The 195,643-nt window shown below is 73.5% G+C and carries 171 protein-coding genes, 4 tRNA genes, 8 pseudogenes and 1 riboswitch; of the genes and pseudogenes, 78 read left to right on the plus strand and 105 right to left on the minus strand.

The window, feature by feature from the left end; translation table 11 throughout:
• Positions 1-3: 3 nt before the first annotated feature.
• The 3 genes from nirD to AB0L74_RS00520 are packed head-to-tail and all read right to left on the minus strand — an operon-like array spanning position 4 to position 4,183.
• Positions 4-354 (minus strand): nitrite reductase small subunit NirD, encoded by a 351-nt coding sequence (gene nirD / locus AB0L74_RS00510; protein WP_365643773.1) that lies wholly within the window; start codon positions 352-354, stop codon positions 4-6.
• A complete protein-coding gene (gene nirB / locus AB0L74_RS00515) occupies positions 351-2,969 on the minus strand; it encodes a nitrite reductase large subunit NirB (RefSeq protein ID WP_365643776.1) in 2,619 nt (872 codons plus the stop codon). Before nirB ends, nirD begins: the two co-directional genes overlap by 4 nt.
• Positions 2,969-4,183 (minus strand): FAD-dependent oxidoreductase, encoded by a 1,215-nt coding sequence (locus AB0L74_RS00520; RefSeq protein WP_365643779.1) that lies wholly within the window; start codon positions 4,181-4,183, stop codon positions 2,969-2,971. The genes nirB and AB0L74_RS00520 overlap by 1 nt, the downstream gene beginning before the upstream one ends.
• Positions 4,184-4,460: 277 nt before the next feature.
• Between AB0L74_RS00520 and AB0L74_RS00525 the strand changes: the two genes are divergently transcribed.
• Positions 4,461-5,243, plus strand: a complete 783-nt coding sequence (locus AB0L74_RS00525; protein ID WP_365643782.1) for a TSUP family transporter — start codon at positions 4,461-4,463, stop codon at positions 5,241-5,243.
• Positions 5,244-5,262: 19 nt separating this feature from the next.
• On the opposite strand, the gene AB0L74_RS00530 is transcribed toward AB0L74_RS00525, so the two are convergent.
• Entirely contained in the window at positions 5,263-6,159 is an 897-nt protein-coding gene (locus AB0L74_RS00530) for an NAD(P)-binding domain-containing protein (RefSeq protein ID WP_365643785.1), read from the minus strand.
• Between the two features lie 106 nt (positions 6,160-6,265).
• Between AB0L74_RS00530 and AB0L74_RS00535 the strand changes: the two are divergent.
• Positions 6,266-6,586 (plus strand): annotated as a pseudogene (locus AB0L74_RS00535) (helix-turn-helix domain-containing protein); the annotation flags it as partial.
• A 189-nt stretch (positions 6,587-6,775) separates the two neighbouring features.
• Here AB0L74_RS00535 and AB0L74_RS00540 read toward each other — a convergent pair.
• Together AB0L74_RS00540 and AB0L74_RS00545 are read right to left on the minus strand one after the other, a co-directional pair.
• Complete coding sequence (locus AB0L74_RS00540) at positions 6,776-7,420, minus strand: class F sortase (RefSeq protein WP_365643788.1); 645 nt, start codon at positions 7,418-7,420, stop codon at positions 6,776-6,778.
• 115 nt (positions 7,421-7,535) lie between these two features.
• Complete coding sequence (locus tag AB0L74_RS00545) at positions 7,536-8,060, minus strand: hypothetical protein (RefSeq protein ID WP_365643791.1); 525 nt, start codon at positions 8,058-8,060, stop codon at positions 7,536-7,538.
• Positions 8,061-8,361: 301 nt separating this feature from the next.
• On the opposite strand from AB0L74_RS00545, the gene AB0L74_RS00550 reads away from it, so the two are divergent.
• Entirely contained in the window at positions 8,362-8,949 is a 588-nt protein-coding gene (locus tag AB0L74_RS00550; protein ID WP_365643794.1) for an NAD(P)H-dependent oxidoreductase, read from the plus strand.
• Between the two features lie 93 nt (positions 8,950-9,042).
• Here AB0L74_RS00550 and AB0L74_RS00555 read toward each other — a convergent pair whose 3' ends face one another.
• Complete coding sequence (locus tag AB0L74_RS00555) at positions 9,043-10,689, minus strand: M4 family metallopeptidase (protein WP_365643796.1); 1,647 nt, start codon at positions 10,687-10,689, stop codon at positions 9,043-9,045.
• 163 nt (positions 10,690-10,852) lie between these two features.
• On the opposite strand from AB0L74_RS00555, the pseudogene AB0L74_RS00560 reads away from it, so the two are divergent.
• Positions 10,853-11,247: pseudogene (locus AB0L74_RS00560) on the plus strand (gamma-glutamylcyclotransferase family protein).
• 42 nt (positions 11,248-11,289) lie between these two features.
• Here the strand turns inward: AB0L74_RS00560 and AB0L74_RS00565 are convergent.
• Entirely contained in the window at positions 11,290-13,449 is a 2,160-nt protein-coding gene (locus AB0L74_RS00565) for a molybdopterin oxidoreductase family protein (RefSeq protein WP_365643799.1), read from the minus strand.
• A 386-nt stretch (positions 13,450-13,835) separates the two neighbouring features.
• On the opposite strand from AB0L74_RS00565, the gene AB0L74_RS00570 reads away from it, so the two are divergent.
• Entirely contained in the window at positions 13,836-15,293 is a 1,458-nt protein-coding gene (locus tag AB0L74_RS00570; protein ID WP_365643802.1) for an AMP-binding protein, read from the plus strand.
• An 85-nt stretch (positions 15,294-15,378) separates the two neighbouring features.
• Here the strand turns inward: AB0L74_RS00570 and metF are convergent, their stop codons facing one another.
• The 14 genes and pseudogenes from metF to AB0L74_RS00640 form a co-directional block, all read right to left on the minus strand.
• Entirely contained in the window at positions 15,379-16,302 is a 924-nt protein-coding gene (metF, locus tag AB0L74_RS00575; RefSeq protein ID WP_365643805.1) for a methylenetetrahydrofolate reductase [NAD(P)H], read from the minus strand.
• Positions 16,299-16,526: pseudogene (locus AB0L74_RS00580) on the minus strand (vitamin B12 dependent-methionine synthase activation domain-containing protein); the annotation flags it as partial. The gene metF and the pseudogene AB0L74_RS00580, both read right to left, overlap by 4 nt.
• Before the next feature lie 35 nt (positions 16,527-16,561).
• Positions 16,562-17,545, minus strand: a complete 984-nt coding sequence (locus tag AB0L74_RS00585; protein WP_365643808.1) for a carbohydrate kinase family protein — start codon at positions 17,543-17,545, stop codon at positions 16,562-16,564.
• Between the two features lie 153 nt (positions 17,546-17,698).
• Complete coding sequence (metK, locus tag AB0L74_RS00590; protein WP_365643811.1) at positions 17,699-18,916, minus strand: methionine adenosyltransferase; 1,218 nt, start codon at positions 18,914-18,916, stop codon at positions 17,699-17,701.
• A 75-nt stretch (positions 18,917-18,991) separates the two neighbouring features.
• A pseudogene (locus AB0L74_RS00595) lies at positions 18,992-19,400 on the minus strand (adenosylhomocysteinase); the annotation flags it as partial.
• 92 nt (positions 19,401-19,492) lie between these two features.
• A complete protein-coding gene (locus AB0L74_RS00600) occupies positions 19,493-20,284 on the minus strand; it encodes an S-methyl-5'-thioadenosine phosphorylase (protein WP_365643813.1) in 792 nt (263 codons plus the stop codon).
• Between the two features lie 82 nt (positions 20,285-20,366).
• The gene (locus AB0L74_RS00605) at positions 20,367-21,560 is read right to left on the minus strand and encodes an aminotransferase class I/II-fold pyridoxal phosphate-dependent enzyme (protein ID WP_365643817.1); all 1,194 of its coding nucleotides are present in this window, start codon (positions 21,558-21,560) and stop codon (positions 20,367-20,369) included.
• Positions 21,557-22,261 (minus strand): acireductone synthase, encoded by a 705-nt coding sequence (gene mtnC, locus AB0L74_RS00610; RefSeq protein WP_365643820.1) that lies wholly within the window; start codon positions 22,259-22,261, stop codon positions 21,557-21,559. Before mtnC ends, AB0L74_RS00605 begins: the two co-directional genes overlap by 4 nt.
• Entirely contained in the window at positions 22,258-22,833 is a 576-nt protein-coding gene (locus tag AB0L74_RS00615; RefSeq protein ID WP_365643823.1) for a cupin, read from the minus strand. Before AB0L74_RS00615 ends, mtnC begins: the two co-directional genes overlap by 4 nt.
• A 6-nt stretch (positions 22,834-22,839) precedes the next feature.
• Positions 22,840-23,490 (minus strand): methylthioribulose 1-phosphate dehydratase, encoded by a 651-nt coding sequence (mtnB, locus tag AB0L74_RS00620; protein WP_365643825.1) that lies wholly within the window; start codon positions 23,488-23,490, stop codon positions 22,840-22,842.
• Positions 23,487-25,046, minus strand: coding sequence for an S-methyl-5-thioribose-1-phosphate isomerase (gene mtnA, locus AB0L74_RS00625; RefSeq protein WP_365643828.1), 1,560 nt, complete (start codon positions 25,044-25,046; stop codon positions 23,487-23,489). The genes mtnB and mtnA overlap by 4 nt, the downstream gene beginning before the upstream one ends.
• Positions 25,047-25,112: 66 nt before the next feature.
• Complete coding sequence (locus tag AB0L74_RS00630) at positions 25,113-26,129, minus strand: hypothetical protein (RefSeq protein WP_365643831.1); 1,017 nt, start codon at positions 26,127-26,129, stop codon at positions 25,113-25,115.
• Positions 26,130-26,245: 116 nt separating this feature from the next.
• Positions 26,246-27,211 (minus strand): hypothetical protein, encoded by a 966-nt coding sequence (locus AB0L74_RS00635; RefSeq protein WP_365643832.1) that lies wholly within the window; start codon positions 27,209-27,211, stop codon positions 26,246-26,248.
• Positions 27,212-27,385: 174 nt separating this feature from the next.
• A complete protein-coding gene (locus AB0L74_RS00640) occupies positions 27,386-28,378 on the minus strand; it encodes a DMT family transporter (protein WP_365643835.1) in 993 nt (330 codons plus the stop codon).
• Between the two features lie 75 nt (positions 28,379-28,453).
• Here AB0L74_RS00640 and AB0L74_RS00645 point away from each other — a divergent pair, with 75 nt between their 5' ends.
• The 6 genes and pseudogenes from AB0L74_RS00645 (at position 28,454) to AB0L74_RS00670 (ending at position 36,853) form a co-directional block, all read left to right on the plus strand.
• Complete coding sequence (locus AB0L74_RS00645; protein ID WP_365643838.1) at positions 28,454-29,074, plus strand: TetR/AcrR family transcriptional regulator; 621 nt, start codon at positions 28,454-28,456, stop codon at positions 29,072-29,074.
• Between the two features lie 481 nt (positions 29,075-29,555).
• Entirely contained in the window at positions 29,556-30,404 is an 849-nt protein-coding gene (locus AB0L74_RS00650) for a sirohydrochlorin chelatase (RefSeq protein WP_365643841.1), read from the plus strand.
• Positions 30,405-30,589: 185 nt separating this feature from the next.
• Positions 30,590-31,882: a deoxyguanosinetriphosphate triphosphohydrolase gene (locus AB0L74_RS00655; RefSeq protein WP_365643844.1), complete on the plus strand. Its 1,293-nt coding sequence runs from the start codon at positions 30,590-30,592 to the stop codon at positions 31,880-31,882.
• Between the two features lie 131 nt (positions 31,883-32,013).
• Complete coding sequence (locus AB0L74_RS00660) at positions 32,014-33,279, plus strand: FAD-dependent oxidoreductase (RefSeq protein ID WP_365643847.1); 1,266 nt, start codon at positions 32,014-32,016, stop codon at positions 33,277-33,279.
• Positions 33,280-33,337: 58 nt separating this feature from the next.
• Complete coding sequence (gene dnaG / locus AB0L74_RS00665) at positions 33,338-35,242, plus strand: DNA primase (RefSeq protein ID WP_365643850.1); 1,905 nt, start codon at positions 33,338-33,340, stop codon at positions 35,240-35,242.
• A 211-nt stretch (positions 35,243-35,453) separates the two neighbouring features.
• A pseudogene (locus tag AB0L74_RS00670) lies at positions 35,454-36,853 on the plus strand (sigma-70 family RNA polymerase sigma factor).
• Between the two features lie 313 nt (positions 36,854-37,166).
• On the opposite strand, the gene AB0L74_RS00675 reads toward AB0L74_RS00670, so the two are convergent.
• The 4 genes from AB0L74_RS00675 to AB0L74_RS00690 form a co-directional block, all read right to left on the minus strand.
• Positions 37,167-39,095 carry an ABC transporter ATP-binding protein gene (locus tag AB0L74_RS00675; protein ID WP_365643853.1) on the minus strand — a complete coding sequence of 643 codons (1,929 nt, stop codon included), beginning with the start codon at positions 39,093-39,095 and terminating at the stop codon, positions 37,167-37,169.
• A complete protein-coding gene (locus AB0L74_RS00680) occupies positions 39,095-40,828 on the minus strand; it encodes an ABC transporter ATP-binding protein (RefSeq protein WP_365643856.1) in 1,734 nt (577 codons plus the stop codon). Before AB0L74_RS00680 ends, AB0L74_RS00675 begins: the two co-directional genes overlap by 1 nt.
• A gap of 129 nt (positions 40,829-40,957) precedes the next feature.
• Positions 40,958-42,412, minus strand: coding sequence for an FGGY family carbohydrate kinase (locus AB0L74_RS00685; protein ID WP_365643859.1), 1,455 nt, complete (start codon positions 42,410-42,412; stop codon positions 40,958-40,960).
• 61 nt (positions 42,413-42,473) lie between these two features.
• Positions 42,474-42,776, minus strand: a complete 303-nt coding sequence (locus AB0L74_RS00690) for a YtxH domain-containing protein (RefSeq protein WP_365643862.1) — start codon at positions 42,774-42,776, stop codon at positions 42,474-42,476.
• A 170-nt stretch (positions 42,777-42,946) separates the two neighbouring features.
• On the opposite strand from AB0L74_RS00690, the gene AB0L74_RS00695 reads away from it, so the two are divergent.
• From AB0L74_RS00695 to AB0L74_RS00710, 4 genes are all read left to right on the plus strand, one after another.
• A tRNA-Asn gene (locus AB0L74_RS00695) sits at positions 42,947-43,019 on the plus strand.
• Between the two features lie 5 nt (positions 43,020-43,024).
• Positions 43,025-43,097, plus strand: a tRNA-Asn gene (locus tag AB0L74_RS00700).
• Positions 43,098-43,319: 222 nt separating this feature from the next.
• A tRNA-Ile gene (locus tag AB0L74_RS00705) sits at positions 43,320-43,396 on the plus strand.
• A 1,091-nt stretch (positions 43,397-44,487) separates the two neighbouring features.
• Positions 44,488-45,357, plus strand: coding sequence for an HNH endonuclease (locus AB0L74_RS00710; protein ID WP_365643865.1), 870 nt, complete (start codon positions 44,488-44,490; stop codon positions 45,355-45,357).
• A 284-nt stretch (positions 45,358-45,641) separates the two neighbouring features.
• Here AB0L74_RS00710 and AB0L74_RS00715 read toward each other — a convergent pair whose 3' ends face one another.
• Positions 45,642-46,016 (minus strand): hypothetical protein, encoded by a 375-nt coding sequence (locus AB0L74_RS00715; RefSeq protein ID WP_365644505.1) that lies wholly within the window; start codon positions 46,014-46,016, stop codon positions 45,642-45,644.
• Between the two features lie 6 nt (positions 46,017-46,022).
• On the opposite strand from AB0L74_RS00715, the pseudogene AB0L74_RS00720 reads away from it, so the two are divergent.
• Positions 46,023-46,229 (plus strand): annotated as a pseudogene (locus AB0L74_RS00720) (UDP-N-acetylglucosamine--N-acetylmuramyl-(pentapeptide) pyrophosphoryl-undecaprenol N-acetylglucosamine transferase); the annotation flags it as partial.
• 35 nt (positions 46,230-46,264) lie between these two features.
• Here the strand turns inward: AB0L74_RS00720 and AB0L74_RS00725 are convergent.
• Together AB0L74_RS00725 and AB0L74_RS00730 are read right to left on the minus strand one after the other, a co-directional pair.
• Positions 46,265-46,519, minus strand: a complete 255-nt coding sequence (locus tag AB0L74_RS00725; RefSeq protein ID WP_365643868.1) for a Txe/YoeB family addiction module toxin — start codon at positions 46,517-46,519, stop codon at positions 46,265-46,267.
• On the minus strand, positions 46,516-46,779 hold the full coding sequence (locus AB0L74_RS00730; protein WP_365643871.1) for a type II toxin-antitoxin system prevent-host-death family antitoxin: 264 nt from the start codon (positions 46,777-46,779) through the stop codon (positions 46,516-46,518). Before AB0L74_RS00730 ends, AB0L74_RS00725 begins: the two co-directional genes overlap by 4 nt.
• Before the next feature lie 709 nt (positions 46,780-47,488).
• Here AB0L74_RS00730 and AB0L74_RS00735 point away from each other — a divergent pair.
• Entirely contained in the window at positions 47,489-48,037 is a 549-nt protein-coding gene (locus AB0L74_RS00735) for a hypothetical protein (protein WP_365643874.1), read from the plus strand.
• A 48-nt stretch (positions 48,038-48,085) separates the two neighbouring features.
• Here AB0L74_RS00735 and AB0L74_RS00740 read toward each other — a convergent pair whose 3' ends face one another.
• The 7 genes from AB0L74_RS00740 to AB0L74_RS00770 form a co-directional block, all read right to left on the minus strand.
• On the minus strand, positions 48,086-48,970 hold the full coding sequence (locus AB0L74_RS00740) for a class I SAM-dependent methyltransferase (RefSeq protein ID WP_365643877.1): 885 nt from the start codon (positions 48,968-48,970) through the stop codon (positions 48,086-48,088).
• 173 nt (positions 48,971-49,143) lie between these two features.
• A complete protein-coding gene (locus AB0L74_RS00745) occupies positions 49,144-49,302 on the minus strand; it encodes a hypothetical protein (protein WP_365643880.1) in 159 nt (52 codons plus the stop codon).
• Positions 49,299-50,153, minus strand: a complete 855-nt coding sequence (locus AB0L74_RS00750) for a cytochrome c oxidase assembly protein (RefSeq protein ID WP_365643882.1) — start codon at positions 50,151-50,153, stop codon at positions 49,299-49,301. Before AB0L74_RS00750 ends, AB0L74_RS00745 begins: the two co-directional genes overlap by 4 nt.
• 52 nt (positions 50,154-50,205) lie before the next feature.
• On the minus strand, positions 50,206-50,676 hold the full coding sequence (locus AB0L74_RS00755) for a DUF2243 domain-containing protein (protein WP_365643885.1): 471 nt from the start codon (positions 50,674-50,676) through the stop codon (positions 50,206-50,208).
• Positions 50,673-51,242, minus strand: a complete 570-nt coding sequence (locus tag AB0L74_RS00760) for a hemerythrin domain-containing protein (RefSeq protein ID WP_365643888.1) — start codon at positions 51,240-51,242, stop codon at positions 50,673-50,675. Before AB0L74_RS00760 ends, AB0L74_RS00755 begins: the two co-directional genes overlap by 4 nt.
• Position 51,243: 1 nt before the next feature.
• Positions 51,244-52,446 (minus strand): hypothetical protein, encoded by a 1,203-nt coding sequence (locus tag AB0L74_RS00765; RefSeq protein ID WP_365643891.1) that lies wholly within the window; start codon positions 52,444-52,446, stop codon positions 51,244-51,246.
• A gap of 126 nt (positions 52,447-52,572) precedes the next feature.
• Positions 52,573-53,283 carry an ANTAR domain-containing protein gene (locus AB0L74_RS00770; RefSeq protein WP_365643894.1) on the minus strand — a complete coding sequence of 237 codons (711 nt, stop codon included), beginning with the start codon at positions 53,281-53,283 and terminating at the stop codon, positions 52,573-52,575.
• Positions 53,284-53,551: 268 nt separating this feature from the next.
• Between AB0L74_RS00770 and AB0L74_RS00775 the strand changes: the two genes are divergently transcribed.
• Together AB0L74_RS00775 and AB0L74_RS00780 are read left to right on the plus strand one after the other, a co-directional pair.
• Entirely contained in the window at positions 53,552-53,920 is a 369-nt protein-coding gene (locus AB0L74_RS00775) for an STAS domain-containing protein (protein WP_365643897.1), read from the plus strand.
• Complete coding sequence (locus AB0L74_RS00780) at positions 53,917-54,921, plus strand: anti-sigma factor RsbA family regulatory protein (RefSeq protein ID WP_365643900.1); 1,005 nt, start codon at positions 53,917-53,919, stop codon at positions 54,919-54,921. The genes AB0L74_RS00775 and AB0L74_RS00780 overlap by 4 nt, the downstream gene beginning before the upstream one ends.
• Before the next feature lie 36 nt (positions 54,922-54,957).
• Here the strand turns inward: AB0L74_RS00780 and AB0L74_RS00785 are convergent, their stop codons facing one another.
• Together AB0L74_RS00785 and AB0L74_RS00790 are read right to left on the minus strand one after the other, a co-directional pair.
• The gene (locus tag AB0L74_RS00785) at positions 54,958-56,433 is read right to left on the minus strand and encodes a GAF domain-containing protein (protein ID WP_365643903.1); all 1,476 of its coding nucleotides are present in this window, start codon (positions 56,431-56,433) and stop codon (positions 54,958-54,960) included.
• A 19-nt stretch (positions 56,434-56,452) separates the two neighbouring features.
• Complete coding sequence (locus AB0L74_RS00790) at positions 56,453-57,490, minus strand: rod shape-determining protein (RefSeq protein ID WP_365643906.1); 1,038 nt, start codon at positions 57,488-57,490, stop codon at positions 56,453-56,455.
• Between the two features lie 344 nt (positions 57,491-57,834).
• Between AB0L74_RS00790 and AB0L74_RS00795 the strand changes: the two genes are divergently transcribed.
• Positions 57,835-61,446, plus strand: a complete 3,612-nt coding sequence (locus AB0L74_RS00795) for a S8 family serine peptidase (protein ID WP_365643909.1) — start codon at positions 57,835-57,837, stop codon at positions 61,444-61,446.
• Between the two features lie 252 nt (positions 61,447-61,698).
• On the opposite strand, the gene AB0L74_RS00800 is transcribed toward AB0L74_RS00795, so the two are convergent.
• Positions 61,699-63,066, minus strand: a complete 1,368-nt coding sequence (locus AB0L74_RS00800; protein WP_365643912.1) for a carboxyl transferase domain-containing protein — start codon at positions 63,064-63,066, stop codon at positions 61,699-61,701.
• A complete protein-coding gene (locus AB0L74_RS00805) occupies positions 63,059-64,504 on the minus strand; it encodes an acyl-CoA synthetase (protein ID WP_365643915.1) in 1,446 nt (481 codons plus the stop codon). Before AB0L74_RS00805 ends, AB0L74_RS00800 begins: the two co-directional genes overlap by 8 nt.
• Positions 64,505-64,765: 261 nt before the next feature.
• Here AB0L74_RS00805 and AB0L74_RS00810 point away from each other — a divergent pair, with 261 nt between their 5' ends.
• Entirely contained in the window at positions 64,766-65,470 is a 705-nt protein-coding gene (locus tag AB0L74_RS00810; RefSeq protein WP_365643918.1) for a FadR/GntR family transcriptional regulator, read from the plus strand.
• A 176-nt stretch (positions 65,471-65,646) separates the two neighbouring features.
• On the opposite strand, the gene AB0L74_RS00815 is transcribed toward AB0L74_RS00810, so the two are convergent.
• Positions 65,647-66,276, minus strand: coding sequence for a hypothetical protein (locus AB0L74_RS00815; RefSeq protein WP_365643920.1), 630 nt, complete (start codon positions 66,274-66,276; stop codon positions 65,647-65,649).
• A gap of 144 nt (positions 66,277-66,420) precedes the next feature.
• Between AB0L74_RS00815 and AB0L74_RS00820 the strand changes: the two genes are divergently transcribed.
• Positions 66,421-67,194, plus strand: a complete 774-nt coding sequence (locus AB0L74_RS00820; protein ID WP_365643923.1) for an IclR family transcriptional regulator — start codon at positions 66,421-66,423, stop codon at positions 67,192-67,194.
• The gene (locus tag AB0L74_RS00825; RefSeq protein ID WP_365643926.1) at positions 67,191-68,051 is read left to right on the plus strand and encodes an SMP-30/gluconolactonase/LRE family protein; all 861 of its coding nucleotides are present in this window, start codon (positions 67,191-67,193) and stop codon (positions 68,049-68,051) included. Before AB0L74_RS00820 ends, AB0L74_RS00825 begins: the two co-directional genes overlap by 4 nt.
• A 7-nt stretch (positions 68,052-68,058) precedes the next feature.
• On the opposite strand, the gene AB0L74_RS00830 is transcribed toward AB0L74_RS00825, so the two are convergent.
• From AB0L74_RS00830 to AB0L74_RS00855, 6 genes are all read right to left on the minus strand, one after another.
• Entirely contained in the window at positions 68,059-69,456 is a 1,398-nt protein-coding gene (locus AB0L74_RS00830) for an FAD-dependent monooxygenase (protein ID WP_365643929.1), read from the minus strand.
• Between the two features lie 27 nt (positions 69,457-69,483).
• The gene (locus AB0L74_RS00835) at positions 69,484-70,659 is read right to left on the minus strand and encodes an MAB_1171c family putative transporter (protein WP_365643932.1); all 1,176 of its coding nucleotides are present in this window, start codon (positions 70,657-70,659) and stop codon (positions 69,484-69,486) included.
• 31 nt (positions 70,660-70,690) lie between these two features.
• Complete coding sequence (locus AB0L74_RS00840; RefSeq protein WP_365644463.1) at positions 70,691-71,872, minus strand: MAB_1171c family putative transporter; 1,182 nt, start codon at positions 71,870-71,872, stop codon at positions 70,691-70,693.
• Positions 71,873-71,877: 5 nt separating this feature from the next.
• Complete coding sequence (locus AB0L74_RS00845; RefSeq protein ID WP_365643934.1) at positions 71,878-72,387, minus strand: toxin; 510 nt, start codon at positions 72,385-72,387, stop codon at positions 71,878-71,880.
• A gap of 100 nt (positions 72,388-72,487) precedes the next feature.
• Positions 72,488-73,714, minus strand: coding sequence for a DUF6545 domain-containing protein (locus AB0L74_RS00850; RefSeq protein ID WP_365644466.1), 1,227 nt, complete (start codon positions 73,712-73,714; stop codon positions 72,488-72,490).
• 38 nt (positions 73,715-73,752) lie between these two features.
• Positions 73,753-74,391 (minus strand): toxin-antitoxin system, toxin component family protein, encoded by a 639-nt coding sequence (locus AB0L74_RS00855; RefSeq protein WP_365643937.1) that lies wholly within the window; start codon positions 74,389-74,391, stop codon positions 73,753-73,755.
• A gap of 276 nt (positions 74,392-74,667) precedes the next feature.
• Here AB0L74_RS00855 and AB0L74_RS00860 point away from each other — a divergent pair, with 276 nt between their 5' ends.
• The 7 genes from AB0L74_RS00860 to AB0L74_RS00890 all read left to right on the plus strand — a co-directional run bounded on the left by AB0L74_RS00860 (position 74,668) and on the right by AB0L74_RS00890 (position 81,850).
• Complete coding sequence (locus tag AB0L74_RS00860; RefSeq protein ID WP_365643939.1) at positions 74,668-76,026, plus strand: extracellular solute-binding protein; 1,359 nt, start codon at positions 74,668-74,670, stop codon at positions 76,024-76,026.
• Positions 76,023-76,961, plus strand: coding sequence for a sugar ABC transporter permease (locus AB0L74_RS00865; RefSeq protein WP_365643942.1), 939 nt, complete (start codon positions 76,023-76,025; stop codon positions 76,959-76,961). Before AB0L74_RS00860 ends, AB0L74_RS00865 begins: the two co-directional genes overlap by 4 nt.
• A complete protein-coding gene (locus tag AB0L74_RS00870; protein ID WP_365643945.1) occupies positions 76,958-77,821 on the plus strand; it encodes a carbohydrate ABC transporter permease in 864 nt (287 codons plus the stop codon). The genes AB0L74_RS00865 and AB0L74_RS00870 overlap by 4 nt, the downstream gene beginning before the upstream one ends.
• Positions 77,822-77,843: 22 nt before the next feature.
• Positions 77,844-78,812, plus strand: a complete 969-nt coding sequence (locus AB0L74_RS00875; RefSeq protein ID WP_365643947.1) for an arabinan endo-1,5-alpha-L-arabinosidase — start codon at positions 77,844-77,846, stop codon at positions 78,810-78,812.
• Positions 78,813-78,836: 24 nt separating this feature from the next.
• Positions 78,837-80,345: an alpha-N-arabinofuranosidase gene (locus AB0L74_RS00880; RefSeq protein WP_365643950.1), complete on the plus strand. Its 1,509-nt coding sequence runs from the start codon at positions 78,837-78,839 to the stop codon at positions 80,343-80,345.
• 192 nt (positions 80,346-80,537) lie between these two features.
• Positions 80,538-81,143, plus strand: coding sequence for a LysE family translocator (locus AB0L74_RS00885; protein WP_365643953.1), 606 nt, complete (start codon positions 80,538-80,540; stop codon positions 81,141-81,143).
• A gap of 2 nt (positions 81,144-81,145) precedes the next feature.
• Entirely contained in the window at positions 81,146-81,850 is a 705-nt protein-coding gene (locus AB0L74_RS00890; RefSeq protein ID WP_365644468.1) for a phenylalanine--tRNA ligase beta subunit-related protein, read from the plus strand.
• A 139-nt stretch (positions 81,851-81,989) separates the two neighbouring features.
• On the opposite strand, the gene AB0L74_RS00895 is transcribed toward AB0L74_RS00890, so the two are convergent.
• Both AB0L74_RS00895 and AB0L74_RS00900 read right to left on the minus strand, forming a co-directional pair.
• Positions 81,990-82,295, minus strand: a complete 306-nt coding sequence (locus tag AB0L74_RS00895; RefSeq protein WP_365643957.1) for a hypothetical protein — start codon at positions 82,293-82,295, stop codon at positions 81,990-81,992.
• A 190-nt stretch (positions 82,296-82,485) separates the two neighbouring features.
• A complete protein-coding gene (locus tag AB0L74_RS00900; RefSeq protein ID WP_365643960.1) occupies positions 82,486-82,734 on the minus strand; it encodes a hypothetical protein in 249 nt (82 codons plus the stop codon).
• Positions 82,735-83,309: 575 nt separating this feature from the next.
• Here AB0L74_RS00900 and AB0L74_RS00905 point away from each other — a divergent pair.
• Positions 83,310-83,606, plus strand: a complete 297-nt coding sequence (locus AB0L74_RS00905; protein ID WP_365643963.1) for a hypothetical protein — start codon at positions 83,310-83,312, stop codon at positions 83,604-83,606.
• A 168-nt stretch (positions 83,607-83,774) separates the two neighbouring features.
• Entirely contained in the window at positions 83,775-85,268 is a 1,494-nt protein-coding gene (locus AB0L74_RS00910) for a PLP-dependent aminotransferase family protein (RefSeq protein WP_365643966.1), read from the plus strand.
• 28 nt (positions 85,269-85,296) lie between these two features.
• Here the strand turns inward: AB0L74_RS00910 and AB0L74_RS00915 are convergent, their stop codons facing one another.
• Positions 85,297-88,032 (minus strand): beta-galactosidase, encoded by a 2,736-nt coding sequence (locus AB0L74_RS00915; protein WP_365643969.1) that lies wholly within the window; start codon positions 88,030-88,032, stop codon positions 85,297-85,299.
• A 280-nt stretch (positions 88,033-88,312) separates the two neighbouring features.
• Between AB0L74_RS00915 and AB0L74_RS00920 the strand changes: the two genes are divergently transcribed.
• Together AB0L74_RS00920 and AB0L74_RS00925 are read left to right on the plus strand one after the other, a co-directional pair.
• Entirely contained in the window at positions 88,313-89,281 is a 969-nt protein-coding gene (locus tag AB0L74_RS00920) for an arabinan endo-1,5-alpha-L-arabinosidase (protein WP_365643972.1), read from the plus strand.
• A complete protein-coding gene (locus AB0L74_RS00925; RefSeq protein WP_365643975.1) occupies positions 89,263-90,696 on the plus strand; it encodes a family 43 glycosylhydrolase in 1,434 nt (477 codons plus the stop codon). The genes AB0L74_RS00920 and AB0L74_RS00925 overlap by 19 nt, the downstream gene beginning before the upstream one ends.
• A 74-nt stretch (positions 90,697-90,770) precedes the next feature.
• On the opposite strand, the gene AB0L74_RS00930 is transcribed toward AB0L74_RS00925, so the two are convergent.
• The 8 genes from AB0L74_RS00930 to AB0L74_RS00965 form a co-directional block, all read right to left on the minus strand.
• On the minus strand, positions 90,771-91,919 hold the full coding sequence (locus AB0L74_RS00930; protein ID WP_365643978.1) for an aldose epimerase family protein: 1,149 nt from the start codon (positions 91,917-91,919) through the stop codon (positions 90,771-90,773).
• Between the two features lie 52 nt (positions 91,920-91,971).
• Positions 91,972-93,216: a multiple monosaccharide ABC transporter permease gene (gene mmsB / locus AB0L74_RS00935; protein ID WP_365643981.1), complete on the minus strand. Its 1,245-nt coding sequence runs from the start codon at positions 93,214-93,216 to the stop codon at positions 91,972-91,974.
• Entirely contained in the window at positions 93,213-94,763 is a 1,551-nt protein-coding gene (gene mmsA, locus AB0L74_RS00940) for a multiple monosaccharide ABC transporter ATP-binding protein (RefSeq protein ID WP_365643984.1), read from the minus strand. Before mmsA ends, mmsB begins: the two co-directional genes overlap by 4 nt.
• 32 nt (positions 94,764-94,795) lie before the next feature.
• Positions 94,796-95,908, minus strand: a complete 1,113-nt coding sequence (gene chvE, locus AB0L74_RS00945) for a multiple monosaccharide ABC transporter substrate-binding protein (protein ID WP_365643986.1) — start codon at positions 95,906-95,908, stop codon at positions 94,796-94,798.
• A 162-nt stretch (positions 95,909-96,070) separates the two neighbouring features.
• Positions 96,071-97,039, minus strand: a complete 969-nt coding sequence (locus AB0L74_RS00950) for a hypothetical protein (protein ID WP_365643989.1) — start codon at positions 97,037-97,039, stop codon at positions 96,071-96,073.
• 112 nt (positions 97,040-97,151) lie between these two features.
• Positions 97,152-98,156, minus strand: coding sequence for an alcohol dehydrogenase catalytic domain-containing protein (locus tag AB0L74_RS00955; protein ID WP_365643992.1), 1,005 nt, complete (start codon positions 98,154-98,156; stop codon positions 97,152-97,154).
• Complete coding sequence (locus AB0L74_RS00960; RefSeq protein ID WP_365643994.1) at positions 98,153-99,316, minus strand: mandelate racemase/muconate lactonizing enzyme family protein; 1,164 nt, start codon at positions 99,314-99,316, stop codon at positions 98,153-98,155. The genes AB0L74_RS00955 and AB0L74_RS00960 overlap by 4 nt, the downstream gene beginning before the upstream one ends.
• Before the next feature lie 383 nt (positions 99,317-99,699).
• Positions 99,700-100,122 carry an ATP-binding protein gene (locus AB0L74_RS00965; protein WP_365643997.1) on the minus strand — a complete coding sequence of 141 codons (423 nt, stop codon included), beginning with the start codon at positions 100,120-100,122 and terminating at the stop codon, positions 99,700-99,702.
• Between the two features lie 156 nt (positions 100,123-100,278).
• Here AB0L74_RS00965 and AB0L74_RS00970 point away from each other — a divergent pair, with 156 nt between their 5' ends.
• Both AB0L74_RS00970 and AB0L74_RS00975 read left to right on the plus strand, forming a co-directional pair.
• Positions 100,279-100,821, plus strand: coding sequence for a UTRA domain-containing protein (locus tag AB0L74_RS00970; protein WP_365644000.1), 543 nt, complete (start codon positions 100,279-100,281; stop codon positions 100,819-100,821).
• On the plus strand, positions 100,818-101,576 hold the full coding sequence (locus tag AB0L74_RS00975; protein WP_365644003.1) for a GntR family transcriptional regulator: 759 nt from the start codon (positions 100,818-100,820) through the stop codon (positions 101,574-101,576). The genes AB0L74_RS00970 and AB0L74_RS00975 overlap by 4 nt, the downstream gene beginning before the upstream one ends.
• Positions 101,577-101,582: 6 nt before the next feature.
• On the opposite strand, the gene AB0L74_RS00980 is transcribed toward AB0L74_RS00975, so the two are convergent.
• Entirely contained in the window at positions 101,583-102,035 is a 453-nt protein-coding gene (locus AB0L74_RS00980) for a MarR family transcriptional regulator (protein WP_365644006.1), read from the minus strand.
• 112 nt (positions 102,036-102,147) lie between these two features.
• On the opposite strand from AB0L74_RS00980, the gene AB0L74_RS00985 reads away from it, so the two are divergent.
• Both AB0L74_RS00985 and AB0L74_RS00990 read left to right on the plus strand, forming a co-directional pair.
• Positions 102,148-103,170: an NADP-dependent oxidoreductase gene (locus AB0L74_RS00985; protein ID WP_365644009.1), complete on the plus strand. Its 1,023-nt coding sequence runs from the start codon at positions 102,148-102,150 to the stop codon at positions 103,168-103,170.
• A gap of 114 nt (positions 103,171-103,284) precedes the next feature.
• Entirely contained in the window at positions 103,285-103,704 is a 420-nt protein-coding gene (locus AB0L74_RS00990; protein WP_365644012.1) for an organic hydroperoxide resistance protein, read from the plus strand.
• A 63-nt stretch (positions 103,705-103,767) separates the two neighbouring features.
• Here AB0L74_RS00990 and AB0L74_RS00995 read toward each other — a convergent pair whose 3' ends face one another.
• The gene (locus AB0L74_RS00995; protein WP_365644015.1) at positions 103,768-104,919 is read right to left on the minus strand and encodes a serine hydrolase domain-containing protein; all 1,152 of its coding nucleotides are present in this window, start codon (positions 104,917-104,919) and stop codon (positions 103,768-103,770) included.
• Between the two features lie 119 nt (positions 104,920-105,038).
• Here AB0L74_RS00995 and AB0L74_RS01000 point away from each other — a divergent pair, with 119 nt between their 5' ends.
• Positions 105,039-105,848, plus strand: a complete 810-nt coding sequence (locus AB0L74_RS01000) for an EI24 domain-containing protein (protein WP_365644018.1) — start codon at positions 105,039-105,041, stop codon at positions 105,846-105,848.
• Positions 105,849-105,890: 42 nt separating this feature from the next.
• Here AB0L74_RS01000 and AB0L74_RS01005 read toward each other — a convergent pair whose 3' ends face one another.
• From AB0L74_RS01005 to AB0L74_RS01015, 3 genes are all read right to left on the minus strand, one after another.
• The gene (locus AB0L74_RS01005) at positions 105,891-107,141 is read right to left on the minus strand and encodes a pyroglutamyl peptidase (protein WP_365644020.1); all 1,251 of its coding nucleotides are present in this window, start codon (positions 107,139-107,141) and stop codon (positions 105,891-105,893) included.
• Between the two features lie 316 nt (positions 107,142-107,457).
• Positions 107,458-108,429, minus strand: a complete 972-nt coding sequence (locus AB0L74_RS01010; RefSeq protein ID WP_365644023.1) for an aldose epimerase family protein — start codon at positions 108,427-108,429, stop codon at positions 107,458-107,460.
• Between the two features lie 14 nt (positions 108,430-108,443).
• Positions 108,444-109,322: an SGNH/GDSL hydrolase family protein gene (locus AB0L74_RS01015; RefSeq protein WP_365644026.1), complete on the minus strand. Its 879-nt coding sequence runs from the start codon at positions 109,320-109,322 to the stop codon at positions 108,444-108,446.
• 279 nt (positions 109,323-109,601) lie between these two features.
• Here AB0L74_RS01015 and AB0L74_RS01020 point away from each other — a divergent pair, with 279 nt between their 5' ends.
• Positions 109,602-110,096, plus strand: coding sequence for a DUF3145 domain-containing protein (locus AB0L74_RS01020; RefSeq protein ID WP_365644029.1), 495 nt, complete (start codon positions 109,602-109,604; stop codon positions 110,094-110,096).
• Between the two features lie 82 nt (positions 110,097-110,178).
• On the opposite strand, the gene fabF is transcribed toward AB0L74_RS01020, so the two are convergent.
• From fabF to fasR, 5 genes are all read right to left on the minus strand, one after another.
• Positions 110,179-111,450, minus strand: coding sequence for a beta-ketoacyl-ACP synthase II (fabF, locus tag AB0L74_RS01025; RefSeq protein ID WP_365644032.1), 1,272 nt, complete (start codon positions 111,448-111,450; stop codon positions 110,179-110,181).
• 80 nt (positions 111,451-111,530) lie between these two features.
• Positions 111,531-111,779 (minus strand): acyl carrier protein, encoded by a 249-nt coding sequence (locus AB0L74_RS01030; protein WP_365644035.1) that lies wholly within the window; start codon positions 111,777-111,779, stop codon positions 111,531-111,533.
• 101 nt (positions 111,780-111,880) lie between these two features.
• Positions 111,881-112,912 carry a ketoacyl-ACP synthase III gene (locus AB0L74_RS01035; protein ID WP_365644038.1) on the minus strand — a complete coding sequence of 344 codons (1,032 nt, stop codon included), beginning with the start codon at positions 112,910-112,912 and terminating at the stop codon, positions 111,881-111,883.
• 12 nt (positions 112,913-112,924) lie between these two features.
• A complete protein-coding gene (locus AB0L74_RS01040; protein ID WP_365644041.1) occupies positions 112,925-113,872 on the minus strand; it encodes an ACP S-malonyltransferase in 948 nt (315 codons plus the stop codon).
• Positions 113,873-113,961: 89 nt separating this feature from the next.
• Entirely contained in the window at positions 113,962-115,167 is a 1,206-nt protein-coding gene (gene fasR, locus AB0L74_RS01045) for a fatty acid biosynthesis transcriptional regulator FasR (protein ID WP_164390247.1), read from the minus strand.
• Positions 115,168-115,216: 49 nt separating this feature from the next.
• Here fasR and AB0L74_RS01050 point away from each other — a divergent pair, with 49 nt between their 5' ends.
• Positions 115,217-115,879, plus strand: a complete 663-nt coding sequence (locus AB0L74_RS01050; protein WP_365644045.1) for a pirin family protein — start codon at positions 115,217-115,219, stop codon at positions 115,877-115,879.
• Here the strand turns inward: AB0L74_RS01050 and AB0L74_RS01055 are convergent.
• A complete protein-coding gene (locus AB0L74_RS01055; protein WP_365644048.1) occupies positions 115,876-116,703 on the minus strand; it encodes a serine hydrolase domain-containing protein in 828 nt (275 codons plus the stop codon). The genes AB0L74_RS01050 and AB0L74_RS01055 overlap by 4 nt on opposite strands.
• Before the next feature lie 249 nt (positions 116,704-116,952).
• Between AB0L74_RS01055 and AB0L74_RS01060 the strand changes: the two genes are divergently transcribed.
• Both AB0L74_RS01060 and AB0L74_RS01065 read left to right on the plus strand, forming a co-directional pair.
• Positions 116,953-117,417 carry a MerR family transcriptional regulator gene (locus AB0L74_RS01060; protein WP_365644051.1) on the plus strand — a complete coding sequence of 155 codons (465 nt, stop codon included), beginning with the start codon at positions 116,953-116,955 and terminating at the stop codon, positions 117,415-117,417.
• Entirely contained in the window at positions 117,414-118,430 is a 1,017-nt protein-coding gene (locus AB0L74_RS01065) for an aldo/keto reductase (protein WP_365644054.1), read from the plus strand. Before AB0L74_RS01060 ends, AB0L74_RS01065 begins: the two co-directional genes overlap by 4 nt.
• A gap of 44 nt (positions 118,431-118,474) precedes the next feature.
• Here the strand turns inward: AB0L74_RS01065 and AB0L74_RS01070 are convergent, their stop codons facing one another.
• The 3 genes from AB0L74_RS01070 to AB0L74_RS01080 all read right to left on the minus strand — a co-directional run bounded on the left by AB0L74_RS01070 (position 118,475) and on the right by AB0L74_RS01080 (position 121,385).
• Positions 118,475-119,323 carry a DUF4429 domain-containing protein gene (locus AB0L74_RS01070; protein ID WP_365644057.1) on the minus strand — a complete coding sequence of 283 codons (849 nt, stop codon included), beginning with the start codon at positions 119,321-119,323 and terminating at the stop codon, positions 118,475-118,477.
• Between the two features lie 66 nt (positions 119,324-119,389).
• Positions 119,390-120,628, minus strand: coding sequence for an alpha/beta hydrolase (locus tag AB0L74_RS01075; protein ID WP_365644060.1), 1,239 nt, complete (start codon positions 120,626-120,628; stop codon positions 119,390-119,392).
• Positions 120,629-120,707: 79 nt separating this feature from the next.
• Positions 120,708-121,385: a TetR family transcriptional regulator gene (locus tag AB0L74_RS01080; protein ID WP_365644471.1), complete on the minus strand. Its 678-nt coding sequence runs from the start codon at positions 121,383-121,385 to the stop codon at positions 120,708-120,710.
• Between the two features lie 158 nt (positions 121,386-121,543).
• Between AB0L74_RS01080 and AB0L74_RS01085 the strand changes: the two genes are divergently transcribed.
• Together AB0L74_RS01085 and AB0L74_RS01090 are read left to right on the plus strand one after the other, a co-directional pair.
• Positions 121,544-123,163, plus strand: coding sequence for an MFS transporter (locus tag AB0L74_RS01085; RefSeq protein ID WP_365644063.1), 1,620 nt, complete (start codon positions 121,544-121,546; stop codon positions 123,161-123,163).
• Between the two features lie 318 nt (positions 123,164-123,481).
• Complete coding sequence (locus AB0L74_RS01090; RefSeq protein ID WP_365644474.1) at positions 123,482-123,790, plus strand: small hydrophobic protein; 309 nt, start codon at positions 123,482-123,484, stop codon at positions 123,788-123,790.
• Between the two features lie 639 nt (positions 123,791-124,429).
• Here AB0L74_RS01090 and aceE read toward each other — a convergent pair.
• The gene (gene aceE / locus AB0L74_RS01095; RefSeq protein WP_365644066.1) at positions 124,430-127,177 is read right to left on the minus strand and encodes a pyruvate dehydrogenase (acetyl-transferring), homodimeric type; all 2,748 of its coding nucleotides are present in this window, start codon (positions 127,175-127,177) and stop codon (positions 124,430-124,432) included.
• Between the two features lie 372 nt (positions 127,178-127,549).
• On the opposite strand from aceE, the gene AB0L74_RS01100 reads away from it, so the two are divergent.
• The 6 genes from AB0L74_RS01100 (at position 127,550) to AB0L74_RS01125 (ending at position 132,092) form a co-directional block, all read left to right on the plus strand.
• On the plus strand, positions 127,550-127,987 hold the full coding sequence (locus AB0L74_RS01100; RefSeq protein ID WP_029384739.1) for a DUF3052 domain-containing protein: 438 nt from the start codon (positions 127,550-127,552) through the stop codon (positions 127,985-127,987).
• A 121-nt stretch (positions 127,988-128,108) separates the two neighbouring features.
• Positions 128,109-128,567: a peroxiredoxin gene (locus tag AB0L74_RS01105; protein ID WP_365644070.1), complete on the plus strand. Its 459-nt coding sequence runs from the start codon at positions 128,109-128,111 to the stop codon at positions 128,565-128,567.
• A 113-nt stretch (positions 128,568-128,680) separates the two neighbouring features.
• Entirely contained in the window at positions 128,681-129,256 is a 576-nt protein-coding gene (locus tag AB0L74_RS01110) for a calcium homeostasis/redox stress adaptation protein (protein WP_365644072.1), read from the plus strand.
• Positions 129,257-129,356: 100 nt separating this feature from the next.
• Positions 129,357-129,932, plus strand: a complete 576-nt coding sequence (locus tag AB0L74_RS01115; protein ID WP_365644075.1) for a TerD family protein — start codon at positions 129,357-129,359, stop codon at positions 129,930-129,932.
• 57 nt (positions 129,933-129,989) lie between these two features.
• Positions 129,990-131,132, plus strand: a complete 1,143-nt coding sequence (locus AB0L74_RS01120; RefSeq protein WP_365644077.1) for a DUF475 domain-containing protein — start codon at positions 129,990-129,992, stop codon at positions 131,130-131,132.
• A gap of 222 nt (positions 131,133-131,354) precedes the next feature.
• Positions 131,355-132,092, plus strand: a complete 738-nt coding sequence (locus tag AB0L74_RS01125) for a Tellurium resistance (RefSeq protein WP_365644079.1) — start codon at positions 131,355-131,357, stop codon at positions 132,090-132,092.
• Positions 132,093-132,271: 179 nt separating this feature from the next.
• Here the strand turns inward: AB0L74_RS01125 and AB0L74_RS01130 are convergent, their stop codons facing one another.
• Positions 132,272-133,303: a TerD family protein gene (locus tag AB0L74_RS01130; protein ID WP_365644081.1), complete on the minus strand. Its 1,032-nt coding sequence runs from the start codon at positions 133,301-133,303 to the stop codon at positions 132,272-132,274.
• Positions 133,304-133,509: 206 nt separating this feature from the next.
• Between AB0L74_RS01130 and AB0L74_RS01135 the strand changes: the two genes are divergently transcribed.
• From AB0L74_RS01135 to AB0L74_RS01145, 3 genes are all read left to right on the plus strand, one after another.
• A complete protein-coding gene (locus tag AB0L74_RS01135; protein WP_365644083.1) occupies positions 133,510-134,676 on the plus strand; it encodes an HpcH/HpaI aldolase/citrate lyase family protein in 1,167 nt (388 codons plus the stop codon).
• Positions 134,677-134,743: 67 nt separating this feature from the next.
• Complete coding sequence (locus tag AB0L74_RS01140; RefSeq protein ID WP_365644477.1) at positions 134,744-137,227, plus strand: phosphoribosyltransferase; 2,484 nt, start codon at positions 134,744-134,746, stop codon at positions 137,225-137,227.
• Positions 137,227-138,039 carry an HAD family hydrolase gene (locus AB0L74_RS01145; protein ID WP_365644085.1) on the plus strand — a complete coding sequence of 271 codons (813 nt, stop codon included), beginning with the start codon at positions 137,227-137,229 and terminating at the stop codon, positions 138,037-138,039. The genes AB0L74_RS01140 and AB0L74_RS01145 overlap by 1 nt, the downstream gene beginning before the upstream one ends.
• Here AB0L74_RS01145 and AB0L74_RS01150 read toward each other — a convergent pair.
• Positions 137,957-138,751 (minus strand): DedA family protein, encoded by a 795-nt coding sequence (locus AB0L74_RS01150; RefSeq protein WP_365644087.1) that lies wholly within the window; start codon positions 138,749-138,751, stop codon positions 137,957-137,959. The two genes, AB0L74_RS01145 and AB0L74_RS01150, sit on opposite strands and share 83 nt — an antisense overlap.
• A 132-nt stretch (positions 138,752-138,883) precedes the next feature.
• Between AB0L74_RS01150 and AB0L74_RS01155 the strand changes: the two genes are divergently transcribed.
• The gene (locus tag AB0L74_RS01155; protein ID WP_365644090.1) at positions 138,884-140,029 is read left to right on the plus strand and encodes a histidine kinase; all 1,146 of its coding nucleotides are present in this window, start codon (positions 138,884-138,886) and stop codon (positions 140,027-140,029) included.
• Positions 140,020-140,664 (plus strand): response regulator transcription factor, encoded by a 645-nt coding sequence (locus tag AB0L74_RS01160; protein WP_365644093.1) that lies wholly within the window; start codon positions 140,020-140,022, stop codon positions 140,662-140,664. The genes AB0L74_RS01155 and AB0L74_RS01160 overlap by 10 nt, the downstream gene beginning before the upstream one ends.
• 30 nt (positions 140,665-140,694) lie before the next feature.
• Here AB0L74_RS01160 and AB0L74_RS01165 read toward each other — a convergent pair whose 3' ends face one another.
• From AB0L74_RS01165 to AB0L74_RS01175, 3 genes are all read right to left on the minus strand, one after another.
• Positions 140,695-140,913 carry a zinc ribbon domain-containing protein gene (locus tag AB0L74_RS01165; RefSeq protein WP_365644096.1) on the minus strand — a complete coding sequence of 73 codons (219 nt, stop codon included), beginning with the start codon at positions 140,911-140,913 and terminating at the stop codon, positions 140,695-140,697.
• Positions 140,914-140,990: 77 nt separating this feature from the next.
• Positions 140,991-142,400 carry a hypothetical protein gene (locus tag AB0L74_RS01170; protein ID WP_365644099.1) on the minus strand — a complete coding sequence of 470 codons (1,410 nt, stop codon included), beginning with the start codon at positions 142,398-142,400 and terminating at the stop codon, positions 140,991-140,993.
• Between the two features lie 71 nt (positions 142,401-142,471).
• Complete coding sequence (locus AB0L74_RS01175; RefSeq protein WP_365644102.1) at positions 142,472-143,239, minus strand: DUF4097 family beta strand repeat-containing protein; 768 nt, start codon at positions 143,237-143,239, stop codon at positions 142,472-142,474.
• Between the two features lie 266 nt (positions 143,240-143,505).
• On the opposite strand from AB0L74_RS01175, the gene AB0L74_RS01180 reads away from it, so the two are divergent.
• The 3 genes from AB0L74_RS01180 (at position 143,506) to AB0L74_RS01190 (ending at position 145,014) form a co-directional block, all read left to right on the plus strand.
• A tRNA-Val gene (locus AB0L74_RS01180) sits at positions 143,506-143,577 on the plus strand.
• Positions 143,578-143,654: 77 nt separating this feature from the next.
• The gene (locus AB0L74_RS01185) at positions 143,655-144,239 is read left to right on the plus strand and encodes a DUF6153 family protein (RefSeq protein WP_365644104.1); all 585 of its coding nucleotides are present in this window, start codon (positions 143,655-143,657) and stop codon (positions 144,237-144,239) included.
• Between the two features lie 79 nt (positions 144,240-144,318).
• On the plus strand, positions 144,319-145,014 hold the full coding sequence (locus AB0L74_RS01190; protein ID WP_365644107.1) for a DUF305 domain-containing protein: 696 nt from the start codon (positions 144,319-144,321) through the stop codon (positions 145,012-145,014).
• Positions 145,015-145,040: 26 nt separating this feature from the next.
• Here AB0L74_RS01190 and AB0L74_RS01195 read toward each other — a convergent pair whose 3' ends face one another.
• Both AB0L74_RS01195 and AB0L74_RS01200 read right to left on the minus strand, forming a co-directional pair.
• Positions 145,041-145,412: a hypothetical protein gene (locus AB0L74_RS01195; RefSeq protein ID WP_365644110.1), complete on the minus strand. Its 372-nt coding sequence runs from the start codon at positions 145,410-145,412 to the stop codon at positions 145,041-145,043.
• A gap of 135 nt (positions 145,413-145,547) precedes the next feature.
• Positions 145,548-146,459 (minus strand): 2-dehydropantoate 2-reductase, encoded by a 912-nt coding sequence (locus tag AB0L74_RS01200; RefSeq protein ID WP_365644113.1) that lies wholly within the window; start codon positions 146,457-146,459, stop codon positions 145,548-145,550.
• A gap of 119 nt (positions 146,460-146,578) precedes the next feature.
• Between AB0L74_RS01200 and AB0L74_RS01205 the strand changes: the two genes are divergently transcribed.
• Complete coding sequence (locus tag AB0L74_RS01205) at positions 146,579-146,809, plus strand: DUF2277 domain-containing protein (protein ID WP_365644116.1); 231 nt, start codon at positions 146,579-146,581, stop codon at positions 146,807-146,809.
• Between the two features lie 363 nt (positions 146,810-147,172).
• On the opposite strand, the gene AB0L74_RS01210 is transcribed toward AB0L74_RS01205, so the two are convergent.
• The 4 genes from AB0L74_RS01210 to AB0L74_RS01225 form a co-directional block, all read right to left on the minus strand.
• Positions 147,173-147,790: a VTT domain-containing protein gene (locus tag AB0L74_RS01210; protein WP_365644480.1), complete on the minus strand. Its 618-nt coding sequence runs from the start codon at positions 147,788-147,790 to the stop codon at positions 147,173-147,175.
• Between the two features lie 281 nt (positions 147,791-148,071).
• Positions 148,072-148,527: a DoxX family protein gene (locus AB0L74_RS01215; RefSeq protein WP_365644119.1), complete on the minus strand. Its 456-nt coding sequence runs from the start codon at positions 148,525-148,527 to the stop codon at positions 148,072-148,074.
• A gap of 140 nt (positions 148,528-148,667) precedes the next feature.
• Positions 148,668-150,317, minus strand: a complete 1,650-nt coding sequence (locus AB0L74_RS01220) for an alkaline phosphatase D family protein (RefSeq protein ID WP_365644122.1) — start codon at positions 150,315-150,317, stop codon at positions 148,668-148,670.
• Positions 150,318-150,431: 114 nt separating this feature from the next.
• Positions 150,432-151,076: an HNH endonuclease family protein gene (locus tag AB0L74_RS01225; RefSeq protein ID WP_365644124.1), complete on the minus strand. Its 645-nt coding sequence runs from the start codon at positions 151,074-151,076 to the stop codon at positions 150,432-150,434.
• Between the two features lie 773 nt (positions 151,077-151,849).
• On the opposite strand from AB0L74_RS01225, the gene AB0L74_RS01230 reads away from it, so the two are divergent.
• Together AB0L74_RS01230 and AB0L74_RS01235 are read left to right on the plus strand one after the other, a co-directional pair.
• Positions 151,850-152,431, plus strand: a complete 582-nt coding sequence (locus AB0L74_RS01230) for a TMEM165/GDT1 family protein (RefSeq protein WP_365644125.1) — start codon at positions 151,850-151,852, stop codon at positions 152,429-152,431.
• Between the two features lie 307 nt (positions 152,432-152,738).
• Positions 152,739-153,410 (plus strand): HAD family hydrolase, encoded by a 672-nt coding sequence (locus AB0L74_RS01235; RefSeq protein WP_365644483.1) that lies wholly within the window; start codon positions 152,739-152,741, stop codon positions 153,408-153,410.
• Positions 153,411-153,435: 25 nt separating this feature from the next.
• On the opposite strand, the gene AB0L74_RS01240 is transcribed toward AB0L74_RS01235, so the two are convergent.
• Positions 153,436-154,485, minus strand: a complete 1,050-nt coding sequence (locus tag AB0L74_RS01240; protein ID WP_365644127.1) for a peptidoglycan-binding domain-containing protein — start codon at positions 154,483-154,485, stop codon at positions 153,436-153,438.
• Positions 154,486-154,679: 194 nt separating this feature from the next.
• On the opposite strand from AB0L74_RS01240, the gene AB0L74_RS01245 reads away from it, so the two are divergent.
• Entirely contained in the window at positions 154,680-156,800 is a 2,121-nt protein-coding gene (locus AB0L74_RS01245; protein ID WP_365644129.1) for an MFS transporter, read from the plus strand.
• On the opposite strand, the gene AB0L74_RS01250 is transcribed toward AB0L74_RS01245, so the two are convergent.
• Positions 156,730-157,284 (minus strand): GNAT family N-acetyltransferase, encoded by a 555-nt coding sequence (locus AB0L74_RS01250; RefSeq protein ID WP_365644132.1) that lies wholly within the window; start codon positions 157,282-157,284, stop codon positions 156,730-156,732. The two genes, AB0L74_RS01245 and AB0L74_RS01250, sit on opposite strands and share 71 nt — an antisense overlap.
• A 328-nt stretch (positions 157,285-157,612) precedes the next feature.
• Here AB0L74_RS01250 and AB0L74_RS01255 point away from each other — a divergent pair, with 328 nt between their 5' ends.
• Positions 157,613-158,263, plus strand: coding sequence for a hypothetical protein (locus tag AB0L74_RS01255; RefSeq protein ID WP_365644135.1), 651 nt, complete (start codon positions 157,613-157,615; stop codon positions 158,261-158,263).
• Positions 158,264-158,404: 141 nt separating this feature from the next.
• Positions 158,405-158,683, plus strand: a pseudogene (locus AB0L74_RS01260) (hypothetical protein); the annotation flags it as partial.
• A gap of 13 nt (positions 158,684-158,696) precedes the next feature.
• Here AB0L74_RS01260 and AB0L74_RS01265 read toward each other — a convergent pair.
• From AB0L74_RS01265 to proP, 3 genes are all read right to left on the minus strand, one after another.
• Positions 158,697-159,104 carry a DUF1992 domain-containing protein gene (locus AB0L74_RS01265; protein ID WP_365644138.1) on the minus strand — a complete coding sequence of 136 codons (408 nt, stop codon included), beginning with the start codon at positions 159,102-159,104 and terminating at the stop codon, positions 158,697-158,699.
• A 54-nt stretch (positions 159,105-159,158) separates the two neighbouring features.
• Positions 159,159-159,830 carry an O-methyltransferase gene (locus AB0L74_RS01270; protein ID WP_365644141.1) on the minus strand — a complete coding sequence of 224 codons (672 nt, stop codon included), beginning with the start codon at positions 159,828-159,830 and terminating at the stop codon, positions 159,159-159,161.
• Positions 159,831-160,391: 561 nt separating this feature from the next.
• Positions 160,392-161,762, minus strand: a complete 1,371-nt coding sequence (gene proP, locus AB0L74_RS01275) for a glycine betaine/L-proline transporter ProP (RefSeq protein WP_365644144.1) — start codon at positions 161,760-161,762, stop codon at positions 160,392-160,394.
• A gap of 427 nt (positions 161,763-162,189) precedes the next feature.
• On the opposite strand from proP, the gene AB0L74_RS01280 reads away from it, so the two are divergent.
• Positions 162,190-164,334 carry a bifunctional glycosyltransferase 87/phosphatase PAP2 family protein gene (locus AB0L74_RS01280; protein ID WP_365644147.1) on the plus strand — a complete coding sequence of 715 codons (2,145 nt, stop codon included), beginning with the start codon at positions 162,190-162,192 and terminating at the stop codon, positions 164,332-164,334.
• Here the strand turns inward: AB0L74_RS01280 and AB0L74_RS01285 are convergent.
• The 7 genes from AB0L74_RS01285 to AB0L74_RS01315 form a co-directional block, all read right to left on the minus strand.
• Positions 164,288-165,874, minus strand: a complete 1,587-nt coding sequence (locus tag AB0L74_RS01285) for a hypothetical protein (RefSeq protein WP_365644486.1) — start codon at positions 165,872-165,874, stop codon at positions 164,288-164,290. The two genes, AB0L74_RS01280 and AB0L74_RS01285, sit on opposite strands and share 47 nt — an antisense overlap.
• A 259-nt stretch (positions 165,875-166,133) precedes the next feature.
• On the minus strand, positions 166,134-166,547 hold the full coding sequence (locus AB0L74_RS01290) for a transglycosylase SLT domain-containing protein (protein ID WP_365644150.1): 414 nt from the start codon (positions 166,545-166,547) through the stop codon (positions 166,134-166,136).
• A 290-nt stretch (positions 166,548-166,837) separates the two neighbouring features.
• A complete protein-coding gene (locus AB0L74_RS01295; RefSeq protein ID WP_365644153.1) occupies positions 166,838-167,725 on the minus strand; it encodes an ECF transporter S component in 888 nt (295 codons plus the stop codon).
• Positions 167,722-169,428, minus strand: coding sequence for an ATP-binding cassette domain-containing protein (locus tag AB0L74_RS01300; protein WP_365644156.1), 1,707 nt, complete (start codon positions 169,426-169,428; stop codon positions 167,722-167,724). Before AB0L74_RS01300 ends, AB0L74_RS01295 begins: the two co-directional genes overlap by 4 nt.
• Positions 169,425-170,513 carry an energy-coupling factor transporter transmembrane component T gene (locus tag AB0L74_RS01305; RefSeq protein ID WP_365644159.1) on the minus strand — a complete coding sequence of 363 codons (1,089 nt, stop codon included), beginning with the start codon at positions 170,511-170,513 and terminating at the stop codon, positions 169,425-169,427. Before AB0L74_RS01305 ends, AB0L74_RS01300 begins: the two co-directional genes overlap by 4 nt.
• Positions 170,506-171,159 carry an SCO2322 family protein gene (locus AB0L74_RS01310; protein WP_365644162.1) on the minus strand — a complete coding sequence of 218 codons (654 nt, stop codon included), beginning with the start codon at positions 171,157-171,159 and terminating at the stop codon, positions 170,506-170,508. Before AB0L74_RS01310 ends, AB0L74_RS01305 begins: the two co-directional genes overlap by 8 nt.
• A complete protein-coding gene (locus AB0L74_RS01315) occupies positions 171,156-172,403 on the minus strand; it encodes a prenyltransferase/squalene oxidase repeat-containing protein (RefSeq protein WP_365644165.1) in 1,248 nt (415 codons plus the stop codon). The genes AB0L74_RS01310 and AB0L74_RS01315 overlap by 4 nt, the downstream gene beginning before the upstream one ends.
• Before the next feature lie 129 nt (positions 172,404-172,532).
• Positions 172,533-172,602, minus strand: a riboswitch (cobalamin riboswitch).
• Positions 172,603-173,406: 804 nt separating this feature from the next.
• Between AB0L74_RS01315 and AB0L74_RS01320 the strand changes: the two genes are divergently transcribed.
• Genes AB0L74_RS01320 through AB0L74_RS01330 form a run of 3 tightly spaced genes read left to right on the plus strand, consistent with a single transcriptional unit; the run spans position 173,407 to position 176,686 of the window.
• Positions 173,407-174,891 carry a glycosyltransferase family 4 protein gene (locus tag AB0L74_RS01320; protein WP_365644168.1) on the plus strand — a complete coding sequence of 495 codons (1,485 nt, stop codon included), beginning with the start codon at positions 173,407-173,409 and terminating at the stop codon, positions 174,889-174,891.
• Positions 174,885-175,619 (plus strand): class I SAM-dependent methyltransferase, encoded by a 735-nt coding sequence (locus AB0L74_RS01325; RefSeq protein WP_044381231.1) that lies wholly within the window; start codon positions 174,885-174,887, stop codon positions 175,617-175,619. The genes AB0L74_RS01320 and AB0L74_RS01325 overlap by 7 nt, the downstream gene beginning before the upstream one ends.
• Positions 175,616-176,686 carry a prenyltransferase/squalene oxidase repeat-containing protein gene (locus AB0L74_RS01330; RefSeq protein WP_365644172.1) on the plus strand — a complete coding sequence of 357 codons (1,071 nt, stop codon included), beginning with the start codon at positions 175,616-175,618 and terminating at the stop codon, positions 176,684-176,686. Before AB0L74_RS01325 ends, AB0L74_RS01330 begins: the two co-directional genes overlap by 4 nt.
• A 4-nt stretch (positions 176,687-176,690) precedes the next feature.
• Here AB0L74_RS01330 and AB0L74_RS01335 read toward each other — a convergent pair whose 3' ends face one another.
• On the minus strand, positions 176,691-176,984 hold the full coding sequence (locus AB0L74_RS01335) for a hypothetical protein (RefSeq protein ID WP_365644175.1): 294 nt from the start codon (positions 176,982-176,984) through the stop codon (positions 176,691-176,693).
• Positions 176,985-177,153: 169 nt separating this feature from the next.
• Here AB0L74_RS01335 and AB0L74_RS01340 point away from each other — a divergent pair, with 169 nt between their 5' ends.
• The 3 genes from AB0L74_RS01340 to AB0L74_RS01350 are packed head-to-tail and all read left to right on the plus strand — an operon-like array spanning position 177,154 to position 180,780.
• Positions 177,154-178,440: a hypothetical protein gene (locus tag AB0L74_RS01340; RefSeq protein ID WP_365644177.1), complete on the plus strand. Its 1,287-nt coding sequence runs from the start codon at positions 177,154-177,156 to the stop codon at positions 178,438-178,440.
• Positions 178,437-180,017, plus strand: coding sequence for a substrate-binding domain-containing protein (locus AB0L74_RS01345; RefSeq protein WP_365644180.1), 1,581 nt, complete (start codon positions 178,437-178,439; stop codon positions 180,015-180,017). The genes AB0L74_RS01340 and AB0L74_RS01345 overlap by 4 nt, the downstream gene beginning before the upstream one ends.
• On the plus strand, positions 180,004-180,780 hold the full coding sequence (locus tag AB0L74_RS01350) for a hypothetical protein (protein WP_365644183.1): 777 nt from the start codon (positions 180,004-180,006) through the stop codon (positions 180,778-180,780). The genes AB0L74_RS01345 and AB0L74_RS01350 overlap by 14 nt, the downstream gene beginning before the upstream one ends.
• Before the next feature lie 81 nt (positions 180,781-180,861).
• Here AB0L74_RS01350 and AB0L74_RS01355 read toward each other — a convergent pair whose 3' ends face one another.
• The 4 genes from AB0L74_RS01355 to AB0L74_RS01370 form a co-directional block, all read right to left on the minus strand.
• The gene (locus tag AB0L74_RS01355) at positions 180,862-181,674 is read right to left on the minus strand and encodes a hypothetical protein (RefSeq protein WP_365644186.1); all 813 of its coding nucleotides are present in this window, start codon (positions 181,672-181,674) and stop codon (positions 180,862-180,864) included.
• 160 nt (positions 181,675-181,834) lie between these two features.
• A complete protein-coding gene (locus tag AB0L74_RS01360; protein ID WP_365644189.1) occupies positions 181,835-182,818 on the minus strand; it encodes an N-acetylmuramoyl-L-alanine amidase in 984 nt (327 codons plus the stop codon).
• A gap of 91 nt (positions 182,819-182,909) precedes the next feature.
• Entirely contained in the window at positions 182,910-183,560 is a 651-nt protein-coding gene (locus AB0L74_RS01365; RefSeq protein WP_365644192.1) for a class I SAM-dependent methyltransferase, read from the minus strand.
• A 158-nt stretch (positions 183,561-183,718) separates the two neighbouring features.
• On the minus strand, positions 183,719-185,458 hold the full coding sequence (locus AB0L74_RS01370) for an MFS transporter (RefSeq protein WP_365644194.1): 1,740 nt from the start codon (positions 185,456-185,458) through the stop codon (positions 183,719-183,721).
• A 388-nt stretch (positions 185,459-185,846) separates the two neighbouring features.
• Between AB0L74_RS01370 and AB0L74_RS01375 the strand changes: the two genes are divergently transcribed.
• Together AB0L74_RS01375 and AB0L74_RS01380 are read left to right on the plus strand one after the other, a co-directional pair.
• On the plus strand, positions 185,847-187,301 hold the full coding sequence (locus tag AB0L74_RS01375) for an MFS transporter (RefSeq protein WP_365644197.1): 1,455 nt from the start codon (positions 185,847-185,849) through the stop codon (positions 187,299-187,301).
• A gap of 115 nt (positions 187,302-187,416) precedes the next feature.
• A complete protein-coding gene (locus AB0L74_RS01380) occupies positions 187,417-188,274 on the plus strand; it encodes a MaoC/PaaZ C-terminal domain-containing protein (RefSeq protein ID WP_365644199.1) in 858 nt (285 codons plus the stop codon).
• Between the two features lie 85 nt (positions 188,275-188,359).
• Here AB0L74_RS01380 and AB0L74_RS01385 read toward each other — a convergent pair whose 3' ends face one another.
• Together AB0L74_RS01385 and AB0L74_RS01390 are read right to left on the minus strand one after the other, a co-directional pair.
• A complete protein-coding gene (locus tag AB0L74_RS01385; RefSeq protein ID WP_365644202.1) occupies positions 188,360-188,527 on the minus strand; it encodes a hypothetical protein in 168 nt (55 codons plus the stop codon).
• Between the two features lie 952 nt (positions 188,528-189,479).
• A pseudogene (locus tag AB0L74_RS01390) lies at positions 189,480-190,496 on the minus strand (hypothetical protein); the annotation flags it as partial.
• A 186-nt stretch (positions 190,497-190,682) separates the two neighbouring features.
• Between AB0L74_RS01390 and AB0L74_RS01395 the strand changes: the two are divergent.
• The 3 genes from AB0L74_RS01395 to AB0L74_RS01405 are packed head-to-tail and all read left to right on the plus strand — an operon-like array spanning position 190,683 to position 193,710.
• On the plus strand, positions 190,683-191,579 hold the full coding sequence (locus AB0L74_RS01395) for a Nif3-like dinuclear metal center hexameric protein (protein WP_365644205.1): 897 nt from the start codon (positions 190,683-190,685) through the stop codon (positions 191,577-191,579).
• Positions 191,576-192,319: a C4-type zinc ribbon domain-containing protein gene (locus AB0L74_RS01400; protein ID WP_365644488.1), complete on the plus strand. Its 744-nt coding sequence runs from the start codon at positions 191,576-191,578 to the stop codon at positions 192,317-192,319. The genes AB0L74_RS01395 and AB0L74_RS01400 overlap by 4 nt, the downstream gene beginning before the upstream one ends.
• An 11-nt stretch (positions 192,320-192,330) precedes the next feature.
• Positions 192,331-193,710, plus strand: a complete 1,380-nt coding sequence (locus tag AB0L74_RS01405; protein WP_365644208.1) for a bifunctional RNase H/acid phosphatase — start codon at positions 192,331-192,333, stop codon at positions 193,708-193,710.
• 59 nt (positions 193,711-193,769) lie between these two features.
• On the opposite strand, the gene eda is transcribed toward AB0L74_RS01405, so the two are convergent.
• Together eda and yaaA are read right to left on the minus strand one after the other, a co-directional pair.
• Positions 193,770-194,444: a bifunctional 4-hydroxy-2-oxoglutarate aldolase/2-dehydro-3-deoxy-phosphogluconate aldolase gene (gene eda / locus AB0L74_RS01410; protein WP_365644210.1), complete on the minus strand. Its 675-nt coding sequence runs from the start codon at positions 194,442-194,444 to the stop codon at positions 193,770-193,772.
• 69 nt (positions 194,445-194,513) lie between these two features.
• Positions 194,514-195,296, minus strand: coding sequence for a peroxide stress protein YaaA (yaaA, locus tag AB0L74_RS01415; protein ID WP_365644213.1), 783 nt, complete (start codon positions 195,294-195,296; stop codon positions 194,514-194,516).
• 170 nt (positions 195,297-195,466) lie between these two features.
• Here yaaA and AB0L74_RS01420 point away from each other — a divergent pair.
• On the plus strand, positions 195,467-195,643 hold a 177-nt coding region (locus AB0L74_RS01420), incomplete at its 3' end, for an AraC family ligand binding domain-containing protein (RefSeq protein WP_365644491.1).

Consider the following 195,643-nt stretch of genomic DNA (forward strand, 5'->3'; position numbering starts at 1 on the left):
CCGTCAGGCGGCCCGCACCTCGTACGCCGCCACCCGCACCGTCTCGTCGTCCAGGCACTGCCCGGTGGCCAGGTCGAAGCGCTGCTTGAGCAGCGGGGAGGCGACGAACGGGCGGCCCTGGTGGGTGCCGATCAGGCCGCGGGAGAGGACGGCCGCGCCGGTGAACGGATCGCGGTTGTCGACGGCGTACAGCGTGCCGGTCCGGTCGCGGAACAGGGCCGCCTGGCGGCCGTCGGGCAGCAGGGCCGCCACCCCCCGGCCGGGGAGCAGCGCACCCAGGTCGCAGACCGTGAACCAGTCGTCGGACAGGCGCAGTTGGACCTTCAGGTCGGTGGTCTCGGGTGCCAGGGTCATCGCTGGGCGCTTCCTTCCAGGGCCGCTTCCTCGGACTGCGCGGGCCGTGTGCCGATGGACAGCAGCGGCAGGTCGGGCTTGATCTGGTCGCGTTCGGGGACGAAGGCGACCACCGGGTCGGGGGTGTCCGGCGCGTTGACGAAGGACACGAAACGGGCGAGCTTGTCGGGGTCGTTGACGGTCTCCGCCCACTCGTCGCGGTAGTGCGCCACATGGGCCGCCATCAGGGACTCCAGCTCCGCGCAGATGCCGAGCGAGTCGTGCACGACGACGTCGCGTACGTGGTCCAGTCCGCCGGGGATGCGCTCCAGCCAGGTGGAGGTGCGCTCCAGCTTGTCGGCGGTGCGGATGTAGAACATCAGGAACCGGTCGATCAGGCGCACCAGTTCGGCGTCCGACAGGTCCTGCGCGAGCAGGTCCGCGTGGCGCGGGGTGGCGCCGCCGTTGCCGCCGACGTACAGGTTCCAGCCGTTGGACGTGGCGATCACGCCGAAGTCCTTGGACTGGGCCTCGGCGCACTCGCGGGCGCAGCCGGAGACGGCCGACTTCAGCTTGTGCGGGGACCTGAGGCCCCGGTAACGCAGCTCCAGGTCGATCGCCATGCGGACGGAGTCCTGCACGCCGTAGCGGCACCAGGTCTGGCCCACGCAGGACTTCACCGTGCGCAGCGCCTTGCCGTAGGCGTGGCCGGACTCGAAGCCGGCGTCGACCAGGCGGGCCCAGATCAGCGGGAGCTGCTCCACGCGGGCGCCGAACATGTCGATGCGCTGGCCTCCGGTGATCTTCGTGTAGAGGCCGAAGTCCCGGGCGATCTCGCCGATCACGATGAGCTTCTCCGGGGCGATCTCGCCGCCGGGGATGCGCGGGACGACCGAGTACGAGCCGTTCTTCTGGAGGTTGGCGAGGAAGTGGTCGTTGGTGTCCTGCAACGCCGCCTGCTCACCGTCCAGGACATAGCCGCTCGCGCCGATCACGGGGGCGAGGGAGGCGATGATCGAGGCGACGGCCGGCTTGCAGACCTCGCAGCCGTCGCCGCCGCGGGCGCCCTCGCGGCCGTGGCGGTCCAGCAGCTCCTGGTAGGAGGTGACGCGCAGGGCGAGGACGATCTCGTACAGCTCCTCGCGGGTCTGCGCGAAGCAGCCGCACAGGCCCTTGTCGACCTCGACGCCGCTCGCCTCCAGCTCGGCGGTGACCAGCTGGCCCAGCACCTTGACGCAGGAGCCGCAGCCGGTGCCCGCCTTGGTGCACTTCTTCACCTCGGGCACGGTGGTGCACCGGTGGTCGGTGACCGCGCCGCGGATGGTGCCCTTGGTGACGTTGTGGCAGGAGCAGATGACCGCGTCGTCGGGGAGGGCGGCGGGGCCGAGCTGGGCGGGCCCGCCGGCGCCGGCCGGGAGGACCAGCTGCTCGGGCGAGACGGGCGGGACGGAGCCGGTGAGCGCCCGCAGGGTGCCGTACGCCTCCGCGTCGCCGACCAGGATGCCGCCCAGCAGCGTGCCGTCGCGGCCGACGACCAGCTTCTTGTACAGGCCCGCGCGGGAGTCGGAGTAGACCACGTCGAGGCAGTCCTCGGTGGTGCCGTGCGCGTCGCCGAAGGACGCCACGTCCACGCCGAGCAGCTTCAGCTTGGTGGACAGGTCCGCGCCGGTGAAGGCGGCCTCCTCGGCGGCGATGGTCGCGGCGGCCGTCTCGGCCTGCTCGTAGCCGGGCGCCACCAGGCCGTACACCCGCCCGTCCGCCGCCAGCGCGCACTCGCCGATCGCGAAGACGTGCGGGTCGGTGACGGTGCGGCACTGCTCGTCGACGGTGATGCCGCCGCGCTCGCCGACCGCCAGGCCGCAGTCGCGGGCGAGCTGGTCGCGGGGGCGGACACCGGCGGAGAACACCACCAGGTCGGTGGCCAGTTCGCTGCCGTCGGACAGCTTCATGCCGGTGACGGCACCCGACGCGTCCGTGACGATCTCCTGCGTCCCCACCCCCGTGTGGACGGCCAGGCCCATCTCCTCGATGGTGCGCAGCAGCGCCGCACCGCCGCCCTCGTCGACCTGCACGGGCATCAGGCGCGGCGCGAACTCCACGATGTGGGAGCGCAGCCCGAGCCCCTTGAGGGCGCCGGCCGCCTCCAGGCCGAGCAGCCCGCCGCCGACCACGGCACCGGTCTTCGCCCTGGTCCTCGCGTACTCCTCGATGGCGAGCAGGTCCTCGATGGTGCGGTAGACGAAGCAGCCCTCGGCGTCCTTGTTCGGGACCGGCGGCACGAACGGGTAGGAGCCGGTGGCCAGCACGAGGACGTCGTAGCCGACCACCAGGCCGGACCGGGCGGTCACCTTCCGGGCCGCGCGGTCGACGGCGACCGCCGGGTCGCCGACGTGCAGCTCGATGCCGTGGTCCTTGATGAACTCCATGTCCGTCATCGACAGCTCCTCGGGCGTCCTGCCCGAGAAGTACGAGGTGAGCTGCACGCGGTCGTACGCGGGGCGCGGCTCCTCGCACAGCACGACCACGCGGTGCGTGGCGGTCAGGCCGCGCTCGGCCAGCGCTTCGAGGAAGCGCTGGCCGACCATGCCGTGGCCGACGAGCACGATCGTGGGGGTGCCCCCCAGGTTGGCGGTCATCAGGAGCCTCCGTCGTTGGTGAGCAGGTGGAGCAGCGGGCCGTCGTCCGGGAGCGGCTCTGCTCCCTCCCAGGCGCGGGCGAGCGCGCCCACGGTGCCGAGTTCGCCGACGAGCACCCCGCCGACCAGGCGGTCGTCGCGGACGACGACCTTGCGGTAGGTGCCCCGGGTGGCGTCGGCGAGCTGCACGACGTCGTCACCGGGGCGGGGGTCGGTCTCGCCGAAGGCGGCCAGGTCGAAGGGGCTGTCGGGCCCGGTCAGGGTCAGCCGGGTCAGCGAGCGGGTGCCGGTGTAGCGGGCGGCGGCGTTCCCGGCGAGGGACTCGGCCAGCACGTCCGCCTGTTCGAGGGCGGGGGCGGCGAGGCCGTAGACGTTCCCGTCGTGCTGGGCGCAGTCGCCGATCGCGCGGATGTGCGGGTCGGAGGTGCGCAGCTCGTCGTCGACGAGGACGCCCTTGCGGACGGCGAGCCCGGCCGCCTCGGCGAGCCCGGCGCGCGGGCGGACCCCGCAGGCCAGCACCACCAGATCGGCGTCGAGGGCGTACCCGTCGGCCAGCTCCACCGAGCGGACCGCGCCGCCGACGCAGCGCACGTCCCGCACCCGGCACTCGGTGTGCACCTCCACGCCGAGGTCCCGCAGGTGCCGCAGCACCAGGTGGGAGGCGCCCGGGTCGAGCTGGCGCTCCATGAGCCGCTCGGACTGCTGGGCGAGGACCACCTGGGCGCCGCGCACGGCGAGCGCGCGGGCCGCGGAGACCCCGAGGAGCCCGCCGCCGATGACCACGGCCCGCGCGCCCGGCCGGACGGCCCTGGACAGGCCCAGGCAGTCGTCCAGGGTGCGGAACGCGTGGACGCCCTCGGGCAGCACGCGGTCCGGCGTGAACAGGCCGCGCAGCGGGGGCAGGACCGGATTGGAGCCGGTGGCCAGCACCAGCGTGCCGTACGCGATCTCCGTACCGTCCGCGCAGACGACGCTCCGCCGGGCGCGGTCGATTCCGGTGACCCGGGCCCGGACCAGCCCGGCGGGCGCGGGCAGCGCGATCACCTCGGGGGCGTAGCGTCCGGCCAGCACCTCGGCGAGCAGCACCCGGTTGTACGGGCGGTGCTCCTCGTCGCCGATCAGCAGCGCGGGCGTGCCGAGCTCACCGAGCCGTCGGGCGAGCCGGACGCCCGCGAGGCCGGCGCCGATCACCACCACACGCGTATTCGAGGTCATGCCGTCGAGCGTGCGGGGCGGAGGTTACCCGGCCGCATCACCGTTGTTTCCCGCGCGGAACGCTGCCCTCAGCGGGGGCGGGGGGCGGATGTGAGGGCCCCGGCGCCGCGTGCGGCCGGGGAAGGACGGCATCGCGCGCGGGCCGGGGAAGGAGTGTGCGGCCCCGGCACCCCGCGCGGGCCCCGGCACCTCGTGGTGCCGGGGCCCGGGGCCGCGAACCTCAGAAGACCCTCAGGCCGGTGGACGGCGCGGACGGCCGCTCCCTAGGGTCGCGATCATGCCCGACATATCGCTGACCATGGTGGTCCTTCTGTGTATCGCGGCCCTCGCGGCCGGCTGGATCGACGCCGTGGTGGGCGGTGGCGGGCTCCTGCTGCTGCCGGTGCTGCTCCTCGGCCTGCCCGCGGGCACCCCGGCCCCCTACGCGCTCGGCACCAACAAGGCGGTCGCCATCGTCGGCACCACGGGCGCGGCGGTGACGTACGCGCGCAAGGCCCCGGTGGACGTCCGCACCGCCGTGCGGATCGGCCTGGCCGCGCTCGCCGGCTCGTCGGCGGGGGCGTTCCTCGCGGCCGGCATGAGCACGGACGTCCTCAAGCCGGTGATCATGGTGGTGCTGGTCGGCGTCGCCGCCTTCGTGATCCTGCGCCCCGCCTTCGGCACGGCCCCGGCCGGCGGCCCGGCCACCCGCCGCCAGGTCCTCGCCGCGATCGGCCTGGCGGGTCTCGGCATCGGCTTCTACGACGGTTTCATCGGCCCCGGCACCGGCACGTTCCTCGTCCTGGCGCTCACGGCCCTGCTCCACCTCGACCTGGTGACCGCCTCCGCCACCGCCAAGATCGTCAACTGCTGCACCAACGCCGGGGCGCTCGCCATGTTCGCCTGGCAGGGCGCGGTGCTGTGGCAACTGGCCGCGCTGATGGCCGCGTTCAACCTGGCGGGCGGCATGCTCGGCGCCCGCACGGCACTGAAGAAGGGCAGCCGCTTCGTGCGGATCGTGCTGCTGACGGTCGTGTTCGCGCTGGTGGCGAACCTGGCCTACGAGCAGTGGCTCGCCTGAGCCGGGAGGGCCGGCCGCCTCACCGGGTCCGCAGCAGGTCGATCACTCCGGTGGTGTCCTCCTCCCCGTGCCCGCCGGCGAGCCGGCGCGCCATCAGGTCCCAGAAGGGCGTCAGCAGTTCCGTGCTCACCCCCTGCTCCTCGGCCGTCCGCACCAGGGTGGAGGTGCCCGCCACCTGCATCGCGAGGTTGGAGACCACGCCCTTGGTGTAGTCGCCGCTCTCCAGCGCCGCGGCGCTCTGGTGGGCGGCCGGGGCCATGGCGGCCAGCCAGTCCACGAGCAGCGGGGCGAGGTCCTGCGGGCGGATGTCCTCCGGGCCGATCAGCGCGAACGCGTGCGACAGGCCCGCGAACATGCCGTACATCGCGCTCAGCAGCGCCACGTCGTGCAGCGCGGCGAAGCCCGGGTCCGCGCCCACGTACCGGGTGCCGGCCGGGACGGCGAGCGTCTCCCGGTGCTCCTCGAACAGGCCGGCCGAGCCGCTGTAGAAGACGTACGCGCCGGAGTCCGCGGCACCGATCATCGGCGGTACGGCCATGATGCCGCCGTCCAGGAAGCGGGCGCCGCGCTCCTGGACCCACGCGGCGCGGGCGCGGCCCTGGGCGGGCGTGCCGGTGGTGAGGTTCACCACGTCCCGCCCGGTCAGATCGGCCCCGTCCAGGGCCGCGCCGACCGAGTCGTCGTCCAGCAGGCAGGCGATCACGAGCCGGCTCGCGGCCACCGCCTCGGCCGCGCCGCGGGCGACCGCGGCGCCCTCGGCGGCGAGGGCCTCGGCGCGGGCGGGGGTGCGGTTCCAGACGGTCACCGGGTGCCCGGCGGCCAGCCAGGCGCGGGCGAGCGCGGTGCCCATGGCGCCGGCGCCGAGGAGGGTGATCGGGGTGCGGGGGGCGGGGGTCTTGTCCGTGGTGTCGTTCATGGTGACCAGGCTCGCCGGTGGGAACAACCGGCTCAAGTAGGTACTTTGAAGTGGGTGGTTACCTTCGGGAAAGCGTGCAGGCAGCGGGAAGGGCGGGTGGCGGGTCATGAGGACGTTACGGCGGCCGGGGGCGTACGTCTGCGGGGTCGACGCGGCGTTGGACGTGGTCGGCGGCAAGTGGAAGGTCCTGATCCTGTGGGCGCTGGGGGAGCGGCCGTGCCGCTTCGGCGCCCTGCGCCGGGAGCTGCCCGGGGTGACGGAGAAGGTGCTCGCCGCGCAGTTGCGGGAGCTGGAGGCCGACGGGATCGTGCGCCGTCAGGAGTACGACGAGGTGCCGCCGCGCGTGGAGTACTCGCTCACGCCCCGGGGCGCCGCCCTCAACGACGCCCTGGCACCGCTGGGCGACTGGGGGCGGGAGCATGTGCTCGGGGACGCCTACGACGGGACGGCGGGGACGGCGGGGACGGCGGGGGAGCGGGGGACGACAAGGGCGGGAGCGGCGGGAGCGGCGCAGGGGGCCTCGGCGGCCCCTCCGGCCCCTCCGGCCCCTCCGGGCTTGGCGGCCCCTCCGCCCGGGGAAGCTCCGGCGGCTCCCCCGGTCCCGGCCTGGGGCGCCTCAGCGGCTGTCCGTCAGATACGCGAAGACGACGACGTTCCCCTGGTAGCCGGTGGCCGGTGACCAGCCGCCGCCGCAGGTGATGACCCGCAGCTCGGGCCGTTTCGCCGGCCCGTACACCTTCTCGTCGGGGAAGGCCCGCGCGTCGTACACCTCGACCGCGGCCACCGTGAACACCGCCACGCCGCCGTCGCGCCGGTCCACCTCGATCCTGCTGCCCTTGCGCAGGGCGCCGAGGCGGTAGAACACGGCCGGGCCGTCGGCGTTGTCCACGTGCCCGGCCACGATCGCGGTGCCCGTCTCGCCGGGCGTGGTGCCGGCCTCGTACCAGCCCGCGAGGTTCTTCTTCCCGGCGGGCGGCACCTCCAGGCTGCCGGTGCGGGTCAGCCCCAGCCCCATGAGCGGGGCGTCGACGCGGATCGCCGGGATGCGGACGCGGTCGGGCGGGGAGGGGGGCAGCGCCGGCGCGGCGGGCGGCTCGCCGGCCCGCCCAGTACCGGCCCCGGCGGCCGTGCCGGTGCCGGCCTGCGCCGCCGACGGCTGCGGCGGCGGGTGGGTCTCGGCGCCGCTGGCCAGCAGCCAGGCCCCGGCGCAGAGCGCCATCGCGGTGACGGCCGCTATGGCGGTGTTGCCGACCCTGCGCATGACGCCCCCTCTCCTGGCTCCTTCGGCCCCGGGCCCCCTCCGGGCCGCGAGGGGCGGTCGGACCCGGAGGGGGAGGGGAGTGCGGTACCGGCGGACGGACAGCGGAGGGTGTCCGTCAGATCCCGTCGCCTCTCGCCCGGCGATGCAGGAGCCAGGTACCGCCCGCGGCGGCGACGGCGAGCGCCGCCACGCCGGCCGCGGTCTGCACGGGGTCGGGGCCCAACGCGCCGCCGACCCCCGTCTTCACGCTTCCCCGGGGGTGCACCTGCGCACCGGGGGGCGTCAGCGTCACCACCAGGTCGCCCGTGATGCGGCGGCCGCTCACCGCGCAGGTGGCGGCGATCTCGTACGTGCCCGGCTGCGCGCTCGGCGGCACCCGGAACTCCCCGGCCGACTCGCCGTCGCGGGTGGTCCCCGCCAGGGTGAAGGCGCCGGCGCCCACCGCGCTGGCGTCGCCCGCCGCGGTGCCGTTGCCGCCGCACGCCGTCGTGTCCACCGTCGCCCGGCCGCCCGGCACCACGGAGGACGGGGACACCTTCAGGTCTCCGCCCCCGCCCTCGTCCCCGTACGCGGGCGCGGCGACCAGGCCCGCCGCGGCGGCGAGCGCGGTACCGGTCAGCAGGCGGGCGGTACGTCGCATCGATGCTCCTCGAGCGTCTCGGTGGCGCTGTCTCTTCGAGGTAAGTGGCAGCCGCCCCCGCCCGCTTGTTGACGAGGTGTCAGGAATGGGATGAACGGGTGCCGGACCGGCCCGGCCCGCACCCCGCCCCGGCGCCGTTTCGGCAGGTCACCGGCGTGCCACGGGGGCCTTGGGGGAGGGGCGCGGAAGAGAACCCGAAGGGCCCACGGCGCGCGTGTGAACGGGTGACCGGCCATCCGCGGCGGCGGCTCGGGAGCCGGCGCTTGACCTCGACGAAGGTTGAGGTACCAGGGTGGTGCGCATGGACACAGTGACCGCACCGCTCCAGGTGACCCTGATCATCGGCAGCAACCGCCACGGCCGCTTCGGCCCCGTGATCGCCGACTGGCTCCTCGGCCGGCTCCGTCACCGCGACGACCTGGCCGTCGAGGTCGTGGACGTCGCCGAGGCCGACCTGCCCACCACGTTCGCCCCCGCACCCGAGGCGTCCGCCGCGTCGGCGGAGATCACCGCGAAGCTGGCCCGCGCCGACGCGTTCGTCGTCCTCACCCCCGAGTACAACCACTCGTTCCCGGCGGGCCTGAAGAACCTCATCGACTGGCACTACGCCGAGTGGCGCGCCAAACCCGTCGCGCTCGTCTCCTACGGCGGCCTGGCCGGGGGCCTGCGCGCCGTGGAGCACCTGCGCCAGGTCTTCGCCGAACTCCACGCCGTCACCGTCCGCGACACCGTCTCCTTCCACAACGCGGGCGCGTCCTTCGACGACGAGGGCCGCCTGACGGACCCCTCGGGCCCGGACGCGGCGGCGAAGGTGATGCTGGACCAGCTGGTCTGGTGGGGGACGGCGCTGCGGGAGGCGAAGGAGAGGCGGCCGTACGGCGGGGCGTGACCGTCCGGCCCCGGGGCGGACGGTACCGGCAGGGGACGGCAGCGGGCCGGAGCCCGTGACAGAGCTCCGGCCCCGGCCCGTACGCCCGTGTGCCTAGCCGGCGACGTTCACCGCGCTCCACGCCGCCGCGACCGCGGCCCGCTCGGCGCTGTCCGCCCCGTACAGGTCCCGGGCGGCGTTCAGCGTCGCCGTCCGGGCGCCCGCGTAGTCGGTGGACGACGTCATGTAGACGGTCAGCGCCCGGTACCAGATGCGGCCGAGCTTGTCCCGGCCGATGCCGGTCACCGCCGAGCCGTCGCAGGTGGCGGACGCGTGGCGGACGCCGCCCACGGTCTTCGTGCCGCTGCCCTCGGCGAGCAGGTAGGCGAAGTGGTTGGCGACGCCGGAGGAGTAGTGCACGTCGAGGTCGCCCAGCGAGGCGCTCCAGCAGTCGGCCGACGCGCCGTCCCGGGACGGCTGGTCCATGTAGCGCAGCGCGTTCCGCCCGAAGCCGGACCGGACGACCTTCTCGCCGATCAGCCAGTCACCGGGGTCGGCGGCGTTGGCCGCGTGGAACTCCACCAGCGTCCCGAAGATGTCGCTGGTCGCCTCGTTCAGTCCGCCGGACTCCCCGGAGTACGTCAGCGCCGCCGTCGACTGCGTCACGCCGTGCGCCATCTCGTGCCCGGCCACGTCCAGCGAGACCAGCGGGCCGAACGTGGTCCCGTCCCCGTCGCCGTACGTCATGCAGAAGCAGCCGTCGTCCCAGAAGGCGTTGTTGTACCCGCTGCCGTAGTGCACGCGGTTGTACGAGCCCTTGCCGTCTCCGGCGATCCCGTGGCGCCCGTGGACGTCCTCGAAGTAGTCCCAGGTCATGTCGGTGCCGTACTGGGCGTCCACCGCCGCCGACGCCCGGTCGGCCGCCGTCCCCGTGCCCCAGTGGTTGTCCGCGTCGGTGAAGACCGCCGAGGGCGCGCGGCCGAGGCAGAGGCCGAGCACGCACAGGTCGGTCCGGTTCGCCGCGTCCCCGGTGTACGTGCCCCCGCGCGTGGCGTCCTTCAGCTGGTACGACGGTCCCGCCGCCGTCGTCTCCAGGGGCACCGTGCCGCCGTACAGCGACCGGCCGTCGCCCGTCACCGACGCGATGCGGTCCCAGGCGTCGATCCGCGCCCCCGACCGGGCGTCGGTCAGCACCGTGCGGGCGACCGGGTTGCCGAGGCCGTCCAGCGCGACGGCGTCCGTGCGCCAGGCCAGCCTGGGGGCACCGTGCAGGGCGTCGACCACCAGGCGGGGCCGGGCCGTCAGCTTCCTCAGCACCCGCCCGGGGGCGGCCGACCGCAGGGCCCGCGCGGCCAGGTCGGCGGCCTCGGCCGCCGGCAGCCCGGGGGTGACGGCGGGCAGGGCGATCGGCGCCGCGGCCGCGCGGTCGGCGCCGCGGTAGCCGCCGCCGGGCGCCAGGTGCACCACGAAGTCGCCGCCGAGCACGGGCAGTCCGTGGTAGGCGCGGTCGTAGCGGACGTGCTGGGCGCCGTCCCCGTCCACCACCACGTCCCGCACGGTGGTGCGCTGAGCCGGGGTCAGCCCGAGGCTGTCCGCGTGCTCCGCGAGGGCCGCCGCGGCGTTCTCGACCGCCTCGGCGCGGCTCGGCCGCTGCGTCGCGGCGGCGGTGGGGGCGAGGGCCGCGGTGAGGAGGATCGCGGTTGCGGCGGCCGTGCCGGCCAGGGCCGGACGGGAGCCGAGGACGTGCCGTATCCGGCTCATCGGTCTCCTTGGGGAAAAGCGCACGCGGGCGCTCATGGCGAGGGCGGGGGAGGTGGCGCTGGTGGTGGCTCAGTTCTACGGAGCCCGGACATGTCATGTCCATAGCCATCCCGTGGAGATCATGAGGGGAGGGAAGGGGGAGAGAATCACGTCTGTGGAAGCACTGGAACTCCCGTTCTTCGTCTACGGCACGCTCCGCCCCGGCGGGCCCGACCACGCGCTGTTCCTGCGCGGCCGCACCCGCGCCGGGGGACCCGCGCGGCCGGGCCCGGCCACCCGTACGCCGTGGAGGAACCCGGCGGCGGCCCGGTGCGCGGCGACCTCGTCACCGCCCGCCCGGAGGAGTACGCCGGGCTGCTCGCCGCCCTGGACCGGCTGGAGGGCTGCGTGCCGGGCGGCCCGCGCAGCCTCTACGACCGCGTCGCCCGCCAGGTGACGTGCGAGCACGACGGCAGGGCCGTACGCGCCTGGGTGTACGTGGCGGCCCAAGCCCCCGCCGCCCCCCGGCCGCGGGCCCGGGGCACGCCGATCACCGGCGGGGAGTGGCGGCCCCGATGAACCGCCCTGCCCCCGTCTCCGGGACTCGCTCCACGGCTCGCCCTAGGACTCGACGGCCTCCACGCGCACCGCGCACGCCTTGAACTCCGGCATCCGCGAGGTCGGGTCCAGGGCCGGGTTGGTCAGGGTGTTGGCGCGGCCCTCGCCCGGCCAGTGGAAGGGCATGAACACGGTGTCGGGCCGGATGGCGCCGGTGATCCGCGCGGGTGCCACCGCCCGGCCCCGCCGGGACACCACCGCCACCGGATCGCCCTCGGCCGCGCCGAGCCGGGCCGCGAGCCGCGGGTGCAGCTCCACGAACGGGCCGGGCGCGGCGGCGTTCAGCTCGTCCACGCGCCGGGTCTGGGCACCGGACTGGTACTGCGCCACCACCCGCCCGGTGGTCAGCAGCAGCGGGTACTCCTCGTCCGGCTCCTCGGCGACCGCCCGGTGCGCGACGGCCGCGAACCGGGCCCGCCCGTCCTCGGTGGCGAACCGGTCCAGGAAGAGCCGGGGCGTGCCCGGATGCACGCCGGCCTCCTCGCGCGCGGCCCCGTCCGCCGCCGCGCCGGTCCCGCCTTCCCCGCCGCCGTCCGCCACGGGTGCCGCCGGGCACGGCCAGAACACGCCGTTCTCCTCCGCCAGCCTGCGGTAGGTGATCCCGGAGTAGTCGGCGAGGCCGCCCGCGCTCGCCCGGCGCAGCTCCTCGAAGACCTCCTCCGGATCGGTCGGGAAGCCCTTCTCCAGGTTCCGGTCGGCCCCCAGCCGGGCGGCCAGCCCGTGCAGCACCTCCAGGTCGCTGCGGACGCCCTCGGGCGGCGTGATCGCACGCCGCCGCAGCAGTACCCGGCCCTCCAGGCTGGTCGTGGTGCCGGTCTCCTCCGCCCATTGAGTCACCGGGAGCACGACGTCCGCGAGCGCCGCCGTCTCCGACAGGACGACGTCGCACACCGCGAGGAAGTCCAGCGACCGGATCCGCTCCTCCACGTGCGCCGCGCGCGGCGCCGACACCACCGGGTTGGAGCCCATCAGCAGCAGCGCGCGGATGTCCGTGCCGAGGGCGTCGAGCAGCTCGTAGGCGCTGCGGCCCGGCCCCGGCAGGCTGTCCGGGTCCACGCCCCACACCTCGGCCACGTGCCGCCGGGCCGCCGGGTCGGTGAGCTTGCGGTAGCCGGGCAACTGGTCTGCCTTCTGGCCGTGTTCGCGCCCGCCCTGCCCGTTGCCCTGCCCGGTCAGACAGCCGTACCCCGACAGGGGGCGTCCGGCCCGTCCGGTCGCCAGGCACAGGTTGATCCACGCGCCCACCGTGTCCGTGCCCTTGGACTGCTGCTCCGGGCCCCGCGCGGTGAGCACCATCGCGGCCTGGGGCGCGCAGAACAGCCGTACCGCCTCCCGCAGCTGCGGAACGGACACCCCCGTGATCCGCTCCACGTACTCCGGCCAGTGCGCCATCGCGGCCGCCCGCGCCTCCTCCCAGCCGGAGGTGCGCTCACGTACGTACTCCTCGTCCACCCGCCCCTCGGCGACGACCAGGTGCAGCAGGCCCAGCGCCAGCGCCAGATCGGTCCCCGGCCGGGGTGCCAGGTGCAGGTCGGCCTGCTCGGCGGTCTTGGTGCGGCGCGGGTCGACGACGATCAGCGTCCCGCCGTTCTCGCGCAGCTCGCTGAAGTACCGCAGCGCGGGCGGCATGGTCTCGGCCAGGTTGGACCCGACGAGGATCACACAGCCCGTCCTCGGGATGTCCTCCAGCGGGAACGGCAGCCCCCGGTCGAGCCCGAACGCCCTCATGCTGGCCGCCGCCGCCGACGACATGCAGAAACGGCCGTTGTAGTCGATCTGCGAGGTGCCGAGCACCACCCGGGCGAACTTGCCCAGCGCGTACGCCTTCTCGTTCGTCAGTCCGCCCCCGCCGAACACGCCCACCGCGTCCGGCCCCTGCCCGGCACGCGCCCGCGCGAGGCCCGCCGCGACCCGGTCCAGCGCCTCGTCCCAGGAGGCGGGCACCAGCGTGCCGTCCCCGGAGCGCACCAGGGGAGAGGTCAGCCGTACGCGCGAGGAGAGCACCGCAGGCGCCGTACGGCCCTTGCCGCACAGCGCGCCCCGGTTGACCGGGAAGTCCGCGCGCTCGGTCACCTCCACCGTGCCGTCGGCGGCGGGCGTCAGGTTCATCCCGCACTGCAAGGCGCAGTACGGGCAGTGCGTGGGCGTCGCGGAGTTCTGCATGTCCGCCAGCGTCCGACGGGCGTGTTACGCGCCCGGACGGCTCCCTGTTACACCACCGGGACGGTGACCTCCCCGCGGCCGCGGCCCCGCCGTGAGGTGCCCGTCACCGCGCGCTCCGCGGCGCCCGCCCCGCGCCCGGCTCCCGCCCCGGACCCCGACGGCGGCGTCCTGGACGCCCTCGTCCCAGACGGTGTCCCCTGGGGGAGAGCCGGCCTCGCCGCCGGGAGAGCGCGTCCGGCGGGCCGGCGCCGGGACGGTACTTCTCACGGAATCCTCAAATGTGCGTTGCAATATCTTCTCACCTGTGCGAAAAAATCGCACGAACCTGGCGTAAATCGTCCGCCGCCGGTATCCCGTCATCCCCTCCGGGAGCCGCCGTCGCGCACATGAGCATCATGTCGGCATTCTCCGGGCCGGTGAAGTTGGCTGAATGCCAGCGAAGGGTGTCCTGTTTTCCCTCCGTGCCCTTCCTCGGTGGCGTCGGTGTGGTTAAGGTGCGATTGATTCAGCCGACACGTGACCGAATCGGGAGGGTCCACTTGAATTCACCGGGATCGATATTCGAAGACTTTCGAACTGCCGTTCTGGAAAGCGTGCTTGCCGGTGAAAGCGCGAGAGAATTCTCTTGGCCCGTTCTGGGTGAGTTCAACTGGGCTCTCGACTGGTTCGACGAATACGCGCTGGGAAACGAGCAGTCGGCGCTCGTCTGGTACGGCACGGAAGGGGTCCGGAAGTCGATATCCTACGCGGAACTCAGGGAGCGTTCCGACCGTGCCGCGGCATGGCTTGTCCGGCACGGAGTCGGGCCGGGTAGTCCCGTCCTGGTCTCCTTGCGCAGCGGCGCGGCCCTGTGGGAGATCATGCTGGCCATCGTCAAGCTCAATGCCATCATCGTTCCCGTACCGGCGGACGCGAGCAGCGACAGAATAATGGAGGCGGCAGTTCTCAGCGGCTCGACCGTTATCATCGCCACCCCCGAACTGGCGCAGGAGACATCGCTCTCTCCCCCGTGGGTCGGCATCACGGCGGGCGGACAGGTCCCGGGATGGGTGCCTTACGAGGAGGCGTATTCCCGCTCGATCGCCTTCCGCTCCGGACGTCGCCCCGATGTCACGGCACCGATGATCATCGACTGTTCCACAGGGCCCGAGAAGAGCGAGGGAGGTGCCATCCTCCCGTATTCGGGTTATGCGAGCACCGTCGGGCGAGTGGCGGACCTGCACTTCACGCGCCTGGCACCCGGGACGGGTTACGTCTCCATCGCCGCCGCCGGGTCCATCGACTATCTCCTGTACACGTTTCTCGGTCCCCTGGTGGCGGGGGTCGCGGTCGTCTCGCTCGACCCTGCCGAGATACCCGGACTGGAACCCATACTCGCGGCCGAGTCCATCAGGAGCGTCTACGCCTGCCCCGAGTGCGCCGACGCGGTGTCCGGCGCCGCGGGGGAGGCGGACCTGTTCACCTCGGCGCCGGTGAACCACCCCACCATCCGCGGCTTTCTCGGCCCCGGGGAACCTTCGCTGCCGGACTCCCTGCGGTGGGGGGTACGGCACCGCCAGTCGACGGTCGCCATGACCGGCACCGTACGTCCCGGTCCGCGGGGAAGCAGGGTCGTTCAGGTCCTGCCCGGGCATGAGTGGGAGATCGTGCCGTCCGGCGTGGAGCGGACCCCCCTGTCCGGCGACGTGTGCGTACGCCTCAGCAACTGGCCCGTCCCGCCCCGTCGTACGAGCGGCACCGCAACGGCCGACGGCCAGCGGCTGGCCACGGGCCTCGCCGGACACCTGGTCTCGGACGGCGCGGTCGTCCTGGACGCCGGGCGGCGTATGGGGCGCGCCTCGTGACCTCGCGGAAGGACGTGACATCACGGGAGACCCCGTCATCCCGGGAGAAGGGGCGACGGTGGCGGACCGGCCACGGCCTGGCGGCTCAGCCGGTGCCGCGCCCGGCGGTGACGGCGCACGGTACGACCGGCCGCGGAACCCTCCCGGCATCCGGTGCCGCCTTGGAGGCCCGCACGCCCCTCACCTGCCGGTGCACCTCCAGTGTGGCCGCAGGACGGTTCAGGGTGATGTAGTGCAGCCCGGGCGCGCCCTCGGCGAGGAGGCGTTCGGCCATGGCGGCGGCGTGTTCGACGCCGATGCGGTGGCTCGTGGCGGGGTCGCTCCGGGCGGCCTCCAGGCGGTGCGCGAGGTCTTCGGGAAAGGCGGCGCCGCTCAGCTCGGCGAACCGGCGGATCTGGCGTACGTCGGTGGCGGGCACGATCTCGGGGACGATCGGGATGTCGCATCCGGCCGCGGTCACCCGGTCGCGCAGCCGTAGGTAGTCCTCGACGTGGAAGAACATCTGGGTGATGGCGTAGTCGGCGCCCGCGCGGCATTTGGCGACGAAGTGCCGGATGTCGGTGTCCCAGTCGGGTGAGCGGGGGTGCCGCTCGGGGAAGGCGGCGACGCCGATCGTGAAGTTTCCCAGCGAGCGGACGAGTTCGACCAGTTGGTACGCGTGGGTGAAGCCGTCCGGGTGCGGCACCCACGGCCCCCGGGGGTCGCCGGGGGGATCGCCGCGCAGAACGAGGACGTCTGTGATGCCGGCGTCCGCGTAGGCGCCGATGATGTGCCTGAGCTCGGCTGCCGAGTGGCCCACGGCGGTGAGGTGCGCGACCGGGCGCAGGGTCGTCTGCGCCGCGATCCGCCGGGTGACCTCGATGGTCCGGTCCCGGGACGTGCCGCCCGCGCCGTAGGTGATGGAGACGAAGTCCGGCCGCAGGGTTTCCACCCGGCGGACCGCCTCCCACAGCGTCCGCTCGCCGGCGGAGGTCTTCGGCGGGAAGAACTCGAAGGAGAAGCTCGTCATGCGCGGCCTCCCGCGTTGAAGTAGCTCGCTTCCGGGTGGTGGATCACGATGGCGTCGGTGGACTGTTCGGGGTGGAGCTGGAACTCCTCGGACAGGCGCACGCCGATGCGTTCGGGCTGGAGCAGGTCGGCGATCTTGGCGCGGTCCTCCAGGTCGGGGCAGGCGCCGTAGCCGAGGGAGAAGCGGGCGCCGCGGTACTTCAGGGCGAACATGTCCTCCACCTCCCGGAGGGCACCGGCGCGCGTCGGCCGCCCGCTCGTCACGACGCACCTTTCAGGAGAGGCTCGATGTCCCGGGCCGCGGCGGTTCCGTACGTCCCCTCGACCCGGGTCAGGAGGTCCGCGGGCAGCAGCTTGTACTCCTGCGTGCCGACCGACTCCAGCACCACGGTCGCCAGGGCGCAGCCCAGTTGTGCGGCACGCCGCACCGATGCCTCGCGGGCGAGCCCGGCCAGGAAGCCGGCGCGGAAGGCGTCGCCGACGCCCGTCGGGTCCGTGGCCGCCTCGGTGGGTACGGCGGGCACGCTCAGCTCGGTGCCCCGGGTCAGGAGGCGCACCCCGTCGGCACCGCGGGTGATGATCCACGTGCCGGCCCGCCGCAGGATCTCGGCGCGGCTCCAGCCTGTGCGCTCTTGCAGCAGGGCGGCTTCGTACTCGTTGGTGAACAGCCAGCGCGCGCCGTCGACCAGGTCCCGGGTCTGCCCGGTGTCGAGCCGCGCCAGCTGCTGGGACGGGTCGGCGGCGACGTCGACGCCGAGGCGGTGTGCCGCCGCGGTGTGCCGGAGCATGGCCCCGGGGTCATCGGCTCCGACCAGGACGAGGTCCACGGTGCCGGTGCCGCCGAGGGCGGCGCCCAGGTCGATGTGCCGGGCCTCCGTCATGGCGCCCGCGTAGAAGGTGGCGATCTGGTTCTGGTCCTGGTCGGTGGTGCACACGAAGCGCGCGGTGTGCAGCGTCTCGCTGACACGCACCGAAGAGGTGTCCACTCCCGCGGCGCGCAGCGACCGGTCGTACTCCGCGAAGTCGGCCGCTCCGGCCGACCCGACCAGGACGGGGCGCAGTCCGAGCCGGGCGAGGCCGTAGGCGATGTTGGCGCCGACGCCTCCGCGGCGCACTTCGAGTCGATCCGCGAGGAAGGACAGCGACAGACGGTCGAGTCGATCCGTGAGGAGCTGATCGGCGAAGCGTCCGGGAAAGACCATCAGATGGTCGGTCGCGATCGAACCGGTCACTGCTATGCGCACGGTGATACTCTCCTGTGCTCCGTCGGGGGAGGCGCCGGCGAGGGGCACCTGATCGGGCGGCGGAACCCCGCCGGTGCCCGATGGCACGGCGGGCTGCCGCCCGGGGGCTCGGAGCCGGCCCGCGGGCCGCCCCGGGCAGGACGGGATCCGGTGCTACGGCCGTGCCGCTGTCGCCGCCTCACGCAGCGCCGCGGCCCGGTCCGCGCGTTCCCAGGTGAAGTCGGGCAGCTCGCGGCCGAAGTGGCCGTAGGCGGCGGTCTGGGCGTAGATCGGGCGGAGCAGGTCGAGGTCGCGGATGATGGCGGCCGGACGGAGGTCGAAGACCTCGGTGACGGCCTTCTCGATGGCGGACTGGGGCACCGTGGCGGTGCCGAAGGTCTCCAGGAAGAGACTGACGGGAGCGGCCTTGCCGATGGCGTACGCCACCTGGACCTCGCAGCGGGAGGCCAGCCCGGCCGCCACGACGTTCTTGGCGACCCAGCGCATGGCGTAGGCGGCGGAGCGGTCGACCTTGGACGGGTCCTTGCCGGAGAAGGCGCCGCCGCCGTGGCGGGCCATGCCGCCGTAGGTATCGATGATGATCTTGCGGCCGGTCAGTCCGGCGTCGCCCATCGGACCGCCGATCTCGAAGCGGCCGGTGGGGTTCACCAGCAGCCGGTACCCGTCGGTCTCCAGCTGGATGCCGTCCTCGGCGAGCTGTTTGAGCTCGGCCTCGACCACGTGGTCGCGCACATCGGGCGTCAGCATCGCGTCGAGGCCGATGTCCGCGGCGTGCTGCGTGGAGACGACGACGGTGTCGAGGCGGACCGCCCGGCTGCCCAGGTACTCGACGGTCACCTGGGTCTTGCCGTCCGGGCGGAGGTAGGGGAGGGTGCCGTCCTTGCGGACCCGCGTCAGACGGCGGGCGAGCCGGTGCGCCAGCGCGATGGGCAGGGGCATGTGTTCCGGGGTCTCGTCGGTGGCGTAGCCGAACATCAGGCCCTGGTCGCCGGCGCCCTGCCGGTCCAGCGGGTCGGTGCCGTCCCCGGTGCGGATCTCGTGCGCCGCGTCGACGCCTTGGGCGATGTCCGGGGACTGGGAGCCGATCGAGACGGAGACGCCGCACGAGGCGCCGTCGAATCCCTTCTGCGACGCGTCGTAACCGATGTCGAGGATCTTGTCGCGGACAAGAGCGGCGATGGGCACATAGGCGCGGGTGGTCACCTCTCCCGCCACGTGGACCTGCCCGGTGGTGAGGAGGGTCTCCACCGCCACGCGGGCGGAGGGGTCCTGTTCGAGTATGGCGTCCAGGATGGTGTCGCTGATCTGATCGGCCATCTTGTCCGGGTGTCCCTCGGTGACCGACTCGGAGGTGAAGAGGCGTCGAGACATACGGGCTCCTGTTCTGGCGGGTCCTCAGGGGGAGAAGGACGGGAAGGGCGACGACCGGTCCGCCCGGCCGGCTGGTCAGTAGCGGTAGTGGTCCGGCTTGTACGGGCCCTCGACCGTGACGCCGATGTACCCGGCCTGCTCGGGACGGAGCGTGGTCAGCTTCACGCCGAGCGCGTCGAGGTGGAGGCGGGCGACCTTCTCGTCCAGGTGCTTGGGCAGCACGTAGACACCGGTCGGGTACGCGTCGGGCTTGGTGAACAGCTCGATCTGGGCCAGCGTCTGGTCCGCGAAGGAGTTGGACATCACGAACGAGGGGTGGCCGGTGGCGTTGCCCAGGTTCAGCAGACGGCCCTCGGACAGCACGATGATCTTCTTGCCGTCGGGGAAGGTCCAGGTGTGGACCCTTGATCTCGTCCTTGACGATGCCGGGGACCCTGGCCAGGCCGGCCATGTCGATCTCGTTGTCGAAGTGGCCGATGTTCCCGAAGTCCTGCCGGTTGTCGACAGTCGTCATCGCGGACTGCTCCTCGCGTCGGGTCGGGTCGGGGTGGGGCGGTGGGGGACCGGGAGCGCGCTCTAGAGAGACGCCGGGCGCAGTCGGCGGCAGGGGCACGAAGGCACGCCCGGCAGTGCCCCGAGGGCTTCGGCGAGAACGTCGCGCAGCCGTCGGAGGTTGGCGTGGAAGGTTTCCATGACCGCCTCCTGGGTCACGCCCGTGCCCGCCTCCACGCCCGCGTCGTGATCGGTGACCAGGCACAACGGGACGCAGCACAGCCCCAGTTCGCGGGCGAGTACGCCCTCCGGGTGGGCGGTCATGCCGATGACCGACCAGCCCTGGGCGGCATACCAGCGGGACTCGGCCCGGGTGGAGAAGCGGGGGCCTTCGACCACCACCTGCACGCCGCCGTCGACGGCGTCCCAGCCGCAGCGGCCGGCGGCCTTCAGCACCGCCGTGCGTCCTTCCTCGCAGTAGGGATCGGCGAAGGAGGCGTGCGCGACGTGCGGCCCGTCGAAGAAGGTCTGCGCGCGACCGCTGGTGCGGTCGACCAGCTGGTCGGGGACGACCAGGCTGCCGGGCGGGATGTCCGGGGTGAGGCTGCCGACCGCGCCGGTGGCCAGGATGCGGCTCACCCCGGCCTGCCTGAGCGCCCACAGATTGGCCCGGTAGTTGACGCGGTGCGGCGGGAACTCGTGGTGCCGGCCGTGACGCGGCAGGAAGGCCACGGTGCGGTCGCCGAGGGTGCCGACGGTCAGGGGCGCGCTCGGGGAGCCGTAAGGGGTGTCGACGGTGATGTCACGTCCGTTCTCCAGGAGGGTGTAGAGGCCGGATCCCCCGATGACGGCGACATCTGGTGCGGGCGTGGGCATGGTGTGTTCTCCGGGAGGGGAAAGGCCGGGGCGGGTGCCGGGAAGGGCGCTGCGGACGGCCCCGGCGCAGGGCGGGGCGGGGTCAGCCGCGTGGGCGCGCGGAGCCGGACCGGGCGAGACGCCCGACGGCCTGGGAGATGGTGCGGGGCGACTTGCAGAAGGCGAAGCGCACCAGGGACGCGTAGGGGGACGGGTCCTCCGCGAAGACCCGGGTGGGGATGGCCACGACGCCGCACTCGTGCGCGAGGCGGCGGCAGTACTCGGACGCATCGGCGTGTCCCGCGCGCGCCGCGTCGGCCTGGAGGAAGTAGCCGCCCTCGGCGGGGAGCACGGCGAGCCCCGCGGTCCGCAGGCCGGCGGACAGGGCGTCACGGTTGGCCGCGAGCGCGGACCGCTGCGCGGCCACCCAGGCGTCCTGGTGGGTCAGCCCCCACGCGACCGCGTCCTGGAGCGGGGCGGCGGAGGCGAAGGTGGTGTACTGCTTCACGGCCCGCACCGCGTCGACCAGATGGGCCGGACCGCAGGCCCAGCCCACTTTCCAGCCGGTGAGGTTCAGCGTCTTGCCCGCGGACGACACGCACAGCGTGCGGTCGGCCATGCCGTCCACGGCGGTGAGGGGAAGGTGGTACCGGTCGCCGTACACCAGGTACTCGTAGACCTCGTCCACCACCGCGACCAGGTCGTACTCCTGGCAGACGGCGGCGATGTCCGCCAGCTCGCCGCGGGTGAAGACCTTGCCGGTGGGGTTGTGCGGGGTGTTGAGCAGCAGGAGCCGTGTCGAACGCGTCACGGCGGCGCGCAGGGCGTCGGGGTCGTAGCGAAAACCGTCCCCGCCGGGCAGCAGGGGGACCCGCCGGCAGCCGGCTCCGGCCAGCCGCGCCGCGGCGGTGTACACGTCGTAGGCCGGGTCGAACACGATGATCTCGTCGCCCGGGTCGCACAGTCCGAGCACGGCCGCCGTGACGGCCTCGGTGGCACCGGTGGTCACGACGATGCCGGTGTCCTCGTCGCAGGGCACGCCGTAGCGTCGCAGCCGCTGCTGTGCCAGGGCACGGCGGAGCGCGGGGGTGCCGTTGAGCGGCGGGTACTGGTTGGCGCCGTTGAACAGGGCGCGGCGGGCCGCCTCCAGTACCGCCGGGGGCCCGTCGGCTTCGGGGGACCCCTGTCCGAGGTTGATGGCTCCGGTCCGTACGGCCAGCTCGGTCAGGTCGCTGAAGACCGTGGTGCCGAGGCCCGCGGCGCGGCGGGCGAGCGTGCGGGCCGGCGCGTGCGTCATGCCGGAACCCCTTGGGCGACCGCCAGCAGATCCCGGACCACCGGGTGTCCGTGCCCGGCCGGGTCCTCGCCCGGGACACCCGCGCGTTCCTCGGCGGTGCGCCGGACCAGCACGGTGCGCCACCCCGCCGCCCGGGCGGCGTCCAGCTCGCCGACGCTGTCGGAGGCGAAGGTGATGCCGTGGGCCGGTACCCCGAGGGCGCCGGTGATGACCCGGTAGGAGGCCGGGTCCTTCTTGGGCCCGGCGGTGGTCGTGTCGAAGTAGCCGGACAGCCGGTCGCGCAGGTCCCCGAACGGGGTGTGGCGGAACCACAAGCGCTGTGCCTGCACGGAGCCGGACGAGTAGATGTGGACCGGCGTGCGCTGCCGGTGCCAGGCGGCGAGCGCGGTCACCGTGTCCGGATAGACGTGTCCCGTCAGGTCGCCCCGCGCGTACCCCTCGGCCCAGATCATCCCCTGCAAGCGCTTCAGGGGCGGTGCCTTGCGGTCTTCGTCGGACCAGTGTTGCAGGAGGCGGACGGCCTCCTCCGGCGTGCCGCCGTCGGGCCGGACCTCCGCCAGCACGGCCCGCACCTCGGGATCGTCGCGGTGGGCGCGGACCCACGAGGCCAGCCGGGTGCGGGCGTAGGGAAAGAGAACGCCGCGCACATGCGCCTCGGAACTGGTGGTTCCCTCGATGTCGAGGACGACGGCTTCCCTCATGACGCCGCCAGGAGCTGGTCGAGTGTGGGGAAGCGGGAGGCCACGCTCCGCGGGAGGAACTCGCCGACCCAGCCGTCCTCCTTCTGGAAGAAGCGGACGGCGGTGAAGTCGGGGCGCGTCCCCATGTCGAACCAGTGGACGGTCCCCGCCGGTACGGAGAGGAGGTCGCCCCTCGTGCAGACCGTGGCGTAGACGTGGCGGTCCGCGTGCAGATAGAAGCACCCGGCTCCGTCGGCGAAGAACCGCACCTCGTCCTCGGTGTGGAAGTGTTCTTCCAGGAACTTGCGGCGTGCCGCGTCCGCCTTCTCCGGCCAGTCGGGGTCGTCCGGAGCGGGCTTCATCCTGGCGACGTCCACGATGCGGTAGTTCCCCGCCGCGCTGACCGCGTCGATCTGCCGCCGGTAAGCCGTCAGGACGGCCTCGTCGGGGGCGTCGGAGGGGAGGTCCTTCGTCTCCCAGCGCGCGAAGCGCACCCCGAGCGGCCGCAGGGCGGTTCGGACGCGTTCGGGGTCGTCGGTGCGCAGCCGCACCTGTTCCGGAGCGTCTTCGGGCATGATCTGAAGAAGGGTCATGATCGGTCACTCCTCGGCGAGGACGGCTCCGGGGCGGCGAGTCAGCAGGACGAGCCGGCAGAGCGCTTCGACGCACTCCAGCCGGTTGTTCGCCTGCTCCAGGTCGCCGCCCCACACGGTGACGCCGTGGCGGTCGATGAACAGGGCGGGGACGGTCTCCGTCGGCCGGCTCAGATGCGCGCCGACCTCCTCGGCGATCTCGCGGACGTCGGCGTGGTTCGCGAAGACGGGGACGCTCAGGACGGCGGGGTCGCTCACCCCGAGTCCCTTGGCCAGCTCCAGATCCCGGAACACCACGTGCCGCGCCGGCCCGGTCACGGTCGCGAGGGCGGTGGCGTAGGGAGCGTGGGAGTGGACGACCGCGCGGGCCTCGGGGCAGGCGCGGTAGACGGCGAGATGAATCGCGGTCTCGGCGGACGGCCATTCGCTCTCCCCGGTCAGGGGGGAGCCTCCGCGGGGATCCACGAGTACGGTGTCGGCCGGGCCGATGGTGCCCTTGCCGCGTCCGGTGGCGGTGACGAGTACGGCCTTTGCGGACCGCACGGAGACGTTTCCGGAGGTGCCGGGCATCCAGCCCTGGCCGTAGAGCCGCCGGCAGGTCCTGGCCAGGTCCGTGCGCATCATCTCGGTGTTCTCGGCGACGCTCACAGGTTTCATGACGGGGTTCCTTCGTCGTTCGCGGCGCAGGCCGTGACCCGGCGCAGCGCGTCCACCCGCAACGGCGCCAGGCGCTCGGCCCCCTTGAGCGAGGTGATCTCGGTGAGGACCGCGCACCCCGCGGCGGCGGCTCCGGCCGACTCGACCAGCGAGCGGGCCGCGGCCAGGGTGCCGCCCGTGGCCAGGACGTCGTCGACGATCAGGACGGTGTGGTCCGGGCCGAGGGCGTCGGCGGGGATCTCCAGCGTGTCGGCGGAGTATTCGCTGGCATAGGACGCCGACAGGGTCTTGCCGGGGGTCTTGCCCGGCTTGCGGGCCAGGACCAGCGCCACTCCCGTCTCGGCGGCCACGGCGGCGGCGAGCGGGAAGCCGCGGGCCTCGATCCCCAGCACCGCGTTGAACGCGGCCCCGGCCCGCCGGCTCACCGAGCGTGCCGCGGCTCGGAGCAGGCCGGGCGCGCGGTAGACACCCGCCAGGTCCTGGAAGCCGACGCCGGGCTCCGGGAAGTCCGGCACCAGACGGGTCGCGTCCCTCATCCGGCGCGCCAGCGCGTCGTCGCGGGCGCCGCCGCGGACGCCGTGCTCGGTGACCACCGCGTCGATGAGGTCGTACGGGGTGACGTCGAAGGCCGGGTTGAACACGGCGGTGTCCGGCGGCGCCGACCGCCGCCCGGCGAACGAGACCACCTCCTCGGCAGGCCGCTGCTCGATGCCGATCGCGGAACCGTCCGGCAGGCTCTCGTCCACGGTGGAGGTGGGCGCCACCACGAGGAAGGGAACGCGGTGCCGGGCCGCGGCCAGTGCCAGCGGATACGTTCCGACCTTGTTGGCCGTGTCACCGTTGGCGGCGATCCGGTCGGCGCCGACCAGGACGCAGTCGATCCGCCCCGATGCCAGGGCCGACGCGGCCGCCCCGTCGGGACACAGGCGTACCGGAATACCGTCCTGTTGCAGCTCCCAGACGGTCAGGCGGGCCCCTTGGAGCAGGGGGCGGGTCTCGGTGGCCAGCACCTCCTCCACCAGCCCCCTGGCGTGCAGATCGCGGACGGTGCCCAGGGCCGTGCCCCAGGCGGCGGTGGCGAGCCTGCCGGTGTTGCAGTGCGTCAGGATCCGCAGGGGGCGCCGGCCGATCCGGTCCAGCAGCCAGTCGGCGGCGTGCCGGGCGGCGGAGCGATTGGTCCGTTCGTCCTCCGCCAGCATGGCCAGCGCCGTGGCCAGGACCGCGTCCGGGCCGTCGCCGGCGGCGTCCAGGGCCCGGCGGACGCCGGCCGAGAGGTTGACGGCGGTCGGCCGGGTGCGGATGAGGCGCTCCGCGTCAGCGTGCACGGCCCGGACGTCGAGTACGCCGCGTGCGTGGTGCCGGGCGGCCGACAGGGCGACGCCGAGCGCGCCGGCGATGCCGAGGGCGGGCGCGCCCCTGACGGCGAGGGTGTTGATGGCGTCGACGAGTTCGTCCACGGTGCCGATGACCAGCTGCCGTTCGGCGTGCGGCAGCACCCGTTGGTCGAGCAGCCGGATATGGCCGTTGTGCCAGTCGATCGAGCGCGACACGTCCATGCTCCCAGGGCAGGGGGCCGGTTCCGGTGGTTGCGCGGCACCGGAACCGGCCCGGGCGAATCGGACTCAGAGCTTCTGCGTCAGCTGGAAGACGACGGAGCCGTCGGCGGTCGTGCGCTGGCTGAGCACCTTCAGCCGGCCCGACCCCTCCCGCAGATGCCGGTACTCCTGGAGCGCGAACTTCAGGCAGTAGTTGGTGACGAAGATGCTGTCGGCACCGGACTGCGACTCCCGGATGCGTTCCGCGGTGACGGCGGCCATCGTCGGGGCGCCGTCCGTACCGAGCGACACCGGCACCAGGTACACGCCGTACTCGGAGTCCGCGTGCGGCCTGCTGCGCTCAAGGGCGATCTTGGAGAAGCGCCGCATCAGGTCGTTCTGGTAGAAGTTGAAGATCGGGTGCCAGCCTCCGTCGGAGAGGATCTGCATCTCCGACAGGAACAGGTCACCGGGTTCCAGGATGCGCTCCAGCATCCGGTTGATGTCGGCGGGGTGCTCGTTGCCCTCCTCGAAGCCGAGCATGGTCACCAGGTTGCGCACGCCCGGAAGGCGGTACCGCGTCTCGCCCAGGTTCTCGAAGAGGGTCTGGTGGTAGGAGAACCGCTCGGCCGGGATGAGCGTGCCCAGCTCGCGCCGCATCGTCTCCCGCGAGGCGGGGTTGATGTCCACGCCGTTGTACTGCCGGATGTCCAGCCCGCGGCGCTGGAGATTGCCGATGATGTACTTGGTCTTCACCGGCTCCGGGCCCAGCTCGGTGTACTGCAGGGGAGCGGTGCCCAGTTCGGAGGCGATGTCGTCGAGGACCGCGTCCAGAGCGGAGACGAGGGGCCGCTCGCGCACCGAGGTGTTGCCGATCCGCCGGTCCGACAGGCCCCGTTCGTTCAGGGCCCACATCAGGCGGAAGACCTCTTCCAGAGCGGGGTCCGACTTGGCGGGGTCGGCGCGGTGGTGGTACTTGTCCACGTTCTGCGGGATACTGATGTTTTCCTCGGGCAACCGCAGGTACGTGGCCAGGCCGGAGCGGATCTGGTCCACGAGACCGGTGGCCCGCTGGACGGGCGCGTCGACGAGTTGCTGGGACATGTGGTCTCCTATGAACGCCGGGTGGATGGTTCGTCGCGTGAGAGGTGGCGGGCTGGCCGGCTCGGTATCCGGCCCCGCGGAGATGTCGGCTCTGCGGGGCCGCGCGGCCGGTGGGCTCACTGAAGGTCGGACCAGGTGATGGCGGGACTCGCGGCGCGCAGGCTGAAGTCCATGGCCGGGTTGCGCGTCGGCCACTTCAGGCGCAGCCAGTTCGGCACGGTGGCGGCGATGCCGTCGTCACCGGCGAGGTGCCAGAAGGTGTTGGAGTCCTGCTGGGCGAAGTAGGGGCAGAACAGCGACAGGACGAACGTGACGCGGCGGCCGGCGGTCACCGGGGTGACGGCGTGATACAGGTGGCTGCCGTGGATGAAGAGCGTGGCGCCGAGCTCGTCGCAGGGAGCCTCCATGATCCGCTCGTCGTCCTCGGTGACGCCCTCGAAGGCGTCGGTGCGGCCCTTGAAATACTTGAACCGGCCGCCCTCGTACTCGTCGGCCTCGTTGAGCTGGATGGTGAAGACGTAGTCCATCCCGTCGCGGTGCCACTTCGCGATCTCACGCCCGCCGGACCGGCTGCCCTCGAAGTAGTTGATCTGCACGGTGGGGGTGCGCAGCGGGTGGGGTATGAGCGGCACACCCACCATCCGTGAGCAGGCCAGCAGGAAGTCCCGGTCGCGGATCATGTTGTTGATGAAGGACGACATCAGATCCGCGCTGCGCACCCGGCGGGTGACGATGAACTGGCTGTTGCCCGCGTAGGCCTCGAGGTTGTCGCAGACCTCCTTCAGGCGGGCGACGCCCTCCGGGGTCAGCAGCTGGGTGGGGCCCACGATCGCGGTGTCGTCGATGACCCCGTGGCCCCGGTTGAGCTCACTCGTGTCGTAGCCGAGTTCCTGGAGCTTGACGGTCGGGGCCTGGATGTCGGACCGGACGAGATCGCCGCTCCAGCGGGGCTCCGCGGGGAGGTCGTTGTCGAACCTCGGCTTGCGCGCCCGGATGGCGTGGAAGACCTGGTCGAACCCCGTGGCTGTCCTGGGCAGTTCCAGAGCGCCCTTCTTCGTGTTGCCGGAAAGGTCGATCGCCATGCGTTCATCTCCTTCGGCAGGGGGTGACGGCCGATGACTATACTCACCGGTGTGGTTACACGCTAGGAAGCGGTCGGCTCGGGTGTCAACAGCCCTTCGGTGAAAGGTTTTCCGGGCCTTTCAGGCACGCCGACGCACGTGCACCGGACCGGTGCACGTGCGGGTCGATCGAGGTCAGGCGGAAGGTCCGCACCGGCTGTCGGAGCCGGCCGCCAGCACGGCCCGGGAGGCGTCCGGGTCCTGTGCCGGGTCCGGTGACCCCTCCTCGGGGCCGGGCCCGCCGGTCCCGTGTCGGGAGTGCACGAGGGCGACACCCGCCACGCAGACGGCGATCCCCACCGCGCTGAGCAGGCTGACGGCGTCACCGAACATGAAGAAGCCCCAGATCAGAGTGGCCGGCGCGGTGAGGTAGATCAGCGAGCTCACATAGGTCACCCCGCGTCGCTGGAGGATGTACCAGTACAGGCCGTATCCGGCGAGCGTGGACAGGGCGATCAGCCAGAGGATCGCGAGCCACGCCTGCCCCTCCGTGGGCATCGCCGCCTGCCCCGTGGCGACGCCCACCACGCTGAAGAAGACCGCGCTGGCGCCGCACTGCACGGCCAGCGAGTCCATGAGCGGCGTCTCGAGCCGGGCCTTGCGCTCGACCAGGGTCGCCACGGTGAGCGCCACCATGCCGACGAAGGGCACGAAGTAGGCCCAGGGCGGCGCCCCCGGCCGCAGACCCACGTCTCCCGCGATCACGACCGTCGCGCCCGCGAGGCCGATCCCGAGGCCCAGCCACTGCCGCCGCGAGGTCCGCTCGCCCAGGACCAGGCCCGCCAGGGCGCTGGCGCAGATCGGCTGCAACGCGTCGATCAGCGAGACGATACCGCTCGTGACCCCGAGGTCGACGGCGCCGAACATGCTGTAGAGGTAGATGCTCTGGGAGAACAGGCCGATCACGGCCTGGATCATGACGGCGCGCAGCGTCAGGCGCCGGCGCCTGATCACGAACTGCACGGCCACGAGCACGGCGGCTACGGCGATGAAGCGCCACATCAGGATGGTCACGGCGCTGGAGACGGCCGTGCCGAGCCCCGCCCCGATAAAACCGGAACTCCACATCACGACGAACAAGGCGGCGATGAGACCGTTGCGCGGAGCAGTGGGCAGCCTGGGGGCCATGCACGCCCTCCCGTCGTGTATACATACCGGTATACCTAAAGACGTAACCATACCGTTCGGTGTACCGTCAAGGGCATGAAGGACGATGCGGTTCTGCCGAGCGGGGGCAGAAGGCGGCGCAACGCCCAGAACATGACACCCGCTGCTGTCAAGATCCTCGAAGCCGCCTCCCGCCTCTTCTATGAAGAGGGGATCAGGGCGATCGGTGTCGAGGTCATCGCCGAAGAGGCCGGGGTCACCAAGAAGACGCTCTACGACCGCTTCGGCTCCAAGGACGAGCTGATCGTCGCGTATCTGCGGGCGCGGGACGGGCTCTGGCGGACCACGCTGACCCAGCACGTCAACGACCACGGCGGCCCCGCGGAGGAGAAGCTCCTCGCCACCTTCGACGCACTGCGCGACTGGCTGCGGGAACGCAATCCACGAGGCTGCGCCTTCATCAACGCCTCCGTGGAACTGCCCGAGGACCACCCCGGCCAGGAAGTGGCCTTCCAGCAGAAGGCATGGCTTCTGGCGTACCTGGAGCAACTGGCCGCGGAGGCGGGAGCCTCGGACCCCGCCGAGCTGGCCGGCCGGCTCCTCATCCTTCACGAGGGTGCCTGCATCGCCAACTCCATGCGTTCGGTCGGCGACGCGGCCCACCGCGCCCGGCAGATGGCCGCCGTTCTGATCGAACAGGCCATCAGGCCGTCCTGACGGCGGCCGCGCGCTCCACTCCTGGACCGCCCCGGGACAGCGGCGGCCGCCGGTTCGGGACGGGAAACCCGACGGCGGGTCCGGACTCCCGGCGCGGCGACGCACCAGGCCTCGCCGGCCCGGAGCGGTGGGTCGCGGACAGGTGCGAGGTCACGGACGTGCCGGAGGCGGCCGACGCGGTGGACCGGGGCGCCGTACGGGCCGTCCCGACCGGTACGCACCGGCTCGGCCGCCCGCGGTCCGCGCGCGCCCGGCCGCCGCGGCGAACCCGGCGGAGGCCGGCTCGCTGCCCGGCCGCAGGCGTCCGTCCGTCCGCACCAGCCGTAGCTGGGCGCCGCCGGGCCCGGTCCCGGCACGCAGGAGGCGTGACCGGCCCCCCGGCGGCTCCTCACACAGCCCCTCGCCCGTCCCGTGAACGGCCGGAAAACGCCCGACACGCCCGCGCAACGGGGCGGCAACGTCCCCCCGCCACCATCGGCACATGACGGCGCACCTCATGAACCGCACCGGCCACCGGACCAGCGGAACCGGCGACCGGATCGGCACCCGGACCGGCCTCACCGCCCCCGGCGGCCGGCCCCGCCCCGACCGGCCCGCCCTGGTCCTCGTCGCACACGGCAGCCGCGACCCGCGCGCCCTGAGCACCGTCCGCACCCTCCTGGACCGGGTCCGCGAGCTGCGCCCCGCCCTGCCGGTGCGCCTGGGCCACATCGAGCTGAACGAGCCCCTGCTGCCCGCCACCCTCGCCGCCCTCGGCGACACGGACGCCGTCCTCGTGCCGCTGCTGCTCAGCCGGGGCTACCACGTCAAGCGGGACATCCCCGAGACGGCCGCCGCCGCACCGGCCCGCACCCGCGTGGCCGCCCCGCTCGGTCCGCACCCCCTGCTCGCGGAGGCCCTGTACGACCGCCTCACCGAGGCCGGCTGGCGCACCCCCGAGGACCCCGCGGCCCGGCGCGCGAGCGCCGTGGTGCTCGCCGCCGCCGGTTCCCGCGACCCCGACGCGAGGACCGACGCCGGACGCACCGCCGCGCTGCTCGCCGAACGCCTCGGCGTCCCCGTCGTCCCCGCCTACGCCTCCGCCGCCGCCCCCACCGTCCCGGCCGCCGTCCGGGCCCTGGCCGCCCGGGGCCGCCACCGCGTCGCCGTCGCCTCCTACTTCACCGCCCCCGGCCGCTTCGCCGCCGAATGCGCCGAGGCGGCCCCCTGGATCGCCGCCGCCCCCCTCGCCGCCCACCCGGCCCTGCCCCGCCTGATCCTCCACCGCTACGACGAGGCGTTGACGGCGGCGGCCGCCACCACGGCACCGGCCGCCCTGGCGCCGGCCTGACCACGGCCGGTGCGGGAAAACCCCGCCCGGGGGCCCGTGCCGCGCCGCCGCCGGACCGGGGGCGGCTCCCCATCGCGGGGAGCCGGCCGGGGGACGAGCCCGCACCCGCGCGAGAACACCACCCGGCGCACGGGCAGGCGCACGCCGGCCCCCGGATGTCACCACCGCCCCGTACTGTCGGGACCATGGAAGGCATCGCACCCCCCACCGCCTACGACCCGGCGGCGGTCGCCCGCTGGGCCCCCGAGCCCGACAAGCGCCCCGGCCGTACCGCCTTCCAGCGCGACCGCGCGCGCGTGCTGCACTCCGCGGCCCTGCGCCGCCTGGCCGGCAAGACACAGGTGGTCACCCCCGGCACCATGGGCCCCGCCTGGGACGCCAGCCCCCGCACCCGCCTCACCCACTCCCTCGAATGCGCCCAGGTCGGCCGGGAGCTCGGCGCCGCCCTCGGCTGCGACCCGGACCTCGTGGAGGCGGCCTGCCTCTCCCACGACCTCGGCCACCCGCCCTTCGGCCACAACGGCGAAGAGGCGCTGAACGAGTTCGCGCACGACTGCGGCGGCTTCGAGGGCAACGCCCAGTCCCTGCGCCTGCTCACCCGCATCGAACCCAAGCGGTTCGTCGCCGCCCCCGGCAGCCGCGACCTCGTCAGCGTCGGCCTGAACCTCACCCGCGCCACCCTCGACGCCGCCGCCAAGTACCCCTGGCCCCGCGGCGCCCACCCCACCGACCCGGCCTCGCCCAAGTTCGGCGTCTACGACGACGACCGGCCCGTCTTCGACTGGGTCCGCGAGGGCGCCCCCGCCGGCCGCGCCTGCTTCGAGGCCCAGGTCATGGACTGGGCCGACGACGTGGCCTACTCGGTGCACGACGTCGAGGACGGCCTGCACGCCGGCCACATCGACCCGGGCTGCCTGCTCGCCGACCCCGAGCGCCAGGCGGTCTTCGAGGTCGCCATCGGGCGGTACGTCCCGGCCGGCACCGACCCCGGGGAACTCGCCGAGGCCCTCGACCGGCTCCTGGACCAGGAGTGGTGGCCGCACGGCTACGACGGCTCGGCCGTCGCCCAGGCCCGCCTGAAGGACGCCACCAGCCAGCTCATCGGCCGCTTCTGCCTCGCCGCCGAAGGGGCCACGCGCAAGGCGTACGGCGGCGGCCGGCTCACGCGGTACGGCGCCGAACTCGTCGTACCGCGGCCGACCCGCATGGAGTGCGCGGTCCTCAAAGCGGTCGCCGACCGGTACGTGATGCAGCGCGACGAGCAGACCCGGCTCCGCGCCGACCAGCGGATCGTCGTCGCCGAACTGGCCGAGGCGCTCACCGCCCGCGCCCCCGACGGGCTGGACCCCCAGTTCCGCGCCCTGTTCGCCGGGGCCGGCGACGACCGCGCCCGCAAGCGGGTGATCGTCGACCAGATCGCCTCCCTCACCGACGCCTCCGCCCGCTCGCTTCACGCCCGTCTGACGGGGCACCCATGACACCGACGGGACCCGGGTGACCCGGACCCCGGCGTGACCGAGCGTGGCCTGATCGGGCCACACCCCCTTCCCGCATCACGCTCCGTGCGGGACGCTCGCATGTGGCGGGACCCTGACGAGGAGGCAGACACGTGGTGGACGCGGATCAGACATTCGTCATCGTCGGAGGCGGACTGGCCGGCGCCAAGGCGGCCGAGACGCTCCGCGCGGAGGGCTTCACCGGGCGGGTGATACTGATCTGCGACGAACGCGACCACCCCTACGAGCGGCCCCCGCTGTCCAAGGGCTACCTGCTCGGCAAGGAGGAACGCGACGGCGTCTTCGTCCACGAGCCCGCCTGGTACGCGCGCCACGACATCGAGCTCCACCTCGGGCAGACCGTCGCCGCCATCGACCGGGCCGCCCGCACCGTCCGCTTCGGCGAGGACGGCACGGTCGTCCGCTACGACAAGCTGCTGCTGGCGACCGGCGCCGAACCCCGCCGCCTGGACGTCCCCGGCACCCACCTGGCGGGCGTCCACCATCTGCGCCGGCTCGCCCACGCCGAACGCCTCCGGGGCGTTCTCGCCGCCCTCGGCCGGGACAACGGCCACCTGGTGATCGCGGGCGCCGGCTGGATCGGCCTGGAGGTCGCCGCCGCGGCCCGCGAGTACGGCGCCGAGGTCACCGTCATCGAGCCCGAGCCGACCCCGCTGCACGGCGTGCTCGGCCCCGAGCTCGGCGAGCTCTTCACCGAGCTGCACCGCGAGCACGGCGTCCGCTTCCACTTCGGCGTCCGGCTCACCGAGATCACCGGCCAGGACGGCGCGGTCCTCGCCGCCCGCACCGACGACGGCGAGGAGCACCCCGCGCACAGCGTGCTCGTCGCGATCGGCGCCGCCCCGCGCACCGCCCTCGCCGAGGCGGCCGGCCTGGAGCTGGCCGGCCGCGCCCACGGCGGCGGCATCGCCGTGGACGAACGGCTGCGCACCTCCGACCCCGACATCCACGCCGCCGGCGACGTCGCCTCCTTCCCGCACGCCCTCTTCGGCGCCCGCCTGCGCGTCGAGCACTGGGCCAACGCGCTGAACGGCGGCCCGGCGGCGGCCCGCGCCATGCTCGGCCGGGACGTCGTCTACGACCGCGTGCCCTACTTCTTCTCCGACCAGTACGACCTGGGCATGGAGTACTCGGGCTGGGCGCCCCCGGGCGCCTACGACGAGGTCGTGATCCGGGGCGACGCCGGCCGGCGCGAGTTCATCGCGTTCTGGGTGAGGCAGGGGCGGGTGCTGGCCGGCATGAACGTGAACGTGTGGGACGTCACAGACACCGTCCAGCGGCTGATCCGCTCGCGGGCCCGGGTGGACACGGAGGCACTGGCGGACCCGCACGTCCCCCTCGGCAGCCTGGCCCCGTGACCACCGGGAGCCGTCCCGAGCCGTCAGGAGTGTCGTACCGCCCCCGTAGAATTCACGCGTGGCAGGACGGATCAACGACGAGGACGTGAAGGCGGTACGGGACGCGGTCCCGATCGACGCCGTCGTGTCCGAGTACCTCCAGCTGCGCAACGCGGGCGGCGGCAACCTCAAGGGCCTGTGCCCCTTCCACGACGAGAAGTCGCCGTCCTTCCAGGTCAGCCCCGCCAAGGGGCTGTTCCACTGCTTCGGCTGCCAGGAGGGCGGCGACACCATCACGTTCGTGATGAAGATCGACCACCTCTCCTTCTCTGAGGCGGTCGAGCGCCTCGCCGCCCAGGCCGGCATCACCCTGCGCTACGAGGAGGGCGGCTACAACCCCGCCCACCAGCGCGGCGAGCGCATCCGCCTGGTCGAGGCCCACAAGATCGCCGCCGAGTGGTACGCGGAGCAGCTCGCCACCTCCCCGGAGGCCGAGACCGGCCGGATCTTCCTCGCCGAGCGCGGCTTCGACCAGGCCGCCGCCGTCCACTTCGGCGTCGGCTACAGCCCGCAGGGCTGGGACCACCTCACCCGCTACCTGCGCGGCAAGGGCTTCAGCGACAAGGAGCTGATCCTCTCCGGCCTCTCCCAGGAGGGCCGGCGCGGCCCCATCGACCGGTTCCGTGGCCGCCTGATGTGGCCGATCCGCGACATCGGCGGTGAGGTCGTCGGCTTCGGCGCCCGCAAGCTGTACGAGGCGGACACCGGCCCGAAGTACCTCAACACCCCCGAGACGGCGATCTACAAGAAGTCCCAGGTCCTCTACGGCATCGACCTGGCCAAGAAGGAGATCGCCAAGAGTTCCCGCGCGGTGGTCGTCGAGGGGTACACCGACGTCATGGCCTGCCACCTCGCCGGGGTGCGCACCGCCATCGCCACCTGCGGCACCGCCTTCGGCGGCGACCACATCAAGATCCTGCGCCGCCTGCTGATGGACAACGGCTCGGCCCGGGTCATCTTCACCTTCGACGGCGACGCGGCCGGCCAGAAGGCGGCCCTGCGCGCCTTCGAGGACGACCAGAAGTTCGCCGCCGAGACCTACATCGCCATCGCCCCCGACGGCATGGACCCCTGCGACCTGCGCCTGGCCAAGGGCGACGAGGCCGTCGCCGACCTGGTCCGGCCGCGCACGCCCCTGTTCGAGTTCGCGCTGCGCCAGATCGTCGGCCGCTACGACCTCGACACCCCGGCGGGCCGGGCCGCCGCCCTGGACGAGGCCGCCCCCGTCGTCGCCCGCATCAAGAACAGCGGCGCCCAGCACGAGGTCGCCGTCCAGCTCGCGGGCATGCTCGGCATCCTGGACACGCAGTTCGTCGTCAAGCGGGTGGCGCAGCTCGCCCGCTGGGCCCGCGACCGCGGCGGCAAGGGACCCGCGCCCGCACCCGCCCCCCGGCAGTACGCCGCCGCCCCCGACCGGCCGGCCCCGCGCGGCCCGGCGCTCAACCTGCGCAACCCCGTCTACGCCACCGAGCGCGAGCTGCTGAAGCTCGCCCTCCAGCGCCCGGAACTGGTCTCCCCGGCCTTCGACGCGTACGGCGCCGACGAGTTCACCGCCCCGCCCTACGCGGCCGTACGCCAGGCCATCCTGGACGCCGGCGGCGCGGAACCGGGCGTCCAGGACCCGCAGGGCTATCTGGTCCGCGTCCGCGAGGCCGCCCCCGACGACACGGTCCGCGCGATGGTCACCGAGCTGGCCGTCGAGGCGATCATGCTGCGCAAGGAGGTCGACGAGACCTACGCCGGCGCCCAGCTGGTCACCGTCCGCCGCCGGGCCGTGGAGCGCCGCATCCGCGACATCCAGAGCCAGCTCACCCGCCTGGGCACCCACGGCGACCCGGCCCAGCTGGCCGCCGTGCAGAACGAGCTGTGGATCCTCCAGCAGTACGACCAGGCCCTGCGGGAGCACGGCGCGGCGGCTCTCTGAGGGGGCGGGGCCGGGGACGCGCCCCGGGGCCCACACCGTGCCGGGGTTCTCGCCGTGCCGGGGCGGAGCCGCCCGTGGCGCGGCCCTCTCGCCGTGCCGGGGCCGGGCCGAGCGCGGCGGTCCGGATAACCGCGGCGTCACGGACCGGACGCAAAAAGTCACCGCACGCCCCTCGTGGCGGCGATGTGTCGTACCCCACACTGGGGTTCCGGTGCCTGAGTCCTCGGAGCGCGGCCGGCCCGTCCCCCGCGGGTCCCCCACCCCGCCGTCCCCCTCGGCGCGTGCGGGCCGGAGGGCGGCGAGGCCGCCGACTCCGCCCCCGAAGTACCGCTGCCGTACCCCCCAGCAGCGATCATCCTGGAGGTCGCCCGCGTGCAGACCCAGACCCTCACCCCCCAGACGCACGAGACCGGTACCGACGGCGTGGAAGCGGACGCCGACGGCGACGTCCTCCTCGCGGTCCCGGCGCGGAGCCGTGCGGCGCACCACCCGCCGACGCGGCCGGAGGCGGCGTCCGGGACGATCGACGGGGCCGGGATCCCCGAGCCGGACGAGCCCTTGGCGCCCCTGGCGCCTGTGGTGTCCGTGGAGCCCATGGCGCCCGTCGAGTCCGTGGAACTCGTGGAGCCGGTGGAGGCCGTGGAGCCGGTGGAGGCCGTGGAGGCCGTGGAGGGGCCGCCCGCCCGCCCCGAGCCCGGGGGGCCGTCGTCGGACCTGTTCCGCCAGTACCTGCGGGAGATCGGCCGGATCCCCCTGCTCACCGCGGCCGAGGAGGTCGAGCTGGCCCGCCGCGTGGAGGCCGGCCTGTTCGCCGAGGAGAAGCTGAGCACCACCCCCGACCTCGACAGCCGCCTCGCCGGGGACCTCGACCGGCTCGTCGTCCTGGGGCGGATGGCCAAACGGCAGCTCATCGAGGCCAACCTGCGGCTCGTCGTGTCCGTCGCCAAGCGGTACGTCGGCCGCGGCCTGACCATGCTCGACCTCGTGCAGGAGGGCAATCTGGGCCTGATCAGGGCCGTCGAGAAGTTCGACTACGCCCGTGGCTACAAGTTCTCCACCTACGCCACCTGGTGGATCCGCCAGGCCATGTCCCGCGCGCTGGCCGACCAGGCCCGCACCATCCGCGTCCCCGTCCACGTCGTGGAACTCATCAACCGCGTCGTCCGCGTCCAGCGCCGCATGCTCCAGGAGCGCGGCTGCGAACCGACCCCGGCGGAGGTCGCCGCCCACCTGGACCTGCCGCCCGAACGCGTCCGCGAGGTCCTCCGCCTCGCCCAGGAACCCGTCTCCCTGCACGCCCCCGTCGGCGAGGAGGACGATGTCGCCCTCGGCGATCTGATCGAGGACGGCGACGCCGCCAGCCCCGCCGAGTCCGCCGCGTTCCTGCTGCTGCGCGAGCACCTGGAGGCGGTCCTGTCCACCCTCGGCGAACGCGAACGCAAGGTTGTGCAACTGCGCTACGGCCTCGTCGACGGCCGCCCGCGCACGCTGGAGGAGATAGGCCGTCTCTTCGGCGTGACCCGGGAGCGCATCCGGCAGATCGAGTCCAAGACCCTCGGCAAGCTCCGCGACCACGCCTACGCGGACCAGCTCCGGGGCTACCTGGACTAGTGCCCCGGCAGGCAACGTTCGCCCCGCCGCGACGCCCGGCACGCTCCCCCGGGCTCTTCGAGCAGGGGGGACCCCCACCCGCCGCACCGGGCACAAGCCCAAGTACGTCCAGTACGAGGACTTGCACCCGGCACCCCCCAGCCTTCGGCCGGGGGACCCCCAGAGCACGCACCGGACGCCGCTCCTCGACGGGCGAACGTTGCCTGCCGAGGCACTAGCTAGGCGGGCCGTCCCGGGACGCCGCTGCCTCGGGCGGACGGCACCGGAGCGGGGGGTGCCGCCCCGGTGACGGCACCGCCCCTCCCGCCCCGGGTCAGTCCACCTCGGCGACCGCCTGCGCGAACTGGGCCTGGTACAGCCGCGCGTACGCCCCGCCGCTCGCCAGCAGGTCGAGGTGCGTGCCCTGCTCGACGATCGACCCGTTCTCCATCACCAGGATCGTGTCGGCGTCCCGGATGGTCGACAGCCGGTGCGCGATGACGAACGACGTCCGCCCGGCCGCCAGCTTCGCCATCGCCTTCTGGATCAGCACCTCGGTACGGGTGTCGACGGAGCTGGTCGCCTCGTCCAGCACCAGGATCACCGGGTCGGACAGGAACGCCCGCGCGATGGTGATGAGCTGCTTCTCACCGGCGCTGACCCCGCTGCCCTCGTCGTCGATCACGGTGTCGTAGCCGTCGGGCAGCGTCCGGATGAACCGGTCGGCGTGGGCGGCCCGTGCCGCCTCCTCGATCTCCCCGCGCGTGACCTCCCGCGCGGCGCCGTAGGCGATGTTCTCCGCGATGGTGCCGCCGAACAGCCAGGTGTCCTGGAGCACCATGCCGATCCCGGCGCGCAGCTCGTCGCGGGACATCCTCGCGATGTCGACACCGTCGAGGGTGATCCGCCCGCCGGAGACCTCGTAGAACCGCATCAGCAGGTTGACCAGGGTGGTCTTGCCCGCGCCCGTCGGCCCGACGATGGCGACCGTGTGCCCCGGCTCCACCTTCAGCGACAGGTCCTCGATCAGCGGCTTGTCCGGGTCGTAGCGGAACGACACCCGCTCCAGCTCCACCCGGCCGAGCAGCTCGGCCGGCTTCTCGGCCGGCACCGGGTCCGGCCCCTGCTCCTCCGCGTCCAGCAGCTCGAAGATCCGCTCGGCCGACGCGACACCCGACTGCACCAGATTCGCCATCGACGCCACCTGCGTCAGCGGCATCGAGAACTGCCGCGAGTACTGGATGAACGCCTGGACGTCACCGATGGACAGCGAGCCGGAGGCGACCCGCAACCCGCCGACCACCGCGACCAGGACGTAGTTCAGGTTGGAGACGAACATCATCAGCGGCTGCATGATCCCGCTGTTGAACTGCGCCTTGAACCCCGCCTCGTACAGCGCCTCGTTCTGCTCCGCGAACTGCCGGGCCGACTCCTCCTGCCGCCCGAACACCTTGACCAGCGTGTGCCCGGTGTACATCTCCTCGATGTGCGCGTTCAGCGTGCCGGTGGTACGCCACTGCCGCACGAACTGCGGCTGCGACCGCTTGCCCACGCGGGTGGCGACGACGAACGACAGCGGCACGGTCACCAGCGAGACCAGCGCCAGGATCCAGGAGACGTAGAACATCATCGCGAGCACGCCGATGATGGTCAGCAGCGAGTTGATGAGCTGGCCCAGCGACTGCTGGAGCGTCTGCCCGATGTTGTCGATGTCGTTGGTGGCCCGGGACAGCACCTCGCCCCGCTGCCGCTTGTCGAAGTACGACAGCGGCAGCCGGGACAGCTTGGTCTGCACGTCCTCGCGCAGCCGGTACACGGTCCGGTTCACCGCCCGGTTCACCAGCCGCGTCGCCACCGCCATCAGCAGACCGGCGGCGAGGAAGGTGCCCAGCGCGAGCAGCAGGACGTTGCCCACGGCCGGGAAGTCGATGCCCTCGCCCGGGGTGAAGTCCGTGCCGCGGAGCATGTCCGCGACACCCCCGTCGCCGTGCTCCCGCATGTCCTGGAGGACCTGCTCCTTGGTGGCCCCGGACGGCATGTCCCGCCCGACGATGCCCGCGAAGACCAGGTCGGTGGCCCGGCCGAGGATCTTCGGCCCGACCACGCTGAGGCCGACGCTGACGACCAGGCACAGCAGCAGGGCCCAGAGCGTCACCCGCTCCGGCTTGAACTGGGCGAGGAGCCGTTTGCCCGACCCCTTGAAGTCCATCGTGCGCTGGTCGGGGCCGCCCCCGGCCATCATCCGCGCCGCAGGCCCGGCCATCAGGCAGCCTCCGCTTCCGTCAGCTGGGAGAGCACGATCTCCCGGTAGGTGTCGTTGCCGGCCATCAGATCCTCGTGCCGGCCCGTCCCGACGACCCGGCCCTCGTCGAGGACGATGATCCGGTCGGCGTCCCGGATGGTCGCCACCCGCTGGGCGACGATCACCACGGTCGCCTCGGCGGTCTCGCGGTCCAGCGCCGCGCGCAGGGCCGCGTCGGTGGCGTAGTCGAGCGCCGAGAAGGAGTCGTCGAAGAGGTAGATCTCCGGCCGCTGCACCAGGGTGCGGGCGATGGCGAGCCGCTGCCGCTGACCGCCCGAGACGTTGGTCCCGCCCTGCGCGATCGGTGCGTCCAGCCGGCCCTCCAGCCGCTCCACGAACTCCTTGGCCTGCGCCACCTCCAGCGCGTGCCACAGCTCCTCGTCGGTCGCGTCCGGATTGCCGTACCGCAGATTGGTCGCGACCGTCCCCGCGAACAGGTACGGCTTCTGGGGCACGAGTCCGACCGTGCGGGCCAGCAGTCCGGGCTCGACGGTCCGCACGTCCACGCCGTCGACGAGCACCTCGCCCTCGGTCGCGTCGAACAGCCGGGGCACCAGCCCGAGCAGCGTGGACTTGCCGCTGCCGGTCGAGCCGATGACGGCGGTCGTCTCACCGGGCCGCGCCACGAGCCGGACGTCCCGCAGCACCGGCTCCTCGGCCCCCGGGTAACGGAAGCCCGCACCCCGGATCTCCAGATGGCCGCGCTGCCGCAGCCGCGTGACCGGTGCCGCCGGCGGCACCACGCTCGACGAGGTGTCCAGGACCTCCTGGATGCGCTCGGCGCACACCTCGGCGCGCGGCACCATCATGAACATGAACGTGGCCATCATCACGGACATGACGATCTGCATCAGATAGGCCAGGAACGCCGTCAGATCACCGATGTCCATGCCGCCGCTGTCGATCCGGTGGGCGCCGAACCACACCACCGCGATCGACGACACGTTCACCACCGTCATCACCACGGGGAACATCAGCGCCAGCAGATTGCCCGACCCCAGCGCCACCTCGGTCAGGTCGGCGTTGGCCTTCCCGAAGCGCCGCTGCTCGTACTCGTCGCGGACGAAGGCGCGGATGACCCGGTTGCCGGTGATCTGCTCGCGCAGCACCCGGTTCACCGTGTCCAGGCGCTCCTGCATGGCCCGGAACAGCGGGCGCAGCCGCCGCACGATCAGCGTCACGCAGATGCCCAGCACCGGCACGACCGCGACCAGCACCCCCGACAGCGGCACATCGAGGCCGAGCGCCATCACGATGCCGCCCACGCACATGATCGGCGCCGACACCATCAGCGTGAACGTCATCAGGGCCAGCATCTGGACCTGCTGGACGTCGTTGGTGGTCCGGGTGATCAGCGAGGGCGCGCCGAAGTGACCGACCTCACGGGCGGAGAAGGACTGCACCCGGTCGAAGACGGCGGCCCGCACGTCCCGGCCCAGCGCCGACGCCGTGCGCGCGCCGTAGTAGACCGCGCCGATGTTGCAGACGACCTGCACCAGCGAGATGCCGATCATCAAGGCGCCGTAGGCCAGGATGTAACCGGTGTCACCCCGTACGACCCCGTGGTCGATGATGTCCGCGTTCAGGGTCGGCAGGTACAGCGTGGCGCAGGTCTGGAGGAGTTGCAGCGCCACCAGTAAAGCGATGGGTTTCTTGTAGGGCCTGAGACAGGTCCGCAGAAGTCGTATGAGCACGCTCGGTCTCTCGGAGTCGGCGGGAGGGGCGGTTGGTTGCCCGTGGCCCCCATCGTCGAACACTCCACCCGCGTTACCTCAACCGATTAACCCGACAGGCCGTCTCATCCGGCCCCTGCGGACGGTCCCCTATGCCCGGAACGCCCCCGGATGGGTCTGTTCGCGCACCGACACGTACTGCTGCCGCACCGCCTGACCCGCCGCCAGGTCCTCGCCCGGCTCCAGCACCTGCGCGACCGCGCCCTGCCAGGCCGGCGGGGTCCGCGGGTCGAGTGTGCCCCGCGTCACACCGAGCGCCCAGGCCGCCTGCCGGGCGGCGCCGATCGCGGCGTAGTCCGCGGGCTGCGGCACGACGACCTGCGTGCCGAACAGCGAGGGGGCCGCCGCCTGCACGGCGGGCAGTTCCGCGGCCGGCCCCAGCAGGAAGATCCGCCGCACCTCCACGCCCCGGCCGCGCAGCACGTCGAGGGCGTCGGCGAGCCCGCACAGCATGCCCTCGAAGGCGGCCCGCGCCAGATGCTCCGGCTTCATCGACTCCCGCCTCAGCCCGGCCAGCGTCCCCGCGGTGTGGGGGAGGGCCGGGGTCCGCTCGCCCTCCAGATAGGGCAGCAGCACCAGCCCGTGCGCCCCCGGCGTCGACTTCATCGCCAGCTCGGACAGGCTCTCCAGGTCCGGCACCCCGAGCAGTTCGGCGGTCCCGCGCAGGGCCCGTACGGCGTTCAGGGTGGTGACGACCGGCAGGTGCAGGCCGGTCGCGTCCGCGAGCGCGGTGATCATGCCGGAGTGGTCGACGAGCGGCTCGGAGTGCACGGCCATCACCGAACCCGACGCCCCGAGGGACACCACGGCGTCCCCGAGCCCGATCCCGAGCCCGAGGGCGGCGGCCATCGTCTCCCCGGTCCCGGCGGAGATCAGCAGCCCCTCCGGCGTCGTACCGGCCGCGTCGGAAGGGCCGGTCACCTCCGGCAGCACCGCCTGGTGCCCGAGCGCCAGCTCCACCAGATCGGGCCGGTACCCGCCGGTCGCCGCCGACCAGTACCCGGTCCCGGACGCCCCGCCCCGGTCCGTGGTCCTCCTGGCCGGCCGCCCGAGCAGCTGCCACACCAGCCAGTCATGGGCCTGGAGCAGGACGGCGGTGCGCGCGGCGGCCTCCGGCTCGGTCCGCGCCAGCCAGCGCAGCTTGGTCACCGGATGCGCGGCCTGCGGCACACAGCCCACGGCCTGCGCCCACGCCTCGCGCCCGCCGAGCGCGTCGACCAGATCGGCCGCCGCCACCTGCGCGCGCTTGTCGCCGCCGGTCATCGCCGGCCGCACGGTGTTGCCCTGCGCGTCCAGCGGCACGACGGCGTTCGCCTGCGCCGAGACCCCGATGGCCTGCACACCCTCCAGCAGCCCGCCGGCCGCGGCCTCGCCGAGGGACAGCAGCCACGCCTGCGGATCGATGTCGGAGGGGCGGCCCCCGCCCTCGGGGCTCTCCACCGGATGCGGGGCGTATCCCTGCCGGAGTACGGCCCCCGTGTCCGTGTCACAGACGACGATACGAGTGAAATCGGGCGAACTGTCCAACCCGGCGACTATCCCCATGGCGAAAATTCTGCCGCACCGCGAGGGGTGGCCGTGCCGGATGGGCGGGGCCCGGCCGTCCCTAGGTGTTGCTGGTGCCCCAGTCGTCCGCGCGGCCGTTGCCGCCGCGCTCCCGCAGGGTCCGCACCCGCTGGGCGACGGAGTCGGGCATGCGGTCGCCGACCTTGTCGCTCACCACGTGGTACGCCTTGTCCGCGAACTGGCGGCCCTGCTGGGCGGCCGACTCGGCGGTGTTGCGTACGGCGGGGTTCTGGGAGACCCGCCGGGCGGACTTCTTCAGCTGCTCGTAGCGCTCGCGTCCGGCCCTTGTGCCCAGCACGTAACCCACAGCGAGTCCGACGACGAACGTGAGCCGGTAACGCATGACGGCCACCCTTCCTTGCCCTGGTCCCTGCATCGGTCTTCGGTGCGGCGATCGGCGCCGGGGAGCACCGATTGGCGGAGCACCCCCCAGCTTGCGCTAATGTATGTGTCGCAGCGAGCGCCCGCCCCCTGGCGAATACCCAGGCAGGTGCGTTCGATGCAACGAGGCATTCCTCCGTAGCTCAATTGGCAGAGCAGCCGGCTGTTAACCGGCAGGTTACTGGTTCGAGTCCAGTCGGGGGAGCTCGGTCCTCCGTAGCTCAATTGGCAGAGCAGCCGGCTGTTAACCGGCAGGTTACTGGTTCGAGTCCAGTCGGGGGAGCATGGTGAACGAGGGCCCTTCGGGGTCCTTTTTCATGTCCGGACCCGCGCCCGGACCCGTGTCCGGAGCGTGTCCCGCCGCGTGCCCCGGGAACCGCGCGGCTCCCGGGACAGTCCTCAAGGTCACGGACCCCGGGTGAAGCCGACCATCCGAAGCAGGAGATCGTATGAGCGGCTATGCTGCGGCAGACGGCGCGCACACATGTACGCGACACGCCGCTATGGGGCGGTAGCTCAGCCGGTTAGAGCAGCGGACTCATAATCCGTCGGCCGTGGGTTCGAGTCCCACCCGCCCCACCACCGGCAGGTCAGTGCAGAAACGATGTGACCTGCGGAAACGCAAGAACGGTGGTCGCCACGCCGAGGCGGCGGCCACCGTTCACCCTCCCGGACCAGGATCCAGTGGACACGTAGGGGACGCGGGGGTGGTTCAGCGGACGGACGGCCCCCTACGCCGCCTTCCGGCTCCCGTTCGGCGCCCGGCGGGCGGCCTGGCCGCTGTGGGCGGCAGCTCCGTGGGCAGCGCCCAGCCGTCCAAGGTCGGCAGACCCGGAGCGAGCGATCGTGACCCGGCGAGTGAGAAGGCAGGCCGCCGCTCTTCCGGGGGCCACCTTGATGTCGTTGCCCGCGGGCAGAGACAGCGTGGAGCTTGTAGGCGGCGGTAGGTCTACGAGCTGCGCCCAGTTCCTGGCACACGCCTGCTTACGCTGATGACCCCTGAGAGCGCCGAACCGAGGGTGGCATTGACGCTGTGCATGGTGGTGGCGGAGGTCACCTTCCGCAACCCCTTCTTGCCGGGATGCGCTCGGCGTTCTCCTTCTCGAATGCGTTGTACTCAAACCCATCCGTGCTTGGCCACGGCCACTGCTGCGGCGCAGGGGCGGAGTGCTCGCGCTCGATGGCCGACATGGACGGCCCAGCCTCGAACAGGCCGGTTATCGATGTTCTGGACACGCGAGTGGCGGGAGGGAGGCGTTTCTCGATTGCGTGCCTGCTCGCGGTCTCCGTACCCTTCCGGGCAACGCGTAGACGGAGACGAGTAGCCAGGGAGCACGCGAGCAGAGAGAACCGCCGGGAGCTGGGAAGGCGGTCTCGCGCCCCGCGGTGAAGACCCTCCCGAGCGCGGGGAAGAACGGCCCCACTGGTGGCCTAATGCCCCGCCGGCCGGTCCCCGTCACCGGGCTCGAATGAGGCCGCCATCAGATGGCGGCGAAAGTGCGGTGGCACCGCGAGTTGCCCTTCTCGCCCGCAGATGTCGAGCGCCGGGGAGTTCCCGCACTCAGGGATGGGCGCCTCGTTCTTCGCCGCACCAGCCTGTCGTTCCTGCATGCGCGGTGTCTCTCCTGAAGCTGACCAGCAGTTCGGCTGATCGAGGCGGTTACGCTTCCGGGATGGCGAGCAAGTACAGGGACGAGACGATCAAGCTCCTCTTCGGTTGTGCCACGTCCTGTGCCTATCCCGACTGCGAGCAACCTCTGGTCTTCTGGGACCGGGGGCACCCGACCGTTGCCGCCGAGATCGCTCACATCCGTTCCGAGAAGCAGAAAGGTCCGCGACACGACCCCGCCTATGAGGGCGACATCAATGGCTTCGAGAACCTCCTCCTGCTATGTGCCACGCACCACAAACCGGTCGATCGGCACGAGAGTTTGTACACCGTCACTGAGCTCGAAGAATGGAAGGCCTTACAGGTCGCCCAAGCTGGCCAGCAGGTCGGTCCCGAGCGTCTGACAGAGGTCGTTCGGCAGGTTCAGCGATCGCTTCAGAAGCTCACCGAAGTCCACCTCAGTGTCGACCTGATCGGCGGCTTCGGGGTGGGGCGGCTCGACATCTTGCCCTGTCCACTGTCTGGCATGGCCGAGGTGACCTTCGAGGAAGCAGACGGAAAAACCTACCTCGGTCTCCATGTCAGCAATCGCGGCCTGGTGTCGGTGACGGTGACCGCAGTCGGAGTTGACTTCGACCTGGATCTTGGTGATGCCAACCCCACAGCCCGGTTTCCCCAGATGGCGGATCTCGGAGGCCGTGTGCGGTGGCAGCCGACCAAGCGTCTCAATGGGCACGACCAAGGCTTGTGGTTCGTGCCGACCTCTTGGTTCACGGAAGCCGTCCGGGGAGTAAGGAACGGACTGGGGCGTTTTCCACCACAGGTCAGGCCGTATGCAGCCATCGGCTCTGGGACAGTCTTTCGCGGGGAGTGGTCGCCCCTTGCTGACGTACTCAAAGCACTGATCAGCTCGCCAGGCTCTCGGGACCTCTGAGTCGCAACGACTTGGATGGGGCACCGGTCGCGTTCCCATGCTTGGGCGGTGGCGACCTCATTTTTTGCATCGCAGCAGTCGGCGTACCTCCTTCTTGTCGCCCCTACGGGGTCGTGCGTGCTTGGCCACTTGTTCCGCCCTGCGGACATAGCCGATAGGTGAAGCACTGGGCACGGCAATGCCCAGCAGGAGGAGCAACGGCCGACTCTGTGCGGGATCCTAGGGTCTTGAGTACACGCGAAAGTACGTCGTAACCAGAGTGCGGATAGCGATACGAAGGGTGGCTACGTCAGGGAAGCACCCGGTGGAAGCACGGGCGCGACGTGGTCGGCCGGCAGGTCCTCGTCGAGCGCGGTCACGGCTCGGTCGAACTCCTCGAAGCTACGGCTGATGATGGGCACTCGCCAGTGGCGGGTGAAGAAGATGTTCTGGACGGGGCCTGCGAGAGCGGTCAGTCGCTCCGCTTTCTCCTCGATACGGCGCTCGGACAGCACGACGGCCCGAGAGTGACTGACGAACCGGCCGACGATGTCGCGTCCCCGCGCCGTGGGGTAGCTCAGCCCGAATGTCTCCTTGTTGTCGACCACGTAGCGGGTGGCCTCGTCAAGCCCTCCGTCCTCGTACCGCTCGCCTCCTCGGCCGGCAACGAGCAGGAACACAACGCGCTCCACCTCGAGCGGGCCGGGGCCGCGGTCGCGCTCACGGGGGAGCGGGCGAAGGCCGGTGCGCTCCGGGCCGCGTTGGAGCCGGTGCTGTCCGACCCGCGGCAGCGGGAGGCGATGGCGCGGGCGGCACGTGCGATGGGTAAGCCGGACGCCGCGTCTCGGCTGGTCGAGCTGCTGCTGGGCGTCGCGCTCAGGGGAAAGCGCTGAAACCGGTGAACGCGCAGGGTCGGCCTGGGCAGAGGTCAGTAGTGGTACCGCGCCTGGACGATGATCAATTCATCGTCGGTCGGCTTGTACACGAGCCGGTGCGTATCGTCGATTCTCCGGGACCAGTAGCCCGACAGGTCACCCTTCAGGGGCTCCGGCTTGCCGATGCCCTTGAAGGGATCGCGCATGGTGTCGTCGATCAGCTTGTTGATGCGCTTGACCGTCTTGCGGTCGCTCTCGGCCCAGTAGGTGTAGTCCTCCCAGGCGTGGGACGTGAACGAGAGCTTCACGCACGCTCCGCGTCAGGATCGATCAGCTCGCGGTGCCGGACCTCGCCGGCCTCCGCCTCGGTGATGGAGTCGAGCAGGCGACGGGCGTTCTTCGGGGAGCGCAGGAGGTGCACTGTCTCGGTCCAGGAATTGAAGTCCTCTTCGGACATCAGGACGGCGTTCCCCTTGCGGGAGGTGATGTGCACCGGAGCGTGATCCTCGTTGACCTGCTCGATCAGCGGGAACAGGTTCTGGCGCGCCTCGCTGGCGGTGATGGACATGCTTCTGCCTCCTCTCTCGACTTGTACAAGTTATAGTACGAGTCCAGATGGCGTCCACTGATCCCGGCCATGTCCGCCGGAGTGATGGGGCGGCGGCCGCTCGGTCATCTCGTTTCGGACGTGGCACTGCGGGCCGGCTTTCCCGCCCCCTTCGCCGTTCGCGGGCAGGAGGGCAACTTCTGCAAGCACTGTGTGGCGGTGGGGCTGACCGTGCTGCGGCGGGCCGAGGCGATCCCGCGTCAGCGGGCCGTGGCACGGGCACGGGCCTCGGGCCTCGAAGCGTGGCTTACGGCGCTGACTCGGGACGAGCTCCCGGCGCTGGTGCGGGAGCGGATCGCCGAGGACCGGCAACTGCGCCGGCGCCTGGAGCTGCGGGCCGCCACCGCTCGCTCCGACCTCGCCGCGGTCCGGGACCGGATCGTCGCGCTGATCGATCCGCGGCCCTTCGCCCGGTACGGGTACGTCGAGTACGCCGATGCCCCCGGGTACGCGCGGCAGGTCGCCGAGGCGGCGGGCGCGCTGCGTGATCTGACCGCCGACGGGCGGGCGGCGCAGGCGGTCGCCCATCGTCCCGTCCGGTGCCACGCATCTGCGGATCGCCGAGGAACTCGAATCGGCCGGCCGCGCGGACGAGGCGCTCGCCTGGGCGGAGCGCGGACTGCGGGACCGCGCGGCCGAGACGCACATCGACGGCCGTCTGGTCGACTATGTGTGCGACCGGTACGCGAGGGCCGGGCGGGCGGCCGATGCGGTCGGGGTGCGCCGGGACCGGTTCCGTGCCGAGCGGTCCCTGGCCGCCTACCGGCAGTTGCGCGCCGCCGCCCGGGCGGCGCGGTGCTGGGAGGCCGAGCGGGTGGCCGCGCTGGCCGCTCTGCGGGAGGACGCCCGCCGGGAGCGCGGCGGCAGGTTCGGCGGGCCCGTGCTCGTCGACGCGCTGCTCGGCGACGCCGATGTGGACGCGGCCTGGCGCGAGGCCGCCGGTCTCGCCGACGACCGGCAGTGGGAGCGGCTCGCCGACCTGTCGCGTCAGACGCGTCCGGCCGAAGCGCTCGGCGTGTACCTGCGGCTGGTCGAGAAGTCGAAGGAGCCGACCGGGGAACGGGCCTACGAGCGGCTGGCACGGCTCTTGCTGGGAGCCCGTGACTGCCATCGTGCGCTGGGGACGCAGGAGGCGTTCACCGCGTATCTCGCCGCTCTGCGGACGGAACTGAAGCGCAGGCGCAGGCTGATGGGCGTCCTCGACCGGCACGGGCTGTGACGGCGGGCGGGGCCGGCGCCCGCTCACCGGCGGGGCGGACGGCGGCTGTCAGTTCCCCGGGTCCGCCGTCGCGGTGGCGGGTCTGCGGGCGCCGGCGGCGTACATCAGCGGAATCCTGATCCCGCCCTCGGGCCTGCGCCACCAGCCGGGCGCGACCTGGACCATGCCGTCCCAGCGGGGCCAGTCCAGCCAGTCCGTCTCCCACAGCAGGTCCAGGTCGACGGTCAGGCCCGCCTGGTGCAGCGCGCGCAGGACGTCGACCACCGTGTGCGGCCACTCGTGGCTGACCGTCGCTCCCTCGACCAACAACCCGCTCCGGGACGGCGCGTAGGTGTGCGGGGTGTCGAACGTCAGAGCCTCTCCTCCGGCCAGGTAGTCGTAGCGCAGTTCCAGCGGCTGTTCCAGGTCCCCGGGGCCGGCGCGGCCGAGGGAGTTCAGCAGGGGATGGAACTCCATGAGGTAGACCAGGCCGCCCGGTTTGAGCAGGCGTGCCACGATCCGGGCCCACTCCTCCAGATCCGGCAGGTAGGGGAGGGAGCCGCGGCCGGTGTAGACGAGGTCGAAGGCGCGCCCGTCCAGCGCGGTGACCGCGTCGTACACATCGGCCTCGACGTACTCGACGGTCAGCCCGGCCGCCCGGGCTCCGCGCCGGGCCACGGCCAGGTTGTCGCCCGAGAAGTCCAGCCCCGTGGTCCGGGCACCCTTCTGGGCGAAGGCGAGGGTCTCGACGCCGTTGTGGCACTGGAGGTGCAGTACCGACCGTCCCTCCAGCGGGCCCAGTTGCTCCCACTCGCGCGGGTGGAAGCGGGTGTCGGCCGCGCGCTCGGTCAGGCTGTAGTAGGGGCTGTCGGCGTGCACCCGGGCCCGGGCGTCCCAGTTGCGCCGGTTCTCCGCGATACGGCGTCGGGTGGCCGGATCAAGGCGTCCGCTCATGGACGCCAGTGCACCAGGGTGCCGGGCACGCCCCGCGGGTGACGCGGGTGCCCTCGGCCGAACGGACACCGGCGTTCACCCGATGCACCGTCGGGGCCGGGTGGCGCCCCGGGGCTGCTCGCCGTCGCCAGGCCAGGCCCGGTGGCGGGCCGCCACCGGCGCCCGGGCCGGGCTCATCCGGACCGGTCGGCGTCCCCGGTGCCGGGTTCGGCCGTGTCGTCGCGGTCGCCCTCCGCCTGGGACGGGGTCGGGTGGCCCGGGGACCGGCGGTCGGGCTCGGTGTTCTCGTCGTCGCGGTCGCCCTCGGCCTGGGACGGGGTGTGGTCGCTCATCGTGCTGCCTCCTGCTCGTGGGGCGGGTCGTGAACCGCCGGAGGGGAGCGGTGCTCCGGTCCGGCGGCGCGGGACACGGGTACCCCCGGGACGCCGCCGACACCACGGCGGCGGGCGCGGCGGGCCAGCGCCCGGCCCTGTGCGCCGTACCACTGGGCCGCGACCGCCACCGCGAGCGCGATCTCGGCCACGTCACCGCCGTAGTACATGACCCGGGAGGCCAGGCGCAGATCCGCGGGCGCGTACCCGGTGCCCGGCGGGCCCGCCGCCCACAGGGTCTTGGCCAGGACCGCGTGGGCCGCGGCGGCGGCCAGCAGGGTCCCGGCGCGCAGGGCGAGCCCGGTGCGGTGCCGCAGCGGGTCCACGGCGAGGACCGCGAACGTGAACAGCCATCCGGCGGCGAAGAGGTGGGCGTACAGCCAGGGGCTGTGGTGCGCTCCCGGTGGCAGGGGGGCGCGGTACAGCAGCCACAGGCCGCCGATGTCGAGGGCGGCGGCGACCGGCGGGAAGGCGAGGACGGCTGCGGGCCGGGAGCGGAGCACCGCGAGCAGCGCCCGGCGGCCGGGCACCGGGAGGGCGCGCAGGGCCAGGGTGACCGGGCGGGCCAGGACCGCCGGCAGCGGGGCCAGCATGCCGGCCGCGAGATGGGCGGCCATGTGCGCGGTGAACGGGGGCAGCCAGGTCTGCCACGGCACGGCCGCCCCGGCGGCGAACACCGCGCCGGCCAGCCAGCAGCACGCGTCCCGCCACCACGGCCAGCCGTCCCCGCGGCGGCGGAGCCGGGCGGCGGCGGCCGTGTAGGCGGCGCAGGCGACCAGGGCCGGGAGGAGGAGAGGGCCGGCTGCCGTCATACGGGCCCTTTCTCGCGGGCGGCCGGGGGGAGAGGGCCGGCCCCGGGCGGGGTCAGCCGCGCAGGCCCGCCAGGTGGCCGCGGTGGTGGGAGCGGGCGGCGCGGCGGGCGCGGCGCCACAGGAGCAGGCCCGCGACGAGGAGCAGGACCGCGACCGCGTTCCAGGCCCAGTCGTACGGGGTGAGGTCCACGCCGTAGCGGATCTGGTGCACGCGCAGCAGCTTGTGGTCGACGAGGCCGTCGAAGAGCTGGAAGCCGCCGGCGCCCAGGCACACCCCGGCCCACCAGGCCGGGCGCGGCGGGCCGCCCCGGCGCCGCAGGTCGGCGTAGAGGAACAGGCCCGCCACCGTCGCCAGCCAGCTCCCGGCGTGCAGCAGTCCGTCGGAGACCAGGCCCGCGCCGGGCGTCGACCGGTCGTAGAAGTGGTGCCAGTGGAGCAGCTGGTGGAAGACGGCCTCGTCGACGAACGCGGCGAGGCCGATGCCCAGCAGCGCTCCACCGGCGACCGCGCGGCGGTACGTCACCCGTCCTTGCCCATGGCCTTGCGGACCGCGTCCCGGGTGCGGTCCATGACCGCGGCGATCGGGCCCAGCGCCATGTTCTTGGCCGCGGACTCGGTGCCGGGGTGCGGGTGGGTCGGGGCCATCGCCTCCGCCGCGCGCAGGGCCGTGGCCATGGACGCGAGGCGGGCCTGGTCGGCGCTGCGGCGGATGTGGTTGAACTCGTAGCGTTCCTCGGCGCGGGCGTGGGCCATCACGTCCAGGCGGAAGGCCAGCAGCTCGGGCAGGAACTTCGGGTCGTCGGGGTCCATGCCGTCCAGCCGGGCCAGGACCTCCTTGGCCTCGCGTTCCTCCGCCAGCCGGTCGTCCACGATCCGCCCGCCGTCCGGCACGGACGCGCGGGTGAAGGGGTGGACCACCTCCTCCTCGGCCGTCTCGTGCACGGCGAGGAGCTGGACCAGGCGGCGGAAGGCGGCCCGGCGCTCGTCGCCGCTGGACCGCTCCACCTCGTCGAAGAGGTTGCGGATGTCGCCGTGCTGGCGCATGAGGAGGGCGACGACGTCGGCGTCGCTCGCGGTGATGCCGGCCATGTCAGTCCTTCTCCCGGGAAGCCACGTCGGGGTGCGGGCCCTCGGTCTCCAGGCGGTACTCGCGGCCGAACATCTCCCGGTGCTGGGCCATCACCCGCTCGCTCGGGGGTTCCTCGCCGCCGTGGATCTGTTCCTGCATCCTCTCGAACCGCTCGTGGGCGTCGCGGACATAGCCGGTGCCGAGGGTGGTCAGGTCCATCTGGGTGTCCAGCAGGTTGCGGACGAACTGCTTGTTCTCCTCGAAGGTGAGGACGTTCGGCAGCTCGGGGGCGAGGATCTCCGCCGGTTCGCGGCCGTCGTGGCGGCGCATCAGGTCGCAGGCGATGCGCAGGTGTTCCAGCTCCATGTTCAGATGGAGCTCCCAGACCGCCTTCACCTTCGGGTCGGACTCCTGCTCCATGAAGGAGTGGTACAGGTAGCACTCGTTGTACTCGTGGTTGACGAGCTGCTCCCACCAGGTCTCGCCCGGGTCGACCAGCGACTCGTAGTGCGTGACGTGCTCCTCCTCGATGAGCCCGATCTCCTGGTAGAGCTGGCGGGCGATCGGCTCCATGTACTGGGGGCCGACGTTCATGTAGAAGTTCATGGTCTGCTGCTCCGCCGACATGATGGTCAGCGCGTGCAGCTTGGAGATGGGGTCGGTCTTCGTGCGGTCGTAGGGCTCGCGCACGTTGTCGACCGGGTCGCGGTGGTGGAACTTGGTGGGCCGGCCCGGCATCACCTCGGTCAGGCCGTCGACGATCGACTCCGCCTTGCGGTGCTCGATCATCTCGTACAGGTTGGCGTACCGGTACAGGTGGTCGAAGTCCTCCAGGACGCCGAACTCGTACGCCTGCCTCAGATAGGGGTCGGGCTCGTGGCGCGCGACCCAGCCGGTGAGGTCGACCGCCACCTGCTCGTAGGCGATGGTGGTCTCCAGCACGGAGGCGAGGCCGGGAAGCAGCCAGTTGACGGCCTTCTGCTGCTGGTGCTCGATGTACCGCACCTGCGCGAGCTGCCGTTTGACCTCGGGGTCGGGACAGTGGCGGGCGAACTGGTGGCTGAAGAGGATCGCCTCGACCTCGATGCCGTTCATCGTGATGACCCGGCACTTGGTGTACGGGTCGCCGTGGTCGGGGTCGACCGGTTCCACGTTCAGCTCACGCCAGTTGCGCAGCTGGCGCTCCAGGGGGATGCCTTGGTGTTCGAGGGGGTTGAAGCCCATAGGGAATCTCCTCGGCGGCGGTGTGCCGGTAGGCCCGGCCGGGCCACCCGGCCGGGGCCGCCGCCGAGTACCCGCCGCCCTCCCGCGCAAACCGGCACCCGCGACGGGCCGCCGGGCAGGGGACCGTCAGCGGCGCAGGCGGGCCAGTGCCGTCCGCAGGGCCGCGCGCAGCGCCGCGGGCGGGGGCGGGCCGCCGTTCCCGGCGCTGGAGGTGATCGCCGCGGCGACCGCGCGCAACTTGGTGTTGGAGAGCTGGGACGTCTCGCGCAGCAGGTGCCACGCCTCGTCGGAGGTGCAGCCGTGGGTGGCCATGAGGATGCCGCGGGCCTGGTCGATGACCGGGCGGGAGGCGATCGCGTGCCGGAGCTGCTCCACCTCCGCCTGGAGGTCGTGCAGCCGCTCGGAGCGCTCCAGCGCCACCGCGGAGCGGGCCGGTGCCGGGATGCCCGCGAGTTCGGGGCCGGGCCGCGGGCATGGTGGCCGGTGGGCCGTGGAGCGCAGGGGGTCGGTGGTGTCCAGGCCGGCCAGTTCCAGGATGCGGCGCGGCTGGCCGTTCCAGTTCGTCGCCGTCACCGGCACGGCGCGCCGGTGGCTGTAGTCGTTGAGCACGTCCAGGAACTGAAGTCCGGCCGTGTCCATGAAGGCCACGCCCGCCATGTCCAGGTCGACCCGCCCGATGCCGGCGGGCAGCCGGGCCAGGGTCTCGGCCAGGGTGTCCGCGCAGCCGTGTACGAGCTCGCCCCGCGGCGCGAGCAGGGCCAGGTCCCCGTCCACGCGGGCCTCGATCACCAGGGTGGTCAGCCTTCCCGCCAGACGCGGTGGTGCCGCTGAGGTCATGTCACCGCCTTGTCGGTCCTTCGTCGGTCCTCGGCGGACCTTCACAACGTCCCTTGCCCCCGTCGGGAGTGCGCCTGCCCGCCGTACGGAGGAGTACACCCTCGGCGGGGAATGGCCCGCCCTTCGCGGGGTAGGGCGCCCGCCCGGGGGACCGGCTCGACGGGGGGATGGCCCGCCCCTGGCGGGGGAGCGGCACCCGCCGGGAGAACTGGCGGGATCGGCAGGTGTGAACGGCGCGGAAGCGGGTAGGGGCGCCTGGTCGGGGAGCATGGGAGAGACCAAGGTGGGCACTCAGCACGAGGCGCCGTCCGGGGCCGTCGCGGCGGCACCGGGCCTGACGGTGTCCCCGCTGACCGGACGCGCGGGCGTACGGATGGCGGGCGAGGTGGGCCTGTCGACGCGCGGTATATGGGAACACGCGCTGGAACAGGCGGTGCTTGAGGGTGAGGATGTGTACTACCTGGAGCTGTCCGGCGTGACGTTCGTCGATGTCGCCGGTGTCGGGGCCCTGGTGGCGGCCGCTCGGCGGCTTCCGGCCGGCGCGCGGTTCGTCCTGCACCGGCCGCCGCATGTCGCGCAACGGGTGCTGGAGCTGTTCTGGCCCGGCCAGTCGGCGATCGAGGTGTCGAAGTCATGAGTGCCGTGGCCGAGCCCATCGAGCCCGCCGAGCCTTCCCGGGCTCCCGGGACCGCCTCACTCTCCGGCGCCCCGGAACCCGTCGATCCGTTCGTCCACCCCGCCCTGTTCTACCGCGACGACGAGGAATACCTCCGGGGCACCGTCCCCTTCCTGCGCGAGGGGCTGGCCGCCGGGGAGCCGGTGGCGGTCGCCGTACCCGGCGAGCGGCTCGCGCTGATCCGCGACGCGCTGGGCGACGCCGCCGACGGCGTGCGCATGCTCGACATGCGGGAGGCCGGGCGCAACCCCGGGCGGATCATCCCCGGAGTGCTGCGGGCCTTCGCCGACACCCAGCCGGAGGGCCGGCGGGTACGGATCATCGGGGAGCCGATCTGGGCCGGCCGCACGGAGACCGAGTACCCGGCCTGCGTCCAGCACGAGGCCCTCATCAACGCCGCCTTCCAGGGCCGCGCGGTGACCATCCTGTGCCCGTACGACGCGCACCGCCTCGACGAGCGGGTCCTCGCCGACGCCTACGCCACCCACCCCACCGTCATCCCCGCCGGGCCCGGCCCGGAGCGGGGCAGCGGCGCCTACGCCCCCGACGACATCGTCGCCCGCTACAACGAGCCGCTGCCGCCGCCCGCGCGGGCGCTGTCCTTCGCCTTCGACGCCGACTCGCTCTCCCAGGCCCGCCACGCGGCCACCGGCGAGGGCGCGCGGCTGGGCCTGACCGGCGTCCGGCTGGACGACCTGGCCCTGGTCTCGGCCGAGCTGGTCACCAACAGCGTGGTCCACGGCGGCGGCACGGGCACGCTGCGGGTGTGGGACGAGGACGGGTACGTGATCTGCGAGGTCCGCGACCGGGGACGGCTGACCGACCCGCTGGCCGGTCGCCGGCCCGCCGGCCGCGACCAGCGCGGCGGGCGCGGACTGCTGCTGGTCAACCTGGTCTCGGATCTGGTCCGCGTGCACGCCGGCCCGGACGGCACGACCGTACGGTGCTGGTTCGCGCGGTGAGCGGGCGGCGGCCGCGCCGGGCACGGCGGCCGCCGGTCACACCGCGCACTCCCAGGTGACCGTGGTCCCGCGGCCGTCTTCGCCGTCCGCGCCGTCCGCCTCGCCGTCGTCGTGGACCGTCAGCCGTACCGCGTCCCGCCCGTCCGGGAGGGCGGCGGTGGCGTCGACGGTGACCTCGACCCGCCCGACACCGCGGCGCCGGCACGCGGCGGTCAGGGCGCGGCGCAGGGCGGCGAGCAGCCGGTCCGCGACCGGGCCCGGCACGCGGCTGTCGACGGGGCCGGTGAAGCGCGTGGACGGCGCGAAGCCGAGCAGCGCCGCGGCGGCCGCCGTCTCGCGCAGCACCCGGTCCCGGACGGCGGCCGCCGCGGCGGGGCCTTCCGCCGCGGGGCGCGCCCCGAAGTCCCCGGGCCGGGGATGCCGGTGCAGCGCGTGGATCGCCGTACGGACCTCCCGGACCGTGGCCCGCAGATCGTCCACGGCTTGGCCCACCAGCTCCTCGACGTCACCGGCGCCGGGGCGGCGCAGCGTGGACTCCAGCATGAGGCCGGTGGCGAACAGCCGCTGGACCACCAGATCGTGCAGGTCGCGGGCGATGCGGTCGCGGTCCTCGTAGACCGCGAGGCGTTCGCGGCCCCGCCGGGCGCGGGCCAGGACCAGCGCGACAGCGGCCTGGGAGGCGAACTGCACCGCCAGCGCGCGTTCGACACCGGTGTACGGGCGGTCGCCGCGCCGGCGCGGCAGCGCGAGCGTGCCGATCAGCCGTCCCCCGGCCCACAGCGGCAGCATCATGCTGGGCCCGAACCGGTGCCGCACCGGAGTCGTCATCCGGGGGTCGGTCGCCGCGTCCTCGACGAACACCGGCCGGCCGCCGAGGAGTTGCTCCAGCACCGGGCTGCCCGGCGGGATCGTCGCGCCGGCCAGCCCGCCCGGGTCGTCCGGTGCCGACACCGCCACGATCTCCATGCCGCCCTCCCCGGTCGGCTGAAGGACGACGCCCGCGGCGGCGTCCGCGAGCAGCCGGGCCCGTTCGGCGACCGTCGTCAGCGCGTCCCCGGCGGTGTCCCCGGTGAGCAGCGCGGTGGTGACGGCCGCCGCGCCCGCGATCCACCGCTCCCGCTGCCGGGCCGTCTCGTACAGCCGGGCGTTGCCGATGGCGATGCCGGCCTGGGCCGCCAGGATCCGCAGCACCCGCTCGTCTCCGGCGGTGAACGGGCCGCCGCCGGCCCGGCCCGCCAGGTGCAGCGCGCCGAACTCCTCGCCCTCCACGTGGATCGGCACCCGCAGGCGGTGCGGTGTGTCCGGGGCGCCGGGCGGGCCGGCCGGGGAGCGGATCCGGGCCAGGGCGTCCGGCTCGGGGCCGGTGGTGCTCAGCCAGGCGTGGGCGGCACCGGTCAGCTCGGCGGCGCCGTCCACCAGGCGTTGCAGGGTGCCGCGCGGATCGAGGTCGGTGCCGACCCCGAGGACGGCTTCGAGCAGGAGCGCGAGCCGGGCGCGCGGGGCGTCGGTCATGCCGGGGCGGTACGCGGGTTCAGCCGGCCAGCGGGTCCAGCGCCAGCGGCTCGATCCCGCCCTCCAGCATGGTGCCCAGTCCCTGGACGGCGCAGATGTCGGGCCGTTCGGCGATGTGCACGGGCATTCCGGTCGCCTGGCGCAGCATCTGGTCGAAGCCGGGGAGCAGAGCGCTGCCGCCGACCATCATGATCCCCCGGTCGGCGAGGTCGGCGACCAGATCGGGCGGGCAGTCCCGCAGCACCTTGCCGATGCCGTCGAGCACGGTCGTCAGCGGCGTCTGGATGGCGTCCCGGACGGCGGCGGTGTCGACCTGGACGCTGCGCGCGAGGCCGGTCGCCACGTCCCGGCCGTGGATCTCGGTGGAGGACGGGCCGTTCGGGGTGAGCCCGTTGCCGGACAGGGCCAGTTGCAGCGGCCGTACCGACTGGCTCGGCAGCATCAGCTCGTGCGCGTGGCGCAGGTGTTGCACGATCGCGTGGTCGACGGCCTCGCCGCCGACCGGGATGCGCTCGGCGGTCACGATGGAGCCCAGGGAGAGCACGGCCACCTGTGTGGCGTGCGCCCCGCACACCATGATCATGGTGGCCTCCGGCTGCTCCACGGGCAGCCCGCAGCCCACGGCCGCGGCGATGAGGATGTCCACCAGTTCCACCCGGCGGGCGCCGAGCCCGACGAGGGTCTCCACCGCGGCGCGCCGGGCCAGCGGGTCGGCGTCGTGCGGGGTGCAGGCGGCGGCGCGCAGCCGGGGCTTGCGGCGCAGGGAACGGCGGATCTTGTCACCGAGCAGGTGGCGCAGCATGCGCTGGGCCATCTCGATGTCGACGACCGTGCCGCCGGAGACGGGCCGCACGACCCGGATGAAGTCGGGGGTCCGGCCCGTCATCTTCTCCGCCAGTTCGCCGACCGCGATCAGCGCGCCGGTTCGGGTGTTGACCGCGGCGGCCGACGGCTGGTCGACGACGAGTCCGGCGCCCTTCACGTACACCCGTGTCCGCGCCGCTCCCAGGTCGACGGCGAAGTGGCAGCGGCGCAGCTGCTCCAGACTGGCGGTCATGGCAGATCCTCCCGAGAGCGCGGACCGTGCGGGCCGCCCGGTGGGCGGCCTCCCTGGCATCGTGCGGGGGCGAGCGGACGGGTGCCCTCTGGAGGGGGCCGGGCGGGGGGCCGCTGAATGGGGGGCCGCCACAGGGCCCGGGCGGCCCCGGCGAGGGGGCGAGCGGTGTCGCCGTGTCGATGCCGTAGTGGCGGACGGCGCCTGCCGCCGCCCCCGTGTTCGATCGGCCGGCCCCCGGTGTGGTGGCGGGAACCCGCCAGGGCGCCAATCCGCCAGCACCGCTCAACTCCCTTGTCCCGCCCTCCCCTGAGACTCTTCGCAGCACATGACGAAGAGAGGCGTGGATGAGCAGAGGACCAGTCGGGCGCAGAGCGGCCCTCCTGTCGGCCGGGCTGCTGGCCGGCCTGTTGCCGGTGACCCCGGCGGCGGCCCGGGAGGAACCCGCCGGTATGAGCGGCACGCCGTCCGCCGCGCACACCGTCACCCTGGTCACCGGTGACCGCGTCACCGTGACCGACCTCGGCGGCGGGAAGAGGACGGTCACGGTCGAGCGGCCCGAGGGAGCCACCGGGGCCGTCCGCACCCGGGAGGCCGGCGGCCGCCTCAGCGTCGTACCGGACGAGGCCCTGCCCCATCTGCGGGCCGGGACGCTGGACGAGCGGCTGTTCGACGTCGGTGCGCTGATGGAGCAGGGACTCGCCGATGCCCGCACCGGCGAGCTGCCGCTGATCGTGACGTACGACGAGGGCGCCCCGGCCCTCACTCCGCGCGGGGCCGAGCGGACGCGGGCGCTGCCCAGCGTGCGCGGGGCCGCCGTCCGGGCGGACAAGGGGCGGGAGTTCTGGCGGGCGTTCACCCGGCGGGACGGCATCGACGGGGTGTGGCTGGACGGGCGGGTCACCGCGCGGATGGCCGAGAGCAACGCCCGGATCGGGACGGAGCGGGCGTGGGAGGCCGGGCTGACCGGCAAGGGCGTCACCGTGGCCGTGCTGGACACCGGCGTCGACGCGGACCACCCCGACCTGGCCGGGCGGGTGGCCGAGTCCCGCAGCTTCATCGAGGGCGAGGAGGTCGCCGACCGCAACGGCCACGGTACGCACGTGGCCTCCACCGTCGGCGGCAGCGGCGCCGCCTCCGGCGGCACGGAGCGGGGGGTCGCGCCCGGCGCCCGGCTCGCCGTCGGCAAGGTGCTCAGCGACCAGGGCTCGGGCAGCGAGTCGCAGATCATCGCCGGCATGGAGTGGGCCGCGCGGGAGGTGAAGGCCGACGTCGTCTCGATGAGCCTGGGCTCGTCCGAGGCGAGCGACGGCACCGACCCGATGGCGCGGGCCGTGAACACGCTCTCCCGCGAGACGGGCGCGCTCTTCGTCGTCGCCGCCGGGAACACCGGCGCGCCCTCCTCCATCGGCTCGCCCGGCGCCGCCGACGCCGCCCTGACCGTCGGCGCGGTGGACGCCGCCGACGAGGCCGCCTACTTCACCAGCGCCGGGCCCCGCCTCGGCGACAACGCCCTCAAGCCCGACCTGTCGGCGCCCGGCGTCGGCATCCTCGCCGCCCGCTCCACCCTCACCGAGGGCAGCGGCGCGTACACCTCCATGGACGGTACGTCGATGGCGGCGCCGCACGTCGCCGGGGTGGCCGCCCTGCTCGCCGAGAAGCACCCCGAGTGGACCGGCGCGCAGCTGAAGGACGCGCTGATGTCGACGTCGAAGCCGCTCGGCGCCTCCGCCTACACCCTCGGCGCGGGCCGGGTCAGCGTCCCCGGCGCGATCGGCGCGGACGTCACCGCCACCGGCAGCGCCGACCTCGGCTTCTTCTCCTGGCCCTACGAGGCGAACGAGCCCGTCACCCGGACGGTGACCTACACCAACCACTCCGGCCGGGACGTGGAGGTGAGCCTGGCGGTGCGGGGCGCCCCGGAGGGGGTCGTCACGCTCGCCGACACCACCCTCACCGTGCCCGCGCACGGCACCGCCGCCACCACGGTCACCGGGGACGGCACCGGGGCGCCGGTGGGGCTGACCAGTGGGCGGATCGTCGCCTCCGCGGGCGGCACCCCCGTCGCGCACACCGCCTTCGGGCTGGTGAAGGAGGAGGAGCGGTACACGCTCACCGTCCGCGTCAAGGACCGCGACGGCGCGGCCACCGCCGCCGGCCTCACCGTGCAGAGGCTCGCCCAGGGCGCCGACCCCGTCCCCGCCCACGTCGGCGACTCCGGCACCCTGAGACTCCGCCTGGCGCCGGGCACCTACAGCCTGGCCTCCTTCCTCGACGTGCGCGGCAGCCACGGCCCGGACTCGCTCGGCCTCGGCTTCCTCGCCGCGCCGGAGATCACCCTGGACCGCGACCGGGAGGTGACCCTGGACGGCCGCGCGCTGCGCGAGATCGAGGCCGAGACCGCCCGGCGCACCGAGACGCGGCAACTGCTGATGGAGTACGACCGGACGGCGAACGGCGCGGACCTGTTCGAGGCCGTGCAGGTGCCCCTGACGTACGACAGCGTCTTCGCCGCGCCGACACCCGAGGTGAGGCAGGGCGGCTTCGAGTACCGGACCGTGTGGCGGCTCGGCAAGCCGCTGCTGGAGGTCAAGGGCGTCGGTGAGGCGACCGTCCAGCCGGGCGGCACCCTGGCCGAGGGCCGCACCCGGCTGCCGCTGGTCGACGCCGGGGACGGGCCGGTCACCGGTGCGCGGGGCAAGGCGGTCCTCGCCCGGCTCACCGACGGCACCGACCCGGCCGCCCTCGCCCGGGCCGCCCAGGACGCGGGCGCGAAGGCGCTGTTCGTGACGGACGACGCGCCCGGCCGGCTGATGGCGTGGTGGGGCACGGACGACAACGCCGACCGGCCGCTGACCATCGCGACCGTGAACGCCGCCGACGCGGCCCGGCTGCGCGAGGCCGGCCGGGTCGACATGACCGGCACGCGCGACACCCCGTACGTGTACGACCTGTCCGAGGGGCACCCCGGCGCGGTCCCCGACCGGGACCTGACCTACCGTCCGGGCAAGCGCGGTCTCGCCGTCCTGGACACGAAGTACCACGCGGCCGAACCGGCCGCCGGCGGCGAGTTCCGGTACTCGGTCACCGACACCTTCCCCCTCGCCATCGGCTTCAAGGAGCGCGTCGGCTTCCCCGCCGAGCGCACCGAGTACGTCTCCGCCGGCGCCGGTCAGCGGTGGTACGAGTCCGTGGACCTCGCCGGCGGCGCGCTGGAGCAGCGCCGCGGGCTGGCTCGGTACGAGGGCGGGACGCGCGCGGAGCTGAACTGGTTCCGGCCCGTCTGGCACCCCTACCTCGGCACCGGGCTCGGCTGGGGGCAGCAGCGCTCGGGCGGCACGCTGCGGTTCAACGTGCCGGGCTGGGGCGACTCGGGGCCGGACCACACCGGCTTCGGCGACGTGTACAGCGAGGACAGCGGCATGTCCCAGACCACGGCGGTCCACCGGGACGGCGAACTCCTCGGCCGGTCGGCCGATTCCACCGCCTACGTCCAGGACGTGCCGGCCGGCGAGCACACGTACCGGCTCGTCACCGACACCGCGCTCGACGCGGACCGCTGGGGCACGGCGACGACGGGCCACGCCGAGTGGACCTTCCGGTCGGCGGCCACGCCCGAGGACCGGTGGACCTCCCTGCCGCTGATCAACCTCTCCTTCGACGTCGACACCGACCTCGCGGGCGAGGTGCGCGGCGGCCACCGGCTCGGCATCGGGCTGGCCGCGGAGTACACGGCGGGAGCGGCCGGCACCGGGACCCTCGGCGGCGGACGGCTCCAGGTGTCGTACGACGACGGCGAGACCTGGAGGTCCGTCCGGCTGACCGGCGGACACGCCTCCTGGCGCGGCACGCTGGACGTGCCGCGCGACGCGGAATCCGTCTCGCTGCGGGCCTTAGCCCGCGACGACCGGGGCGGTGCGGTGACGCAGGAGATCGTCCGGGCGGTGGGGGTGCGGTAGGCACCCCCGGGAGACGCGGACGGCGCCGCCTCCCTGGGACGGGGAGGCGGCGCCGCCGTGTGCGCGGAGCGGGACGTCAGACCAGCCAGCCGATGAAGTGGACGAGGCCGGCGAGGACGTCGGTGAGAAGGTTCATGATCGTGCTACTCCTTGCGATGGTGCTGTGAATGTGGGACCTGCGCGTCAACTACGGTCTGCAGCCCGTCACTCGCGCACCGTAAGTATCCTGCGCCGCACCCGTCACATGCACCCTCACGAGTGACGATCACCTGTTCCAGGGAACAAGTGATCGCCTGTTCGGATCACCCCCAGCTCGGCCAGATCCCCGGGTGCCGGGCGGAGCTGGTCCGCCGTCGCCGCCACCTCCTCCGGCGGGCGCTTCAGGATCGCCGCCGCCAGCTCGGGCGCGATGACGGAGAAGTAACTGTCCGGCGTGGCCCAGGTGTTGCCGGGCGCCGCCAGCGCGAGCGCGCCGCCCGACCCGCCCTCGCCGATCACCAGGGTGGTGACCGGCGTACGGGCGGAGGCCACCGCGGCGAACAGATCCGCGATCGCCGGACCCACCCCCTGCCGCTCCGCCGCCGCGTCGTTGGCCGCGCCCGGGGTGTCCACCAGCGTCAGCACCGGAATGCCGAGCCGGTCCGCGAGCCGGATCAGCCGGGCGGCGGTGCGGTACCCGGCGGGCCGGGTCGCCGTCCCGCTCTGCGCGGCGTAGGCGACCGTCCGCCCGTCGTGCGTGCCGAAGCCGCACAGCATCCCCTCCGGGTCGGCGCCCCCGCAGCGGTCGCCGCTGACCGCGACCCGCTCGGTGAAGTAGGCGTCCAGATAGGCGCGGGCCCGGGGGCGCCCGGGGGCCCGGGCCCGCCGCACCGCCTCCCAGCCCCCGGCGGGCGCGGCGGGCGCGCCCAGCGCCTCGGGCACGGGCGCCGGGGCGCTCGACCCGGTCGTCAGCAGCCGCAGCCACCGCGCCAGCGTGCCGCGCAGCTCCTCGGGGCGGACGACGGCGTCCGCCGACCCCGCCGCCACCTGCTCCTCGGCCGTGTACGCCGCCGGGTCGGCGTCCGGCGGCCGGACCCGGGACCCGGCGAAGCCGACCTGGGCGCCCGGCAGCGCCAGCACCACGTCGGCGCCCGCGCCGAGGGTGGCCCAGCCGCCGCCGGTCGTCGGGTCCCGCACCACCGCGACCTGGGGCAGCCCGGCCTCCCGGGTGAGCACCGTCTGCCGGGCCACCCGCTGGAGCTGGGTCAGGGCCGGCATGCCCTCCTGCATCCGGCTGCCGCCGGTCGCCACCAGCGGCACGACCGGCAGGCGGTGCGCGCGGGCGTAGGTGTACGCGGCCCGGAGCCGGTCGCCGGTGCGCTGCCCCAGGGAGCCGCCGAGGAAGCCGAACTCGAACGCCATCAGCACCGCCCGGGTGCCTCCCGGGCCGCCGACGGTCCCGGTGCCGCAGACCACCGACTCCCGCTCGCCGGTCCGGGCGGCGGCACGGGCCCGGGCGGCGCCGTACCCCGGCCAGCCCAGCGGGCCGTCGGGCCCGTCCTCCCGCTCCGGACACGGCAGTTCGGCGAAGTCGTCGGCGACCAGGGCGAGGACCCGGCGGGCGGAGAGCCGCTCAGCCACGGCCCAGTTCCCGCTTCATGACCTTCCCCATGTCGTTGCGGGGCAGGACGTCGAGGTGGCGGACGACCCGGGGACGCTTGTGCGGGGCCAGCCGGCGGGCCACATGACCGGCCAGCTCCGCCAGCCCGGGCGGGGCGGCCGGGTCGGCGGGCACCACCCACGCCACGATCCGCTCACCCAGGTCGGCGTCCGGCTCCCCGGTGACGGCGGCCTCCCGCACCCCCGGGTGTTCGAGCAGCGCGTTCTCGATCTCACCCGCCCCGATCTTGTACCCGCCGCTCTTGATCAGGTCGGTGGCCTTGCGCCCGACGATGCGGACATAGCCGTCCGGGTCGCGCACCGCCATGTCGCCGGTGCGGAAGAAGCCGTCGGCGGTGAAGGCGGCGGCGGTGGCGTCGGGCCGGTTCAGATACGCGGTGAACAGGTTCGGCCCGCGCACCTGGATCTCCCCGACGGTCTCCCCGTCGTACGCCGTCACCTCCGCCCCGTCCTCCTCCACCAGCCGCAGCTCGACACCCGGCAGCGGCACGCCGACGGTTCCGGCGCGCGGCTCCCCGTCCGCCCGGACGCTGGTGTTCATCAGCGTCTCCGTCATGCCGTACCGCTCGATCACCCGCCGGCCCGTCGCCGCGGTGATCCGCTCGTGGTCGTGCACGGGCAGCGCGGCCGACCCGGACACCAGCAGCCGCGCCCGGCCCAGCGCCTTGGCCAGCTCCGGGTCGCCGGGCAGGGCTTCGGCGATCCGGTGGTACATCGTCGGCACCCCGAAGAGCATGGTCGCCCCCTCGTTCAGCTCCCGGGCCACGCCCTCGGGGGAGAACCGGCCCAGATGCCGCAGGGACCCGCCGCGCCGCAGCGGCCCGAGCACGCCCAGCACCAGCCCGTGCACGTGGAACAGCGGCAGCCCGTGCACCAGCACGTCGTCGCCGGTCCACCGCCAGGCGTCGGCGAGCGCGTCCAGCGTGGCGGCGAGGGCCCGGCGGGGCAGGACCGCGCCCTTGGGCGGCCCGGTGGTGCCGGAGGTGTAGACGACCAGGGCCGGGTCGCCGTCCCCGGCCCGCTCCTCGGGCAGCGGCCCGGCGGCGCGCACGTCGACGTCGGCCCGCGCCAGGTCCCCCACGGCCGCGGGCAGTTCGTCACCGGGGGCGGCCAGCAGCAGGGAGGGCGCGCTGTCCGACAGGATGTGCCGCAGCTCCTTCTCGCCCGACCTGGGGTTGAGCGGCACGGCGGCCACCCCGGCGAGCAGCGCCCCCACGACGGCGACGGCGGTCTCCAGGGCGGGGGCGGCCCAGACGGCGACCCGGTCCGCGCCCCGGACCCGCGCGGCCACGGCACCGGCCGCGGCGGCGAGTTCCGCATAGGTCAGGGAGCGTTCACCGAACCGGAGAGCGGGGCGGCCGGCCGGATGCCCGGTCAGGGCCGGGAAGAGTGAGGACACGCGGGGTACTCCTTGGCTGTCGCTGGCGGGTGAGGGGTGGCCGGGCGGATGACGACCACACGGAACTGGTCGAGTGGCTGAGCCACTTGGACGGTCGGTCGGTTGCTCAGCGTGGGCGGGGCCGGGGGCGGAGTCAAGAGGGCGTGGCCGGGGTGGCCGAGCCCCTCAACCACCCGAGGGCCCGGTGTTACGCTCCCCGCCGGCGGACGAGCCAGCGGACCAGGCCACAGGACGAGGCCACAGGACGGGAGGGGGGGATCGGTGACCGACGCCCTGCGCCCCGTGGCCAGGCAGCGCCTGTACGAGCAGGTGATCGAGCGGCTGCGGCAGTACGTCGCCGAGGGCGGTCTGCGCGCGGGTGACCGGCTCCCGGCCGAACGGGACCTGGCCCAGCGGCTCGGGGTGAGCCGGGCCTCGGTGAAGCAGGCCATCGTGGTCCTGGAGGTACAGGGCCTGGTGGAGGCGCGGCACGGCGGCGGCACCTACCTCGTCCGGGACGGCCTGGACGCCGAACCGGTCGAGACGATGGTCGAACGCCGCCGGCGCCTCCCGGACGTCCTGGAGGCCCGCGAGGCGCTGGAGACGAAACTCGCCGAACTGGCCGCCGAGCGCCGCACGGAGGACGACCTCGGCGCGATGCGGTCCGCGCTCGCCCTGATGGCCGAGGAGATCGAGCGGGGCGGCCCCGGGACGGAGGGCGACCGCCTGTTCCACGCGGCGGTGACGGCGGCGGCGCACAGCGCCCTGCTGGCGGAGTTCATGCGCTCGATAACCCATCAGATCGCCGAGAGCCGCACCGAGTCGCTGCGCCAGCCCGGCCGCCCCGCCCGCTCCCTGGCCCAGCACCGGGCCATCCTGGAGGCCGTCGCCGCCCGGCAGCCCCGGCAGGCGGCCACCGCCATGCGCCGCCACGTCCGCACGGTCGCCAAGGTCCGCCTGCTGGACTGGGACCCGGACACTCCCTGACAGGGCCTTGCGCCGGGACCGTGCCGGGCCCGGCACGCGGGGTCCGGCGTGACCGGGACGAAGACCCCGGGGCGCCCGCCGTCCGGAACGCGCCGCGGACGCGGGGCCCGGCACGCCCCGGAGCCGCGTCGCGCGCCCGGACGCGGGGCCGGCGGCGGCCCGGGCGATCCCGGCGGCTACCCCCGCACCGCGGTCCGTTGCAGCAGCCCCCAGGTGAACTCCGCGACGACCTCGTGCCGTACGCCGTGCGCGTCCGGAGCGGTGAAGGCCAGTCCCCAGCGCGTGGGGGCCGTGCCCTGCGACGGGCGGGCGGGCCGGAAGGCGCGGGCCACCTCGTCGACCGTGCACGACCAGGGCGTGAGGTCCTCCACGGTGGCCGGGCTCGGCGCCGGGGCGCCCGGCGCGCGCACCAGCCACTCGTTCCACACCGCCCCGTCCCGGCCGGCGAGCACCTCGAAGCGCAGGTCCGGCCAGAGCGGCAGCCGCCACCGCAGGGCCTCGCAGTCCAGGTCGCCGATCCGGCGGGCGTCCGCCGACTCCGGCGCGCCGAGGACCGAGCGGACCAGGGCGACCCTCGTCCGGCCGGGCCCGGGGGACCCGGGCGGCGCGGCGGCCGGGCGGCCGCGCCGGGAGCGGACCATCGCCTGCCACCGCTTGTTGGCCTCGCGCATGTCCGTCCGCGAGGCGCCCAGCTCCCGCCGGGCCCGGTCGACCAGATCCGCGTTGAAGTCGGCCATGCGGCGCAGCAGCACCAGCTGGAAGTCGACCGGGGTGAAGGGTCCGGAGGGGCGCGGCGCGGACGGCATGCGTCCATCGTCGCGCATCCCGGCCATTGCCCGTGTCAGCCCAGTGTGTCTAGCCTGTGTTCGTCATGCCGATCGCCTGTTGATATCTCGAACAGCGGGATGTCTCCACCCAGGCGCCTGAGACATATAGGGAGGGGGCCGGTCGTGGGACGCCTCGTACCAGCCGTGACCCGGGCTCTGGACATTCTGGAGCTCTTCCTCGACGGGGACGGCACACTCTCCGCCCCCGACATCGTGCGCCGGCTCCAGTTGCCGCGCACCACCGTGCACGAGCTGGTCACCACGCTCGCGGCCCGGAAGTACATCGTGCCGCTGCCCAGCCAGCCCGGACGCTACCGGCTCGGTGTGCGGCCGTACCAGCTGGGCGCCCGCTACGCCGAGCAGCTCGACCTCGCCGCCGAGGGGCAGCAGGTCGCCCGGATCGTCGCCGAGACCTGCGACGAGACCGTGCACGTGGCCATCCTGGAGGACACCGACGTCATCTACATCGCCAAGGTGGACTCCACGCACGCCGTGCGGATGGTCTCGGCGGCCGGGCGCCGGCTGCCCGCCCACTGCACCTCCGTCGGCAAGATGCTGCTGGCCTCCCTGCCCGAGAAGGAGCTCGCCGCCCGCATCCCGGACGACGCCGAACTGGCCGGGATGACCCCGAACAGCATCACCGACCCGGTCGCCCTGCGCGAGGCCCTGGCCGAGATCCGCGAGCGCGGCATCGCGGTGGAGAACCGCGAGTCCAACCCGGACGTCTCCTGCGTCGCCGCCCCGGTCCGCGACCGCACCGGCCGGGTCGTCGCCGCCCTGTCCATCTCGGTGCCTATGATCCGCTGGAGCGAGGAACGCCGCGCCGAGCTGGAGGAACTGGCGGGCAAGGGCGCCGCCGACCTCTCGGAGCGGCTCGGACACCGGAGCGTGGCATGAGGTACGACGTGGCGGTACGGGCCGAGGCGGCCCTCGGCGAAGGACCGACCTGGGACGCCGCGCGGGAGGTGCTGATCTGGGTCGACATCCTGGGCTCCCGCGTGCACACCTACGACCCGGCGACCGGCCGCCGGACGGTGCGCGCCACCGAGCAGCACGTGGGCGCCGCCAAGCCGCGCGCCGGCGGCGGACTGGTGCTCAACCTGCGCGACGGCGTCGCCCTCCTCGACCCGGACGGCACCTTCCGCTGGCTGTGCCACGAGCCGGTCCCCGGCCGCCGGGGCAACGACGCCGCCGTCGCCCCCGACGGCTCCCTGTGGGCCGGCACCATGCGCTACGACGAGGCGCCCGGCGGCGGCACCCTCACCCGCCTCACCGGCGACGGGACCGCGCAGGCCGTCCTGGACGACGTGACGGTGAGCAACGGCACCGGCTGGAGCCCGGACGGGCGGCTGATGTACTACGTCGACACGCCGACCGGGCGGATCGACGTCTTCGACCACGAGGACCATGAGGCCCACCAGGCGGGGCGGGTCGCCGGCCGGCGCCCGTTCGCGCGGATCGAGGACGGTGCCGGCTTCCCCGACGGGCTCACCGTCGACGCCGACGGCTGTGTGTGGGTGGCCCTGTGGGAGGGCGCGGCGGTGCGCCGCTACACCCCGGACGGCAAGCTCGACCGGGTGATCGAGCTGCCGGTGCCCCGGGTGACGGCGTGCGCCTTCGGCGGCGCGGACCTGGCCGACCTGTACATCACCACGGCCCGGACGGGCCTGGCCGCGCCGCACCCGCTCGCCGGCTCGGTGTTCGTGGTGCCGGGGGCGGGCCGGGGGCTGCCGCAGCCGGCGTTCGCCGGCTAAGGCCGGTTCAGGCCCCGGTGCGGTCCAGGGCGCGCAGCGTCCTGCGTTCGCCCGGGGTCAGCGGGGGCTCGGCGGCCGGGGGCAGCGGGGGACCGCCGAGCGTGGCCAGCATGGTGTCCGGCCGCAGCAGGCGGGCCGGGCTCGTGCGCAGGCTCGTCACGTCCCACAGGGCGGCGGCCGCGGCGTAGCCGCCGGTCGCCGCCCTCGTCAGGCGGCGGGTGTACGCGCCGACGACGTGCTCCGCCACGCCCGGCCGGCCCCCGCGGGTCCCCGGGTAGCGGACGTCCTGGCTGACGGCCATGGCCCAGGCCGCGCCGACCGGCCTGGCGGCCCCGCGCTGCACCCGGCGGGCGAGGCCGGGCGCGGCCGGGCCGGTGCGCCCCAGCTCCCGGGCGAGGACGCGGGCGCCCAGCGCGGCCACCGACATGCCCTGCCCGTAGGCGGGGTTGAAGGTGGCCAGCGCGTCGCCGAGGACGACGAACCCCTCCGGCCAGTGCCGGACCTTCTCCACATACCGCCGGACGTTGCGGGTGCTGCGGCTGACGTGGACGTCCGTGAGGGGTTCGGCGCCGGAGATCAGCCGGCCCACGATGGGGTCGGGCAGGTCGAGGGTGTACCGGAGGAAGCCGTCCGGGTCGGCGGGCGGCTCCCCGCCCCGGGTGCCGGCGAGGCTGACCATCCACCGGTCGCCCTCGATGGGCAGCACCATGCCGCTGCGGCCCGGCCGGCCGGCGTAGGGGTCGGCCTGCACGATCGTGAGCGGGAACCGCTCGGCGCCGTCCGGCACCCGGTAGACGCGGGTCGCGTTGACCAGGCCGGAGTCGACGACCAGCTCGCGGACGCCGGACAGCCCGAGCCCGGCCAGCCAGTTCACCACCCGCGAGCCCCGGCCGCTCGCGTCGACGACGAGATCGCCGCCGAGCTCCTCCTCCCCGGCGGCGGAGGCGACGCGGACACCGCCCACCCGCCCGCGCGTGCCGGTCAGCCCGAGGACCCGGCCCGTGCGGACCTCCACCGCCGTACGGGAGGTCACCACGTCCCGGACCACCCAGTCCAGCAGCGCGCGACTACAGGTGATCATGCGGGGCCCCTCGTGGCGCCAGCGCCGGAACCAGCCCTCGGGGGACAGGGCCACCATCCCCGAGTTGAGGGAGATCTCGTGCGCCCCGGCGGCGAGCAGGTGCTTGCGCATGCTCACGCCCGGCACGAGATCCTCCATGGCGGCCAGACCTCCCGCCATCAGCAGGTGGGCGTGGCGTCCCTGCGGCAGACCCCGCCGGTGCTCCGGCCCGTCCGGCAGCTCGTCGCGCTCCAGGACGACCACCTCGTCCACGGCGGTGGCCAGCGCCGCCGCGGCCAGCATGCCGGCCAGGCCGGCACCGATGACGACAGCTCTACGCGACATGGGTCTCCTCGGGTCGGGACGGGGGTGTCAGCCATGGGGGGCCTTCACCGTACCTTCACGTCCGGCGCCGGCGGCGTTCGCCTCCGCCAACGCCTGAGCCAGCTCGACGAGTTCACGCGTACCGGACACCTCGGTGGCGTGCAGGCGGTACGTGCTCGGCGGGCCGGGCGGCTCCTCCTGGGCGGCGGCCCGCCGCGCGGCGTCGGCGAGCATGGCCGCCTCCGCGGCGAGCCGGGCCTGGCGCGCCCCGCGCCCCGCCCGCAGGGCCGCCTCGCGCGCCCGCTCGCGGACCCGGTCGTCGAAGTACGGGGCCAGCGCCAGCAGGGCGTCGTGGATGGAGACCTCGCGCCACTCCAGCCGCGCCTGGGGCAGCTGCCACCAGGAGGCCGGCGGCTTGGGCGCGGTCGGCGCGAACCGCAGCAGCGACCACAGCGGCTCCAGCCTGCGGTAGTCGCCGAGCCCGTGCCAGTGGGCCAGGGCGGACGGCAGCACGCGCGGCAGGACGAACCCCGCGGAGCAGATCAGCGCGCCGAGCGAGGCCATGGGCGGCGCGACGGTCGTGGACAGGAAGTCCAGGTCGCCCCCGGCCCAACGGGCCGCGATCGCCGTGTACTTCGTCAGCTGGAACCCCACCACGTCCAGCAGCGCCCCGGCGAGGATCAGACGCAGCCCGGTCCGCAGCAGGCCGGTCACCTCCCGGCCCCACTTCAGGCACACGGCGCACATCACGACGGTCGCCGCGCTGTGCCCGAGCAGGTACAGCAGGATCATCTCCCGCATGCACGGGGTGTTCGCGTAGTACGTGTCGAGGTCGGTGAGCCGCTCGGTGTCCGCGTCCGCGCACACGAACAGCACGGTCACGGCGGCGATCAGCGCGCCGTAGGCGGCCACGCACCGCCAGACCGCGCGCCGGACCCGCGCCCGGGGCCCGCCCCGCCAGTTGACCAGCAGGACGAGCAGCGAGCAGCTGTACGCGGAGAGCATGCCGTAGGTCAGCGGCGCGCCGAAGTTGGGGATGCCCGTCATCTCGTTGACGACGTCCAGGGTCAGGGGGGCCGAGCAGACGAAGACCAGGGAGCCGAGGACGATCGCCGCGCAGGTCGACAGCGTCAGCGGGTCGCGTACGGCGGTGCGCGGGCGGCGGAACAGCACGGTGCAGGACAGGCCGAACACGACGGCCGCCAGGTAGACGACGAGACTCATGGCCGGCGGCTCCGTCCGGCCGCTGCCCCGCTCACGCCGCGCCCGTCCGGGTGGTGCCGCCGTGGGTACGGGCGGCCGCGACGAGCTCGGAGGTGGCCAGCGCGTCGGCGATGCGCACCAGCGCGGCCGGGTCGGGCGCCCGTTCCACCAGAGGGCCCTGACCGCCGGGACACGGCGGGGTGTGCTCCCGCTCGGCCGTGTCCCAGACCGCCGAGGCGATGACCGCCGCCCACGCGGTGGCCTCGGCCCGCTCCGCGTCGCCCGTCGCCCGCAGCGCGGCCTCCCGGGTCCGGGCGTACAGGGCCCGGTCGAGGGAGGCGTCGAGATAGCCCAGCGCGTTGTGGATGCTGGTCTGGCGCCACATCAGCCAGGTGGTGGGGGAGGCCAGGCGCGGCCGGGGCAGGCGCAGCGACCGGCGGCTGAGCAGGTCGTCCAGCTCGCGCTCCAGCGGCGCCAGGCGCACATAGGTCCGCCAGGACCGCCGCCACTCCGTCAGCCAGGGCCCCACCAGCGGGATCAGCACGCCGACGACGGTGATCAGCGCGCCCATCCCGGCGGCCGCCGGGGACACGTTCGTGCCGAGCACCGCCCAGTCGTGCCCGGACCAGCGGGCGGCCACGGCGACGAGCTTGGACACGCTGTACCCGGAGTTGCACAGCGCGCCGACCGCCATCACCGTCAGTCCCACCCGCAGCCGTCCGCGCACCCGGCGGGCCCAGCGCAGGCACGAGACGGCGGTGACGCTGACGGCGGTGAGATGCGCGGCCAGGTACAGCACGATCATTTGGCCGATGAACGGCGTGGTCGCGTAGTAGGTGTCCAGGTCGGTGCGGCGCTCCACGGGGGCCTCGCCCAGCGCGAAGGCCACCGCGATGCCGACGACGACCAGCGTGTAGGCGGTGATCCAGCGGCGGGCGGTGCGGTGCACGTGCGGCCCGCCCCGCCAGTACACGACGAGCACCTGGGAGGCCGCCCCGTAGGCGGTGATCGCGGCGTAGGTGAGGGGCGCGGCGAGATTGGGGACGCCGCCGAGCCGGTTGACGGCGCCGACCGTCGGCGGGGCGCCGAGGAAGAAGCACAGGCCGGCCAGGGCGAGCACCGCGCAGATGGCGCGCAGATACGGATCGCCGCGGTGGCGCAGCAGGTCCGGTGCCTTCGCCATCAGGCACAGCCACAGCACCGCGCAGCTGACGTAGTTGCTCACACTGCTCACACTGCTCATCGGCGCGTCCCGCGGTAGTTGAGGGCGGCGCCGATGCGACCGGCGAGGTCCTGGGCCCCGCCGTCCCGGGCGGCGTACACCGAGTCGCCCGTGGCCTCCAGCCAGGTGCGCAGCCGGCGGCCCATCAGCATGCCGAACCGGTCGGCCTCCTGTTCCTCGGCGAGGCTGAAGTCGGTGCGGGCCGCGACCGGCCGGGGGGCGTCCCCGGCGCGCGGGCCCGGCGGCGCCTCCTGCCGCCCGCGTCGGTTCATGTGCCACACCTCATGGCAGAGGATCACGATCTGGTGCCACACGGCGGCCCGCCGGTCGACGACCACGATGTCCCGCGTCTCGCCCTCCAGCCACAGCCCGCTGGCCGTGTGCGGCGGGAAGGTCTCCCGGCGGACGACGAGCTCACGGCCGCGCCAGGCGCTCACGGAGGCGACCAGCGCCTCGAACAGGACCTCCGGGTCGGCGGGGACCGGAACCCGGATGGGGTCGGTGAGCACGTCGGCGAGCCGACGCATCTCCCTCCTCGTACGCACCGTACTCCCTCTGCTCGCCGGGCCGTTGCGCGGTCACCTGTGCAATATGCCAAGACGGGAGGCCTCCGAGCCACCTTCGGTGTCACTCGGCGGCCGTCACGCCGTCCTGCCGGGCGGCGGCGCGCAGGCGCACCGCCCGGATGGCGTCGGGCTGGCGCAGGGCCCGGGAGACGGCGCCGATCTCCCGGAGCAGCTCCGTGGTGTCGCGGTCGCCCGCCCGCTCGCCCCCGTGCGGGCCGAGCCGGGCGTCGACGGCGTCCAGGATGGCCACCGCGGAGGCGAGCGCCCTGGCCCTCTCCGGCGGGTAGCCGAGGCCGAGGGCGGCGTCCAGGGAGCGGCGGCGCACATCCTCGTCGATGCCGCGGGCCAGCGGCAGCAGTACGTCGCGGATGAACGTCTCCCGGCGGGTCAGGCGCAGTTCGGGGCTGGCCCGCAGGACGACGGGGATGCCCTCGCCGTTGACCGAGCGCATCAGCAGGTACAGCGGCCGCAGTTCGCGGTGGGCGAGCCGGACCCGCCAGCGTTCGTGCAGGTACTGGCCGGCGTGGGGCAGGATGAAGCCGACCGCGATCAGCACGGCGGACAGGCAGGCCACCGGCGGGGCCACGTCCACGTTGAGCCAGTCCAGGTCGTGGCCGGTCCAGCGGGCGGCGACGGCGGTCAGTTTGGCGGCGTCGAACAGCAGGTTCATCGCGTAGCCCAGGCCGAGGAACTTCAGGCCCCAGCGCAGCCAGGCGTCGAGCCCGTCGGCGCGGATCCAGTTCCGGATCAGCTTGAAGGTGATCAGCACGGCCGTGGTGTGCGCGAGCAGGTAGAGCAGGATCATCTCGCGCATGAACGGGGTGCGCGCGTAGTACGTGTCCAGGTCCCGCAGCCGTTCGACCGGGGCGTCGGCGAGGGCGAACAGCACCCACAGCGCGACGATCACCCCCGAGTAGACGGAGACGACCCAGCACCGGGCGCGGCGGGTGGCGGCCGAGCGGTCGGACAGGCCGTTGCGCCAGGCGATGATCAGCAGCAGGCACAGGCCGCAGAACGCGGTCAGCAGGGAGTACACCCACGGCGCCGAGATGTTCGGCACCCCCGTGACCCGGTTGACCAGGGCGATGGTCGAGGGCGCGACGAACACGAAGACCGCGCAGGCCAGCAGGAGCAGGCCGCCGACCGCGCGCAGCAGCGGATCCGTCCAGAGCCGGATGATGGTGGGGAGTTTGATCGCGAGGGCGGTGGCCAGGACGGCCGCCGGGATCCACCAGAACGTGGTGTAGAACTCGCTCAGGAACCCGGCCGCGTCCAGCGCCCGCTCCACGGCGGCCGCCACCGGCCCCGGGGAGCCGTGCCACCGCGTCACCGTGCCGCGCCTCCGCGTCCGCGGTAGCCCAGGGAACGCTGGACCGGGCCGAGGGGGCAGGCGCCGTCGGACGCGGGAGGAAGGCGCCGCAGGGCGGTGGCCAGGAGGTGGCCGAAGCCGTCGGCCTCGGCCTCGTCCCGCTCCCGGGAGCCGTCGCGGGCCGCCACGGGGGTGCCGCCCTGCTCCAGCGCGGCGAAGAGGCCGGGGCCCAGCCCGGCGTCCGGCCGGCGGCTCCGGTCCGCCAGGGCCCGTGCCGCCGTGGCACCGGACCGGTGGCCGTGCCCGGCGTGCAGGTGCCACAACTCGTGTCCGAGGATCACCAGCTGCTGCACCGCCTCGGCCCGTTCCTCGACGATGATCAGGTCGAAGTCCTGGAACTCCACCCACAGCCCGGTCACGTCGATCTCGTCGGGGAACCGTTCGAAGCGCAGGTCCACCGGCCGTCCGCCGCGGCGCGCTGCCATCTCCTCGCACACCGCCCGGCACACGGCCCGCACGTCGCGCGGCTGCCGGGGACGGGAGCGGACGGCGGTGGCGAGCTCGTCGGCCAGCGCGCGCATGGCCGCGCCGGTGCGGGCCCGCCGGAGGGCCGCGACGACCCGGGACGCCCTGTCGCGCGCGCCCGCCCTGTCCATCGGGTCCCCCTTCTCACCGCCGCTCGGCGCCCGGTCCGAGGGTACGCGCCCGGGACTGCCCACGTCATGCGATCCGGTGACCGTTGTTCAACGAAGAACGATCACGACTGTGCGAAGTCCTGCGCAACCCATTGACGTGCACGTCCTTCGACCTTACGGTCCCGTTCGAAGTTACGAGCGTTATTCGACATATCGAACGCCGTGGGTGCTTCCGGCGCGTGCAGCGCGGTGAGCGCCCCAGCGCATCGAGCAACCGTTCCGACAGATGGGCAGGGCATGGGACGACCTGGCCTCAATCGCAGGCAACTTCTGGCCGCGGCGGGCGGCCTGGCGGTCGCGGGCAGTTTCGGCTTCGCGGCCCTGGGCACGGGCGCCGACGCGCTGGCCACCGGCGCGCGCACCCGGGTGCGCTACTGGAACCTCTTCAGCGGCGGCGACGGCGCCAACATGATCGCGATGCTGGACGCCTTCCGTAAAGACCACCCGGACATCGCCGTGAAGGACTCCACCCTCCAGTGGGGCAGCCCCTTCTACACCAAGCTCGCCATGGCGGCGGCGGGCAACCGCGCGCCGGACCTCGGCGTCATGCACCTGGGCCGCGTCACCGGCTTCTCGCCGGGCCGCCTCCTGGACCCCTGGGACGTGGACCTGCTCGCCAAGTACGGCGTGCGCGAGGCGGACTTCAACCCCGAGCTGTGGAAACGCGCCGTCATCGACGGCGAGCTCTACGCCCTGCCGCTCGACATCCACGTCCAGCTCTGCTTCTACCGCAGGGACGTGCTGAAGAAGGCGGGCCTGCTCGGCGCCGACGGGCGGATGGTGCCCGCGACCTCGCCCGAGGAGTGGTTCGACGTGCTGAAGGAGGCGAAGAAGGCCACCAGGAAGGGCCTGCAGACCCTCGGCTTCTGGCACAACGACCAGAACTTCCAGTGGTGGTTCTTCGTCGCCTTCTACACCCAGCTCGGCGGCACCTGGTTCGACGACGCGCACACCGAGGTCACCTTCGACACCGGCAAGGCCACCGAGGTCCTGGAGTTCCTGCGCCGGCACATCACCGACGGGTACGCCCACCCGGGCTTCGGCGGCCAGGCGGGCGCCGAGCAGTTCGTCAACGGCTCCCCCTTCGTCTGGGAGGGCAACTGGTCGGTGCCGGTCTTCGAGACCGCCAAGCTGGACTACGGCGCCACCCCGCTGCCGCCCGTCTTCGGCAAGCAGGCCACCCACGCCGAGTCGCACGCCTTCGTGCTGCCGCACCAGGCCGGGCGCGGCGGCGCCGCCAACGACGCCGCCCACCGGCTCGCCGCCTACGTCGTCACCCACGCCCGGCAGTGGTCGGCCGGCGGACACATCCCGGCCTACACGCCGACCCTGTCCACGGACGCGTACCGGAAGCTCAGCCCGCAGAACGAGTACGTGACGGCGATGGACCACCAGGCCACCGAGCCCAAGGTGTGGTTCGCCGGCTCCACCGGCATCCTCGCCCAGCGCGTCGGCCCGATCGTCGTCTCCTCGACGATGGGCTCGGCCAGGCCCGAGGCCGCCGCCCGCCGGATGAAGAGCACGCTCACCGAGCTGCTCGCCTCCAAGAACCCCATGGACGGCCGGACCGCCGCGCAGGGAGGTGCCCTCGCATGACGACCAGCGCTCAGACCGTCATCGCCCCGGCGCGCGCGAAGACCGCCGCGCACAGCGCCACCGTCCGCCGCAGGCAGGGCTTCCAGCACGGCGGCTGGTTCGTCGCCCCGTTCCTCGCGCTGTTCGCGCTCTTCGTGATCTGGCCGCTGCTGCGCGGCCTCTACCTCAGCTTCACCGACGCCAACATCTCCGGCGAGGGCGCGAGCTTCGTCGGCCTCGACAACTACCGCGAGGCCCTTCAGGACCCGCTGATGTGGGACGCGCTCGGCCACAGCGCGTACTTCACGCTGCTGGTCGTGCCCTGCATCACCGTCATGGCCTTCCTGCTGGCGATGCTCGCCCACCACATCGAACGCGGCAAGTGGCTGTGGCGGCTGTGCTTCTTCATGCCGTTCCTGCTGCCGTCCACCGTCGCGGGCAATCTGTGGCAGTGGCTGTTCAACCCCGGCACCGGCATGATCAACCACGTCTTCGGCCTGGAGACGCCGTGGCTGACCGACAAGTCGTACGCGATGCTCGCGGTCGTCATCACCACCCTGTGGTGGACGGTCGGCTTCAGCTTCCTGCTCTACCTCGCCGCGCTCCAGGGCATCCCCGCCCACCTGTACGAGGCCGCCAAGCTGGACGGCGCCAACGCCTGGCACCGCATGGTCCACATCACCCTGCCGATGCTGCGCAACATCACCGGCCTCGTCATCGCCCTCCAGATCCTCGCCTCGCTCCAGGTCTTCGACCAGGCCGTGGTGATGATGGACTTCGGGCCGGGGCCGGAGGGATCGACCCGCACCTTCGTGCAGTACACCCTCGAAGAGGGCTTCACCAGCTACCGCGTGGGCTACGCCTCCGCGATCTCCATCATCTTCTTCGTGCTCATCGCGGCCGTCGCCCTCGGGCGGATGTGGCTGCTGCGCAACCGTGAGGAGGGCGGCCGATGACCACCGCCGCAGCACCGGTGCGGACCAAGCCCCGCCGGACCTGGACGCCCGGCCAGATCGTGCTCACCCTGCTCGGCGTGGCCGTCTCCGCGGTGTTCCTGTCCCCGCTGGCCTGGGCGCTGTTCACCTCCCTGAAGGCGGAGACCGAGGCGGTCGAGGTGCCGCCGCACTGGCTGCCGAAGGAGTGGACCGGCCAGGCGTGGTCGGCCATGTTCGAGAACGGCAACATCGTCAACTGGTTCGTGAACTCCCTCGTCGTCTCCGTCTGCGTGACGGCCGTCGTGATGCTGGTGAGCGCGCTGGCCGGATACGGCTTCGCCCGCACCGAGTTCCGCGGCAAGGGCGCCCTGATGGGCCTGGTGATGGCGGGACTCATGGTCTCCCCGGCCGTGCTCGGCGTCCCCCTGTTCACCACCGTCCAGCAGATGGGGATGGTCGACACCTACTGGGGCATGATCCTGCCGCAGTGCGCGCCCGCCGCGATGGTCTACATCCTCTACAAGTTCTTCCAGGGCATCCCGCGCGAGCTGGAGGAGGCCGCGTTCATCGACGGCGCCGGACGCTGGCGGGTCTTCTTCACCATCATCCTGCCGCTGTCCCGCCCCTCCCTCGCCGCGGTCGGCATCTTCACCTTCATCAGCTCCTGGAACAACTTCCTGTGGCCGTACATGGTGACCAACAACCCCGACCTGATGACCATGCCGAACGGCATCGCCACCGTCATGAACTCCTACGGCATCCAGTGGGCCCAGCTCATGGCCGGCGGCCTCATGGCGGGCCTGCCGCTGATCATCGTCTTCGTCTTCTTCCAGCGCCAGATCGTGGCGGGTGTCGCGCACACCGGTCTGGCCGGCCAGTGACCCGCTGAGGAGAGAACCGCACATGAAGCGCATCCGGCTCGCCGCCGTGCTCGCCACGGCCGTCCTCGCCCTGCTGCCGGCCACGGCCCGGGCGGACACCGCCCACCCCGACCCGCAGCCGGTCACCGGGCAGCAGATCATCCACGACCCGACGGTCATCCGCCTGAAGTCCGGCGGCTACGTCGCCTACTCGACGGGCGGCGTGATCGGCGCCCGCCTCTCGCAGGACACCCGGCACTGGGAGGACGCGGGCAACGCCTTCACCGAGCCGCCCGCCTGGTGGTACGAGTACAACGACACCGGCGACCCCTGGGCGCCCGACATCTCCTACCGGGACGGCCGGTACTGGCTGTACTACGCCGTCTCCTCCTGGGGCACCAACCACTCCGCGATCGGCGTGGCCACCTCCCGCTCGGGCCTGCCCGGCACCTGGACCGACCACGGCAAGGTCTTCGCCTCCGAGACGACCGACGCCTACAACGCCATCGACCCCGCCCTGATCGAGGCGGACGGCAAGCTGTGGATGGCCTTCGGCTCGTACTGGACGGGCATCCGCATGGTCGAGCTGGACCCGCGCACCGGCAAGGCGGCCGACGGCGCGCCCGTCCACCATCTGGCCACCCGCCCGGACGAGCCGTACGCCGTCGAGGGCCCGGCCGTCGTCAAGCACGGCCGCTACTACTACCTGTTCGCCTCCTACGACGCCTGCTGCTCCGGCGTGAACTCCACGTACAAGATCAAGGTCGGCAGGTCGGCCTCGGTGACCGGTCCCTACACCGACTCCACCGGCACGCCGATGCTCGAAGGCGGCGGCGACCTCCTTCTGGCCGGCCACGGCCGGTACATCGGCACCGGCGGCCAGTCGGTCTTCCGCGACAAGGGCCGGGACCGCCTCGCCTACCACTACTACGACGCCGAGGACGGCGGCACGCCCAAGCTCGGCCTGAACACGCTGACCTGGGGCCGTGACGGCTGGCCCGCCGTCCGCTGACCCCCCCGCTCCCGAAAGGACCCCATGTCCCGCCCCGCCCGCTTCACCCTCGACCCCGCCTTCACCGTCGCCGAGGTCAACCCCCGCCTCTTCGGCTCCTTCGTGGAGCACCTCGGCCGCTGCGTCTACACCGGCGTCTACGAGCCCGGCCACCCCGCCGCCGACGCCGACGGCATCCGCACCGACGTCCTGGAACTGGTCCGCGAACTCGGCGTCACCGCCATCCGCTACCCCGGCGGCAACTTCGTCTCCGGCTACAAGTGGGAGGACTCCGTCGGCCCGGTCGACCAGCGTCCCCGCCGCCTGGACCTGGCCTGGCGCTCCACCGAGACCAACCGCTTCGGCCTGTCCGAGTACATCGCCTTCCTGAAGAAGATCGGCCCCCAGGCGGAGCCCATGATGGCGGTCAACCTGGGCACCCGCGGTGTCGCCGAGGCCCTCGAACTCCAGGAGTACGCCAACCACCCCTCGGGGACGGCCCTGTCGGACCTGCGGATCGAGCACGGCGACAAGGACCCCTTCGGCATCCGCCTGTGGTGCCTGGGCAACGAGATGGACGGCCCCTGGCAGACCGGTCACAAGACCGCCGAGGAGTACGGCCGGCTCGCCGCCGAGACCGCCCGCGCCATGCGCCAGATCGACCCGGGCCTGGAACTGGTCGCCTGCGGCAGCTCGGGCCAGTCGATGCCCACCTTCGCCGAGTGGGAGGCGAAGGTGCTCCAGGAGACGTACGACCTCGTCGACTACATCTCCCTGCACGCCTACTACGAGCCGCTCGACGGCGACGTCGACTCCTTCCTCGCCTCCGCCGTGGACATGGAGTCGTTCATCGAGAACGTCGTCGCCACCTGCGACCACATCGGCGCCCGCCTGAAGTCCAAGAAGAAGATCAACCTCTCCTTCGACGAGTGGAACGTCTGGTACCTGTCGCGGACCGACGCCGAGGTCAGCGCCCTGGACTGGCCCGAGGCGCCGCGCCTGCTGGAGGACAACTACAGCGTCACCGACGCCGTCGTCTTCGGCTCCCTGCTCATCGCCCTCCTCCGCCACGCGGACCGGGTGACGGTGGCCTGCCTGGCGCAGCTCGTGAACGTCATCGCCCCGATCATGACCGAGCCGGGCGGCCCGGCCTGGCGGCAGACGACGTTCTTCCCCTTCGCCCAGGCCTCCAAGTACGGCCGTGGGGAGGTCCTCGACGTCCGGGTGGACTCGCCCACGTACGAGACGAAGAAGTACGGCGAGACGGACCTGCTGCACGCCACCGCCGTCCGCGCCGAGGACGGCACGGTCACCGTCTTCGCGGTCAACCGAAGCCGCACCGAGGCCCTGCCGCTGGAGGTGGCCCTCAACGGGCTGGACCTGACCCGGGCCGTGGAGCACAGCGCCCTCGCCGACGCCGACCCCGACGCCCGCAACACGCTGACGGACCCCGAACGGGTCACGCCGCACCCGGTGGAGGGCACCGAGGTACGGGACGGCCGGCTCACCGCCGTCCTGGAGCCGCTGTCCTGGAACGTCATCAGGCTGGCGTAACGGCGGCCCCGCCGCCGAGGGCGGCCGCCCCCGGCGGCGGGGCCGGTGGACAGGGCCGAACGGAGAGGGCACGGTGGGCGCAGTAGATAGGGCCCACCGGATATGGCCCACTGGTTCCCGCGGGCTTTGGCTCTGTCCGCGGGACCATGGCCGCAGGAGGGTGAGGGGACCATCGACCTCGCGGAGATCCCCTTGAGTATCGCCTTCCTGCTGACCACCCTGGTCGTGGTGGTCACCCCCGGCACCGGCGTGGTCTACACGCTCGCCGCCGCCCTGTCCCACGGCCGCCGGGCGGGCGTGGCCGCCGCGCTCGGCTGCACCCTCGGCGCCGTACCGCACCTCGTGGCGACCATCAGCGGCCTCGCCGCCCTGCTGCGCACCGGCACCGTCGCCTACGAGGCCGTGAAGTACCTCGGCGTCTGCTACCTGCTGTACATGGCGTGGGCGACCCTGCGGGACAAGGACACGCTGGTGGTGAACGGCGAGGCGGAGCCGCGTCCGGCGGCCCGTGTGATCGTCTCCGCGGTGCTGGTCAACCTGCTCAACCCCAAGCCGACGATGTTCTTCGTGGCGTTCCTGCCCCAGTTCGTCCCCGCCGGCGCGTCCGGCTCCGTCGCCGCGATGCTCCGGCTCGGCGGCGTCTTCATGGCGCTGACGCTCGTCGTCTTCACCGCCTACGCCCTGTGCGCCGCCGCCGTACGGGACCGGCTGGCGGCCCGGCCGGGAGCGATGACGGGGCTGCGCCGGGCGTTCGCGGCCAGCTTCGTCGCCCTGAGCGTGCGGCTGGCGGTGGCGTGACGATGATCTTCCGGCACGCGGACGTCATCCGGTCCGCCCACCCCGGGCTCACCGCCGGCGCCCTGTACGCCACCGGTGTCGGCGCCGCCCCCGGCACCGGGCCGGACACCACCGGTTACACCGCCCGTGCCCTGGCCCGGCTGGCGGACGCCACCGAGAGCGAGTTCCCCGAAGTCCTGGCCTGGCGGCGGGCGTTCTCGCGGATGGGGCTGAAGCCGACGCAGTACCGGTGCGCCTCGGAATCACTGCTGCGGCGGCTGCGCAAGGAAGGGACGCTGCCGCGGATCCATCCGGTGGTGGACCTGTGCAACGCGGTCTCGGCCGCTTACGCCGTTCCGGTCGCGGCCCTGGACGCCGATCGCGTCACCGGCCCCCTGCTGGAGGTGCGCCCCGCCCGCGGTGACGAGCACTACACCGCCTTCGGCGGCGGCACCGAACACCCCGCGCCCGGCGAAATCACCTTCGCCGACTGCGCCGGACGGGCGCACGCCCGCCGCTGGACCCACCGGCAGAGCGGCCATTCGGCGGTCGGCGCGCACACCCGCCGGATCCTGGTGGTGGCGGAGGCCCTGCACGACGGCGGCGCGGAGGTGATGCCGGAGCTGCTGGGCACGATCGCGGGGGAACTGTCCGCGCACTGGCGGGCCGAGACGACAACGGCCGTCCTCACCGCGACCGCCCCCGAGTTCGCCTTCGGCGCGCGGTGAAAGAGGAACGGTGAAAAAAGAACGGCCCCGGCGCTGTGGCCGGGGCCGCTCGGACCGCGGGGGACCCTCGCCACCGAAGCGGCGAGGGTCCAAGGTCCACGAAACGTGCCGACGAGGAGGGCTGTTCCCGATAGCAGGGTCAGCGGTAGTCGTGGTGCTTCTTCGACTTGACGAAGACGTTGGACTGCGACCGCTGCTCGGAGTCGTCCACGACGGTGATCTGGGTCTTCTCCACCTTCTTCTCGTTCTCGGAGCAGTCGATGTTGTTGTTCGCCGACGACACGATCGGGATGTCGATGACCTCGATGGTGTCGCAGCTGAGGATCTGGGCGCTGTTGTCGAACTTCGCCCGGTCGTCGTCGTCGGCGGCGACGGCCGCGCCGGCGGCGCTGCCCGAGAGAGCCAGCGCGGTGAAAGTGCAGGCGAGCGCCTTCTTGAGAGCCATCTGTGGGGTCTCCTTTTGAGTGGGGCTGTATTCAATGCAAGGCAGGCGTGTCCCGCTGGGGGACAGCACCCGCGCTCGGGGTGGCCACGCGGTTGCGGCTGACGATTCATTCTCAACCGCGATTGTCGGCGCGACTACTCATACAACGAAACCGGAGTCCGGCCGGTGTTGCTCCAAAGGGATGAACTCCCTATGGGCGCGTCGCAGTCGTTGCTACTTGCTCCTTGTAATTTTTAGAGCAGTCGATGCTGGTTTGCGAGAGGGACGTGATCGGCACATTGAGTACCTGGATGTTCAGGCAGGAGAGGATCTGGGTGTTGTTCACGTAGTACACGGCATACTGCTCGGTCTCGTCGTGCGCTTGGGCAGTTCCGCTGTGCAGAGCCGCCAGGGGGAGCACGCACAGCGAGACAAAGGCGAGGCGGGCGCTCGAAATCACATTCGGTCCTGTCTGGGTAGGGTGCGGTTCGCGGAAGTGGTCGCCGTGACGGGCGCCGAGGGATCGCGCACGGCGAGCGCGAGGGCCGGCCTGCCGCTCCCACCTCAAGTCCGCGATACGACAAGAGGTTTACGCTGATCCCGTCTTGCTGCGGCCGCATCATAGTGCGCCGGATGTCCCGGCACGACGGAATCCCGGAGCGCCTTCCCCGTGAGCGGACCGGCGTGCCAACTCATGTCCGAGTACGTTTTTCTGACTGGTCCGCCGTTCGGCTCGCGCTCGCTCTACCGCCCCGCTTTGCCGCCCTGTCGGCGCCACGCCGCCGAGGGTCCCTCAAAGGAACCAAAAAGCCGGGGCGTCAGTTCTCGCATCCAGTCCCGGTGACGTGGTTTCACTCTGTCGGAGCAACACCCCCGGGGTAGGGATTCCGTTGCATGAATAGCCACGCCGGGAGCGCAGTCGAAAACTGGCTGTGTCCAACTGGCCGCGGCGTCACTGTCGAATGCATGATGCTCTCGACGAGCTTTTTGCCCTCGACATTCGAAGCAAACCCCAGTCAAGAGGAGACTCCACACATGGCTATCAAGAAGGCGCTCGCCTGCACCTTCGCCGCGCTGGCCCTGACCGGTGGCGTGGCCGGCACGGCTTCCGCCAGCGACGACGACTCGTCGAAGTTCGCCAGCGGCGACCAGCAGGTCCTGAGCTGCGACACCATCGAGGTCATCGACATCCCGATCCTGTCGTCGGCGAACAACAACATCGACTGCTCCGAGAACTACAAGGAGGAGAAGAAGACCGAGTTCACCTACGTGGACGAGTCCGACAAGGTCTCCGAGGCCAACCTCTTCCTCAAGAAGGCCGACTACCGCTGACCCCGGCCGGGAAAGCCGCCGCATCGGCCGCTTTCCCGGGCACGGGACAGACGTGATGCGTCGTGTCTCATCCTGAGCGGCCCCCGATTCACCTCGGGGGCCGCTTTCTCGTCCCCGCGGCCCGCCCCCCGCTCCCCGCGGCGCGCAGGCGCCCGTGACGATGGCACCATGGGCCCGATGAACGAGGGGGATACGGGCGTCGTCGCCGCCGGTTCCGACTTCTTGCAGCTCGACCCGCGTGACGCGCCCGCCGGAGGCAAGGCGGACTGGCTGGCCCGGCGGCTGCGGCAGGCGGTGGCCGACGGCCGGCTCGCGGTGGGCAGCAGGCTGCCGCCCACCCGGGTGCTCGCCGCGGAACTGCGCGTCTCGCGCGGGGTGGTGACCGAGGCGTACCGGCGCCTCGCCGAGGAAGGGCACGTCCAGGGGCGCCGCCGCGGCGGCACGGTGGTCCTCGCGGCACCGGTCGTCCCCGCGCCCGCCCGGCCGCCCGCCTCCCCCGCGCCGACCCGCCCGGCCGCGTCCCCACCGCTGTTCGCGGGCGTGCCGGACGCCGCCGTCTTCGACGCGCTGCGCGCCGCCCCCGCCCGCGTGGACTTCACCCCCGGCCGGCCCGACCTCGCCGCCTTCCCCCGCACGGCCTGGCTGCGCGCCGAACGGGAGGTGCTCGCCGACCTGTCCGCCGAGAACCTCGGGTACGGCGACCCCCGGGGCGATGCCCGGCTGCGCCGGGCCGTCGCCGGCTGGCTGGCCCGCGGCCGGGGCATCCGGGTGGAGCCGGACGAGCTGCTGATCGTCGCGGGCACCGCGCAGGCCCTCACCCTGCTGCACCCCGTGCTGCGGGCCGACGGCGTCGACCGCGTCGCGGTGGAGGACCCCGGTTCGCTGGGGACCCGTCAGCATCTGGCCAACGGGGGCCTGGCCACCCCGCCCGTACCGGTCGACGACGCCGGTGTGCGCGTGGACGCGTTGCGGGCCACCGGCGCCCGCGCGGTGCTGCTCACCCCCGCCCACCAGTTCCCCACCGGCGTCGTGACGAGCGGGGAGCGCCGCCGCGCGCTGCTGGGCTGGGCGCGGGAGGGCGGGCTGATCCTGGAGGACGACTACGACGCGGAGCACCGCTACGACCGGCCGCCGGTGCCCGCGCTGCGGGCGCTGCTGGCCGACCGGGTCTGCTACCTGGGCAGCGTCTCCAAGCTGCTCGCGCCCGCGCTGCGGATCGGCTGGATGGTGCCGCCGCCCCGGCACCGGGAGGCGCTGACCGAGGCCAAGCGCTTCACCGACCTGGGCAACGCCGTGCTGCCGCAGCTGGTGCTGGCCCGGCTGATGGAATCCGGCGCCCTGGAACGGCATCTGCGGCTGCTGCGCGGGCGCCACCGGCGGCGCCGCGACGCCATGATCACCGCCCTCGCCGCGCACCTGCCGGGCGCGGTCGTGCACGGCGCCGCGGCCGGCCTGCACCTGACGGTCACCTACCCGCCCGAGGTACCCGACACGGAGCTGGCCGCCGCCGCGCTCGCCCGGGGCGTGAAGTGCCAGCCGCTGTCGTGGCACCGGCAGACGGCGGGCCGCCCCGGCCTCGTCCTCGGCTACGCGGCCACCCCGCCCGGGGTCATCACCGAAGGGGTGGCCGTGCTCGGCGAGACCCTGCGCGACCTGGCCTGACGCCACCGGGCACGCGTCAGGCCGGGCCTCACCGGCCGGGGGAGTCCACCGGTGTCACCGGCACCCCGCCCGCCGCCGCGCCCAGCAGCGTGAGGCGCACCTCGCCCGGTCCGCTCGGTGTCGTCCCGTCGGCGAGGACGGCCAGCGCGAGGGTGTTGGCGCCCCGGGTGCGCAGGATGCCGTTCGGCAGGGCGACGGGTTGCCGCGGCCCGGCGTCGTTGACGTACTCGCCCATGTTCCAGCCGTTCAGGAAGACCTGGACGCGGTAGGCGCGGCCGGGATCGTCGTCGAGGACCAGGCCGACCGAGGCGTCGACGTCGCGGGGGACGGACAGCCGGAACGCGGTCCGGTACCAGCACACGCCCTGGCGCCGGTCGCCGCGCGGGAACCCGGCCTCCTCCCAGCCGCCGTCGTCGTACCCCGGCAGGTGCCAGCCGTGCCGTTCGCCGTACAGGCCGCCGTTGTTGAGCGGTCCGCGCACGGGGTCGGGGGCGTTCGCGCCGCGCAGCCGCCACCGCACCTCCGGCGACGCCCCCTGGAAGAAGGCGCCCGTCAGGCCGCGCGCCGCCTTGTGGGTGTCCCGGGCGGCGGCGTCCTGGGCGTGCGCGGTCCGCCGGACCAGGACGGACAGGACGGGGGCGGCGCGCCGCCGGTCCCGCAGCCGCTCGCGCAGCGCGGCCGGCAGGCGCAAGCGGGCCGTCGCCGCCCAGGTGTCCTTCCCCGCCGGGTTCTCCTCCGGCGGCGGCATCCGGTGGGTGCCGAGCGGCTCCCCGTCCAGCCAGGCCATCAGCAGCCCGCCGGAGCCGGTGCGGTAGGCGAGGGACACCGACGTCAGGCCGGCCGCGCCGGTCAGACGGCCCCGGTACCAGACGTCGCCGTAGTGGTAGCCGTAGTCGTCGGCGAAGAGGACGGGCTGGGCGTCGGGCACGGGTGTCGTGCTGAACGACGTGGTCCGCGTCGCCGCCGTCCAGTCCGAGTCGTCGAAGCCGGGGGCGGACTCCGGGTTCTCCGTCCGGCGCCGCCAGCCGCCGAGCGCGGGCAGCACCACGTGCGGCGCGCCGGGCAGCGGCCGCCGGGCCGTCAGGCTGCCGGAGCGGCCGGTGCGGACGGGCAGCGCGGTGCCGTTCCAGCTCACGCCCGTGACGCCGCGCGGCCCCCACACCTCCAGTCCGTTCTCCTCGGTCATGTCGCCGGTGAGGCGGACCGTGCCGCCCTCCACGAAGGCGGACCGCACCAGGGTTGGGCCCTGCACGAGGAGCGGGCCCGACGGCGTCTGGCACGGCCACAGCCGCAGCGAGGTCGCGTCGTCGGCGAAGAGCAGCAGCAGGGGCCGGCCGGAGCCGCCGCCGTCGATCCGCACCCGGGTCAGCCCGCCGTCGCCGAGCGGCGCCGTCACATGCAGCCGGCCGCGGTCGTACGCCCACGCGGCCTCGTCGTCCAGTAGGTACGGCCGCGGATCGTCCGGGCAGTCCAGCACGACGTGCGCCATCCGGCCGCGCGCCCCGGTGAACACGGCGATGTCCCGCCGTCCGGTGGACAGGAACACCATCGGCTGCGCGGTGGAGTACGCGAGCTTCCGCCGCCCGCCCAGCGACAGGCCCGTGACCAGCAGTCGGGCGTCACCGGCCGGGACGGTGACGGGCAGGTCGACACCGGTGCCCGGCAGCGTCGAGGAGACGTCGGCGCCGGAGTCGTTGCGCACCACGTACACATGGGTGCCGGTGTCGGGGTTGGCCAGGTGGGAGACGGCCAGCCGCTCGTCGGCCGCGCGCACCCGCGCCGCCGGCTCCAGCCGGGCGAAGTCCGGTACGTGCCGCAGAAGATGGCCGATCTGGTGCGTGGCGGCCAGCCCCTCGCCCGGCTGCCGCCCCGCGTCCAGGGCCGCCCCGCGGTCGTATGACGCGGGGGCACCCGGCGCGGCCAGCCAGCCCCAGGAGGTGCCGCCGAACGCCGGCAGCGGGACGGGCGGCGCGGTCCCCTCGGCGAGGCGGGCCAGAGCGAGCCGCCGCACCCCGGCGGCACCGTGTGCCGCCGGGACCCCGGCGTACCCGCTCACCAGGGGGACGTCGATGCCGTCGGCGCGGGCCCTGGCGCGCAGGTGGGCGGTGTAGGCGTCGGCGTCGGCGGTGCCGGAGGCGTCCTCCACCTGGTAGAGCAGGACCGTGCCGTGGCCGGACGTGTACAGGTGCCGGACGGCGATGGCGTGGACGCGGGCCAGCCACGCGTCGGCGTGCCGCAGATAGGCCGGGTCGGTGGTCCGCGCCCGGCCCCGGGCCGCGGTCAGCCAGCCCGGCAGGCCGCCCGCGTCCAGGTCCGCGCCCAGGTAGGGGCCGGGCCGCAGGATCACGTACAGCCGGCACGCGGCGGCGGTCCGCAGGAAGAGGTCCAGGTCGCGCACGCCGGTGAAGTCGTGGCGGCCGGGCGCGGGGGAGTGGACGTTCCACGGGACGGGGACGCTCACCGCGTTGTGGCCGTAGGCGCGCATCTTCTCCAGCACGTCCCGCCACAGCGACGGACTGGGCAGCCGGAAGGGGTGCATCTCGCCGGGCCACAGCGCCAGGCGCCGGCCGTCGACCAGCAGCGCGTGCCCGTCCAGCCGGACCTCGTGGCGCGCCCCGTCCGCGGCCGGCGGGGCGGGCGGCTCACCGGTGGGCACGGCGGGGAAGCCGCCGGAGCGGGGCGCGGCCCCGCTGCTGCCGCCGAGTGCCAGGCCGAGGACGGCGGTGCCGGCGAGACCGCCGAAGATACGTCTGCTGAGCGCCAAGGGAGCGCCTCCTCCTGCCTGTTCCGCCGCGGTGCGCGCCGGCGTCGATCTTGTGCGGGGCCATTGTCCACAGCGGAACCCGCCCGGGTCACATGAGGACCACCTTCAACGAGGGGGACCGCGACGGGGTCGTCCTGGAGGCGCGCGGAGGGGCGATTTTCAGCCATCGGCCGCTGAAGCTGCGCGGACCGTTGACGCGCAAGAAGTTCGATTCTACGTTCCCGGTCCGAAGTGGCGACCAGTGTTCGAAATCACGAACGGAAGACTCCCCATGAGCCGCATGAGCCGCAAGAGAACCGCCTTCCTCGCCCTCCCGACCGCCGCCGTGCTCGCCCTGCTGCCGAGCACCGCTTCCGCGTACCCGAACCCGGGCCGGGTCACCGGGTCCGTGGTCACGCACGACCCGACGATGATCCGCACCTCCTCGGGGCAGTACCTGCTCTACGCCACCGGCGGCGGCATCGCCCACAAGACCTCGGCCGACCGCACCGCCTTCTCCGCCGGAGCCGACGCCTTCGCCTCCCGGCCGAGCTGGTGGTCGCGCTACTCCACCGTCCCCGAGGCGTGGGCGCCCGACATCTCGTACCACGGCGGCAAGTACCTGATGTACTACTCCGTCTCGTCCTTCGGCTCCAACACCTCGGCCATCGGGCTGGCCGGTTCGTCCACCGGAAAGCCGGGCAGCTGGACCGACTACGGCATCGTCTACACCTCCAGCTCCTCCAGCGACTACAACGCCATCGACCCCAACCTCTTCGTCGACGACGACGGCAAGTGGTGGCTGTCCTTCGGCAGCTGGTGGACCGGGATCAAGATGATCCGGATCGACCCGTCCACCGGGAAGCAGCTCGCCTCCGACACCACGCGGTACTCGCTCGCCTCCCGTCCGACCGGCACCAAGGCGGTCGAGGCTCCCTTCATCGTCAAGCGCAACGGGTACTACTACCTCTTCGCCTCGTACGACACCTGCTGCAACGGGACCAGCTCGACGTACAAGGTCAAGGTGGGCCGGGCCACCAGCGTCACCGGCCCGTACCGCGACAAGAACGGCGTGTCGATGATGAACAACGGGGGCACGCCCGTCCTGGAGTCGCACGGGAGTGTCATCGGCCCCGGCGGACAGTCGATCATGAACGACGTCGACGGCGACCTGATCGTCTACCACTACTACGACGGCAACGACAACGGCACGCCCAAGCTCGGCATCAATCTCCTGAACTGGAGCAGCGGATGGCCCGTCGCCTACTGACCCTGCTGGCCGCGCTGGTGCTCGCCCTGTCGCTGGGACAGCCCTCCGCGACCGCGGCCTCCTTCACCAACCCCGTCAAGGCCCACAAGGGCGCCGATCCCTGGATCGCCTACCACGACGGCAACTACTACCTGGTGACGACGAGCTGGACCGACGTCATCACCATCCGCAAGGCGCCCACCCTCGCCGGGCTCGCCACCGCGCCCGGCGTGCAGGTGTGGCGGGGCGACGCCGCCTCGCGCTGCTGCAACATCTGGGCCCCCGAACTGCACTTCCTGGGCGGCCGCTGGTACCTGTACTACGTCGCCGGGCAGAACGTGGCCGACTACAACCCGACGCAGCGCAGCCATGTCCTGGAGAGCGCCGGGTCCGACCCGCTGGGGCCCTACACCTACCGGGGGCAGCTCAACTCCGCCTGGATGCTTGACCCGACCGTGGCCACCATCAACGGTCAGCTCCACCTCTTCGGCAGCGTGCACAACGGGACGCAGAACATCGTTGCCGCGCGCATGTCAAATCCGTACACGGTGAGCTCCTCCTTCTCCACGATCTCCACGCCGACGTACGACTGGGAACGCTCGGGTGCCCCGGTCAACGAGGGCCCGGAGATCCTCCAGCGAGGAGGCAGGACCTTCCTGGTCTACTCGGCGAGCGGCTGCTGGACGCCCGACTACAAGCTGGGCCGGCTGGAACTGACCGGTTCCAGCCCGACGTCCGCCTCCTCCTGGACCAAGAGGTCCACCCCCGTCTTCCAGCGCAGCGACGCGGGCGGGGTGTACGGGCCGGGCCACAACGGCTTCTTCACCTCGCCGGACGGCACCGAAAACTGGATCGTCTACCACGCCAACGACGCGGTCTCGGACGGCTGCGACAACGGCCGGACCACCCGGGCGCAGAAGTTCACCTGGAACGCCGACGGCACGCCGAACTTCGGCACGCCCGCCCGGCTGGGGGCGGCCATGGCCGGGCCGTCGGGCGAGCCCGCCTCCGCCTCCGCGGCGTACACGGTCGTCAACCGCAACAGCGGCAAGTGCCTCGACGTCACCGGCGGCTCGGCCGCCGACGGCGCCGACGTGCGGCAGTACACCTGCAACGGGGGAGCCAACCAGCGGTGGCGCGTCGAGGATCTGGGCGACGACACCCACCGGCTGGTCAACGTGGCCACCGGCAAGGTCCTGGACACCGCCGACTGCTCGGCCGCCGACGGTGCCGACCTGCGCCAGTGGTCCTGGCTGGACAACACCTGCCAGCGGTTCCGGTTCCTGGCCACGGACGGCGGCCACGTCCGCATCGTCAACCAGGCCACCGGCAAGGTGGCCGACGTCGCCGACTGCTCCACCGCCGACTCCGCGGACGTACGGCAGTGGTCGTGGCTGAACAACGCCTGCCAGCAGTGGCGGCTGACCCCCGGGTGAGCCGCCGCGCGTGAACGGCCCGGCCCCCGCCCGACGGGCGGAGGCCGGGCCGTTCGGCCGGTGCGGGCCGGGACTCAGGCGTCGAACGTGTGCACCGTCGTCGAACGGTACGTCTGCCCCGGACGCAGCACGGTCGAGGGGAACGACGGCTGGTTCGGGGAGTCCGGGAAGTGCTGGGTCTCCAGGCACAGGGCGTCGCCCTGCCGGTAGACGGAGCCACCGGGGCCGGTCAGGGTGCCGTCGAGGAAGTTGCCGGAGTAGAACTGAAGGCCCGGCTGGTCGGTGGCGATCCGCAGGGTGCGGCCGGAGGACGGGTCGCGCAGGGTGGCGATGTGCTCGGGACGGGCGGTGATGCCCTTGTCCAGCACCCAGTTGTGGTCGAAGCCCTTGGCCAGGACCAGTTGCGGGTGCCCGGCGCGGATGTCCCGGCCGACCGGCTTGGCCCGGCGGAAGTCGAACGGGGTGCCCGCGACCTTCGCCAGCGCGCCGGTGGGGATCAGGCCCGCGTCGGTGGGCGTGAAGCGGGAGGCGGCGATCGACAGCTCGTGGTCCTCGATCGTGCCGCTGCCCTCACCGGCCAGGTTCCAGTAGACGTGGCTGGTGAGGTTGACGACGGTGGCCTTGTCGGTGGTGGCCTCGTAGTCGATGCGCCAGTCGCCCCGCCGGGTCAGGGTGTACGTCACCTTCGTCTTCAGCGTGCCCGGGTAGCCCATCTCGCCGTCGGCGCTGGTGTAGCGCAGGCGGAGGCCGACGTCGGAGCCCTCGGTGAACGGCTCGACGTCCCACACCCGGTAGTCGAAGCCGAGGGCGCCGCCGTGCAGGGAGTTCTCGCCGTCGTTGACGGAGAGCTGGTACGTCGTGCCGTCCAGGGTGAAGCGGCCCTTGGCGATGCGGTTGCCGTACCGGCCGATCAGCGCGCCGAAGTGCGGGCTGCGGGCCACGTAGTCGTCGAGGTTGTCGAAGCCCGCCGAGACGTTCGCGTACCGGCCGCGCCGGTCGGGGATCTCCAGGGACTGCACCACGCCGCCGTAGGAGAGGACCTTCATCCGCGTGCCGCCGTTCTCCAGCGACCAGCGGTGGACCTTCGTCCCGTCGGCGAGCTTCCCGAAGAGTTCCTTCACCGGCTTCCTGCCTCCCGTGGCGTGTGCGGGGCCGGCCGTGGTGGCGGCGGCGAGTCCCGCCGCGGCGGCGCCCGCGATGACCGTGCGTCTGCTCAGTTCCATGTGCGGCTCCTGCGAAAGGAAGGGCCCCGCCGACCGGCGGGGCCCGGAGGGCTTACGAACCGACCCTGCGCTTGTTCCACACGTCGAACCCGACCGCCGCCAGCAGCACCAGGCCCTTGATGACCTGCTGCCAGTCGGTGCCGATGCCGACGAGGTTCATGCCGTTGTTCAGCACGCCCAGGACCAGACCGCCGATGATCGCGCCGAGGACCGTGCCGACGCCGCCGCTCATCGACGCCCCGCCGATGAACGAGGCCGCGATCGCCTCCAGCTCGAAGTTCAGGCCCGCCTTGGGCGAGGCCGCGTTGAAGCGGGCGGCGAAGACCAGGCCCGCCAGGGCCGCGAGCATGCCCATGTTCAGGAAGACCAGGAAGGTGACCTTCTTGTCCTTCACGCCCGACAGCTTGGCCGCGGGCAGGTTGCCGCCGATGGCGTAGATGTGGCGGCCGATGATCGCGTTGCGCATGACGTAGCCGAAGCCGACCAGCAGCACGCCCAGGACCAGCAGCACGATCGGGGCGCCCTTGTAGCTGGCGAGCAGCAGCGTGACCACGAGGACGGCGGCGACCAGCGCGACCAGCTTGAGCGCGAACAGCTTGGCCGGCAGGACCTCCAGCGCGAACTCCTGCTGCCGCTTGCGGTCGCGGACCTCCTGGAAGACGACGAAGGCGATGAGGGCGAGGCCGAGCAACAGCGTCAGATTGTGGTAGTTCGTCTCGGGACCGACCTCGGGCAGGAAGCCGTTGGCGACCTTCTGGAGGCCCTCCGGGAACGGGCCGAGCGTCTGGCCCTCCAGGAAGATCTCCGTCAGACCGCGGAAGACCAGCATGCCCGCCAGGGTCACGATGAACGACGGTATGCCGCCGTAGGCGATGAAGAAGCCCTGCGCGGCGCCGGCCAGCGCGCCCATCGCCAGGCACAGCACCACCGCGACCGGCCACGGCAGATCTTGTTTGACCATGAACACGGCGGCCATCGAGCCGATGAACGCCGTCAGCGAGCCGACCGACAGGTCGATGTGGCCCGCGATGATGACCAGCATCATGCCGATCGCCAGGATCAGGATGTAGCTGTTCTGCAGCACCAGGTTGGAGACGTTGCGCGGCAGCAGCAGGTCGCCGTCGGTCCATACGGCGAACAGCGCCACGATCAGGCCGAGGGCGAACAGCATGCCGTACTGCCGCATGTTGCGGCGCATGCCGTCCAGCATCAGGTGGAGCAGGCCGTCCCCGCCGGCCGACCCGCCCTTGCCGGCCGGCGCGGGGGCCGGCGTCTTGGCGGACACATCCGTGCTCATCGCGTTACCTCTTTGTCCTTCGTCATCTGACGCATCAGCGCTTCCTGCGAGGCCTCGGCCCGCGAGAACTCACCGGTCAGCCGCCCGGCGGCCATCGTGTAGATGCGGTCGCACATGCCGAGCAGCTCCGGCAGCTCGGAGGAGATGAAGACGACCGCCTTGCCCTGGGCGGCCAGTTGGTCGATGACCGTGTAGATCTCGTACTTCGCGCCCACGTCGATGCCGCGCGTCGGCTCGTCCAGGATCAGCACGTCCGGACCCGCGAAGATCCACTTGCTGAGGACGACCTTCTGCTGGTTGCCGCCGGACAGCTTGCCCACCGGCTCGAACACGGTCGGCGCCTTGATATTCATGGACCTGCGGAAGCCCTCGGCGACCTGGCGTTCCTCGTGTTCGTCCACGACGCCGCGCCGGGCGACCTTCCCCAGGGCGCTGAGCGAGATGTTGCGGTGGATGGTGTCGATGAGGTTCAGGCCGTAGTGCTTGCGGTCCTCGGTGACGTACGCGATCCCGTGCCTGACCGCCTCGGGAACGGTCTTGGTGCGGATCTCCCGGCCGTCCTTGAGGACCGTGCCGCCCGCGTACCGGCCGTAGGTGCGGCCGAAGAGGCTCATCGCCAGTTCGGTGCGGCCGGCGCCCATCAGGCCCGCGATGCCCACGATCTCCCCGCGCCGCACCTGGAGGGAGACGTCGTCGACCACCTTGCGCTGCTGGTCGATCGGGTGGTGCACGGTCCAGTTGCGGATCTCCAGGGCGGGGGCGGTGCCCTCCTCCGGCTGGTGCGGCGTCCGCTCCGGGAAGCGGTGCTCCAGGTCGCGGCCGACCATTCCGCTGATGATCCGGTCCTCGGTCGTCGCGGGGTCCCCCACGTCCAGCGTCTCGATGGTCCGCCCGTCCCGCAGGATCGTCACCGAGTCGGCGACGCGGCGGATCTCGTTCAGCTTGTGGGAGATGATGATCGAGGTGATGCCCTCGTCCTTCAGCTGAAGGATGAGATCGAGCAGCTTGCCGCTGTCCTCGTCGTTGAGCGCGGCCGTCGGCTCGTCGAGGATGAGCAGCTTCACCTTCTTCGACAGTGCCTTGGCGATCTCCACGAGCTGCTGCTTGCCGACCCCGATGTCGGCGACCCGGGTCTCGGGGTGCTCGTCGAGACCGACCCGGCGCAGCAGCTCGGTGGCGTGCCGCAGCGTGTCGTTCCAGTCGATGAACCCGCGGGTGGCGTGCTCGTTGCCGAGGAAGATGTTCTCCGCGATGGACAGATAGGGCACCAGGGCCAGCTCCTGGTGGATGATCACGATGCCGTGCTGCTCGCTGGCCCGGATGTCCTTGAACGCGCAGGGGTGCGACTCGAAGAGGATCTCGCCCTCGTACGTGCCGTGCGGGTGGACGCCGGAGAGGACCTTCATCAGGGTCGACTTCCCGGCGCCGTTCTCCCCGCAGATGGCGTGGACCTCGCCCTGGCGGACGGTCAGCGTGACGTCCGACAGCGCCTTGACGCCGGGAAAGGTCTTGACGATCGAGCGCATCTCCAGGACGGGTCCCGCCATGGTGGTGCCTTCCAATCACTCGGGTCCGGCGGTCAGTTGAGGTCGCTTTCCTTGATGTATCCGGAGTCGACGACCGTCTTGCGGTAGTTGGCCTTGTCGACGGCGACCGGCTCCAGCAGGTAGGCGGGGACGACCTTCGCGCCGTTGTTGTAGGTCTCGGTGTCGTTGACCTCGGGCTTCTTGCCCTTGAGCAGGGCGTCGACCATGCTCGCGGAGACCTGGGCGAGCCGGCGGGTGTCCTTGTAGACGGTCATCGACTGCTCGTCCGCGATGATCGACTTGATCGAGGCGACCTCGGCGTCCTGCCCGGTGACGACCGGCAGCGGCTTGCTCTTGGAGCCGTAGTCGTCCGACTTCAGCGCCGACAGGATGCCGATGGAGATGCCGTCGTACGGCGAGAGCACCGCGTCGACCCGCTGCGTCTTGTAGGACGAGGTCAGGATGTCGTCCATGCGCTTCTGGGCGGTGCCGCCGTCCCAGCGCAGGGTGGTGACCTGGTTGAGGCTGGTCTGGCCGGACCGCACGACGAGCTGCTTCTTGTCGATGTAGGGCTTCAGGACGTTCATCGCGCCCTGGAAGAAGTAGCGGGTGTTGTTGTCGTCGTTGGAGCCCGCGAACAGCTCGATGTTGAACGGGCCCTTCTCACCGCCGTCCTTCAGGCCGAGCTTCTCCACGATGTACGTGCCCTGGAGCTCGCCGACCTTCTCGTTGTCGAACGACGCGTAGTAGTCGACGTTCTCGGTGCCGAGGATCAGGCGGTCGTAGGAGATCACCGGGATGTCGGCGTCCTTGGCCTGCTGGAGCACGTTGTTCATCGACTTGTTGTCGATGGCCGCGACGATCAGCGCCTTGACGCCCTGGGTGATCAGGTTCTCGATCTGCGAGACCTGCTGGTCCGGGTCGTCCTCGCCGTAGACCAGCGTGGTCTTGTAGCCCTTCGACTCCAGTTCCCGCTTGACGTTGTTGCCGTCGGCGATCCAGCGTTCGGAGGACTTGGTCGGCATCGCGATGCCGATGGTGGCGCCCTCGGCGCTGCCCTTGCCCTCCTCGCTGCCGCCCTCGCTGTTCTGTCCGCAGGCGGTCAGGGTCAGGGCGAGGGAGGCGGCGGCGGCCATGGCGGCGAGTGCGGCTCTGCGGTTGGGCATGGTCATCATCCTCGATGTGGGTGCAGGGCTCGGTCGGGTGCCGCGAAATGTGCCGGAACGCTGAAGGCGGATCGACCGAAAGCAGGTAGTGCGCGATTCTGCGCGACTGTGTCTACTCTTGAGAAGGGCGTTTCGGGTTTTGGGAAGGGCGTTTCCGGAACGTTATGACGAGATGTCGAACCGGTTGAGCGAGCCGGGCAGCCGCGTGCCGAGCGGGGCCATGTCACCGCCCGCCCCGTGCCGCGCCAGCAGGTCCAGGGCGAGCCGTCCGCGCCGCACCCGCTCCTTCGCGGTGGCCAGCGTCAGCTCCCGCATGTGGTGCCCGTAGGGGTAGATGCCGGGTGCCTTGGCGAGCCCGAACTTCAGGTAGAGCGGCGCCCCGCGCCGGATCAGCTCGGCCACCTCGTACATGCGCACATAGCCGCCGAGGTCGTCCGGCGCCTCGATGTACATGTCCATCGGGGCCGCGGAGACCCGCCGGATCTCCGTGAGGTGATCGAGCGTCAGGTCGCTGGGCACGTTGACCGAGTCGGCGCCGAGCCGCTCGTACACCGCGAACGACGCGGGGTTGACCGGGCCCACCAGCGCCGACACCTTCAGCGTGGTGTCGGCGGGGATGATGCCGGCGGCGCGCGCCCGGTGCAGCGTCCACAGCACGCCCTCGTCGGCCACGAGCAGGCACTTCACGCCCAGCTCGGTCGCCCGGACCGCGTCCTCGACGCACCCGGCCACGGCGTCGTGGCCGCGCGCCCGCAGGCCCGCGCCGCCGGAGTCGGTACGGGTGGAGCCGCCGATGTCCCAGGTGCCGCGCGGGCCGGTGAACAGGCAGAGCTCGATGTCCCGCTCGGCGGTGGCCTCGACCATCTCGGTGATCTCGGCGTCGGTCAGCATCCACACGCCGCTGCCCTGGCTGATGCGGTGGATCGGCACGTCCAGCCGGGAGGACTCCTTCAGGACCACCGCGAGCGCCTCGGGCCCTTCGCAGGAGGGGATCTCGGTGCGCCAGCGGCCACCGCCGGGGAAGGAGTGCGGCGAGGCGTCGGCGGGGTCGGAGGCGGGCGCGGCCAGGCCGAGGGCGGCGAGCGCGGGCTCACCCGGCTTGCGGGCTGCCGGGGTGGAAGGGTCGGTCACAAGCTGTCCTTAGTGTTCGGTATATCGGACGAAGTTCGCGGCTCATGGTGCGCGGGGGCTTGGTGGTACGCCGGTACGGGGGCCGTCAGGTCACCCCCGTACCGGCGTACGCCTAGGGGTGGAGCAGAACCTTGCCCACCTTCGGATCGCCGGAACCCACCAGCTCCAGAGCGCGGGAGAACTCGGCGAGTTGCAGCTCGTGCGTCACCAGCGGCAGCGGGTCCAGCAGCCCGGCGCCGAAGACCCGCACCGTGTGCGCCCAGGCGTCCGGCGGCGCCCCGAAGACGGTGTGCACCTCCAGCTGCCGTACGACCAGGTCGGTCGGGTCGAGGCCGGCGGCGCCCGGCGCCGGGATGCCCGTCAGCACCAGGCGGCCGCCGCGCCGCAGCAGCCCGGCGGAGGTGCGGGCCGCGTCGGCCGACCCCGCCGTCTCGATGACGACGTCGAAGTCGCCGGGGAGCTCCTGGTCCTTGGTGCGGAAACCGGTCGCGCCGAACCGCCGGGACAGCGCCTCCCGGTCGGGACGGCTCCCGACCACCAGCAGCTCGGCCGGGGAGCCCGCGGCGAGGAACTGCACGGCGAACATGCCGAGCGTGCCCGTGCCGACGACGGCGACCCGCTCGCCCGGACGCGCGTTCGCCTTCAGCGCGGCGGCGGCGATGCAGGCGGCCGGCTCCAGGAGGGCGGCGGCGGTGAGGTCCGCACCGTCCGGCAGGGGGTGCAGGAGACGGGCCGGGAGGGTGAGGGTGGGCGCCATGGCGCCCGGCTCGGTGAAGCCCGTCTCCGCGTACCCCGCCGTGCACAGGGTCGTCTCGCCCGCGTGGCAGCGGTCGCAGACCTGGCAGTTGCGGAACCCCTCGCCGACGACCTTGCGGCCGGCCAGGGACTCGGGGACGCCCGCGCCGACCCGCTCCACGGTCCCGGACCACTCGTGGCCGGGCGTGAGCGGGTAACGGACGTACCCTTCCGGACGGTTGCCCTGGTAGACCTCGCGGTCGCTGCCGCAGACGCCGACGGAGTGGACGCGGACCAGCGCCTCGCCGGGGCCGGGGTCGCGGGGCTCGTGCGCCACCAGACGGTGCCGCCCCGGCGCCTCCACGACGACGGCGGTGCTCACTGGGCGTCCTTCGGGTTCCGCTTCTCCCAGCCCTCGGCCCACAGGTCGAAGTGCGCCCGCTGCTGCGGGAACTCGGCGGCGGCGTCGACGTCCAGCTCGACCCCGAGACCCGGGGCGTCGGAGAGGTGGAAGCAGCCGTCCTCCGGGTTCACCTGCGGCGCTCCCTTGACCACCTTCTTGATCTCCGCGTCCGCGAAGTCGTTGAAGTGCTCCAGGATCTTGAAGTTCGGCGAGGTGAAGCCGACCTGGAGGCTCGCGGCGGTGAGGACGGAGCCGCCCACGTTGTGCGGGGCCACGAGCATGTAGTGGGTCTCGGCGGTGGCGGCCAGCTTGCGCGTCTCCCAGATGCCGCCGATGTGGCCGACGTCCGGCTGGATGATGTCCACGGACTGGTCGTCGAAGAGCTCGCGGAACTCGATGCGGTCGTGGATGCGCTCACCGGTGGCGACCGGCATGTCCACCTTCTCGGCGACCTTCCTCAGCGCCTTGAGGTTCTCCGGCGGCACCGGCTCCTCCAGCCAGGCCGGCTTGAACGGCGCCATCTCCTTGGCCAGCCGCACCGCGGTGGCCGGCGAGAAGCGGCCGTGCATCTCCAGCATCAGCTCGGCGTCGGGGCCGATGGCGTCGCGGACGGCCTCGATGAGGGAGACGGCGTACCGGGTCTCCTGGTGGTCGAGCTCGAAGTGGCCGGTGCCGAAGGGGTCGATCTTGAGCGCCTTGTAACCGCGCTCCATGACCCCCCGGGCGGCCTTGTGGTACGCCTCCGGCGTCCGCTCCGTGGTGTACCAGCCGTTGGCGTACGCCTTGACCTTGTCGGTGACCTTGCCGCCCAGCAGCTGCCAGACGGGAACGCCGAGGGCCTTGCCCTTGATGTCCCAGCAGGCCATCTCCACGACGGCGATGCCGGACATCACGATCTCGCCGGCGCGCCCGTAGTCGCCGTACTTCATCCGCTTCACGAGGTCCTCGACAGCGAACGGGTCGGAGCCGAGAATGTGGTTGGTCTCGGCCTCCTTGAGGTAGCCGAGCAGGGCGTCGGTGTGCCCCAGCATCCGGGTCTCGCCGACTCCCGTGATCCCCTCGTCGGTGTGCACCTGAACGTAGGTCAGGTTGCGCCACGGCGTTCCGACCACATGCGTGCTGATTCCGGTGATGCGCACGGCTGTTGCCCCTCGCTGTGTTCGATATTTCGGCACTCGTTCGAAATGCTGGCGAGACAGTAAGGAAGGGCCGGGCGGGGTGTCAATGGGGTGGGGCCATAACGGTTGCGGCAAGTTTCCACGGCGCGGAGGCGGCGGATCTCCCGCACGAACTTCACAGCGGGATGGGGAACGTCACCGGCGCGGACTCAGGTCTCCCGGCACGCTGCCGTTCGCCCCCGGCCGGGGAACCGGCCGGGGGCGAACGGGCCCGGCGGTGACGGGGAGCGGGGGCACCTCGCACCGCCGCTGGACCCTCTTCGCCGCCGCGGTATTCGCGGACCGTCCCCGTGCGGGCCGTCCCCGGTCTCTGACTGAGAAGTCCAGGCAGACCCGTCCGTGCGTCAGCAGGCAGCCTCCCCGGCACACTCGGACGGCGACACGGTCTTGAAAACCACCCAGACACTCTTGCCGACGACGTCCGGTGTGACCCCCATGTCGTCGGCAACCTCCCGGGCCAGGCGCAGGCCGCGTCCGGAGCACGCCTCCAAGTCGGCCTCCGGGGGATCGATGCCGGGATGCCGGTCGCCGCTGTCACGCACCGCGAGGCGGATCGTCGAGCCGTCGAGCGTGAGGCTAACGCAGTACTCCCTGCCGGGCGGTGCTCCGTGGAGGAGCGCGTTGGTGGCCAACTCCGAGACACAGAGTGTCACGTCGTCCAGCCGATCGGTGTGACCCCAGTCCGTCAGAACCTGACGAACGAAGACACGGGCGTCGCGCACCGAGGCGCGCGAGCGCGGGAATCGATGGTTCCGCGACAAGGGCACGAGGGGCCACCTCCGGGAGTTGGAGTGTCCGACGAGACCCAACCTTTTCGCTTTTCGCGAAAGGCAGCTAGGTGACAGGATGGTGAGGAACACATGGGCGAAATCGCCTAACGTTGGCCCCCGATGGGCGCAAGTGCCGGCCGCGAGGAGAGCTTTGTGAGTGCGAGTAGCTGGGTCAGCACGTCTCTTCCGTATCTCACGCCGCAGGAGAAGGGGCGCGGTGACGCCTGGGCTGCCGAGGCCGAGGCGCAGGGCCGCCGGGGAACCCAGAGCATCCTGCATGCCGGCGAGGTGCCCGCCCCCGCCGAGGTCGCGAACCTGCTCGGTATCGCCGAAGGAGAGCCGGTCGTCGTGCGCCGGCGCCTGATCCTCCTCGACGAGCGGCCGAACGAGCTGACCGACACGTACTACCCGCTGGCCGTAGCCCAAGGCACCGCCCTGGCCCGGACCGCCAAGATCCGCGGTGGTGCCGTCACCCTGCTCGCTGAACTCGGCCACGTCGGCGTACTGGTGCGCGAGGACGTCACGGCCGCGATGCCGGACGAGGAGGAGCGCCGGACCCTGAAGACCGCCCCTGACGAGCCGGTCCTGCGGCTCACCCGGCTGACGGTCGACCGTGAGGATCGCCCGATCCAGGTGGATCGTATGGTGATGCCTGCCCTGCGGCAAAGGCTGCGCTACCAGATCGAGATCGGATGACCGTGCCCGAGGCAGAAAAGGAAAGCGCCGACCGTCGCTCCCTCCACGAGCGCATCGCCGCCGATCTGCGCGACGACATCATGAGCGGCGAACTGGCACCAGGTGCGAGCCTTCCCTCGACGGCGCGACTCAAGGAGCGGTTCGACGCGTCGAACGCCACGGTGCAGAAAGCGTTGCAGCTCCTCAAGGAGGAGGGTCTCGCGGTCGGTAGGGCGGGAGCCTCCGTCACGGTCCGCGAGCACCGCCAGCGCACGGTTTCGCCAGCCGCGCTGACGACTGCCGACCGTTGGCTCGCGGAGGCCGCCAAGTACGGCACCCACGCCCGCAGTGTCCTCCGCAACGTCGCGGAGGTCCGCCCGCCGGCCGACGTCCGCGCCGCCTTCAGTCTCCCTCTGAACGGCACGGCACTGCTGCGCAGTCAGATTCTCGTGATCGACGACGAACCCGCGGAACTCGTCGACTGCTACTACCCGCTGGACATCGCCCGGGGCACGGCGCTCATGGAGCGGCGCCGGATCAAGGGCGGTGCACCCGCGCTGCTGGCGGAACTGGGTCACCCCGCGCGCCGCAGCGTGGACCGGGTCTCCGCGCGGATTCCGACCCAGGAGCAGTATCAGGCCCTCCGCCTCACCGGCAGTACGCCGGTCCTGCGCACCTTCCGGGTGGTCCACGGCGACGGTGGCAGGCCAGTCGAGGTGACGGTCATGGTGAAGGCCGGGCACCTCTACGAGTTGCGGTACGAGTTCGAAGCGTGATGAGGGTCAGCTCAGCGTCGGGCCCTCCGTGAGCATCCTCCGCAGCGCGTTCCGCAGGGCGACCCGTTCCGCCTCCGACAGCCCGGCCAGGGGTTCCCGGGCGAACCGCAGGGAATCCCGCAGGTCGCGCGCCACCCGGCGGCCCTCGGCCGTCGCCGCCGCCACCTTCACCCGCCGGTCTCCGGGGTCCGGCCGCCGCTCCACCAGGCCCCGCGCCTCCAGCCGGTCCACGATCCCGGTCACGTTCGACGGTTCGCAGCGCAGCCGCTTGGCCAGCCTGCGCATCGGCAGGGGCTCCAGAGTCAGGAGAGTCAGCAGCCGGGCCTGCGCGCCCGTGAGCGCGTGCTGGGCGGCGGCCTCCTCGTAGTCGGCGTGGAAGCGGGTCACGGCCTCGCCTATGAGTTCGACGACCTCGAGCGTCAGGGCGTCTGGACGGGGGGAGGGGTGTGACGTGGCCATGGTTTCAGGGTACCCACTTGTTTGACAACCTGAAATGTTCAGTCGCATGGTTGTTTCAGGTAGTGAAGTACTTCGTCCCGAGCACTCAAGGACCCGAGGAAAGGTGCCCCCCATGGCCGACTCCCCCGCTCTCCCCGCCGTCAACCGCGAATGGCACCTGCTGAGCCGGCCGGTCGGCTGGCCCAAGCCCGAGGACTTCGCCCTGGTCGAGGCGGAGATGCCGGTACCGGGCGAGGGGCAGGTGCTGGTGCGCAACCGGTACCTGTCGGTCGACCCGTACATGCGTGGCCGCATGAGCGCCGCCAAGTCCTATGTCGCCCCCTTCGAGCTGGGCAAGGTCATGCAGGGCGGCGCGGTCGGCGAGGTCGTCGCCTCCAACGCCGAGGGCATCTCCGTCGGCGACCACGTCCTGCACTTCTTCGGCTGGCGCGAGTACGCCGCCGTGGACGCCCGGCACGCGGTCAAGGTGGACCCCGAGGCCGCGCCGCTGTCGACGTACCTCGGTGTGCTGGGCATGACGGGGCTGACCGCCTACGCGGGCCTGCTGCGCACCGCCGCCTTCAAGGAGGGCGACGCGGTCTTCGTCTCCGGCGCCGCCGGGGCCGTGGGCAGCCAGGTCGGGCAGATCGCCAAGCTGAAGGGCGCCTCCCGGGTCATCGGGTCCGCCGGTTCGGCGGAGAAGGTCAAGCTCCTGGTCGAGGAGTACGGGTTCGACGCCGCGTTCAACTACAAGGACGGGCCGGTGGGCGAGCAGCTGCGGGCCGCCGCCCCCGACGGCATCGACGTGTACTTCGACAACGTGGGCGGTGACCACCTGGAGGCCGCCATCGGATCGCTCAACCAGGGCGGCCGCGTCGCCGTCTGCGGGATGATCTCCGTCTACAACAACACCGAGCCCGCCCCGGGGCCGAAGAACCTCGCGCGGCTCATCCAGACCCGCGGCCGGATCGAGGGCTTCCTCGTCGGCGACCACTACGACCTCCAGCCGCAGTTCGTGCAGGAGGTCGGCCCGTGGGTCCGGGAGGGGCGGCTGAAGTACCGCGAGACGGTCGTCGAGGGCATCGAGAACAACCTGGAGGCGTTCCTCGGCGTCCTGCGCGGTGACAACATCGGGAAGATGGTCGTCAAGCTCTGACGGCCGCCCGCTCCGACAGCCCTTCACCGAATTTCCGGCATGCGGTAACTTCTTTCCAGAATCTGTCGCGATCGTGGGCGCGAGTCGCGGCGTACCGAGGAGGAAGACAACCGCATGCCGATTCAGCAGTCCGACGTCCTGTACACCGCCGTCGCCACCGCCGAGAACGGCCGTGACGGCCGCGTGGCCACCGACGACGGCAAGCTCGACGTCGTCGTGAACCCGCCCAAGGAGATGGGCGGCAGCGGCGCCGGCACCAACCCGGAGCAGCTGTTCGCCGCCGGGTACAGCGCCTGCTTCCAGGGCGCGCTCGGCGTGGTCGCCCGCGAGGAGGGCGTCGACGTGTCCGGCTCGACCGTCACCGCCAAGGTCGGGATCGGCAAGAACGACGACGGGTTCGGCATCATCGTCGAGATCTCCGCGAACATCCCGGGTGTGGACGCCCAGGCCGCCAAGGCGCTCGTCGAGAAGGCCCACCAGGTGTGCCCGTACTCCAAGGCCACCCGCGGCAACATCACCGTGACGCTCGCCTGACCTCGGTCGTTGGCCACGGCGGAGGCCGCACCCTTGGACGTGGGGTGCGGCCTCCGCTCGCTCTCAGCGGGCCAGGGCGGCCCGGTGCACGGCCGCCGCGAGGCGGTTGTTCTCCGGAGCCGCGCCGCCCGGGAAGGCGCACCGGCGCCGCGTGTAGCCGTAGGCGAGCCCGCTGCGCGGGTCCGCGAAGGCCTGGCAGCCGCCCGCGCCGCTGTGCCCGAACGCCCCGGCGCCGAGGAACGGGTGCGCGCTGTCGGCCGTCGCCTGGAAACCCAGGCCGTACGACTTGTGGGCACGGGCCACCAGGTCGTAGCCGGCCGAGTGGATCCGTCCGACCTCCGCCACGGTGTCCCGCTTCAGCAGCGGCGCCCTGCCGTCCAGCTCGCTGATGGCCGCCGCGTACAGCCCGGCCAGCCCCCGCGCCGACGCCACGCCGCCCACCGACGCCGGGCCCTGGGCGCGCACCACGGGTTCGTTGGGGAGGGTTTCCAGGTCGGTCGGGCGGGCCGCGTGGCGGTTGAACGCGATCGCGGCCAGGGTGTGCGGGCCGGCCGGCTGGGCGTCGAGCACCGCCCGCTGCTCCGGGGTGGGCGCCATGCGCTGGGCGGTGCGGAAGCGGGCGTCCAGGGCGGACGGCAGGCCCAGGTGGAAGTCCAGGTTGTAGGGGGCGCGGACGCGCTCCTCGTAGAGCTCGTGGAGCGTGCGGCCGGTGGCGCGGCGCACCACCTCGCCCGTGAGGGCGCCGATCACCAGGGCGTGATAGCCGAAGGCCGCGCCGGGGTGCCAGAACGGGCGCTGCCCGGCGAGCCGTTCGGCGATCGCCCGGTCGTCGGCCAGCTCCTCCAGGGTGAAGCCGTCGTCCGCGCCGATCAGCCCCGCGCGGTGCGCCAGCAGGTCGCGCAGGGTCAGCGCGCCCTTGCCCTCGGCCGCGAACCGCGGCCAGTAGAAGGCCACTTCGCGGTCCAGCTCCAGCGTGCCGTCCTGGACCAGCAGCGCGACCACCAGATGGGCGGCGCCCTTGGTGGCGGAGTACACGCCGTACAGCGCATCGGCGTCCGCGCCGTCCCCGGTCCACAGGTCGACGACCTTGCGGCCGTGCACATAGGCGCACAACTGGCCCTCGTAGTCGGGCCGTTCACCGGCCACGAACGCGGCGAACTCCTCCCGCACCCCCTCGAAGCCGTCGGCGACGGTGCCGTGGATCTCCTGCGTCATCCGCTTCCCTCCCCAGTCTCCGGGACCTCCGCAGATCGTACGGCGCACCGACACCTGTGCGACCAGTCGTCATGGGAGCCGGGACCCGCGGGGGCCGCCGCGGCCGATAGAGTGCGGCCATGCGCGATCTTGGGGCGGGGTTCCGGTACCTCCTGGAGGGCCAGCGCTGGGTGGCCCGTCACGGCAAGAGCTACGGCTTCGGACTGCTCCCGGGCCTGATCACCCTGGTGCTGTACGCGGCGGCGCTGGTCGCGCTGGCGCTGTGGGGCGAGTCCGCCGTGACCTGGGCGACCCCCTTCGCCGACGATTGGGCGAGCCCCTGGGCCGGGCTGTTCCGCGGCTTCCTCACCGCCGTGCTGTTCGCGCTCGCGCTGCTGCTCGCCGTGCTCACCTTCACGGCCGTCACCCTGCTGATCGGCCAGCCCTTCTACGAGAGCCTCTCCGAGCAGGTCGACCGCGACCTGTCCCCGGACGGCACCGCACCCGAGTCGGGCCTGCCGCTCTGGCGCGAGCTGTGGATCTCGGCCCGGGACAGCCTGCGGATCGTGGTGCGGGCCGCGGTGTGGGGCGTGCTGCTGTTCGCCCTCGGGTTCATCCCGGTGGCGGGCCAGACCGTCGTACCGGTGATCGGGTTCTTCGTCACCGGCTTCTTCCTCACCGAGGAACTCGCCGCCGTCGCCCTCCAGCGCCGCGGCGTCGAACTGCGCGACCGGCTCGCCCTGCTCCGCTCCCGCAAGACGCTGGTCTGGGGCTTCGGCACGCCGCTGGGCCTGGCCTTCCTCGTCCCGTTCGTCGCGGTGTTCCTGATGCCGGGCGCGGTCGCGGGCGCCACCCTCCTCGCCCGTGAGCTGCGCGGCGAGGAGAGCCGCGACCGCGCCGACGACCTCGCCGCAGCGCTGCGGGCGGACGACGACGGCGCCCGGCCGTGACCGGGGCGCCCGCCGGAGCCACCGTCCCGGACGGGCGCGGCGTCAGTCCCGCGCCCGCCGCGCCGCCTCCAGCGCCACGGTCACGATCGCGCGCACCTGCGCGATGATGGCGAGCCGCTCGCGCACGAACTCCGGGTCGGTGACCTCGGTGGTGTTGCCGGCGCCGAACCGGAGCACCGGTGTGTGCACATGCCCGCCCGGCAGCGTGCGCCGCAGTCCCAGCCGGTCCCGCAGCAGCGTCGCCCGGTAGGCGATCTCGTTGGACAGGTAGTTCCCGCCGCCCCCGGCCCGGGCCGTCGAGCCGGGAGTCGGCCCGTCCGGCCGGACCACGGGCTCGGTGCCCCCCGCCGGGATCTCGGTGACGGCCGTGTTGTCGTACACCGGGAAGGGCCCGGTGTCCGCCGCCGTGATCTCCCGGTACGGCAGGGTGGTCGACGTCCACTGCGGCGGGGTGCCGGGACCGGCGACCGGCACGGTCTCCGTGCGGGCGGCGTCGTCGTTGTCCGGGAACCCGCCCCGCCAGGCCCCGTTGGTCCGCTCGATGTCGAACCGCCCGACACGGCCCTGGCTCACCGTCGCGAACAGGTCGGCCTCCGGCAGCCGCGCCCGCAGCGCCCGCTCCACCACGCCGTCCGTGAAGTCCCGCCAGCGCACCGGGAACACGGCCGTCTCCACCCGCGCCGGGCCGTCCGCCGTCTCGATCACCGTGCCGTCCAGGGCGAGCGCGGCGGCGCCGGACGGGTTGGAGATACGGATGTCCCGGTCCAGGGTGAACGGGTCGAAGCCGGTGACCAGGACGCGCTTGAGGCCCTCGCCGCGGGGGTGGCGCGGACCGGTCTGGCCGCGCGAGGTGCGCTCCAGAGCGTCGAGGAGCCGGTCCCGCCGCGGCCCGGTGAGCGCGAACCCCGGCTGCCAGGTGCGCAGCTGACGGGTCATGGCCAGCCGCGCCCAGTACAGCGGCCGGTCGTCGTCCCGGCTGAGGTCGCCGCCCGCCGGGCCCCGCCCCTGCGCCCGGTTCACCGCCCGCCGCCACAGCGCCGTGCCCTCGCGCAGGACGGCCCGCCGCGCCTCCGCGTAGGACCGCGCCCGGTCCAGCGACCGGGCGAAGGCGGCGGCACGGCGGTCGAAACCGGACCGCCGCAGGATCTCCTGGGGCACGGCCCGCTCCAGCCGCCGCTCCTCGACGGTGGGGGAGGGGGCCGCCGCGGCCGCCGGGGCCGCCGGCGCCGGGGCCGTGAACCCCGCCGCCAGGACCAGGGCGAGGACACCTGTGCGGACACGTAGGGAGGGCAAGGCGGTTCGGGTCCTTCCGTCGCCGTGGGACGCAGCCGGACCACGGCAGTATCCCGTGACGCGAGCGGCGTTGGCCATGGCGCGTGCCCCGCGGGACCGGCGGCGGGCGGCCACCGGCGAGGGGGAGGGGAGACGGGACGACCGGTCCGTGACGGTGTGTGAAGGCTTCGTACGGACTCCGGGCGGGCCGCGCGATCCGGGGCCGCGGACCCGCCGTGACGGCTAACGTCTGACCCGGGACCCCCCTCCCCCCACGCCGGCGGCCCCGGCCCGGGACCTGACGGCCGGGCCGGGGCCCACGGTGCCCGGCGGACGCTCAGCGGACGCCGAAGCCGTACACCGTCGTGGAGCGGAACACCTCACCCGGCCGCAGCACCGCGCTCGGGAACTCCGGCCGGTTCGGGGAGTCGGGAAAGCGCTGCGTCTCCAGCGCGACACCGGCCCCGGGCGCGAACGGCTCGCCCAGATGGTCCCCGGTGTAGAGCTGGAGTCCCGGTTCGGTGGTCGCCACGGTCAGCACCCGCCCGGACGCCGGGGCGTACAGCTCGGCGACCTCCACGGGCGTGTCCGTCACGCCCTTGTCCAGCGCGAAGTTGTGGTCGTAGCCCGCCCCGGCCGGGCGCGCCCGGCGGAAGTCGAAACGGGTCCCGGCCACGTCCTCCAGCGCCCCCGTCGGGATGAGGTCCGCGTCCACCGGGGTGTACCGGGAGGCCGCCAGCCGCAGTTCGTGGCCGCCCGCGGCACCGGGCCCGTCCAGCCGGAAGTAGCTGTGGTTGGTCAGGCTCACCACGGTCGGCGCGTCGGTGACCGCCTCGTAGGCGATCCGCAGCGCACCCGACTCGTCGAGCGTGTACGTCGCCGAGACCTCCAGGCGCCCCGGGAAGCCCTCCTCGCCGTCCGGGCTGACCCGGGACAGGCGGATGCCGTGATCGACCGGGGTGACGTCCCACACGCGCTTGTCGAAACCGCGTTCGCCGCCGTGCAGACAGTTCGGCCCGTTGTTCCGGACGAGCGGGTACGTCCGCCCGTCCAGGGTGAACCGGCCGCCCGCGATCCGGTTGGCGTACCGGCCCACTAGGGCTCCCGCGTACGGCTCCGGACGCGCCAGATAGCCGTCCAGGTCCGCGAAGCCCAGCACCACGTCGGCACGCCGCCCGTCGCGGCCGGGAACCTCGGCCGACTGCACGATCCCGCCGTACGACAGGACGCGGACCCGGACGCCCGCGCGCTCCAGGGTCCAGCGGTGGACGGGGGTGCCGTCGGGAAGTGTGCCGAAACGTTCGTTCATGTGCGGAACCCTAGTCACGGCCGCTCGGCCGTGACCGCCCGGTAAGCGATCTCCGCCAGCCGGGCCTGACCGTTCACGCTCGGATGGAACCAGTCCCAGTGGCTCAACTGCCGGGGGCCGAAGCGGAACGCGTGCACCGCCCCGCCGTCGCCGCGGCACAGCCGGTCCGCGGCGCAGACCTCCCGCAGGACCGCGTTGTAGTCCGCCACCCGCCGCTCCACCGTTGCCCGGCGCTCGGTCGCCGCCGCGTCCAGGGCATCCGCGTCCGCCAGCATCGAGGGGCAGATGCCCAGCCGCCACACCCGCTTGCCCAGCGGGTTGGTGCGCCCCTGCGACCACAGCCGCTTCAGATCGGGGACGCTCGCCACGTACACCTGAGTCTTGGGCAGGGCCTTGCGCAACGTGCGCATCGCCTCCTCGAACCCGGCCCGGAAGTCGGCCACCGGGGTCATCGCCGCCACCGAGGCCCGGCAGGCGTCGTTCGCCCCCACCATCACCGTCACCAGTTCCGGTCTGTGCGCGGCCGCCCGGGCCATCTGGCCGGGCAGGTCCGCCATGCGGGCCCCGGTGACCGCGTAGTTCCAGCTCCGCCCGGCCGCCTTCGCCTTCCCCAGCAGGCGTACGGCGAGACTGTCCACCTCGGGGCTGCTGCCCGTCGCCCAGGACACCTCCGGGCAGTCCGACAGGACCGTGCAGGCGTCGAAGCCGCGGGTGATGGAGTCGCCCACCGCGGCGATCGAACCGGGGCTCGGGTCCCAGACCGGGGCCGGGCGGGTCTGCCGCGCCTTCGGTGCGGCGGAGCCGCCCCCGGCCGTGTCACAGCCCGCGGCGCCCAGCACGGCCGCGGCCAGCGCGGCGAGAACGGCCCGTGAGCGGCGGTGTCGGCTGCGCATCCCCCGGCCCTTCCCGGAGCCGTGTCCCCGGCCCCTCGCTCGTTCCTCCATGCCCCGCACAACCGATGAAAGCCCGTCAGGGTTCCCGGCGGCGGCGATGCGACGGCTCACACCCGTACAAGCGTCCTACCGGGTGAATAGCCGATGATTCCCGGCACCGGGACCGACGGTACGTCACACTCCTTGCGTCGCCGCACGGTAGCCTCGCCCTCAACGTGACCCTGCCGGTCACGGCCGTTCCGCCCGTTCCGAGATGTCCCGCTCTGCCCGGAGGTTCCGGTGACGACACGTGGAGTTCTGTACGTGCACTCCGCGCCGCGCGCGCTCTGCCCGCACGTCGAGTGGGCCGTCGCCGGTGTGCTCGGCACCCGGGTCAGCCTCGACTGGACCCGCCAGCCCGCCGCCCCCGGCACCCTGCGCTCGGAGTTCTCCTGGCAGGGCCAGGCCGGCACCGCGTCCAAGCTGGCCTCCGCGCTGCGCGGCTGGCACCTGCTGCGCTTCGAGGTGACCGCCGAACCCAGCTCCACCGCCGAGGGCGAACGTTACAGCTGTACACCCGATCTCGGTATCTTCCACGCCGTCACCGGCATCCACGGCGACATCCTGATCCCGGAGGACCGGCTGCGCGCCGCCCTCGCCCGCTCCCAGCGCGGCGAGGCCGATCTGGAGGCCGAGCTGGCCAAGCTGCTCGGCAAGCCGTGGGACGACGAACTGGAGCCGTTCCGGTACGCGGGCGAGGGCGCGCCGGTGCGCTGGCTGCACCAGGTGGTGTGATCCGGATCCGGACACACGTGAGGGGCCCCCACCGGCCGGTGGGGGCCCCTCACGCACGCTCAGGCGCGTGACCGGCGCGTGATCAGACCGTGCGGAAGGCCAGCACCACGTTGTGCCCGCCGAAGCCGAACGAGTCGTTCAGCGCGGCGATACGGCCCTCGGCGGGCAGCTTGCGGGCCTGGTCGCGGACGATGTCGGCGTTGGCCTCGGCCTCGGGGTCGAGGTTCTCGATGTTGATGGTCGGCGGGGCCACCCGGTGGTACAGGGCGAGCACCGTCGCGACGGACTCCACGCCGCCCGCGCCGCCGAGCAGATGACCCGTCATCGACTTGGTCGCGGAGACCGCGATGTGGTCGGCGTGGTCGCCGAAGACCTTGCGCAGCGCCTTCAGTTCGGCGATGTCACCGGCCGGCGTCGAGGTGGCGTGCGCGTTGACGTGCACGATCTCGGCCGGGTCCAGGTCGGTGCGGTCCAGCAGGCTGTGCAGGGCGTGCGCGATGCCGCGGCCCTCCGGCTCCGGCTGCACGATGTCGTGACTGTCGGCGGAGATGCCCTGGCCGACCGCCTCCGCGTAGACCCGGGCACCGCGCGCGGCGGCGTGCTCGGCCGACTCCAGGACGATCACGCCGGCGCCCTCGCCGAGGACGAAACCGTCACGGGCGACGTCGAAGGGGCGCGAGGCGCCCTGCGGGTCGTCGTTGTTCTTGGACATCGCCATCATGTTGCCGAACGCGGCGATGGGCAGCGGGTGGATCGCCGCCTCCGTACCGCCGGCGACGACGACGTCGGCGCGGCCGGTGCGGATCATCTCGATGGCGTAGCCGATGGCCTCGGCGCCCGAGGCGCAGGCGGAGACCGGGGTGTGCACGCCCGCCCGGGCCCCCACGGCCAGCCCCACATTGGCCGACGGGCCGTTGGGCATCAGCATGGGAACGGTGTGCGGGGAGACGCGGCGGACGCCCTTCTCCTTCAGCACGTCGTACTGGTCCAGCAGGGTCGTCACGCCGCCGATGCCGGAGGCGATGACCGCGCCGAGCCGGTCGGGGTCGATGTCGGCGCCCTCACCGGCCTTCGCCTCGAAGCCGGCGTCGGCCCAGGCTTCCTTGGCCGCGATCAGCGCGAACTGGGCCGAGCGGTCCAGACGGCGGGCCTGCGGACGCGGGATGACCTCGGCCGGCTCCACGGCGACCGGGGCCGCGATGCGGACCGCCTGCTCGGCGGCCCACTCCTGCTCCAGGGGCTTGGCGCCGGAACGACCGGCGACCAGGCCCTCCCAGGTGGAGGCTGCGTCGCCACCCAGCGGTGTGGTTGCGCCGATACCGGTGACGACCACGGTGCGATTGGTCGGGCTCACGGGAATTCTCTCTCCAACGTTGACGAGGATCAGCGGCGCCACCGCCGGGTGGCGGGGCCGGGGCACCGGCCCAGGCAGGCTCAGGCCTGGTGCTTGAGGATGTACTCGGTCGCGTCGCCGACCGTCTTGAGGTTCTTGACGTCCTCGTCCGGGATCTTGACGTCGAAGCGCTCTTCGGCGGCGACGACGACCTCGACCATGGACAGCGAGTCGACGTCCAGGTCGTCGGTGAAGGACTTGTCCAGCTGGACGTCCTCAACCGGGATGCCGGCGATCTCGTTCACGATCTCCGCGAGACCGGCGACGATCTCTTTCTGAGTGGCGGCCATGGTGGCGCTCCTTCGTTGTGTTCAGAGGTTGTGGCGCCCGCCGCGTCAGCGGCAGGGGGCTGTTGCCCGCACCGGACCAGGAGGATCCGGTGCGGAAGTGCCTAGGGGAGGGTAACGACCGTTGCGGCGTAGACGAGACCCGCCCCGAAACCGATGACGAGCGCGGTGTCGCCGCTCTTCGCCTCGCCGGTCGCCAGAAGCCGCTCCATCGCGAGCGGAATCGAGGCGGCCGAGGTGTTGCCGGTGGTGCGGACGTCACGGGCGACCGTGACGTGCTCCGGCAGCTTGAGTGTCTTCACCATCGAGTCGATGATCCGCACATTGGCCTGGTGCGGGATGAAGACGTCCAGGTCGTCCGGGGTGATTCCGGCCGCGTCCAGCGCCTGCTGGGCGACCTTCGCCATCTCGAACACGGCCCAGCGGAACACCGCCTGGCCCTCCTGCGTGATCGCAGGAAACTTCACGTTGCCCTCGGCGTCGAGGGGCAGCTCCGAGACGTCGCCGATCCTGAACCGGTCCCACGGCACCGTCTGCTTGATCGTTTCGGCTTTGTCGCCCTCGGAGCCCCAGACGGTCGGGCCGATCGCCGGCTCCTGCGACGGGCCGACCACGACCGCGCCGGCGCCGTCGCCGAAGAGGAAGGCCGTGGCCCGGTCCTCCAGGTCGGTGAGGTCGGAGAGCCGCTCCACGCCGATGACCAGGACGTACTCCGCCGAGCCCTCGACGATCATGCCCTTGGCGAGGGTGAGGCCGTAGCCGAAGCCGGCGCAGCCCGCCGAGATGTCGAAGGCGGCGGCCTTGTCGGTGCCCAGCTTGTCGGCGATCTCCGTGGCGATGGCCGGGGTCTGGCTGAAGTGCGACACGGTGGAGACGACGACGGCGCCGATCTGCGCGGCGTCGATGCCGGCGTCCGCGAGAGCCTTGCCGGAGGCCTCGACGGACATCACCGCGACGGTCTCCTCCGGCGACGCCCAGTGCCGCGTCTCGATGCCGGAGCGGGAGCGGATCCACTCGTCGGAGGAGTCGATCTTCTCCAGGATCACCTCGTTCGGCACCACCCGGGTCGGGCGGTAGCCGCCGACGCCGATGATGCGCGCGTACGGGGCGCCCTTGCTGGGCTTGATCTTCGCCATGGAGGCTCCTTGTCAGGCGTCCGCCGCGGCGGCGGCAGGGTCGGACGCGGCGGCGACGAGCTCGCGGGCCGCGTCGAGGTCGGCGGGGGACTTCAGGGCCAGCGTCTTCACGCCGGGCAGCGCCCGCTTGGCCAGCCCGGTGAGCGTGCCGCCGGGGCACACCTCGATCAGGGCGGTGACGCCGAGCTCCTTGAAGGTCTCCATGCACAGGTCCCAGCGGACCGGGCTGGCGACCTGGCCGACCAGGCGGTCGAGCACCTCGGCGCCGGTGGCGACGGTCCGGCCGTCCTTGTTGGAGACGTAGGGGACCGCGGGGTCCGCGGGCGCCAGCTCCGCGGCGGCCTTGGCGAGCTTCTCCACGGCGGGGGCCATGTGGTGGGTGTGGAAGGCGCCGGCGACCTTCAGCGGGACGACCTTGCGGACGCCCTCGGGCTTGTCCTCGCTCAGCGCGGCGAGCTGCTCCATCGTGCCGGCCGCGACGATCTGGCCGGCGCCGTTGACGTTGGCCGGGGTCAGGCCGAGCTTCTCCAGGTGGGCGACGCTCACCTCGGGGTCGCCGCCGAGCAGCGCCGACATGCCGGTCTCGGCGACCGCCGCGGCCTCGGCCATGGCCAGGCCCCGGGTGCGCACCAGGCGCAGCGCGGTGGTGTCGTCGAAGACGCCCGCGAAGGCGGCGGCGGTGAACTCGCCGACGCTGTGGCCCGCGACGGCGCCGGGCGCGATCCCGGCGATGTCACCGAGTGCCGCGGCCGAGAGGATCCCGGCGGCGACCAGCAGCGGCTGGGCGACGGCGGTGTCGCGGATCTCCTCCGCGTCGGCCTTCGTGCCGTAGCGGACGAGGTCGAGTCCGATGGCGTCCGACCAGGCGGCGACGCGGTCGGCGGCACCGGGCAGTTCGAGCCATTCAGTCAGGAAGCCGGGCGTCTGAGCGCCCTGGCCGGGAGCGACGAGTACGAGCACTCTCACACTCTCTCTTGGGGACGGGCGCGGCCGCCCGTGGGGACAGGGACGAAGAACACGAGGGGGTTTTGTGGGACCCCGACAAAAGGCTAGGTCTGCGCATCCCCATCGGCCAGGCGCCCAAGGATCAGCGCGATCCGCAGTGTGAACGCCGAGCGTACATCGGAGGGCGACCAGCCGGTGACGTCAGTCACACGTCGGAGCCGGTAGCGCACGGTGTTGGGGTGAACGAAGAGCATCCGCGCGGCGCCCTCCAGGCTGCTCGCCTGCTCCAGGTAGACGCTGAGCGTCTCCAGCAGGGCGGCGCCGGCCTCCTCCAGCGGTCTGTAGATCTCCTCCACCAGCTGCTCGCGCGCCGACGGGTCTCCGGCGATGGCGCGCTCCGGCAGCAAGTCGTCCGCCAGCACCGGCCGCGGGGCGTCCTGCCAGGCCGAGCACGCCTTGAGACCGGCCGCGGCGGCCTGCGCGGACCGGGTCGCGGCCTGGAGGTCCGGCACGACGGGCCCGGCGACGACCGGCCCCTGCGCGAACGGCCCGATCAGCGACTTGGCGACCGCGAGCGGGTTGTCGCTGCCGCCCGCCACGACCACCAGCCGGTCCCCGAGCACCCCCGTCAGCACCTGGAGCTTGGCGTGGCGGGCGGCCCGCCGGATCGCCTCCACGGTCAGCTCGGAGTCGCCGTCGGGTGCCGTGCCCAGCACCACGCACACATGCTCCGGCGAGTTCCAGCCCAGCGCGGCGGCCCGGGACACCGCGCCCTCGTCGGCCTCCCCGCTCAGCACCGCGTTCACCACCAGGGACTCCAGCCGCGCGTCCCAGGCGCCGCGTGCCTCGGCGGCCTGGGCGTACACCTGCGCGGTGGCGAAGGCGATCTCGCGGGCGTACACGAGCAGCGCCTCGCGCAGCACCGACTCGTCCCCCGGCGCGGCGACCTCGTCGATCGCGGACTCCATGACCTCGATCGTGGTCCGCACCATCTCCACGGTCTGCCGCAGCGTGATCGCCCGGGTCAGCTCCCGGGGCGCGGTCCCGAAGACGTCGGTGGAGATGGCCTGCGGGGCCTCCGGGTGCCGGAACCACTCGGTGAAGGCGGCGATGCCCGCCTGGGCGACCAGCCCGATCCAGGAACGGTTCTCCGGGGGCATGGCCCGGTACCAGGGCAGCGTCTCGTCCATCCGCGCGATGGCCTGCGCGGCGAGGGATCCGGAGGACCGCTCCAGCCGCTTCAGGGTCGCGGCGTGCGGATGGGCGGGGTGCGAGGCGGGTTCGGTCCTGCTGGTTTCGGGTTCGGGCACGGGACAAGACTGCCTCATCCGGGCGGCGGGGCGTGCCGCCGGGTCTACGGTGGACGCCGTGATCGACGTACGCCGCGCCGAGGAGCGCTACCCGGGGGGCGAGCGGGCAGCCGGGATCGAGACCCGGCACGCCTTCTCCTTCGGCCCCCACTACGACCCCGCCAATGTGCGCTTCGGCGCCCTGATCGCCTGCAACGAGGAGCGCCTGGCACCGGGCGCCGGCTTCGACGAGCACCCGCACCGCCACACCGAGATCGTCACATGGGTGGTCGAGGGGGAGCTGACCCACCGGGACAGCACCGGGCGCGAGACGGCCGTCCGCCCCGGGGACGTGCAGCGGCTCAGCGCGGCGGGCGGCGTGCGGCACGCCGAACGCAACGACGGTCCCGCGCCCCTGACGTTCGTGCAGATGTGGCTGGCCCCCCGGGACCCGGACGGCGACCCGTCCTACGAGGTCGTCCGCGGCATCGCCGACGCCACCCCGTACGCCGTCCCCGCGGCCGGCGCGGTCCTGCACGTGCGCCGGCCGGCCGCGGGGGAGCGGTGGGCGGTGCCGGACGGGGCGTATGTGTACGTCCACGTGGTGCGCGGCACGGTACGGCTGGACGGCGCGGAGCTGGGCGCGGGCGACGCGGCCCGCGTCACGGACGCCCGGGGCGTGGACGCGGTGGCGGTGACGCGGGCCGAACTGCTGGTGTGGGAGATGTCCTAGGAAATGCCCGGGAGCTCGGCGAGGACCGCGTCGGTGAACGCCGGCCACGCCTCGGTCGCCCAGGGGCCGAACGCCCGGTCGGTGAGCGCCACGCAGGCCGCGCCGGCGTCCGGATCGATCCACAGGAACGTACCGGACTGCCCGAAGTGCCCGAAGGTGCCCGGCGAGGACGACGCGCCCGTCCAGTGCGGGGACTTGCCGTCGCGGATCTCGAAGCCGAGGCCCCAGTCGTTGGGGTTCTGGTGGCCGTAGCCGGGCAGCACGCCCTTGGTGCCCGGGTACTGCACCGTCATCGCGTCGGCGACCGTGCGCGGGTCCAGCAGGCGCGGCGCCTGCACCTCGGCCGCGAACCGCAGCAGGTCCTCCACCGTGGAGACGCCGTCCTTCGCGGGGGAGCCCTCCAGTGCGGTGGACGCCATGCCCAGCGGCTCCAGCACCGCCTGCCGCAGGTACTCGGCGAACGGGATCTCCGCCGCCCTCGCGATGTGGTCACCGAGCTGCTCGAAACCGGCGTTGGAGTACAGCCGCCGCTCGCCGGGCGGGGCGGTGACCCGGTGCTCGTCGAAGGCGAGACCGGAGGTGTGGGCGAGCAGGTGCCGGACCGTCGCGCCGGGCGGCCCGGCGGGCTCGTCCAGCTCGATCGCGCCCTCCTCGTACGCGACCAGGGCCGCGTACGCGGCGAGCGGCTTGGTGACCGAGGCGAGCGGGAACCGCCGCCCGGCCGGGCCGTGCACCCCCAGGACCGTGCCGTCCGCCCGTACGACACCCGCCGCGGCGGCGGGAACCGGCCAGTTCTCGATCAACGCAAGGCTCTTCAAGGACATGCCTGTGAGCCTAAGCGGCTCACAGGCGCAGCCGCATCGAGGGGTCGGGGTCCCGGGTGCCCCGGACGCGGCGGCCATGGAGCCGGTCCCACCTGTCGCAGACGCGGGACTTCCCCGGCGTCCCCGGGCACCGCACGGCGTACGAGGCTCATGGACCCGCGCGCCGGCCGGCCTCCGCGTCGCGCGTCCGCGCGTTTTCCGCCTCCCGTTCTTGCTTGGAGCGCACTCGAAGGTTCTAGCGTGGTGGCCATGACGGTGACGGAGACCACGACCACCCGGGCCGGCGGCTGCGCCGGGCTGCCCCAGGGGAACCGGCGCCCGGACGGGCAGGACAGGTACACGATCAGTGAGGTCGCCGCCCTCACCGGCCTGACCGCGCACACCCTGCGCTGGTACGAGCGGATCGGCCTGATGCCGCACATCGACCGGTCGCACACCGGCCAGCGCCGCTATCGCAACTGCGACCTGGACTGGCTCGACCTCGTCGGCAAGTTGCGGCTGACCGGCATGCCGGTCGCGGACATGGTGCGGTACGCCGAACTGGTGCGCGCGGGCGACCACACCTACGCCGAGCGCTTCGCGCTGCTGAAGGCGACCAGGGAGGACGTCCTGGCCAGGATCACCGAACTCCAGGGCACGCTCGCCGTGCTCGACCGGAAGATCAGTTTCTACGCGGACGCCGGGCGGGCCCTGGCGTCGGAGAGGTCCCGATGACGGACGGCACGATCGCGAAGGTGAGGCTGGGCACGGACGGTCCCGAGGTGGGCGTCCAGGGTCTGGGCTGCATGGGCATGAGCTTCGCCTACGGACCGGCGGACGCCGACGCCTCCCGGGCGACCCTGGAACGGGCGCTCGAACTCGGCGTCACGCTGTACGACACGGCGGACGCCTACGGACAGGGGGAGAACGAGCGGTTCCTGGCGCCGTTCTTCAAGGCGCACCGCGACGAGGTCGTCATCGCCACCAAGTTCGCCCTGGCGATCCCGCCGGACGACCCGACCAAGCGGATCATCCGCAACGACCCGCCCTACATCCGCCGGGCCGTCGAAGCCAGCCTCGAACGCCTCGGCGTCGACGTGATCGACCTCTACTACATGCACCGGCGGGATGTGAACGTCCCGATCGAGGAGAGCGTCGGCACCATGGCGGAGCTGGTGCGCGAAGGCAAGGTCAAGCACCTCGGGCTGAGCGAGGTCACCGCCGGCGAGCTGCGGGCCGCGCACGCCGTGCACCCGATCGCCGCCGTGCAGTCGGAGTGGTCGCTGTTCAGCCGGGACATCGAGGCGAAGGTGGTGCCGGCCGCCCGCGAGCTGGGCGTGGCCCTCGTGCCGTACTCGCCGCTGGGCCGGGGCTTTCTGACCGGGTCGTTCGTCCAGGCCGAGAAGGACCTGACCCCCGACGACTTCCGCCGGCAGCAGCCCCGGTTCACCGGGGACAACGCCGCCGCCAACGCGGCGCTGCTGGAGCCGGTGCGCGCCGTGGCCGAGGCCCACGGCGCCACCCTCGGGCAGATCGCGCTGGCCTGGGCGCAGCAGCGGGCGGCGGCGCACGGCCTGCCGGTGGTGCCGATCCCGGGCACCCGCCGGCCGGAGCGGGTGGCGGAGAACGCGGCGGCCACGCGCATCGCCTTGACGGAGGATCAGCTGGCGCTGCTGGACCCGATCGCCGGCCAGGTGGCCGGGGACCGGTACGCCGACATGGCCTTCACCTCGGCGGGACGGGAGTGAGCTGACCCTCGTGCGCCGGGCGGGGCGGGCGCGGGGCCGGGCGGTCACAGTTCGGCCAGCAACTCGGCCTTCTTGGCGGAGAACTCCTCGTCCGTCACCAGCCCCGCCTGATGCAGTTCGCCGAGGTGACGGATGCGCTCGGCGATGTCGGCGGGGTCACGGCGGGAGACCGCCACCGGGACCGCGGCCACCGGGCCGCGGTCCCGGACCGCCGCCAGCACCGCGGCGGCGAACGGCAGCGACTCGTGCACCGGCCCGTAGCCGAGCCCGAACACCACCGCCGCCGGATCCTGGTCGGCCTGCGCGGGCGGGACGGCCCCGTCGCGCCGCAGCAGCCGCAGATACCCCTCGAACACCTCCGGGGAGCGCCACTCCACCCCGGCCAGGTCGGTGACCGCGAACGTCTGGTCACCGGCCTTCCACTTCGCCGACGAGGCGCCGGTCCAGAACCACCGGAAGAACACCGACGTGCCGTCGAAGGACGCCTTCCCGTCGTACGCCTTGAACCGCCGCGGCGGCTGTGGCGCGGCCACCAGGTGGCGTTCGGCCGGGCCGTCCTCGGTGAGCCGCGCCCGCAGCTCGTCGGCGTAGTACTCGGCGAGCGTCTCCCGCTCGGCCGGCAGCACCAGCCGGTACGGGTCGCACGCCTCCTTGAGCTGTCCCGCCGCCGCCTCCAGCAGCGGGTCGGCGCCGGGGCGCGGCTCGGCGCGCAGCACCACGGTGCCGCGTCTGCCGGGCGTCAGCGTGACGTCGGCGAGCGCCTGGTGGGGGACCCGGCGTTCCCCCAGTACCTGTAGCAGCTTCGGTGTCCGTATCCCCCGTTCGTAACGGATGAGCACGGAGTCGGACTCGAACTCCCAGGTGGCATGAAATCCGGCCAGTACGTCACCCATGCGGCTCATCGTATGCGTCACGGGCTTCTTCGTCCCCTCCTCGCGCACACCGCAGTTTCTCCGCCGCTACGCGCGTCCGGCCGACGTCGCGGCGGACAAATCGGCATGGCATGTGCCACTTTCATGGGCGCAGGCCAGGGAACGGTATGAGCCGACGCCGATCTCGGCGAAGTTCGCCAGGCTCTCGGTCCCCGGGGCGAAGTAACCGCTGTGCCCCTCGGCGCCGCGCGCCGACAGGACCCGCGCCCCGAAGGCCGCGGAGACCGGGTCGGCGCCGTGGCCCAGCCCGCCGACCTCCAGGTACGGCACGTCCTGGATCCAGTCGTCGGCGTCCCGCATCGCCCACACCCGGGCCGAGGTGCGCAGCTGGGACGCCGAGGCCGCGCGCATGCCGGGGCTGCCGGCCACCGTGATGTCGGTGACCCGGGCGGGCAGCGTGCGAGCGGCCCGGCCGCACACCACCGAGCCGTAGCTGTGGCAGAACAGCGAGACGGGCGCGTCCCCCGGCAGCGCGCGCACCAAGGCGTTCAGCCGGACGGCCCCGGCGTCGGCGCGCATCGCCGTGGCCGCGTCCACGCCCAGCCCGCTGGGCGCGGTGTAGTCGGCCCAGGCGATCACGGCCGTGCGGGTCGACGGGCTCACCCGGCGCTCGGCCGCGTACAGCGACTCGGCCATGCCGGAAGGCGCCGCGTACTTGCGCTCGGAGCGCTGGAAGGTGAGCAGGTCGGTGTCGACGCCGGGGACGACCACGGACACGCGGTCGGCGCGGCCCAGGTCCCCGAAGACCTCCGCGACGCGGCCGGAGCCCTCCGGGTCGAAGGCGAGGATGTGCCGACCGGGTCGCAGCAGCGACTCCAGGCGGTGCGTGCGGCGGCCCGCCTCCCGCTGCCCGGCCGGGCTCAGCCGGCTGTCGCGCATCCGCTTCAGTTCGGCGCGGCGGGCCTGGCCGAGCGCGACGCGGTTGGCGCGGTAGCGCAGCTCGACGGGGGCGCCGTTCATATTGCCCACCGCGAGCGGGTAGCGGCGGGCGAGGTACGCCCGCTGCCCCTCGGTGAGCGAGGCGAAGAAGCGCGCCAGCCGGGCCGGGGCCGTCCGCGCGTCGGGCAGCCGGCGGCCGTCGATCCGGCCGTGCTCCCAGGCGCTGACCGAGGCGGCCAGCGGCGTGGCTTCCCGCTGGGTGCGCAGGGCGGTCCAGCCGGTGGTCGCCAGCATCACGAACACCACCGCGAGGGCGAGCAGCGCACGCCACGCGTTCAGCTGGGGAGAGGTGTCGAACAGGTGCGGGGAGGTGTCGAAGGAAGTCACTGGGAGGACACACTAGGAGAACGAGACGGTCTCGCGTGAGCCAAGTGACCGTTGTCACGTTTCGATCACGCCGAAGGGGTCAGTCCGTGCGCCAGTTCCCGGTCAGTGACGGCTCCACCTGGTCGAGGTAGGCCGCGGTCAGATCGCGCAGCGCCCCCAGGGTGGCCTCGCCTCTGGCCGACCAGATCCGTTCCGTGACCCGTATCACCGCGCCGAAGGCGGCCACCACCACGCGCGGGCGCGGGTCGGCGTCCACGTCCAGGCCCTCCCGTTCGGCTATGACGCGCGCGATCTCCTCCTCCAGCTCCGTCGCGCGCCGCAGATGGGCGGCGAGCAGGGCGGGCGTCGACTCGATCACCTGGTAGAAGCGTATGTGCAGCTCCAGCGGTACCAGTTGCCCGATGGCCTCCCCGATCGAGGCCCAGCTCTCCGCCAGGGACTGCCGCAGCGCCTCCAGGGGCGGTTCGCCCGGAGGGCGGGCGCGCACCGCGTCGACGAAGCGCGCCTCCGCGAGCCGCGACACGAAGAACGCGGCCTCCTCCTTGCTGGCGAAGTAGCGGAAGAAGGTGCGCTGCGAGACATCGACGGCCTCGGCGATCTCGTCGACGGTCGTCCGCTCGTACCCGCGCGCGGTGAACAGCTCCAGGGCGGCCCGCAGCAGCGCGTCCCGGGTGCGCTGTTTCTTGCGCTCGCGCAGGCCGGGGCGGCGCCCCGCGCACGGGCCGCCTGCGGGCTTCGCGGTGCCGGCGGGCCGCAGGGCGCCCGCCGGCTCCGCCGCTTCTGCTGCCTTCAACGGTTTCCGGGCCTCTCGGACGAACTGTTTCTCCCCGTTCAGGCTATAGGGGAGTGACCTGTCAGTTACCGACTTGTGAATTGGTTTGTCAATTGTCAGTGACTGTCACTAGCCTCCACTGTATGACTAGTCAGACCACCATTGACACGACGGGGCCGGGGGACAAGGCATCAACTGCCCCGTCGGGCAAGGCGCCGGCCAAGGGGCTGCGCGGCCATCCGTGGGTCACGCTCATCACCGTCGCGTTCGGGGTCATGATGGTGGCCCTCGACGGCACCATCGTGGCCATCGCCAACCCGGCCATCGCCAGCGACCTCGGCGCCACCTTCGCGGAGGTGCAGTGGATCACCAACGCCTACTTCCTCGCCCTCGCGGTCTCCCTGATCACCGCGGGCAAGCTCGGTGACCGCTTCGGTCACCGGCAGACCTTTCTCATCGGCGTCGTCGGCTTCGCCGCCGCCTCCGGGGCCATCGGGCTGTCCGACAGCATCGCGCTGGTCATCGTCTTCCGTGTCTTCCAGGGCCTGTTCGGCGCGCTGCTGATGCCGGCCGCGCTCGGCCTGCTGCGGGCCACCTTCTCGGCCGAGAAGCTGAACATGGCCATCGGTATCTGGGGCATGGTCATCGGGGCGTCCACCGCGGGCGGCCCCATCCTCGGCGGTGTGCTCGTCGAGCACGTCAACTGGCAGTCGGTGTTCTTCATCAATGTGCCGGTCGGTGTCCTCGCCGTCGTCCTCGGTGTGATGATCCTGCTCGACCACCGTGCCGAGAACGCTCCGCGCTCCTTCGACGTCCTCGGCATCGCGCTGCTGTCGGCCGCGATGTTCTGCCTGGTCTGGGCCCTGATCAAGGCCCCTGAGTGGGGCTGGGGCGCCGGCTGGACGTGGACGTTCGTCCTGGCGTCCGTGGCGGGCTTCGCGCTCTTCGCCCTGTGGGAGACGAAGGTGAAGGAGCCGCTGATCCCGCTGGCGCTGTTCCGCTCCGTACCGCTGTCGGCGGGTGTCGTGCTGATGGTCCTGATGGCCATCGCCTTCCTGGGCGGCCTGTTCTTCGTCACCTTCTATCTGCAGAACGTGCACGGCATGAGCCCGGTCGACGCCGGTCTGCACCTGCTGCCGCTCACCGGCATGATGATCGTCGGCTCCCCGCTCGCGGGTGCGCTGATCACCAAGGCCGGGCCCCGTGTTCCGCTGGCCGGCGGCATGGCGCTCACCGCCATCGCCATGTACGGCATGTCGACGCTGGACACGGACACCGGCGGCGCGGCCATGTCGCTCTGGTTCGCCCTGCTGGGTCTCGGCCTCGCGCCCGTCATGGTCGGCGCGACCGAGGTCATCGTCGGCAACGCGCCGATGGAGCTGTCGGGCGTGGCGGGCGGCCTCCAGCAGGCCGCCATGCAGATCGGCGGCAGCCTCGGTACGGCCGTGCTGGGCGCCGTGATGGCCTCCAAGGTCGAGAGCGACCTGCCCGGGAACTGGGCCGGCGCGGGGCTTCCGCCGCTGACGCCGGAGCAGGCGGGTCAGGCGTCCGAGGCCGTGCAGGTCGGCGTGGCGCCGGTGGCGCAGGGGACGCCGGAGCCGGTCGCCGCGAAGATCACCGAGGTGGCGCACGACACGTTCATCTCCGGCATGAGCCTGGCGTCGCTCGTCGCCGCCGGGGTCGCCGTGGCGGCGGTCCTGGTCGCGTTGCTCACCAAGCGCGGGGAGAACGCCGGGGCCGGAGCGGGCGTCGGGCACATCTGACGGGGTGCCGGAAACGGTGCCGGGTCTGGTTCACCTATCAGGGTGACAGCGTGGGCGAACCCTGCCCTTCGGTGGGCGCCGCGGGTCACAGTGGGTCAAGTCCTCCGGAGTGCATGGAGGCTGACGGAGCTGCGGCGCGCTGCTGGAGGGGGGCAGCGCGCGGCCGGCGTCGTGCCCGGGGGTGTCGTGTCCGGGAGTGTCATCCCCGGAAGCGTCGTGTCCGGGAGTTTCGTGTCCGGGAGTGTCGTCCCCGGAACTTCGGATGAGTCGCGAAGTCCGGGGTACTCGCGTCAATGACACGGAGTGTTCCGGGAGTTGATGATGGTGAGCTTCGGGCAGGGCACGCGCGGGAACCCTCGTTCACGTGGCCGGACGGGGTTACGGAACGGGCCGGATCGCGCGACTCTCGCCGTGGCCGGAGTCGTGTGCGCCGTCGCCGGATTCTTCGTGCTGGGGATTGTCCTCGGCCCGGTGGCGCTCGTGTGCGGCTGGCTCGCCATGGGCCGCACCTGGGCGGGCCCCCGCCCGGCACCGGCCGTGATCGCCTTGGTCCTGGGCGCCATCGACACGCTCCTGGCCCTCGTCTGGCTGGCCGGGGCGGCCGGGCCGGGGGGCGCGGTGCTCTGATCACCGCCGACGGGGGTGCGGGGTGCCTGCGGCGCCTGTCCGGGTTCGTGCGTTGTGATGCCTGCGGCGCCTGTGCGGGTCCGGTGGGGGTGCGCGTAGCGCCTTCGCGTGGTGGGTGGGGCGGGTCGCGCCGGCGGGTGCCCGTCCTCGGAACGGCGCGGAATCGGTCGGTCAAGAACATTCCGGGGTTGACGCGCCAACCGCTGCGGGCGGCCACCCCCCGACACGCCCCTCCCCGCCGCGCGCGCCCGCGGGTGGCACGCCCACTCCGGGGGCGGCGCGCGAAGCCGACCACCCGCGGGCAGTCGTGCCTCCCCCAGTGCCTGAACGGCCTGGGAGGTGCCCCCAGGGCGGCACGGGTGGGCGCGGGCGGTGCCGCGGTAGCGCCGGGCCGCGCGACCGGCTCCGGCGGTCACCGTGACGCCGGTCCACTTCCGGACGCGGGTGGGCGCGGAGCCGCTAACCCGCGGGCAGTCGTGCTTCCCCCCCCAGTGCCTGAACGGCCTGGGAGGTGCCCCCAGGGCGGCACGGGTGGGCGCGGGCGGTGCCGCGGTAGCGCCGGGTTGCGCGTCCCACCTCGGCGGTCACCGTGACGCCGGGCAGTGATCCAGCCCGGCGTCACCCCGGCGCCCGGATTTCCTACGCGTCACCGCCGGCCGCCCCCGGATCCGCCGCCGTCACGTCCAGCACCTGATAGCGGTCGATGGCCTGCTTCAGTACCGACCGGTCGACCTTGCCCTCGCGGGCCAGTTCGGTCAGGACCGCGACCACGATCGACTGGGCGTCGATGTGGAAGAAGCGGCGGGCCGCCCCGCGGGTGTCGGCGAAGCCGAAGCCGTCCGCGCCCAGCGACTGGTACGTGCCCGGCACCCAGCGCGCGATCTGGTCCGGAACCGAACGCATCCAGTCGGACACGGCCACGAACGGACCTTGGGCGCCGCTGAGCTTCCGCGTCACGTACGGCACCCGCTGCTCCTCCTCCGGGTGCAGCAGGTTGTGCTCCTCGCAGGCCACCGCCTCGCGCCGCAGCTCGTTCCAGGAGGTCGCCGACCAGACGTCGGCGCGCACGTTCCAGTCCTCGGCGAGGATCCCCTGGGCCTCCAGAGCCCAGGGCAGCGCCACGCCGGACGCCATGATCTGCGCCGGGACCGCCCCGGAGGTGCCCTCGCTGAAGCGGTAGACGCCCTTCAGGATGCCCTCGACGTCCACGTTCTCCGGCTCGGCCGGGTGCTGGATCGGCTCGTTGTAGACGGTGAGGTAGTAGAAGACGTCCTCGCCGTGCGGGTGATCAGGGGAACCGCCGTACATCCGGCGCAGGCCGTCCCGCACGATGTGCGCGATCTCGAAGGCGAAGGCCGGGTCGTAGGCCACACAGGCGGGGTTGGTGGACGCCAGGAGCTGGGAGTGCCCGTCGGCGTGCTGGAGGCCCTCACCGGTGAGGGTGGTGCGGCCCGCGGTCGCGCCCAGGACGAAACCGCGCGCCAGCTGGTCGGCCATCTGCCAGAACTGGTCACCGGTGCGCTGGAAACCGAACATCGAGTAGAAGACGTACACCGGGATGAGCGGTTCGCCGTGTGTCGCGTAGGACGAACCCGCGGCGATGAGGGACGCCGTACAGCCCGCCTCCGAGATGCCGTCGTGCAGCATCTGGCCGTTGGGGGCCTCCTTGTAGGCGAGGAGGAGGTCGCGGTCCACCGCCTCGTACTGCTGGCCCAGCGGGTTGTAGATCTTCGCGCTCGGGAAGAAGGAGTCCATGCCGAAGGTGCGGTACTCGTCGGGCGCGATCAGTACGAACCGCTGGCCGATCTCCTTGTCCCGCATGAGGTCCTTCAGCAGGCGGACGAAGGCCATCGTGGTGGCGATGGACTGCTGGCCCGAGCCCTTCTTCACGGTCGCGTACGTCGCCTCGCCGGGGAGCGCCAGGGGCTTCGCGCGCACGACGCGGGTGGGCACATAGCCGCCGAGGCTCCTGCGGCGGTCGTGCATGTACTGGATCTCCTCCGAGTCCCGGCCCGGGTGGTAGTACGGCGGCAGGCCGGACTCCAGCTCCTTGTCGGAGATCGGCAGGTGCAGGCGGTCGCGGAAGCGCTTGAGGTCGTCGACCGTCAGCTTCTTCATCTGGTGGGTGGCGTTGCGGCCCTCGAAGTTGGGTCCCAGCGTCCAGCCCTTGACCGTCTTGGCGAGGATGACCGTCGGCTGGCCCTTGTGCTCGACCGCCGCCTTGTACGCCGCGTAGATCTTGCGGTGGTCGTGACCGCCCCGGCCCAAGTGCAGGATCTGGTCGTCGGTCATGTTCTCGACCATCGCGCGCAGCCGCTGGTCGTCGCCGAAGAAGTGGTCGCGGATGTAGGCGCCGGACTCGGTGGCGTACGTCTGGAACTGGCCGTCCGGCGTCGTGTTCATCCGGTTGACGAGGATGCCGTCGCGGTCCCGAGCCAGCAGCGGGTCCCAGGTGCGGTCCCAGATCAGCTTGATCACGTTCCAGCCGGCGCCCCGGAAGACCGACTCCAGCTCCTGGATGATCTTGCCGTTGCCGCGGACCGGGCCGTCGAGCCGCTGGAGGTTGCAGTTGACGACGAAGGTCAGGTTGTCCAGGCCCTCGCGGGCGGCGAGGGTGAGCTGGCCGAGCGACTCCGGCTCGTCCATCTCGCCGTCGCCGAGGAACGCCCACACGTGCGACCGGGAGGTGTCCGCGATCCCGCGCGCGTGCAGATAGCGGTTCATGCGCGCCTGGTAGATCGCGCCGATGGGACCGAGGCCCATCGAGACGGTGGGGAACTCCCAGAAGTCCGGCATGGAGCGCGGGTGCGGGTACGACGACAGCGCGTACGGCGCCTTCGACTTCTCCTGGCGGAAGCCGTCGAGATGCCGCTCGCTGAGCCGGTCCAGCAGGTACGCGCGCGCGTAGATGCCCGGTGAGGCGTGGCCCTGGAAGAAGATCTGGTCGCCGCCGTCGCCCCCGTCCTTGCCGCGGAAGAAGTGGTTGAAGCCGACGTCGTACAGCGAGGCGGAGGAGGCGAAGGTGGCGATGTGGCCGCCGACGCCGATGCCCGGCCGCTGCGCGCGCGAGACCATCACGGCCGCGTTCCAGCGGGTGGCGTTGAGGATCTTGCGCTCGATCTCCTCGTTGCCGGGGAAGAACGGCTCGTCCTTGGTGGCGATGGTGTTGACGTAGTCCGTGCTGCGCATCTCGGGCACGGCCACGCGCCTCTCGCGGGCCCGCTCGATCAGCCGCAGCATCAGGTAACGGGCCCGCTCGCGCCCGCGCTCGTCCACGGCCGCGTCGAGGGAGTCGAGCCACTCCCGGGTTTCCTCGGGGTCGAAGTCAGGGACCTGGCTCGGAAGGCCGCCAATGATGATCGGGCTGCGATCGGATGCGGAAGCCACGCTGTTCCTTACCTTTCGGAGGACCACTGTTCGGTATGCCTGCACCGATCCCCATCGTGTACCTCGGGGGAGGGACACGTCATCTGTACCGAGAGGTAACCAATGGGGTCCGGCGGCATGACACACTCATTCGGATCTCGTACCCACGGATGGTTCCCATCCGCGCAAACAGGGCAGAAAGGTGTGGTGTACGTCACCTCTGCCCGTGGCGGTGTGCCTGAAGTTGCGGTGACACGGCCAGGATCGTCACCGTTTCGGCGGTCTGGACGGCCGGGTACTTGCGCGATCCGTCCCGCCCGTGTGGACTACGGCCAATGCTTCGCGCACGCGCGTGGCTGAGATACTCACCAAGACATGATCAGGAGGCAACCCGTGAGCGCGACCGCGGACCACGCGGAGGAGCGGACGAACCCTGCCGCCAGGCTGGGGTTCCAGCCCGGGCAGGTGGTCCAGGAGATCGGCTACGACGACGACGTGGACCAGGAGCTCCGTGAAGCCATCGAGGAAGCCATCGAGGGCGACCTGATGGACGAGGACTACGACGACGTGGCCGACGCCGTTGTGCTGTGGTTCCGTGATGACGACGGCGACCTGACGGATGCGCTGGTGGATGCCACCACGTACATCGAGGAAGGCGGGGCGATCCTGCTCCTCACGCCGAAGACCGGCCGGGCCGGCTATGTGGAGCCGAGCGACATCTCGGAAGCCGCGACCACGGCGGGGCTGACGGCGTCCAAGAGCGTCAGCGTCGGCAAGGACTGGAGCGGCAGCCGGCTGGCGACCCCGAAGGCCGCCAAGTCCAAGCGGTAGACCCGACGCCGTCCGTCCAGCACCGGACGGGCCGACGACGATCGGCCCGTCCGCCGGCCGTGGGCGGCCCCTGCGTAGGGTGTTCCCAGCGAACGCTCCTGACGAAGGGATCAACACGGCGATGGCCATCCAGGTCGGCGACAAGGCCCCCGATTTCGAGCTCAAGGACAACCACGGCGCCACCGTGAAGCTGTCCGACTTCCGCGGCGACAAGAACGTGGTGCTGCTCTTCTACCCCTTCGCGTTCACCGGCGTCTGCACGGGCGAACTGTGCGAGGTGCGGGACAACCTCCCGCGGTTCTCCGACCGCGACACCCAGGTGCTCGCCGTCTCCAACGACTCCATCCACACCCTGCGCGTCTTCGCCGAGCAGGAGGGGCTGGAGTACCCGCTGCTCAGCGACTTCTGGCCGCACGGCAACGTCTCGCGCGCGTACGGCGTCTTCGACGAGGACAAGGGCTGCGCCGTCCGCGGCACCTTCATCATCGACAAGGAGGGCGTCGTCCGCTGGACCGTCGTCAACGCTCTGCCGGACGCGCGTGACCTGAACGAGTACGTGAAGGCGCTCGACACCCTGTGACCCGTCGGCCGCAGGGACTGCGGGGGGCGGGAACCCGTCACTAGGATCGATTCGTTGATCCGGCATTCGACGCAACTCAGGGGCTTCCCGCCCCGGTAACCAAGGGAGGACTCGTGGGAGTCAGCCTCAGCAAGGGCGGCAACGTATCGCTGACCAAGGAGGCCCCCGGCCTGACCGCGGTCATCGTCGGTCTGGGGTGGGACGTCCGCACCACGACCGGCACCGACTTCGACCTCGACGCGAGCGCGCTGCTGCTGAACAGCTCCGGCAAGGTCGCCAGCGACCAGCACTTCATCTTCTTCAACAACCTCAAGAGCCCGGAGGGCTCCGTCGAGCACACCGGCGACAACCTCACCGGTGAGGGCGAGGGCGACGACGAGCAGATCAAGGTCGACCTCGCGGCGGTCCCGGCCGACGTCGAGAAGATCGTCTTCCCGGTCTCCATCTACGACGCCGAGAACCGCCAGCAGTCCTTCGGCCAGGTCCGCAACGCCTTCATCCGCGTGGTGAACCAGGCCGGCGGCGCCGAGATCGCCCGCTACGACCTCAGCGAGGACGCCTCCACGGAGACCGCCATGGTCTTCGGCGAGCTGTACCGCCACGGCGCCGAGTGGAAGTTCCGCGCCATCGGCCAGGGCTACGCCTCCGGCCTGCGGGGCATCGCCCAGGACTTCGGCGTCAACGTCTGACGTCCGGTCCGTCCGCCTCACCGTCCGGCGCCGCGCGTGTGCGTGCGGCGCCGGACGCGCAGGAAACCCAGGAAGCACCGCACGGGGAGGGACAGCAGACATGGGCGTCACGCTTGCCAAGGGAGGCAACGTCTCCCTGTCCAAGGCCGCGCCGAACCTCACTCAGGTGATGGTCGGCCTCGGCTGGGACGCGCGCTCCACCACCGGAGCCCCCTTCGACCTCGACGCCAGCGCCCTGGTCTGCGGCGGCGGCCGGGTGCTGGGCGACGAGTGGTTCGTCTTCTACAACCAGCTCACCAGCCCGGACGGCTCCGTCGAGCACACCGGCGACAACCTCACCGGCGAGGGCGACGGCGACGACGAGTCGATCCTGGTCGACCTGTCCCGCGTACCCGACCGGTGCGACAAGATCGTATTCCCCGTCTCCATCCATATGGCCGACGAGCGCGGGCAGACCTTCGGGCAGGTCGCCAACGCCTTCATCCGGGTCGTCAACCAGGCCGACGGGCAGGAGCTCGCCCGTTACGACCTGAGCGAGGACGCCTCCACCGAGACCGCGATGATCTTCGGCGAGCTCTACCGCCACCAGGGCGAGTGGAAGTTCCGGGCCGTGGGACAGGGGTACGCGTCCGGCCTGCGAGGCATCGCTCTAGACTTCGGAGTCAACGTTTCGTAAAGCCGGGTACGGCGCGGGGGAGGCCCGTAGGCCCGTACACAAGGGATTGGGTAGCCAGTGGTTCTGAAAACCTTCGGCTGGTCGTTCGCGGTCACCGCGCTCGGCCTTGTCGCGGCGGTCTTGTACGGGGGGTGGGCCGCCTTCGGTGTCGTGGCGATCCTCTCCGTCCTCGAGATCTCGCTGTCCTTCGACAACGCGGTCGTCAACGCCGGAATCCTGAAGAAGATGAATGCCTTCTGGCAGAAGATCTTCCTCACGATCGGCATCCTGATCGCCGTCTTCGGTATGCGGCTGGTCTTCCCCGTCGTGATCGTCGCGATGAGCGCCCAGCTCGGGCCGATCGAGGCCGTCGACCTCGCGCTCACCGACAAGGACCGTTACCAGGAGCTGGTGACGGACGCCCACCCGGCGATCGCCGCCTTCGGCGGCATGTTCCTGCTGATGATCTTCCTCGACTTCATCTTCGAGGACCGGGACATCAAGTGGCTCGGCTGGCTGGAGCGCCCGCTGGCCAAGCTGGGCAGGGTCGACATGCTGTCGGTCTGCATCGCCCTGATCGTGCTGCTCATCTCCGCGATGACCTTCGCGACCCACGCCCACCAGCACGGCGGCACCCATGTCGACAAGGCGGAGACGGTCCTGCTGTCCGGCATCGCCGGTCTGATCACGTACATGGTCGTCGGCGGTCTCTCCGGCTTCTTCGAGGACAAGCTCGAAGAGGAGGAGGAGCGCGAGCACGAGGCCGAGGAACAGGCGGTGCGCGCCGGCAAGCCCAAGTCGGCGGTCGCCCTGGCCGGCAAGGCCGCGTTCTTCATGTTCCTCTACCTGGAGGTCCTGGACGCGTCCTTCTCCTTCGACGGCGTGATCGGCGCCTTCGCCATCACCAACGACATCGTCCTGATGGCGCTCGGCCTCGGCATCGGCGCCATGTACGTCCGGTCGCTCACCGTCTACCTGGTCCGTGAGGGCACCCTCGACGAGTACGTCTACCTGGAGCACGGCGCCCACTACGCCATCGGCGCCCTCGCCCTGGTCCTCCTGGTCACCATCCAGTACGAGATCAACGAGTTCGTCACCGGCCTCATCGGCGTCGTCCTGATCGGCGCCTCCTTCTGGTCCTCCGTCCGTCGCAACCGCGCGCTCGCGGCGGCCGAGGCGGCCGGCTCGGGTGAGAAGCCGGAGGTCTCCTCCGGAGTGTGAGAACGCCGCATCCCGGGCCCGGTTCGCCTCCGGTGAGCCGCGGCCGCCGGTGTGAACCGGGCCCGGGTGAGGAACGCTCTGTGCGGGGCGGACGTCGAGGACGACTCCTCGCCGGCCGCCCCGTCGGCGTCCGGGGCCGCGGGGCGCGCGCCGTCCCGCGGACACGAAGGTGCACGCGGGCCGCGCGGGCCCGCGGTCGGTCGAGCGAAGGTGGGGGCGGGAATGGGCTTCTTGGACGGGCTGTGGCGCGGTCGCGGGACCGAGTTCGACTCGGGCGGCGCGGCCGGCACCGCCATCGAACTGACCAAACGGAACGGCCAGGTCTCCCTGTCCAAACAGGGCGCGGCCACCGGCCATCTGCGTATCAACCTGGCCTGGCGGATGCGGACCTCCGACATCACCGGCTCCCGGCGCGAGAGCCTGCTGCGCCATCCCCTCAAGGCGCTCAAGCCGCCGCAGGTCCTCGGCCACAGCCAGAGCATGGTCGACGTCGACCTCGACCTCGGCTGCCTCTACGAGCTCCAGGACGGCTCCAAGGGCGTCGTCCAGCCGCTCGGCGGCTACTTCGGCGACGTCAACGCGCCGCCGTATGTGAAGCTCAGCGGCGACGACCGGTTCGGCTCGGGGTCCGGTGAGACGATCTACGTCAACCTCGACCACCGGGACGCCATCAAACGGCTCCTCGTCTTCGCCTACATCTACGACCAGACGCCCGCCTTCGACCGCACGCACGCCATCGTCACGCTCTACCCGAGCAACGGCCCCCGCATCGAGATCGGGATCGACGAACGGCAGCCGCAGGCCCGCTCCTGTGCCGTCGTGATGATCGAAAACGTCAAGGGCGAGATCCTCGTCCGCCGGGAGGTGAAGTTCGTGTACGGCTTCCAGGGCGAGCTGGACCGGCTCTACGGGTGGGGGCTCCAGTGGGGGCGGGGCTACAAGACGAAGGCGGAACGCTGAGCGCCTCCCCGGCCGCGCCCGCGCATACCCGGCCGCGCGTGCCGGGCCCGTGAGCCGTCCGGGGCCCGGGCGGCCTGCCTCGCCGCCCGGCGGGCCGGTGCGCGAGCCGGGCGGCGGTGCCCGTCCCCGGCGTGCTCGCCGGTGCCTTCGGGGCCTGGGTCTTAGCCCTGTCTCAGACCCTAGCGCCCGATGAACTGCGGCCCCTGCGGCGGGAGCCGGAAGTCGGGGTCCGGCACCGGGGCGGCCGGGGGCGGGGCGGCCGGGGGCGGATAGCCGTAGCCCGACGGCGCGCCGGTGGCGGTCGCCGCGGGGGGCGTCTGCGGATAGCCGTACGCGGGCGCCCCGGTCGGGTGCGGGTAGCCGTAGGCCGGCGGTGCCGCCGCGGGCTGCGGGTAGCCGTACCCCGGCTGCGCGGGCACGCCGGGCGGCTGCTCCGGGGGCAGCGGACGGGAGACCGTCGCCGCGGTCTGCGCCGGGACGGCGGGCGGCACGGGCGGTACGGGCGGCAGGGGGGCCGTGGGCGGAGTCGGCTCGGGCGCCTGGGGCACCGGAGGAGCGGGCGCCGGCGGCGCCGGGGCTTCCGCGGCGGCGGGCGTCCGGGGTGCCTGGGGCTCCGTCGGGTGGGCGGATGCCGGCGGGCCGGCCGCCGGGGACTCCTGCGCCGCCTCCGCCCCGTCCACCGAGATGCCGAAGTCGGTCGCCAGCCCCTCCAGGCCGTTGGAGTAACCCTCACCCAGCGCCCGGAACTTCCAGCCGTCCCCGCGCCGGTACAGCTCTCCGCAGATCAGCGCGGTCTCCTCGCCCGTCTCCGGTGTGACGTCGAAGAACGCCAGCGGCTCGGCGTCGGCGGCTGCCGCGTCGTACAGCAGGATGCGCAGGTCCCGGACCTGGTCGAAGGCGACGCCGTCCGCCGATGCGACCAGCAGAATCCGTCGCACGGCGGGCTCGACACCGAGCAGCTCTGTCTGGATCGTGTCGGTCAGGCCCTCGGCGACGCGCTTCTTGCCGAGCCGCCACACCTTCCCGGAGGGGTGCCGGGGCTGGTTGTAGAAGACGAAGTCCTCGTCGCTGCGCACGCGGTCGTCGGGGCCGAGGAGCAGTGCGGAAGCGTCGACGTCCGGAATCCCCTGCCCGGGCGTCCAGCGCAGCACGGCGCGCACCGTCGCGGCTTCCAGCGGGACGTTCGACCCCTTCAGCATGGCGTGCGTCATGCCGTCATCCTGCCCTCTCGTTCCTGGGCACGACAACGCGGGGGCGGGTACCCGAAGGGCGCCACCAGCCGCTGCCCGCAGCGCCGACACGGCCGGGACACCTGGAATTCACGCCGGGCGGGAACCCGCGACATGCATCTCTACGTACTATTACCGGCCACCTTCAGACAGTTCACAGGCCGCCCAGATCCCACGGGGGAGCTCATATGCGTCATTTCGGGCACATCGCCCCCGAGGTGCGGAAGCGCCTCTTCCATCGGGAGCCGTGCGAGTTCAGCGCGGACTCCCCGGCCCGGCTGCTCTCCGCCGCCCTCGGCGCCACCCTCTACAGCCCGGCCACCCGGCCGCGGCTCGCCGAGGACGTCCTCAAGCAGGCCGGACGCGGCGTGGTCTCGATGGTGCTGTGCCTGGAAGACTCGATCGACGACGCCGACGTGCCGGCCGGCGAGGAGAACCTCGTACAGCAGCTCACCGACCTCGCCCGCCGCCCCGGCGCCGATCTGCCGCTGCTGTTCGTCCGGGTCCGCGCCCCCGGGCAGATACCCGACCTCGTGCGCCGCCTCGGGCCGGCCGTGCGGACGCTGTCCGGATTCGTACTGCCGAAATTCACGGAGGAGCGCGGGGAACCCTTCCTGGAGGCCCTCGCCACCGCGGAGGCGGAGTGCGGGCGGCGGCTGTTCGCCATGCCGGTGCTGGAGTCGCCTGAGCTGCTCTACCGGGAGTCGCGCGTGCAGACCCTGGAGGGCATCTTCCGGGCGGTGGACCGGCACCGCGACCGGGTCCTCGCGCTGCGCCTGGGCGTGACCGACTTCTGCTCCTCCTACGGGCTGCGCCGAGGCCCCGACATGACCGCATACGACGTGCAGGTCGTCGCCTCCGTGATCGCCGACGTGGTGAACATGCTGGGCCGGGCCGACGGCACCGGCTTCACCGTGACCGGGCCGGTGTGGGAGTACTTCCGCGTCCAGGAGCGCATGTTCAAACCGCAGCTGCGGCAGAGCCCCTTCCTCCAGGTGCAGGCCGCGGAACTGCGCGCACAGCTGATCGAGCACGCCATGGACGGCCTGCTGCGGGAGATCTCCCTGGACCACGCCAACGGCCTGCTGGGCAAGACCTGCATCCACCCCTCGCACGTGCTCCCCGTGCACGCGCTGTCCGTGGTCAGCCACGAGGAGTTCAGCGACGCCCAGGACATCCTCCGGCCCGAACGCTGCGGCGGGGGTGTACTGAGGTCGGCTTACACCAACAAGATGAATGAGGTGAAACCGCACCGCGCCTGGGCGGAGCGGACGCTGCTGCGCGCCGAGGTCTTCGGCGTGGCCAACGAGGACATCGGCTTCGTGGAACTGCTCGCCGCGGGCCTGTCCGACTGAGCACAAGGAATTCATGAACGACGCAGTGACCGCGGTGAACGCGGTGGACGACGGGAGACGCGAGAGCATGGACGAGGAGGCGCGCGCCGGGCGGCGCCGGGGAGTGTGGTCCGGCAGCTGGGTCGCCGAGCGGCTCGGTGTCGAGCTGGCCGGCGACGACGGGCTCACCGACCTGCTGGGGCTCGCGCTGCGCCGCAACCCCAAGCGGTCCCACCTGCTCGTGTCCAATGTGCTGGGCAAGCACGTCCCGCAGTCCCCTTCCGTGGTCTACCACCACGGCTTCGCCCTCGGCCGGCGCGTACGCGAGCTGCTGGGCGCCGAGGAAGCCGGCACGGCCGTCGTCCTCGGCTACGCGGAGACCGCCACCGGCCTCGGCCACTCCGTCGCCGACGGCCTGGGTACCGCCCCCTGCCTGCACTCCACCCGCCGCCCGGTCGCCGGAGCCGCCCGGGCGGGCGGCTTCGAGGAGTCCCACTCCCACGCCACCTCCCACCTGCTGCTGCCCGAGGACCCGGCGCTGCTGTCCGGCCACGGGCCGCTGGTCCTGGTCGACGACGAGTTCTCCACGGGCAACACGGTGCTCAACACCATCCGCGCCCTCCACGAGCGCTATCCCCGCAAGCGGTACGTCGTGGTGGCCCTGGTGGACATGCGCTCGCCCGCCGACGCCGACCGCCTGGACGACTTCGCCCGCGAGATCGGCGCCCGGGTGGACCTGGTCGCGTCCGCCTCCGGCACGGTCCGTCTGCCCGCGGACGTGCTGGCCGAGGGACAGCGGCTGGTGGCCCGGCACGAGGCGGTGGCGTCCGGGGCGCGGGACGGCGCCGGAAGCCCCGCAGGACCGGCCGCCCCTCCCGTCCCCCGCATCGACCTGCGCTGGCCACCGGGACTGCCCGACGGCGGGCGGCACGGGTTCACCCCCGCCCACCGGGCGCGGCTGGAGAGCGCCCTGCCCGCCATGGCCGCCCGCGTCGCCGGCGCGCTGCCCGGCGGGGTCCGCCGGGTCCTCGTCCTCGGCTGCGAGGAGCTGATGTACGCGCCGCTGCGGCTCGCCTGTGAGCTGGAGCGGATCGTCGGCGCCGAGGTGCGCTACTCCACCACCACCCGCTCGCCCGTCCTCGCCGTGGACGATCCCGGCTACGCCATACGCACCCGCCTGGTCTTCCCCGCGCACGACGACCCCGCCGACGGCCCCGGCGAGCGCTACGCCTACAACGTGGCGGGGGCCGGCTTCGACGCCGTCGTCGCCGTCGTCGACTCGGTGGCCGACACGCCCGCGCTGCACGCGCCCGACGGCCTGCTGGCCCAGCTCGCCGCCCACGTCCCGGACGTCAGGCTCGCGGTCGTGCCCTCGTACGTCCCCGCGTCCCCGCACGCGCCCGAAAGGCCCGCCATGCTGTCCGAGCCCCTCCGCGGCCCCGCCTTCTCCTCGTACGCACCCGACGAGGTCGGCTGGCTGCTCCAGGACCTCTCGGACGTGACCCTGGAGGCGCCGACCGAGGAGCGCGAGGAGGCCATCCAGAGCGGCGGCGCCCACTACGCGGAGTCCCTGCCGGTGGAGTACCAGCCGAGCGAGCAGTACCAGGAACTGTTCCACGCGGCGCTGCGGGCGTCCGCCGCCCGGCTCGCGCAGGCCGTCGGCACCGTCACCGAGATCGTGCTCGCCGAGCGGGCCGGCCGCCCCGTCCTGGTCTCCCTCGCCCGCGCCGGCACCCCCGTCGGCATCCTGATGCGCCGCTGGGCGCAGTTCCGCCATGGCCTCGACCTCCCCCACTACGCCGTGTCGATCGTCCGCGGGCGCGGCATCGACGCCAACGCGCTGCGCTGGCTGGCCGACCGCCACGACCCCGCCGACGCCGTCTTTGTCGACGGCTGGACCGGCAAGGGCGCCATCTCCCGCGAACTCGCCGCCGCCCTGCGCGACTTGGAGACGTCGGACGGCATCACCGGATTCAGCCCCGAGATCGCCGTCCTGGCCGATCCCGGTTCCTGCGTGCGCACCTACGGCACCCGCGAGGACTTCCTCATCCCCTCCGCCTGCCTCAACTCCACCGTCTCCGGCCTCATATCCCGCACCGTGCTCCGCGCCGACCTCGTCGGCCCGCACGACTTCCACGGCGCGAAGTTCTACCGCGAACTCGCCGGAGCCGATGTGTCGGCGGCCTTCCTCGACGCCGTCTCCGCCCGCTTCACCGAGGTCGTGGACACCGTCGCCACCCGGGCCAAGGAACTGCTCGGTGCCGACCGGGAGCCCACCTGGGCGGGCTGGGCCGCGGTGGAACGCATCAGCGAGGAGTACGGCATCCACGACGTCAACCTCGTCAAGCCGGGCGTCGGCGAGACCACCCGGGTACTGCTGCGCCGGGTGCCGTGGAAGGTGCTGGCGCGGGCCGGAGCCGGCAGCGACCTGGACCACGTACGCCTGCTGGCCGAGCAGCGCGGAGTGCCCGTGGAAGAGGTCGCCGACCTGCCCTACAGCTGCGTCGGCCTGATCCACCCCCGCTACACGCGCGGGGCGACCGGCGCCGACGGCAAGGCGGTGACCGCCTGATGCCGGTGCTCGTCGCCAGCGACCTCGACCGCACGCTCATCTACTCCGCCGCCGCCCTGGCGCTGACCGTGCCCGACGCGCGGGCGCCCCGGCTGCTGTGCGTGGAGGTGTACGACGGCAAACCGCTGTCGTACCTGACCGAGACCGCCGCCCGGCTCCTGACCGAACTCGGCGACACGGCCCTCTTCGTCCCCACCACGACCCGTACGCGCGAGCAGTACCGGCGCATCAGCCTGCCCGGCCCTCCGCCGAAGTACGCGATCTGTGCCAACGGCGGCCACCTCCTGGTGGACGGGGTCACCGACGCCGACTGGCACGCGCGGGTCACCGCACGGCTGGCCGGCGAGTGCGCCCCGCTGGCCGAGGTGCACGAGCATCTCCTGTCCGCCGCCGACCCGGTGTGGGTGCGCAAGCACCGGATCGCCGAGGACCTCTTCGCCTACCTCGTCGTCGAACGCGAGCTGCTGCCGGTGGACTGGGTGAAGGAACTCGCCGTGTGGGCCGAGAACCGCGGCTGGACCGTGTCCCTCCAGGGCCGCAAGATCTACGCCGTTCCCAAGCCGCTCACCAAGAGCGCCGCCGTGCGGGAGGTCGCCCGCCGTACCGGCGCCGGCCCCACCCTCGCGGCCGGTGATTCCCTCCTCGACGCCGACCTGCTGCTCGCCGCCGACCGGGGCTGGCGCCCCGGCCACGGCGAGCTGGCCGACACCGGCTGGACGGCGCCGACCATCAGCGCCTTGCCCGAGCGGGGGGTATGGGCCGGAGAGCGGATCCTGCGCGAGTTCCTGCGGGCGGCCCGCCCGGCCGGGTGACCTCAGCCGGACCGGCGGCGTCCTCCGCGGGCGGCCCGTCCTCGGGCCGCCCGCGCCCGCCCCTCCTGCGCCGGCCGGCCCCCGGCCGCAGCAGACGCATCCCGATGAACACCAGTACCGCGAGGACGGCCCCCGCGAGGACCACCTTCGAGTACGCGGAGACCACGTGCGTGACCTGGGACCAGTTGTCCCCCAGGGCGTAACCGGCGAGCACGAAAGCGGTGTTCCACAGCGCGCTGCCGAGCGTGGTCAGGGCCAGGAAGACGGGCAGCCGCATCCGCTCCACACCGGCCGGCACGGAGATCAGGCTCCGGAAGATCGGAATCATCCGGCCGAAGAACACCGCCTTGGTGCCGTGCCGGAGGAACCACGCTTCCGTCTTCTCTATGTCCGCCACCTTCACCAGCGGCAGCCGTCCCGCTATCGCCACCGTCCGGTCACGGCCGAGCAGCGCCCCGATCCCGTACAGGGCGAGCGCGCCGATCACCGAGCCCGCCGTCGTCCACAGCAGGACGGACGGCAGGTCCATCCGGCCGGAACTCGCCGCGAACCCGGCGAGCGGCAGGATCACTTCGCTCGGCAGGGGAGGGAACAGGTTCTCCAGGGCGATGGCGATACCGGCGCCCGGCGCGCCCAGCGCGTCCATGAGGTCGTTGATCCACTGCGGTGCGGCCCCGCTGTCCGCGGCCGTCTGCGCTGCGATGGCTGTCATGCCGACCACGCTAGGAAATCGAGGCTGAAGGGACCCTGAGGAAGACCGCACGATCCGTTGCGGCCAACCGCAGCCGGACATTGCGGTTTTCCGCAGTGTGCGCCGGACCCGACCGCGGCTAGCCTCGCGATCATGCGAAACATGGCGCGACGCGGAGTGCGGTGCGGGGTGGGCCTGATGACGGGAGCCGCCGCGGCCGCCGTCGAGCTGCCCTTCGTCGTCCTGGCGGGTGCGGCCCTGCTGCCGGTGGCCGCCTGGCCGGCCGGACGCCGTGCCGTGCTCGGCCCGGTCCTCGTGTGCGCGCGGAGACTGGCGGAGCTGGAGCGGGCCCGGCTGCGCATCTGGCTGGACGTCCGCGTCCCGCCCGCACACGAGGACCTGCGGGCCCTGCGGTACGTGGCGTGGCGGTGGGCCCTGGGCGTGCTGGGTGGGGTCGTGATGCTGTCGGCGGCGATCGGCCTCGGGTACGGCCTGTTCTGGACGTACGGCTGGATCCTGGTGGACGGCATACGCGACCCCGCCTCGATCGCCCTGAGCAGTTGCGGCGGGTTCTTCCTGCTCTTCCTCGCCGTGCAGGGGATATTCGGCGTCGCCGGGCTGGAGGGGCAGTGGGCGCGGCAGTGCTTCGGGCCCCGCCACCAGGAGGAGCTGGAGCGGCGCATCGCCGAACTGGCAGCGAGCCGCGCCGCGGTCGTCGACGCGGTGCACGACGAGCGCCGCCGCATCGAGCGCGACCTGCACGACGGGGTGCAGCAGCGCCTCGTCGCCCTCGGGATGCTGCTCGGCCGCGCCCGGCGCAGCCAGGACGCCGGCCGCAGAGACCGTCTGCTGGGCCAGGCCCACGAGGAGAGCCGCCGGGCCCTGGACGAGCTGCGCGAGGTGGCCTGGCGCATCTACCCCACCACGCTGGACGAGGCGGGGCTGCGCGCGGCGCTGGAGACGGTCGCCGAGCGGGCCTCCGTGCCGGTGCGGGTGGAGTACCAGCTCACCGAGGAGCCCGAGCGGGCCGTCGCGACCGTGGCCTACTTCGTGGTGTGCGAGGCGGTCACCAACGCGGTCAAGCACGCGGCGCCGAGCCGGATAGTCGTCGCCGTCGGCGGCGCCGAGGAAGGGATGGTGCATGTGGCGGTCCAGGACGACGGCTGCGGCGGGGCCGACGCCGCCGGCAGCGGACTGTTCGGGCTGGCCCGGCGCGTCGCCGCGCTGGACGGGATCCTGACCGTGCTCAGCCCGCCGGGCGGGCCCACCGTCGTGGCCGCGGAGCTGCCATGCGGGTGATCCTGGCCGAGGACTCGACCCTGCTGCGGGAAGGGCTGGTCCGTCTGCTGGCGGAGGAGGGCCACGAGGTTCTCGCGGCCGTCGGCGACGCCGAGACGCTGCTGACGGCGGTCGCCGAGAACCCGCCGGACGTGGTCGTCGCCGATGTCCGGATGCCGCCGAGCCATACCGACGAGGGTCTGCGCGCGGCCCTGGAGATCCGCGAGCGATGGCCGCGGGTCGGCGTGCTGGTGCTCTCGCAGTACGTCGAGAAGCGGTACGCGACGGAGCTGCTGACGGGGGAGACGGAAGGGGTGGGCTATCTGCTCAAGGACCGGGTGGTCCAGGTCGACGAGTTCCTCGACGCGCTGGAGCGGGTGGCCGACGGCCGGGCCGCCTTCGATCCGGAGGTCGTACGCCAGTTACTGGGCCGCACGACACACACCGACCTGCTCGCCCGGCTCACCGCGCGGGAGCGGGCCGTGCTCGACGAGATGGCGCAGGGCCACACCAACGCGGCGATCGCGCAGCGGCTGCACATTTCCCAGAGCGGCGTCGAGAAACACATCAACGCGATCTTCGACAAGCTCGAACTGTCAGGAGGTGAGGGCTACTCGCGCAGGGTGCTGGCGGTGCTGCGGTATCTGGGAAGCTGAAGCGCAGGCCGGGCCCGGCGGGGGCGGGTGTCAGCCGCAGCAGCCCCCACCGCAGCAGCCTCCTCCGCCGCTCGGGCGCGGCGCGGGGGCCGAGGCGGAGGCCGAGCCGCCGACCGCGACCGTCGACAGGAGCTTCACGGTGTCGTCATGGCCCGCGGGGCAGGTGGCGGGAGCGGAGGACTCGGCCATGGGACGGTTCAGTTCGAAGGTGTCGCCGCAGCTGCGGCAGCGGTACTCGTAGCGAGGCATGGGCACAGGTTAACCGCCGTGCGCGGCCGTTCGTAGGGGGAAATCCGCCCGGCGGGCCCGTCCGGCGGCCGGTCGGGTCAGTGAGCGGCGCCGCGTTCCTCCCGGATCAGGGCGACCACGCGGGCCACCGCCCTGCGGATGGCGTCCGTCTCCGTGAGGAAGTGCCAGTAGTCGGGGTGTCGGCCCTCCAGCGTGGCGACCGCCCGCTCCAGCCGGGCGACGGCGTCGTCCAGCGGGCGCGCGTGCCGCGGGTCGGGGGTGTGGCGCCCGGCCATGGCGAGCCGCTGGGCGTCACGGATCGCGAACCGGGTGCGTTCGATCTCCCGCTGCGGGTCCTTCTGCACGGCGTCGAGCTGGCGCAGGCGGTCGTCGGCGGCCGAGACGGCCTCGTCGGTCGCGTTCAGCAGGGCCCGTACGGTCGACAGCAGCGCGGTCGCGTCGGGCCAGCGCTGCTCGTCCCGGGCCGCCTGCGCCTCGGCCAGTTTCCGCTCGGCCTGCCGGACGGTCTCGGCGGCCTGCTCCGGCACCTGCTGGAGGTCCTCCCAGCAGGCGACGGTGAACCGCCGCCGCAGCTCGCTGAGGACCGGCTGGACCTGTTCCGTGCGGGTGGTGAGCGCCTGGGCCCGGGTGCGCAGGGAGACCAGGCGCTTGCCGATCTCGGCGGCCCGCTCCGGCAGCCGCTCGGCCTCGGCCCGGACCGCCTCGGCCTCCCGGGTGACGCGCTCGGCGCGGTCCAGTGTCCCCGGCACGCCGTGCCGGCCGGCGCCCTCGTTCAGCTTGGTCAGCTCAGGGGCGAGGGCGGCGAGACGGGCGGCGAGGTCGTCCGCCCGCAGCCCCGTCCCCCGGGCGGTGTCCAGCGCGTGGGAGGCGGCGAGCAGGGACTGCCGGGCCCGTTCGACGGCGGGGGCGAGCCGGGCCAGCTGCGTCTCGGCCTTGCCGAGCAGCGGGCCGAGCCCCTCGGCGAAGCGGTCCAGTTCCCGCTTGGCCCGGCCGAGTTCGTCCTTGGCCGCGGTGAGCTCGGCGCGGGCCCGGGAGGCGGCCGGCGCCTCCAGGTCGTCGCGGTCCAGGTCGTGGGCGTCGACGGCGTCGATGTACTGGCGACTGGCCTCGTCGATGCGCCGGCCGAGCGCCGCGAAGCCGTCGACCGCGCGCCGGGCGGCGGGGGAGTCGTCGACGGCCGTGATCGTCTCGATGGAGATCCGCAGGTCCCGCTGGGCGGTGTCCAGCTCGTAGAAGGCGGCCGCGGCGGCGTCCTTCGCGGCCTGCGCCTCGGCCCGCTGGCTCTCGGCACGCCCGCCGAACCAGCGCCGGGTGCCGCCACCGGCGAACGCGGCGGGCAGCGCCAGCGCGGCCATCAGCGGCAGGCCGAGCAGCGTGAGCGTGGCGCGGAGCGCGCCGGATCGGGGGCGGCGCCGCGATCGGTGCGGCGGGCGAGGCGCGCACGGCTCCATCGGCGGCGTATACGGCTGCGATGGTGTCGCCGTCACATCCCTCTCCCGTGTCGTCCGCCCTGCCCCGGTTCATTCTCCCACCCGGAAGGGACGAACACACGGGGCGTTCAGTTCGCCGCGCGGACGGTGACTTTCCCGTCGTCGGTGCGGGCGTTGACCACGTGGGGACTGGCGTCGTCGCGCGGCACGGACACGTCCACCCGGCCGTCGCCGGTCTCGGCCGTCACCCGGTACGCGGCCCGGGGCAGCTCGATCGTCACGGAGCCGTCGCCGCTGCGGGAGTCCACGCGATCCGGTACGGCGCCCAGGACGAGGCGGACCGAGCCGTCGTTGGTGCGCGCCCGCACCCGGCGTGAGGAGACCTCCGCCCGGACGGACCCGTCGTTGGTGCGCAGCGTCAGCGGCCCGCTGGTGTCGGTGACGCGGACGGACCCGTCGCCGGTGCGGATGTCCAGCGCGTCGCGGAAGCCGCGCGCCCGCACGCTGCCGTCGCCGTCCACGACCTTCACCGAGACGCCGTGGGGCACCGCGACGCGGTGCCTGGCCGCGCAGTTCGCGACGACGCCCGAGCAGTGCGTCCGCAGCTTCAGCCGGTCGCCCCGCATCGACCAGGTGACCTTCGGGGCCTCGCCGACGGCGACCGTGCCCTGGAACCAGCGGGTGACCTCGACGCGGCCCCGCTCGTGCGCGGGGGCGGCGACGATCTCCAGCGCGGAGTCGTCGGAGTCGACGGTGAGGGTGCGGCCGGGCAGCGGGAAGGAGCGGTGGTCGGGATCGGTGTCGTCCTCGGGCGAGGAACAGGCGGCGAGGCCCGCGAGGAGAACCACGACGGCGCCGGCGACGGCGGCCGCGCGAGCGGGAACGGTACGGGCCATGACGATCTCCCCCAGAGGCGACGACGAGGTGCCTCACCCGGGGCCCGCGCGGACGGACCGGCCGGGACCCGGGCGGGCCCCGCGCGGCGAGGCCCTTCGACCGTAGGGAGCGGCCGCCGGTCCCGGGATCCGGGCGGCTCCCGGATCTGTGGTGGGGTTAACCCCCGGAGCGGTGTCCGGGGAAGGCCCGGAGGGAGCGGCGAACGGGTCCGCGGTACGCGTTTGCGGGACAGCGCCCCGGGCCATGTAGGCTGTCGACTCGTTCTGGGTGCGTAGCTCAGGGGTAGAGCGCCTGCCTTACAAGCAGGATGTCGGCGGTTCGAAACCGTCCGCGCCCACCGGAACCGGCGGCACGCCCGTCGGCGTGCGGGCCCTCGGGATACCCCCCGGGGGCCTTTTCGCGCGGGTCCGTAGGATGTGGACCGTGAGGGGTTCCGAGCAGCACGGCCGACGGCCGCCCGCGTGGCGGTCGCGCGCGGTGTGCGTGCTCGGGCTGCTGGCCGGGTTGCTGGGGATGCACGGGCTGGCGCCGCAGGGCGGCTTCCCGGCCCACGCCCACGCGGCCTCCGCGCATACGGCCCCGACGGAACGGTCCGATACGGCCCCGACGGAACGGTCCGCCTCCTCCCCGGCTGCCGCGCCCCTGTCCGCGACCTCCGCGCCGGCCGCCGCTTCCCCGGCCTCCGCGCTCCCTGTGGCGTCCGGCCCGGTCCCGGAGGCCGGGCCCGGCCGACCGGCGCCGCGTTCCGCGCCGGCCGCGGCGGCGGCTCACGACGGCTGCGGGGCGACGGACGGCTCCTGCGGCGGGGGACATGTCCGGCACGCCGATACCACGTGCGCGTCCGGCGCGGTGGGCGGCGGGCCGGCGCTGCCCGCCCTCGTTGCCGATCCGGCCGCGCCGGCCGTCCGCGCCGATGCCGCGCCCTCCCGCGCGGCCCGGGCACCCGACGGCGCACGCGCGCCGCCGTCCCTGTCCGAACTCCAGCTCCTGCGGATATAGACACCGCCCCCGCACCGCGCCCCGGCGGGCGCGGCGCCCCGGCATGTCGAAAATCCCTTTACACAGCAGGAGTTCACCCATGAGCAGCATCCGTACGATGACGCGCCGCGCCGCCCTGGCGGCGGTGACGGCCGCCGCCGCGCTCGCCCTCGCCGCCTGCGGCGGGGACGGGAACGGCGGCGCCGGACACGGCGGGCACGGCACGGCGTCCGCGAGCGCCGGGGCCACGGCACCGGCGCGGGGCGGGGCCGCGAACGCCGCCCACAACGCCCAGGACGTCGCCTTCGCGCAGGGCATGATCCCGCACCACCGCCAGGCGCTGGACATGGCGCGGCTCGCCGCCGGCCGCACCGCCTCCGCCGAGGTCGAGGACCTCGCCGCGCGGATCGAGAAGGCGCAGGAGCCGGAGATCGCGACGATGACCGGCTGGCTGAGGTCCTGGGGCGAGGAGGTGCCGAAGTCGGCGGAGTCCCTGCCCGGAACGGGCCACTCCGGCCACTCCGGTGGCTCAGGTCACTCCGGCGACTCCGGTCACGCGGGGATGCCCGGGATGATGGACGGCGCGGACATGGAGAAGCTGGAGAAGGCCACGGGCGAGGACTTCGACAGGATGTTCCTGACCATGATGATCGAGCACCACAAGGGCGCCGTCGAGATGGCCGCGGCGGAGAAGGAGAAGGGCGCGTACGGACCCGCCCAGGCCCTGGCCGACGAGATCGTCACCGCGCAGAACGCCGAGATCGCCCAGATGGAAAGGCTCCTTGGCGGCAGCTGACGGCGCCCCCGCTCTCCCCGCCGCTCCTACGAGCCCCGCCCGGGTTCCTCGGCGCCCTCGGCGTCCCCGGGCGGGGCCTCGTGGGCGTGCTTGAGACGGGCGCGGGCGGCCACGCGGTCGGTGCCGCCGAGCTCCGACCAGTAGCGGTGAGTGCTGACGAAGACGGCGAGTTCGCGTTCCCGCTGCCGCAGCTTCTCGACCTCGGCCTGCTCGTCGGCCGACCAGCCGGGCGAGGCCGGCCGCTCGACCTTGCGCCAGCCGTTGTCGTCGCTGAAGGCGTCCTGGGGCTCGACCGACCAGGGGAGCCGCTTCAACAGGGCCGACAGCTCGGCCCGGACCTGATGCAGTTCCTGCTGACCGGCCAGGAGGTCACTCGGGAAGTCATAGGTCGTTGTCACGCACCAATGATACGCCTGTTCGAATATAGGGCCGGGAGGGTCCGGGGCATCCGCCTCCCGGTTCACCCGCCCGGGCGTCTCGGGGCGGGCGGCCGTGCGGGGGCCGGCGTTCAGGGGTGAACGCCGGCCCGCCCGTCACCGGTGCGCGGCGTCCCTCAGTGCCCGCACCACCCGGGCGGTCACCGGGACCGGCACGCCGTGGCGCTCGGCCGCGCGCAGCAAGGCGCCGCCGATGGCGTCCAGTTCCAGGGGGCGGCCGGACTCGGCGTCGCGCTGCATGGACGACTTGGTCCCCGGCGGGAAGGCGTCGTAGCGGGCGAGGGCCTGGGCGGGATCGGCGGGGCCGCCGCAGGCACGGCTGACCGCGGCCGTCTCCTCCACCAGCGCCGTCAGCTCCTCGCGGTGCCGCTCGCGCACAGCGCCCAGGGGGAGCCCGTAACGGGTGGTGAGCAGGGCGAACGGCGCGAGGAACGACATCTTGGCCCACAGCGCCGCCATCTCGCCGTCCACGACCCGGGTGACCGGGCCCGCCGCGGACAGCGCCGCCGCGAGGACGTCGAGGCGGGCCCGGGGGACCGGCACCGGGGCGCCGGTCAGGTCGATCTCCGCGAAGGGGCTGCCGTGGTCGACGACGCCCCGGGCGGCACGGGTGGACTCGACGCGGATGACCGCGGGGGCCACCTGCCCGGGGCGGTAGCGGGCGCGCAGGACGGCGGGGTGCTCGACGCCGTTCAGGAACGGTACGAGCAGCCCGTCGCCGAGCGCCGCGGCCGGTACGCGGTCCAGGGCCGCGTCCAGGGCGGTGTGCTTGACCGTGATCAGGCACGCGTCGACCGGCTCGCGCAGCACGGTGTCCGCCTCGACGCGGGCCGTGAAGTCGCCGAACAGTCCGCTGCGGACGCGGATGCCGCCGGTGCGCAGCGTGTCCGCCGTCTCGTCGCCGGCCAGGCAGATCACCCGGTGCCCGGTCCGGGCCAGCAGCGCGGCGAGCAGGCCGCCCACTCCGCCGGGTCCCAGTACGGCCACGGTGAGGTCGTTGTCGGTCATGGTGCGTCCTCTCGTCGGTCGGCCCCTCGGACGGTGGCCGCCTCGGCCGTGATCATGACAGAGGCGCCGGGTGAAGGGAATGTCCGGCGGCCGGGGGACCGGTGGACGACACTGGGAGCATGTGCCGCAGCATCAAGACGCTTCGCCCGCCCGTGCTGGCCGAGGAGGCCACCGAGGAGGAGATCCGGGCAGCCGCCCTGCAATACGTGCGGAAGGTCTCCGGTTTCCGGGCGCCGGCCGCGCACAACCAGGAGGTTTTCGAACGGGCGGTGGACGTGATCACACGGGCCACGGCCGAGCTGCTGGACGGGCTGGAGGTGCGGGGCGCCGCGGCCCGCCGCGCGGGGTGACGCCGCCGGCGCGCGGGCTCCGGCGCCGGGCCCCCCGGCCCGGCCGCCACGGGTACGCCGGTGTGGCCGCGGACGCCGGACCCGGCGGGCGCCGCGCCCTCCACCGCGCGGGCGGCCCGTCCGCCTGAGACGTCCACGCCGCGGCACCGGGCGCCGCGGGGAGGACGCCGGACACCGGACACGGCGGCGCCGCGCCCTCCGCCGCTCTCCGCGCGCGGACGGCCGCCCCGCGTTGCCACGGGCCCCTGTGCACGCCGCTCCCTGTCGGCGGGCGGACGGCCGCGCGGTGCCGGCCACGGGGCTCCGTACGCGCCGCCCCGCCCGCGTGCGGACGGGCTCCCGGCGGCCGTCGCGCCGGGCCGCCTACGGCGCCTCGGTCGCCGGTGGCCGCTCGCGCCGTACCAGGAAGGCCGCCCCCGCCCCCGCGCCGAACAGCGCGAGCAGGGACACGCCCGTCGCGAGCCAGGTCGCGCCCAGCCACTGCCCGCCGACATAGCCGAGGGCGATGCTGTAACCGGCCCAGGACAGGCCGGCCAGCGCGGACCAGGGCAGGAACTCGCGGGCCCGGCGGTGGGCGGCCCCCGCGACGAAGGAGACGACCGAGCGGCCGGCGGGGGCGAAGCGGGCGAGGACGACGAGGGCACCGCCGCCCCGGGCGAGGGCCCCGCCGAGGCGTTCCCGCGCCGTCGTCAGGCGGCGGGAGCGGGAGAGGGCGCGGTCCAGCCGCGCACCGCCGCGCCAGGCGAGACGGTAGGCCGCCAGGTCGCCCAGGACGGAGGCGGTGGTGGCGCACAGCATCAGCACCAGGAGGTCGGGGACGCCGCGCGGGACCTGCCCGGTGGCCGCGCCCGAACCGGCGGCCGCCGCCGTGGCCGCCGTGATCACCAGGACTCCGCTCGGCAGCATCGGCAGGAACACGTCCAGGAGTACCGACAGGGCCACCGCGGCGTAGATCCATGGGCTGCTGACCAGGGCACCCATGCTCCCGAGACTCTCGACCACCGCGACTCCCCCGTGATTCCCCCCGCAGACCGGACCGTGCCGCGACGCGCGGGGAGCGGCAGGGGCGGCCGATGACAGCCATACAGCGTACGCCTGGGATGTGGCGGCACGTTCACAGGGGGCTCATGTGCTGTGCACGCACCGCTCACGTGTGTCCGGAAAGAAGCCGCCGGACCCGGGCCGGGGGAGCCCGGGAGCGAGCGCGGCAACGGTGCCTTCCCGTGGGGGAGGGCACCGTTGGGTGGGTCCGGGCGGCCGGCTCAGGCGGCGACCGGCGTCTGCCGCTCGGCCGCGGGCCTGTCCCCGGCCGCCGAGCGCCGGGCGAACAGCCGGTCCAGGCCGAAGGCGCCGGAGCCGGTGAAGACCAGCAGCAGGAAGGCCCAGCAGAACAGGGCGGACGGCTCGCCGCCGTTCTCCAGCGGCCACAGGGCGCTGGGCTGGTGGACCTTGAAGTACGCGTACGCCATGGAGCCCGAGGCGATGAGCGCGGCGACGCGCGTGCCGAGGCCGAGCAGGACGAGGCCGCCGCCGACCAGCTGGATCACGGCCGCGTACCAGCTCGGCCAGGCGCCCGTCTCGACAGTGCCGCCGGTGCCCGCCGCACCGCCGAGCACACCGAAGAGGGAGGCGGCGCCGTGGCAGGCGAAGAGCAGGCCGACGACGATGCGGAAGAGCCCGAGGACATACGGCTGGGCTCTGTCGAGGCGTCCGGTCATGTGGGGTGCTCCTTCGGTCGGGCCGGTCGGGGAGGACCGGCCGGGGGACGAACCGACTGGACGCCCACGTTAGGTCTCCCTAACCAATACTTGCAAGTTCAACATTTAGTCATGGAGCGGTTCCGGCCACCGGAGGGGTTTCAGGCCAAGTCGGTCTCGGCGACCGTCCGCAGCGCCGCGCCTCTGCCCTCGCCGCGCTCCGCGCGTGCCTGTTCCAGGCGCAGCCGCGCCGAGCGGCCGTGCAGCGTGAGCGTCATGAGCTGGTTGCCGAACCAGGGCCCGCCGGTCTTCCGCCAGCCGATCGGCGGCCGGGGCGCACGCGCGTGACGGGCCAGGCACCGGCCCAGGACGCGGGCCGGGCCGCCCCACCCCGAACGGAATCCCAAACGCAGCGACAGGGGGATGGAGTTGTGGACGGGGGAGCAGGTCAGCTGCACCACCCGGGCGTCCGGCCCGCGGCTCGGCCAGGAGGGTTCGGCGAGGTAGGCGTGGTGGACGTCGCCCGACAGGACGGCCACGGTGGCGGGCGCCCCCGGTCCCGTACCGGCCTCGGCGATCAGCTCGGCCAGCGCGGCGAAGGAGGCCGGAAACGCCGCCCAGTGCTCCAGGTCCGCGGCCTGCCGCAGCTTCTCCCCGAGCCGGGCCCAGCGCGCGCCCTTCCCGCCCCGGCACAGCGCGGCGCTCCATGCCTCCGCGTCGTGCATCAGGGGCGGCAGCAGCCAGGGCAGGGAGGTGCCGATGAGCAGGTGGTCGAAGGTCCCCCGCCCGGTCAGCGCCTGCTCGCGCAGCCAGGCCGCCTCGCCGGGGTCGAGCATCGCCCGGCGCTCCTCGTCGAGGACCCGGGCCGCCCGGGTGTCGACCATCAGCAGGCGTACGCGGCCGAAGTCGCGCCGGTAGCTCCAGCGGACGCTCGCCGGGTCGGCGTCCGCCTGGGCGGCGAAGGCGCGCAGGACGTCCGTGCCGTCGGGGGTGCGGCGGACGGCGGCGTACAGCGGGTCGGCGGCCAGCTCGTCCGGTGACAGGTTGCCCAGGTGCTGGTACACCCAGTACGACATCAGGCCGCTCAGCAGCCGTTCGCGCCACCAGCCGGTGGCCCGCATGCCGGCGAGCCAGGCGGCGGAGGTGTTCCAGTCGTCGACGACGTCGTGGTCGTCGAAGATCATGCAGCTGGGCACCGTGGAGAGCAGCCAGCGCACGTCCGGATCGAGCCACGACTCGTAGTAGAGCCGGGTGTACTCCTCGTAGTCCGCGACCTGGCTGCCCGGCGGCCGGCGCAGATCGCGGCGGCCGGCCAGCCAGCGGCGGGTGGCGTCGGAGGTCTCGTCCGCGTAGACCTGGTCGCCGAGCAGCAGCAGGACGTCGGGCCGCTCGCCCGTCGGCGCGGCCGCGATGCGGGCGGCCAGGGTGTCCAGCGCGTCGGGGCCGACGGGGTCCGTCTCGCCGGCCGGCGGGGCGGCCCAGCGGCAGGAGCCGAACGCGACGCGGATGCCGCCGTCCTCGCCCGGCGTGCGGATGGCGGAGGGCGGGAAGCGGCGCGGGGGCGCGTCGGGCGGCGGCCACACCGGCGTGCCGTCGAGGAACACCTCGTACGGCGTCGCGGTGCCCGGCGCCAGGCCGGTCACCGCGACCAGGGCATAGTGATGGCCCGCCACCTGGAAGGTGCGGGCCGTGTGGCGGGCGCCGCCGGCGCAGCGCACCTCGGCGGTGCACGGACGGCTCGTCTCGACCCAGACGGTCGCGGACGAGCCGTCGACGTATCTCAGCAGCGGCCCCAGGCGCAGTCCGGCCATGTGTCCCTCGCCCTCCTCCGTCGCTCCGTACGGTACGGAACGACTCGGGCCGGCGGGGAGGTTCCGGCCGGCCGCGCGCGTCGCGACCGGGCGTCCGCCGGGTGCCGGCCCGCCTCAGCAGCCGGCGAGGTGGCCCTGGAGCGCCGACTTCTCGGCGGAGTCCACCGACAGGCCGTAGTAGTGCTTCACCTGCACCCAGGCGCGGACGTAGGTGCAGCGGTAGTCGGTCCGGGAGGGCATCCAGGTGGCCGGGTCCTGGTCGCCCTTGGCCTGGTTCACGTTGTCGGTGACGGCGATCAGCTGCGGACGGGTCAGGTCGTTGGCGAACGCCTGGCGCCGGGTGGTGGTCCAGGCGTCGGCGCCGGAGTCCCACGCCTCGGCGAGCGGGACGAGGTGGTCGATGTCGACGTCGGAGGCGGCGGTCCAGGTGGCGCCGTCGTACGGGGAGTACCAGCTGCCGCTGGTGGCGGCGCAGGAGGCGTCGGTGACGACGTTGGAGCCGTCGCGCTTGAGGACCGTCTCGCGGGTGTTGCAGGCGCCGCTGACCGTACTCCAGTGCGGGAAGAGGTCACGGTCGTAGCCGGTGCGGTCCTCGGCGGTCACGGTGAGGGTGGCCAGATAGCTGCGGGCGGTGGCGCCGCTGATGGGTGTGGGCATCGCGGCGGAGGCCGCCGGGCCGTTGAACAGGCCGATCGAGGCGACGAGTCCGGTGAGGGCGGCCAGGAGGGCAAGGCGTTGACGCGCGTAGAACCGGCGCATGGTGAACTCCCTCGGGTGGGGGTGTCGGTGGACGGGCGAGGGGAATGCTCGCCACGCCGTGTGACGCACAGATGTGCGGTCAGCAAGAAGCTAGTGACGTGTACATGGCGCGTCTATGGGCGTGGCGCCGTTGCCGGGTGGTCTCCGCGCGGCGACGGAGGGGCGATTTCGCGCCGGGAGCGGTCAGGGGCGCGTGGCCGGCTGGCCGCGCCGGCCGGGTGCCGGGGCGAGCCGACGCGGCTCCGGCGCGGAGAGCCGAGGGCGCGCGCCCCCTCCCGGGGGCGGGCGGCGGAACGTGGGAAGACGGCGGCCGGTCGCGCGCCGAAGGCCGTCCGGGTCGAGGGGCGGCGCCCGTCGTGGGGCCGTGGGCCCCTGGGCGGTGCTCGGTCGCGGAAGCCGTGGCAGCCGGTGCGGGCCCGGACGCGGAAGCGTGGCGGCCGGGGCCGCGCCCGGTCGCGGTGCCGTGCAGCCGGGGCGGTGGGAGGGCCGGACCGGGAGGGGGGACTTTCGGCCCTCGAGGCCCGCCCCGGGGGTCGCGTACCATGGACGGCGCAGAAGGGGAGTAGCTCTTCGCCGGACCGTCGACATACTGCTCAGCTCGTCTGAGCCGGCGCCCGGAGGCAGGTCTCGCACGAGACCGGCCAGCGAGACCTTCGGCAAGCAGTGCACGCCCATGCCCGCACGGCAGGGCGCTCCGTGTGCTGCCGTGCCGAGGTGTCTTGCGTCAAGGCTCAGCACTCTCGGCGGGGCAGCCCCGACCGATTGAGGAATCGTTGATCAGCTTCACCGTGACGGCTCTTGTCTTCGGCGTCGTCTTCCTCGCCGAACTGCCCGACAAGACCGCCCTCGCCGGCCTCGTCCTCGGCACCCGCTACCGCGCGTCGTACGTCTTCGCCGGTGTCGCCGCCGCCTTCGCGCTGCACGTGGCGCTCGCCGTCGCGGCCGGCAGTGTGCTCACCCTGCTGCCGCAGCAGATCGTGCACGCGCTCACCGGTGTGCTCTTCCTGGGCGGCGCCGCGATGCTGCTGATGAAGAAGGACGAGGGCGACGAGGAGATCCGCAAGCCGGAGAACCAGTCCTTCTGGAAGGTCTCGGGGGCGGGCTTCATGCTCATCCTGGTCGCCGAGTTCGGCGATCTCACCCAGATCATGACGGCCAATCTCGCCGCCCGCTACGAGGACCCGCTCTCCGTCGGCCTGGGCGCGGTGCTCGCGCTGTGGGCGGTCGCCGGGCTCGGCATCGTCGGCGGAAAGGCGCTGATGAAGCGGGTGCCGCTGCGGCTGATCACCCAGATCGCGGCTCTGCTGATGCTGGCTCTCGGGCTGTGGAGCCTGTGGGAGGCGGTGGCCGGATGAGCCAGGGCGGCGCAGCGCCCGCCGGGCGCGTGAGCCGGGCGGGGCGGTGGGGCCGTCGTGGCTCCGCGCGCGTCCGGACGACCGTGGGCGCGCGGTCCCCGGCGGCGGCGCGCGCGTGCCGCCGAGCCGACGGGGCGGTGAACGATCGGGGAGTCGGTGGCGCGATGCCGGATCTGTTTTGTACCGTGGAGGAACAAAGTGGCTCCCGCCCGTTTTCCCTGACCGGCGGGCGGGGCCGCCTTGTACACGGGGTCACACCCCGTACCTGGGGACACACCCCTGAGCCCCTCTCCCGCGCCTTGGAGCCCTGCCGATGACGGCCACTTCCGTTCTCACCGCCCGCGCCCTGCTGCTCGACATGGACGGCACCCTCGTCAACTCCGACGCCTCGGTCGAACGCGTCTGGCGGCGCTGGGCCGGCCGGCACGGGCTGGACGGCGACGAGGTGATGAAGGTCGTCCACGGACGGCAGGGCTACGCCTCCATGGCGCTGCTCCTGCCCGGCCGGCCCATGGAGCAGAACCACGCCGACAACGCGCGTCTGCTGGCCGAGGAGACCGCCGACACCGAGGGCGTCGTGGCGATTCCCGGGGCGCCGGAGTTCCTCGCCTCGCTGCGCGGGCTGCCGCACGCCCTTGTCACCTCGGCGGACGTGGCGCTGTCCACGGCCCGCATGGCCGCCGCCGGACTGGACCTGCCCGAGGTGCGCGTCACCGCGGAGTCCGTCGGAGCGAGCAAGCCCGACCCCGAGGGCTTCCTCAAGGGCGCCGCCGAACTCGGTGTCGAGCCCGCCGACTGCATCGCCTTCGAGGACTCCGGCGCCGGCATCACGGCCGCGCGCGCCGCCGGTATGCGGGTGGTCGGGATCGGCCCCCGGGCCGGCGCCCACCAGCCCGACGTGCTCGTCCCGGACCTGACGCGGCTGCGGGTCGAGGCCGGGCCGGACGGAACGATCCTGCTGCACGTCCAGACGGCCTGACCCGGCTGATCCGGACAGGAAGCTCCTAGCGCCCCGACGTCTCCGCCTCCAGCCGCTGCCGGGTCTCCGGCCCGTACACGCCCAGTTCGTCGGAGCGGATGCCCCGGGACCACTGGAAGTTGCGGAGGGCGTCCTCGACCCGCTGGTCGAAGACGCCGTCGACCTCGCCCGTGTAGAGGTAGACCTTCCGCAGGCGGGTCTGGAGGTCGGCGACCTGCGGCCCCCGGTCGCCGCGCCGCAGCACGGAGCTCTCGTGGCCGTCCTCGCGATCGTCGTCGCCCGGCTGTCGCGCCGTGGCGGTGGGGCGGGCGGTGGTCGGGCTCGCCGTCGGCGAGGGCGAGCGGGACGGTGTCGGCGAGGCGCTGGACGGTGTCGGGGCCGGCGTCGGCGAGGCGGACGGGCTGCCGTCCGCGGACGGGGACGGCGACGCGGACCCCGGACGCGTGGGCGTGCCCGCCGGGGGCGCGGGCGGTGCCGAGGCCGTGGCGGCGGACGGCTCCGGCACCCCGGCCCGCACCTCCCGCGGCAGAGCTCCGTCCCGCGACGGCGTCTCGTAGGAGAACAGCCCGCCGGCGTACCCGGCCACCGCCACCACCGCGACGGCGGCTCCCGCCGCGCCGAGCAGCACACCTCGCCGACGGCGGCGCGGCCGTCCCTCCCCGCCGTCCCAGTCACCGTCCGTGCCGCCGTCCGCCGCGGGGCCGAGGGCCGGCCCCGGTTCCCGTTCCGCGCTCTCGAACAGACGCGGGTCCGCGGCGCTGGGCGCACCGGCAGGCGCGGCGGGCGGTACCGCGGACGCCTCCCCGGGCGGTGCCCCGGGACCGGCCGCGCGCAGCGGCATGGTGGCGTCCGGCTCCGCGGGCGCGGGCGCCGACGCCGACGGAGTGCCCAGCTCGACGTACGGGCGGATCCGCAGGGGATCGAAGTCCTCGGCCGCGGCGGCCTGCGCCTCACGCGCCTCGCGCAGGGCGTCGGACGCCTGCCGGCCGCAGCCGCAGGAGGGCGTACGGTCGGCCCGGCGCTGTGCCCCGCACCGCGGGCACGGGTGATCCGCGGATCTTCTCGGCTGTTCCACGCGGTCGTCCCTCCCTTCGCGATCCCCCTCGCGAACTCCAGAGATTATGCAGAGGTGCTCCACACTCCGGTGCGCACGCCCCCGGTCGCCGTGCGTGAGCGCCCGCGGAATACCAGCCTCCAGCAGGACTGAACGGGCGATAACTGGTCACACCACCACGAAGGACGGTGTGTCGAGAACCTCGGGAGGTTTTCATGGCCGGGGATGCGCGCAGAGCGGCGGAGGCGACGGGTCCCACGGGGCCGACCGGCGCGGCGGGCCGCACCGGCCCGGCGGGCACCGCGGCCTCCACGGACGCGACGCGGGTCCCCGCCCCCGAGCACGTGTCCGGCGGTGTCCTCGTCTCGATCGGCGCGCTGCTCCTCGGCATGCTGCTCGCCGCCCTGGACCAGACCATCGTGTCGACGGCCCTGCCCACCATCGTCAGCGACCTCGGCGGCATGGAGCACCTGTCGTGGGTGGTCACCGCGTACATGCTGGCGTCCACGGCGGCGACCCCGCTGTGGGGCAAGCTGGGCGACCAGTACGGGCGCAAAAGGCTGTTCCAGACGGCGATCGTGATCTTCCTGGTCGGTTCGGCGCTGTGCGGCATGGCGCGGAACATGCCCGAGCTGATCGCCTTCCGCGCCCTCCAGGGCCTGGGCGGCGGCGGCCTGATGGTCCTGTCGATGGCGATCGTCGGCGATCTCGTCTCGCCCCGTGAGCGCGGCCGGTACCAGGGCCTGTTCGGGGCGGTGTTCGGCGCGACCAGCGTCCTCGGACCGCTGCTGGGCGGGCTGTTCACCGAGCATCTGAGCTGGCGCTGGGTGTTCTACATCAACCTGCCGGTCGGCGTCGTCGCGCTCGCCGTCATCGCCGCCGTGCTGCACATCCCGCGCAAGGCAACCCGGCACGTCATCGACTACCTCGGCACCGTCCTGATCGCCTCGGTCGCCACCTGCCTGGTGCTCGTCGCCTCGCTCGGCGGCACCACCTGGGCCTGGGGATCGCCGCAGATCATCGGCCTGGCCGTGCTGGGCGTGGTGCTGGCCTGCCTCTTCGTGGCCGTGGAGCGCAAGGCGGCCGAACCCGTCCTCCCGCTCAAGCTCTTCCGCGTCCGCACCTTCACCCTCTCCGCCGTGATCAGTTTCATCGTCGGCTTCGCGATGTTCGGCGCGATGACCTATCTGCCGACGTTCCTCCAGGTCGTCCAGGGCGTGAGCCCGACCATGTCCGGGGTGCACATGCTGCCGATGGTGGCCGGCGTGCTGCTGTCGTCGACCGTCTCCGGGCAGATCGTCAGCCGCACCGGCCGCTGGAAGGTCTTCCCGGTCGCGGGCACCGCCGTCACCACCCTCGGCCTGCTCCTGCTCCACCAGCTCGACGAGACCAGCCCCACCGCCGAGATGAGCGCGTTCTTCTTCGTCTTCGGCCTCGGCCTCGGCCTGGTGATGCAGGTCCTGGTCCTGATCGTGCAGAACGCGGTCTCGTACGAGGACCTGGGCGTCGCCACCTCCGGCGCGACCTTCTTCCGCTCGATCGGCGCGTCCTTCGGCGTGGCCATCTTCGGCACGGTCTTCGCGAGCCGCCTCGGCGACAAGCTCGCCGACGCCTTCCGCGGCGCACAGCTGCCGCCGGGCGTCTCCGCGGAGACGCTGCGGGCCGACCCGCGCGGCATCGCCGCCCTGCCGCCCGCGCTGCGCCCGGACGCCCTGCACGCGTACGCCTCCGCCATCACCGACGTCTTCCTGTACGCCGCCCCCGTCGCCCTCCTCGGATTCGCCCTGGCCTGGCTGCTGAAGGAGGACCGGCTGCGCGGCTCGGTCACCGCCCCGGACGGCACCCAGACCCTGGCCAGCAACCCGGTCGAACGGTCGTCGCACGACGAGGTCTGCCGCGCGCTGTCGGTGCTCGGCACCCGCGAGGGCCGCCGCGAGGTCTACCGGAAGATCACCGCGCGCGCCGGCTACGACCTGCTGCCCGGAGCGAGCTGGCTGCTGCTGCGGATCAGGAAGTACGGCCGGGTGGAGCCGGCCGTGCTCGCCGAGCGCGGCCCCGTCCCGCTGACCGTGGTCATCGAGGCCGCCCGCCAGGTGGAGGAGCGCCGGCTCGCGGTCCGCCAGGGCCTCGACCTCGTCCTGACCGACCGGGGCCACGAGGTCGCCGCACGGCTGGCGCGGGCCCGCGAGGAGTCCCTGGCCGAGCTGCTCGGCGACTGGTGGGGACCGGACCGCCCGACCGACCTGGCGCAGCTGGTGCGGGAGCTCACCGGTGAGCTGTGCGGTTCGGACCGGGAGCGCCCGCACGACGGGCGGGTTCCGACGCGGACGGGGTGAGCGGCTTGCGGAACCAGTGCTCGGCGTAGGGGCCGCTGTTGTACGGCTCGGTCTCCGCGTAGCCGAGCCGCCGGTACAGGGCGCGGGCCTCGACGAGGTCGCTGCGCGTGTCGAGCACCATCTCCGCCGCGCCGAGCCCGCGTGCGGCGTTCTCGGCGGCCCGCACCAGCAGCGCGGCACCGCCCCGCCCGCGCATCGGCTCGGCGACGAAGACCCGGGTCAGCTCGGCGGTGGCGGCGGACAGCAGCCGGACGCCCGCGGTGCCGGCCGGGTCGCCCCCGTACCGCGCGACCAGCAGCGCTCCGCGCGGCGGGGCGAGATCGGCCCCGGTCTGCGCGGCGATCTCCCGCGCCAGCTCCGCGGGGTCGGTCCGGCGCCCCTCGTGCCGCAGGTACCAGCGGTCGCTGACCTCCGTGTAGTACGCCCGCCACAGGGCGGCGGCGACGGGGGAGTCGTAGGGTTCCGGCGCGACGGTCCAGGTCATGGGGCATTGTCGGGCCGCGGCCGGCACACCGCGCAACCGAATAACGAACCCGCGCGACCGAATAGCGAATCCGCGCAACCGAATGACGAACACTCGCGCGACCGGTTGACGAACCCGCCCGCACGCCCGGACGGCGGACCGACCGCCCGGCCGGCGGCCGCACGCCGCTCCCGCCGATGACGTAGGGCCCCTGCGCCGATCCGCCGAGGCGGGCGTGGACCCGCCGTGCCGCGCCCTTTGCTTGCCGTTTGGACGACGCCCGCGGGGCTACCCGACCGGCGAACCGGCCCATGACGAGGCCCGGTTGGCCGAGAACCGGAAGGCATTCATGTCCACAGGCGTGATCATCGCTTTGATCGTGATCGTGGCGGCCGTGCTCCTCATCGCGGCCGCACTGACCCTGCGCGCACGCGGCCCGCGCCGCGGCGGGAGCCTGAAGCGGCGCTTCGGGCCCGAGTACGACCTGGCCGTGGCCCGGCACGACGGCGACACCCAGGCCGCCGAACGCGAGCTCGCCCAGCGCCTGGAGCGCCACGGCGACCTGCGCGAGAAGGCGCTGGACCCGGCCGAGCGCGAGCGGTTCGAGGCGCGCTGGACGGCCGCCCAGGAGCGTTTCGTCGACTCCCCCCGGGAGGCGGTCGCCGAGGCGGACCGGCTGCTCGCCGATCTGGCCGGCGCCCGGGGGTTCCCGGACGGCGGGCAGTACGAGGAGCAGCTCGCCGCCCTGTCCGTGCACCACGCCCACCACGTCGACGGCTACCGGCGTGTGCACCGCGCGGCGCACGCGGGCGTGGACGGCGGTACGGGCACGGAGGACATGCGCGAGGCCATGGTCGAGGCCCGCGCCCTGTTCGAGGATCTGGTGCGCCCGGCCCGCCACGACGGCGGACGGCACCGCACCGGCGGGACGAGCGTCCACCACTCGGCTCCGGCCCGCACCCCCTGGTCGTTCAACCGGCACCAGCCCAAGGAGAGTTGAGGCATGTCCGATGTGACCCGTCTGCCCGGCAGCGCTCCCGCCGGGCCCCGGTCCCCCGACGCCCGCGGTGAGACGGCGCTGGGCACCGGTCCGGCGCCGGCCCCGCACCGTCCCGCCACCGCCACCGGGGGCACGGCGAGCGCCCGTCTCCTGCCACACGAGGAGGGTGACAAGCTGGGGCAGCGGCTGCACCACGCGGTCGCCGGATTCGTCGACGAGCCACGCGCGGCCGTGGAGGAGGCGGACCACGCCCTGGAGGAGATCGTCGCCCGCCTCACCGACGCCGTGCACCGGCGCCACCACACCCTGCGCGCGTCGTGGCAGGGCGCGGGCGGTTCCGCGGCGGCCACCGACACCGAGCAACTCCGCCTGGTCCTGCGGGACTACCGGGAACTGGCGGACCGTCTCCTGCGCCTCTGACGCCCGCCGGTCCCTACCGGCCCGCCCGGCCCTCCCGCCACCGCCGTACGACCTCTTCGACGTCGTACGGCTTCAGCCCCAGCGGGGGGCCGGGCGGTGGCTTGAACATCACCTCGCGGATCTTCGCGTTGATGTCCGCGATCATCTTCCGGACCGCCGCCTCGGACGGCGCCTTGGAAGCGGCTTCCAGCACATCCTCCGCCTCCTTGCGCAGGGCCAGCGTCGGCGGCAGTACCGAGGCGCCTTCGCGGGCCAGCTTCCGCTTGACCCACCACAGTTCGTCGTAGGCCGCGTCCACGTCCGCCGGAAGCGGCTTGCCGGCCCCGGGCAGCCGGTCGAACTCACCGCGCGCCTCCGCGTCACGGATCTGCTTGTCGACCCAGGACTCGAAGTCGACGCCGGGTGGCTTCCGCTCGGTCATGCCCCTATTGTGCCGTGGCCGTCGGCTTCTGCCACGAGGCGTGCGCGGCCCGGCTCAGGCCAGCACCCGCGCCAGGGCGAACCCGTCGTAGCCCTTGCTGCCGACGGTCTGGATGGCGGTACCGCTGAGCCGCGGGTGGCTGCCGATCAGCTCGATGGCGGCGCGGGTGCCGCGTACGTCGTCGGCGGTTTCGGCCGCGTCGGCGACGCGGCCGCCGCGGACCACGTTGTCGACGACGATCAGGCTGCCGGTGCGGGTGAGCTTCAGGGCCCACTCGAGGTAGTGCGGGTTGCTGGCCTTGTCGGCGTCGATGAAGACCAGGTCGAAGGGGGGCGGGTTCTCGTCCGCGAGCTTGGGCAGCGACTCCAGCGCCGGGCCCACCCGCACCTCGACCTGCCGGTCCAGACCGGCGCGGGCGATGTTGCGGACGGCGACCTCGGCGTGCCTGGCGCTGTGCTCCAGGGAGATCAGGCGCCCGTCCTCGGGGAGGGCGCGGCCCAGCCAGATGGCGCTGTAGCCGCCGAGCGTGCCGATCTCCAGGATGTGGCGGGCGCCCTGGATCTGGGCGAGGAGCTGGAGCAGTTTGCCCTGGGTCGCGGTGACGTGGACCTGCGGGAGCTCGGCCGCGTCGCTGTCACGGAGGGCGGCCTGAAGGGCGTCGTCGTCGCGGGCGAGGTGAGTGGTGAAGTAGTCGTCGACGTCGTCCCAGAGCTGCGACTCGCTCATGCGCCTGTGCCTTTCCTGGACCTAGTTAGGCTATCTAACTAGCTGCGCTAATGAATATAGTCGCTGCCGGGTGTGGTGTCAGGGGATTGAGGGGGCGTGTTTCGGCCGGACGAGGCGCCCGGCGGGGAGCACGCATGCGCCCACCCGTGTCGCCCTGGGGGCACCCTGGGGCACCTCCCAGGCCGTGCGGGCACTGGGGGAGGTACGACTGCCCGCGGTCAGCGGCCTCGCGCGCCCCCGCCGCCGGAGCGGGCGTGCCACCCGCGGCCGCCCGCGGCGGGGAGGGGCGTGTCGGGGTGACCGCCCGCAGCGGTTGGCGCGTCGACACCGGCCCCTTCGCAAGGCGCCGATTCCCCGCCGTTCCGAGGACGGACACCCCCGGCGCGACCCGACCCGCCCACCGCGCGAAAGCGCTACTCGCACCCCCACCGAAGCCGCACAGGCGCCGCGGGCATGACGCCGCACCCCCACCGCAGCCGCACCGGGGCCGCAGGCACCACCAGCACCCGGCCGCCTCTCCCCAAGCGCCCCCGCGCCCCCAAGCCGAACCGCAGGGACCCCTCAGCCTTCCACGGCCGGGGCCGAGCCCGGCAGCGGGCGGCCCGCCGACTCCGTCATGAACCACACGGCCACGCCGCCCACCACGGCCGCCGCCATCATGTAGTACGCGGGCATCATCAGGTTCCCGGTCGCTCCGATCAGCGCCGTGACCACCAGCGGCGTCGTCCCGCCGAACAGCGACACGGACACGTTGAACCCGATCGACAGCGACCCGTACCGCACGCGCGTCGGGAACAGCGCCGGGAGCGCGGCCGGCATCGCGGACGTGAAGCAGACCAGCAGCAGACCCAGCGCCGCCATGCCCAGCCCCACGGCGAGCAGGCTCCCCTCCCGGATCAGCAGCAGCGCCGGGACGGACAGCAGCAGGAAGCCCACGCAGCCCGCCGCGATGACCGGCCGCCGCCCGACCCGGTCGGTCAGCGCGCCGGCGAACGGCTGCACGACCATCATCAGCGCCATCACGCCCAGCACCACCAGCAGCCCGTGCGTCTCGTCGTACTTCAGCTCACTGGTCAGGTAGCTGGGCATGTACGACAGCAGCATGTAGTCGGTGACGTTGAAGACCAGCACCAGCCCGACGCACAGCAGCAGCGCCTTCCACTGCCCGGTGATCATGTCCCGCAGCGGCACCTTCGGCCGCTCGGACTCCGCCTTCTCGACCTCGGCAGCGAACGCCGGGGTCTCCTCCAGCCGCATCCGCAGGTACAGCCCGATCAGGCCCATCGGCCCGGCGATCAGGAACGGGATCCGCCAGCCCCAGGACGTCAGGTCGTCCGCCGGCAGCAGCGCGGTCATCAGCGTGACCAGCCCCGCACCGCCGATGTACCCGGCCAGCGTGCCGAACTCCAGCCAGCTCCCGAGGAACCCGCGCCGCTTGTCCGGCGCGTACTCGGCGATGAAGGTGGACGCGCCCGCGTACTCGCCTCCGGTCGAGAAGCCCTGCACCAGCCGCGCCGCCAGCAGCAGCACCGGCGCCCAGACGCCGATCGAGGCGTACGACGGGATCAGCCCGATCGCGAACGTGCCCGCCGCCATCATGATCATCGTCAGGGCGAGCACCTTCTGCCGCCCGACCCGGTCGCCGAGCGGCCCGAAGATCATGCCGCCGAGCGGCCGGACCAGGAACGCCGCGGCGAAGGCGCCGAAGGTCGACAGCAGCTGGGCCGTCGGATTGCCGGAGGGGAAGAAGACCTTGCCCAGCGTCACCGCGATGTAGCTGTAGACGCCGAAATCGAACCACTCCATCGCGTTGCCGAGCGCGGCCGCCTTCACGGCACGCCGGACGAGCGCGGGATCGGTGACGGTGGGGGGTGCCGTGGCGGCGGAGGTGGACGTGGTGGACCGGGGAGCGGCGACAGTGGCAGCCGACAAGGCTTCGCTCGCCTACCTTTCGACGGGGACAGGGGCACGACCCGCACGGCGGCGCTGTCGCCGGGCCGAAAAACGACCATAGGCGGTGATGTGCCCCTTACGCACCGCGCCCGTGTCACCTCGGAGCGCAGCAAAACCGGGTACGTGCTGGGGCATCTGCCCAGCGCACGGCACCCCATCCCCACTTCCTCTGTGATCCTTGTCGCTCCCCGCGGGCCTCCGCGCCCTCCCCCGGGCCCCTGAGGGGAGCCCGCGGAGTCGTCCCCGGAGCCCGCCCACTATCGTCATTCGGACAAAAGGAGAGCGGCGGGCAGGTGAATCCGTGGTTGCCTGCGTCTCTCCCCGGGGGCGGTGTGAGCCTCATAGGGTTCGCAGGAAAGCACCGCGCAGGTCGCGCGGGACGGACGGGGCGGGAGGCCGACGAGGCGTGGCGAATGCGGAGCACAGTGGGCGAGCGGCGGAAGCCTTCGCGGCGACGACCACGGCGACGACCGCGGGCACGGCCGGGGACCGCCTGCGCGCGGCCCGGCTGGGCCTGTGGCTGGTCGCGGCCGTCCTCGCCGTACGGCAGCTGGCCGCCGTCCTCGGCACCCCGCGCGGCGAGCGGCTGACGGACCTGGAGACGTGGGTCGGCGCGGACGGCGTCCTGCACGTGGAGGGGTCCCTGTACGACTCCACGCGCTTCACCGGCACCCCCTTCGCCGGCCTGGTCCTCAAACCGCTCACCCGGGCGGCCGAACAGGCCCTCGGCTGGGGCTGGACCTTCGGCACGCTGCTGCTGGTCGTCGCCCTCGGCCTGGTCGCCGCGCGGGCGCTGCCGCAGCCGGTGGGCCGCCGCACCGCGCTGCTGGCGGCGCCGGTCGCGGTCAGCCTGCTGATGCTGTCCCTGCCGGTGCGCAACACCCTCTGGCTCGGCCAGACCAGCATCATCCCGGTCCTGCTGGTGCTCCTGGGCTGCCTCGCCGTGCGGGGGCAGCGCACCGGCGGCCTGCTCATCGGCGTCGCCGCGGCGCTCCAGCCCACCGTGCTGCTCTTCGCGCCCCTGCTGTGGTTCACCGGCCGCCGCCGGGCCGCCGCGTCCGCGGGCGTGGCCTTCGCCGTGTGCACCGCGCTCGCGTGGGCGGCGATGGCGCACGACTCGTACACGTACTGGGTGCACCACATGGCCGGCGTCGGCCTGGGCGGAAAGGCCGACGACCTGGCCAACCAGTCCCTGCACGGCGCGCTGCTGCGCCTGGGCCTGTCCGGCCCGCTGGAGATCGCCCTGTTCCTCGTGCTCGGCGCGGTGGTGGCGGTCCTCGGCGTGCGCCGCGCCGTGCGCTACGCCCGCGACGGTCAGCCGCTGCTCGCCGTCGCGGTCACCGGCTGCGCGGCCGTCGCCGTGTCGCCCACGACCTGGCAGCACCAGCTGCTGTGGGTGCTGCTGGCGGTCGTCGGCCGGGTCGGCAGACGCGCCTCGGACCGGTATGTGTGGCCGGTGGCGGTCGTCCTGGTGATGACGCTGCCCGCGAAGATGATGCTGCCGAACATGGCGGCGCTGTACCCGCTGCGCGACAACGTGGTGCTGCTCGCGGCGCTCGCCGCCGCCACCGCCGTCCCGTTCCTGTCCCGCACCTCGCCGTACTACGACTCGCCGGTCCCGGCCCGGTACGCCGCGCCCGTCCCGGCCCGCTTCCGGCACGTCCCGCTGCTGCCGTTCCTGCGCCGGGTCCTCACCCGCCCCAACCTGCTGCTGGAGCTGCTCCTCATCCGGGTCACCTACGCCGCCTACTCCAAGGTCCGGCTGGCGGCGACCGGCGGCAGCAACTCGGCGGGCCGGGCCCGCGCCGAGGAGCACGGCCACCAGATCCTCGACCTCGAACGCTTCCTGCGCATCGACATCGAGCACGCCGTCAACCACGCGGTCGTCAAGATCGGCTGGCTGCGGAACTTCTTCGACTTCTATTACACGTCGTTCCACTTCGTGATCCCGCTGACCGTCCTCGGGATCCTCTACTGGCGGCGCCCGGTCGACTACCGCTGGGCCCGCTCGGCGCTCGGCTTCACCACGCTGCTCGCCCTGGTCGGCTTCTGGCTCTACCCGCTGGCCCCGCCGCGCCTGATGCCGACGCTCGGGATCATCGACACCGTGCACGGCGTGCAGGACTTCTCCAAGCCGGACTACGGCACGCTCACGGCCCTGACCAACCAGTACGCGGCGATGCCGTCGCTGCACTTCGGCTGGTCCCTGTGGTGCGGTCTGGTCATCGCGATCATCGCGCCGAAGGCGTGGATGAAGGCCGCCGGCCTGCTGCACCCGCTGTTCACGGTCTCGGCGATCGTGGCGACCGGCAACCACTGGGTGCTGGACGCGGTGGGCGGCGCGCTGGTCGTCGGCGCCGGCTTCGCGCTGACCTACCTGTTCCAGGGCCCGCGCGCCCGCACGGCGACGGCCTCCGCCACCACCGAGACCGCCACCGAAACCCCGGCCACCGGCCTTCCCGCCCCCGCCGCCTCCGCCCCCGTCCCCGACGGCCGGGCCGACGTCAGCAGCGGTCCGCCCGCTCCGGCGAAGGACCGTACTCCGAGCTGATCCGGTACACGCCGGGCGCGGAGACGGTCAGCCGGGTGAACTCGCCCTCGCGGGAGAGGCACCCGCCGTCGGACCGCAGCCAGGGCGACCAGGCGATCCGCACGGTCACCGGGCCCGGCCGCTCGGCCCGCAGCACCAGCTCCGCGCTGGTCGTCCGCACCACGCTGCCGGGCGCGGAGACCAGCGGTACGGCGTCCCGCACCCGGTACACCCGCCAGTGGGCGTCCTGCCACACGGGCTCCAGCCACGCGGGCCGCCGCTCCCGCACCAGCCGCGCTTCCTGCCGCGCGACCCCGTCCGGCTTGCCCAGCGGCAGCACCACGAGGCCGACCGCCCACCGGTCCAGCCAGGCCCGGTAGGTCCGCGCGTCGAAGCTGCCGTCGTAGAAGAGGCGGCCCCGTTCCACGTCGAGCTGCCGATTCCAGCCGCGGGCCAGGTTGACGTGCGGGGCGAGCAGGACGGCCTCCCGGTGGTCGCGGGCGGGGACCACCTCCACCCGGGTGCGGTCGGCGCCCAGGCCCTCCAGGGCCCGTACGACACCCTCGGTCCGGGCGGCCCAGGCGGGCACGGCGGTGTACTCGACCACGTCGTCGGCGGTCTTCTTGCCGACCCAGCCCACGGCGAAGACCAGCACGGCGACCAGCAGGTTCCGCCGCAGCCGCCGCAGCCCCGGCCGGGCGAGCAGCGCGGCCAGCAGCGCGGCCGGGGCGAACAACTGCGCGAACCGCTCGACGTTGGTGCCGACGGGGGAGGGGACGAGGTACGTCAGCACGGTCCCGGCCGCGTACACGGCCCCGCTCCACCGGGCGACCCGCCAGGAGCGCGGGGCCAGCGCGGTGACGGCGAGGCCGAGCAGCACCGGCGGCCATATGCGGGCCGCGGGCATGGGCTGTACGCCGCTGAACGGGAAGAGGAGGGTGGTCGCGCCGACCACGGCGGCGGGCGGCACCAGCAGGACCAGGGCCCGCCCCCGGTCCCGTACGAGGAGGAACCCCGCCCCGACGACGGCCAGGAACAGCCCGGCCACCGGGGACGCCATGGTGGCCAGGGCCGCGTAGCCGGCGGCGAGCGCGAGGCGCCGCTCGCGGGTCAGCGGCAGGCAGGCGGCCAGCCCCAGGGCGACGCCGAGGGCGAACGTCGTGCGCCCCGAGACCACGTTGCACCACAGGGCGAGCGAGGCGAGCAGCGCCGGGCCCAGGGGTCCGCGCACCCCGGTCCGCGCGATCAGCGCGGCCGCCAGCCAGGAGGCGGCGAGCCCGGAGACGACGGTGACCGTCCGCACCCCGAGGGCGGCCATCAGGTACGGGGACAGGAGGCTGTAGTTGGCGGTGTGCGTCCCGCCGTACCAGAACAGCCCGTACGCCGAGCCGCCGTGCCGGGAGGCGAAGTCCGCCCAGGCCAGCTGGGCGGCCAGGTCGCCGCCGCCGGTGGCGAGGACCGTCCACCACAGCCCGTACAGGGGCAGGGTGGGCAGGGTGGCGAGGAGGGGGAGCCGGTGGCGCCGCCACAGCGCGCGCGGGGGGCGGCGGGCGCGTCGCACGGCCGGGTCGTGCGCGGGCCGGGTGGCGGTGAGTTCGGCAGGGACCACGGTGGGCTTCCGTTCGCGTCTTCGGTCGGGCACGGCGGGCGGGACACGGGGAAGACGCGAATTCGAACACAAACGTTCATCGCGGGGACGACGAGAACGGCGGACGCCGCCGGGGGAGCACGGCACCGGCGGCGGGTACGGCGAAGGCGGCGGCCCCGGGGATCGGGGGCCGCCGCCTTCGGTCTGTGGCGCGGGTCCGGGCGGACCGGGGTCAGTACCAGCCGTTGGCCTGCCAGAAGCCCCAGGCGTCGCAGGCGCTGCCGTACCGGTCCTTCATGTAGTCCAGGCCCCACTCGATCTGGGTGGCCGCGTTGGTCCTCCAGTCGGAGCCGGCCGAGGCCATCTTCGAGCCCGGCAGGGCCTGGACCAGGCCGTAGGCACCGCTGGAGGCGTTGGTGGCGTCGACGTCCCAGCCGCTCTCCCGCTCGACGATCTTCGAGAAGCACTGGTACTCGGCCGTGTTCCCGATCATCTTCTCCGCGGTCGCCTGAGCGGAGGAGGCCGGCGTCGCGGCCTGGGCGGGCGCGGCGGCGATCAGCGTGCCGCAGGTGGCGGCGGCCACGGCGGCACCGGCGAGGGCCTTCTTCGGGGCGGCGGCACGGCGGAGGAGAGAGGTGACGGTCACGGGGGGCCTTTCGACGGGGACGGGGGAGCCGCGGCATGCCGTGACCGCACCGGCGTACCGGCGGGGGCATGCGACGGCGCCGCGGCCCGGGGAGGGCACGTCGGCGCCTGGCGACCGCTCCAGAGAAGCAGCCCGTGGAGGCCGCCCGCAATCACCCTCTTTACTAGCCTCGTTCGCATGTGGGGCCCCGAGTACGGGCCGACCGGGCGGGCCGGCCGCGGCGGGGGACGGCGTACGCGGCCCCCGCCGGGGGTGCGGCGCCTACGACCCGGCGTCGTAGGTGATCCAGGTCATGTGGGCCGGTTCACCGGCGCGGGGTCCTCGAAGGTGACCGGCGTCTCGAACGCGGCCCGGCGCGTGGCCCGGCGCAGCGCCTTGAGGAGCGTGGGGCCGAGGGCGAAGGTCAGGACCACCGTGACGGCCGCGCGGCCCAGGTCCCAGCCGAGGGAGGTGGCCAGGTGGTAGGCGGCGAAGTGGGCCAGGTTGGTCAGGACGGGGGCGTCCGCGCGGAAGCCGATGCCCGAGCCGAGGCTCATGAAGGGCCAGCCCTGGAGGTTCATCACGGCCCCGTAGGCGAAGGCGGCGAGGAACCCGTAGGCGGCCAGCATCAGCAGCTCCGCCCGGCCGCGCAGCCGGTCCGGGAACGGCAGCAGTCCCGCGCCCATCGTGAACCAGCCCATCGCGAGCATCTGGAACGGCATCCACGGCCCCACACCGCCGGTCAGCAGCGCGGAGGCGAACATGGTGACCGAGCCGAGGACGAAGCCGAACCCCGGGCCGAGCACCCGGCCGCTGAGCACCATCAGGAAGAACATCGGCTCCAGGCCGGCGGTCCCCGCGCCGAGCGGACGCAGCGCCGCGCCCGACGCCGCCAGGACGCCGAGCATCGCCACCGCCTTCGGGCCGAGGCCGGACTCCGCGATGGTCGCCGCCACCACGGCCACCAGCAGCACCAGCAGCCCCGCGAACAGCCAGGGCGCGTCCTGGGCGTGCGCGCCGACCCGGGAGTCCGGCGGGGCGAGGAAGGGCCAGCCGAAACCGGCCACGCCGACCGCGCTGACCAGGATCAGCGCGGCGACGGAGCGGGGGCCGAGCCGGACAACCCGGGGCCGGCGCCGGCGCGCGGGGGCGGCGGGGGCCTCGGGGACAGTCGGGGCGGCCGGGGCGGGGCGGGTCACGACAGGGCCTCTCGCACCTGCGCCACCGTCAGCCACTTCTGCGGGGCGAGGATCTTGGCGACCTGCGGGGCGAAGGAGGGCGAGGCCACCGCCACCTCCGCGGTCGGGCCGTCGGCGATCACCTCGCCCTGCGCGAGCAGCACGACCCGGTGGGCCAGTTCCACGGCCAGCTCCACGTCGTGCGTGGCCAGCACGATGGCGTGTCCCCCGGCGGCCAGGGCGCGCAGGATCCCGGTCAGGCGCGCCTTGGCCGCGTAGTCCAGGCCGCGCGTCGGCTCGTCGAGCAGGAGCAGCGGCGGGCGGGCCGTCAGCACCACGGCCAGGGCGAGCGTGAGGCGCTGGCCCTCCGACAGGTCGCGCGGGTGGGTGTCGTCGGCGATGTCCGGCAGCAGCCCGGACAGCAGGGCGCGGCAGGTGCCGGGGTCCGCCCCGGCGTCCCGGTCGGCGGCCCGGCACTCGGCGGCGACCGTGTCGGCGTACAGCAGGTCCCGGGGTTCCTGCGGGACCAGGCCGACGCGGCGCACCAGGTCGCGGGGCGGCGTCCGGTGCGGCACGGCGCCGGCGGCGCGGACGGTACCGGCGGACGGCTCCAGCAGCCCGGCGAGCGCCGACAGCAGGGTGGACTTCCCGGCGCCGTTGCGGCCCATGAGGGCGACGGTCTCGCCGGGGGAGAGGACGAGGTCGACGCCGTGCAGGGTCTCGGTCCGGCCCCGGCGCACGGTCAGGCCCCGGACCTCGGCGGCGGGCCCGCAGCGGGGGACCGGTCCCGGTGCCCGGCGGGGCGGCCGGGGGCGCGGCCACCACCGGGCGGCCGGGGCCGGCCGGGCGGCGGGCGCGGCGGTGACCGGCACGGTGCCGCCCGGCGGGGTGTTCCGGGGCGGCGTTCGCCCGGCAAGCCGCTCCCGCAGCGGTGCCGCCCGGCGCCGGGCGTCCCGGACCGTCAGCGGCAGCGGCGACCAGTCCGCCAGCCGGCCCAGCTCCACCACCGGCGGGCACACCGGCGAGACGGCCATCACCTCGGCCGGGGTGCCGACGACCGGTGCCGCTCCCGCCTCGGGCAGGAGGACGACCTGATCGGCGTACTGGATGACGCGTTCCAGACGGTGCTCGGCCATGAAGACGGTGGTGCCCAGGTCGTGGACCAGGCGCTGGAGGACCGCGAGGACCTCCTCCGCGGCGGCCGGGTCGAGGGCGGAGGTGGGCTCGTCCAGCACCAGCACCGCGGGGTGCGGGGTGAGGACCGAGCCGATCGCCACCCGCTGCCGCTGCCCGCCGGAGAGCGTGGCGATCGGGCGGTCGCGCAGGTCCGCCAGGCCGAGCAGGTCGAGGGTCTCCTCCACCCGGCGGCGCATCGCCTGCGGCGGCAGGCCGAGCGACTCCATCCCGTAGGCGAGTTCCTCCTCCACGGTGTCGGTCACGAAGTGGGCCAGCGGGTCCTGGCCCACCGTGCCGACGACGTCGGCCAGGTCGCGCGGCTTGTGGGTGCGGGTGTCGCGGCCGGCGACGGTGACCCGGCCGCGCAGGGTGCCGCCGGTGAAGTGCGGCACCAGGCCGCTGACCGCGCCCAGCACGGTCGACTTGCCGACCCCGGAGGGACCGGCGAGCAGGACGAGTTCGCCCTCGGGGACGGTGAGATTCACGTCCCGCACGGTGGGGCGGCTCGCCCCCTCGTACGTCACGCGGACGTCCTCGAAGCGGATCACGACGCCTCCTCGGGGGATGCGGGCCGGTCGGGGGCGGGGGTGACGAGGGCGGGCAGCAGCCCGAGGAGGACGGCCGCCGCCGGCCACAGGGGCAGGCCGGGCGCGGTGAGCGGGACCACGCCCGGGTTCAGCGCGGCCGGATCGCGGGCACCGGCGAGGGCCAGCAGGGCCGCGGCGGCGGCACCGGAGGCGGCGACCAGCCCGGAGCGGGCGTTCCAGCGGTCGGGGCGGTAGCGGGTGCGCGGCGAGCGGCGGCCCCCGAGCCACAGGCCCGCCAGGGCGGCGGCGAGCCCGGCGAGCAGCACCGGCAGCCCGTACGTGCCGCCTTCGGCGGTCAGCACCCCGTACGTCCCCGCGCAGACGCCGAGCAGCCCGCCCAGGGTGAGGGCGGCGGTGGTGCGGCGGACGGCGGCGGGGACCCGCGCGGTACGGCCGTACCCGCGGGCGTCCATCGCGGCGGCCAGGGCGACGGAACGCTCCAGCGCGCCTTCGAGGACCGGCAGCCCCACCTGGAGCAGGCCCCGCACCCCCTTGTCGGGGCGGCCCCGCAGCCGCCGCGCGGCGCGCAGGCGGCGCACGTCGGCGATGAGGTGCGGGGCGAAGGTGAGGGCGACGACGACGGCGACGCCGGTCTCGTACAGGGCGCCGGGCACGGCCTTGAGGAGACGGGAGGGGTTGGCGAGGGCGTTCGCGGCGCCGACGCAGATGAGCAGGGCGGCCAGCTTCATGGCCTGGTACAGCCCGTAGGCGAGGCCCTCGGCGGTGACCTCGCCGCCCAGCCGGATGCCCTGCGCCCAGGCGGGCAGCGGCACTTCGGGCAGGGTGACGAGCACGCGCGTGCCGGGGACGCCGGAGCCGAAGACGACCGTGAAGACCAGACGGACGGCGATGACGGCGAGGGCGAGCTTGACGAAGGCGTCGTAGGAGCGCGACCAGGGGGCGTGCGGGCGGCGGGCCGTCACGACGTACGCGGAGACCGCGACGAGCAGGGCGAGCAGGAGGGGGTTGGTGGTGCGGGTGGCGGCGACCCCGAGGCCGAGCGCCCACAGCCACCAGGCACCCGGGTGCACCGCGCCGTCACGCATTCCCGCGCCGCCGCGCCTGCCACACCGCCGCCCCGCCCAGCGCCACCACGAGCCCGGCGCCGGCGAGGAGCCCGGCCGACGGCCCGCCCTCGTCCTTCGCCGTGCCCCCGGCCGGGGCGCCGGAGGCCGCGGACGTCTTCGTCCCGCCGTCCGCGACCTGCTCGCCGCACCCCGTCCGCGGGTAGCCGGCGATGGCGCACAGCAGGGCGGCCGAGTCGTAGCGCAGCGGCCCGGCGACGGCCGCCAGGGCGTCCGCCGTCGTGGCGTCCGGCGAGACGCGGGCGCAGGCGGTACGGCGGCCGGGCGGGGTCTCGCCGGAGGGGGCGTCGGCCGCGGTGCCGAAGTCGAGGACGAGCGCCACCCGCTTGCTGCCCTCGCGGGCGGGCGTCGCGCCGCAGACCGACGCGAAGCCGGCGGCGCCGCGCGGCTGGTCCGCGTCCCCGGAGCCCGCGCTCACCGCGAACCGGAAGCCCTGGACGTCGCCGTCGTCGGGGCGGGCGGTGGCGGGGCCCTGGGTGGCGTAGGTCCACCGGTCGCCGTCGCGCTCCCAGAAGGACCAGTAGCGGTAGCCGGCGGCCTGCGCCGGGCCGGCGCCCGCGATCAGCAGGAGCGCGGCCAGGCCCAGGAGGGCGGCGCGGCGGATCACGGCTGCCGCTTCCGGTTGCGGCCGCTGATCAGGAAGCCGATGCCGATACCGGCGACGAGGCAGGCGCCGACGAACCACCAGACGCCGACGCCGCCGCTGCCGTCCTCCTTCTTCTCCTCGTCCTCGCTCGCGGTCGTCGCGGTGACCGTCACGCTCGCCGTCGGCGCGCCGGGACCGGTCGCCTGCAACTGGGCGACCAGGTCGGTGCCGCCGAAGGCCCGGGGGTCGGTGCCCGTGGCGTGCGCGGCGAGGACGAGCTGGGCCCAGGCGGCCGGGCCGCTCTGCTTGGCCCAGGTCACGGCGTTCTTCTCCAGCCAGCGCAGCGGCTTCGCGGCCCGCTCGGCGCCGCCCTGCGCGGCGAGCGCCACGACGGCGTCGGCGGTGTTGCCGTAGTCGGGCTGGTCGGCGGCGCCGGGGAGCGCGGAGGTGAGGTGACCGGTCTTGGCGACGGCCCGGGCGAGGTAGGCGGCGCCGTGGGCGGCGGCCTGCTGCCGGGTGGGCTCGCCGGAACCGGCGCAGTCGGCGTCCGCCGCCTCGCCGGGCCCGGTGGCCAGGCCCTTGCCGAGGGCGCCGAGCACACCGGCGGCGGTGGCGTCGGCGTTGGCGGACAGCTCGCCCTTCTCGTCCGGCTGGAAGGCGAAGGCGCCCTCGCCCTCCCCGTCGCAGGGCAGGGCGAAGGCGAGCAGGGCGTCGTAGGGGGTCTTGCCGCCCCGGGCGACCCGCTCCGGCTTCTGGCCGGCGGCGACGAGGGCGCCGATGACGACGGAGGTGGAGTTGGCGTCGCTGGGGCCGCCCGGCGAGTAGCCCCAGCCGCCGTCCTTGTTCTGCGCGGACTTCAGCCAGGCGACGGCCTTGCCGGTGGCGGCGTCGTGTCCGCCGAGCGCGGCGAGCGCCTGCACGGCGGCGGCCGTGCTGTTGGTGTCGACCATGGTCTTGGCGTCGCAGGGCTTGGCGGGGTCGGCGCGGAAGGGCGCGAAGGCCCCGTCGGCGCACTGCTGCCCGGTCAGCCAGTCGACGGCCCGCGCCGGGGGCTCGACGCCCACCGTGTCCTGCGCGAGCAGGGCGAGGGACTGGCGCCAGACGCCGTCGTACGTCGGGTCGGCGGTGCCGTACAGCCCGACCGGGGCCGACGCGGACGCGGACGCGGACGGGGACGGCGACGGGCCGGCGGCGACCGCGGGCGCTGCGGCGCCGAGCACGGCTATGGCGGCCAGGGCCGCGGCGCTGCGGCGGCGGACGTTCATGATCGGCGGTGCCTCTCCCTGTGCGGGCCGGGCAGCACGGGGCACCCCCGGGCGGCTCGGCTCCGTATACCTCGACGGTGCCCGTGCGCCGGCGGGCGCCGGGCACGTGAGCCGGTCACGTCCCGCCCGGGGCGATCCGGCTCACCGCCCTGGGCGGCTCACGGCTGCGGGTCAGCGCCGGAATTGCACCGGCTTCCCCCCGTACGGGTGTGATGACGACCTGGCTACTTTACCCGGCCGGGCGGCGGCGCCCGGGGCCACCCGGGGGGCCGGTGCGGGGCCGTGGCGCCGCTCCCGCACCACCGCACTGTTTCTCCGAATTAATCCCTTTCCGGGGGTTCTCTCGGGGGAAGAAAGGATTATCCTGGAATCAGCCTACGAGGCGAGTGAGGGAGTCCAACCGGAGTAGCCGACTTCGGCGTGAAGCCTCGGTTTCCGCTGGTGCCGACGTCGACGGTCGGGCTGAGAGGCCGGAAGGTCGGGAGACCGGACGGCGACCCCCAGCTACCTGATCCGGGCAATACCGGCGAAGGGAACCCGTCTCGTAGGCCCTTTCGCGTGCGCCGGTCCCCGGTCCCCGTTCCGTCGCGTTCGCGTCGCTTCCGTGCCGCCGGGCCCGTCAGCTCTGTCGCTGTCGCGCCCGTCCCGTGCCGCCGGCACGCCGCCTCGATGCCGGCCCTCACCTGGGCGACCGAGGCCCGGCCGGTCGGCCGGGCGGGCGCTCGCCCGCCGGATGCGGCGGCGGCGCGCCCCCCGCCGCTCGGTGAGGGCGGAAAACGGCGGCCGGCGTGTCGCCCGCCGCCACCACGTCCGCCCTGGTCACCTGGGGCACGCCGGCCATGGCGTCCGCCTCGGCCGCCGTGGCGCGAATCACCTGATCCACGGGCCACAGCGACCCTACCTGCCGGTAGATTCGAGCCTCTGACGATCAAGTCTGAAACTTGTTCCAGATCAGCGTCCCGGCGTAATCTCGCGGGACAGTGCAGGCAGAAGGGGGCACGGAGTGACCGCGGAGGCCAGTCAGGCGGGTCCCCGCCCGGACCTCGCGTCCCCCGGGCTCTCGGCTGCGCCCGGGCAGGGAGGTGCCCCCATCGGCTCGCGACCGCTCCGTATCGCACTGCTCACCTACAAGGGAAACCCGTTCTGCGGCGGCCAGGGCGTCTACGTCCGGCACCTCTCGCGCGAACTGGCCCGCCTCGGCCACCAGGTGGAGGTGATCGGCGCCCAGCCCTACCCCGTCCTCGACGAGCACGAGGGCCACCCCGGGGGCCTGCGCCTGACCGAGCTGCCCAGCCTCGACCTCTACCGCCAGCCGGACCCCTTCCGCACCCCCGGGCGCGACGAGTACCGCGACTGGATCGACGCGCTGGAGGTCGCCACCATGTGGACCGGCGGCTTCCCCGAGCCGCTGACGTTCTCCCTGCGCGCCCGCCGCCATCTGCGCGCCCGCCGCGGCGACTTCGACGTCGTCCACGACAACCAGACGCTCGGCTACGGGCTGCTGGGCGACCTGGGCGCCCCGCTGGTCACCACCATCCACCACCCCATCACCGTCGACCGGCGACTGGAACTGGACGCGGCCGGGACCTGGCAGCGCCGCTACTCGGTGCGCCGCTGGTACGCCTTCACCCGCATGCAGAAGCGGGTCGCGCGCCGCCTGCCGTCGGTGCTCACCGTCTCCGGCAGCTCCCGCCAGGAGATCGTCGACCATCTGGGCGTACGTCAGGACCGCGTCCACGTCGTGCACATCGGCGCCGACACCGACCTGTTCTCCCCCGACCCCTCGGTGCCGCGGGTGCCCGGCCGGATCGTGACCACCTCCAGCGCGGACGTACCGCTCAAGGGCCTGGTCTTCCTGGTCGAGGCGCTGGCCAAGGTGCGCACCGAGCACCCGGACGCCCATCTCGTCGTCGTCGGCAAGCGGCCCGCGCAGGGGCCCGTCGCCCAGGCGATCGAGCGGTACGGGCTCGCGGGCGCCGTCGAATTCGTCAAGGGCATCTCCGACGCGGAACTGGTGGACCTGGTGCGTTCGGCCGAGGTCGCCTGCGTGCCGTCGCTGTACGAGGGATTCTCGCTGCCGGCCGCGGAGGCCATGGCGACCGGTACGCCGCTGGTGGCCACGACCGGCGGGGCGATCCCCGAGGTCGCCGGAAGCGACGGCGAGACCTGCCTGGCCGTGCCGCCCGGCGACGCGGGCGCGCTGGCCGCCGGGCTGGGCCGGCTGCTCGGCGACCCGGGGCTGCGGGCCCGGCTCGGCGCCGCCGGACGCGAGCGCGTGCTGCGGCACTTCACCTGGGCCCGGGCCGCCGAGGGCACGGTGGCCCACTACCGGGAGGCCATCGCCCGCGCGGCCACCCCGGGAGCCGCCCCCGCACCGGCACCGGCACCGGCCCCGGCGTCCCCGGCCCCGGCGGACGGCGCCGCCCCCGAGTCTTGCGTCCCCACCAGCGTCACCGGTGTCTATCCCGAAGGCAGGGCCACGTGCTGACCGTCGACTTCTCCCGGTTCCCGCTCGCCCCGGGCGACCGCGTCCTGGATCTCGGCTGCGGGGCCGGCCGGCACGCGTTCGAGTGCTACCGCAGAGGCGCCCGGGTCGTCGCGCTGGACCGCAACGGCGAGGAGATCCGCGAGGTCGCCAAGTGGTTCGCGGCCATGAAGGAGGCCGGCGAGGCCCCCGAGGGCGCCACCGCCACGGCCATGGAGGGCGACGCGCTCGCGCTGCCCTTCCCCGACGAGTCCTTCGACGTCGTCATCATCTCCGAGGTGATGGAGCACATCCCCGACGACAAGGGCGTGCTCGCGGAGATGGTCCGCGTCCTCAAGCCGGGCGGGCGCATAGCGGTCACCGTCCCGCGCTACGGCCCCGAGAAGGTCTGCTGGGCGCTGTCCGACGCCTATCACGAGGTCGAGGGCGGCCACATCCGCATCTACAAGGCCGACGAACTGCTCGCCCGGATGCGCGAGGCCGGCCTCAGGCCCTACGGCACCCACCACGCCCACGGCCTGCACTCGCCGTACTGGTGGCTCAAGTGCGCGTTCGGCGTCGACAACGACAAGGCGCTGCCGGTGCGGGCGTACCACAAGCTGCTGGTCTGGGACATCATGAAGAAGCCGCTGGCGACCAGGGTCGCCGAGCGGGCGCTGAACCCGCTCATCGGCAAGAGCTTCGTGGCCTACGCGACCAAGCCCCACCTGCCCCGGGTGGACGCCGCGTGACGACGCCCCGGACGGAACACCTGGTCCTGCCCGGGGTCCTCACCGCCGCGCAGGCCGCCGCCACCGTGCGGAGCGTCCTCGCCGCGCAGCGCGAGGACGGCGCCATCCCGTGGTTCCGCGGCCACCACCTCGACCCGTGGGACCACACCGAGGCGGCGATGGCGCTGGACGCGGCCGGCGAACACGAGGCCGCCGAGCGGGCGTACACCTGGCTGGCGCGCCACCAGAACGAGGACGGCTCCTGGTACGCCGCCTACGCCGACGGCGCCCACGACCGGGTCACCGACCGGGGCCGGGAGACCAACTTCGTCGCCTACGTCGCCGTAGGCGTCTGGCACCACTACCTCTCCACCGGCGACGACACCTTCCTGGACCGCATGTGGCCGGTGGTGTACGCGGCCATCGAGTGGGTGCTGCGGCTCCAGCGGCCGGGCGGACAGATCGGCTGGCGGCGCGACGCCGACGGCACGCCCGCGGCGGACGCCCTGCTGACCGGCTGCTCCTCCGTCCACCACGCGCTGCGCTGCGCGCTCGCCATCGCCGAACAGCGTGAAGAGCCCCAGCCCGACTGGGAGCTGGCGGCCGGCGCGCTGCGCCACGCGATCCGCCGCCACCCCGAGCGGTTCCTGGACAAGGACCGCTACTCGATGGACTGGTACTACCCGGTGCTGGGCGGCGCGGTGACCGGCGCGGAGGCCAAGGCGCGCATCGAGGAGGGCTGGGACCGCTTCGTCGTCCCCGGCCTCGGCGTGCGCTGCGTGGTGCCGAACCCGTGGGTCACCGGCGGCGAGTCGGCCGAACTCGCCCTCGCGCTGTGGGCGATGGGCGAATCCGACCGCGCCCTGGAGATCCTCCAGTCGATCCAGCACCTGCGGGACGCGGACAGCGGCCTGTACTGGACCGGCTACGTCTTCGAGGACGGCGCGATCTGGCCGCGGGAGCTGACCACCTGGACGGCCGGCTCCCTCCTCCTCGCGGTCGCCGCGCTCGGCGGGCACGAGGCCACCTGCGCCGTCTTCGGCGGCGACCGCCTGCCGAGGGGGCTGGAGGCGGACTGCTGCGGCTGACCGCTCAGTGCCGGTGGACCCACCCCGCCAGGGCGTGGCCGGCCAGCAGGTAGACCACCGCCGCCAGACCGTAGCCGCAGACCACCCGGGCCCAGGCCGCGTCGAAGGTGAACAGGTCGTGGGACCAGCCGGCCAGGAACCGGGCGGCGTCGTGGACGAACCGGACGAGGTCGTTCCCGCGGTTGGCGTCCAGCAGGTACATCAGGATCCACAGGCCCAGGATGAGCGCCATGACGTCGGCGACGACCGCGATGAACCGGCCGGCCGGACTCGCACCGCTGCGATATCGAGGGGACATACCTCCCGGATTGCCCGCGCCGGACCGGTGAAACCCGCGGCCGGTGAACGCCGTCCGGACCCCGGCCCGGCCGCCGTTCGCCGTGCGTTCGCCCGGAGTTGAGGCTTCCGGCGGCTCGCGTTCGACGGCGTACCCGATGATCCTGGCCCCTGGAGAGGCAGGAGTGCCGGTGTCCGACGCCAGATCCGTCACCTTCGAGGAACCGCGGCTCACCACCCGCCGCCCCCGGGCACGCCGCCGCGTCCCCCGCCATGTCACCGTCGCCCTGCCCGTCGCCCTCGCCGGCCTGTTCTCCCTGCTCGTCACCGGCAACATCCTGCGGCCGTTCGAGCACATCACCACGATCGAGGCCCGCATGGCCTCCAAGTCGGACTACTTCAGGGACCCGGAGGTGCGGCGGCTGCTGCTGCGCCACGGCCTCCGCGTCGACATCCACCGCCTCGGCTCCCGCGGCATCGCCACCCAGTCCCTGGACGGCATGGACGTCGTCTTCCCCTCCGGCCAGCCCGCCGCCAAGCTGATCCTCGACCGGCAGAACCGCTCGGTCCGCTCGGCCCGCCCCTTCGTCACCCCGCTCGTCATCGGCACCTTCCGCGACTACGCCGAGACCCTCGTCAAGGCCGGCGTCGCCACCCCGCAGCGCACCGCGGACGGCGCGCCGACGCTGTACTACGACCTCGACATGCGCGCGTTCACCGGTCTGCTGGACGGCACGGACGACCGCCGCGACCCCGGGGACGGCACCGGCCGCGAGGCCGACACCTGGAACGGCATCGGGTTCGACGACGACGGCCGCCGCAGCAACAGCGGCCGCGTCCTGGTGCGCACCTCCAGCGTGTGCGAGTCCAACTCCGCCGGCACCTATCTGAGCATCCTGGCCTTCGTCGCGGCCGGCAACCGCACCCCGGGGACCCGGCACAGCGACGACCCCGCCCGCGCCAAGGCCGCGGTGCGGCGCCTGGCCGCCCAGATCAAACCGCTCATCAACCTCCAGGGCATGTGGGCCGACGAGCAGGCCGACGGCTACTTCTCCGACCTCGGCGAGAGCATCGCGCCCCTGTCGGCCATCTACGAACACCAGTATCTGGCCCACCAGATCGCCCACCACCGGAAACACGGCGAGCAGGACACCAGCCGGGTCCTGCTCTACCCCAGCCCCTACGCCCTCACCGAACCACAGCTCATCTCGCTCACCGACGCGGGCGACCGGCTGGTGACGCTGATCCAGGAGGACCGGGAGCTGCGCGAGCGCGCCATAGAACTCGGCTTCCGCGTCCGCTTCTCCGGCGAGGACGGCACCAGCGAGCAGCTCAACGCCTACCTGGAGGACCACGGCGTGCAGGTGCCCACCCCGAACCGCGACGAGACCAAGGTCTACGAACCCGACCTGGAGGTTCTGCAGGACATCATCGAGTACGTCGGCTCCTGCCCGCCGCCCGTCCGGGACGAGCCGTGAGCCGCCTCGCCCGCGCCCTCGCCGCCGCGCTCGCCCTGCTGCTGGCGGCCACCGCGCTCACCGCCTGCACCGACGACGGGCCGCACACCACCCTGCGCGTCCTCGCGGCCCCCGAACTCGCCGACGTGGGCTGGCTGCTGGACGACCTGGAGGAGGACACCGGGGTCGAACTGGACATGGTGTACGAGGCGACCGCCGGGCTCGACGGCCTCACCGGCCGGCGGACCGGGCGGGACGCCTACGACCTGGCCTGGCTCACCTCCGACCGGTCGCTGCGGCTGCGCCTTCAGGACACCGGCGCGAGACCGCCCGAGTCCACCGCCATCATGCGCTCACCGGTCGTCGTCGGCCTCACCCCCGAGGTCGCCCGGACCGTGCGCGGAACCTCCCCGCAGGGCCGGATCTCCTGGGCCGACATCGCGGACGCCGCGGCCGACGGCACTCTCCGGTTCGGGATGGCCGACCCGCGGCGCAGCGACACCGGACGGGCCGCGCTCGTCGGCGTCGCCACCGCCGCCGCCGGAACCGGCAGCGCGCTGCGCGAGGAGGACCTCTCCTGCGACCGGCTGCGCGGCTTCCGCTCCGGCCAGACCCTCACCGCCGCCAGCTCCCGGGACCTGATCGACACCTACGCGCGCCACCCCCGGGCGGCCGACGCCCTCATCGCCCACGAGGCCGAACTGCTCTCCCTGAACGCCACCGGAAAACTGCCCCGGCCCCTGGTCATCGTCCACCCCGACGACGGCATGGTGCTGTCCGACTTCCCGCTGCTGCTCCTCGACCCCGCCCGGCGCTCCGCGTACCAGCGGGTGACGAAGTGGCTGCTCGGCGCCGACGCGCAGCGGCGCCTGATGGAACGCACCCACCGGCGCCCGGTCAACCAGGACGTCGAACCGTCCGCGCCCCTGAAGGCCCCCGTCGGCAACGCCCTGTCCTTCCCCGACCGGCTCTCCCTGGTGGAGCGCCTGGTCGACGACTACGGCGACCCGGTGCGGCACAGCGCCGGCCAGGTGGTCTTCGTCCTGGACTACTCCACTTCGATGCGCGGCGCCCGGATCGCCGGCCTGCGCGCCGCCTTCGCCGGGCTGAGCGGCGCCGACGACACCCCCTCCGGCAAGTTCGCCCGCTTCTACCGGGGCGAGCGCCTGACCGTCGTCCGCTTCGGCGGCCGGGTCCTGGAGGAACGTACCGTCACCGTGCGGGGCGAGGCGGACCTGCGCCGGCTGCGGCGGACGGTCGCCGACGGGGGCTTCGCCGGCGCCACGGCCATCTGGACGGCGCTGGACCACGGTTACCGCATCGCCGCCAAGGCCGTCCGCGAGCATCCCGAACGACCCGTGTCCGTCGTGCTGATGACGGACGGCGAGAACAACACCGGCCTCGGCTACGACGCGTTCCTGCGCCGCCACCGGGCGCTGGGCGCCGACGCGCGGGCGGTGCCCACCTTCCCCGTCCTGTTCGGAGAGGCCGACGCGAGTGCCCTGCGCCGCGTCGCCGCCGCGACCGGCGGCCGCATGGTCGACGCCGGCCTCTCCTCCCTCTCCGACGCGTTCAAGGAGATCCGTGGGTGTCACTGACAGCCAGTGGTGGAGCCTGTGGTGGCCGTGGCTGGCCGTCTGGGCCCTGACGGCGGCCGCGCTCACCGTCCTCGCCCGGTACGCGCTGCGGCGCCTGGGCGGGCCGCGCCGGCGCCGTCGCGGCGGGCGCACCGTGCACGGCATGTGCTTCTTCCTGCACGAGCAGCGGGTCATGGACCTGTACCAGCAGGGCGGCTTCTCCGCGGCGCTGGAGCAGGAGGTCGCCGACCGGATCAACGTCACCAGCGGCCTGGGGCTCTGGGGGAAGCTGGGCTTCGGCGGCGCCAAGGCCAACCGGGACGTCACCAAGGAACGCGTCACCGCCTACATCCGGCAGAGCACCCCGATCACGGTGATCCGGCTGCTGATGGACACCATGCGCCGCGAGGACGTGGTCGTGCACGCCGACCTCACCACCGGCCTGGTCGTGCCCAACCGGGCGCTCGCCGAGCGGCTGCGGGACGCCGGAGAGGACCGGGTGCCGCTGACCGCCGTCGCCGTCGTCTCGGCCTTCGTGTCGGTCACCGGCCTGTTCAGCGCCCGCCGCTCCGACAGCGGCGACATCGTGCTGAGCGCCCCCTACGGCGACGGGGAGCCGCGCGCCCGGGTGCGGATCACCTGCGAGGCGGCCGGAGTGCGCGAGGGGTTCCAGAACGCCGAGTACTTCACGGGGGAGTTCCAGGCCCGCTGCCTGGGCAAGGTGCAGACCTGGAACCGGGGGACGGGCGAGCTGACCCTCAACCCGGTCGCCATCTTCCTCTGACCGCCGGGCGGCCGGGCAGCGGAAACGCGCGCGGCCCCCGCCCGGCAGGGCGAGGGCCGCGCACCGCGAGCCACGGCGGGATCAGCCGCGCTGGATGCCCGAGGTGTCCTGGAGCACGCCGCGGCGGCCGTCCTGGGTCTGCGCGATCAGCGCCGGACCGCGCTGCTCGACGGCCAGGTACCAGGTGCCCGGCGCCAGTTCCGCGATCGGCGTCTGCGAGCCGTCCTCCGCGTACAGCGGACGCGGCACCGGCACGGCGAACCAGAACGGCGAGAAGTCGGCGGCCGGCTGCGGCTGCTGGCCCGCCTGCTGCGGCTGGGCCCCGTAGGGCTGCTGTCCGGGCTGGCCCCCGTACGGCTGCTGCTGCGCGCCCGGGTAGCCGTAACCGCCCTGCGGCTGGGCGCCGTAGGGCTGCGGCGCGGCCGGCCGCGGGGCCGGGACGAGGGCGCCCTTGAGGGCGGGGACCAGCGGGGTGGCGATCGCGGCGACGGCCATGATCAGCGTGGCGACGAGCGCGAGGATGAGACCGGTGCCGGCGTCCGGGCCGGCCTCGGAGGAGCCGCCCAGGTTGTTGGCGCCGCCGGCCGGGTCGAAGACGTTGCCGAGCGCGCTCCAGGCGGCGAAGACGGCGAAGGCCGTACCGAACTGCCCGAGGTCGAGACCCGCCACCTTCCGGGGCTGCGACAGCCCGCGCGCCAGCACGACGAGCGCGGCGCCGAAGAGGCCCGCCAGGACGACCCCGAGGACGACCGGACCGCTGCCCCACAGGCTGGGGAAGTCGATGCTGTCGGGAGCACCGTCGATCGAATACAGGTCGAGGAACGACGCGATGAACAGCAACACCGCTGCTCCGATCACCACGCCGTCGCCTCGAGTGAGGGAGCGGATATTCACTTCAGGTCCTTCGCAGGTCGTCGTCTCGTCGTGGGTTGAGGCGTCGCAGCCACCGTGTCGCCGTCAGGCCCGGGTGTGAGCGCGGGGGTGGCCCCTCATCGTACGGACGACACTATCGTCCGGGGGATCGGTGTGTCCGCCGGGACCGGCACGCCGGACGCTACCCGCGCAGGAAGCCCACGATTCCCTCGGAGATGCCCTGGGCCGCCTTCTGCCGCCAGGCTCCGCTGGTCAGCAGCGCCGCGTCCTGGCTGTCGCGCATGTTGCCGCACTCGATGAACACCTTGGGGACCTTCGAGAGGTTGAGACCGCCGAGGTCGGTGCGCGTGACCAGGCCGGTGCCGCCGCCGACGTAGTCGGCGGGCGCGCTGCCGGTGACCCGCAGGAAGCGCCCCGCGATGCGCTCGCCGAGGTCGCGGGAGGGGCCGGCGATGGCGCGGGTGTCGGCGGCGCCCGCGTGCACCGCGCCGGGCAGGATGACGTGGAAGCCGCGGTCTCCGGCGGCCGAGCCGTCGGCGTGGATCGAGACCGCGGCGTCCGCCCGCGCCTCGTTGCCGATCCGCGCCCGCTCGTCCACGCACGGGCCGTACGGCCGGTCGCCGTCCTGCGTCAGCCTCACCGTGGCGCCCTGCCGCGCCAGCAGGTCGCGCAACCGGTGCGCCACGTCGAGCGTGAACGCCGCCTCGGAGTACCCGGCGTCGGTGGACGTCCCCGTCGTGTCGCACTCCTTGTGATGGGTCCCGACGTCCACCGCGCGGTTGATCTCGTCCGGGTACCGGACGTTGCCCGGGTTGTGCCCCGGGTCGACGACGACGACCTTCCCCTTCAGGGGCCCGGAGACGGCGGGCGCGGACGGCGACGGAGCCCGGCGGCCCGGCGAGGACGCGGATGCCGGCGCGGTGGCGGGCGACGAGGCCCGCCCGGCGGGCTCCTTGGCGTCACCGCCGGTGGCGGCGGGCGCGCTGGAGGACGGCACCGGCGCCGCCCGCTCCTCGCCGCCCCCGCCCCCGGGGCCGGCGGCCGCGTACACGCCCCATCCGAGCAGCGCGCCCGGCACCAGCGCGGCCAGGGCCACGGTCAGGGCGCGGCGCGGCGGGGAGCGGCGCGGCCGCGGAGGGTCGAAGTCCGGTCCTGTGTACGACACGTCCGCCACCCTAGCGGCCGGCCCCGCCGCGCCCGGGGTCCGGAACGGCCCGACGGGTGACGCGGACGCTCCCGCCGCGCCGGGGGCGCCCTCAGCTGCCCGTCCCGGTCCGCCGCAGCACGCGCAGCGAGTCCGTCGCCGAGACCTCGGTGAACGCGCCGGAGGCCAGGGCCCTGAGGTAGACCCGGTAGGGGGCCTGGCCCGTGAACTCGTCCCGGGGGTCGGGGAAGACGTCGTGGATGGCGAGGAGCCCGCCCTCGGCCAGGTGGGGGGCCCAGCCCTCGTAGTCGGCGCCCGCGTGCTCGTCGGTGTGGCCGCCGTCGACGAAGACGAGGCCGAGGGGGGAGTTCCAGACCGCCGCCACCTGGGGCGAGCGGCCGACGAGCGCCACCACGTGGTCCTCCAGACCCGCGCGGTGCAGGGTGCGGCGGAAGGTGGGCAGGGTGTCCATCAGGCCGATCTCGGGGTCGACCGTCGCCGGGTCGTGGTAGTCCCAGCCGGGCTGCTGCTCCTCGCTGCCGCGGTGGTGGTCGACGGTGAGCGCGGTGACCCCGGCGCGGCGGGCCGCGTCGGCGAGCAGGATCGTGGACCGGCCGCAGTACGTGCCGACCTCCAGCAGCGGCAGCCCGAGCCGGCCCGCCTCGACGGCCGCCGCGTACAGCGCGAGCCCTTCGTGCGTGGGCATGAAGCCCTTGGCGGCCTCGAACGCGGCCAGGATCTCGGGCTCGGGCGCCGCGGGCATGGGGCCTGCCTTTCCGGAAGGGGCGTACGGACACGTCGTACGGCGGTGCCGTGGCGCGTGTGCCGTACGGCGTCTGTCGTGCGGGGTGGGCGCCCCTATGGTGCCGTACCCCCGGCCGGCGGGCGGCAGGGGGTACGGCGGTGGTACGGCGCGGGGGCTCAGGCGGAGACGGTCTCGCCCGGCAGGGGCAGGTCGAGGTCGACCGGGTGGTCGCCGCCGGTGTGCGTCGCCGCGTGGGCGAGCGGGCCGTGGCCGGCGGCGCGGGCGGCCAGGACGTATGGGCCCTGCGCGGGCACGGCCAGGGCGTAACTGCCGTCCTCGGCGGAGAGGGTGGCGCCCGCCTGGCGGCCGTGACGGTCGATCAGGGTGACCTTGGCCCGGGCGACCGGTGCCCCCGCGGCGTCCAGCACCCGGCCGCGGAAGCCGCGCAGCACCTCCTCGGCGCGGGCCAGGCCGGCGTCCTCCTCGCTGCTCGCGCGCAGCTGGGGCCGGGAGGCCGGGCGCTGCCGGGGCAGGAAGAGGGCGAGGACCAGGCCGACGGCGACCGCGGCGGTCGCGATCAGGAAGGAGACGCGGAAGCCGTGCATGGTGGGGACGGCGACGCCGCCGACGTCGTGGGCGGTGTCGGCCAGGACCATGCCGATGACGGCGCTCGACACCGACGTGCCGATGGACCGCATGAGGGTGTTCAGGCCGTTGGCCGCGCCGGTCTCGGAGGCCGGGACCGCGCCGATGATCAGCGCGGGCAGCGACGAGTAGGCGAGGCCGATGCCGGCGCCCAGCACCACGGAGGTGATGACGGTCTGCCAGGCGGCGTCCATCAGGCCGAGGCCGCCGCCGTAGCCGAGGGCGATGACCAGCAGGCCGATGATGAGGGTGGTGCGCGGGCCGTAGCGGGCGGACAGGCGGGCGTACACCGGCGCCGTGAACATCATCGTCAGGCCCAGCGGGGCCACGCACAGGCCCGCGACCACCATCGACTGGCCGAGGCCGTAGCCGGTGGCGGCGGGGAGCTGGAGGAGCTGGGGCAGGACGAGGGAGACCACGTAGAAGCTGACGCCGACCATGATGGAGGCGAGGTTGGTCAGCAGGACCTCGCGGCGGGCGGTGGTGCGCAGGTCGACCAGGGGCGCGGTCAGGCGCAGCTCCATCAGGCCCCACAGCAGCAGGACGACGACGGCCGCGGCGAACAGGCCGAGCGTGGTGCCCGATCCCCAGCCCCAGTCGCTGCCCTTCGTGACCGGCAGCAGGAGCAGCACCAGGCCCGCGGACAGGCCGAGCGCGCCCGGCAGGTCGAAGGAGCCCGCGGCGCGCAGCGGGGACTCCGGTACGGCGAGCAGGGTGAGGGCGATGGCCACGGCGCCGAGGCCGGCGGCGCCGTAGAAGAGGACGTGCCAGTCGGTGTTCTGCGCCACCAGCGCCGCGGCGGGCAGCGCGAGGCCGCCGCCGACGCCGATCGAGGAGCTCATCAGCGCCATCGCCGAGCCGAGCCGTTCGCGGGGCAGCATGTCCCGCATCAGGCCGATGCCGAGCGGGATGGCTCCCATGGCGAAGCCCTGGAGCGTGCGGCCGGCGATCATCGTCAGCAGCTGGCTGGTGACGGCGCTGACCAGCGCGCCGGCGACCATCACCGACAGGCTGAGGACCAGCATGCGCCGCTTGCCGTAGAGGTCGCCGAGGCGGCCCATGATCGGGGTGGCCACGGCGCCCGACAGCAGGGTCGAGGTCAGTACCCAGGTGGCGTTGCTGGGCGAGGTGTCCAGCAGTTGGGGAAGGTCCTTGACGACCGGGACGAGCAGGGTCTGCATCACCGCGACAACGATGCCCGCGAAGGCGAGCACGGGGACGACGGCCCCGCTGGCTCGCCGGGCGGGCCGGTCGGTCGTCGAGAGCGTCATGTATATGGCCTCCGGGCCGGAAGGATCGGCAGGGTCAGAAGGTCGTACTCAGGCGATCAGGCGATCAGGCGATCAGACGGCCGGGCGATCGGCTGATCGGGCCGTCGAGGGGGGGCGACGGGATACGTGCAACCTGAACCCCGTGCGCCAGGGCAACTATTCCGTTGCTTCGACAGGCTAACGAATTCTTGACCGTTCCATGAAAATCTGATGATCAGTCAGGGAGGTTCGGCGCAGAAGGGAGCAGAAGGGGGCGGGAGGAGGCAGGAGGGGGCGGGAAAGGGGCAGGAAGCAGGGCGTGGCGGCGGTCGCCGGGGCCGGCGTCCCCCGGCCAGGACCCCCTGCGGCGGTGAAATGCCGGTGCAAGGACCGCGAGCCGGTTGAGACCATGACCCCCATGCTGGAAACCGCCGACACCGCCGCCCGCATATCCCGCCGCGGCGCGCCGCCCACCTGGCTGGTCGTGACGCTCGCCTGCGCCGGCCAGTTCCTCGTCGTCCTCGACGTCTCGGTCGTCAACGTCGCCCTGCCGTCGATGCGGGCCGCCCTCGGACTGAGCGGCCCGGGGCTCCAGTGGGTGGTGAACGCCTACGCCATCGCCTTCGCCGGGTTCATGCTGTTCGGCGGCCGGGCCGGGGACCTGTACGGCCGCAAGCGGATGTTCCTGGCCGGGCTCGGGCTGTTCACGCTGGCCTCGCTCGGCGGCGGGCTGGCCCAGGAGGGCTGGCAGCTGCTGGCGGCCCGCGCCGTGCAGGGGCTGGGCGCGGCCGTGCTGGCGCCCTCGACGCTGACGATCCTGACCGCGGCCGTGCCGGAGGGGCCCGCCCGGGCACGGGCCATCGCGACATGGACCGCGGTCGGGGCGGGCGGCGGCGCCGCCGGCGGACTGGTCGGCGGCGCGCTGGTGGACGGGCTGTCCTGGCGCTGGGTGCTGCTGATCAACGTGCCGGTGGGCGCGGTGGTGCTGCTCGGCTCCCTGCTCCGGCTCCCGGAGAGCCGCGCGGGCGACGGACGGCGGCTGGACCTGCCGGGCGCGCTGCTGGTGACGGCGGGCCTGGCGACCCTGGCGTACGGCATCTCGCAGACCGAGACGCGGGGGTGGACGGCCGCCGCCACGCTGCTGCCGCTGGCGGCCGGCCTCGCCCTCATCGGGCTGTTCCTCGTCGTCGAGGCGCGGACGGCGGCGCCGCTGATGCCGCTCGGGCTGCTGCGGGTGCGGTCGGTGGCCTCGGCGAACGCGGCGATGTTCCTGTGCGGCTCGGCCATGTTCTGCATGTGGTTCTTCATGACGCTGTACGCGCAGAACGTGCTCGGCTACAGCCCCCTGGACGCCGGGCTCGCGCTGGTGCCCAGCTCACTCGCCGTCGTCCTGGGCTCCAAGCTCGCGCCCCGCCTCATGACGGTGACCGGGGAGCGGAACCTGGCCGCGCTGGGCACGCTGGTCGCGGCGGCCGGGTTCGGCTGGCAGTCGGCGATGAGCGCGGACGGCTCCTATCTGACCTCGATCATGTTCCCGGGCATCCTCATGATGCTCGGCGCGGGGCTCGCCGCGACCCCGCTGGCCGCCCTGGCCACGTCCGGAGCGGCGCCGGGGGAGGCCGGGCTGGTGTCGGGCCTGGTCAACACCTCCCGCACGATGGGCGGATCGCTCGGGCTCGCCGTCCTGTCGACGGTGGCGGCGTCACGGTCGGCGGGCAGCGAGACGCCGCAGGCGCTGACCCAGGGGTACGCGCTGGCGTTCCGCGCCGGAGCGGGGGTGCTGGTCGCCGGGGCGCTGCTGATGTGGGTCTGGCTGCCCCGGCGCACCGCCGCGCACGGAGGCGGAAGCGGCGCCCCGGCGTGAGCCGGCCCGGCGCCACCCGCCCGCGCCCTTCGCCGTGGGAGGCGCAGGGCGTATACAGAGGGCCGCAGCGGGGGAGCGGCCCAGCCCCCGCCGACCGCCGCCCCCGAGGAGCCCCATGCCCGTCGACGCAGCCACGGCGCTCGCCGCGGCCCCCGACTCCCGGCGGATCGCCTGGGGTCCCCGCGACGTCCAGCTCTACCACCTCGCCCTCGGCGCGGGCGTGCCCGCGACCGACCCCCGCGAGCTGCGCTACACCCTGGAGTCCCGGCTGCACGTCCTGCCGGCCTTCGCCACCGTCGCGGGCGGCGGCCCGCCCGGCGTGATCCGGGCACTGTCCGTGCCGGGCGTCGACGTCGACCTGGCCCGCGTGCTGCACGCCGGGCAGTCGCTGACGGTGCACCGCCCGATCCCCCTCCACGCCACCGTGACCGCGACCTCCCGGGTCACCGCCGTCCACGACAAGGGCACGGCGGCCCTCCTGGCGCTGCGCACGGAGACCGCCGACGACGGCGGCCCGCTGTGGACCGAGGAGGCGCACGTCCACCTACGCGGGGAAGGCGGCTGGGGCGGCGACCGCGGGCCGTCCGGCCGTCCCGCACCGCCCGCCGGCCCGCCCGACGAGGTCGTGGAACGGCCCGTCCGCGAGGACCAGGCCCTGCTGTACCGCCTCACCGGCGACCGCAACCCGCTGCACGCCGACCCGGACTTCGCCGCGCGTGCCGGGTTCGCCCGGCCCGTGCTGCACGGGCTGTGCACCTACGGCATGGCCCTCAAGGCGGCCGTCGACACGGTGCTGGGCGCCGACGTCACCCGTGTCCGGTCGTACACCACCCGTTTCGCCGGGGTCGTGTACCCGGGCGAGACGCTGCGGGTGCGCCTGTGGCGGCGGGAGGGACGGATCCGGATGGCGGCGACCGCCGTCGAACGGGACGACGCCCCGGTCCTCGCCGACACCGTCGTCGAACACGGCTGACGGTCCGGTCCCCGGGCGACACGGCAGCGGCCCCGCCCGTCACGTTCGACGGGCGGGGCCGCTGCCGTGTGTCCCCGGCGTGCCCTCAGGCCGCCGTGCCGGCCTCCTCGGACGGCTTGCGGTGACGGCCCCGCGGAGCCGTCTCGCGGTCCTGGCTGGAGACCGGACCACGGTGCCGGCCACGGCCGGCGGCGATCTTCTGAACGTCGGCACCGTCGGCCGTCATCGGCTGGTTCGTGCTGGCGTCGCTCATCGGAAGGAACTCACCCCGTCAACATGATCTTTCCTACGGCCGGGCGAGTGTAACCGGCACACCTCCGGCCGAATCCAGACGGCCACGCCAACCGGGACTAGTTCGTTACAAGCCGCCCCAACGGGGCCTCTCGCAACGGCACCGGGCGGGCTCCCGCGACCCCCATCGGAGGACCCGGCTCCCCTTCCGCGAACGCGCCGGGGGCGACGTCCCCGAAGCCGGCCGGCGCGACGCGCGCGAACACGGTCGGCGCCGGTTGCGGGCAGGGGCCGGGTCCGGCGGCCGGATAACCGCCCGGTGCCGCTATCACGTACGCGGCCGGCGCGGGTGGTGTGATGCCGTCCGGTGCCGGGTGGGTGCGCGCGGTGGGTACCGGTCGCGCGTACGCGCCGGACGGGGTGTGCGCGGTGCCGGGCGCGGCCGCGGTGTTTCCGCGTGGTGCGGCTGTCGCGTACCCGGCCGGCGCGGGTGGTGTGATGCCGTCCGGTGCCGGGTGGGTGCGCGCGGTGGGTACCGGTCGCGCGTACGCGCCGGACGGGGTGTGCGGGGTGCCGGGCGCGGCCGCGGTGTATCCGCCCGGTGCCGTCTTCGCGTGCCCGGTCGGCGTCGGTTGCGTGAATCCGTCCGGCGGACCGTCCCCGCCCCCGCCCGGTGTGACGTCCCCGCCCCCGCCCGGTGCGGTTTCTCCGCCTCCGCCCGGCGTCGGCGGCAGCGCCCCACCGGCCGAGGGCGGCCGGGTGCCGTCCCGGACCGGACCGCCCGGGCCCGCGGCGCCGTCCCGCTCCGCGTCCCCCTCCCGGCCCGGACTCCGCTCCCGCCCCGCGCTCGCGTCCCGCCCCGCGGTGCCGGACCGGTTCGTGCCGTCCCGGCCCGCGACACCGGCGCCCGGGGCCGCGGGGCGGCGCACGTCCCCCTCCCGGCCGGGGCCGCCGGGCCCGTCCGCCCGCGGCGCGGGAACCGCCGGACGCGCCAGACCGCACGGCACCGCGGCCGTGGCGTACGGCAACCGCAGCGCGCCGTCCGCGGTCCACGCACCGGCGCCCGCCAGCCACCCCTCGGGCGCCGGCAGGTGGTGCATCCGCCGGTCGGCGGGCCGCCAGATCCCGACCCAGCTGCCGAACCGGCCGTCGACGCGCAGCGCCACGGCGCAGCTCTCCGGCGCCAGCGCCTGCCCGGGCTGGATCGCGAACGGCGTGACCACGCAGTCCGGCAGCCGCAGGCACTCCGGGAAGCGGACCGGCAGCGTGCTGCCCAGCACCCCCCACCCCAGCCGGGGCCGCCCGGGAGAGGGGGCGTCGGAGCGGACCAGCAGCAGGCCGCTGTCCGGGTCGGCCAGCACCACCCGGTCGTCGCTGTCGGGGGTGATCTGGAGCAGCGGCGAGACCTCGCCGCCGCGCGCCAGATCCACGACGACCGCCTTGGTGCGCCCGCCCGCCCGCCGGTCCAGGGCCAGCATCCGCTCGGTGCGGTCCAGCCATACGCCGCCCGCGCAGCGCCCGGGGATCTCGGCGAGCTTCTCCGGCCCGAAGGGGCCGCCCGCCACCAGCCACACCGCCGACGCGTGCCGGCCGGCGGCCACGGCGTAGGCCCGCTCGCCGCCCGGGGCCGGCGGCAGCAGCCGCAGCCGGGTCCCCTCGGCGCACTCCACGGCGCCGAGCGGCAGTTCCCCGGTGCCGGGCCCGGTCGGGTACAGCAGCGCGAAGACGTGCCGCCCGGCCGCCACCCGGTGGACCAGCACCCGGCCGTCGCCCATCGGCTGCACCTCGGTGCCGGGCTCCTCCGGCTGGTGGGCGGGCAGCGGCACCGCGTACGGCTCCGGCCCGTCCAGCGTCCAGCGCTCCGGGTACCAGCAGCCGCCGCTCAGGGCCAGGCGGGCGGCGTAGGCACCGTCGGCGGTCAGAGCACAGCCCGCCGGTGGCGCCGTGTCGTCCTCAGGGTCCGCCGACGTCTCGATGGCACAGACCGTCATCGTTCGGTCACCTCCTGTGACGAAGCTAGTTTCGCACGCACGGGTGTGACGGCGGTGATCGTCCGCTTCACACATATGGGTGGCCCGGTGGTCGTTCGCCTGAGGAGCCGAGGGCGGCTGTGCTGTGCCGCCCCGGCCCGGCGGTACCGGTGCAACGGCGCAGAACAGGCAGGTAGCCTTGCTCCCGTGCCCCGTCTGTCAGAAGTCATCGCCGCGCTGGAGAGCCTGTGGCCCGCCGAGCGGGCCGAGTCCTGGGACGCGGTCGGCACCGTCGTGGGCGACCCCGGCCAGGAAGTGACGCGCGTCCTGTTCGCCGTCGACCCGGTCCAGGAGATCGCCGACGAGGCGGTGAAGCTCGGCGCCGACCTGCTCGTCACCCACCACCCGCTCTATCTGCGGGGTACGACGACGGTCGCGGCCTCCACCTTCAAGGGCCGTGTGGTGCACACGCTGATCAAGAACGACATCGCGCTGCACGTCGCCCACACCAACGCCGACACCGCCGACCCGGGCGTCTCCGACGCGCTGGCCGGAGCCCTGGACCTGCGCGTCACCGGGCCCCTCGTGCCGGACGCCGCCGACCCCGAGGGCCGGCGGGGCCTGGGACGCGTCTGCGAACTGGACCACCCGCTGACCCTCCGCGAGTTCGCCGCCCGCGCCGCCGAGCGCCTGCCCGCCACCGCCCAGGGCATCCGGGTCGCCGGCGACCCCGAGGCGGTCGTCCGCACGGTCGCCGTCAGCGGCGGCTCCGGCGACAGCCTCTTCGGCCACGTCCGGGCGGCCGGCGTCGACGCGTTCCTCACCGCGGACCTGCGCCACCACCCGGCCTCCGAGTTCATGGCGGACCACGCCCACCGCCCCCTCGCGCTGCTCGACGCGGCGCACTGGGCCACCGAGTGGCCCTGGTGCGAGCTGGCCGCGGCGCAGCTCGACGAGATCTCCGACCGGCACGGCTGGGACCTGCGCGTCCACGTGTCCAAGACGGTCACCGACCCCTGGACCGCCCACGCGGCGTCCGCCACCGCCCTTCCCGGGAGCGCGTCAGGCGCCCCCTCCGCCGATTCACCTGGAGCCCCCAACTGAACGCCGCGCCCGCCGACCAGATCCGTCTCCTCGACGTCCAGGCCCTCGACGTCCGCCTCCAGCAGCTCGCGCACAAGCGGAAGTCGCTGCCCGAGCACGCCGAGATCGAGTCGCTGACCAAGGACCTCACGCAGCTGCGCGACCTCCTGGTGGCCGCGCAGACCGAGGAGAGCGACTGCGCCCGCGAGCAGACCAAGGCCGAGCAGGACGTGGACCAGGTGCGCAAGCGCGCCGCCCGCGACCAGCAGCGCCTGGACTCCGGCGCCGTCTCCTCCCCGAAGGACCTGGAGAACCTCCAGCGCGAGATCGCCTCCCTCGCCAAGCGGCAGAGCGACCTGGAGGACGTCGTCCTGGAGGTCATGGAGCGCCGTGAGTCCGCGCAGGAGCGGGTCGCCGAGCTGACCGAGCGGGTCTCCGCCGTCCAGGCCAAGATCGACGACGCGACGGGGCGCCGCGACGCCGCCTTCGAGGAGATCGACGGCGAGGCGGCCTCGGTGACCAAGGAGCGCGAGGTCATCGCGGGCGCGATCCCCGCCGACCTGCTCAAGCTGTACGAGAAGCTGCGCGGGCAGCAGGGCGGCGTCGGCGCGGCCAAGCTGTACCAGCGCACCTGCCAGGGCTGCCGCCAGGAGCTCGCCATCACCGAGCTGAACGAGGTCCGCCAGGCGCCGTCCGACGCGGTGCTGCGCTGCGAGAACTGCCGCCGCATCCTGGTGCGCACGGCCGACTCCGGCCTGTAGGAGCCGGTCCGGTGCGGGAGTTCGTCGTCGAGGCCGACGGAGGGTCGCGGGGCAACCCGGGGCCCGCCGGATACGGCGCGGTGGTGCGGGACGCGGCGACGGGGGAGACCCTCGCCGAGGCGGCCGAGTACATCGGGGTCGCCACCAACAACGTCGCCGAGTACCGGGGCCTGCTGGCCGGTCTGCGCGCCGCCCGCGCGCTGGACCCGGAGGCGGCCGTCCACGTCCGGATGGACTCCAAGCTGGTCGTCGAGCAGATGTCGGGCCGCTGGAAGATCAAGCACCCCGGCATGAAGCCGCTCGCCGCCGACGCCGCGGGGGTCTTCCCGCCCGGACGGGTGACGTACGAGTGGATTCCGCGGGAGAGCAACAAGCACGCGGACCGGCTGGCCAACGAGGCGATGGACGCGGGGGGCCGCGGAGAGCAGTGGCGGCCCCCGGAGCCGTCGGCCACGTCCGCCGCGCCGCCCGCCGCCGCGGCTCCCGAGCCGGCGGGCCCGCCGGGCGACGCGGCGGCGGGCGCGGCACGGGTACGCGCGGCCCTGGCGGGGGGCCGCCCGGCCGGCGCCCGCGCCGGGGAACCGGCCGCCGGGGCCGGCGCGACGGACCCCACCGGCGTACCGGCTGAGTCCGGTACACCGGCCGAGCCCGGTGTACCGTCCGGGACCGCCGGCCCGTCCGGGGCGCCGCGCGGGTCCGGGGCCGCTCAAGCCGATGTGCGGGCCGCCCGGACGGTGGCCGCGCCCGGCTGGGGACCCCCCGACATGGGCGCCCCCGCCACCTTCGTCCTGCTGCGGCACGGTGAGACCCCGCTGACCCCGCAGAAGCGGTTCTCCGGCAGCGGCGGCAGCGACCCCTCCCTCTCCGCGGCCGGCCGGGAACAGGCCGAGCGGGTCGCCGCGGCCCTGGCCCGGCGCGGCACCGTGCAGGCGATCGTCTCCTCGCCGCTGGCCCGCACCCGGGAGACCGCCGCGGTCGTCGCCGCCCGCCTCGGGCTGGACGTGACCGTGGAGGACGGCCTGCGCGAGACCGACTTCGGCGCCTGGGAGGGGCTCACCTTCGCCGAGGTGCGCGAGCGCTACCCGGACGACCTGAACGCCTGGCTGGTCTCCGCGGACGCCGCGCCCACCGGCGGCGGCGAGAGCTTCGCGCGGGCGGGCGCCCGCGTCGCCGCCACCCGGGACAAGCTGGTCGCGGCGTACGCGGGCCGCACCGTGCTGCTGGTGACCCATGTGACGCCGATCAAGACGCTCGTACGGCTCGCCCTGGGCGCCCCGCCCGAGTCCCTGTTCCGCATGGAGCTGTCGGCGGCCTCGCTGTCGGCGGTGGCGTACTACGCGGACGGCGGCGCCAGCGTCCGGCTGTTCAACGACACCTCACACCTGCGCTGACCGCGCCGCGGCGCTCGCAGGGGCGCGGTCAGCGGGCCGTGTCGTTCGGCGAGGGGGCGTCAGCGGGCCGTGCCGGTCCCGCCGAGCGCGGCCGCCTCCCGCGCCAGCTCCTCCACGCGCTCCCAGTCCCGGGCGGCGACCGCGTCCTTCGGGAGCATCCAGCTGCCGCCCACGCAGCCGACATTGGGCAGCGCCAGGTATGCGGGCGCGGAGTCCGGCCCGATGCCGCCGGTCGGGCAGAAGCGGGCCTGCGGCAGCGGACCGGCGAGCGACTTCAGATAGGCCGTGCCCCCCGCGGCCTCGGCCGGGAAGAACTTCATCTCCCGCACCCCGCGCTCCAGCAGCGCCACCACCTCCGACGTGGTCGACACCCCCGGCAGGAACGGCACCCGCGACGCCCGCATGGCCTGGAGCAGGCCGTCCGTCCAGCCCGGGCTGACCAGGAAACGCGCCCCGGCCGCCACCGCGTCCGTCACCTGACCCGGCGTGATCACCGTGCCCGCGCCGACCACCGCCTGGGGAACGCCCTCGGCGATCGCCCGGATGGCGTCGAGTGCGGCCGGCGTGCGCAGCGTCACCTCGATGGCGGGCAGCCCCCCGGCGACCAGCGCCCGCGCGAGCGGTACGGCATCGGCGGCGTCGTCGAGGACGACGACGGGTACGACGGGCGCGAGGTCCAGAACGGAGGCGGCCGGGCCGGGACCGGTGGAGAGCGAGGACAGTGGTGAGCTCATGGTCCCATCGTGCCCTCAGACGCGCACCCTGTGCAAAGGCCGTTGCGCACAGTGCAACGCATGGTGGGGTCAGTGGATTTCGTTCACCAGCACGTCCAACGACCACGGCTTGCCCGCCTTCGCGGGCGCCTGCGCCTCCACCTCGTAGCCGAGGCCCCGCAACACCGCCACCAGCTCCGCCGGGTCCCCGGGCGCGGCCCCGGAGGTGAGCAGGCTGCGCACGATCCGCCCCTTGGTCGCCTTGTTGAAGTGGCTGACCACCTTCCGGGTCGGCGCGTGCAGCACCCGCACGGTCGCCGTCCGCCCGGCCACCTCGCCCTTCGGCTTCCACGCCGCCGCGTACGCCGACGACCTGAGGTCCAGCACCAGACCGTCCCCGGCCGCCTCGGGCAGCACCGCCGCCATCGGCGCCCGCCAGTGCGCGGCCAGCGCGCCCAGGCCCGGCAGCTTCACCCCCATCGAGCAGCGGTAGGAGGGGATCTCGTCGGTCACCCGGACCGCGCCCCACAGCCCCGAGAAGACCAGCAGGCAGCCGGCGGCCCGCCGCCGGGCGGCGGGGTCGAGGGAGGCCAGGTCCAGCGCGTCGTACAGCACGCCGGTGTAGACCTCCCCGGCGGGACGGGCCCCCGCCGTGCGCAGCTCCGCGTTCTTCGCGACCTCGCCGCGCAGCCCCTCGCTCAGCCCCAGCACGGCCCGCGCCTCGTCCTCGTCGCCCGCGCAGAGCTCGACCAGCTCGTCGAGCACGGCCGCGCGGGCCTCGCCCAGCCCCGGCAGCGACAGGGACTCCAGCTTCAGCGGGACACCGGAGCCGGACGGCGCCTTACCCTCGGACGGCGGCAGCAGGACAAGCACGGGTACTCCTTCGGATCGAGCTCCGTGCCAGCGTACGGGGCGCTCGCCGGTGCCTGCCGGGCCGCCGTGGGCCGCCGGGAAGGGGGCGGGCACCCGGCACCCGGCGGTGCGGAAACCGGTGGACACCGGGACCTTCCTCTGATCCCCTGAGGCGGGGGGTGTGGCGCACGGTGGGCGTACGGGGGGAACAGGCACGGTGGAGCAGGGCCCGCCTCGGCCGCGGCGGCCCGCCCCTGGACCTGCTCACCGCCCGCTTCGACCGGCACGTCTACGCCCCGCACGCCCACGAGGAGTACACCGTCGGCGTCACCGTCGGCGGCCTGGAGGTCATCGCCTACCGGGGCGGG

The sequence above is a fragment of the Streptomyces sp. NPDC052020 genome (genome assembly GCF_040680575.1).
Lineage (GTDB): Bacteria > Actinomycetota > Actinomycetes > Streptomycetales > Streptomycetaceae > Streptomyces.

Bases quoted from the DNA above. Each gene is read 5' to 3' on its own strand.
- nirD (WP_365643773.1), bottom strand. From the start codon at position 354: ATGACCCTGGCACCCGAGACCACCGACCTGAAGGTCCAACTGCGCCTG.
- nirB (WP_365643776.1), bottom strand. From the start codon at position 2,969: ATGACCGCCAACCTGGGGGGCACCCCCACGATCGTGCTCGTCGGCCAC.
- AB0L74_RS00520 (WP_365643779.1), bottom strand. From the start codon at position 4,183: ATGACCTCGAATACGCGTGTGGTGGTGATCGGCGCCGGCCTCGCGGGC.
- AB0L74_RS00525 (WP_365643782.1), top strand. From the start codon at position 4,461: ATGCCCGACATATCGCTGACCATGGTGGTCCTTCTGTGTATCGCGGCC.
- AB0L74_RS00530 (WP_365643785.1), bottom strand. From the start codon at position 6,159: ATGAACGACACCACGGACAAGACCCCCGCCCCCCGCACCCCGATCACC.
- AB0L74_RS00540 (WP_365643788.1), bottom strand. From the start codon at position 7,420: ATGCGCAGGGTCGGCAACACCGCCATAGCGGCCGTCACCGCGATGGCG.
- AB0L74_RS00545 (WP_365643791.1), bottom strand. From the start codon at position 8,060: ATGCGACGTACCGCCCGCCTGCTGACCGGTACCGCGCTCGCCGCCGCG.
- AB0L74_RS00550 (WP_365643794.1), top strand. From the start codon at position 8,362: ATGGACACAGTGACCGCACCGCTCCAGGTGACCCTGATCATCGGCAGC.
- AB0L74_RS00555 (WP_365643796.1), bottom strand. From the start codon at position 10,689: ATGAGCCGGATACGGCACGTCCTCGGCTCCCGTCCGGCCCTGGCCGGC.
- AB0L74_RS00565 (WP_365643799.1), bottom strand. From the start codon at position 13,449: ATGCAGAACTCCGCGACGCCCACGCACTGCCCGTACTGCGCCTTGCAG.
- AB0L74_RS00570 (WP_365643802.1), top strand. From the start codon at position 13,836: ATGAGCATCATGTCGGCATTCTCCGGGCCGGTGAAGTTGGCTGAATGC.
- metF (WP_365643805.1), bottom strand. From the start codon at position 16,302: ATGACGAGCTTCTCCTTCGAGTTCTTCCCGCCGAAGACCTCCGCCGGC.
- metK (WP_365643811.1), bottom strand. From the start codon at position 18,916: ATGTCTCGACGCCTCTTCACCTCCGAGTCGGTCACCGAGGGACACCCG.
- AB0L74_RS00600 (WP_365643813.1), bottom strand. From the start codon at position 20,284: ATGCCCACGCCCGCACCAGATGTCGCCGTCATCGGGGGATCCGGCCTC.
- AB0L74_RS00605 (WP_365643817.1), bottom strand. From the start codon at position 21,560: ATGACGCACGCGCCGGCCCGCACGCTCGCCCGCCGCGCCGCGGGCCTC.
- mtnC (WP_365643820.1), bottom strand. From the start codon at position 22,261: ATGAGGGAAGCCGTCGTCCTCGACATCGAGGGAACCACCAGTTCCGAG.
- AB0L74_RS00615 (WP_365643823.1), bottom strand. From the start codon at position 22,833: ATGACCCTTCTTCAGATCATGCCCGAAGACGCTCCGGAACAGGTGCGG.
- mtnB (WP_365643825.1), bottom strand. From the start codon at position 23,490: ATGAAACCTGTGAGCGTCGCCGAGAACACCGAGATGATGCGCACGGAC.
- mtnA (WP_365643828.1), bottom strand. From the start codon at position 25,046: ATGGACGTGTCGCGCTCGATCGACTGGCACAACGGCCATATCCGGCTG.
- AB0L74_RS00630 (WP_365643831.1), bottom strand. From the start codon at position 26,129: ATGTCCCAGCAACTCGTCGACGCGCCCGTCCAGCGGGCCACCGGTCTC.
- AB0L74_RS00635 (WP_365643832.1), bottom strand. From the start codon at position 27,211: ATGGCGATCGACCTTTCCGGCAACACGAAGAAGGGCGCTCTGGAACTG.
- AB0L74_RS00640 (WP_365643835.1), bottom strand. From the start codon at position 28,378: ATGGCCCCCAGGCTGCCCACTGCTCCGCGCAACGGTCTCATCGCCGCC.
- AB0L74_RS00645 (WP_365643838.1), top strand. From the start codon at position 28,454: ATGAAGGACGATGCGGTTCTGCCGAGCGGGGGCAGAAGGCGGCGCAAC.
- AB0L74_RS00650 (WP_365643841.1), top strand. From the start codon at position 29,556: ATGACGGCGCACCTCATGAACCGCACCGGCCACCGGACCAGCGGAACC.
- AB0L74_RS00655 (WP_365643844.1), top strand. From the start codon at position 30,590: ATGGAAGGCATCGCACCCCCCACCGCCTACGACCCGGCGGCGGTCGCC.
- AB0L74_RS00675 (WP_365643853.1), bottom strand. From the start codon at position 39,095: ATGGCCGGGCCTGCGGCGCGGATGATGGCCGGGGGCGGCCCCGACCAG.
- AB0L74_RS00685 (WP_365643859.1), bottom strand. From the start codon at position 42,412: ATGGGGATAGTCGCCGGGTTGGACAGTTCGCCCGATTTCACTCGTATC.
- AB0L74_RS00690 (WP_365643862.1), bottom strand. From the start codon at position 42,776: ATGCGTTACCGGCTCACGTTCGTCGTCGGACTCGCTGTGGGTTACGTG.
- AB0L74_RS00710 (WP_365643865.1), top strand. From the start codon at position 44,488: ATGGCGAGCAAGTACAGGGACGAGACGATCAAGCTCCTCTTCGGTTGT.
- AB0L74_RS00730 (WP_365643871.1), bottom strand. From the start codon at position 46,779: ATGTCCATCACCGCCAGCGAGGCGCGCCAGAACCTGTTCCCGCTGATC.
- AB0L74_RS00740 (WP_365643877.1), bottom strand. From the start codon at position 48,970: ATGAGCGGACGCCTTGATCCGGCCACCCGACGCCGTATCGCGGAGAAC.
- AB0L74_RS00745 (WP_365643880.1), bottom strand. From the start codon at position 49,302: ATGAGCGACCACACCCCGTCCCAGGCCGAGGGCGACCGCGACGACGAG.
- AB0L74_RS00750 (WP_365643882.1), bottom strand. From the start codon at position 50,153: ATGACGGCAGCCGGCCCTCTCCTCCTCCCGGCCCTGGTCGCCTGCGCC.
- AB0L74_RS00760 (WP_365643888.1), bottom strand. From the start codon at position 51,242: ATGGCCGGCATCACCGCGAGCGACGCCGACGTCGTCGCCCTCCTCATG.
- AB0L74_RS00765 (WP_365643891.1), bottom strand. From the start codon at position 52,446: ATGGGCTTCAACCCCCTCGAACACCAAGGCATCCCCCTGGAGCGCCAG.
- AB0L74_RS00770 (WP_365643894.1), bottom strand. From the start codon at position 53,283: ATGACCTCAGCGGCACCACCGCGTCTGGCGGGAAGGCTGACCACCCTG.
- AB0L74_RS00775 (WP_365643897.1), top strand. From the start codon at position 53,552: ATGGGAGAGACCAAGGTGGGCACTCAGCACGAGGCGCCGTCCGGGGCC.
- AB0L74_RS00780 (WP_365643900.1), top strand. From the start codon at position 53,917: ATGAGTGCCGTGGCCGAGCCCATCGAGCCCGCCGAGCCTTCCCGGGCT.
- AB0L74_RS00785 (WP_365643903.1), bottom strand. From the start codon at position 56,433: ATGACCGACGCCCCGCGCGCCCGGCTCGCGCTCCTGCTCGAAGCCGTC.
- AB0L74_RS00790 (WP_365643906.1), bottom strand. From the start codon at position 57,490: ATGACCGCCAGTCTGGAGCAGCTGCGCCGCTGCCACTTCGCCGTCGAC.
- AB0L74_RS00795 (WP_365643909.1), top strand. From the start codon at position 57,835: ATGAGCAGAGGACCAGTCGGGCGCAGAGCGGCCCTCCTGTCGGCCGGG.
- AB0L74_RS00815 (WP_365643920.1), bottom strand. From the start codon at position 66,276: ATGCCGTCCGCGCCGCGCCCCTCCGGACCCTTCACCCCGGTCGACTTC.
- AB0L74_RS00825 (WP_365643926.1), top strand. From the start codon at position 67,191: ATGAGGTACGACGTGGCGGTACGGGCCGAGGCGGCCCTCGGCGAAGGA.
- AB0L74_RS00830 (WP_365643929.1), bottom strand. From the start codon at position 69,456: ATGTCGCGTAGAGCTGTCGTCATCGGTGCCGGCCTGGCCGGCATGCTG.
- AB0L74_RS00835 (WP_365643932.1), bottom strand. From the start codon at position 70,659: ATGAGTCTCGTCGTCTACCTGGCGGCCGTCGTGTTCGGCCTGTCCTGC.
- AB0L74_RS00845 (WP_365643934.1), bottom strand. From the start codon at position 72,387: ATGCGTCGGCTCGCCGACGTGCTCACCGACCCCATCCGGGTTCCGGTC.
- AB0L74_RS00855 (WP_365643937.1), bottom strand. From the start codon at position 74,391: ATGGACAGGGCGGGCGCGCGCGACAGGGCGTCCCGGGTCGTCGCGGCC.
- AB0L74_RS00860 (WP_365643939.1), top strand. From the start codon at position 74,668: ATGGGACGACCTGGCCTCAATCGCAGGCAACTTCTGGCCGCGGCGGGC.
- AB0L74_RS00865 (WP_365643942.1), top strand. From the start codon at position 76,023: ATGACGACCAGCGCTCAGACCGTCATCGCCCCGGCGCGCGCGAAGACC.
- AB0L74_RS00870 (WP_365643945.1), top strand. From the start codon at position 76,958: ATGACCACCGCCGCAGCACCGGTGCGGACCAAGCCCCGCCGGACCTGG.
- AB0L74_RS00875 (WP_365643947.1), top strand. From the start codon at position 77,844: ATGAAGCGCATCCGGCTCGCCGCCGTGCTCGCCACGGCCGTCCTCGCC.
- AB0L74_RS00880 (WP_365643950.1), top strand. From the start codon at position 78,837: ATGTCCCGCCCCGCCCGCTTCACCCTCGACCCCGCCTTCACCGTCGCC.
- AB0L74_RS00890 (WP_365644468.1), top strand. From the start codon at position 81,146: ATGATCTTCCGGCACGCGGACGTCATCCGGTCCGCCCACCCCGGGCTC.
- AB0L74_RS00895 (WP_365643957.1), bottom strand. From the start codon at position 82,295: ATGGCTCTCAAGAAGGCGCTCGCCTGCACTTTCACCGCGCTGGCTCTC.
- AB0L74_RS00905 (WP_365643963.1), top strand. From the start codon at position 83,310: ATGGCTATCAAGAAGGCGCTCGCCTGCACCTTCGCCGCGCTGGCCCTG.
- AB0L74_RS00910 (WP_365643966.1), top strand. From the start codon at position 83,775: ATGGGCCCGATGAACGAGGGGGATACGGGCGTCGTCGCCGCCGGTTCC.
- AB0L74_RS00920 (WP_365643972.1), top strand. From the start codon at position 88,313: ATGAGCCGCAAGAGAACCGCCTTCCTCGCCCTCCCGACCGCCGCCGTG.
- AB0L74_RS00925 (WP_365643975.1), top strand. From the start codon at position 89,263: ATGGCCCGTCGCCTACTGACCCTGCTGGCCGCGCTGGTGCTCGCCCTG.
- AB0L74_RS00930 (WP_365643978.1), bottom strand. From the start codon at position 91,919: ATGGAACTGAGCAGACGCACGGTCATCGCGGGCGCCGCCGCGGCGGGA.
- mmsB (WP_365643981.1), bottom strand. From the start codon at position 93,216: ATGAGCACGGATGTGTCCGCCAAGACGCCGGCCCCCGCGCCGGCCGGC.
- mmsA (WP_365643984.1), bottom strand. From the start codon at position 94,763: ATGGCGGGACCCGTCCTGGAGATGCGCTCGATCGTCAAGACCTTTCCC.
- chvE (WP_365643986.1), bottom strand. From the start codon at position 95,908: ATGCCCAACCGCAGAGCCGCACTCGCCGCCATGGCCGCCGCCGCCTCC.
- AB0L74_RS00975 (WP_365644003.1), top strand. From the start codon at position 100,818: ATGACCGTGCCCGAGGCAGAAAAGGAAAGCGCCGACCGTCGCTCCCTC.
- AB0L74_RS00980 (WP_365644006.1), bottom strand. From the start codon at position 102,035: ATGGCCACGTCACACCCCTCCCCCCGTCCAGACGCCCTGACGCTCGAG.
- AB0L74_RS00985 (WP_365644009.1), top strand. From the start codon at position 102,148: ATGGCCGACTCCCCCGCTCTCCCCGCCGTCAACCGCGAATGGCACCTG.
- AB0L74_RS00990 (WP_365644012.1), top strand. From the start codon at position 103,285: ATGCCGATTCAGCAGTCCGACGTCCTGTACACCGCCGTCGCCACCGCC.
- AB0L74_RS00995 (WP_365644015.1), bottom strand. From the start codon at position 104,919: ATGACGCAGGAGATCCACGGCACCGTCGCCGACGGCTTCGAGGGGGTG.
- AB0L74_RS01000 (WP_365644018.1), top strand. From the start codon at position 105,039: ATGCGCGATCTTGGGGCGGGGTTCCGGTACCTCCTGGAGGGCCAGCGC.
- AB0L74_RS01010 (WP_365644023.1), bottom strand. From the start codon at position 108,429: ATGAACGAACGTTTCGGCACACTTCCCGACGGCACCCCCGTCCACCGC.
- AB0L74_RS01015 (WP_365644026.1), bottom strand. From the start codon at position 109,322: ATGCGCAGCCGACACCGCCGCTCACGGGCCGTTCTCGCCGCGCTGGCC.
- AB0L74_RS01030 (WP_365644035.1), bottom strand. From the start codon at position 111,779: ATGGCCGCCACTCAGAAAGAGATCGTCGCCGGTCTCGCGGAGATCGTG.
- AB0L74_RS01035 (WP_365644038.1), bottom strand. From the start codon at position 112,912: ATGGCGAAGATCAAGCCCAGCAAGGGCGCCCCGTACGCGCGCATCATC.
- AB0L74_RS01055 (WP_365644048.1), bottom strand. From the start codon at position 116,703: ATGTCCTTGAAGAGCCTTGCGTTGATCGAGAACTGGCCGGTTCCCGCC.
- AB0L74_RS01060 (WP_365644051.1), top strand. From the start codon at position 116,953: ATGACGGTGACGGAGACCACGACCACCCGGGCCGGCGGCTGCGCCGGG.
- AB0L74_RS01065 (WP_365644054.1), top strand. From the start codon at position 117,414: ATGACGGACGGCACGATCGCGAAGGTGAGGCTGGGCACGGACGGTCCC.
- AB0L74_RS01070 (WP_365644057.1), bottom strand. From the start codon at position 119,323: ATGGGTGACGTACTGGCCGGATTTCATGCCACCTGGGAGTTCGAGTCC.
- AB0L74_RS01085 (WP_365644063.1), top strand. From the start codon at position 121,544: ATGACTAGTCAGACCACCATTGACACGACGGGGCCGGGGGACAAGGCA.
- AB0L74_RS01090 (WP_365644474.1), top strand. From the start codon at position 123,482: ATGATGGTGAGCTTCGGGCAGGGCACGCGCGGGAACCCTCGTTCACGT.
- AB0L74_RS01105 (WP_365644070.1), top strand. From the start codon at position 128,109: ATGGCCATCCAGGTCGGCGACAAGGCCCCCGATTTCGAGCTCAAGGAC.
- AB0L74_RS01115 (WP_365644075.1), top strand. From the start codon at position 129,357: ATGGGCGTCACGCTTGCCAAGGGAGGCAACGTCTCCCTGTCCAAGGCC.
- AB0L74_RS01125 (WP_365644079.1), top strand. From the start codon at position 131,355: ATGGGCTTCTTGGACGGGCTGTGGCGCGGTCGCGGGACCGAGTTCGAC.
- AB0L74_RS01130 (WP_365644081.1), bottom strand. From the start codon at position 133,303: ATGACGCACGCCATGCTGAAGGGGTCGAACGTCCCGCTGGAAGCCGCG.
- AB0L74_RS01135 (WP_365644083.1), top strand. From the start codon at position 133,510: ATGCGTCATTTCGGGCACATCGCCCCCGAGGTGCGGAAGCGCCTCTTC.
- AB0L74_RS01140 (WP_365644477.1), top strand. From the start codon at position 134,744: ATGGACGAGGAGGCGCGCGCCGGGCGGCGCCGGGGAGTGTGGTCCGGC.
- AB0L74_RS01145 (WP_365644085.1), top strand. From the start codon at position 137,227: ATGCCGGTGCTCGTCGCCAGCGACCTCGACCGCACGCTCATCTACTCC.
- AB0L74_RS01150 (WP_365644087.1), bottom strand. From the start codon at position 138,751: ATGACAGCCATCGCAGCGCAGACGGCCGCGGACAGCGGGGCCGCACCG.
- AB0L74_RS01155 (WP_365644090.1), top strand. From the start codon at position 138,884: ATGCGAAACATGGCGCGACGCGGAGTGCGGTGCGGGGTGGGCCTGATG.
- AB0L74_RS01160 (WP_365644093.1), top strand. From the start codon at position 140,020: ATGCGGGTGATCCTGGCCGAGGACTCGACCCTGCTGCGGGAAGGGCTG.
- AB0L74_RS01165 (WP_365644096.1), bottom strand. From the start codon at position 140,913: ATGCCTCGCTACGAGTACCGCTGCCGCAGCTGCGGCGACACCTTCGAA.
- AB0L74_RS01175 (WP_365644102.1), bottom strand. From the start codon at position 143,239: ATGGCCCGTACCGTTCCCGCTCGCGCGGCCGCCGTCGCCGGCGCCGTC.
- AB0L74_RS01185 (WP_365644104.1), top strand. From the start codon at position 143,655: ATGTGGACCGTGAGGGGTTCCGAGCAGCACGGCCGACGGCCGCCCGCG.
- AB0L74_RS01190 (WP_365644107.1), top strand. From the start codon at position 144,319: ATGAGCAGCATCCGTACGATGACGCGCCGCGCCGCCCTGGCGGCGGTG.
- AB0L74_RS01200 (WP_365644113.1), bottom strand. From the start codon at position 146,459: ATGACCGACAACGACCTCACCGTGGCCGTACTGGGACCCGGCGGAGTG.
- AB0L74_RS01205 (WP_365644116.1), top strand. From the start codon at position 146,579: ATGTGCCGCAGCATCAAGACGCTTCGCCCGCCCGTGCTGGCCGAGGAG.
- AB0L74_RS01210 (WP_365644480.1), bottom strand. From the start codon at position 147,790: ATGGGTGCCCTGGTCAGCAGCCCATGGATCTACGCCGCGGTGGCCCTG.
- AB0L74_RS01215 (WP_365644119.1), bottom strand. From the start codon at position 148,527: ATGACCGGACGCCTCGACAGAGCCCAGCCGTATGTCCTCGGGCTCTTC.
- AB0L74_RS01220 (WP_365644122.1), bottom strand. From the start codon at position 150,317: ATGGCCGGACTGCGCCTGGGGCCGCTGCTGAGATACGTCGACGGCTCG.
- AB0L74_RS01225 (WP_365644124.1), bottom strand. From the start codon at position 151,076: ATGCGCCGGTTCTACGCGCGTCAACGCCTTGCCCTCCTGGCCGCCCTC.
- AB0L74_RS01245 (WP_365644129.1), top strand. From the start codon at position 154,680: ATGGCCGGGGATGCGCGCAGAGCGGCGGAGGCGACGGGTCCCACGGGG.
- AB0L74_RS01250 (WP_365644132.1), bottom strand. From the start codon at position 157,284: ATGACCTGGACCGTCGCGCCGGAACCCTACGACTCCCCCGTCGCCGCC.
- AB0L74_RS01255 (WP_365644135.1), top strand. From the start codon at position 157,613: ATGTCCACAGGCGTGATCATCGCTTTGATCGTGATCGTGGCGGCCGTG.
- AB0L74_RS01265 (WP_365644138.1), bottom strand. From the start codon at position 159,104: ATGACCGAGCGGAAGCCACCCGGCGTCGACTTCGAGTCCTGGGTCGAC.
- AB0L74_RS01270 (WP_365644141.1), bottom strand. From the start codon at position 159,830: ATGAGCGAGTCGCAGCTCTGGGACGACGTCGACGACTACTTCACCACT.
- AB0L74_RS01305 (WP_365644159.1), bottom strand. From the start codon at position 170,513: ATGCGTGACGGCGCGGTGCACCCGGGTGCCTGGTGGCTGTGGGCGCTC.
- AB0L74_RS01315 (WP_365644165.1), bottom strand. From the start codon at position 172,403: ATGAACGTCCGCCGCCGCAGCGCCGCGGCCCTGGCCGCCATAGCCGTG.
- AB0L74_RS01335 (WP_365644175.1), bottom strand. From the start codon at position 176,984: ATGTCCCCTCGATATCGCAGCGGTGCGAGTCCGGCCGGCCGGTTCATC.
- AB0L74_RS01365 (WP_365644192.1), bottom strand. From the start codon at position 183,560: ATGCCCGCGGCGCCCGAGCCCGAGATCCTGGCCGCGTTCGAGGCCGCC.
- AB0L74_RS01370 (WP_365644194.1), bottom strand. From the start codon at position 185,458: ATGACGCTCTCGACGACCGACCGGCCCGCCCGGCGAGCCAGCGGGGCC.
- AB0L74_RS01375 (WP_365644197.1), top strand. From the start codon at position 185,847: ATGACCCCCATGCTGGAAACCGCCGACACCGCCGCCCGCATATCCCGC.
- AB0L74_RS01380 (WP_365644199.1), top strand. From the start codon at position 187,417: ATGCCCGTCGACGCAGCCACGGCGCTCGCCGCGGCCCCCGACTCCCGG.
- AB0L74_RS01385 (WP_365644202.1), bottom strand. From the start codon at position 188,527: ATGAGCGACGCCAGCACGAACCAGCCGATGACGGCCGACGGTGCCGAC.
- eda (WP_365644210.1), bottom strand. From the start codon at position 194,444: ATGAGCTCACCACTGTCCTCGCTCTCCACCGGTCCCGGCCCGGCCGCC.